A 228,262-nucleotide genomic window follows, 5' to 3' on the forward strand; every position below is an offset into this window, starting at 1 on the left:
TGGCCGCCGGTGCCAGCACGCCGGCTTCGCCCAGCGCGTTGATCCACAGCTCCCAGTCCTGGCCCCCCATCACGGCCACCGTGTCCTGGATCTCCTGCTCGGTGGCCGGCTCGATCGAGGCGTGGATGATCGTGTCCTTGTTGGTGTCGATGGCGGTGGACTGGTAGGTGCTGCCGATCGGCTTGAGTGCCGATCGCTTGAGCTCGCCGGTGGCCGGCAGCTTGCGTACCGGGGAGGCCAGCGAATACACCACCAGGTCCACCTGGCCGCCCATTTCGGCCTTGATCAGTTCGATCACCTTGGCCCGCGTCTGGTCGGAGAAGGCATCGGCGTTGATCGAGCGGCTGTACAGGCCCTGGGCCTTGGCGAACTTGTCGAAGGCCGCCGCGTTGTACCAGCCGGCGGTGCCGGGCTTGCTCGGGCTGCCGGGCTTTTCGAAGAACACGCCCAGGGTGTCGGCGCCGAAGCCGAACGCGGCGGTGATGCGTGCGGCCAGGCCGTAGCCGCTGGAGGCGCCGATCACCAGCACCTTCTTCGGGCCATCGCTGCGCACGCCCTGCGCGCGCGTGGCGGCGATCTGGTCGCGCACGTTGAGTTCGCAACCGAGCGGATGGGCGGTGGTGCAGATGAAGCCGCGGACCTTGGGATGGATGATCAAAACGAATGCCTCACTGGGATGTCGTGCGCGCGGCATCTTAATCCCCGGGGCGTCATACGACCACGTGCGCGGGCGTATGGGTTGGGTGTGTGCGGGCAGGAAACACCCGCTTCCATGCGGGTGTGCGAGCGCATGGAGCAAGGTGGGAGCCGCTTCAGCGCCCGATGTGGCCTTGCCGGGGAACCGCTTCGCCGCTGTAGCGGCTCCCACGGGGCGCTTGTGCCTGCCCCGGTGCTGGCCGGTGGCCAGCGGCTGACAAGAACCCGTCGCGATGATCTGCTAGTTTCGCCGGTCCCGCCTGCTCTTGTGATGTGCGATGTCCCAGCCGCGCCGTGTCCTGTGCTGTCTCCTCCTCGCCGTATCGCTGGGCAGTTGCGCCAGCCAGGCGCCCAGGTCGGCCCTGGCCGATGGCGCCACTGCGCGGGTGGCGATCCTGGAGACCACCGATGTGCATTCCAACATTCTCAGCTACGACTACTACAAGCAGAAGGACGACCCCTCGCTGGGCTACGAGCGGGTGGCCACGTTGATCGGCCAGGCGCGCGGCGAGTTTCCCAACAGCCTGCTGTTCGACAGCGGCGACACCATCCAGGGCACGGTGCTGGCCGATTTCCAGGCCAAGGTGCAGCCGCTTGCCTGCGATGAGGAGCTGGGCATCTACCAGGCCTTCGACGCGATGGGCTACGACGGCGGCACCGCCGGCAACCACGAGTTCAACTACGGCCTGGGCTACCTGTCGCAGGTCAGCGGCACGCCGATGAACGTCGAGGGCGGCACCACGCACAAGTGCAAGGGCCCGAACTATCCGCTGGTGCTGTCCAACGTGTTCAGCGCCCGCGATGGCCAGCCGATCTTCAAGCCCTGGACCATCGTCACCAAGACCATCACCGTGACCGCGGCCGACGGCAGGGCGCAGACCGTGCCGCTGCGGGTGGGCATCATCGGCTTCACCCCGCCGCCGATTATGGCCTGGGACAAGCAGAACCTGGAAGGCAAGGTCACCGTCACCGGCGTGGTCGAAGCCGCCCGGCGCTACCTGCCGCAGCTGCAGGCCCAGCATCCGGATATCGTGGTCGGCATCCTGCATGGTGGCCTCAACCCGGCGCCGTACACGCCGGACATGGAAAACGGCGGCTGGCACCTGGCCGGGGTGGACGGCATCGACGTGCTGCTGCTGGGCCACTCGCATGCCCAGTTCCCCGGGCCGCGCTACAAGGATCTGCCCGACACCGATGCCACGCGCGGTTTCGTGCGCGGCAAGCCGGCGGTGATGGGCGGCTTCTTCGGCAAGGACCTGGGCGTGATCGACCTGCAGCTGGTGCGCAGGGATGGCCGCTGGATGATCGACCCGACCACCAGCCACAGCGAAGTGCGCCCGATCTGCAAGGCCAAGGGCGACTGCGTGCCGGCCGATCCGGCGATCGCCCCGCTGGTGGCCCGCGCCCACGCCGCCGCGCAGGCCTACGTCAACACGCCGATCGGCACCACCCAGGTGCGCTTCACCAGTTACTTCACCGACCAGGGCAACAGCAGCGCGCTGGCGGTGGTCAACGCGGCCCAGCGCGACTACGTGCTGCGCGAACTGCCGCGCCTGCATCCGGAGCTGGCCGAGGTGCCGGTGCTGTCGGCCGCCGCGCCGTTCCGCAGCGGTTTCGGCGGACCGGACGACTACACCGACGTACCGGCCGGCACCCTGACCCTGCGCAGTGCGGCCGACCTGTACTTCTTCCCCAACACGCTGGCGGCGGTGAAGGTGGACGGCGCCGGGGTCAAGGCCTGGCTGGAAAGATCGGCCGAGCGCTACAACCGCATCGACCCGGGCAAGGCCGGCGCGCAGGCGCTGATCAACCCGCGCCATGAGAGCTACAACGCCGACCAGCTGCAGGGCGGCATCGCCTACGTGGTCGATGTCACCAAGCCGGTCGGTGCGCGCATCACCTCGCTCACCTGGCAGGGCAAGCCCATCAAGCCCGAGCAACCCTTCATCGTGGTGACCAACAACTACCGCGCCAGCGGCGGCGGCAACTTCCCGGGCCTGGATGGCAGCAACGTGGTGCTGGCCGCGCCCGAGGGCAGCCGCGAGATCCTGGCCGCCTGGCTCAAGGACAAGGGCACGGTGACCGCTGCGGACATCGAGCCGACCTCATGGCGCTTTGCCCCGGTCAAGGCCGCCGGCCCGCTGACCTTTGCCTGTCCGCCAGGCAAGCTGGACGTGGCCAGGGCGCAGAAGCTGCCGCCGATCCGCGAACTGCAAGACAACGGCGACGGCACCGCGCAGTGCGCGATCGATCTGTCGGGGAAATGAGCCATCGGCGCGCGAGGTGAGGTCGCGCGTGCGTGTTTGCTGTCGGATACGCGTCTGCTCGAAGCCGTCATTCCCGCGCAGAGCCTGCCCGCAGTTGATCACGCCGGCGGCGACGACTTCCCCAGCACCGCATTGCGCCTTCCATACGCCACATACGCCACCAGCCCGACCGCGTTCCAGAGCGCAAAGTAGAGCTGGGTGCGGCTGGGCAGGCTGAAGAACAGATACAGGCAGCCGGCGATCGCCAGCGGGCCGACGAACCACGCCAGCGGCGTGCGGAAGCTGCGGGGGCGGTCGGGCTCGCGCCGGCGCAGGACCAGCATGCAGGCGGCCACGGCGGTGAAGGCCGCCAGGGTGCCGGCGTTGGCCAGCGCGGCGATCTCGTCCAGGCGGGCCACGCCGGCCAGCGCGGCCACCAGCACGGCGGTGAACGCCGTGGTGGCAATCGGCGTGCCGGTGCGCGCGCTGACCCTGGACAGGCCGCGCGGCAGCAGGCCATCGCGCGACATCACGAAGAAGATCCGGCTCTGTCCGTACAGGAAGGCCAGCAGCACCGTCGGCAGCGCGATCACCGCGGCCGCGCCGATCAACCTGGCCGCACCTGGCGCACCGAGCTGGCGCAGGATCATCGCCAGCGGTTCGGCGCTGTGGCCGAACACGGTGTAGGGCATCGCCCCCACCGCAGCCAGCGCCACCAGCACGTAGATCAGGGTGCAGCCCACCATCGCGCCGATGATGCCGATGGCCAGGTCGCGCTCGGGGTTTTTGGTTTCCTCGGCGGCGGTGGAGATCGCATCGAAGCCGTAGAAGGCGAAGAAGATGATCGCCGCCGCCGCCATCACCCCGTGTTCGACGCCGTCGGCGCCGACCGACTTGGCAAACCCGTACGGCATGAACGGCTGCATGTGGCTGGCATCGAAGTGCGGCAGCGCGATCGCCACGAAGATGCCCAGCGCGATGATCTTGACCACCACCAGGATCGCGTTGAGGGTCGCGCTTTCCCTGGTGCCGGCCATCAGCAGCCCGGCCACGGCGAAAGTGATCAACACCGCCGGCAGGTTGAGCAGGCCGCCGGCATGCGGGCCGGCGCTCAGCGCCAGCGGCAGGTCGACACCGAGGCCTTTCAAAAAGCCCACCGCATAGCCCGACCAGCCCACCGCCACGGTGCTCACCACCAGCGAATACTCCAGGATCAGGCTCCAGCCCACCACCCAGGCGATGGTCTCGCCCAGCACGGTGTAGCTGTAGGTGTAGGCGCTGCCGGCGGCGGGCATCATCGTGGCCATCTCGGCATAGGCCAGCGCCGCACACGCGCAGACGATGCCGGCGGCCAGGAACGAAATCAGCACCGCCGGCCCGGCCAGGTTGGCGCCCACCCCGATCAGGGTGTAGATGCCGGTGCCGACGATCGCGCCGATGCCCAGCGCGATCAGGTGCGGCCAGCCCAGCGTGGGCACCAGCTGGCGCCCGGCCTCGTGCACGGTGACGGTGTTGATGTCCTTGCGGCGCAGCCAGCTCGACATGCGGGGTGCCTGATGCGATGAACAGGCCGCAAGTGTGGCCGATGCCAGGCCTGCGTTGCACGCGCAGGCGCGGCGCCGGTGCGACCTGGCCCGGTCGTGCCTGATCGGGCGCCGTGCGCGGACAGGCCGTGGTGCGCGCCGCCGGACCTGGCCGCCCGGTTCGTCCCCCGGTGTGCCCGGCGCAGTACGATGCGCGTTTGCACGCAGGAACGCCCATGAAGTCCAAGCCCTCGCTCAAAGCCGACACCGACGACGACCAGCAGCGCCTGGCGGTGCTGATCGATGCGGACAACGCGCAGCCGTCGGTGATCGAAGGCCTGCTGGCCGAGGTGGCCAAGTACGGCGTGGCCAGCGTCAAGCGCATCTATGGCGACTTCACCAGCACCCGCATGACCCAGTGGAAGGCCGCGCTGCTCAAGCATTCGATCGCGCCGGTGCAGCAGTTCGCCTATACCAGCGGCAAGAACGCCACCGACAGCTCGCTGATCATCGATGCGATGGACCTGCTGTACACCGGTCGCTTCGACGGCTTCTGCCTGGTCTCCAGCGACAGCGATTTCACCCGCCTGGCGCAACGGCTGCGCGAGGAAGGGCTGGTGGTCTATGGCTTCGGTGAGGGCAAGACGCCCGATCCCTTCGTCCAGGCCTGCGACAAATTCATCTACAACGACGTGCTGCGCGCAGACGCGGCCAGCGCCCCGGTCGAGACACCCAAGCCGGCCGTGCCGACCAGGCGCTCTGGCAGGAAACCGGCGGCCAACGCCCCGGCCACAGCCGCCGCGCCGGCCACGCCCGAGCCGCCGGCGGCCAAGGGCAACACCCCGCCGCTGGCCCTGCTGCGCCAGGCGATCGAGGAAGCCTCCGACGAGGAAGGCTGGGCCCCGCTGGGTGCGGTCGGCAGCTATCTCACCAAGATTCGCCCGGATTTCGACCCACGCCTGTACGGCCATCGCAAGCTCAGCGACCTGTTCCGCAAGCAGCCCAGGCACTTTGCCTTGCAGGAGCGGCCCGGCGGTGGCAGCGGCGGTGCACGCCTGTTCGTGCGCGCGCTGCCGTGACCTGAGCGCGCGGGTGACAACGCGGCCCGCTCACGCCACACATGCATGCGCTACCCACTAGACTCACGGACCGCCGCCTACGGTGGCGGCGTGCCGATCCGTCGCACGCTTTCATGAGCTTAAGGAGTACTTTCATGTCCAAACTGATTCCCCAGGGCACCCTGGTCGTGGTCGCCGATGGCGGCTCGGCGCGCGTGTTCACCAACGTCGGCACCGATTACAAGCTTGCCTTGAAGCAGGAGGCATGGCTGGAAGGCCAGAACCTGGACGACGAAGGCCCGTCCGGGTCCATGCCCAGGGATTCGAGCCAGGCACAGCTGGATGAGGCGACCTTTGCCAAGCAGCTGGCCGGTGCGCTCAATGCCGGCGCCCTGAACAACCGCTACAGCCACCTGGTGCTGGTGGCCGACCCCAGGACCCTGGGCCACGTGCGCCCGTTGCTGCACAAGGCCACCCTCGATCGGCTGCTGGCCGATGTGGCCAAGGACCTCACCAACATGCCGCTGGAAGACATCCAGCACGCCCTGTCCTGAGGCCATGGCCTTCACCGGCCGCTACGCGCAGCAGGAGCCCAGCCTGGCGCAGGTGGAGGCCATGGCCGGCGTCGTCGCGCTGGAGTTCGGCACGGCTTGGTGCCCGCACTGCATGTCCGCGCAGCCGGCGCTGGAGCAGGCGCTCGGCGCGCGCCAGGACATCATCCACCTGAAGGTGGAGGACGGGCGCGGCCGTGCACTGGGCCGTGCATTCGGGGTCAAGCTGTGGCCCACGGTGGTGCTGCTGAAGGATGGACGGGAAGTGGCGCGGCTGATCCGTCCGCGTTCGGCACAGGACGTGCAGCAGGCGCTGGCGCAGGTGCCCGGGCAGGCGGTCTAGCAGCGCGGCCCCAGCCTGGGCCGGCGCAGGCCCAGGCGCCCGGCCCCAGCCTTCAGCGCCTGGGTGGCGGCGTGGCCGGCTGGACGATGTCCATGGCGAATTCCCAGATCCGGTCGGCCAGCGCCATGCGCTGTCCCAGCGGCGCGGCGCCGGCACCGAACAGCGGCAGCAGCAGCAGGATGTCGCCCGGCCCCAGGTCGGGGCGACAGCGGCCTTCGGCCACCGCGCGCCTGACCAGCGGTTCGAAGATCGACAGCAGCCGCAGCACGGCCGCCTCGATCTGCGGCTGGCCGCGGCCGACGGTCTGCCAGTACTCCACCAGCGGGGCGCGCACCATCACCCGCTCCAGCACGTGGTGCAGCAGATGCACCAGGGCATCGGGCGTGCCCTCCAGGCGCGCTGCTTCGGCGGCGACGTTGTCCAGGCCGCGTTCGAGCAGCGCGATCACCAGCGACTGGCGATCGGGGAAGTTGCGGAACAGGGTGGCCCGGCCGACGCCGGCCTGGCGCGAGACTGCTTCCAGCGGCGCCTGCACGCCGTGTTCGGTGAATACCTTTTCGGCCGCCTGCAGCAACAGCATGCGGTTCTGCGTGGCATCGGCGCGGCGTCGGGGCAGGAGCGGGCGGACAGGCATCGGGGCAACGGGCGGCGTGACCGCTGCACCTTACCGGCAAACACCGCGCCGGTGTGCGTCGCAGGCCTCACAGGCCGCGCAGCGCCGACCATGTCGCCACTTGCGTGGTGGCTGGCCTGGCCGGCGGAGCGGTCACCGCGACTGCGGCTTCAGCCGATCACCCGTGCAAAGGGCGGCAGGGCGTCGATGATCTGGCGGCCGTAGCGGCGGCTGAGCAGGCGCGAGTCGAGGATGATCACCCGGCCGCTGTCGGTGGAGGTGCGGATCAGGCGGCCGGCGAACTGGGTCAGCATGCGCAGCGCATGCGGGATCGCGATCAGGTTGAAGGCGTTGTGGCCGCGGCCTTCCAGCCATTCGCTCAGGGTCGCGGTCTGTGGATCGGTCGGCACCGCGAACGGCACCTGGGTGATGACCACCGTGGTGCAGGCCTCGCCGGGCAGGTCCAGGCCTTCGCCAAAGGAATTCAGGCCAAACAGCACCGAGCCTTCGCCGGCGCCGATGCGGCGCAGGTGTTCGGCGATGATCTGCGACTTGTTGCCTTCGCCCTGGACCAGGACCCGGTTGCGCTGGGTGACCGGCAGCAGGTCGGCGACCTTTTCCATCTTCCAGCGCGAGGTGAACAGCGCCATCGAGCCCTTGCCCCAGTCCAGCTCGCGCACCAGGTACCTGGCCACTTCCTGCGGATGGCCTTCGCGGTCGTCCGGCGCGGCCGGAAACCGGGGCACCACCAGCTGCGCCTGGCGGGCCAGGTCGAACGGCGAGCTCAGGCTGACGGCCTCGGCGTGCTCGGGCAGGCCGGTATCGATGGCCAGGGCGGTGAAGCCGTTGCCACCGGTCAGCGTGGCCGAGGTCATCACCACCGAATCGACCTGCTTCCACAGCAGCTGGCCCAGCACCTGCGCGGCCGACACCGGCGAGCAATGACAGACCAGCTCGCCATCGCGCTCGCGGGTCATCCAGCGCGCCATCGGCGGGACGCCGTCGGGGTCCTGGCGCTTCCAGCCGGCCCACAGCGCGTGCTGGGACTGGATCATCTCCAGGGCGATCCCCAGGTTGCGCTGCACGCGCTCCTTGGTGGCATCGTCGTGCTTGGACTTGCCGACCAGCGGCGCGGCGGCGCTCACCCAGTTGAGCAGGTTGCGGGTGTCGTCGGCCAGCGCCTCGATCGCTGGCGACCAGTCCGGCGGCAGGCGGCCGTTGGGCGCGCGCCACTGCGGCTGGCGTTCTGAGGGATCCGGCGTCCAGGCCGCATCCAGCGCCTCGCGGAAGGCCTTGAGCTGGCGGCTGACGTTGGCCGCCAGTTCGATCGCCTCGTTGGGATGCAGCTGGCTGATGGTGTCCTTGTCGACCATCCGGTAGGTGGCCGCAATCAGGGTCTGCAGGCGGCTGGTGCGCCGGCTCATGTCGTCCATCGGCAGTCGCGCCGCGCCCTGGCCGATGGCCACCCCGGCCACGTGGTGGCCTTCGTCCAGGACCAGCAGCATCTGGTCGGGCGGGGCGATCAGCGGCTGGCCGTTTTCGCCCTCGCCCAGCGACAGCGTCGACAGCAACAGCGCGTGGTTGGTGACCACGATCTGCGCCTCGCGCACGTGGTTGCGCGCCTTGAGCACCGGACACTGGCTGGCGTAGGAACACCGGCGGCCCGCGCAGCCGGCGGCATTGGTGGTGATGCGTGCACGCAGGGTCGGGCTGACCGGCTCGGGCGAGGCATCCAGGTCGCCGTTCCACTGGCTGTCGGTGAACAGGGCTGCCAGGCGGTTGACCAGGGCGGTGTCGGCCGGGGTCAGCGGACGGTCGTAGAGCGCGCCTTCGTCGCCGAACATCGATTCCTGGCCGGTCACCTCGCCCTGCAGCTCGGCCACGTTGCGGGTGCACAGGTAACGGGTGCGGCCCTTGGCCAGGGCGACGCTGGCCTGGATGCCGGTGGCCTTGAGGAAGGCGGGAATGTCGCGTTCCACCAGCTGCGCCTGCAGCGCCACCGTGCCGGTGCTGATGACCAGTTTCTTCCCGGCGGCCAGCGCGATCGGCACCCCGGCGGTGAGGTAACCCAGGCTCTTGCCCACCCCGGTCGGTGCCTCGATCACGCCGACCCCGCCGCTGGTGCCCAGCGCGCGCGCCACCACGCCGATCATCTGGCTCTGCGCGCGGCGGGTGGTGAACCCGGGGGTGGCATCGCGCAGGGCGGCGTAGGCATCGCGGATGCGGGTTTTCAGGGCCTCGTCGAGACTGCGCCCGGTGCTGGCCGTGTCGTGGTCTGCCGCTGGGCCGGTGCGGTCACTCATGGGGGTATGTTCGCATGGGGTGTGGCGGGGGCGGAGATATGGGGTGCGAATTTTGGCTGTTCAGCGATTTTGCGACTGCCCGATACCGCTTCGCTGCTTTTTTTCCAGAAGGCAAAGGCTTTCACGCCGCTTTGCGGCGCGAGCTACTTTTGTGCTTGGCAAAAGTAGCCAAAACCGCCTGCGCCTGACGTTCGCCGATGCTGCGCATCGGTGCCCTGCGCTCCTCGCCGGAAACGGCACGGCGCGGGAACTCGCTGCGCTCAGACACCCGCGCCTCTTCGGCCGTTTCCAGCTGCGGTGCTCGGCTCCCTTTGAAGGCGCTGAAGATCAAGAGCAGAGCAACAGTAAAAACCAAAGCCGCCGAGCAAGCTCGGCGCTGGACGCGCTGATTTGATCAAACGTCGAACAGGACAGACTTTCTCGCTTTTCGCTTTTCGCTTTTCGCTTTTCGCTTTTGCTTTGGTCTGTGCTCTCAATCCTCCGTGAGGCACGGCGAAGGGACGAGGTGAAGACCCGCAGGGCGACGTGCATGGATGCACGTCGTTTTTGGACGGGACAGGATGTCCCATCCAAAAATCCCTCGTCCCGTAGCGGACCTGCGCCAGGCGCAGGCGTGCCGCCCGGAGTGTGTTTCTTTGCCTAGCTTTCTTTGCACAAGCAAAGAAAGTAGGTCGGGCGGCGAAGCCGCACGAAAGCTTTTCTTGGGGCGTGAAACCGCCAAGGTTTAATAGGCAAGCGCCCGAAACCCTCAAGCCGCCTTCGGTTCCGGCGTTGCCTGGCGCAGCAGTGCATACACCGCATCGGTGTCCGGCCGCACCCCGTGCCACAGTTGGAAACTCTCCGCCGCCTGTTCGACCAGCATGCCCAGGCCGTCGATGATGGTGCGCAGGCCGGCGCTGCGCGCCCAGGCCAGGAAGGCGATGGCGACATCGCCGTAGTTCAGGTCGACCGCGGCGGTCATGTCGTTGCACAGGGCCAAGGGCAGCATCAGCGCCGAGCCGTCATGGCGTCCGGCCGAGGTGGCGTTGATGATCAGTTCGAAGTCGCCGATGGTGGCCAGGTCTTCCCAGTAGCGGGTATGGGCGCGGGCTGGTTCGCCGAGCATGTCGGCCAGGGCGTCGGCGCGCTCGGGATGGCGGTTGACGATGACCAGCTCGCCCACGCCGGCCTCCAGCAGCGCCGGCGCCACGCCGCGCGCGGCGCCGCCGGCGCCCAGCAGCAGGGTGCGGCGGCCACGCAGGTCCAAGCCGTGGCGGTCGGTGAGGTCGCGCACCAGGCCGGCGCCATCGGTGTTGTCGCCGTACCACTGGCCCTGGTCCAGGCGCAGGGTGTTGACCGCCCCGGCCTGGCGCGCGCGGTCGCTGAGCCGGGCGCAGCGGGCGAAGGCGGCTTCCTTGTGCGGGACGGTGATGTTGGCGCCGCGACCGCCGCCGGCGACGAAGGCCTCCAGCGCCGCGCCCAGGGCCTGCGGTTCGACATCGATGGCGGTGTACTCCATCGCGATGCCGGTCTGGCGGGCAAAGGCGGCGTGGATCCTCGGCGAAGGCGAGGAGGAGACGGAGCGGCCGAACAGGGCGTAGCGACTCATGCAGGAACTCATGTGGACCAAAGTGGCTAGTGTCCCACACGCCTCGCCTCGGGCGGCCGGCACACGCTGGCGCGCGTCAGCTGATCCGGTCGGCGGCGGCCCTGGCAGTGCGCAGGAAGCCGGCCGCCAGCAGGCAGATACCCGCCACCGCCACCACCCCCAGGCCCAGGTGGATCACGCCGAGCAGCAGCTGCGCCTGGCGCATGCCGGCGCCGCTGGACAGGCTGTGCTGGAGCAGCGTCATCTGGCCCACGCTCACCGTCAGCGCGCCCAACTGGCTGACCAGCATCAGCGCAGCGCCCCAGCGGGCCATGCCGCGGCCGGGCACCTGCGGGGCGATCAGCGCCAGCACCAGCGCGAATCCCGTGGCGCAGACCATCGGCAGGCCCAGCAGCGCCTGCAGGGCCATGGCGGTGTTCATCGGCCGTGGATCTGGCGCAGCTGCCTGGCCGCGTCCAGGGCGAAGTAGGTCAGGATGCCGTCGGCACCGGCACGCTTGAACGCGGTCAGCGCTTCCATCACGCACCTGTCCTGGTCCAGCCAGCCGTTCTGGAAGGCGGCCATGAGCATCGCGTACTCGCCGCTGACCTGGTAGGCGTAGGTCGGTACGCCGAACTCGTCCTTGACCCGGCGCACCACGTCCAGGTACGGCATGCCCGGCTTGACCATGACCATGTCGGCACCTTCGTCCAGGTCGGCAGCCACTTCGTGCAGGGCTTCATTGGTGTTGGCCGGGTCCATCTGGTAGGTGGCCTTGTCGGCCTTGCCCAATGCGCCGGCGCTGCCGACCGCATCGCGGAACGGGCCGTAGAAGGCCGAGGCGTACTTGGCCGAATAGGCCATGATCCTGGTGTGGATGTGGGCGTCTTCTTCCAGGGCGGCGCGGATCGCGCCGATGCGGCCGTCCATCATGTCGCTGGGGGCGACGATGTCCACGCCGGCGCGCGCATGCGAGAGCGCCTGCTGGACCAGCACTTCGATGGTGACGTCATTGATGACGTAGCCGGTGTCGTCGATGATCCCGTCCTGGCCGTGGCTGGTGTAGGGGTCCAGGGCCACATCGGTCATCACCCCCAGCTGCGGGAAGCGCTGCTTGACCGCACGCACCGCGCGCTGGCACAGGCCGTCATCGTCGCAGGCGGCGGCGGCATCGAGCGACTTGGCCTGCGGGGCGGTCACCGGGAACAGCGCCAGCACCGGGATGCGCAGCTCGGCGGCCTGTTCGGCCACTTTCAGCAGCTCCTCGATCGACAGCCGTTCCACCCCCGGCATCGAGGCCACCGGCGCACGCCCGGCCAGCTCGTGGACGAACACCGGGTAGATCAGGTCGTCGGTGGTCAGCACGTGCTCGCGCATCAGCCGGCGGGAGAACTCGTCGCGGCGCATGCGGCGCGGGCGATGGGCGGGATAGGGCATGGCAAGGATTCCGACGAAAGCGCGGGCATGATACGCCGCAGGGCATGGCGGGCCGGGTCATGATCCTGGCGCGTTGCCGGCGCGGTGCGGACTGCCGCGGCGTCGGGCCGGATTCAGTGGCACGGGCCGATGATCGGGCGCGCTGCATCCCTCTTTCCGTCCTTGTTTTTCGTCTGACAGGTGTGCCATGACCCTGCGTTCCGTCCTTGCCACTGCCCTGCTGTTGTCGCTGGCCGCCTGCGCCGGCACCTCCAGGGTCATGCTGTCCGATGCGCGCCCGCCGGTGGATCCGGCCACGGTGCGCATCTACACGGCAGTGCCGCCCGGCGCGATCCAGATCGCCCAGCTCGATGCCCGCAGTGCGGTCGGCTTCGGCACCCAGGGCCAGACCGACGCGGTGGTCCGGCGGCTGAAGAACGAAGCGGCCAGGCTGGGCGCCAACGGCGTGGTCCTGATCGGCGTGGGCGGCGATGGCGGCCGCTCGCCGGTGGGGGTGTCGGTGGGCGGCGGCAGCTACGGCGGCCATGTCGGCGGCGGGATCGGCATCGGCATCCCGACCCAGCAGAAACAGGGCGCCGGGATCGCGATCTACGTCCCGCCCGGGGCCCAGGACCCCTCCGGCCCGCGCCCGCCGATGCCACCGCCGCCCACCCGCTGAAAGCCGCGGCAGCTGGCGTCGATGCGCCTGCAAGGCGCGGCTTAGGGCCGCAGGTGGCGGGCGAAGAAGGCGTCCATCAGCCGATAGCGGAACGCCAGGTCCGTGCCCTGCAGGCCATGCCTGGCGCCGGGGAAGGCCATCAGCTCGAACGGCGTGCCGGCCGCCTGCAGCGCGCTCATCAGCCGGGTGCTGTTGGAGAACAGCACGTTGTCGTCGGCCATGCCGTGCATGAGCAACAGGGCGCCGGGCGCGATCGCGCTGGCGTGGGTGAATACGCTGGCCTGCGCGTAGCCGGCGGCGTTGGCCTGCGGATGGCCCATGTAGCGCTCGGTGTAGTGGGTGTCGTACAGCGCCCAGTCGGTCACCGGCGCGCCGGCCACGCCGCAGGCATACACCTGCGGCGCCTGGCCCAGCAGCATCAGGGTCATGTAGCCGCCGTTGGACCAGCCATGCACGCCGATCCGCACCGGATCCACCCACGGCAGGGTCTTGAGGAAGTCGATGCCGGCCAGCTGGTCGGCCACTTCCACCGTGCCCTGGCGGCCATGCAGCGCACCGCCGAACGCGCGCCCGCGTCGCGGCGTGCCGCGGTTGTCCACGCTGAAGACCACATAGCCGCGCTGGGCCAGGAACTGGTTGAACAGCGCGTCGCTGCGCGCGGCCCAGGCATCGGTGACGGTCTGCGCGGCCGGCCCGCCGTACACGTGCACCACCACCGGATAGCGTTTGGCCGGATCGAAACCGGCCGGCCTGATCAGGCTGTAATGCAGCGGCGTGCTGCCGTCTGCGGCGCTGAGCGTGCCGAACTCCAGCGGACGATGCGCCTGCAGGTACGGCGCATACGGATGGGCCGGGTCATGCAGGTCGTTGGCGACCAGCGTGGCGAGCTGCTCGCCGTCGGCCCGGTGCAGGGTCAGCTGCTGCGGCACGCTCGTGCTCGACCAGCTGTCCACGTACACCCTTGCATCGGCTGAGAAGCTGGCCGCGTGCATGCCCGGCGTGCGCGAGAGCTGCCGCGGCGGGCCACCGTCCAGCGGCACGCACCACAGCTGGGACTGGGTCGGTGCCGGCGCGCCGTGGTCCAGGCCCGCGCTGAAATAGACCAGGCCGGCTTTGGGATCGACCGCCAGCAGCGCATCGACCGGCCACGGGCCGCTGGTCAGCGCGCTCAGCGTGCTGCCGTCCTCGTTGCCCAGGTACAGGTGCAGGAAACCGCTGCGCTCGGAGGCCCAGAGCAGACGGCCATCGTCCAGGAACCGCAGCGCATCGTGCAGCGGCACCCAGGTCGGCGAGGTTTCGGTCAGCAGCGTGCGCTGGCTGCCGGTGGCCAGGGTGTGCTCGATCAGTTCCAGGGTCTGCTGGTCGCGCGACTGGCGCTGGAAGGTCAGCCGGGCGGCGTCGCGCCAGTCCACGCGTGCCAGGTAGATGTCCGGATCCTCGCCCAGCTCCACCCATTGCGGGCGCGCGCCTGCAGCCGGCGCGACCACGCCCAGCTGCACACGCACGTTGGCCTGGCCCGCGGCCGGATAGCGCTGGGCGATGACCTCGGTCCGGTCGGGGTGCACCTCGTGGCGTTGCTTGACCGGCACCGGCGATTCGTCGATGCGCGCGAACGCAATCGCGCTGTCGTCCGGGGCCCACCAATAGCCGGTATGGCGGCCCATTTCCTCGTCGGCGACGAACTCGGCCACGCCGTTGCCGATCACGTCGCTGCCATCGAAGGTCAGCTGCACCTGGGCGCCGTCGGCCAGGTCGATCAGCCACAGGTTGCGCGCGCGGATGAAGCTCACGTATCGGCCCTGCGGCGATAGCTTGGGGTCGGTGGCAAAGCCTTGGCCATGGGTGAGCTGGCGCACCGCGCTGTCGCTGTCTGCCTGCAGGTCGAACAGGTACAGCGCGCCGCCCAGGGCGAACAGCAGCCGCCGGCCATCGGCTGCGCACTGGTAATCGACGATGCCGCGGTAGGCCGCCAGCCGCTGGCGCTCGCGGCGGGCCTGTTCTTCATCGCTGAGGGTTTCGCTGCCCGGCAGCAGCCGCGTGGCATCGATCAGCAGCCGGTGCCGCGCGCTGGCGATGTCGTATTCCCACAGGTCCAGCCGATGCCGGTCCAGCTGGCTGCCGCGCAGGTAGATCACCCGCGTGCCGTCGGCGGCGAGCCCGGGCTTGAGCAGGCTGGGGCCGCTGAGCGGCGCATCGCCGGTGATGGCCGCGATGGTCAGCGGCGTCGGGGGTGCGGCGCGGCCCTGGGTCATCGGCGCTTACCTGGCCGGCTGCCCGAACATGTGCCGGCGCTGGTCCTCGGTCAACGGCGCGCCCAGCGCCGGATTGACCTGCGGGCCCAATGCGTAGGCCTTGGCCGTGGCCGGACGCGCGCCGATCGCCTCGAACCAGCGCTGCACGTTGGGGAAGTCCAGCAGGTCCATCTTCTGCAGGGCGTGCGGCACGATCCACGGATAGGCCGCCATGTCGGCGATGGAGTAGTCGCCGGCGATGAAGTCCCGGCCGGCCAGGCGCTTGTCCAGCACCCCGTACAGGCGCCGGGTCTCGTTGGTGTAGCGGTCGATCGCGTAGGGGATCCGTTCCGGCGCGTACTGGTTGAAGTGGTGGTTCTGGCCCAGCATCGGCCCCAGGCCGCCCACCTGCCAGAACAGCCATTCCAGCGTCTGCACCCGCCCGCGCAGGTCCGCGGGCAGGAACCGGCCGGTCTTCTCGGCCAGGTACAGCAGGATCGCGCCGGACTCGAACACGCTGACCGGTGCGCCGCCATCGGCCGGGGCATGGTCGACGATGGCCGGCATCCGGTTGTTGGGCGAGATGGCCAGGAAGTCGGCGGCGAACTGTTCGCCGGCGCCGATGTTCACCGGCTTGATCGTGTAGGCCAGCCCGGTTTCTTCCAGGAACAGGGTGATCTTGTGCCCGTTGGGCGTGGGCCAGTAGTACAGGTCGATCATCGGGCGCTTTTCCTGAAGTTGCTTGAAGAGCGCGATGTTACCTGCGGGCATCGGGGTCGGTTCGCGTCTCTCCGCCGGGTGCGCCGGTCCGCCGCGCGACGGAGTGTTCCGCGCTGGCCCGCGGCGGTGCCTTGCGTGGGGCTTGCGAGCGCGGGCGCGCAGCCTCGAGCAGCGCATGAACCAGCAGCGCCACGCCCAGCGGCACCAGGTAGTACAGGCCGCGGTAGGCCAGCAGCGCGGCCACCACCGCAGACTGGCCCAGTTCCCTGCCCAGCGTGAACATGAAGGCCGATTCCCAGGCGCCCAGACCGGCCGGGGTGTGCAGGATGATCCCGATCAGCGCCGCCACCAGGACCACGGCCAGTACCCGCGGGTAGCCCACCCCGTCCGGCAGCAGCAGGAACATCAGGGCCCCCAGGATGGCCCAGTTCAGCGACGACAGCAGCAGCTGCAGGGCCGCCATGCGCAGGCGCGGCACCTCGAACGTGCGCCCTCGCACCTGCAGCCGGACTCCACTCCACCGTGCGCACACCAACAGGTAGGCCAGCGCCAGCGCGACCATGACCGCCCCCAGCACACGCCACAGCACCGGGCTGCCGGCGCGGGCGGGCAGTGGCACCACGCCGGCCGCCAGGGCGGCGCCGGCCAGCACGCAATAGCCCAGCCAGTTGGTCGCCACCGCGAACAGCGCCAGCCGCACCACCTGGCCGGCGGCCACGCCCTCGCGCCCGTACAGCCGCAGGCGCAGGCCGCCGCCGCCGACCAGCGCGCCGAGGTTGAGGCTGACCGCGTAGCTGACCAGGCCGATGGCCGCGGTGCGCAGCGGCGGCAGCGCAAGCCCGACCTGCCAGCGCGAGAGCAGTTCGTAACCGCAGTACAGCAGGTAGCTCAGCGCCACCAGGCCCAGGCAGGCGGCGATGCGGGCCGGGCCGTAGCCGCGCAGGGCCTGGCCCACTTCGGCCCAGTCGGTGGAGCGTGCGTAGCGCACCAGCAGCACCACAACCACCGCCAGCACCGCCAGCATCAGCCCCCTGGCCAGGCGCGCGCGCCACTTCGGCGGCGTCCGCTTCATCCTTCCGTGCCCGCCGTCAGCTGGCGGTCGCCGGCCTCGGTGGCGCCCGGCTCTGGCGGCGTCACCGGCTCCGGCGCCACCACCGTCTCGGGCGGCGTCAGGGTGACCACGCGCTGGGTATGCGCCGGCAGCAGCCCGGCCCAGTAGGGGAAACGCCGCAGCACGTGGTACAGCAGCGGCGCCGGTAGCCTGGCCGCCAGCCGCCAGTCCGGGTTCCGTGCCAGCATGCCGATGTCCACCTGCCGGCAGTGATCGCGCCACAACCGTTCCAGGCACGCGCTCAGCTGACGGTTGAAGGCGCGATCACGCACGACCAGATTGGCTTCCAGGTTCAGCGACAGGCTCAACGGGTCCAGGTTGCTCGAGCCCACCGTGGCCCAGTCCTGGTCGACCAGGGCGACCTTGCCGTGGAACGGCCGCACGTTGTATTCGTGGATCAACACGCCGTCCTGCAGCAGATGCCGGTACAGCGAACGCGCCGCCAGCGTCGCCGCCGGCATGTCCGGTTCGCCCTGCAGGATCAGTCGCACCACGACCCCGCGTCGCGCGGCCCGGCGCAGCTCGCGCAGGAAGCCGTAGCTGGGAAAGAAATACGCATTGGCGATCACGATCTCCGAGCGCGCCGAACGGATCGCGATGCGGTAGATCCGTTCGATGTCGTTGGTGTGGCGCGTGTTGTCACGCAGCACGAAGGCGGCATCGGCATCGCCGGCCTGGGCGACGGCTGGCGCCGGCGATGCCCCGTCCTGACCGAGCACGAAGCGGTGGATGTCCGCGACCACCGGCCCCTCCACCTCCACCGCATAGTCCTGCTTGGCCTTGGGGCCGAAGCCGGACAGATGATCGGCCGAATAGTTGATGCCGCCGACAAAGGCCACCTGCCCGTCCACCACCAGCAGCTTGCGGTGCATGCGCCGGAAGATGTGCAGACGCACGCCGAGCAGGGTCGGGTGGGGGTCGAAGGTGCGCAGCACCACCCCGGCCTCGGCCAGCGCCTGGAGGAAACCGGCGGAGAATGCCGGCGAGCCGTAGCCATCGACCAGGACCTGGACCCGCACCCCACGCCGGCCGGCCGCCACCAGCCGCGCATGCAGCTCCATGCCGACTTGGTCCTCGAACAGGATGAAGGTCTCCAGCTGGATCTCGCGCTGGGCCGCGTCGATGGCCGCAAACGCACGCGCGTAGAAGGCCTCGCCATTCTCGAGCAGGCGCAGCCGGTTGCCCGGGCGCCAGCGCAAGCGCCGATCGGCGGCGCTCACGCGGCCGCCCCCGGCCAGGACAGGTGCGCCGACAGCGGCAGGTGGTCGGACAGGCGCGACCACGGCGCTGCGCCATGCACGGCCACCTCGTGGACCGCCAGGCCGCGCACGTAGAGCCGGTCCAGCGGCAGCAGCGGCCAGCGCGCCGGAAAGCTGCGCGCCAGCCGCCCGCGCTTGAGCTCGAAGGCTTCCACCAGGCCGCAGCCGCGCAGGCGCCGATGGCCGGTGGCGCGCCAATCATTGAAATCGCCGGCCACCACCACCGGTGCCGCGGACGGCACCCGCTCCGCCAGTTCCTCGCACAGCAGGTCCAGCTGGCGGCGGCGATGGGCCTCGCGCAGTCCCAGGTGCACGCAGATCGCATGCAGGGTCTGGGGATGACCGGGCAGCTCCAGCTCGCAATGCAGCAGGCCGCGGCTCTCATGCCCGGCCACCGAGACGTCGTGGTTCTGGTGGCGCACGATCGGCAGCTTGGACAGCAATGCGTTGCCGTGGTGGCCGTCCGGATAGACCGCATTGCGTCCGTAGGCGAACTGCGGCCACAGGCTGTCGGCGAGGAACTCGTAGTGCGGTGCATCCGGCCAGGCGCGCCAGCGTCGCGCATGGCGGCTGTGGCTGCCGAGCACTTCCTGGAGGAACACGATGTCGGCCCCGACCGTGCGGATGGCCTCGCGCAGCTGCGGCAGCACGAAGCGGCGGTTCAGCATGTCAAAGCCCATGTGGATGTTCGCGGTCAGCACCCGGAACGCCGGCAGTGACGGCGTGCGCGGCACTGCGACCGGCGTGACCGGCAGGGAAGTCGCGTCCATCGGCATCAGGGCCTGCCGCGCCAAGGCGTGGCCAGGGGCCGGTGCCGCAGTTGCGGCGGTACCTGCGCCGACGCGGTCGGCGCGCCGGCGCGCGTCTGGCAAATGGAGCGTACCGAAGGTGGCATGGGATCACCGGCGCGTGGGCGCATGGACCAATCCTTGAACCTAGCGGCACCTTTGCGAACTGGCGATGAAGCCGCCTCGCCAGGACCGTGGCGCCCATCGCGGCGGCCATCGTCCTTTGCCGCCTGCCGGTGTGGTGGCGACGGCGCTGCGCGGCCGGGCTGAGCGGCTCATTGTGAGCCGGCCCGGTAGAATGGCCGGGCGATGGATGTCTCCCACCTGCTCGATGATCTGAACCCGGCCCAGCGTCAGGCCGTGTCCGCCCCTGCCGGGCATTACCTGGTCCTGGCCGGCGCCGGCTCGGGCAAGACCCGGGTGCTCACCCACCGCATCGCCTGGCTGAACGAGGTCCATGTGGTGCCCACCCACGGCATCCTGGCGGTGACCTTCACCAACAAGGCCGCCGCCGAAATGCGCCAGCGCACCGATGCGCAGCTGCGCAACGGCGGCCGCGGCATGTGGATCGGCACCTTCCACGGCCTGGCCCACCGCCTGCTGCGCCTGCACTGGCAGGACGCGAAGCTGCCCGAAGGCTTCCAGGTGCTGGATGCCGACGACCAGCAGCGCCTGGTCAAGCGCGTGGCCCAGACCCTGGAACTGGACGAGGCCAAGGTCCCGCCGCGCCAGATCGCCTGGTGGATCAACCAGCAAAAGGACGAAGGCAGGCGCCCGCAGCACATCCAGCCCGAAGGCCGCGATGCGTGGCTCAGCGCGATGGTGGCCGCCTACACCGAATACCAGGCCCGCTGCGACCGCGCCGGGCTGGTGGATTTCGCCGAACTGCTGCTGCGCGCCCATGAGCTGCTGCGCGACACCCCGGCGCTGCTGGCCCATTACCGGCACCGCTTCGGCGAGCTGCTGGTGGACGAATTCCAGGACACCAACGCGATCCAGTACGGCTTCATCCGGCTGCTGGCCGGCGACACCGGGCACGTGTTCGTGGTCGGCGATGACGACCAGGCCATCTACGGCTGGCGCGGGGCCAAGGTCGAGAACGTGCAGCGCTTCCTGAAGGATTTCCCCGGCGCCCAGACCATCCGCCTGGAGCAGAACTACCGTTCCACCGCCAACATCCTGGGCGCGGCCAATGCGGTCATCGCCCACAATCCGGACCGGATCGGCAAGCAGCTGTGGACCGATGCCGGCCAGGGCGACCCGATCGACCTGTATGCCGCCTACAACGAGATGGACGAGGCACGCTACGTGGTCGAGCGCGCCTATCAGTGGGTGCGCGACGGCGGCAGCTATGGCGATGTGGCCGTGCTCTACCGCAGCAACGCGCAGTCGCGGGCGCTGGAAGAGGCGCTGCTCGCCCAGCAGGTGCCGTACCGGGTCTATGGCGGGGTGCGCTTCTTCGAACGTGCCGAAATCAAGGACGCGCTGGCCTACCTGCGCCTGATCGCCAACCGCGCCGACGATGCGGCCTTCGAGCGTGCGGTCAACACCCCGCCGCGCGGCATTGGCGAGCGCACTCTTGACGAAATGCGGCGCCAGGCGCGCGCCGGCTCGGTGTCGTTGTGGGAGGCCGCGCGCCAGTGCGCGCAGGGCGGCCAGATGGCCGGGCGCGCGCGCAATGCACTGGCCGCGTTCGTGCAGCTGATCGACCTGCTGGATGCGCAAACTGCCGCGCTGGACCTGAAAGAGAAGATCGACCACGTGCTGCTGCGCTCGGCGCTGCGCGAGCACTGGGCCAGGGAGAGCAAGGGCGGGCTGGATGCCGATTCGCGCACCGAGAACCTGGACGAACTGGTCTCGGTGGCCTCGCGCTTTGCCCGCGCCGACCACGATCCGCTGGCGCTGGACGATGCGCCCGAGGCCGAGCGCATGAGCGAGCTGGTCGCCTTTTTGTCCTACGCGGCGCTGGAGGCCGGCGAAGGCCAGGCCCAGGCCGGCGAGGATGGGGTGCAGCTGATGACCCTGCATTCGGCCAAGGGGCTGGAGTTTGCGCTGGTGTTCCTGGTCGGACTGGAAGAAGGCCTGTTCCCCAGCGCGCGCTCGGTCGAGGAAGCCGGCAAGCTGGAAGAGGAGCGCCGCCTGGCCTACGTGGGCATTACCCGCGCCCGCCAGAAGCTGGTCCTGACCTATGCCGAGTCGCGCCGGATCCACGGCATGGACAACTACAACGTGCCCTCGCGCTTCCTGCGCGAGATCCCGCGCGAACTGCTCCACGAGGTGCGGCCCAAGGTGCAGGTCTCGCGGCCGGCCTCGCTGGGTGCTTCGCGCGGCGGCTTCGGCCATGCGCCGCTGGAAACACCGGCGCTCAAGCTCGGGTCCAACGTGTCCCACCCCAAGTTCGGCGTCGGGGTGGTCGTCGATTATGAAGGCGCCGGCGCGCATGCACGGGTGCAGGTGCAGTTCGACGAAGGCGCCAAGTGGCTGGTGCTGGCCTACGCCAACCTGTCCCCGGCGTAGGGCGGGTCTTGACCCGCCATTGCCATGCCCGACGAACCGGTAACGGCGGGTCGAGACCCGCCCTACGGAAACGGGTGTTGCCCGCCACACGGCGAGCGATGGATCCGGCCTTGATCACGATCAAGGCGCGCTCGCGCCGGCAGGCGTCCAATGGACGGCACCACACACGCTGGAGCGCCCCATGTACGCACGCATCCTGATCGCCATCGATGGCTCGGACCTGTCCCTGCGCGGCCTGGAGCATGGACTTGAGCTGGCGGCCAAGCTGGGATCCAAGGTCGACATCCTCACCGTGTCCGAACCTTGGGCCGGCGGCATGACCGATGTCCAGGGCTGGACGGTGGGCTACGAGTCCGGCCCGGAATATCGTGCCGAACGCGAGGCCTCGGCCAACCTCATCCTGCAGCCGGCGCTGGACCGGGCGGCGCAGATGGGGGTTGATGCCACGCCGGCACACGTGCTGGACCGTTATGCCGCCGAAGGCATCCTGGAGACCATCGCCGAACGCGGCAGCGAGCTGGTGGTGATGACCTCGCACGGGCGCCGCGGCCTGACCCGGGTGCTGCTGGGCAGCCAGACCGTGGAAGTGCTGACCCGCAGCACCGTGCCGGTGCTGGTGGTGCGCTGAGGGTCCAGGGGCTGCCGCCGACGGTGCGGCGGTGATGCGCGCCCGCGGCGGTCATCGCGTCATGGCACTCACGGCGCGTGCGTGGCGCTGTGCCCGGGGGCGCGGCGCTGCTCGTGCCTGAAGAACCAGTGCTTGGTCGCCTCCGATGCAAGCAGGTACAGCGCCGTGATCGTCACGATGCCCGCCATCACCATGGGCGGCAGGGGCACGAAGCCGAGCCGGCCTGCAGCAGGCAGGTAGGGGATGGCCACCGCCAGCGCCAGCACCGCCACGCTGAGCCGGGCCAGCAGCGCGCTCGGCCGGCTGCGCCAGAACGCCCTGCGGGTGCGGATGACCAGGACGATGGTCAGTTCGGTGATCAGCGATTCGACGAACCATGCGGTCTGGAACGTTTCGGCACTGGCCCGCGCGATGCCGAGCAGGAAGCCGAAGGTGATGAAGTCGAACAGCGTGCTGACCAGGCCGAAGCACAGCATGAAGCGGCGGATGTAGCCGATGTCCCAATGCCTGGGCGAGCGGGTCTGGTCCAGGTCGACATTGTCCGAGGCAATGGCCAGCGCGGGCAGGTCGGACAGGAAGTTGTTGAGCAGGATCTGCTTGGCCAGCAACGGCAAAAACGGCAGGAACAGCGAGGCGAAGGCCATGCTGATCATGTTGCCGAAGCTGGCGCTGGTGGTGATCGAAATATATTTCATGGTGTTGGCGAAGGTCTTGCGGCTGTCGTCGATGCCGGCCAGCAGCACGCCCAGGTCGCGTTGCAGCAGGATCATGTCGGCCGCCTCGCGCGCCACTTCCACCGCGCCCTCCACGGAAATGCCGATATCGGCGGTGTGCAGGGCCGGCGCATCGTTGATGCCGTCGCCCAGGTAACCCACCGCATGGCCGTGCTGGCGCAGCGCCGCAATGATCCGTTCCTTCTGGTTGGGGTCGATTTCGACAAACAGGTCGGTGCGCGGGGCAAGCCCGAACAGCGCCTCCTTGGTCATGTGCGAAAGCTGTTCGCCGGTGATCATCGCGTGGGCCTTCAGGCCCACGGCGGCGGCCAGGTGCTGGGCGACATAACGGTTGTCGCCGGTGATGACCTTGACCCCGATCCCGCGCGCGGCCATCGCCGCCAGCGCCTGCGCCACTCCGGGCTTTGGCGGATCAAGGAACAACAGGAAACCGGCGAAGGCCAGCCCGACCTCGTCGGCGCGGCCATAGGACCGCTGCCGGGGCAGATGCCGGATCGCCAGTGCCAGCACCCGGTAGCCTTCGGCGCTCCAGGCCTTGAACCTTTCCTCCAGCGCGGCCCGTCTTTGCGGGTCCAGCGGCACCGGCCCGGTCGCGGTCAGGACCCAGGTGCAGGCGGCGGCGACGTTCAGCACCGCGCCCTTGCAGATCATCAGATCGTCCTGGCTGTGCGCCTCGCGCACCACCACCGAAAGCGACTTGCGCACGAAGTCGTACGGGATCTCGTCGACCTTGGTGCATCGGCCAAGGTCGGCGTTGCCCGGGGAAGCGGCGGCGATGGCCTCATCCAGCGGGTTCTTCAGCCCGGTCTGGAGCATGGCGTTCAGCCGCGCCCAGCGCATGACCTGGGCCGAGCTGGCGCCGTCGGCATCCAGGCAGCCGTCCAGGTGGATGACGCCCTCGGTCAGCGTGCCGGTCTTGTCGGTGCACAGGATGTCCATGCTGCCGAGGTTCTCGATCGCCTCCAGGCGCCTGACGATGACCCCGTTGCCGGCAAGGGTCCTGGCCCCGCGCGCGAGGGTCACGCTGATGATCGCCGGCAGCAGTTCGGGCGTCAGCCCCACCGCCAGGGCCAGCGAAAACAGCAGCGAGTCGATCAGCGGCCGCTCCAGCAGCAGGTTGGCCACGAACACCAGGACCACGATGACCAGCATGATCTGGGTCATCAGGGAGCCGAACCGCCGGATGCCCGTGCCGAACTCGGTCTGCGGCGGCTTGCGCTGGATGGCGGCGGCGATCCCGGCGAAGACCGTGTGGTTGCCGGTCTGGACCACCAGTACCGTGGCCGTGCCGCTGCGCACCGAGGTGCCGGCGAACACCACGTTGCTGCGCAGCGCCAGTCCCGCCTCCGGTGCGACCTGGCCAGGCGATTTCACCACCGGGAAGGTCTCGCCGGTCAGCGCAGCTTCGCTGACATTGAAGTCGCGGGCTTCCAGGATGATGCCGTCGGCCGGGATCAGGCTGCCGGCCGACAAGGTCAGGACATCGCCGGCCACGATCTCCTCGGTGGGGATGCTGACCGGCCGGCCATCACGCAACACGCTCGCCCTGGTGGAGATGCGCTCCTTCAGCGCTTCCATGGCCCTGGAGGCGCTGTACTCCTGGGTGAAGCTCAGGATGCAGCTGGCGAGCACGATCGCGCCGATGATCGCGGCTTCCTGGCCTTCGCCGACGAAGGCGGACACCACCGCGGCGAAGATCAGGATCAGCACCAGCGGGCTGTAGAACTGCCTGGCGAACAGACGCCACGGCGACGCTGCGGCGCTGCGGCCCAGACTGTTGCCACCATCGCGCGCCAGACGCTCCCGGGCCTGGTCGCTGGAAAGGCCGGTGGCCGTGGTCTGCAATTGGCCGATCAGTTCGGCAGCGGGTCGGGACCAGTAGCCGGCCGCGGGGGTGGCACCTGCGGCCGGCGACGAAGGGTTGGCCGGCGCGGCTTGCGGCATGTCGTTCTCCTGCCGCGATTGCAAGGACCCGGGGGATGCCTGGCGCGCGCTGGGCCGCAGCGCGGCGCTACGGTCCGGCCTGCCCACGCCAGCAGGACATGCGAAGCAAACGCCGCATGTCCCTGCATGGAGACGGCCATTGTCGCGCGGCCAGGATGACAGCTTGACCGGCCTGCCGCGCCGATGGGCAGGGCCCGCGCCGTGTCGTTCCGCCAGGGCCAGCCCGGCCGGCCAAAGTCCGACAGGCTCCTAGGCGGCGACCGCGTCGGCCGTGGTCGCGAACAGCGCGGCCTGTTCGGCGCGCAGGCGGTCGATCAGGCGACCGTGCGGCAGCGTGACGTCGTCGTAGGTCAGCACCGCGTCCCTGGCGATCGCGCGCTTGAGCACGCAGCCTTCGGCCACGCCCATGGGCAGCAACGCCTCGCGCGCGGTGACATCGGCGCGTTCGCACTGGCCGTAGGTGAGGTAGCCGCCGAGCGCGTCGAGGGTTTCGCCCGCCTCCAGGTCGCGCTTGGCCGTGGCCACCACCTCCACCAGCGGCCCGTCCAGCGGCTGCAGCACCGCATCGCGCAGCAGCACCACGCGCGCCACCGACAGCGGCACTTCGAAGTGGCACAGGTGGTAGGGCGTGTAGAAGCTGTACAGCGGGCCCTCGCCGAGCTTGTAGAGGTTGAGGTAATGCCGCTGTTTGGGGTCGTCGTGGGTGGCCAGCACGTACACGCCCGGGCCCGGCTGCGCGCCGACCACGTAATCCACCGCGCCGCCGACGGCCTTGAGCGCATCGATGTCGTAGCTGCGGGTCAGCTCGTCGACATGGCCGCGATGGTCGAGGCCGGTCATGCCGCGCTTGAGGATGGACATGCCGGTGCCGTTGGCCACGATCGCCTGCTCGAAGCTGATCTTGGTGCCGTCGGCGAAGCTGGTGACCATGTACGGGTCCTGGCCCCACTTGGCGGCAAAGCCGGCCTGCGTGGTCGGCGTGCGATACGGGTCCTGCAGGCCCTTGATGTTGCCGCACATCAGTGGGGTCAGGCCGATCGACCTGACGAAGCGGAACAGGTTCATCTGCACCCCTGGCTGGTCGCCATCGCATGCAGTGAAGATCACCCCGGCGGCGTCGGCCTTCTTCTTGAGCAGCGGGCCGACGGTGCCATCCAGCTCGGCATTCATCGTCACCATGTCGCGGCCGTAGGAGATGGCCGCCAGGCTGATGTGGGCGCCGTACTCCACCGCGCCGGTGGCATCGACCAGGCAGTCCAGCTCGTTGCATTCGTACAGCAGCGCCGGGTCGTCGGTGATCGCGGCGGCGCCGCTGGCGATCGCTGCGGACAGCGCACGGCCGGTGTCGACGATCCGCGCCTCCACGCCCGCCTGGGCGAACGCCGCCAGCGCCTTGTCCAGGTTGCGGTTGCAGATCACCGACAACACCATGCCCGGGACCGAATGCACGATCTGGTTGACGATGCCCTTGGCCATGAAGCCGGCGCCGTAGAGTCCGACGCGGATGGGCATGCCAGCGGCCTGGCGTTCACGCAGCAGTCGATCGATCACCATGTCTTGCTCCTCGTTGCGCCGCCTACAGGCCGCGCAGGTGTTCGACGCCGTGGTAGCCCGGATCGAAATCCGGCCACGCGGCGTCCTTGTCGGAAATGATCGTGCCCACGGCCGGCCATTGCACGCCGATCGCAGGGTCGTTCCAGCGCAGGCCACGTTCGGCGCTGGGTTCGTAGAAGGCACTGGCCAGGTACAACGCCTCGGTATCCGGCTCCAGGGTCACAAAGCCATGGGCAAAACCGCGCGGCACGTAATAGGCCAGGCGGTTCTCCGCGGTCAGTTCCACACCGTGCCATTTCAGGTAGGTGGGCGAATCCGGGCGCAGGTCGACGATGGCATCCCACAGCGCGCCGCGCACGCAGCGCACGATCTTGACCTCCGGCGCCGGCGGCAGCTGGTAGTGCATGCCACGCAGCGTGCCGGCCTGCGCGTTGTAGGAGTTGTTGACCTGGACGAAGCGCTCGACCAGGCCGGCGGCAGCCATCTCCTTCTCGCAGAATATGCGCGCGAACCAGCCCCGCTCGTCGCCGCGTTTTTCCGGCTCGATCACATAGGCGCCCTTGAGCGGGGTCTGGTGGAACTTCATGCGGCCGCCCGCAGCTCGGGCGCGCGCAAGTCCGGCAGCAGCTGGCCGCTGTCGACCAGGCCTTCCAGGATGCGCAGGCGGATGAAGCCGGACTGGCGGAAATTGCGGTCGGAGAACGCGGTGCGCTGCAGTTCGTCGCGCAGTTCGGCGATGGTGCCCTCCAGCGTCTCGATCGGCTGGTGGTCGGGCGCGAGTTTTTCGAACAGCGAAAAGTCCACCCGGTACGAGCGACTGTCGGCCGGGGCGTTGGTGGAAATGGTCACTTCCGCGGTGGGAATGGCCGCGCCCACGGCATGGGCCAGATCGCGGACCTGCACGTTCCAGCGCTCCGATCCGGCATTGACGAACAGATAGCGGCCGCCGGTGTCGGCCGGGCGCTGGATCGCCCATTCGATGGCGCGCGACATGTCGCGCACATGGATCAGCGGGCGCCACGGCGTGCCGTCGGACAGCACCTCGACCTTGCCGCTGGCCACTGCGCCGGCAACGAAGTCGTTGAGCACCAGGTCCAGGCGCAGCCGCGGCGAGGCGCCGCAGGCGGTGGCAAAGCGCAGCGCGGTGATGACCATGTCGGTGTCCATCGCCGCCAGGCCGGTTTCGGTGTCGATCTTGGAGCGAGCGTAGGCGGTGAGCGGGGCGATGGCGCTGGTTTCCGAACGCGGCGTGCCGTCAGCCGCCGCGCCATACACGCTGCAGCTGGAGGCGAACACGAAGTGCTTCACGCCCGCCTCGGCCGCAGCCCGGGCCACCGACAGGCTGGCCTGGCAGTTGATCTGGTCGGTGACGGTCTCGAAGCGCTTGCCCATCGCATCGTTGGACACCGCGGCCAGGTGGACCACCGCGTCGAAGCCGGTCAGGTCCTGCGCGGTCAGGTCGCGCACGTCGCGAAACCATTGCTCGTCCAGCACCACTTCGGGCAGGCCGCGCTTGTCGGACAGGCAATGGGCGAACCAGCCGCGATCCACGCCGACCAGCCAGGCCTGCGGGAAGCGCTGGCGCAGGTGGCGGGCCAGGACCGGGCCGATGTAGCCCATGTTGCCGGTGATCAGGATACGCATCGTCTTCACTCCCACACGCGCCACGGCGCCTTGTTGTTGGTCCACAGGTCGTTGAGGTAGTTCTTGTCGCGCAAGGTGTCCATCGGCTGCCAGAAGCCGGCGTGCCGGTAGACGCTCAGCTGGCCCTGGGCGACCAGGGTTTCCAGCGGCGCGTTCTCCCACACGCTGCTGTCGCCTTCGATGAAGTCGGCCACCTTGGGAGACAACACGAAGAAACCGCCGTTGATCAGGCCATCGCCATCGGCGGGCTTCTCGCGGAAGCCGGTGACCTGGTCGGCCTGCACGTGCAGCGCGCCGAAGCGGCCCGGCGGCTGCACCGCGGTGACCGTGGCCAGGCGGCCCTCGCGCCGGTGCAGTTCGATGCCGGCGGCGATGTCCACGTCGGACACGCCGTCGCCATAGGTCAGGCAGAAGGCTTCCTCATCCTGCAGGTAGGGCATGACCCGCTTGAGGCGGCCCCCGGTCATGGTCGCCGCGCCCGTGTCCACCAGGGTCACCCGCCACGGCTCGGCGCGGGTGTTGTGCAGGGTGGTGGTGTTGGTGGACAGGTCGCAGGTCACGTCCGATTCCATCAGGTGGTAGTTGATGAAGAAATCCTTGATGACCTCGCCCCGGTAGCCCAGGCACACCACGAAGTCGTTGATGCCGTAATGGCTGTAGATCTTCATGATGTGCCACAGCACCGGCTTGCCGCCGATTTCCACCATGGGCTTGGGGCGGATCGCGGTTTCCTCGGAAATGCGGGTGCCCAGGCCGCCGGCCAGGATGACAGCCTTCATTGATGCTCCTTTCGATTCATTGCTGGGTCCTTGGCCGATCAATCGGCTGGATGGTTGCTGGCGCGCGGTACGGTGGCCGTGTGCGCAGGTGTGAGTGGCGGTGGCGCCGCCGGATGTGTCCCAATCCCTAGAAACGTCATGCGGTCACGTCGTGCCGTCGCACCCGCGGTGCGCCATGGGCGACTTCCACCATGCCGGCCATGCTGGCAAGCTGCTCGATGCGTTGCTGCAGCCGCGCACTGCGTGGCAGGCCAACCGTATCCAGCAGCTGATCCCAGCGATGCGCCCAGTCGTGGCGCAGCAGCGCCTGGCTGACATTGGTGGCGCGTGCGCGTTCAAGACGTTCGGTCTGGCTGCCCAGGTCGCGGAAGAATGCGCCCAGGTCCGGTGTGCCCGGCGGTAGTTCGATCACCGCATCGGGCCAGTCGAAATGATCGGCAAACTCCGGGCATTGCTGGCGCGAGCCCAGCACGATGGCGCCGCCGGCGGTGCCTTCGAAATAGCGCGTGGCCAACGCGTTCTTGCGCACGCCCTTGAACACCCCGACCGTGTCCACGGTGAAGTCGTAGGCGATGAAGTACTTGGCACGCTTGATCATGGCCGCCGACTGGCTGCGGTGTTCGGCCCAGTCCACCACCGCGCCGGCCTTGAGCACGTCGTGCACGTAGAAGAAGTTGCCGTCGCGCGCGGCCAGGGCAGCCAGCTTGGTGTGCAGCTCGGGGATGCGCCGGCCCAGGCTGAGCACATCGATGCTGCGCGCCGGCGTGTCCGGATACGGGCAGGCCAACAGCGTGTCGCAGGCGCTGGGCAGGAACGAGATCGGGGTGGAGGTGTACTGGCGCAGCGCCGGGATGCTCTCGGCATTGAGCACGAAGACGTGGTCGAATGCGTCCAGCATGCGCAGCTCCTGTGCCTGGTGCGGGAAGCGCTCGGGCCAGCCTTCCAGCAGGTAGGCGTAGGCCTTGCCGCAGCGCTTGCGCCAGTTCTTCATGCGCCGCAGCGCGGTCAGCTCTAGCGGGAACTGGCACACGAACAGGAACACGTCGTAATCGCGCGTCACCGTGACCGGCGTGGCATTGGACAGGCCTGGCCGGCCAAGCCGGCGCCAGGCCTGGGACATCACCCGATGGCTGAGCTCATGCCACAGGTAGCCCAGGCTGGGATTCACGCCGCGGCCGGCGCTGTGCGGGGCGGGGCCGGGCATGAGGAAGTCCGCGTCCTCGACCTGGGCGATCACGTTGAGGAAGGCATATGCCTGGCCGTTGAAAGGCTCCGGCCACGCGTTGTAGTTGGATGACAGCAAGACAGACCGGTCGGCCATATCCATTTCCTCGCCAAGCTGGGGGATTTCCTGACGCACCTCGCGGTTGCCGTGACCGGGCATGGCTGCTGCACGGGTGCGTGCGGGGCAGCCTTAGGATCCCGTTGATCTGAAAACCGCCGACATCACGCTGTGCCGAACATGCACCCATGCCACCGACCTCAGCGCCTGGGGAACCCCGCCTTGCACACCCCTGGCAGCACCGCGTCGTGTGCACAGGAGGTCGCAGGCGCCGTCCCCGGGCGGCCACATGAAAGGTCCAACGCAGGAACGCGGTGAAATCGGCCGCGCCGGTCGTGGGGCGGGAAAGGTTTTTCCGAATGCGCCGCGCCGGCCGGGTCAGTAGAGCCTGCGTTCGGCCAGCGGCGGCGGGCTGAACTGGTAGAGCCAGGTTTCGCTCAGGGTCGCGTCGGCGTGCCTGAGGTACAGGCGCAGGTCGATCTGGCTGCTGTCGTCCTTGGCCGGGACCACGTCGAACATCACCCGGTAGCCCTTGATCTCGCGCAGCGGGCGGCAGGACACCGTTTCCAGCGTGCCGCCGGTGATCTGTAGGACCGGTTCGAGCACGGCATCGGCCGCTTCCAGCGCGGCCAGCGAGCCGCCGGCGAAATCCACCGCAAAGCGCTGCGACCAATACCTGCGCTTGTGGCCGACCACGCCACCCAAGCCGGTGCGGGTGGCCACGCAGATCGCCTGGCTGGGTCCGGCCGGCGCGGCCGAGCCCCAGGACAGCCTGTAGCCGAACAGCAGCTCCTGGCCGGCTTGCGGTTTGTCCTTCGGGTTCCAGAACGCGACGATGTTGTCAAAGGTTTCATCGACGGTGGGAATCTCGATCAACTGCACCGCCCCTTGGCCCCAGCCGGACTTGGGTTCCACCCACAGGCAGGGGCGCTTGTCGTAGAACACCCCGTCGTCCTGGTAATGGTCGAAGTTGCGGTCGCGCTGGAGCAGGCCGAAGCCCTTGGGATCGGTGTCGCCGAAGGCATTGAAGCGCAACTGCGCCGGGTTGGTCAGCGGCCGCCAGATCCACTCGCCGCTGCCGGTGTGCAGGGCCAGGCCGTCGCTGTCATGAATTTCCGGGCGCCAGTCCCAGGCCATGCGGCGGTCGTTTTCGCCGGTCTGGTACATGCTGGTGCACGGGCCGATGCCCATCCGCTCGATGGTGGTGCGCGGGTACAGTGCGCAGTCGATGTCCATGGTCAGCGGCTCGCCCGGGGTCAGGGCGAAGCGGTAGGCGCCGGCCACGCTGGGCGAATCCAGCAGCCCGTAGACCAGCAGCGTGTCCGAACCCTCGGCCGGCCTCTCCAGGTAGTAGGCGACGAAGTCCGGGAATTCCTCGGGCCCGCCGGTGCCGGTATCGATCGCCAGACCGCGCGCGGACAGGCCGTACTGGCCTTCCCTGCCGACCGCGCGGAAATAGCTGGCGCCCAGGAACGCGGCGAAATCGCGATTGGGGTCGGCCTTGGTGTTGAGGCGGAAACCGGCAAAGCCCAGGTTGTCAGCCAACCTGGCCTTGCCCAGGCCGCTGCTGCCGTAATCGAACATGTCGGCGTTGTACTTGATCTCGCGCGCCTGGCCGTCGGCGACCTCGTGCATGGTCACCGGTTTCTTGAAATACAGGCCCATGTGGAAGAACTGGGCCAGGAATGGGTTGTCCTGCCCGCTCCACAGCGCATGGTCGCGGCGATAGCCGATGGCCTGGTACTGGTCCCAGGTCAGGCCTTCCAGCGCCGCCGGCAGCGGGCCGCCGTGCACCTTGTAGGGCTTGCCGGCCAGCGCGCGCGCCTGGCCCTTGAGGCTGGCGTAGTCGAACGGCTGGGCGGGTCCGAACACCAGGTTGGAGGCGCCGGCCCGGGCTGCGGCAAAGGCCGACCCGGACAGCAGCAGGCCCGGTGGCAGGCCCAGGGCGGCAAGCGTGCCGGCGGCACGGGTCAGGAACTGGCGTCGGATCATGGGCGGCGGTTCGGTTCGGTCAAGGCATCAAGCCACGCATCGTAGCCAAGGCCGATGCCTGGCAGGGTGACCCCGACGATATTGGCCCATCGGGGCGGTGCGATCTGCGATAATGAAACCGGTTACATGGCACTGCCTGCGCGGCGCCGGGTGCGGGCACCTGACCCACGCACGGCGGCCTCGCGAAAATGAACAGGCACTGGCGGAAGGCGGCAATTTTAACGATGTTTTCACGCTCGGTCGGATGCGATAGCGTTTGGTTTTGTGTGTGTCCTGTCATCACGGGGTTTGAATGCGGCAACGGTTGGCCCGCGTCGAGTGGGATCGGTGGCGACTGCCCTTCATCGGGGTGGCCGTGCTGCTGATCGTGGTTGCCCCGGCGCTGCTGCGCCAGCGGTTGCAGGATGAAAGCCTGGCCGCGGCCGATCGGGTGGCCCATACCCGCCTGATCCAGGCCGAGGTGAACGCCCTGAACGTGGAAGTGCGCGAGGTCGAGCAGTCCGCGCTGCTGGTCAGCCTGGGCGCGGACCTGCCGCGCCTGCGCGCCCGGGTCCAGGATGCACGCCAGCACTTGCCCGTGCTGTTGGCGCGGGTGATGGAACTGACCCGCGATTCGCCCGAACAGCAGGTCAGGCTGGGCCAGCTGAAGGAACTGCTGGAACGGCGCGTGGGCATCGCTGAGCAATTGCTGGTGGCCGGGCCCGGGCAGCGCCAGGCGCTGGCGGCCGACCTGGCGGCCAGGTATCCGGTGCGGCCATTGATGCTGGAGATCCAGCGCGCCGAGCAGGCGCTCTCGGCGCGCCGGGTCGAGCGTGCGCTGCAGGCGCGCAAACTGGCCGACTGGGTCGGCTGGGGGGCGATGCTGGTCCAGCTGGCGCTGCTGACCGCGGTCACCGCGGTGCTGGGCCGGCAGATCGCCAGCCGCCTGCGCGCCGAGGCCGACGCCAGCCGCGCCCTGGCGCGCTCGGACGCGGTGCTGCAGACCGTGCGCGAGCCCATCGTCCTGCTCGATGGCCAGCAGCGCGTGCTGATGCACAACCCCGCCTTCGCCGAGCTTTATCAGCTGCAGGGCGAGCTGCAGGATCATCCGCCGCTGCACCAGATCAGCCCGAGCTGGCGCGACGAAGTGGTGCGCCAGCGCCTGACCGATGTGCTCACCCGCGGCCGCGAGCTGTGGGACTACGAGGTGCACCAGGAAACCGCCGGTGGCGTGCCGCGGGTGTTGCTGCTCAATGCCCGGCGCATGTCGCTGCCCGATCGCAGCGACGATGCGGTGCTGATGACCATCAGCGATGTGACCACCCAGAGGGTCAGCCAGCAGCGCATCATCGAGCTCAACCGCCAGCTGGAAGGCAAGGTGGAGCAGGTCTCGGACGTCAACCGCGAACTGGAGGCCTTCAGCTATTCGGTCTCCCACGACCTGCGCGCGCCGCTGCGGCACATCTCCGGCTTCTCCGACAAGCTCGCCCGCCACCTGGGCGAGAGCGCCGACGAGCGCAGCCGCCACTACCTGCAGGTGATCGGCGACTCGGCCCGGCGCATGTCCTCGCTGATCGACGACCTGCTGGTGTACTCGCGCCTGGGCCGCAGCGCGCTGCGCCTGCAGGCGGTGGACATGCAGTCGCTGGTGGCCGAGACCCGGGCCATGCTCGATGCCAACGTCAGCGCCGAAAAGCACACCCTGCCGCTGCGCGTGGACTGGACCATCCAGCCCATGCCGATCCTGGTGGGCGATGAGAACATGCTGCGCCAGGTCTGGCAGAACCTGCTGGGCAACGCGGTCAAGTACAGCGGCAAGCGCGAGGTCGCGCGGATCGAGGTGGGCTACGCGCTGGAAGGCGAGGGGCACCATTTCTGGGTCAGGGACAACGGCGCCGGCTTCGACATGACCTACGCCGGCAAGCTGTTCGGCGTGTTCCAGCGGCTGCACAAGGCCAGCGACTACCCCGGTACCGGCATTGGCCTGGCCAGCGTGCGCCGGGTGGTGTCGCGCCACGGCGGCCGGGTCTGGGCCGAGGCCGAGCCGGAGCGGGGCGCCACCTTCCATTTCGTCATTCCCAGTGCCCACGACACCGGCCTGGTCACCGGCTACCTTTCACCTTCAGAGTTCAACGCATGAGCGCCATCCGCATCATCCTGCTGGCCGAAGACAGCGCCGCCGACGCCGAAATGGCGATCGACGCCCTGCGCGAGGCCAACCTGGCCAATCCCATCGTGCATGTCGAGGACGGGGTGGAAGTGATGGATTACCTGCTGCGCCGCGGCGCCCATGCCGACCGCGCCGAAGGCCTGCCGGCGGTGCTGCTGCTGGACATCAAGATGCCGCGCATGGATGGCATGGAAGTGCTGCGCAGCATCCGCGCCGACGACGCGCTCAAGACCATGCCGGTGGTGATCCTGTCCTCCTCGCGCGAGGAAAGCGACATGGTGCGCAGCTGGGACCTGGGCGCCAATGCCTATGTGGTCAAGCCGGTGGACATCGACCAGTTCTTCACCGCGGTCAAGACCCTGGGCACCTTCTGGGCACTGTTGAACGAAGCACCGGGGCTGGATTGATCCGATGCCACTGACTGCCGCCCCGATCGGACCGGTCCGCATCCTGCTGGTGGAGGATTCGCCGGAGGATGCCGAGCTGACCTGCGAACAGCTGCTCGAGGCCGGGCTGGAGGCCGAGTTTCAACGGGTGGATTCGGAGCCCGGGCTGCGCCTGGCGCTGGAGCGGTTCAAGCCGGACCTGGTGCTGTCGGACCTGTCGATGCCGGGCTTTTCCGGGCACGATGCGCTCAAGGCGGTGCTGGCGCTGGACCCGCCGGTGCCGTTCATCTTCGTCTCTGGGACCATGGGTGAGGAGACCGCGGTCCAGGCGCTGCGCGATGGCGCAGCCGACTACATCCTCAAGGACAAGACCGCGCGCCTGCCTTCGGCGGCGGCGCGCGCGATCCGCGAATCACGCAGCCAGCGCGAGCGCGAACGGGTGGAGAAGGAGCTGCTGCGCTCGCAGCGCCTGGATTCGATCGCGATGCTGGCCGCCGGCCTGAGCCACGACCTGCGCAACATCCTGCAGCCGCTGCTGATCGTGCCGGAGCTGCTGGCCCTCCACAGTGACAATCCGAAGATCCACAAGCTCGGCGAGGTGATCGCCGAGTCCGGTCGGCGCGGTCACGAGATGGCCGAATCGATGCTGTCCTTCGTGCGCGGCGCGCGCAAGGCGCGCGAGGCGGTGCCGGTGGCCGAGCTGTTCCAGGCCGTCCAGGTGCTGCTGCAGGGCAGCCTGCCGGACGGGGTCAAGCTGCGCCTGCAGCCGCCGGCCACGCCGATGGAGATCGACGCCAACTACGTCGAGCTCCAGCAGGTGCTGATCAACCTGTGCCTCAACGGCATTCAGGCCATGCCCCGCGGTGGCACGCTGACCCTGGCCGCGCAACCGGCCGACGGCGGTGGCGCGGTGTCCCTGTCGGTGTCCGACGAGGGCGTCGGCATGGACGAGAAGACCCGCGGGCAGCTGTTCACCCCGTTCTTCACCACCAAGCCCGACGGCACCGGCCTGGGACTGATGTCGTGCCTGCGCATCGTCGAGCAGTACCAGGGCCGGATCGAGGTGGACAGCACGCCGGGGGTGGGCACCACCTTTGCCATCACCCTGCCGCTGCTGGACCCCAACGCCGCCCGGGCTTCGCCGGCGCCGGCGCCGGGCCAGGGCCAGCGCATCCTGCTGGTCGATGGCGATGCCACCCGCCAGTCGCTGCTGAGCACGGCCCTGGAAAGCCAGGGCTACGCCCCCGGCCGCGCCCCGGACGGTGCCTACGCGCTGCACGCGGCGGCGGTGGACGGCATGCCGGAGCTGTTCATCATCGACAGCGAGCTGGTCCTGCTGCCAGCGGTGGCGCTGGTGCGGGCGCTGGCCCAGCGTGGCTATCGTGGCCCGGTGATCCTGCTGCAGGACCCGGCCAAGCCGTTCGACCAGACCGAGCTGCCGCCAGGCCTGCCGGTGTACCTGCTCGACAAGCCCCTGGCGATGGACCAGGTGTTCGAGGCGGTGGCCGAAGCACTGGCCACCGGCACGCTCTGATTGCGCGACGTGAGCGGTTCCACCGCGGGCACCAATTGCCACCTGATGGCGGATTGACAGGCTTGGAAACCGCAGCCTAGATTGCTCGCGGTCCTGATGCCATGGAGGTAGCGATGCAATGTGGAAGCGTTCGTTCTTCAGCCTGAGCCTGTTCCCGCTGCTGTGGGGGGGTGTTCGATGAACACCGCACCTGACCCGGCCGACCTCATCAAGCGCTACAAGAACCCGCACCCGCAGCAGGGCTACCGGGTGACGCTGGCCATCGCCGATGGCCGCTACGAAGATATTGTCCGCCATGGCGTGACTTACAAAGTGTTGGGGCACGTGGACCTGGTTAGTGGCGACCAGGGCACGATCTACCGGCGTGCCGATACCGGTGAGGTCGTCGCGGCCCACCGCGGTACCGAGTTCGATCGCCAGAAGCTGCAGGATCTGGTGCATACCGATGGCAGCATGGTGTTGGGTCGCCTCAATCCGCAGGCCGATGACGCCATCGCATGGCGGCGGTCCGTGGCGGACGATCGAATCAGAGCGGCTAACGCGGCATGTTGATAAAGAAGTTCACGGGGTGCGCGGTCATCGCCGCATTTGCGGTGTGGGTGCTGATCGCGGCCGCAGCGGGCTGCGCGCCTGCCTCGCAGGGCCCAGTGAGCACACCCGCTCAAAAGGAGAAGTCCAAGATGGAATACAGACAGAACCCCAATCCCACGAAGGCGCATCAGCTGATAATGCGCATCGACAATGCGCCGGGCGAGTTCGGCTGGATGCATGGATTCATGCAATACGACGTGACCAACCGGGAGTGCCTGCCGCCGCCGGACGAGAACCACGGACACCTCTCGCCGATTCCGACCCGATCGGTCGAGTTCGATCTGACGCAGGAGTCGCCGGGCGAATACAGCGGGATCGTCTATACCGACGGCATGATCGATGAGGATTACCACGGGCGCGGCGTCTGTCGATGGAAACTCATGAATGTGCAAGTACAGCTGAAAGCTACCGGTACCGAGGGCGAGACCTTGTTCATGGCTGACATTTTCGGCGAAGAACTATTGGCCGGTAAGACAAAAACGCTTTATTTCTGGAAAGGTGGTTACCCGCATTCCAGCGTAAGAGACTTTCCCGACTCCGGCGAGACCGATCAGGATAAATTCAAACTGGAGCTGCGTGATGACCTGTTCACCATCACCCTGGCGTCGAAGGAGTTGACGCCATGAGCCTGACGTCTCAGCAATACGCCGATCTGGCGGAATACACCTATGACCGGCAGGGTGATCTGACGCGTGTGGCCAGATCGCAGGAGGCCTTCAGGCTCGACGGGGTGCCATACAAGGTGCTCGAGTACGTCGACAACCCGCGCAATGGCTATCAAGGGGCGATCTATCAGCGGACGGATACGGGCGAGGTTGTGGTGGCGCACCGCGGCACCGAGTTCGGGCGCGAGCCGTTGCAAGATGGTGCACTGACCGATGGCGGCATGGTGTTCGCTCGTGTCAATGCACAGGCGGATGACGCCATCGCGCTGACTGAGCGTGCCAAGGAGATCGCTTGGGGAATTGGGCATCGTATAGGGCACGCCCCCGAAGTCACCGTCACCGGCCACTCCCTGGGCGGCGCGCTGGCCCAGATCACCGCGCATTATTTCGATCTGCGCGGCGAAACCTTCAACGCCTATGGCGCAGCCAGCCTCGATCGACGTATTCCCGAAGGCGGCGATCGGGTCGTCAACCATGTGACGGCCGCCGATATGGTCAGCTCGGCCAGCCCGCACTACGGACGGGTGCAGGTGTACGCCATGCCGCAGGAGGTCGCCCGGATGGAGGGCCTGGGCGGATACGCGAACAACGACAGCCGCCTGTTCGACGTCCGTCGTTCGATCCAGGTTGCCGCCGGTTCGCTGGGCTCGCATGACATGCACCACTTCCTGAAGGTGGATGGCCAGGGGCGCCCGGACGTGTCGGTGCTGGGGGATCCCAGGACCCGGGAGCTGGCCGCGCAGTACGCCCCGATGATCGACAAGTACCGGGACGACGTGCAGGGCATTCGCGCCGGCATGACCGGGGTCGTCCGTGCGGCCACCCCGCTCGGACAGGTGCGAGACGGCATCAACGAGCTGCGCGGCGACCTGGAGCCCGGCGAGCCTGTGCGGCGCGAGGCGGACAGCTGGGGTCAGCAGCAGGCCACGACCCGCAAGGTGATGGGGCGCAGTGAAATGTTGGGGCCGGATCACTGGCGCACGCCGCTGGTGGTGCCGGCACGACCGGCGGATACAGCGCTGCACCGACAGTTGCTGGAGGGCGTCTCGAAGCTGGGCTTCGCCGGCGCCCAGGACACTTCGCCCGACGGACCGGGCAGTCGCGTCGCGGCGGAACTGCTGCGCCAGTCCAGGGAAGCAGGACTGACCGGTGCCGACCACGTGCTGATGGGCACGGGGGAGCAGCCGCGGGTGTTCGCGGTGCAGGGCGCACTGGGCGATCCGGCCCACCTGCGGACTCATGTCGAACTCTCCGCGGCGTTGCAATCGCCGGTGACCGAATCGCTCGGGAAGGTGGAACAACTGAGCCGGCAGCAGGCCGAGCAGCAGGCCTTGAGCGCGGTCCAGGCGCAGCAGATGCCGCAGCCGGAACCGAGTGGGCCTTCGCTTTCCCGCTGAATCGGGGAGGGCCGCGATGGGGTGCTTTGCGTTGAAGCGAGCCGGCCCGGGGCCTGACCTACAATCGCCGGGTCGTTTCCGCTGCAGAGTCTTCCATATGCCCTGTATCGCTGCGCGCTGCTTCTCAGCGGCGCTGGGACTGCTCGCATTCTCCGGCCAGGCCCAGCAGGCACCGGCGCTGCCGAGCCCGGACCAGCAGCGCGCCTTCGCCAGCTGCCGTGTGCAACTGCGTGGCCTGACCGCGGACAGTGGCGTGGCCGGCGATGCGTTCGACCGCTTCATGGCCGGCATCGTCCCGGACATGAGCGTGCTGCCGCTGCTGGACAGCCAGCCCGAATTTTCTACGCCCATCTGGGATTACCTGGCGCCGCTGGTCGATGACGCACGCATCGCCGATGGCAAGGCGATGCTGGCGCAGTACTCCGACACCTTCGCGCGGGTGGCCCAATCGCGTGGCGTCGATGCCGCCACCGTGGCGGCGGTGTGGGGCGTGGAAAGCGACTATGGCCGCGTCCAGGGCACGCGCCCGCTGCTGGTGTCGCTGTCCACGCTGAGCTGTTTCGGTCGGCGCCAGGGGTTCTTCCGCGGCGAGCTGATGGCCACCCTGGCGCTGCTGCAGGCCGGCGACCTCAGCCCCGATGGCCTGACCGGTTCCTGGGCCGGTGCGTTCGGGCAGACCCAGTTCATGCCCAGCACCTACCGCCGCATCGCAGTGGACGGCGATGGCGATGGCCGCCGCGACCTGGTCCACAGCGTGCCCGATGCGTTGGCCTCCACCGCCAATTATCTGGTACGCGCCGGCTGGCAGCGCGGCCAGCCGTGGGGATACGAGATCAAGCTGCCGGCCGGTTTCGACGCGGCCCTGGCCGGACGCACGGCCAAACGGCCGCTGTGCCAGTGGCTGGCGCGCGGGATCACACGCGCAGATGGCAGCGCGATTGCAGCCAGCGAGGTGCCGGCCGCGGTGCTGCTGCCGGCCGGCGTGGCCGGGCCGGCGTTCCTGGTGTTCTCCAACTTCGATGCGATCTATCGCTACAACGCGGCCGAAAGCTACGCGCTGGCCATCGCGCTGCTGTCCGACCGGCTGCGCGGCGGCGGCCCGCTGCTGGCGCGCTGGCCAACCGACGATCCACCGCTGGACCGCGCCGGGCGCAAGCGGCTGCAGACCCTGCTGCTGGCCCGCGGCCACGCCATCGGCCCGGCCGATGGCCTGCTCGGCACCCGGACCCGGCGCGCCATCGTCCAGGAGCAGCAGCGCCTGGGCCTGGTGCCGGCCGATGGCCGCGCCGGGCAGAAGATCCTGCAGGCGCTGGCCGCGCCCTGAGGATTGGCAACACGGCGCTGCGACCTGTGCCAGCATCGGCGCATGCCGACCTTCTCCCTGCAACAGGTCACCCACCGCCACGGCCAAGCCATTGCCCTGGACCAGCTGGACCTGGACATCGCCCGCGGCCGCACCACCGCCTTGATCGGGCCCAGCGGCGCCGGCAAGTCCAGCGTGCTGCGCCTGCTGCTGGGGCTGGAGTGGCCCGAGCGCGGCCAGGTGCGGTTCGAAGGGGTGCCGCTGCAGCGGGCGACCCTGCTGCAACAGCGCCGCCGGATCGGCTACGTGATCCAGGAAGGCGGGCTGTTCCCGCACTTGAGCGCGGGCGAGAACGCCGCGCTGCTGGCGCGCTCGCTGGACTGGCCGCGCGCGCGCATCGGCGCACGCCTGGCCGAGCTGGCGCAGCTGTGCCAGCTGCCGATGGAGCTGCTGGCGCGCTTCCCGGCCGAACTCTCCGGCGGCCAGCGCCAGCGGGTCGGCCTGATCCGCGCGCTGATGCTCGACCCACCGGTGCTGCTGCTGGACGAACCGCTGGGCGCGCTGGACCCGGTCGTGCGTCACGACCTGCAGACCCAGATGCGCGAACTGTTCGGCCAGCTGCACAAGACCGTGGTGCTGGTCACCCACGATGTGGCCGAAGCGGCCTACCTGGCCGATACGCTGGTGCTGATGCGTGCCGGCCGCGTGCTGCAGCAGGGCAGCGCGCGCGAGCTGCTGGAGCATCCGGTCGATGACTTCGTGACCCGCTTCCTCACCGCCCAGCGCACCCTGGAAGAGGCGGCATGAGGCCGCCGGTCGGCTGGGTCTACATCCTGCTGTTCGGCCTGCTGTGCCTGCCATCGGCCGCCCGGGGCGCCGAGCAGGCGACGGTGGGCTCGAAGAACTTCACCGAAGCGGTGATCCTGGGCGAGCTGGCCGTGGGCGCAGGCCGCAGGGCCGGCGTGGAGGTGACCCACAAGCGCCAGCTCGGCGGCACCCGCATCCTGTGGCGGGCGCTGGAAGAAGGCGACATCGACGCCTACGCCGAATACACCGGCACCCTCAAGCAGGAGCTGCTGCAGCAGCCCGATGCCGATGCCGCGCAGGTCAGGGCGGCGCTGGCCCGGCGCGGCCTGGCCATGACCCAGTCGCTGGGCTTCGAGAACACCTACGCCCTGGGCATGCGCAGGCAGCGCGCCCGGCAGCTGGGCATCGCCGCGGTCAGCGACCTGGCCCGGCATCCGGCGCTGAAGATCGGCCTGAGCAACGAGTTCCTGCAGCGCGCCGATGGCTGGCCCGGGGTGCGCGCCGCCTACCACCTGCCCCAGCAACCCAATGGCCTGGACCACGACCTGGCCTATCGCGCCCTGCACAGCGGCGCGATCGATGTGACCGACCTATACAGCACCGATGCGGAGATCCCGGACTACGACCTGGTGGTGCTGGACGACGACCGCCATTACTTCCCCGATTATCAGGCGGTGTTTCTGTATCGGCAGGACCTGGCCCGGCGCGCGCCAGGATTCGTGCAGGCCTTGCAGTCGCTGCAGGGCCGGATCGATGCGGCGACCATGCAACGCCTCAACGCCCAGGTGAAGCTGCAGCAGCAGAGCGAAGCGCAGGTTGCTTCGGCCTGGCTGGGCGTGGAGGCCCCGCAAGGCGGCAGCCGTCACGCACGGATCGCGCAGCGCACGCTGGAGCACCTGGCGCTGGTCGGCATCTCGCTGGGCTGGGCGCTGGTCGTGGCCGTGCCGCTGGGCATCGTCGCCGCGCGCCGCCCGCGCCTGGGCCAGGGCGTGCTGTCGCTGACCGGCCTGCTGCAGACCCTGCCGTCGCTGGCGGTGTTCGTCTTCATGATCCCGCTGTTCGGCATTGGTGCCAGACCGGCGATCGCGGCGCTGTTTCTGTATTCGCTGCTGCCGATCGTGCGCAATACCCACGCCGGCCTGACCGGGATCCCGCGCGAGCTGCGCGAAACCGCCGCCGCCATCGGCCTGCCGCCGCGCACCCGGCTGTGGCGGGTGGAACTGCCGCTGGCCCTGCGCACGATCCTGGCCGGCGTCAAGACCGCGGCGGTGATCAACGTCGGCACCGCCACGCTGGGCGCGCTGATCGGTGCCGGCGGCTACGGCCAGCCGATCCTGACCGGCATTCGCCTGGACAACCTCGGCATGATCCTGGAAGGCGCGGTCCCGGCGGCCGTGCTGGCGCTGCTGGTCCAGGGCGCCTTCGAGCTGTTCGAACGGCTGATGACGCCCAGGGGACTGCGCCTAGCCGCCCGAGCATAGCCTTGCTGTTGCTGTTGCTGTTGCTGTTGCTGTTGCTGTTGTTGTTGTTGTTGTTGCTGTTGCCGTTGCCTTTGCCTTTGATCTTGATCTTGATCTTGATCTTGATCTTCAGCGCCTTCAAAGCGAGCCGAGCACCGCAGGCCGAGCGGGTCGAAGAGGCGCCCTGTCTGAGCGAAGCGAGTTTGGGCGCCGTGCCCGCTCGGGCGAGGAGCACAGGGAACCGGGCCGAAGGCCCGGCGAGTGTCAGGCGCCAGCGGTTTTGGCTACTTTTGCCAAGACAAAAGTAGCTCGCGCCGCGAAGCGGCGTGAAAGCTTCTGCTCCTGCCTGATTGCACCTTGTTGCTTTGCTTGATCGTCCTGAAATGCGTCAGCAGAGCAAGGCCACCCCGGAGCAGGTGTGGATAGGCTCGTTCGACGGGCGCATGCCGTTCGGCAAGGTGATTGTGGCCAACAAACATGCATGGCAGATCTGGGCGATGTTGGCGCACGACATCGACTACGACCCATGCGCCTGTCTCAATCATCCGATGCACCAGCAGACCCGCGCGGCCCACATGACTCACGCAGCCTGGAAAAAGATTCGATTCATCGTGGAGCGACACCGTAGGCAACAGGTCAGACCACCCCGGAGCGAACCTGACCAACCAGATGGACGTCCATACGGTGCTGCGGCTGATCCCCGCGCACCGGACAGTCCGATGAATGAACGAGGTCTTCGGGTGCGGCCTACACATAGGTCCGGGTCGGCAGCATCGGCCCAACAAGACCGTTCAAGGGAGGGAAAGCAGTCTGACAATCGTTGCAGCACGTGAAGCCCTGGCACGCGGCAAACAGGACAACACGATCACCAGCAGCGGCCCGAAAGCTCCGGCAAAAGCATCATGCACCAAGGGTTGACCGGAAGCCGCCCAAGGAATTGGTTAGGCACTGGCAGCTGTAAGCACAGTGCCTGCCACAAAGTTATTCGCATGTTCCTCCTTAAAGAAGAGTCCCACGGTCTCAGTGAAGTAGCCAATATCACGGCTTGAACCTAACGTCTCAATTCGCTCTACATTTGCAACATAGCTCACGCCGTTTATCTCAGTCTGCATTTTGTCTCCGATCCTTATCACGCCTCTACTAATTCGACCAAGAACGACAGCGTCATCTCCAACGCTAAATAAATCCTCAACTGTAATTGACGCTTTACTGCGCAAAATCTCAGCAATCTGTTTATGACCATATAACGGTGAGCCGTTTCTAAGATCATCAACCTCGATCTCCTCCGCTTCTCCTGTATCAGCCTCAACTACATCAAGCACGGCTGGCTGAAAGAAAGACTCACTGAAGTAAGTGTTAAATATTATCTCTGCTGCCTCACGAGCACTATTAGCTTCAGTGCCATCGAACTTCAGTAATACGTTGTAACTGGCCATTGTGCTTTCCTTGAATAGTTCATAGCGGTCGAGTACAGCGCCTAACACCTGAATTAAGCCGAACCGCGAAGCGGTTTCGGCTTGGATGAGTAAAAAGAGACTTCCTCCCCTTGCGGCCTCGAGGGCCATGATGGTGTTACGACACAACCGTCAGCAGAAGAGGAAGTCTCCATGAGCACTATAACCATCGGCGTGGATTTGGCGAAGCATGTGTTTTCGGTGTGCGGGATGGACGGCAGCGGCGGTGTGCTGCGCCGGCTGGATCTCAAACGGGATGCGTTTGCTGCTTGGCTGGCGCAGCTGCCGGCCGGGACGGTGGTGGCGATGGAGGCGTGCAGCGGCGCGCACCATTGGGCACGGTTGCAGCACGTGAAGCCCTGGCACGCGGCAAACAGGACAACACGATCACCAGCAGCGGCCCGAAAGCTCAGGGCAAAAGCATCATGCACCCGGGGCTGACCGCAAGTCTCCCAAGGCATTGTTAGGTGTCACTTCTGTGGAATCAGTTTGACTTGTAGATCGCAGCCAACCGCCCGCGCATATCTTTGGAGAGTAGCAATGGATGGCGCATTTTTTTTGCCAGCAGATTCAAGCCGCGAAATGGCGCTTTTTGTAGTGCCCATGCGCTCAGCGACGGCATCTTGGGTAAGACCCGCTCGCGAGCGGGCCTTGAGCATTTGGTTGGCAAGCTCATACTCCAACTCCAAAGCTTCATAAGCCTCAGCAAATCCCTTGCGCTTGGATGCGCGAGCCAGGAATTCCTGGTGGTCATGTACCACGGGCCTGTATTTGAGGTTAGCCATGCTGCAGCTCCTTGACCCGTTTACGGGCCAGCTTGAGTTCTTTGTCGGGTGTTTCTTGTGTTTTCTTGATGAAGGCGTGGACCATCACGATGCGCTTGCCAAGCAAGAAGCAGTAGAGGGCACGACCAATGCCGGAGCGCCCACGTGGCCTCAGCTCGAATAGCCCATCCCCGAGGGCCCTGGAGTGAGGCAGGCGAAGGCTGGGGCCATGCTCAGCCAGTAGCTCAGCCAAGCGGCATAGTCCGCAAGGACATCTACCGGCCATGACTCGATCTCCGCCAGAAGGCGCGGGTGGAAGTACTCGATCTGGAAGGCCATGCCGCATGTTAGCAAATGCGCTAACAGCGTGCAACGAGCTCGTTGTGACGCGTAACGCCTGAGTTAAGCCGCGCCGCGAAGCGGCGTCGGCTTGACTGATTTGTTAGGCCCTAACTTCGGGAAAGCACCCACCATGCTCCACTAGGTACACGAGCCGGTTGTGGAGACGAACTAGTTCATCAGAGATCGGTTGGATGAAGAACTCATCGCCGAGGATCTTGAATTTGCCGGAGTCGATGAAGTAGGCGCGGAAGTAGTGAGCTGGAACCTCACTTGCATAGGTCGGACCAAACCACTCGGGCATGATCAAACCAACAATGCCCGCCGATAAATATTTGTCCAGCCGCTCATCGAAGTGCTCCGCTGCATCCCTAAGGCTTCGATCGCGGAGTGGAGAATCGTCATTGATTTGTAGTACAGCTTGAAGATAGGCACCGCGAGGCAAGTGATTTTTCCTCACCGGCCAGAAGTAGCGTGAGATGGCTGCCGCACAAAGCACGACGCTTTGAACATGATCTAGGGCAATGGAGCAGTCGAACTCAGGAGTTCTACCCTCCCCTCGAAGCTTGTCGATCCTGCCGATCAAGTCAGAGATGTACTCCATTGATGCGCAAGCCTGCCTTGTGTGAAACAGCATGCTCTCGATGTAGAACACCTCATGCTGTGGCCAGATTGGCAAGGAGTTGTCCATCGGCGTCTAACGCCTGAATTAAGCCGACCCGCGAAGCCAGTTCGGCTTGAATGAGTAAAAAGAGGCTTCCTCCCCTTGCGGCCTCAAGGGCCGTGATGGTGTTACGACACAACCGTCAGCAGAAAAGGGAGTCTCCATGAGCACTATAACCATCGGCGCGGATTTGGCGAAGCATCTGTTTTGGGTTGCGGGACGGTGGTGGCGATGGAGGCGTGCAGCGGCGCGCATCATTGGGCACGGCGTTGCCAAGAACATGGCTTGCAGTCGCGCATCATCGCCGCGCAGTTCGTCAGACCCTTCCGCAAGAGCTCGCGCAGCAAGAACGATCGAAACGAGCTGGCGGACATGGATGCGCAGGCCGGGTTGCATTCAATGCGGTCGCTGATGTGGAGCTAAGCGCTGGCCGCGATCTCCACCACCCGCACCATCTGCTCGACCGACACCCTCAGGCACGGCGCCAAGCGCAATCCGCTGCCGCGCCGAATGCAGATGACCTGCTGCGCCGCGAACGCCGCGGCCACCGCGTCCAGGCGATCTGCCGGCACGCGCAAGCCGGTGATGTGCGGCGCATGCCCCGGCGTCTTCCATGCCGACAAACCGTGCGCGTCCAGCGCAGCATCCAGCGCCGAAGTGAGTTCGCCCAGCGCGCCGGCCACGCGCGACAGGCCCCAATGCCGCAGCTGGGCCAGGCCGCCGGCAGCCATCACCAGGCGCAGCGGATCGACGATGCCACCGGCATCGAAGCGGCGCGCACCGGGCATGAACGGCGGCAGCGCGTCACTGGTGAAGGTCCAGACCTGGGCGGGGTCGCGGGCGCCCCAGTGGTGTTCGATCGGGACGCCCTCGCGGCGCCAGCGCGGCGAGGCCCACAGCCAGGCCAGGCCCTTGGGCCCGAGCAGCCACTTGTAGCCCACGCTGATCACGAAGTCCGGCTGCCAGCGCGCCAGCGCCACCGGCAGCACGCCCAGGCTCTGGCTCAGGTCCAGCACCAGGGCTGCGCCTGCGGCATGGGCCGCCGGCGCGATGCGGTCCAGGTCCAGCAGGCGGCCGTCATGCCAGTGGCAGTGCGGCAGCGTCACCACCGCCAGGCGCGGGGTGTCCTGGATCCGCGCCAGCACCGCATCGGTCAACGACTGGCCTGAAGCGGGCCTGGCGGCGATCACCCGCGCGCCGACCTGTGCGCAGCGCTGCTGCCAGACCAGCAGGTTGGAGGGGAACTGATCGGCCAGTACCAGCACCGCCGCGCCGCGTTGCAGCGGCAGGTTGTGCGCGGCGGTGGCCAGTCCATAGGCCGCCGAAGGCACCATTGCCAGCCCATCCACGTCGCCGCCGAACAGCAGCCCGGCGGCCAACCTGCGGGTCTGCTCGACCCGCTCCAGCAGCGCGGCATGCGGCAATTGCCAGGGCGCCGCCTCGGCCTCGATGGCCGCGTGCGCGGCGGCCTGGACACCGCTCAGGCGCGGCCCATCCGAGGCGCCATCGAGGTAGCAGGTGCCCGGCGGCAGGGCGAATGCGGCCTGCCGCCGGGCCCAGTCCACCGGCGTGGGGATGAAGTCATCAGGGCGCATGCCGTGAGCTTAGCGCGACGTGAAACCGTGCTCTAACGGCAATTTCACCCGCGCTGGCCAAGCATGGGCCGATGCATGCCAAGACACCGGCGGCCGTTGCAGGCCACGACCTCACATCCCGGACCGAAGATCTGCGCGCGCGCTTTGCCGCGATGCGTGCGACCACGCGCGCGTTGGCCGCCCCGCTCAGTGCCGAAGACGCGATGGTCCAGAGCATGGACGATGCCAGCCCGGCCAAGTGGCACCTGGCCCATACCACCTGGTTCTTCGAGCGCTTCATCCTGGCTGGCGATGTGCAGTACCGCCCATTCGATCCGGCCTGGGACTACCTGTTCAACAGCTACTACAACAGCGTCGGGCCGATGCATGCGCGGCCCCGGCGCGGGCTGCTGTCGCGGCCATCGCTGGAGCAGGTGCGCGCCTATCGCCAGCACGTCGAAGCGCGCCTGCAGCAACGCCTGCATGCCCACGCGCTGGACCATGCCGCGCTGGACATCCTGGAGCTGGGGATCCAGCACGAACAGCAGCACCAGGAGCTGCTGCTGACCGACATCAGGCACGCACTGTGGAGCAATCCGCTGCAGCCGGCCTACCGGGAGGATCTGCCCGGCACCCGGGCCGGTGCCAGCCCGCTGCGCTGGATCGCGCGCGAAGAGCAGATCGTGGAGATCGGCGCAGCTTCGTGGCCGGCGGCGAAGGATTTTGCCTACGACAACGAATCGCCGCGCCATCGCGCGCTGGTGCCGGCACATGCGCTGGCCAGCCGGCCGGTGAGCAACGCCGAGTTCCAGGCCTTCATCGACGATGGCGGCTACCGCACGCCCGCGCCCTGGCTCAGCGATGGCTGGGCCACCGTGCAGGCGCGCGGCTGGCAGCGCCCGCTGTACTGGCACCAGGACGGGGCGCGCGAATTCACCCTGGGCGGCTGGCGCGAGCGCGACCCCGATGCGCCGGCCTGCGGGCTGAGCCTGTTCGAGGCCGACGCCTTCGCGCGCTGGGCCGGTGCACGCCTGCCGACCGAAGCCGAATGGGAGCAGGCCGCCACCGGCCTCGCCGTGGACGGCAACTTCATCGAAACCGATGCGCTGCATCCGCAGTCGGTGCCAGCGGCTGAAACCGGCTTTGCCCAGCTGTTCGGTGATGTCTGGGAATGGACCGGCAGCGCCTACCTGCCGTATCCGGGCTTTGCCCCGTGGCCGGGCGCCCTGGGCGAGTACAACGGCAAGTTCATGAACGCGCAGTGGGTCTTGCGCGGCGGCAGCTGCGCCACCGCGCGCAACCACATCCGCGCCAGCTATCGCAATTTCTTTCCCTCCGATGCACGCTGGCAGTTCGCCGGTGTCCGACTTGCCAAGGATCTGACGTGAACGTCGCCGCCCATGCCCTGCAGCGCGCCCGCGATGCGCTGACCGACCTGCGCCCGCAGCCCGATGACATCGCCGCCGATGTCATTGCCGGCCTGTCCAGGAGCCCCAGGACGCTGCCGTCCAAGTATTTCTATGACGCCCAGGGCTCGCATCTGTTCGAAGAGATTACCCAGCAGCCGGAGTACTACCTGACCGGCACCGAGCTGGCGCTGCTGGAAGCGCGGCTGCCCTCGATCGCCCAGGCCATCGGCCCCGGCGCGCACGTGGTCGAATACGGCAGCGGCAGCGGGCGCAAGACCGAGCTGCTGCTCGAACACCTGCGCGAACCGGTCGCCTACACCCCGGTGGAGATCTCGCGCACCGCGGTGCTGGAGGCCACCGCGCGGCTGTCCCAGCAGTTTCCACAGATCCAGATGCTGCCGGTCTGCGCCGACTTCACCAAGCCGCTGGAGCTGCCCACCAGTACCGTGCCGGCGCAGCGCACGGTGATGTTCTTCCCCGGCTCCACCCTGGGCAACTTCACCGACGAGGACGCCGTGCGCCTGCTGGACGCGATGCGCCAGACCATGGGCGCCCACGGCTGCGCCCTGATCGGCATCGACCTGGACAAGGATCCGGCGCTGATCGAGGCGGCCTACAACGATGCCGCCGGGGTCACCGCCGAGTTCACCCTGAACCTGCTGGCGCGGCTCAACCGCGAGATCGGCAGCGATTTCGACCTCGATGGCTTCCGTCATCGCGCGCTGTATGCCCGCCAGCGCGGCCGCATCGAGACCTTCCTGGTCAGCCAGCGCGCGCAGTCAGTGCATGTTGCCGGCAGGACCTTTGCGTTCGAGGCCGGCGAGTCGATCCAGGTCGAATACAGCTACAAGTACACCGATGCCGGCTTTGCCGCCCTGGTCGCACGCGCCGGGTTGAAGGTCACCCACGGCTGGAACGATGCGCGCGACTGGTTCGGCCTGCGTCTGTTGCAGCCGGCATGAAGCCCCGGATGCACCTGCCGCCCACGCTGCTGACCCAAGATCAGGCGCGGCAGCCCACAGGCGATGCCGCCTGATTGCGCAGGAACAGGCGGTAGACCGGGTTGTCGGTTTCTTCCACGTACGGATAGCCCAGCGTGTCCAGGAAGCGCTGGAATGTCGCGTCGTCCTTGCTCGGCACCTGCAGGCCGACCAGGGTGCGGCCATAGTCGGCGCCCTGGTTGCGGTAGTGGAACAGGCTGATGTTCCAGGTCGGCTTGAGCAGATTGAGGAACTTGAGCAGGGCGCCGGGCCGTTCCGGGAAGACGAAGCGCAGCAGGCGCTCGTCCTGGGCCAGCGGCGAATGCCCGCCGACCATGTGGCGCACGTGCTCCTTGGCCAGCTCGTCGTGGGTCAGGTCCAGGGTGGCAAAGCCGTGGCGCACGAAGTTGGCGGTGATCCGGGCCGACTCGCCCTTGCCCTGGGTGGTCAGGCCGACGAACACGTGCGCCTGCTGCGCATCGCTGATGCGGTAGTTGAACTCGGTGACGTTGCGCGGCCCGCCGGGCAGGTCTTCGACCAGCTCGCAGAAGCGGCGAAAGGAACCGCGCTCCTCGGGGATGGTCACCGCAAACAGCGCCTCGCGTTCCTCGCCCACCTCGGCGCGCTCGGCCACGAAGCGCAGGCGGTCGAAGTTCATGTTGGCCCCGCACAGGATCGCCGCGTAGGTCGCACCCTTGGTCTTGTGCGTGGCCACGTACTGCTTGATCGCGGCCACCGCCATCGCCCCGGACGGTTCGACGATGCTGCGCGTGTCGACGAACACATCCTTGATCGCCGCGCACACCGCGTCGGTATCGACGATCACGAATTCGTCCACCAGCCCACGCGCGATGCGGAAGGTTTCCTTGCCGACCCGCTTGACCGCGGTGCCGTCGGCGAACAGGCCGACATCGGGCAGGGCCACGCGCCTGCCTGCAGCGATCGAGCGGAACATGGCGTCCGAATCGGCCATCTGCACGCCGATGACCTTGATCTCCGGGCGCACGGCCTTGATGTAGTTGGCCACCCCCGAGATCAGCCCGCCGCCGCCGACCGCGACGAAGACCGCATCCAGCGGTCCCTGGTGCTGGCGCAGGATCTCCATCGCGATGGTGCCCTGGCCGGCGATGACGTCGGGATCGTCGAAGGGATGGACGAAGGTCAGGCCCTGCGCCTGCTGCAGGATCAGCGCGTGCTCGTGGGCGTCGGAATAGCTGTCGCCGTGCAGCACCACCTCACCGCCCAGCGCCTTGACCGCATCAATCTTCAGGCGCGGGGTGGTCACCGGCATCACCACCACCGCGCGGGTCCCCAGCTTGTGCGCGCCCAGCGCCACGCCCTGCGCATGGTTGCCGGCAGAGGCACAGATCACGCCGCGCTGCAGCTGTTCGGGCGTCAGGTGCGCCATCTTGTTGTAGGCGCCGCGCAGCTTGAAGCTGAAGACCGCCTGCTGGTCCTCGCGCTTGAGCAGGATCTTGTTGTGCAGGCGCTGGCTGAGCGTGCGCGCAGGTTCCAGCGGCGATTCCACTGCCACGTCGTAGACCCGGGCGGTGAGGATCTTCTGGAGGTAATCGGCGGGTTTGAGGAGCTTGGACATAGCCGCCCATGCTACCGCGCGACCGGCCTGTGCATGTGCCATGGTTGCCAATGAAAGTGGCGTGCGGTGCGGTGCGGTGCGGGTGCGGTCGGCACGTGCGCGGTGCGTCTGCCAGTGTTCCCGCGTGTGGTCGTTGTCTGGTGGGCCGCTGGGCGGCGTGTTGGCGGACGCGGCCAAGGTCGGTTCGGCGGTGCTGGTCATGGCCCGGCCAGGCTGAGGCGGCGTGGCCATTTGCCCGTGCCGCCGGGCACGCGGACAATGCCGCGACGCGGCGCAAGCGCGTCCTTATCTTCAGCGGGAACCTGCCGTGGCCTTTGATGCCTTCGCCCTGATCCTGGCCATGCTCGCGCTGGGGATGCTGTTTACCCGGTTGAAGGTGTTCCCGGAGGGCGCGCCCAACGTGCTCAACCTGGTGGTGACCTACGTGTGCCTGCCGGCGGCGGTGCTGACCTTCGTCCCGCGCCTGCACCTGGATCGGTCGCTGCTGGGCCTGGTCGCCACGCCGTGGCTGCTGATGGGGGCGGCCTTCGTGCTGGTCGGCCTGGTCACGCGGGCGCTGAAGCTCTCGCGCGGGGAACATGCCGGCCTGCTGCTGTGCGTGGGATTTTCCAACTCCGGCTTCGTCGGCTACCCGATGGTGCGCGCCCTGCTGGGTGAGCACGCACTGCCCCATGCCGTGGTCTATGACCAGTTCGGTACGTTCCTGATGATGTCCACGCTGGGCATCTACATCCTGGCGCGCTACTCGGGCCAAGCCACCCCGACCACGCGCCAGATCGTGCTGCGCATGGCCAGGTTCCCGCCGCTGTGGGCGCTGCTGTTTGCGCTGACGCTGATGCCCGAAACGCCGCCGCACTGGATCGGCAGTGGACTGCAGCGGCTGTCCGACACAATGCTGCCGCTGGTAATGCTCGCGGTGGGCATGTCGATCCGGCTCAGGCTGCCGCGTCGCGAGCTCAAGCCGCTGGCCCTGGGTGTGGTCCTGCGGCTGGTGGTGATGCCGCTGATCGCCCTGCCGATCAGCTATGCGTTCGGCCTGCGTGGCGAATTGTTCCAGGTCAACATGCTGCAGTCGGCCATGCCCACCATGATCACCGCCGCGGCGCTGGCGATCTCCCACAACCTGGCCCCGCGCCTGTGCGCCGCCCTCACCGGCTATTCGATCGTGCTGTCGATGCTGACCCTGCCGCTGTTGACGTGGCTGCTGCCGCATCTGGCGCGTTGAGCCGCCGCTGGCCGTGCGGCGCGCCGGGCATCGGCGCAGGGGCGACAGGCGTGGCTGCATGCTGGGGTGACCCCCCAGGCATCGCCCGCTACAGGATCGACCGGGTGGGCTTGCTCCCGATGCCCTGGTCAGCGCCACGGGTAGGCACGCGGACTCCATCCGGCTCCATCGCCAATGCCGTCGGCGCGCGGTCTTCCTGCAGGTCTGCTCGGTCTGCCTCCATCAGCGCGCGGATCTGGGTGGTCACCGCGTCGAACACCGTGGCTGGAATGGCCAGCATCACCAGTTCGGCGCCGAGCTGGTGATCGGCCCGTGCCGCTTCCGTCCGCGCGCTGGCGTGCCAGGCGCCCAGGTCGGACAGGGCGACCATGTTCAGGCGCTGCCCGGTGCCGGAAGGGTTGCCCAGTTCCGGCGCGGCCGCGGCACGGACCAGCCGCACGGCGCGATCGCGGAAGCCGGCGTCCCGGGCGAAGCAATGGGCGAAGCAGTGCAGGTTCACCACCTCGGCGAACCGGGCGATGGCCGCCTCGGTGGCCCGCTCGACGACGGTGAAGGCTTCCAGGCCGAGGCGATCGGCGGCGCGCTGGCGCACCCAGGCGTAGCGTGAACGGCCCAGCCGATAGCGCGACCAGCGCAGCGGCGCCAGCGCGTCCAGGGCGCGGAACACCCGGCTCTTGTGCGTCCAGGGCGCGCGCAGCGTCAGCCCGGCCGGCAGCGCATTGATGAGCCGGCACGCCGCGGGCGGCGGCAGCCGTGAAATCACCGCGTGCAGCAGCACCGGCGCCTGCACGTTGCAGGCCTGCGCGGCCGCGCCCAGCTGGCGGGCCAGGCCGCGGGTGGCCACGCCGCCGTCCTCGCGCTGGTGGCTCAGGATCAACCGGGCGGCCACGCGCGCGAGCACCTCGCCAGCGTCATCGGGGCCAGCGGCGTCCAGGCTGCCGGGGTACTGCAACGGCCGTTCCATGTCCTCGTCCCAATCCTTCGGTCCGTGCGGGGACGCCGAGCGTACTGCAGCGCAGCGACACGTTGCAAGCGATAAGTCCATGAAAGTCCAGGGGTTTGGTGACGATCGGTAGCGGATTTGTCCGCGCTCACGGGTCCTGGCGTGGCGTGCCGCGACCAGCCAATGCATGGCCCGATGTGGGCATGGGATTCCCGCGCGCCGGGCCGCTGGCCGCGCGTACATCCGGGCCCGCTGGATCACGCTGTTGCCGGTGGGGGCTCGGCCATCACCGGCGATCGGCGCTGGCCCGGCCGCGGGCGTGAACCTCCGTGCCGGCATGGGCGAGTCGCCCCGTCGGCGCCGGATGCGCACCAGGCCCAGTCACCGCAGCCCTCCGCAGGTGCTGACCTGCGGGGCCGTCATGGTGTGCGGGCGGGGCCGGAAACGCAGCTGACCGAAGTCCGCATGGCCGGGCCGGCGGTGATCGCATTCACGTGCGCGCCCGGTGTACGCTCCGGCTTCCCGGACGATTGCAAGGCGCGCGCGCATGAAGACGATCCTGGTCGCCAGTTCCAAGGGCGGTGCGGGCAAGACCACGGTGGCCACCAACCTGGCGGCGTGTTTTGCCCTGCAGGGCCAGCACACGGTCCTGGTCGACGCTGACCCGCAGGGGTCTTCGGCCCGCTGGGCCGAGCGTCGGGCCGGGTTGGAAAGCGCGGTGTCGTCGGTCAGCGGGACCGGGCGCAAGTGGGCGTCCAGGCTGCCGCCGGGCACCGCCACGGTGATCGTCGACGGCCGCGCCGGGGCGATGGCTCAGGACCTGGAGTCGTTCCTGGAAGCGGCCGACGCGGTGGTCGTGCCGGTGCTGCCCTCGGGCCTGGACATCGAGGCCACGGTCGGCTTCCTCAACACCCTGGCCAAGGTGCCGCGCGTGCGCAAGCGCAAGTTGCCGGTGGGCCTGGTGCTCAATCGCGCCAAACCGTGGACCAACACCGCCCAGCAGGCGCTGGAAATGCTGGGCCAGTGGCCGTATCCGGTGGTGGCCACCCTGCGCGACACCCAGGGCTACGTGGTCATGGCTGGCTTGGGCCGCAGCCTGTTCGACTACCACTCGGCCCATGTGCGTGATCATCAGCAGGACTGGCAGCCACTGCTCAAGTGGCTCGCCCAGGCCTGAAGCCCGAGGCGGTCGTCCCCATGCGTGAACTGATCCTGCTGCGCCACGCCCATGCCGAACCGGCCCTGCCGGGGCAGTCGGACTTCGATCGCCCGCTGGCCCCGCACGGGGTGCTCGAGGCCGAAGCCGCCGGCCGTTGGCTGGTCCAACACCGGCTGGTACCCGACCGGGTGCTGTATTCGCCGGCCCGGCGCACCCGCGAGACTCTCGAAGCGGTCGTGGGCGTCACCGGCTACGTCGAGCAGTGCCTGGAGGAAAGCATTTACGAGGCCACCGCCGGCACCCTGATCGGGCTGGCCGATGCGCACCGCGATGTCGATCGCCTGCTGCTGCTGGGCCACAACCCGGGTCTGGAGCGGCTGGCCGCGCTGCTGCACAGCGGCAGCAGCAGTCAATACCGCGGCATGCCGCCCGGCTCCATCGCGGTGCTGGCCTTCGCCAGCGAAGGTCCGGTTGAACCCGGTGCAGCCACCCTGTCGGCGTTCTGGTGGCCCTGAAGCTTGACCGCGTGGCCCGTGTCTGCGCGTGGATCGGGCTGACACTGTGTGTGGCGGCCGCGGCGCAGTCGCCGGCCATGCCCCTGGACAAGCAGCACACCCGGCTGGGCTTCGCGCTGTCCACCCGCTGGGGCCAGACCCTGGAAGGCCGGTTCCCCCATTACCAAGGCGTGGTCACGGTGCTGCCCGACGGGCGCCACCAGGTGACGTTGCGGATGTATACGGCGGACGTGCAGATCAACGATCATGAGCGCTATGCGCGATGGGCGCGTGGCAGTGCGTTCTTTGACGCGGACAAGTGGCCTGAAGTGGTTTTCATCTCCGATCCCTACGACACCGCGGTCCTGCGCGACGGCGGCCAGATCACCGGTGACCTGGTGATCCGTGGCATCCGCCGCCCGGAAACGCTGACCGTGCAGCCGGCCGCCTGCAGCCGGCCGGCGCTGGATTGCGACGTGGTCCTGTCCGGCGCGGTGCGCCGCAGCGACTACGAGATGGACAGCCTGAAGCTGGCCATCAATGACCGGGTGGTGTTCCTTCTACACGCGCGGGTCGAGCCGCCGGAGAGCACGCCTTGAGGCAATCGTTGGGGGCCCTGGCCCTGCTGCTGTCCCTGCTGGGCAGTGGCTGCGCCAGCCTGTCCCAGGCCGAGCACGCGCGGTCCGTGGCCATCGCCCAGGCCGCGCGCTCACAGGTGGTGGCATGCGACCAGGCCAATGCCTGCGCCGAGGTCTCGCCGCTGCGCGCGCTGGCCGATACGGCCATGGCCCAGTCCACCCCGACCGCGCCGCACCACTATGCGCTGCTGTTGGACCGCGGCGAAGACGCGCTGCTGGCCCGGCTCAACCTGATCCGCGCCGCCCGCCGCACCGTCGACCTGCAGACCTACATCTTCGACACTGACGACAGCGCGCGCATGGTGCTCGATGCGCTGCTGGCCGCCGCCCGGCGCGGGGTGCGGGTGCGGCTGTTGATCGACCAGCTCTCGGCCATTTCCAACCTGGACATGCTGGCGGCGCTGTCCGGCGCCCATCGCAACTTCGCCCTGCGCATCTACAACCCCACCTTCAACCAGGCCGTGCCGGGCTATCTGGACTACGCGGCCAGCGTGCTGTGCTGCTTTCGCCGTTTCAACCAGCGCATGCACACCAAGCTGCTGCTGGTCGACGGCGTGGTCGGCATCGTCGGCGGGCGCAATTACCAGGACGACTATTACGACTGGGATGCCGAGTACAACTTCCGCGACCGCGATGTGCTGATCGCCGGCCCGGAGGGTGCGGACATGGCGCGCAGTTTCGCGCAGTTCTGGAACGCGCCGCGCAGCATCGTCGCCGAGCGCCTGGACGATGTCGGCAGGGTGCTGCTGGACAAGGGCGTGCCGACAATGCCGGCCGAACCCTTCAGGCGCCCGGACCGGGTCGAGGACATGGACGCCGACGCCAGTGATCCGGAGGTGATCGACGGGCGCCTGGTGGCCCATGCGTTGCCGGTGGGCAAGGTCAGCTACATCGCCGACACCCCGCGCAAGCACCGCGCCGACGATCCGGAAACGGCCGCGCCCTCCGACAGCGAGCTGGGGACGCTGCTGCGCAACGCGCAGGACCAGATCCTGATGCAGACCCCGTACCTGATCATGTCCGACCGCGCCCGGGCATTCTTCAAGGACCTGCGCAAGCGGCCTGATCCACCGCAGGTGGTGGTGTCCACCAACAGCCTGGCGGCCACCGACAACCCGATCGTGTATTCGGTCTCGGCCAAGTACAAGCGCCTGTACCTGCGCACGCTGGGCTTCCGCCTGTACGAATACAAGCCGTTCCCGCAGGATCCGCCGGTGAACTACGCGACCATGCTGCCGCCGGGGACCTTGCCTGATGGCAGCACACCCACCGCATCGCCGGCACAGGATGTCCGCGACACCCTCATCCGCACCTCGATGCCGGGCAGCCGGCCGTTCGGCATGGTCGATCGCGACGAACAGGCCGACCGCGCCAGCCGCCGCGCGCGTCAGAAGAACCGCGTGGACCGGCGCCTGCAGCGCACCGAGAACCGGCCCTCGTTCCTGAGCAAGGGACCGGCCAGCGACCCACTGCCGCTCAAGCGCGCCGGCGTGCGCATGGGTCTGCATGCCAAGTCGATTGTGATCGACGATGACATCGCGGTGATCGGCACCCACAACTTCGATCCGCGCTCGGTCGACTACAACACCGAGGCGGTGGTGGTCATCCCCGACCGCGCCTTCGCCCAGCAGCTGGAAGCCAGCATCCGGCGTGACATCGCGCCGGAGAATTCGTGGGTGATCGCCCCGCGCGAAAAGCCGCCGATCGTGTCCGGCCTCAACTACAGTCTGGACAAGATCTCGTCGGCGTTGCCGCTGTTCGACATCTGGCCCTGGCGTTACGCCACCAGCTACGAGTTCATGCCCAGCGAGCAGTGTCCGCAGCCGCTGCAGGTCAACGACCCGATGTTCAACACCTGCTACAGATCGGTGGGCGATTTCCCGGAAGTGAGCATCGGCCCCAAGCGGCTGTACGCGCGTATCCTGATTGCCTTCGGCGCCGGTCTGGCGCCCATCCTGTAACCGGCAAGGAAAGAAGGAAGGTCTCATGGTGTTCCGCGCCCCGATCGATCTTGACGCCATCAATGCAATGTCCGCCGGCAACCTGGTCGGGCACCTGGGCATCGTCATCACCGAGGCCGGCGAGGACTGGCTGCGCGGGACCATGCCGGTCGAGCCGCGCACCCACCAACCGTTCGGCCTGCTGCACGGCGGCGCCTCGGTGGTCCTGGCTGAAACCCTGGGCAGTCTGGCCGGCGGCCTGAGCGTGCCGGACCCCGAGCGCCAGGGCGTGGTCGGTCTGGAGATCAACGCCAACCACATCCGCAGCGAGAAGACCGGCCTGGTGACCGGCACCGCGCGCGCCGTGCACATCGGCCGCAGCACCCAGGTGTGGGACATCCGCATCGAGAACGCGCGCGGCAAGCTGGTGTGCGTTTCGCGCCTGACCCTGGCCGTGGTGACCAGGCCGGCCTGAGGCGGGCGCTGGGTGGCTTCGACACCGGCCAGGTGCAGATGAGGTCAAGCCTGCAGGCCGGACCGAACGCTGCCTTCGGTCGTTCCGGTAGCAGGACGCCGAGGCGTTCCGGTATCGTGCCCTCATGATTTCCACCCCCACCTCGGTGCCCGCGGCAGGCGGCGCCGGCCGCGCGTTCCGGTACCTGCTGCGCACGCCGCTGTTGCTGGTGCATGTGTTGGTCATGCTGCCGCTGCTGATGTTGATGATGGTGCCGCTGTGGGCGGACCTGCCGGTGGCCGGACGCACGCTCAAGCAGTTCTCGGTGGAACACTGGTCGGCGACGTTGCTGCGGATCTTCGGCTTTCGCCTGCGCCGCCGCGGCACGCCGCTCAAGGGCGCGGTGCTGTTGGTCTGCAACCACGTCAGCTGGGTGGACATCGAGATGGTGCACAGCCAGCGCATGGTCGGCTTCGTGGCCAAGCAGGAAATCCGCGGCTGGCCGTTGGTGGGCTGGCTGGCCGCGCGCGGTGAGACCATCTTCCACCAGCGCGGCAGTACCGAGTCGCTGGGCGGGGTGATGGAGGCCATGACCGAACGCCTGAAGGAAGGCCGCCCGGTGGCAGTGTTCCCCGAAGGTCGCACCCGCGATGGCCACGAAGTCGGGCCGTTCCATGCGCGCATCTTCCAGCCGGCGGTCGAGGCAGGGGTGCCGGTGCAGCCGGTGGCGCTGCGCTACGGCGCGCATGGCCAGGCGCAGACGGTGGTGGCCTTTGCTCCGGGCGAAAGCTTCTTCGGCAACTTCCTGCGGCTGTTGGGCGAGCCCTCGCGCCAAGCCGAAGTGTGCTTCCTGGAGCCGATCTACCCGGACCAGGTGCAGGGGCGTCGCCAGATCGCCGAAACCGCGCGCGCGCGCATCATCGCAGCGATGGGCGCCTGAGGTGTTCGGCTTGAGCGGCCGGCCCGAACTGTCCACGGCGCACCACGTGCCGCCGGCGCAGACCAGCACCAGCAGCCAGGGCCAGGAGCGCGACCCAGCCTCGCCCGATGACTACCTGCCACCGCGCTGGCTGCGCAACGCGCACCTGCAGTCGATCCTCAGTTCCAGTGACCTGCGCCGGCGACGCGGCCTGCGCCGGCTGCAGGCGCTGGGCGCGCAGAGCACCGAGCACATCTTCGATGGCGGCGCCGGGGTGCGCCTGCAGGGCTGGCACACGCTGATCCCGGGCATGGAAGTGCGCGGCCTGGCGCTGCTGCTGCATGGCTGGGAAGGCAGTGCCGAATCCAGCTACATGCGCATGACCGCCGCCAGCCTGCTGGAGGCGGGCTACGAAGTGGTGCGGCTGAACTTCCGCGACCACGGCGACACCCACCATCTCAACGAAGAGATCTTCCACTCCTGCCTGCTGCCCGAAGTGCTGCACGCGGCCTGCGACGTGGCCCAGCGCTTCCCGCAGCGGCCGATGGTGGCCGCCGGCTATTCGCTGGGCGGCAACTTCGTCCTGCGCCTGGCGCTGCGCGCGCCGCAGGCCGGCCTGCCGCTCAAGCACGTGGCCGCGGTGTGTCCGGTGCTGGACCCGCATTCGGCACTGCTCGGCATGGAACGTGGGCTGCCGCTGTACCACTGGTATTTCCAGCGCAGGTGGCGCCGTTCGCTGGAGCGCAAGCGCGCGCTGTTCCCCGAGCGCCATCTCTATGACGACCAGACCCTGTCGCTGAGCGTGCGCGAACTGACCCGCTGGATGGTCGAGCACGAAACCGACTTCGGCACCCTGGAAAACTATCTGGACGGGTATTCGGTGGCTGGCAACCGGCTCGCCACCCTGGCCGTGCCGGCCAACATCCTGATGGCCCAGGACGATCCGGTGATCCCCTTCGCCGACTTCGCCCGCTGGCAGCTGCCGCCGATCGCCAGGCTGGAAGTGGCGCGCTGGGGCGGGCACTGCGGCTTCATCGAGAACGCGCAGTGCGACGGCTTCGGCGAACGCTGGGTCACCGACCGGCTGACCAGCTGCTGACCGGCCATCCTCGGACCGCCGGGTGAAGGGGGCCCGTGTCGATTGCCGCACCTGCCCCAGGTGCTGGTGATCGGCCTGCATGATCCACGCGTGGTGCGGCTGGACGGCCGGCCCTGGAGTGCGGCCAGCACGTTCGCCCCGCCCTCACCGCAGGCCGCGGCACACTGGCGCGTGAGCCCATTCCCGACGGGAGCACAGGAGACCTGCATGCGCATTCACAGTGACAGCTTCGCCAATGGCGCCCTGATCCCGGCCGAATTCGCCGGCGGCCACGCCCACGGCTTCGCCCCCGACCGCAACCCACACCTGGCCTGGGACCAGGTGCCCGAGGGGACGCGCTCGTTCGCCCTGCTGTGCGTGGACCCGGATGTGCCGACCGTGCCGGACACCACCAACCGCGACGACATGGAGGTGCCGGTCGAGCAGCCGCGTGCGGACTTCTTCCACTGGGTGATGGTGGACATTCCGGCCGAGGTACGAGAAATCCCTGCGGGCAGCTGCAGCGATGGCTTCGTGGCCAAGGGCAAGCGCAATCCATCCGGCCCGGCCGGATCGCGCCAGGGCCTGAACGACTACACCGGCTACTTTGCGGGCAACGCCGATCTGGACGGCCAGTACTTTGGCTACGACGGCCCGTACCCGCCGTACAACGACTTGCGCCTGCACCACTACCATTTTCGCCTGTACGCGCTGGATGCGCAGACGCTGCCGCTCAAGCCCGGTTTCACCGGCAAGGACGTGCTGGCGGCGATCGAAGGCCACGTGCTGGCGCAGGCCGAGTGGGTCGGCACCTACACCCTCAACGGCAAGGTCCTGGCCGGCTGACGCATCATCTTGGTGCAAAGAGGGAGGCCCGCACCATGCGGGCCTTTTCGTCGCGCAGCCCGGTGGCTCAGGCGCCGCTGGGCAGGAACAGCAGCAAGGCCGCGCCCAGGAGCATGCGGTATACCGCGAACACGGTGAAGCGATGGCTCTGGATGTAGCCCAGCAGCCACTTGACCGCGATGAAGGCGGTCACCGCGCTGGCGATGAACGCCGCCGCGAACAGGCCCCAGTCCTCCTGCGCGGCCTGGCCCGAGCGCACCACTTCCATCAGCTGGTAGCCGCTGGCTGCGAACATCGTCGGGATGCCGATCAGGAAGGCGAACTCGGTCGCCGAGGCGCGCTTGGTGGTACCGGCCAGCAGCGCCATGAAGATCGTCGCCGCCGAGCGCGAGGTGCCCGGGAAAACCCCGGCCACGACCTGGGCGATGCCCACCAGGATCGCCACGGTCCAGGTGATGCGCGCCCGTTCACCCAGCGTCAGCGCGCGCCGCTCGGCGAAGTACTCGGCCGCGATCATCCACACCCCACCGATGATCAGCGCCCAGGCGATCGGCGTGACCGTCTCGGGCAGCGCGAACCCGAGCTTCTTGACCACCAGCCCCAGCACTGCGGTGACCAGGAAGGCCAGCGCCAGCTTCAGCGAATAGCCGCGCGGGCTATCGCCGTCGATGCTCGGCAGCGCGGCCTGGTCGGGCTTGAGGAAGCCTGCGAGCAGCTGCCACAGCCGCTGCCGGTAGATCAGTACCACGGCCAGGATCGCGCCGGCCTGGATGCCGATGTTGAACAGGTCGCTGCGGTGCCCCAGCCAACGCTCGGCGATCAGCAGGTGGCCGGTGCTGGAGATGGGCAGGAATTCGGTGAGGCCTTCAAGGATGCCAAGCAACAGCGCGGCGAACAGTTCGGACATGGGACCAGGCACGACAGGGGGGTACCAAGAATACGAGGATTTCTGGATGCACGCCCATGGTGCTAAAAAACACAATATGCACCAAAAAAGCGCAAATCCATGATGCGGCGTGTGAAGGGGTTGTATACAAAACAGTCACTTACGGACTCAAACGACTTGGCACGCGCCTTGCGATACACCCGTCACACAATTCCACCTCACCAAAAGATCCTCAGGAGCAAAGATGTCCCTCGACAAAGTCGAAAAGCTGATCAAGGAAACCAAGGCCGAGTTCGTCGACCTGCGCTTCGTTGACCTGCGTGGCGTGCAGCAGCACGTGACCTTCCCGATCAACATCGTCGAGCCGGGCCTGTTTGAAGAAGGCAAGATGTTCGACGGCAGCTCCATCAGCGGCTGGAAGGGCATCAACGAATCGGACATGGTCCTGATGCCCGACGCCGACACCGCCTACCTGGATCCGTTCTACGCCGATCCGACCATCAACCTCACCTGCGATGTGCTGGACCCGGCCACCATGACCGCCTACGCGCGCTGCCCGCGTGGGGTGGCCAAGCGCGCCGAGGCCTACCTGCAGTCCTCGGGCATCGCCGACCAGGCCTTCTTCGGCCCGGAGCCGGAGTTCTTCATCTTCGACTCGGTGCGCTTTGCCAACGACATGGGCAACACCTTCTTCAAGGTCGATTCGGAAGAGGCGGCCTGGAATTCCGGCGCCAAGTACGAAGGCGGCAACAGCGGCTACCGGCCGGGCGTCAAGGGCGGCTACTTCCCGGTCCCGCCGACCGACTCGCTGCACGACATCCGCGCCGAGATGGTCAAGACCCTGGAACTGGTCGGCATCTCCACCGAGGTCCACCACCACGAAGTGGCCACCGCCGGCCAGTGCGAGATCGGCACCCGCTTCAACTCACTGGTCAAGAAGGCCGACGAGCTGCTGGCGATGAAGTACATCGTCAAGAACGTGGCCTTCCGCAACGGCAAGACCGCCACCTTCATGCCCAAGCCGATCGTCGGCGACAACGGCAGTGGCATGCACGTGCACCAGTCGCTGGCCAAGGGTGGCACCAACCTGTTCACCGGCGACGGCTACGGCGGCCTGTCGCAGCTGGCGCTGTGGTACATCGGCGGCGTGTTCAAGCATGCCAAGGCGATCAACGCCTTCGCCAACTCCGGCACCAACAGCTACAAGCGCCTGGTCCCGGGCTTCGAAGCGCCGGTGATGCTGGCCTACTCGGCGCGCAACCGCTCGGCCTCGTGCCGCATTCCGTGGGTGGCCAATCCCAAGGCCCGGCGCATCGAAGTGCGCTTCCCCGATCCGCTGCAGTCCGGCTACCTGACCTTCACCGCGCTGATGATGGCCGGCCTGGACGGCATCAAGAACCAGATCGACCCGGGCGCGCCTTCGGACAAGGACCTGTACGACCTGCCGCCGGAAGAAGAAAAGCTGATCCCGCAGGTCTGCTCCTCGCTGGACCAGGCCCTGGCCGCGCTGGACGGCGACCGCGAGTTCCTCAAGGCCGGCGGCGTGTTCTCCGATGACCTGATCGATGGCTACATCGACCTGAAGATGCAGGAAGTCACCAAGTTCCGGGCAGCGACCCACCCGCTGGAGTACCAGCTGTACTACGCCAACTGAGCAAACGCGGCGCTGGCGGTGGACCTCCCCTCCCACCCACCGCCAGCGCTGCACCTTTTCTCCGCACCTGGCCTCGGCGATCGGCCAGGTGCAATGGACAGGGGTGATCGCGCACTGGAATTGCAGTACCGGGGAAAGGCAAACGTGGGCGCCCATGGGTCGCATCGTCCCTCCCTCCCACGCCGAACCCGACCGGTCCTTGTCCTGTCGGTCCGGCGCGGCCCATGGGTCGTTCCATCATCACCCGTCGGCGCGGGATGCGCCGGGGCTGAGCACGCAGTACACCAACGTCGGCCGGCTGCGCCGGTCGTTCCATCCACCATCGGGGAATGCGCATGAAACTGATCACCGCCATCATCCGCCCGTTCAAGCTGGACGAAGTCCGGGAGGCGCTGTCGCAGACAGGCGTCTCGGGCATCACCGTCACCGAAGTCAAGGGCTTCGGGCGCCAGAAGGGCCACACCGAGTTGTATCGCGGCGCCGAGTACGTCGTCGACTTCCTGCCCAAGATCAAGATCGAAACGGTCGTCACCGACGAGCGCCTGGAGGCGGTGATCGAAGCCATCCAGCAGGCCGCCGGCACCGGCAAGATCGGCGACGGCAAGATCTTCGTGACCTCGATCGACCAGGTCATCCGCATCCGCACCGGCGAAGTCGGCGCCGACGCGCTCTAGCCCCCACTCGGAGATCCCCACATGAAAATGCATTTGTTCTCCGGGTGGAAAACCCGCCTCCAGGTCCTGGCCCTCGCGGCGATGTGCAGCCTGACCTTCGCCACCGTCGCCTACGCCGCACAGGACCCGGCCGCGCCAGCGACCGAAGCGGCCACGACCGAGGCCGCGCCGGCCGCGGCAGCCGAGGCCGCCCCTGCAGAAGCGGCACCGGCCGAAGCCGCGCCGGCCCCTTCGGTCAGCAAGGCCGACAACGTCTGGGTGCTGGTCAGTGCGGCGCTGGTGATCTTCATGACCCTGCCCGGTCTGGCCCTGTTCTACGGCGGTCTGGTGCGCAGCAAGAACGTGCTGTCGATCCTGATCCAGAACCTGGTGGTGTTCTCGCTGGTGGCGGTGCTGTGGTCCTTGTATGGCTACAGCCTGGCCTTCACCGAAGGCAATTCGTTCATCGGCGGCTGGGACCGGTTGTGGGCCAGCGGCCTGACCTCCAGTGGCGTCGGGGCCACCTTCACCAAGGGCGTGTACATCTCTGAATTGACCTTCTTCGTGTTCCAGGGCGCGTTCGCCTGCATCACCTGCGCGCTGATCCTGGGCGCGTTCGCCGAGCGGGTGAAGTTTGCCGGCGTGCTGCTGTTCACCGTGCTGTGGTTCACCTTTGCCTATACCCCGATGGCGCACATGGTGTGGTTCTTCCCGGGTCCGGACGCCTTCACCGACGCCGATGCGGCCACCGCCGCGCTGGGCAAGTCCGGCAGGCTGTTCGCCCTGGGCGCGCTGGATTTCGCCGGCGGTACCGTGGTCCACATCAATGCCGCAGTCGCCGGCCTGGTCGGTGCCTTCGTCATCGGCAAGCGCACCGGCTACGGGCGCGATGCGATCAAGCCGCACAACCTGACCATGACCATGGTCGGCGCCTCCATCCTGTGGGTGGGCTGGTTCGGCTTCAATGCCGGCTCGGCGCTGGAAGGCAGCGGCACCGCCGCGATCGCCTTCGTCAACACCTTCCTGGCCACGGCCGCGGCGGTGCTGGCCTGGACCTTCGTGGAATGGATCACCAAGGGCAAGCCCTCGTTGCTGGGTGCAGCTTCGGGTGCGGTGGCCGGTCTGGTGGCGATCACCCCGGCGGCAGGCTTCGTCGGCCTCAATGGTGCGCTGGCCATCGGCGCCATTGCCGGGGTGCTGTGCCTGTGGGGCGTGACCGGGCTGAAGAAGCTGCTCGGCGCCGATGACAGCCTGGACGTGTTCGGCGTCCACGGTGTGGGCGGCATCACCGGGGCACTGCTGACCGGCGTGTTCGCGGCGCCCTCGCTGGGCGGGTCGGGCATCTGGGACTACGTCACCGAGACCGCGCTGCCGGAGTACTCGATCGGCAGCCAGGTCTGGATCCAGGCCCAGGGCGTGCTGACCACGGTGATCCTGTCCGGCGTGGTGTCGCTGGTGGCCTTCATGATCGTCAAGTTCACCGTCGGCCTGCGCGTGAGCGAGGAAGCCGAACGCGAGGGTCTGGACATCACCTCGCACGGTGAATCGGCCTACGAGGCCTGAGTCACCCCGGACGGCGGCATTGCACTAAGATGGTGCAATGCCGCTCCCGCACGCCGAACATCCCGAATCCGAAGATTCCGCAGCACCGATGACCGACGCACCCGCCCCGGATGCCCTGAGCACACCGGTGGCCTGGGCAGATGCACAAGGAAAGGTCCTTGGCGCCAATGCCGCATTCGCGCGCTGGCTGGGCATCAGCCCCCGGCGCCTGCTGGGGCGTCCCCTGGCCGCATTGGAAATGGATGGCGATGCCATGGCCCGATTCATGGACAACACCGACCGCGACCTGCTGCGCCTGCACCGGGTCGCCATCGGCTTTCCCGGCGAGACGCCACGCTTTGCCGAAGGCTGGCTGTCACGCACCGACACCGGCGGCTGGCTGCTGGAAGCCCATCCGCTCGACGATTTTCCCGCGCTGGACCCGGCCCAGGCGCTGCCCAGCGCGCTGGCGGCGGCCCTGCGTGGCCTGGCCCATGAACTGCGCAACCCGCTGGCCGGCCTGAAAGGCGCTGCCCAGCTGCTGTCGCGGCGCGCCCGGCAGCGCAACGACAACGACGACGAGCGCGAGCTGATCGGTCTGATCCAGGCCGAGGCCGAGCGCCTGAACAACCTGCTGGATCGGCTGCTGTCGCCGGCCTCGCAGCGTCCGCACGCGCCCTTGAACATCCATGCCGTGCTGGAACGGGTGCTGCGCCTGGCCGAGAACGAAAGCCACGGCCAGGTGCGCCTGCAGCGCGACTACGACCCCAGCCTGCCCGAGCTGCACGGCGATGCCGACCGCCTGACCCAGGCGGTGTGGAACCTGGTCGGCAACGCCATGCAGGCCGGCGCCAGCCTGATCACCCTGCGCACCCGGGTCGAGCACGGCCTGCGCATCCATGACCAGCTGCACGCGCGTGCGCTGCGCCTGGAGATCATCGACGACGGTCGCGGCGTGCCGGAGGAACTGGCCGAGCACCTGTTCCTGCCGCTGGTGTCCGGGCGCGCCGAAGGCAGCGGTCTGGGCCTGGCCCTGGCCCAGCAGGTCGCCCGCGAGCACCGCGGTTCGCTGGCCTTCCGTTCGCGCCCGGGTCACACCGTGTTCACCCTGCTGCTGCCGCAGTCGCGCGATGCCGGCCAGGAGCCACACCATGCCCACTGAAGACAACCAGCGCATCTGGGTGGTCGACGACGACCGCTCGGTGCGCTTTGTCCTGGCCACCGCGCTGCGCGATGCCGGCTACGACGTGGATGGCTTCGACAGTGCGGCCTCGGCGCTGCAGGCGCTGGGCACCCGCGGGGTGCCCGACCTGCTGTTCACCGACGTGCGCATGCCGGGCGAAGACGGGCTCAAGCTGCTCGACCGGCTCAAGCATGCCCATCCGCAGCTGCCGGTGATCGTCATGTCGGCCTATACCGACGTGGCCAGCACCGCCGGTGCATTCCGCGGCGGCGCCCAGGAATTCCTGTCCAAGCCGTTCAACCTGGACGATGCGGTCGCGCTGGCCGCACGCGCCCTGCCCAGCGTGGAAGCGCACGAGGCCGGGTTGCCCCAGGCAGTTTCCGCGGCCGGTGGCGGCACGTCCGAACTGATCGGTGATACGCCGGCCATGCGCGCGCTGTTCCGCGCAATCGGCCGGCTGGCACAGGCGCCGCTGTCGGTGCTGATCACCGGCGAGACCGGCACCGGCAAGGAGCTGGTGGCGCGTGCGCTGCACAACGAGTCGCCGCGCGCGCGCAAGCCGTTCGTGGCCCTCAACACCGCGGCCATCCCGGCCGAACTGCTGGAAAGCGAGCTGTTCGGCCACGAGGCGGGCGCCTTCACCGGAGCCCAGCGCCGGCACATCGGCCGCTTCGAGCAGGCCGACGGCGGTACCTTGTTTCTCGATGAAATCGGCGACATGCCGCTGCCGCTGCAGACCCGCCTGCTGCGCGTGCTGGCGGAGAACGAATTCTTCCGGGTCGGCGGGCGCGAGCTGATTCGGGTGGACGTGCGGGTGGTCGCCGCCACCCACCAGGACCTGGAGGGGCTGGTCCAGCAGGGCCGTTTTCGCGCCGATTTGCTGCATCGCCTGGATGTGGTCCGCCTGCAGCTGCCGCCGCTGCGCGAACGCCGCGGCGACGTGCCACGGCTGGCCGAGAATTTCCTGGCCCAGGCCTGCCTGAAGCTGGGCACCCCGGCCAAGCGCGTGGCGCCATCGGCGCGCGAGGCACTGCGCGCCCACCACTGGCCCGGCAACGTGCGCGAACTGGAAAACGTCTGCTGGCGCCTGGCCGCGCTGGCGCCATCGGACACCATCACCGTGGGTGATGTCGAGCAATCGCTCACCCACACCACCCAGCCGGACCTGCAGGGCGCTGGCGAGTGGGACGCGCTGCTGGGACAGTGGGCGCGTGCGCGTCTGGCCGAAGGCGCCGAAGGCCTGCATGCCGAAGCGCGCGCGCGGCTGGACCGGATCCTGCTGGAGGCGGCGCTGCAGTTCACCAACGGCCGCCGCGCCGATGCCGCCGCGCGCCTGGGCGTGAGCCGCAACACGGTCACCCGCAAGCTCGGCTCGGGACGCAGGCGCCGCTGATCGCAGCGCGTCCAAGCAGGCCGCGGCGTGCGGCCATTGGCCCCGGTGGTCACCACGGCACAGGTGTTTCATGACGCCTGAACGCCACCACCGCTAGCGTTGCCGGCCATGTCACCACCCTGTCCCCGCCGCCGCCTGCTGCGCGTGCCGACCCTGGCCGGCGCGCTGGCGCTGGCAGCCTGCAGCAGCGCGCCCAAACCGCTGCCGCCCGCGCCGCCACCGGCCACGGCCACGCCGATGGCGCAGGGAGCGCAGGCGATCATGCAATCGGCCTCGGCCAGCCTGGTCAGCGGCAAGCTTGAGCTGACCCCGGCGGCTGCTGGCGTGCGCATCGCCGGCACCATCGGCGGCTTGCCGGCGCTGGGGCGCTTTGGCTTCCACGTCCACGAGACCGGCGACTGCAGCGCGGTGGACGGGTCCAGCGCGGGCGGTCATTTCAATCCCACGCACCAGCCCCATGGCAATGCCAAGATCGGCGCCCACCACGCAGGCGACATGGACAACCTGGTGGCCGATGCCGAAGGCATCGCCCATGTCGACACCCAACTGGCCGGCGTGACCCTGGGCGGGGGCGCGATGGACATCCTCGGCCGCGCGCTGGTGGTGCACGCCGACCCTGACGACTATGCCACCCAGCCTGCCGGCAAGTCCGGTGCGCGGGTGGCCTGCGGCGTGATCAAGGCGATCCGCTGAACGCATGCATCCTGCATGCATCCGACCCACGCGACAAAGGAGAAACCATCCATGCGACTGACCTGTTCCCTGCTGTGTACCGCCACCCTGCTGGCGCTGACCGCCTGCAGCAAGCCCGAGTCCAACGAGGCGCCTGAAGCGGTCACCGAGCCGGTGGCCTCGACCCCGGCCTCCGCGCCGGCGACCAGCGCCCCAGCCAGCAGCGCTCCGGCCACCAGCGAGGCGGCGATGGCCATGGCCAAGGCCACCCTCAAGCCCACCGCGGGCAACACCGTCGCCGGCGAGCTGAGCTTCACCGCAGTCGATGGCGGCGTGCGCGTCACCGGCACCCTCAGTGGCCTGAGCCCGGGCGAGCACGGCTTCCACATCCACGAGAAGGGCGACTGCAGCGCGCCGGACGGCACCAGTGCCGGCGGCCACTTCAATCCCGACGGCGTGGACCACGGCCAGGTCACCGCCGACCCGCACCATGCCGGCGACAGCAACAACCTCACCGCCAGTGCCGACGGCAACGTCACCGTCGACCAGATGCTGTCGGCCAATGTGGACATCGGCAAGGGCGACAAGTACGACATCGTCGGCAAGGCGGTGATCGTCCACGAGAAGGCCGACGACTACAAAACCCAGCCCACCGGCGACGCCGGCGGCCGCCTGGCCTGTGGCGTGATCGAGGCCGCACCGGCGATGTAAGCTGGCCGCGCATGCCGCGGCTCGCATGGGCCACGTCAGGACATGCTGCAAACGCACAAGGCGCCTTCCGGCGCCTTGTGTCGTGTTCGGGGCGAAGCAACCTCGCTCAGCGCATCAGGTATTCAGATGCGCGCACAGGTCCTGGTCATCGGGGCAATGGGCATGGGTGACCGGAATGCCGTGTGCTTCCAGCACCGCAGCCAGTTGGCGCTGGCGCATCAGGTAATGCTCGTAGCCACGGGCCAGGCGCTGAGGATCGTCGGTCGCCGGGGCATTGCGCTTCCTCCAGGCGGCCGGATCCAGCAGCGCCATGCGCACCTCGCCGTCGGCATAGCGCAGCAGCGGCTCGGGCGGGGCGTCCAGCCACTGCGTGTCTTCCGGTGCCAGCAGCGCGGTCTCGATCAGCGGCCACAGGCCGCCCAGGTGCTGGTGCTGGTACTGCAGGGCCATCATCGCGGCCAGGTCGTGCAGGGTCATGAAGCGCACGTGCTCGACCCTCGCCCCCAGCCCGTCCTGCAGCTGCAGCGCGGTGTCGGCGCCGGCCATGCCGCGCTCGATCAGGACTGCTTCCAGCGCTTGGCCGACCGCATCGACGTCCCCGGGCGCGCCACTGAGCAGGAACGGCAGGACCCGCAGCGCGCCGCCGACCAGCTCCGGATCGGCCTGGAACGGCCGCGGCACCGCGCCATCGGCTGCGGCGCCAAAGGCGATCACTCGCGGTCCCTGGTCGCGTCCCGGCGCGCGCTGGCGCAGTTCGTCCAGGCGCCGATGCAGCGGCCAGCCCGGGCGCAGCGCCTCGGCCGGATCGAAGTGCGCGGCGGCCAGGGTGAGTTCCAGCGTGGTGATCTGCGGGACCAGGCCGACCAGGTCGCGGGCAATCCTCTCGGCCAGCGCGCCGGCCGCGTCCTGGTCCAGCGCGGCCCGGCGGGGCGGGGCGCCACCGGCCAGTTCCAGGGCCACCAGGCCCATGACCTGCGCGGTTTGGGGTGCGTGCGTCATGCGATCGATCATGTGGGGCAGCAGCGTGTGAACCCATTCTAGCCAGCCGCGCGGACATCACCGTGACCATCTCCGGCCACGGCGCATTCACATGCCAGCGCGGAAGGTCAACGTCCAGCGTGGCCGGCCCGCAAACGCGCCGCTACACTGCGCCATACGCCAGCGCATGCGCGCTGGCGCCTGTTCGAACACGGCCGCCCACCGAGGTTTCTCCATGCCAGCTGTCCGTCCCGTTGCCATTCTTGGCGGAGTCCGCATTCCGTTCTGCCGTCAGAACACCGCCTATGCGGATGTGGGCAACCTGGGCATGTCGGTGCGCACGCTGGGGGCGCTGGTTGAGCGCTACGGCCTGCACGGGCAGGTCCTGGGCGAGGTGGCGATGGGCGCGGTGATCAAGCACCCCAGCGACTGGAACCTGGGCCGCGAGGCGGCGCTGTCCTCGGGCCTGTCGCCGCTCACGCCCGGCATCACCCTGCAGCGCGCCTGCGGCACCAGCCTGGATACCATCGCCTACATCGGCAACCGGATCGCCCTGGGCCAGATCGAGTCGGGCATCGGCGGCGGCTCGGATTCCACCTCCGAGGTGCCGATCGTCTATGCCAAGAAGCTGCGCGCGCGGCTGTTGGCCGCCAACCGCGCCAGGACGCCCCGGGACAAGGCCCGCGCGCTGCGCCAGGGCTTCAGGGTCTCCGAGCTCAGGCCCGAGTTCCCCGGCGTGGGCGAACCGCGCACCGGCAAGTCGATGGGCGAGCACTGCGAGGACATGGCCAAGGAATGGAACATCTCGCGCGATTCGCAGGACGAGTGGGCGGTGTCCTCGCACCACAAGCTGGCCGCGGCCTATGAGCGCGGTTTCTTCGAGGACCTGATCGCACCGTTCCGCGGGGTCAGCCGCGACAACATCCTGCGCCCGGACACCTCGCTGGAAAAGCTGGCCACGCTCAAGCCCGCGTTCGACAAGGCGTCGGGCCGCGGCACCCTGACCGCGGCCAATTCCACGCCGCTGACCGATGGCGCCGCCGCGGTGCTGCTGGCCAGCGACGACTGGGCCGCCGCGCACGGCCACGTGCCGCTGGCCTACCTGCGCGATGTGCAGAGCGCGGCGGTGGATTTCGTCCACGGCGAGGGCCTGCTGATGGCGCCCACCATCGCCGTGCCGCAGATGCTGGCCCGGCATGGACTGGGCCTGCAGGACTTCGACATCTACGAGATCCACGAGGCGTTTGCCGCGCAAGTGCTGTGCACGCTGCGTGCGTGGGAGAGCGAGGACTACTGCACCCATCGGCTGGGGCTGCCCGGACCGATGGGGCGCATCGATCCGGCCAGGATCAACCCCAACGGGTCCTCGCTGGCCACCGGCCATCCCTTCGCCGCCACCGGCGCGCGGATCATCGCCACGGTGGCCAAGGAACTGGCCCAGCGCGGCGGTGGGCGCGCGCTGGTGTCGATCTGCACCGCCGGCGGCATGGGCGTGGTGGCCATCGTCGAACGCTGAGCCTGGATTACCCTTTCCAACCCCAGAGCCCTGGCCGAGGGCTGTCAGTCGCGCAGGCGCGGCAGGCCGTGGACGTCGCGTTCCTCGGGCACGGCGTGGTCGTGGATCTGCTGGCGCAGGTCGCGGTCGGGCAGCGCTGCGGCCGGCTCGCCGCGGCCGCTGGACAAGGCATTGGCGTAGCTGCGGCGGGCCAGCAGTTCCTCGCCAGCGGCGGCGTAGCCGTGGCCCAGTTCTTCCCATGCGTCGGCGCCGGCGCCCTGGGCCAGGGCCCGATGCAGGACCTCCTGCGCCTGTGACCACTGGCCCTGCTGGCGCATCAGCCGGGCCAGGGTGAGCAGCAGGCCCGGGCTGTCGGGGTGACTGTGCAGCCAGCGCTGGACACTGGCCCGGCGCGAATCCGGCTTGCCCACCGGCAGGCGCCCGTAGAGCACGATCAGCGATTCGTCCCAGCGGCTGTCCAGCGCCTGTTCCAGCGCATGGGTGGCCGCATCGTCCCAGCGCAGCGCGGCAGCACGCTGGGCGTAGGCGGCCACCACGTCCGCTTCGGTGCGCAGCGGCCTGGGCAGCGATTCCCAGCGTTCGGCCAGGGCGTTGGCATCGTCGGCCTGCAGCAGGGACTGGGTGCCCAGGCGGGTTTCCAGGTCGGCGTAGGCGTTGGCCGACAGCGCCTTGTGCTGGCGCAGCGGCCCGAGCAGGCCCCAGGCATCGCCGGCGCGGCCGACCTGGGCCAGGGCCTCGGCACGCAACGCCAGGCCGCGCGGCGGCAGCGGCTGGGCGTCGGCTGCATCCAATGCGACCAGCGCCTGGGCCGGCATGGCGCGCGCCAGGGCGTCTTCGGCCAGCAGCAGGGCATGGGCGGTGGCGCTGCATTCGGCCAGGGCCTGCAGGTGGCGTTGGATGGAAGGCGCATCGTCGCGCGCCTGCGCGGCGCGCACGGCGGCGGTGCGGGCGATGACCTCGACCTCGCTGTCCTGCGCGGCGCGATCGAGCAATTTCTCCGCGCGCTGGTAGTGGCCCTGCTGCAGGGCTTCCAGGCCGTCGATCAACCGGGCGCGGGCGCGCTTGCGGCGGTGCCGGCCCCAGGCGCGGAACGGCAGGACCAGCAGCGTCCACACGATCCACAGCACCAGCGCGGCGGCGATCAGGACCACGATCGCGCCGGGCACGGTGGCGGTGAGGTCATAGCCACCGACGCGCACGAACACCTGGCCCCAGTCGCGCAGGTCCTCGCGCGCGAGCCACTGCGCGCCAAGCACGCCCAGGGCGACCAGCACCAGCAAGACCAGGCAGATGCGCAGGGCCTTCATGGCGCGCCTTCATCGGACGGGGCGGCCGCCGGCTGCGGCGCCAGCGGCGGGGCCGGTGGTGGCGCGGGCATGCCACCCATGGCCTGCAGCTGGCGCAGGGTGCTGCCCAGTTCCGGCAGCGGCGCGGTCAGCGGCAGCGCGGCCAGCCGGGTCAGCCGGGCTTCCACGGCCCTGGCCTGCGGCGAGGCCGGCCACAGCCGCGGCAGCCAGGCCGCCGCGCGCAGCACCGCAGCCTGGAGGGCCGGCGCGTCGTTGCGTTCCAGCGCGGCGCGGGCCAGGGTCAGTTCCAGCTGCAGGGCGTTTTCGAAGGCCGCGCGCTGGGCCGGCGCGATGGCCACGCGTGCGCCGCTGGGACGCACGTCGATCAGCGGTGCAAGGATGCGCTGCCAACGCGGGCGTGCGGGGTCCTCGTCAGCCACCTTCTGCGGCAGCTGCGCCAGTGCGGCGCTGACCTGTTCCAGCTGCTGCACCGCCTGGGCGCGCGGGCCTTGGCCGAGGCGGCCGATCGCGCTGCGTTCCTGTTCCAGCGCCTGCCTGAGGTTGAGCAGGCGCGGATCGTCCAGCCCGGCCAGGGTGTCGGCGGCCAGCGCGTAGGCCTGCTGCGCGCCGGGCAGGTCGCCGGCGATGGTCAGGCGCTGGGCGGCCAGGTGCAGTTCCAGCTCGGCCTGATCCAGGCGCAGCGCGGCCGCGCCCTGGCGGGTGGAATCGGCCAGCTTGGCCACGCTGTCTTCCAGCAGGGCGCCGCGCTGGCTCAGGCCGAGGATTTCGTCGCGCAGCACCCGGTTGGTGGCGGCCAGGTCCCGGAGGCGCTCGTTCTGCGCGCGCAGGTCGCGGCGCAGGGTTTCGATGCGGGCCTCCAGTGCGTCGACCTGCTGCTCGGCCTGGTCCTGCTGGCCGGTGGTCCAGGCCTGCCACTGCTGCCAGCCGTACCAGGCGGCCGCGGCCAGGGCCACGAGCAGCAGCAGGACCACGATCGGCAGCCCCAGGCGACGGCGCGGACGTTCGATTGGCTCGTGCTCGGCGGCGAACTGGTTCAAGGGCAACTCCGAAGTGCGGGCCGGCGTGATGCCACGGCCGGCATGCTAACGGAACCCGGGTGAGAACAAGGCCTTGGCCGCGCTCAGCAACTGCGCCGGGCGCGGGCCCTGCGCCTGCACGACCCGGCCGAAGCCGGCATCGGTGGCCGCCTCCATCAGCCGCGCGCTGGCCGCGACGGCCGGATGAATGAGCAAGGTCCGCTGCGCATCGGCCGCAAGCTGCTGCAGCACCTGACGCAAGGCGCCGGCACTGGTCAGTGCCACCCACGCCGGTGCCTCCAGCTCCCGCAGCCGCTGCAGCCCGGTGGCGGACACCGGCAAGGGCTGGCGCAGGTAGATCTGGGCCAGGTGCAGCCGGGCGCCGCGCGCCTGCAGCGCCGGTGCCAGCAGGCCGCGGCCATCGGGCGCGGTCACCAGGCCGACACTGCGCCGGGCAAGATCGGACAGCGCGGGCAGGGCGAGCAGGCCTTCGCTGTCCATGCGCGTCGGCGCGATCGCCGCCTCGATGCCATGCCGACCCAGCGCCTGGCGCGTCCCGCTGCCGGTGGCGATCCACGCCTGGTGCGCGCGCATGGCCAGCGGCTGCATGGCTGCGGCAAAGCGCACCGCCGCCGGGCTGGTGAACAGCACCACGTCGGCCTGCAGGGCCTGGCGCAACTGGTCGCGCGCGTCAGCGTCGTCGCGCGCGACCAGCTTCCATGGCGAAAGTGCGATCAGGCCGGCGCCGCAGCGCGCCGCGGCCTGGCGCAGCGCCGCGTGCGTGCCCTGCGGCCGCAGCGAGATGACGTACCATGCGCGCGCTCGATCCGGACCCATGAATACAAGACTACGCGATGGATCTCGACGACCTGCTGGTGCCGCTGCGCGCGACCTGCGCCTCCATGCCGCCCCTGGTGGCCATGCAGCTGGAGCTGCGCCATTTCGACGGGCAGTGCCTGTACGTGTACGCGCCGCTGGCGGCCAACGTCAACGACAAGGGCAGCGCCTTCGGTGGCAGCCTGAGCGGACTGATGACCATCGCCGGCTGGGCCCTGGCCACGCTGAAGCTGCAGCAGGCGGGCCTGGAGGCCGACGTGTACGTGGCCACCAGCAGCGTGCGCTACCGCGCGCCGCTGCTGGACGACCTGCATGCGCAGGCCTGGCTGGAACCGGACGCGGACTGGGCCGATTTCATCGATACCTTCGGTCGCCTCGGCAAGGCGCGCGTGCCGCTGCTGGCGCAGGTGCTGCTGCCTGAAGGCGGGGTGGCCGCCGAGCTGTCCGGGCGCTATGTGGCGCTGGCCAAGGGTTAGCATGCCCGGCACAGGCAAGGGGACGATCACCGTGGCACGACTTTTCTGGATGACCCTGGCGGTGCTGCTGCTGGCCAGCAGCGCGCTGCCTGCGCAGGCAGCCACCAGCCGGGCCAAGCAGCGCAAGCTGGCCGACACCCAGATGCTGTTCTCCAAGGCCATGCGCTGGGGCGATTTCGAACAGGCCTGGGGCGTGGTCGATCCGAAAGTGCGCGAGCAACGCCCGCTGAGCGCGCTGGAACTGTCGCGCTACCAGCAGGTGCAGGTCAGCGGCTACAGCGAGATCGGCAGCCTGGGCGGAGCCGATGGCGTGGTGGTGCGGCTGATGGAGATGCGCGTGGTCAACCGCAACACCATGGCCGAACGCACCCTGCGCGTCCGCGAGCGCTGGCGCTGGGATGACGCGGCCGGCCAATGGTGGCTGCTGGACGGCCTGCCCGACCCCTGGCAGGGCCAGTAAGCCCGTCCTGGCCGCGCTGTGCGACAATCGCCGGCCTTTTCACGCCCACCGATGCCTCTTCTGCCGTGAACTTCGAACAACTCAAGGCGTTCGCCGCCGACAACGCCATGCTGTCGCTGGCCCTGGTGGGCCTGACCATCGCGCTCATCGTGACCGAGGTGATGCGCCTGTTCCGCGGCTACACCGGCCTGCGCCCGGCCCAGCTGACCGCGCTGGTCAACACCGAGAACGCCCTGGTGCTGGATCTTTCGGCCACCGGCGAGTTCGAAAAGGGCCATATCCCCGGCAGCAAGAACCTGCCCGGCAAGTTCGATCCCAGGCACAAGCTGCTGGCCGGTGCGACCGAGCGCCCGGTGGTGCTGGTGTGCCGCAGCGGCCAGACTGCGCCGGCTGCCGCGGCGCAGCTGAAGAAGGCCGGCTTCACCAGGGTCCACGTGCTCGAAGGCGGGGTGGCCGCCTGGCAGGCGGCCGACCTGCCGCTGGCCAAGGGCCGCGCCTGAGCGCTGAACAGGGGCGCCGCCCGCGCCGCCCCTGAACCGGGCCGGACGCGTCGCCACCCCATGCGATAATCCCGGGTTTTCCACCCATCACTGCACGATTTTGCGGAGTACATGATGTCCGACCAGACCACCAATGGCGCCACCCAGGCCGCCGACCAGGCCACCGGCCCGAACTTCACCGTCGAGAAGATCTACGTCAAGGACGTGTCCTTCGAGGTGCCCGGCGCCCCGGCGATCTACTCGGAGAACATCGCGCCCGAGCTCAACCTCAACCTCAACCAGCGCGTCCAGCGCCTGGCCGAGAATGCCTTCGAGGTGGTGCTGGGGGTGACCCTGACCTGCAAGGCCGGCGACAAGACCGCCTACGTGGCCGAAGTGCAGCAGGCCGGGGTGTTCGGCCTGGCCGGTTTCGATGCGCAGACCATCGACGCGCTGCTGGGCACCCAGTGCCCGAGCATCCTGTTCCCGTACGTGCGCCAGCTGCTGAGCGAGCTGATCCAGGCCGGCGGCTTCCCGCCGTTCTTCCTGCAGCCGATCAACTTCGACGGCCTGTACGCCGAGACCCTGCGCCAGCGTTCGCAGCAGGGCCAGGTGGGCACTATCGAGAACGATCCGCCGGTCGGCAACGTCTGATCTTGCCGCGGTCTGTGCTTAAGCTTGGCCCCCTGCGCCATGCCAGGGGGATGCAATGAAACCTTTGAAAGTCGCGGTGCTCGGTGCCGGTTCCTGGGGAACCGCGCTGGCCGCCCTGATCGCCCGCCACGGCCACCAGGCCGTGCTGTGGGGACGCGATCCAGCGGTGGCCCGGGCCATCGATGCCGGCCACGAGAATCCGCGCTACCTGCCCGGGATCGCGCTCCCGGTGAACCTGCACGCCACCACCGACCTGGCCGCGGCCATGGCCGATGCCGACCAGGTGCTGGTGGTGGTGCCCTCGCACGCCTTCACCGAAACCCTGCACCTGCTGGCCCCGCTGCTGCCGGCCGGCGTGGGCGTGAGCTGGGCGACCAAGGGCTTCGAGCCGGGCACGGGCCGATTCCTGCATGAAGTGGCCGAGGACGTGCTGGGCAGCGGCGTGTCGCTGGCCGTGGTCACCGGCCCATCCTTCGCCAGGGAGGTTGCCCAGGGCCTGCCGACCGCGGTGACCATCCATGGTGCAGACGAGGCTTTCTGCCAGCAGGTGGCCGACGTCCTGCACGGCCCCACCTTCCGCGCCTACACCGGCAACGACATGGTCGGCGCCGAGCTGGGCGGGGCGATGAAGAACGTGCTGGCCGTGGCCACCGGCGTGTCCGACGGCATGGGCCTGGGCCTCAATGCCCGCGCCGGCCTGATCACCCGCGGCCTCAACGAGATGCTGCGCCTGGCCGCGGCGATCGGCGCGCGCCCGGAAACACTGATGGGCCTGGCCGGCCTGGGCGACCTGGTCCTGACCTGCACCGGTGACCTCTCGCGCAACCGCCGCCTGGGCCTGGCCCTGGGCCGCGGCCAGGCCATCGCCGAGGCGGTCAGGGAAATCGGCCAGGTGGTCGAGTCGGTGCAGACCGCCGACGAGGTCATGCGCCAGGCGCGCAGGCACCGGATCGACCTGTCGATCACCGAGGCGGTGGGCGATGTCCTGCACGGCGACATCACCCCGCGCGAGGCCCTGGAGCGACTGCTGGCCCGCGAGCAGAAGCCGGAATATCCGCAAACCCTGTTCAAGGATGCAGCTGGCTGAGCGCCACTGCCGCCCGGGAGGCCTTGCGCAAGACCTGCGCGCGGCCCCTGGCAAGGCAAGCCTCCCTGCTGGTTGGCACCAAGCTGCAGCTTCCCTTCTCCCCCGGGGGACGGCGCCCCGAAGGGGCGGATATCGAAGCCGCATCCCTGCGGCTGAGGCCCGGCCGAAGCCTCGCGCCGCCCAGGATTCAGGTGGGCTGCGCCCGGACCGCCCCTAGGAGTCTGTCGGGCTTTGGCGGTCGAGGCGAAAATTCGTCTGCGCGAGGACAGATTTTCGCCGATTCGCCGCCCCATAGTGGTTCTATGGGGCAAGAAGCGACGGAAATATGGACCGCACAGCCGGATTTGCAGCCCGGCCGGCCAAAGTCCGACAGGCTCCTAGGTCGAGAGCCGCGACTTCGAGCGCTCCCGGAGGCAGGGGGATGCCAGCGGCTGCAAGTTCGTACGGATCAGGAACCGCCTTGCCCGTACGCAGCGGTGCCCGATTTCAGTGGCCGCGGGTACACAATGGCAGGTCACACGCCACGGTCGAGCACGCACGCTCCATGAACCTCGTAAAGTCCAAGCAGCGCGTCGCCGATCATGGCGAAGTCTTTACGCCACCATGGATGGTTGAGGCCATGCTCGATCTGGTGAAGGGCGAAACCGAGCGGATCGACTCCCGCTTTCTGGAGCCGGCGTGCGGGAGCGGCAATTTTCTCGTGCGCATCCTCCAACGCAAGCTGGCCGCCGTGGAACTCAAGTACGGCAAGTCCGACTTCGAGCGACGGCACTACGCGTTGCTTGCGCTGATGTGCATCTACGGCATCGAGCTGCTGGCGGACAACATCGCCGAGTGCCGGGCGAACATGCTGGAAATCCTTACCGTCTACCTGAACGGCGATGCGTCGGACGATCTCCATCGCGCCGCGAGCCATGTGCTGTCGCAAAATCTCGTGCACGGCGATGCGCTGACGATGCGCACCCATGACGGCCAGCCGATCACCTTTGCCGAGTGGGGTTACCTGGGCAAAGGCAGGTTCCAGCGCCGCGACTTTCGTTTGGACGTGCTCACCGGTTCCTCGGCTTTCAGCGCGGAGGATTCGCTCTTTGCCCACATGGGCAAGCACGAGATCTTCACCCCGGTTAAGACCTGGCCGCCGATGACCGTGGGCGATCTGGCTGCCGGATTTGTGCCAGAGGCACCAGCACAATCGCCCAAGGAGCAGGCATGACGACCGTGGCGGCTTCCGTGCCCGTGCTGCGCTGGGCGGCGCAACGCGCGCGCCTGCACGGCTTGTCGACCTTGCCATCCGTCGGCAGTGCCAGCTTGCAGGAAGCGCCCGAGGTGGTGGCGCAATGCCTGCGCAAGCCCGCCACGTTCTTTGAGGCGGCGCGTGAACTGGAGACACACGCGTGAGTGCGCTGACTGATTTCGAGGGAGATTGAGCATGGCCAGGATCGACGTAAAAGGCACCTCCATCACGGTCTATTCCGAGGGCGATAAGGATTTCATTTCCCTCACGGATATGCTCAAGGCCAAGGACGGGGACTTCTTCATTTCCGACTGGCTGCGCAACCGTAATACCGTGGAATTCATAGGCATCTGGGAGCAAGTTCATAACCCGGATTTTAATTATGGCGGATTCGCCGCAATTAAAACGCAGGCGGGGCTCAACAACTACAAGCTCAGCGTCAAGGAATGGGTGGCCCAGACCAATGCCATCGGCCTGGTGGCCAAGGCCGGTCGCTACGGCGGCACCTATGCCCACAAAGACATCGCCTTCGAGTTCGGCATGTGGATCAGCGCCGAATTCAAGATTTACCTCATCAAGGAATTCCAGCGCCTGAAGGAGACGGAATACCAGCAACTGGGCTGGGACATCCGCCGCAACCTGACCAAAATCAATTACCGCATCCACACCGACGCCATCAAGGCCAACCTGATTCCACCGCAACTGACGCCGCAGCAAATCAACCTCATCTACGCCAGCGAGGCAGACCTGCTGAACATGGCGCTGTTCGGCAAAACGGCGAAACAGTGGCGCGATGAAAGCCCCGGCAACAAGGGCAACATCCGCGACGAGGCCAATGCCGCGCAACTGGTGTGTCTCGCCAATCTGGAAACGCTGAACGCCCATTTCATCCACCGGGGGCTGGCGCAGGCCGAACGGCTGAAACTGCTGAACCAGACCGCCATCCAGCAAATGAAACTCCTGCTGGCGGATGCGGGCGCGCGGCGACTGGAAGGGAAGCGGCCATGAGCGGGATGGCGGAAGCCTTGACCCAGCAGGTCGGTTTCACCCTGCGCGGGCGCAACCCGGACGTGCTGACGTGCATCGCCAACCTCTCCAACGACGAGGTGTTCACGCCCCCCGAGTTCGCCAACCGGATGCTGGACACGCTGGCCGAGGCGTGGGCAGCCAGCCACGACGGGGCGAATCTGTGGGCCGACAAGACGGTGAAGTTCCTGGACCCGTGCACCAAGTCGGGCGTGTTCCTGCGCGAGATCACCCGCCGCCTCACCCAGGGGCTGGCGGACGAAATGCCGGACCTCCAGGCGCGCGTCGATCACATTCTGACCCGGCAGGTGTTCGGCATCGGCATCACCAGGCTCACCAGCCTGCTCGCGCGGCGCAGCCTGTATTGCTCGAAGCACGCTAACGGCGAGCATTCCATTGCGAGGGGTTTTGCCAGCGACGATGGCAATATCTGGTTCGAGCGCATCGAGCACACGTGGGCGAACGGCAAGTGCACCTACTGCGGCGCGAGTCAGCAGACCATGGACCGTGGCGAAGGGCTCGAAACCCACGCCTATGCGTTCATCCACACCGATGACATCAAGACTCGGGTCGCCGAGTTGTTTGGAGGCGATATGCAGTTCGACGTAATCATTGGCAACCCGCCGTACCAGTTGGACGATGGTGGCTATGGCACGAGCGCGGCGCCGATCTACCAGTTGTTCGTGGAGAAGGCGCTCGACCTCGATCCGCGCTACGCGGTCTTCGTGACGCCGTCGCGCTGGATGGCCGGTGGCAAGGGACTCGACAAGTATCGGGAGCGGATGCTCTCCGACAAGCGCCTGCGCCGCATCGTGGATTACCCGAAGCTCTACGAGGGCTTTCCGGGCGTCAAGATTCGTGGCGGCATCTCCTACTTTTTGTGGGATCGTGACCACAACGGGCCGTGCGCGGTGCAGACGATCTGGGATGGTCAGCCGACGGGGCCAGCGGTGGCGCGCCACCTTGATGCCTACGACATCCTCGTGCGACGCAATGAGGCGGTGCCGATTCTGGAGAAGGTCAGGGCCAAAGGTGAGCCCACGCTTGATGCTCGCGTGTCCAGCCAGAAGCCGTTTGGCCTCCGCACGTTCTTCCATGGCAAGCCAGACTCCAAGCGTCTCAAGAACCCCGTGAAGCTCTTTGGATCCCAGAAGATCAGCTGGGTCGAGCGTTCTGAAATTCCGTCAAATGCCCCATGGATCGACATGTGGAAAGTTCTGATGACTCGCGTCCAGGGCACCAGCGCCGCAATCGAAACTAAGTTCCTCAGCAAGCCGATCATCGCTGAACCCGGCACAGCTTGTACCGAAAGCTATGTCGTCGCGGGCGTCTTCGACACTGAAATCGAGGCGATGAACTACGCGATCTACCTGCGTACTCGATTCGCCCGCTTCCTAGTTTCGCTTCGCAAGTCCACCCAAGACGCGCCGAAAACTGTTTATGCCTTCATTCCCGATCTACCGCTAGATCAAGAGTGGACCGACGCCAAGCTCTACAAGCGGTACGGTTTGACCGGGGAGGAGATCGCTTTCATCGAGGCGCAGGTCGCAGAGCACGACAGCGAACTGTTCGATGTGGCCGTTGCAGACGATGGTGACGATGAATAAGCCCACCATCGAGGAAATCCTCGCGCCCAAACCGGAATTCCGGCCCCGCCTTTACGCTTACTCGATTGCCGACGCGACGCACGCGGGTCTGGTCAAGGTGGGCCAGACCACGCGCGAGGTAAAGCAGCGCCTGGCCGAGCAGCTCAGGACCGCCGCGATCAAGAATTATCGAATCGAACTCGACGAGTCGGCCGAGCGCGACGATGGCAGCATTTTCAGCGACTTTGAGGTGCGCGCGGCGCTGGTCCGGAAGGGCTTCGAGAAGGTGGAGCTGGAATGGATGCGTTGCGCGGTCGCGGACGTGCGCACCGTACTCGCCGAACTGCGCACCGGCCAACGGTTCAGTGGCACGCACCACGAGACCTTCGGCATGCGCCGCGAGCAGGCCGATGCCGTGGACAAGACCTTCGACTATTACCGCTCGATCCGGGCGGAGAACCCGGACACCGTGCCGCGCTTCCTGTGGAACGCGAAGATGCGTTTCGGCAAGACCTTCACCGCGTACCAGTTGGCGAAGAAGCTCGGCGCCCGGCGCGTGCTGGTGCTGACCTTCAAGCCCGCGGTCGAGGATGCGTGGCAGACCGACCTTGAAAACCACGTGGACTTCGACGGCTGGCAGTACCTCTCGCGCGCATCCGGCAGCGACCCGACGCAGATCGACCGCATGCAGCCGGTCGTCTATTTCGGCTCGTTTCAGGACCTGCTCGGCCGCGACGCGGCGGGGAATATCAAGGCGAAGAACGAGTGGCTGCACACGGTCAATTGGGACCTTGTGGTCTTCGATGAGTATCACTTCGGCGCCTGGCGCGACACCGCCAAGGAGCTGTTCGAGGGCGAGGACGAAGCGGTCGCCAAGAAGGAGGCCGGAATCGAATACGGCGAGGGGCTGGAAGACATGAACGAAGACCTCACGGTGCTCTCGGAGAAGGAAACCGAATTCCTGCCCATCACCACGCGGGCGTATCTGTATCTCTCGGGCACGCCGTTCAAGGCGCTGGCCACGGGCGAGTTCATCGAGGAGCAGATTTTCAACTGGACCTATACCGATGAGCAGCGGGCCAAGGAAGCCTTCGCCGCGGCGCATCCGGGTGAGCGCAACCCCTACGGCGCGCTGCCGCAGATGCGGCTGCTGACCTACCAGATGCCGGACGAGCTGGTCGCGGTGGCGAGCGCGGGCGAGTTCGACGAGTTCGATCTGAACGAATTCTTCGCCGCCACCGGCACCGGCGCGGGCGCTCGGTTCATGCACAAGAGCGACGTGCAGAAGTGGCTGGACATCATTCGCGGCGGCCATGCGCCCAGGGCGGTAGAACATCTGAAAACCGGCACGCGGCCGCCGTTCCCGTACTCGGACGTGCGCCTGCTGCCGTATCTCCAGCACGCATTCTGGTTTCTGCCCAATGTGGCGGCCTGCCATGCGATGGCGAATTTGCTGGCGGAAAGGCACAACACGTTCTGGCACGACTACACGGTGATCGCCGCCGCAGGCGCCGCGGCGGGTATCGGGCTCGCCGCCTTGTCGCCGGTGCGCCGCGCAATCGGCAGCGGCTTCGAAACCAAGACCATCACACTGTCGTGCGGCAAGCTCACCACCGGCGTCACCGTGCCGCAGTGGTCGTCCATTCTGATGTTGCGCAATCTCAAGTCGCCGGAAACCTACTTTCAGGCGGCGTTCCGCGTGCAGTCGCCGTGGTCGATCAGGAATCCGAACGGCGACGATCCGAACGAGGAGGAAGTCCTCAAGCCCATCTGTTTCGTGTTCGACTTCGCGCCGACGCGCGCCCTGCGGCAACTCTCGGAATACGGCATCGGCCTCTCACCCGGCGAGCCGAACCCGGAGCACGCGGTCAGGGACCTGGTGTCGTTCCTGCCGGTGCTGGCCTACGACGGCGCCAACATGACGCAGATCGACGCCGGCGGCATTCTCGACATTGCGATGGCGGGCACGTCGGCCACGCTGCTGGCGCGCAAGTGGGAAAGCGCGCTGCTGGTGAACGTGGACAACGACACGCTGCGCCGCATCATGGACAACCCCGATGCCATGGCCGCGGTGGAGCGTATCGAAGGCTGGCGGGCGCTGGGCGACAACATCATCGAGACCATCATCAACAAGAGCGAGAAGGTCAAGGCGCTGAAAAACAAGGCCAAGGACAAGGAACTGTCCGCGAAGGAGAAGAAGGAACTCTCCGACGAGGAAAAGGAATACAAATCCAAGCGCAAGCTGGTGCAGGAGAAGCTGATCAAGTTCGCCACGCGCATCCCGGCGTTCATGTACCTGACCGACTTTCGCGAAAACACACTGCGCGACGTGATCACCAAGCTGGAACCGGACCTGTTTCTGGCCGTCACCGGCCTGACCGTGCAGGACTTCCACCTGCTGGTCAGCCTCAAGGTGTTCAACACCGAACAGATGAACCAGGCCGTTTTCGCCTTCCGTCGCTATGAAGATGCGTCGCTTCGTTACACCGGCATCGAGAGTCACTCGGGGCTGGCGCACTACGGGCTGTACGACACCGTGGTGGCGAAGGATTGAAGGCCGTCGGGAGATCCCGGCCGCGCCTGGGGCGACCCACGTCGTCAGCGATGCTGCCCGCGGCCCTCCTCAGCGCCTTAGGGCCGTATTCGGATTCGCCGGGTTCGCCCTCAGGCGAACGCTTGTGCGGAGCGAAACTCATGACCGGCCTTGATCTTCAAGAAAACGACAGCGAACAGCAAGCCGGTCAGATGAACGAATCGGCCAGCCGTGCGATGCCTTCGCGGCTGCGCTTCCAGGCCGGCCGCCGGTTCCACGCCTCCAGGGTCAGCACGTCGCTGTGGGCCAGGTAGTCGGCCTCGATCTGGCGCATGCGCGCCACCACGCCCTGGTCGTAGCAGAGCATGCCGATTTCGGCATTGAGCGCGAACGAGCGGATGTCCAGGTTCATCGAGCCGACCAGGGCCATGTGGTCGTCCACGCTCAGGTGCTTGGCGTGGAGGAAATGCGGCCGGTAGTGGGCGATCTTGACCCCGGACTGCAGCAGCTCGCTGTAGTAGGACTCCTGTGCCCAGGTGGTGAGCTGCTGGTTGTTGCTGGCCGAGAGGATCAGCTGGGTGTCCACGCCCGACAGCGCGGCAATGCGCAGCGCGCTCAGGGTGCCGTCGTCGGGGACGAAGTACGGCGTGGTCAGCACCAGCTTCTTCTGCGCCAGGTGGATCAGCGCGCAGACCACGTCGCGCGCGTTGGAGAACGGATACGCCGGCCCGCTGGGCAGCAGCTGCGCGGCCACGTTGGCATCGCGCACCGGGGTGGTGGCGATCACCTCAAGTCGCTGCCCGGTTTCCAGATACCAGTCGCTGGCGAACACCGCTTCCAGGTGGGACACGGCCGGGCCTTCCACGCGCGCGACCAGCTCGCGGTTGGGGTAGCCGCGCACGAACCCGCCCGGATCGGCCAGGTTCTGCGAACCCACGTAGCCGGCGCGGTTGTCGATCACCGCGATCTTGCGATGGTTGCGCAGGTCGATGCGGCCGCTGCGGCGCCAGCGCAGGCCGCCGGGCAGCAGTTTCTGCACCTGCACGCCGCCAGCGCGCAGGCGCCTGGCATAGGCTCCGATGCCACGCTTTGCGCCAACCGCATCGAGCATCAGCCGGCATTCCACGCCGCGCGCCGCGGCCTGCAGCAGCGCCTGGCACACCATGTCGCCGACGCGGTCATCCAGCATCAGGTAGTACAGCAGGTGCACGCGCTCGCGCGCGCCGGCGATGTCTTCCAGCAGCGCGCGCAGCGATTGCTCGTAGTCATCCAGCAATGCCACGGCGTTGCCGTGGGTGGGCATGAAGTCGCCCAGCCGTTCGACCAGCGGCACCATCTCGGTATCGGTGCCGTCGCCCTGCGGTTGCCAGCGCAGTTCGCCCAGGGGTTTTTGTTGCTCGCGGATCAGCTGCGAGGCCTCGGCCTGGCGGCGCACGCGTTCGCGCGAGAGCCACGGATGGCCGAACAGCAGGTACAGCGGCAGCCCGGCCAGCGGCACGAAGAACACCAGCAGCAGCCAGCTGCGCGCGGCGGCCGGGGTGGTGCGCGAAGGGATCCATGCCAAGGCCGCCAGGCGGATCACCCAGTCCAGGATCAGCAGCCAGCTGCCGATGGAAGGCGGCTCGGTCATCCAGGGTTCGGTGATCGGGTCATGTTCCGATTCTGCCGGTCAGGCGACGGCGGCGATAGCCATGAGCGGCGGTCACGCAAGGCCCGGCTGCGGCGGAGCAGGCCTGGTCAGGCCTGATGGGTGTCTGTCGGGAGAATGGGAGACGCGCCATGCGCGCAGTTGAATGCGAGCGGTGGTTGGCCGTTGGCCTGTGGCGAACGGAGCCAAGAACAAGAAAAAGCCCGCCGGGAGGCGGGCTTTTTCTCAAAGGCGCTGGACCCCCGCCTGCGCGGGGGTAACGCACCCAAGGCGCTGGACCCCCGCCTGCGCGGGGGTAACGCATCCAAGGCGCTGGACCCCCGCCTTCGCGGGGGTAACGCAATGGCAAAGGCGGGCGCGGGCGCCCGCGCCATTGCGTTACTTGATCTTGCCTTCCTTGTAGACCACGTGCTTGCGCACGACCGGGTCGTACTTGCTCATTTCCATCTTGCCCGGGGTGTTCTTCTTGTTCTTGTCGGTCGTGTAGAAGTGACCGGTGCCTGCCGAAGAAATCAGGCGGATCTTGTCGCGCTTGCCTGCCATGATCGATCTCCTTTAGATCTTTTCGCCGCGCGCGCGCAGCTCAGCCAGAACGGAGTCGATGCCGTTCTTGTCGATGGTGCGCAGGGAGTGCGCGGAAACCTTCAGCTTGACCCAGCGGTTCTCGCTGGCGACCCAGAAGCGGCGCTCGTGCAGGTTGGGCAGGAAACGACGGCGGGTCTTGTTGTTGGCATGGGAGACGTTGTTACCCGTCATCACTCGCTTGCCGGACACTTGGCATACGCGGGACATCTGTGCACCTCGATGAGTTGAAAGTCCGGCCAGCAATGGCCAGGCTCCTGCGGAAAGGGATCCGCAGATCTATGTCGCCCATAGCCTGGGAGACGGCGGCCCCGGCCGGTGCCGCCGAAGCGGATCAGGCCATGCGATACGGGAGAAGTTTCCACTGCAGGCGGTGCGGGAATCGCGCTCCCCGCCCCTGATCCGGCAACAACCGGACGCAGCGAGCCGCCGATTATGGAGGGCTTTCCCTGCCAGTGCAAGCACTTAGGGGATGGTTCGCCCGACCGACCGGTGGGCTCCGCGCGCTGCCATGATCGCCGCGGCGGCCTTTGCTAGCCGCGGACCGGCGGCTGTCGGTCAGGGCTGCAGGCCGAGGGCAAGTCGGCGCAGGCCTGCTGGGCGGCTCCGGGCGCCGGATCGATTGCTTCAACCGGCGCGCGGCGCGGGTCACTGGCGCTGATGCGGTCGCCGGCGGGTTCAGCCGCAGGCGATACCGGTCCGCCCGGGCCGCTGGCCGCGGTGCCGATCGCCAGGCCCAGCGAGAAGAACAGCGCGGAGGAAAGCAGTCGCATGACGCACATCCCAAGAGCCCCGGGAACCCAGCCTCGCGCCGCCGCCGTGCGCGATGCGTGATGGCCGGGATGAACAGGGTGCGTCGCAACAGTCCCCCGGCGCCCGGCTTTTTCCACCGATCAGCAAGTGCGTAATCGCCGGCACGTCAGGCAAGCAACGCCTGACCGGCCTTGGAGCGGGTCGGGCGGCCCAGGACATCGCTGATGAACCGGCCCGCCTGCGCCAGTGCCTGCAGATCGATGCCGGTTTCGATGCCCAGGCCGTGCAGCAGGTAGGTCAGGTCTTCGCTGGCCAGGTTGCCCGAGGCGCCGGCCGCGTAGGGGCAGCCGCCCAGCCCGGCCACCGAGCTGTCGAATACCGCCACGCCATGCTGCAGCGAGGCCAGCACATTGGCCAGCGCCTGGCCATAGGTGTCGTGGTAATGGCCGGCCAGGCGCGAGACCTCCACGTGCCGGCTCACCGCCTCGAGCATGCGCCGGGTCTTGAGCGGGGTGCCCACGCCGATGGTGTCGCCCAGCGAGATCTCGTGGCAGCCCATCTCGAACAGCGCGCCGGCCACCGCGGCCACCGCCTCCGGGGTCACTTCGCCCTGGTACGGGCAGCCGAGCACGCACGACACATAGCCGCGCACCGGGATGCCGGCGCGCCGGGCGGCTTCCAGCACCGCCTCGAAGCGCACCAGGCCCTGGGCGATGGAGCAGTTGATGTTCTTCTGCGAGAACGCCTCGGAGGCCGAACCGAACACGGCCACTTCCTGCGCCCCGGCCGCCAGCGCTGCCTCGAACCCCTGCAGGTTGGGCGTCAGCGCCGAATAGGTCACCCCCGGCAGGCGCGGCACCGCGCGCATCACCGCGTCGTGGTCGGCCATCTGCGGCACCCAGCGCGGCGAGACGAAGGCGGTGGCCTCGATGTGGCGCAGCCCCGCCTCGGCCAGGCGCTGGATCAAGGCCAGCTTGGTCGCGGTCGGGATGACCGTGCTTTCGTTCTGCAGGCCATCGCGCGGGCCCACTTCGACCACCTTGACCCGCGTGGGCAGGGACCAGGTCGCGCTCATGGCGCGGCCTGGAAATCGATCAGCTCCATCCCGGCCTGGACCTGCGCGCCCTCGTCGTGCAGGAAGGCCAGGACGATCCCCTTGAACGGCGCGCTCAGGGTGTACTCCATCTTCATCGCCTCCATCACCAGCAGCGGTGTGCCCTGCTCCACGGTCGCGCCGGGTTGCACCAGCAGCGTAATGATCCGCCCGGGCATCGGCGCCAGCAGGCCGGCCTGGTGATCTTGCGCATCCTCGGGCGGGGTCAGCGGCCGCTGCGGCTTGAGCCGGGTGTGGCCCTGGGCGGTGAACACATGCAGGTCCTGGCCTTGCGCGAACACTTCGGCCGTCAGCACGTGGCCGGCGATGTCCAGCTGCAGCCGTCCCGCCTGCGGCGGCTGGACCAGGCGCACCGGCTGTCCATCCAGGCTCCATGCCTGCGCGCCTTGATACTCGAGCGCGATCTCCCGCGTGCCGGCGGGATGGACGAAGCCGAGCGTGCGCCGGGCGCTGCCGTTGAGGCGCCAGCCATCGCCCAGGTCCCACGGCGAGGGCGGCCGGCTGGCATCGGGCGCTTCGGCCAGCACGGTCCAGATCGCGGCGGCATGCAGCGCGTCCTGCGGCGGCGCGGCGGCGGCGGGCAGCAGCGCGGCGCTTTCGCGTTCGATCAGGCCGGTGTCCACCTGGCCGGCGACGAACGCCGGATGCCCCACCAGCCGCTGCAGGAACTCGACGTTGCTGGCCACCCCCACGATGCGCAGCTCGGCCAGCGCGCGCTGCATGCGGGCGATGGCCTGCGGCCGCGATGGGCCATGGACGATCAGCTTGGCGATCATCGGGTCGTAGTACGGGCTGATCTGGTCACCCTGTTCGACGCCGGTATCCAGGCGCACCTGATGCTCCTGCTGGCGCGGCGCGACGAACACCGACAGGGTGCCGATCGAAGGCAGGAAGCCGGCAGCCGGGTCTTCGGCATACAGCCTGGCCTCGATCGCATGGCCGTCCAGTGCGACCGCCTCCTGCGTCAGCGGCAGCGGCTGGCCGGCGGCAATGCGCAGCTGCCATTCCACCAGGTCCAGGCCGGTGACCAGCTCGGTGACCGGATGCTCCACCTGCAAGCGGGTGTTCATTTCCATGAAGTAGAACGCGCCGTCCTGGCCGACGATGAACTCCACCGTGCCGGCGCCCACGTAACCCACCGCCCGCGCCGCGTCGCAGGCCACCTGGCCCATCTGCGCGCGCCTGGCGGCGGTCATGCCGGGCGCGGGCGCTTCCTCGACCACCTTCTGGTGGCGGCGCTGGGACGAGCAATCGCGCTCGTTGAGATGGATCACCTGGCCGCTGGCGTCGGCGAACACCTGGACTTCGATATGGCGCGGTTGCTGCAGGTATCGCTCGAGCAGCACGGTGTCATCGCCGAAGCTGGCGGCCGATTCGCGCTTGCACGAGGCCAGCGCCGCGGCAAAGTCGCCGGCCTGGGTCACTACGCGCATGCCCTTGCCGCCGCCACCGGCCGAGGCCTTGATCAGCACCGGATAACCAATCGCCTCGGCCTGGGCCTGCAGCTGCGCCGGGTCCTGGTCGGCGCCGTGGTAGCCGGGCACCAAGGGCACGCCGGCGCGCTGCATGATGGCCTTGGCCTGGGACTTGGACCCCATGGCCTGGATCGCGCCCACCGGGGGGCCGATGAAGACGATGCCGGCGGCCTGGCAGGCCGCAGCAAAGCCTGCGTTCTCCGAGAGGAAGCCATAGCCGGGGTGGATGGCCTGGGCACCGCTGCGGGCGGCGATCTCCAGGATCGCCTCGGCCTTGAGATAGCTGTCCACCGCCGGCGCCGGGCCCAGCCGCCAGGCTTCATCGGCCAGGCGCACGTGGCGTGCGTGCGCATCGGCATCCGAGTACACCGCCACGGTGGCGATGCCCAGGCGCCGGCAGGTGGCGATGATCCTGCAGGCGATCTCGCCACGGTTGGCGATGAGGATCTTTTCGAACATCTACAGGCTCCAGGACGGGGCGCGTTTGTCGAAGAAGGCGGCGATGCCTTCGCGCGCATCCTGGCTGGCACGCGCCTGGGCGATGGCCTGGCAGGTCAGGGCGATCAGGCGCGCATCGATCGGCTGGCCGGCCACGTCCGCAACCAGGTGCTTGATCGCCGCGGCCGCCGTCGGCGCACCGGCCAGCAGCGCCGAGGCGATCTGATCCACCCGCGCATCCAGTGCATCGGCCGGCACCACCTCATGCACCAGTCCAAGCGCACGGGCTGCCTCGGCGTCGAAACGCTCGCCGGTCAGGAAGTAGCGCTGCGCCGCGCGCGCGCCGATGGCGCCGATGACGTACGGGCTGATGGTGGCCGGGACCAGGCCCAGGCGCACTTCGGTGGTACCGAACACCGCCGAGGTCTCGGCGATGGCGATGTCGCACGCGGCCACCAGCCCGGTGCCGCCGGCCAGCGCCGCGCCCTGCACGCGGGCCACGGTCGGCTTGGCCAGCGTGGCCAGGGTGCGCAGCATTTCGGCCAGGGCGCCGGCATCGCGCAGGTTGTCGTCGAAATCGTGGTCGGCCATGCGCCGCATCCATGCCAGGTCGCCGCCGGCGCAGAAGCTGCGCCCGCGCCCGGCCAGCACGACCACGCGCACCGCCGGGTCCTGCTCGACCTGCCGCAGCGCGCCTGTCAGCGCCTGGATCAGGTCCTCATCGAAGGCGTTGTGCCGCTGCGGGCGGTTGAGCCAGAGCGTGGCGATTCCGCGGTCGGCGGTGATCTCGACATCGGCCATGGCGGTCACATCCTGAACAGGCCGAAGCGGGTCGCCTGGCGCGGCCCATGCGCGGCGGCGGACAGGCCCAGCGCGACCAGCCTGCGGGTCTGGACCGGGTCGACGATGCCATCGTCCCACAGCCGCGCGGTGGCGTAGTACGGGTTGCCCTGGTGTTCGAACTGGGCGCGGATGGGCTGCTTGAAGTCCTCTTCTTCCTGCGCGCTCCACGTGCCGCCGCGTGCCTGGATGCCGTCGCGCCTGACCGTGGCCAGCACCGCGGCGGCCTGCTCGCCGCCCATCACCGAGATGCGCGCATTGGGCCAGCTCCACAGAAAGCGCGGCGAATAGGCCCGGCCGCACATGCCGTAGTTGCCCGCGCCGAACGAGCCGCCAATCAGCACGGTGAGCTTGGGCACCTGCGCGGTGGACACGGCGGTGACCAGCTTGGCGCCGTCCTTGGCGATGCCGCCGTGCTCGTACTGCTTGCCGACCATGAAGCCGCTGATGTTCTGCAGGAACAGCAGCGGAATCTGCCGCTGCGCACACAGCGCGATGAAGTGCGCGCCCTTGAGCGCGCTTTCGGAAAACATCACCCCGTTGTTGGCGATCACCCCCACCGGTTGTCCGTGCAGGTGGGCAAAGCCGGTCACCAGCGTGGTGCCGTAGCGGGTCTTGAACTCGTCCAGGCGCGAGCCATCCACCATCCGCGCGATCAGCTCGCGCACCTCGTAGGGCTTGCGCGTATCGCACGGGACGATGCCGTAAAGCTCCTGCGGGTCATAGCACGGTGCCTCAGGTGTCATGGCATCGGGATGCGCCGACGGCGCCTGGCCCAGGTTGGCCACGATCTGGCGCAGGATCGCGATCGCGTGCGCATCATGTTCGGCGTAGTAATCGGCCACGCCGGAAATGCGCGTGTGCACGTCGGCCCCGCCCAGCTCTTCGGCGCCCACCACTTCGCCGGTGGCGGCCTTGACCAGCGGCGGGCCGCCCAGAAAGATGGTGCCCTGGTCCCTGACGATCACCGTCTGCTCGCACATCGCCGGCACGTAGGCGCCACCGGCGGTGCACGAACCCATCACGCAGGCGATCTGCGGGATGCCCAGCGCCGACAGGTTGGCCTGGTTGTAGAAGATCCGGCCGAAGTGATCGCGATCGGGAAACACCTCGTCCTGCAGCGGCAGGTAGGCGCCGCCCGAATCCACCAGGTACAGGCAGGGCAGATGGTTGTGCAGGGCCACCTCCTGCGCGCGCAGGTGTTTCTTGACCGTCATCGGATAGTAGGTGCCGCCCTTGACGGTGGCATCGTTGGCCACGATCACGCAGGCGCGGCCGTGGATGCGGCCGATGCCGGCGACCACGCCGCCGGCCGGCACCTGGCCTTCGTACATGTCGTGGGTGGCCAGCGGGGACAGTTCGAGGAAGGCCGAGCCCGGATCGACCAGCAGATCGATCCGCTCGCGCACCAGCAGCTTGCCGCGCGCCACATGCTTGCTGCGCGCCGCCTCGCTGCCGCCGCGCATGACCGCCTCGGTGGTCTGGCGCAGCTGGTCCACCAGCTGTTGCATGGCCTGGGCATTGGCGCAGAACTCCGGCGTGCCGGTGCGGATCCTGGAGACGATCGCCCCCACGTCAGAGCGCCTCGTTGAACAGTTCCCGCCCGATCAGCATGCGCCGGATCTCCGAGGTGCCCGCGCCGATCTCATAGAGTTTGGCGTCGCGCCACAGCCGCCCGGTGGGATATTCATTGATGTAGCCGTTGCCGCCCAGCGCCTGGATCGCCTGACCAGCCAGCCAGGTGGCCTTTTCGGCCGAGTACAGGATGGCGCCGGCGGCATCCTTGCGCGTGGTCTGGCCACGGTCGCAGGACTTGGCCACCGCGTACACGTAGGCCTTGCAGGCGTTCAGGCCGACGTACATGTCGGCCAGCTTGGCCTGCATCAGCTGGAACTGCCCGATCGGCCGGCCAAACTGCTTGCGGTCGTGCACGTAGGGCACCACCACGTCCAGACACGCGGCCATGATCCCCAGCGGGCCGCCGGACAGCACCACGCGCTCGTAGTCCAGCCCGGACATCAGCACCTTGACCCCGCCGCCGACGCTGCCCAGCACGTTCTCCTCCGGAACCTCGCAGTCGGCAAAGACCAGCTCGCAGGTGTTGGAGCCGCGCATGCCCAGCTTGTCCAGCTTCTGCGCTGTGGAAAATCCCTTGAAGTCCTTCTCCACGATGAAGGCGGTGATGCCCCTGGAGCCGGCGCTGGCATCGGTCTTGGCGTAGATGATCAGGGTGTCGGCGTCGGGCCCGTTGGTGATCCACATCTTGTTGCCGTTGAGCACGTAGCGGTCGCCGCGCTTGTCGGCGCGCAGCTTCATGCCCACCACGTCCGAGCCGGCGCCCGGTTCGGACATGGCCAACGCGCCGATGTGCTCGCCGCTGACCAGCCGCGGCAGGTAGCGCTGCTTCTGCGCCACCGTACCGTTCTTGCTGAGCTGGTTGACGCACAGGTTGGAGTGGGCGCCGTAGGACAGGCCGATCGCCGAACAGGCCCGCGAAACCTCTTCCATCGCCACCACGTGCGCCAGATAGCCCATGTTGCTGCCGCCGTAGGCCTCCTCCACGGTCAGTCCCAGCAGTCCCATCGCTCCGAGCTTGGGCCACAGCGCATTGGGGAAGCGGTTGTCCTGCTCGGCCTGCTCGGCCAGCGGGGCAATTTCGCCCTGCGCGAAATCGTGCGTGGCCTCGCGCAACGCGTCGATGTCATCGCCGAGGCCGAAATCCAGGTGCTTGAAGTGCATGCCGGTGGCGCTCCCGTCGGCCCCGTCTGCAGGGGTTGATCGCGCGCATGCTACGGCCGGACCATTTGGAAGTGAACCAATATTCAAAAATCTGAGGTAGATTCATACCATCGTCGTAGAGGCGCGCAGACCATGGCATACCGGCGCTCTGCGCTGATGGAAGAGCGGTTGGCCGGAAACCGGGTCCGGATCACCAAGGCCGCCCGGCAGTTGGTGGCGCAGGGCGGGTTCCGCGGCGCGTCGATCGCCGCGGTGGCCAAGGCGGCGGGCCTGTCCACCGGCGCGATCTACCGCTATTTCCCGTCCAGGGCTGCGCTGTTCGTGGAAGTGCTTGAAGAAGCGGTGCGGCGCGAGTGCGAACTGCTCACCGCCATCACCGGCGGTGCCGGCTCGGCCGAGCAACGGCTGTGCGCGGCGGTGGAATCGTTCACCCGGCGCGCGGTCGAGGGCCCCAACCTGGCCTATGCCTTCATCGCCGAGCCGGCCGATCCGCAGGTCGAAGCCGCGCGCCTGCTGGCCCGCGAGGCGTTCAGCGACATCTTCAAGCGCCTGCTGCGCAGGGGCGTGGCCTCCGGCGAGTTTCCCAGGCAGTCGGTCGAGGTGAGCGCCGCGTGCATCGTCGGCGCCTTCACCGAGGCGCTCGCCCATCCGGCGCCCAGGGCGATCCGGCGCATGGACAGTGGCAAGCGGATCGAGGCGATCGTCGAATTCTGTCGCCGCGCCGTGCTGGGGCGGCCGCGCGCCACGGGCTGAGCCTGCGGCCGGAAACACTCGCGCCGCGCGGCGTGTGCGGTGTCGAGGTCGCGCTGCGCCGGTCCACCCACAACGACCGCGAGTGGCAAGGCGTGGCCCGGCGCTCAGGCCGGGCGCTCGGGCCCTACTTGGCCGGTACCCGCTGAAACTCGTCGCTGCCGGTATTCAGGTGGCCGCTGGCCTGGTCGATGGCAAAGTTCACCGTCTCCCCGTCGTTGCTCACCTGCAGCACGCCATCCTTGTAGATGGCCGGGTAGTTCTCGGTCTCCGGCTTGCGGCTGAAGAACTTCGGGGTGGTGCTGCGGACCATGAACGACTCGCCGTTGCGCTCGATATCCATCGTCTCCTCCTGCGCCTGCACGTTGACCCAGTGGCCCACGAACGCCTCGCCCTTGGTCCTGGCGCAGCCGGCCACCAGCATCGTCGCGGCCAGCGCGATCCCCATCCACTTGATCATTGTCGTTCTCCGGTTTCGAAACTGGGGCGAGGATGGCGGCTGGGGGATGTACGCAGGGTCAAGGGCGTTTCCGGGAAATAAACAGCTCAGCCAGGGCGTTAGCGATACGGCCCCGGTCCCTTCCACACCAGCTGGCCCTGCTTGTAGACCTGCAGCATGGTGATGATCTCGCGCGAGTCGCCGATGCCCTGCATCTGCGGGTCGCCCGGATCAAGCGCGCGGCATTTGCCGGAGCCGTGCCTGAGCACGATGTCCAGGGTGCAGACCATGTAGTAGCGGGTGCCAGGCAGGGGGATGAAGAATTCCTTCATGCCCTGGGCCATCCAGGCGCGCACCTTCTCTTCGGCGCGCGGTTCGTAATAGGCGTGGTAGCCGCCGATCTCCAGGCTGGGGCCGCTGGCGCCCAGGTCGCGCTGGTTGCCACGATCGGTGGCGAGGCTGTCGGCCAGGCCATCGTCCATGGCCGTGTCGCGCTCCAGCAGGCCGGGCGGGCGGCCCCAGGTGGCGGCGCGCCCGGGGCTGGGCGGCGGGTTGGCCGGCGCCTGCGCCTGCTGCGGCGTGCGCCGGGACTGGCTGGGCATCGACCAGCTGTCGTCGGCGGTGGTGGTGGGGATGTCGGCCTTCTGGTCGGGCACCGGGTCGGCCGGTCGCGGGACCAGGCTGGTCTGCAGCGGCGTGGTCGCCGGCTTGCGCTGGGCGAGGGGCTTGCTGGGCGCGACACGGGCCGGCGGGGCGGGCGTGGGCGGCGGACTGGGCGGGGCGTTGCTGGCCGGGTCGGTGCTCTTGCCGATGAACTCCATCTTCATCCGCCCGCCGCTGGCCGCGCCCTGCGGGGTGGTGAAGGTGGGCTTGGGGTCGTGCAGCAGGGCCAGCAGCATCAGCACGTGCAGCAGCGCGCTGAGCAGCGCCGCGATCCATGGCTGCAGGCGCTCGCTCCTGGGGTCGGCCTGGGGTCCGAGATGCGGCGACGCCTCGTTCATGCCACCAGCGCTGCGTCAGGGGTGCGGACCTTCATGTGGGGATGGACAGCGTGCAGCCGGTGGGGTGGGACATCGTAGCGCGGGCGCGCGTGGCCTCACGTGTCGGTGGCGCGCGTCAGGTGGCAAAAACCCGTGGAGGTGCGCCGGCGCCACCACGCCGGTGACGAACGGTCGATCCAGGTGCAACCAGAACCCGGCGCCTGACACTTTTGCGTCACACGAAGTCCAGCAAGGACGCGAGTTGGAAGGCGACTGGACGAAAATTCGTCAGAAAGGCGCGTCGTCGTCGTCTGTATCCATGGTCGAACCGACGCCCGCCACCTGCCTGCCTTACAATCGCCTGCCCAAGACACACACACCGGCTGCCGCGCCAGCGTCGCGGCGCATCAGGCGAGGAGACGGCGATGAACTGGTTGAACGAGGTGCTGCAGAGTGATCCGGATCCGGCAGAGACCCAGGAGTGGATCGAAGCGCTCAAGGCGGTCATCGACACCGAAGGCCCGCAGCGGGCGCATCAGTTGCTGGAAGACCTGGTCGAGCTGACCCGCCGTTCCGGCGCCTACCTGCCGTTCTCGCCTACCACCGAGTACGTCAACACCATCGCCCCGGCGCTGGAGGCCAAGTCGCCCGGCGACAGCGCGATGGAGTGGAAGATCCGTTCGATCATCCGCTGGAATGCCATGGCGATGGTGGTGCGTGCCAACCGCAAGCCCGGCGACCTGGGCGGCCATATCGCTTCCTTCGCCTCGGCCGCCACGCTGTATGACGTGGGCTTCAACCACTTCTGGCGCGCCCCGTCGGACAGGCATCCTGGCGACCTGCTCTACATCCAGGGCCACAGCGCCCCGGGCATCTACGCCCGCGCCTTCCTCGAGGGGCGTATCAGCGAGAACCAGCTGGACAACTTCCGCATGGAAGTGGACGGCAAGGGCATCTCGTCCTATCCGCACCCGTGGCTGATGCCGGACTTCTGGCAGACCCCGACCGTGTCGATGGGCCTGGGGCCGCTCAGTGCGATCTACCAGGCGCAGTTCATGAAATACCTGGAGCATCGCGGCCTGATCGAGAAGTCCGACCGCAAGGTGTGGTGCTTCGTCGGCGATGGCGAGACCGACGAGCCGGAGACCCTGGGCGCCATTGCCCTGGCCGGCCGTGAAGGACTGGACAACCTGATCTTCGTGGTCAACTGCAACCTGCAGCGCCTGGACGGCCCGGTGCGCGGCAACGGCAAGATCATCCAGGAACTGGAAGGCGTGTTCCGCGGCGGCGGCTGGAACGTCATCAAGCTGCTGTGGGGCTCGTACTGGGATCCGCTCCTGGCCCGCGACACCGACGGCATCCTGCGCAAGCTGATGATGGAAACCGTCGATGGCGAATACCAGAACTGCAAGGCCTTCGGCGGCGCCTACACGCGGGCCAATTTCTTCGGCAAGTATCCGGAGACCGCCGCCATGGTCGCCAACCTGTCCGATGACGACATCTGGCGCCTCAACCGCGGCGGCCATGATCCGCACAAGGTCTACGCCGCCTATGACGTGGCAGTGAAGACCACGGGCATGCCCACCGTGATCCTGGCCAAGACGGTCAAGGGCTACGGCATGGGCAGCGCCGGTGAATCGCTCAACCCGACCCACCAGACCAAGAAGCTCGACGACGATGCGGTGCGCCATTTCCGCGACCGCTTCAACATCCCCCTGAGCGACAAGCAGCTGGCCGAAGCCGAGCAGGTGCCGTTCTACCACCCCGGAGCGGATTCGCCGGAAGTGAAGTACCTGCAGGAACGCCGCGCAGCCCTGGGTGGCTACCTGCCCAAGCGCCGGCGCAAGGCCGACCAGTCCTTTACCGTGCCGGGCCTGGACAAGTACGAGCGCCTGCTCAAGTCCAGCGGCGAGCGCACCTATTCCACCACCATGGCCTTCGTGCAGACGCTCAACATCGCCCTGCGCGACAAGCAACTGGGTCCGCGCATCGTGCCGATCGTGGCCGACGAAGCGCGCACCTTCGGCATGGAAGGCCTGTTCCGGCAGATCGGCATCTATGCCCCGTTCGGCCAGAAGTACAAGCCGGTCGATGCCGACCAGCTGATGTACTACCGCGAGGACCAGTCCGGCCAGGTGCTGCAGCAGGGCATCAGCGAGCCGGGCGCGATCTCCTCGTGGATGGCCGCCGGCACCAGCTACTCGGTGTCCAACGTGCCGATGCTGCCGTTCTACATCTACTACTCGATGTTCGGCTTCCAGCGCGTGGGCGACATCGCTTGGCAGGCCGCCGACATGCGTACCCGCGGCTTCCTGCTGGGCGGCACCGCCGGCCGCACCACGCTCAATGGCGAAGGCCTGCAGCACGAGGACGGCTTCAGCCAGGTCGTCGCCGGCGGCATCCCCAACGTGCGCAGCTACGATCCGACCTTCGGTTACGAGGTCACCGTGATCCTGCAGCACGGCATGAAGTCGATGATGGAAGAGCAGAAGGACGAGTACTACTACCTGACCCTGATGAACGAAAACTACGCACACCCGGACATGCCGGCCGGCGCGGAGGAAGGCATCATCAAGGGCATGTACCTGCTGCAGGATGCCGGCAGGCCCAAGAAGGGCGAACTGCGCGTGCAGCTGCTGGGCAGCGGCACCATCCTGCGCGAGGCCATCGCCGCGGCCGAACTGCTGGACAAGGATTTCGGCGTCACCGCCGACATCTGGTCCTGCCCCAGCTTCAACGAGCTGCGTCGCGACGGCTTCGCCGCCGAGCGCTGGAACCGCATGAACCCCGAGGCCAAGACCCCGCGCAAGGCCTACGTGACCCAGCTGCTGGAAGGCCGCTCTGGGCCAGCGATCGCCGCCACCGACTACGTCCGCGCCTTCGCCGACCAGATCCGCGCCTTCGTCCCCGGCCACTACACCGTGCTGGGCACCGACGGCTTCGGCCGCTCGGATACCCGCGCCAACCTGCGGCGGTTCTTCGAGGTGGACCGGTACTACATCGCCCACGCGGCGATTGCGGCGTTGGCCAAGGAGGGGAAGATGACGGGCAAGGATGTGGCCCGGGCGATCAAGCAGTATCGGATCGATGTGGAGAAGGTGAGTCCGGATGGGGCTTGATGCTGCGAGCTTGAACGAGAAAGGCGGCCAACTGGCCGCCTTTTTTCTGGTGCGCCCGGCACGGGCGCACTCCTGGAGGTGCAAGTCCTCCCGCAAGTTGATCACGACGAGCGAAGCGAAGCGCAACTGCATGAGGGCGACCGAGTGTGGGGAGGAAGCGTGGAGCGCAGCTGCGAGCCGATGAACAAGAACCGGATAGAAGGCGCTGCCGAGCAGGGCGAGCGGGCCAATGACCGCGAAGCTCTCGTGATCAAGGCGAGGTGGCGTAGATCCGGCGGTTGTGCAGCGAAGGAGTGTGTTCTTACCCGGGGAGATGTCGCCTTGCGCCTGACCAGCCCGAAGGGCGCAGGACAGCCGCAGGCTGGTCCTGAGCGTAGCGAAGGATGCGCGCAGCGCACAAAGCCCGACGGCCATGCCGGAGCGAGAAGTCAGCAAAGGCCGTAGTAGTCCGAGTCGGGGGCTGATGAAGCTGAACCAAAAGGACGAAGGGCCGAACGAGAGTGAGTGACCGAGGACACGTGTGATGTCAAAGGCCATGCGTCAGATGCCGCAGCGATGCGGGCGGGCGGGCGTAGCGCGCGGTGAAGCCGCGCGTGATCCTGCCAGCGACGAAGCCAACGGCCCGCCGCGTGAACACCAGGGCACAGGGTCGGCAAGGCCGAAGGCGGGCACCGGTGGCCTGCTGGAAGCGGCGCTGACGAGAGAGAACCTGCAACGGGCGTGGAAGCGGGTCAAAGCCAACAAAGGCTCAGCCGGGGTGGATGGGCTCGGTATCGAGCAAACTGCCGAGTTGCTGCGCACGCGGTGGAGCCAGATCCGCCAGACGCTGCTGGCAGGCCAGTACCGGCCACAGCCGGTACGCAGGGTGATGATTCCCAAGCCGGACGGGAGCCAGCGCGAGCTGGGCATCCCCACGGTGCTGGATCGCCTGATCCAGCAGGCCCTGCTGCAAGTGCTGCAACCGCTGATCGATCCCAGCTTCAGCGACCACAGCCACGGGTTCCGCCCCGGCAGGCGTGCGCACGATGCGGTCAAGGCCGCACGGGCGTACGTGCAGTCGGGCAAGCGCGTGGTGGTGGACGTGGACCTGGCGAAATTCTTCGACCGGGTCAACCACAACATCCTGATCGACCGGCTGAAAAGGCACATCGACGACGCTGGCGTGATCCGGCTGATACGTGCGTACCTGAACGCCGGGATCATGGAGGGCGGGGTGGTGATCGATCGCCACCTGGGCACGCCCCAGGGCGGGCCACTGTCGCCGCTGCTGGCCAACGTGCTGCTGGACGAAGTGGACAAGGCGTTGGAGGCGCGGGGCTACCGCTTCGCGCGCTACGCCGACGACTGCAACGTCTATGTAGGCAGCATCAAGGCGGGCGAGCGGGTGATGGCCTACCTCAGGAAACTGTACACGGGCTTGAAGCTTCAGAACAACGAAGCCAAGAGCGCGGTGGCCAGCGCCTTCGGGCGCAAGTTCCTGGGGTATGCGCTGTGGGTAGCCAAGGGCAAAGAAGTCAAATATGCAGTGGCCAAGAAGGCACTGGACAACTTCAAAGCCCGGATAAGGCAACTCACGCGCCGCTCGGGCGGACGCAGCATGGAGCAAGTGGTGGAAAAGCTCAGGCCCTACCTGCTGGGCTGGAAGGCGTACTTCGGGATGGCGCAAACGCCCAGAGTCTGGCGCGAGCTGGACCAGTGGCTGCGCCACCGATTGCGAGCCATCCGGCTGCGGCAGTGGAAAAGAGGCACGACCATGTACCGCGAACTCTTGGCGATGGGTGCGAAGGAGCGCGTTGCGCGACCAGTGGCGGCCAACAGCCGTCGCTGGTGGCGCAACAGCGCCAAGCTACTGAACAGCGTGCTGACCATCGCCTGGTTCGATCAGATGGGATTGCCCCGACTCTCATGAACCTCAAACTCTCGAACCGCCCGGTGCGGACCCGCATGCCGGGTGGTGTGGCAGGGGTGCAGCCTATGAAGGCTGCCCCCTATGCCGATAACGATGCTATCCAAGTGCTTGCATCCAGCGGGGATCGTTGTTCAGCCACGGCGGCGAAGGGCTGGGCCGGATGCTTGCAAAGCCAAGATATTTTTGATCTTATCCAATCTTATCTATTTTAGATAAATCAACATAAGGTCACTATGGATCCCCGTATCAATCCTTACGCCCCAGGCGCCGGCACACCGCCACCCGAACTCGCGGGTCGTGATGATCTGCTCGAGCGGATAGAGGTTGCCCTGTATCGGATCAGGGCAGGAAAGGCTGCGCGAAGTTTCGTGATGTATGGCTTGCGAGGTGTAGGCAAGACAGTGCTGCTCAACAAGGTTCGACAGGACGCACAGGCTGCTGGAATATATGCCGTCACAGTCGAGGCCCCGGAGAATCGATCGTTGCCGGCGGCTCTCGCTCCAGGGCTCCGCGCGACGCTACTCCGTCTTTCGCGAACCGAGATGGCGAAGGAATACGGCGCTAAGGCGTTGCGTGCGCTAGGGGGCTTCGTCAATGCCTTAAAGGTCAAATACGACGACATTGAGATTGGCATGGACCTCCCGGTCGAAGGGGGGCTTGCAGATAGCGGCGACTTGGACCATGACATGACCGAGTTGATGCTCGCTGTGGGTGAGGCTGCAAGGGAACAGGGAACTGCGGTAGTGATCTTTATCGATGAAATCCAGCATGTCGCTGAAGAGCAGCTAGCTTCCTTGATCATGGCCTTGCACGCCGCGTCCCAAGCGCAACTTCCCATCACCATGGTGGGTGCTGGCCTTCCCCAGCTTCTTGGTCAGATGGGGGATGCGAAGTCGTACGCGGAACGCCTTTTTGAGTTCGCACACGTAGACAAACTAGATGCAAAAAGCGCGGAGGCAGCGGTTGTGCTGCCTGCTTCGCGAGAGAACGTCGACTACGAGAGAGATGCACTTCGGGAGATCGTTTCAAAAACCTCCGGATACCCATACTTCCTGCAGGAATGGGGTAAGCATGCTTGGGATGCTGCCGCTAATTCAACCATTACGGCCGCCGATGCATTGGAAGCGACGGCCCGTGCACTTGCAGAGTTGGATGCGTCGTTCTTTCGCGTCCGCCTAGACCGCCTTACCGCAGCAGAGAAGAAATACATACGTGCGATGGCCGAGCTTGGGCCTGGGCCGCATAGATCGGGAGATATCGCTGCCTGCCTTGGGCGAAAGGTGGAGTCGGTGGCACCCACCCGCAGTAGCCTGATAAGGAAGGGGATGGTTTACGCCCCGAATCATGGTGACACGGCGTTCACAGTTCCATTGTTCGATGAGTATATGCGTCGAGCGATGCCTGACTTCCAGAGGGCGCCTTGAATTACACTTGGATCCGTGGGCATTCCGCGTGCGGCGGCCAACGCAGCGAATGCATCCCGATCTGCAGAGCGCATCTGCCGCGACATCCGGCGGCCCGCCCCCGCTGCGCGATGGGCTGTGCGGAAAGATCGCGCCCCACCAGGGTGCGGGCGCGCCATCGTGCATCGCGCACCCGAGGGCAAGGCGCAGTGCGTGTCACGGCGTTCCAGACAGAAGCTGACGTTGATGTCAGCGCCGATACCAGTCGTTATAGTTGCGTCCATGGCTCAACCCAACGAATCCGCGCTCCATTATCCCCTTGGCGACACCCTGCCGGCATCGGCCGAAACCCTGGAGCTTGCGCCAGGGGTCAGGTGGATCCGCATGACCCTGCCCTTTGCCCTGGATCACATCAATCTCTGGTTGCTGCGTGATCGTCAGGAAGATGCGTACGGCAAGCTCGTCGAGGGCTGGACCGTGGTGGACTGCTGCGTCAACCGCGACCAAGCACGGGCTCAGTGGGAGGCGATCTTCTCGACCCAGCTCGAAGGCCTTCCGGTACTGCGCGTCATCGTCACCCACATGCATCCCGACCATATCGGCCTGGCCGGCTGGCTCTGCCAGCACTGGAAGGCGCCGTTGTGGATCAGCGCCACCGACTACAACTTCGCCCGCGTGGCCATGCAGGGCCGGGAAGGCTTCGGCGATGAAGCCGATGCGGACTTCTACAGCCTGCATGGGCAACACGACCAGACCTTCCTCAACCACGTGCGTGGCCGCGGCAGCTATTATTCTTCGCTGGTCGCCAGCATCCCCGGGACCTACCACCGCATCCTCGACGGGACGGTGATCACCATCAATGGCCGCAGCTGGCACTGCATTGCAGGCTATGGCCACGCCCCCGAGCACATGGCCCTGCACTGCCCCGAGCTTGGCGTGCTGATCAGCGGCGACATGGTCCTGCCCCGCATCTCCACCAACGTCAGCGTCCACGCCTCCGAGCCCGAAGCCAATCCGCTGCAGCTGTTCCTGGATTCGCTGCAGCGCTACTTCGCCCTGCCGCAGGACACCTACGTGCTGCCCTCGCACGGCAAGCCCTTCACCGGCCTGCACCAGCGCGTCCAGCAACTGCTTGACCACCACCAGGAACGCCTGGACGACATCATGCAGGCCGTGCAGACCCGGGTCCTGAGCGCGGCGGACATCCTGCCGATCCTGTTCAAGCGCCAGCTCGACCCCCACCAGATGACCTTTGCCATGGGCGAAGCGCTGGCCCACCTGCACTACCTCTGGTACAGCCGGCAACTGCAGCGCAGGCGCGATGACCAGGGTGTGCTGCGCTTTGGGCTGCCCGGCTGACGGGGGGCAGACCGTTCGGGGCGGATGACAAGAAAGGGCACCTTGAGGGTGCCCTTTACAGCCCGGTCAACACCGTGTTTCAGGCGGTCGGCAGCTTGTGATCGGCGAACATCTGGCGCAGCTTGAGCTTGTAGAGCTTGCCGGTGGCGGTGTGCGGCAACTCATCGACGAAGACCACGTCATCGGGCGTCTGCCAGTTGGGGATCTTGCCCTTGAAGAAGGCCAGCAACTCCTCGCGGGTCACCTTTGCCCCGGGCTTCTTGACCACCACCATCAGCGGCCGCTCGTCCCACTTGGGATGGTGCGCGGCAATCGCGGCGGCCTGTTGCACCGCCGGGTGTGCCATCAGCACGTTCTCCAGCTCGATCGAGCTGATCCACTCACCCCCGGACTTGATCACGTCCTTGGAGCGGTCGACCACCTGCATGTAGCCATCGGCATCGATGGTGGCCACGTCCCCGGTGGGGAACCAGCCCTGGTGCAGCGGCGACTTGTCGACGTTGAAGTAGCTGTCGATGACCCAGTGGCCACGCACCTCCAGATCACCCGAGGCAATGCCGTTCCAGGGCTGCGGGTCGCCTTCGGCGTCGACGATGCGCATGTCGACGCCGAACACCGCCCGGCCCTGCTTCTCCAGGATCTTCTGCCCGGCTTCCAGCGGTAGGTTGGCGTGCTTGCCCTTGAGGCGGCAGATCGTGCCAATCGGCGACAGTTCGGTCATGCCCCAGGCGTGGACCACCTCGACGTTGTAGTCATTCTCGAAGGTGCGCAGCATGGACGGCGGGCAGGCTGAGCCGCCGATGATCGTGGTCCTGAAGGAGCTGAACCTGAGGTTGTTGGCCTGCACGTGATTGAGCAGCCCCTGCCAGATCGTGGGCACGCCCGCCGATATGGTGACCTGCTCCTGCTCCATCAGCTCGTAGAGCGAAGGCCCATCGAGGTGATGGCCCGGCATCACCAGCTTGCAACCGACCAGGGCAGCCGAGTACGGCACGCCCCAGGCGTTGACGTGGAACATCGGCACCACCGGCAGCATGGTATCGGTGGCCTTCAGGCACATCGAATCCGGCAGCGCCGAGGCATAGGCGTGCAGCACCGTCGAGCGGTGCGAATAGACCGCGCCCTTGGGGTTGCCGGTCGTGCCGGAGGTGTAGCAAATGCTGGCCGCAGTGTTCTCGTCAAACGTGGGCCAGCTGTAGTGGCCGTCTTCGGCCTCGATCAGCTCTTCGTAGCAGAGCAGGTTGTCCAGGACATGCTCGCGCGGCATGTTGTCGCGACCGCACATGAGCACCACATGCTTGAGCGCAGGCAGGGTGGGGGCCAGCTTCTCGACCAAGGGCAGAATGTTGAGGTCCACGAACAGGATCTTGTCCTGGGCATCGTTGATGATCCAGGCCACCTGCTGCGGGAACAGGCGCGGGTTGATGGTGTGGCAGACCAGCTCCGAGCCGGAGACCGCGTAGTAGATCTCCAGGTGGCGGTAGCCGTTCCAGGCCAGGGTGCCGACGCGGTCGCCGGGCTCGCAGCCCAGCCGCTGGAGCGCCTGGGCCAGCTTGCGCGAACGCAGCTCCACCTCGGCCCAGCTGGTGCGGTGCATGTCCCCCTCGACCCGCTTGGACACGATCTCGGTATCCCCGTGATGCCGCGCTGCATGGATGAGCAGCGAAGAAATCGACAGGGGCATCTGCATCATCTGACCCATCAGGCTCATGAACCACCTCCGGAAATAGCGCAGGACAAAGGCTCTGGACGCGCCGAGCTTTTTGAAAGATGAAAATCCGCACAATCATAGACCCGATTGCCGGGGTCACGCCGTTCCAGGGCCCTGCGGCAGGGGCGATGGATGGAACATCCGCGCCATGCGGCGGTGCGGCACAGGTCGAGCCCGACGGGTTCAGGGGCGCTTTGGCCCCGTGGCGTGCCGCGCCGCACCGCTGCGTTCCGCGCCCTGCGCGCAGACGCCTGCAGACCCATCCGGTACGATGCCGGCCCTGTTCTGCGCCCGGACAAGGCTGCGCCCATGAGCGATTCCGACAACACCCGCGGCGGCGTCAGCCGCGACCAGGCCGAGGACGCGGTGCGCACCCTGCTGCGCTGGGCCGGCGAGGACCCGGCCCGCGAAGGCCTGCTCGATACGCCCAAGCGGGTGGCCAAGGCCTATGGCGACTGGTTCAGTGGCTACCGCAGTGACCCGCATGAGTACCTGGCCCGGACCTTCGAGGAAGTGGCCGGCTACGACGAGCTGATCGTGCTGCGCGACATCGAGTATGAAAGCCATTGCGAGCATCACATGGCGCCGATCATCGGCAGGGTCCACGTCGGCTATCTGCCCAACGGCAAGGTGGTGGGCATCAGCAAGCTGGCGCGCGTGGTGGATGCCTACGCCCGCCGCTTCCAGGTCCAGGAAAAGATGACCGCGCAGATCGCCCAGTGCATCCAGGACGTGCTGGCCCCATGCGGGGTGGGCGTGGTGGTCGAAGGCGCGCACGAGTGCATGAGCACCCGCGGTGTGCACAAGCGCGGGGTCAGCATGGTCACCTCCAAGATGCTGGGCCAGTTCCGCAAGGACGCGCGCACCCGCGCCGAGTTCCTGCGCTTCATCGAAGTCGGCAGCGCCAGGCGCTGACGGCGTTGTCATCCGGCCCCGGGAGAGAGCACGGCTGCCCGCGGTCCGGCAGTTCGCCATGAATCCAGGTGATGTCCACGCGATACGCCGGTTGCCCGTCTTCTGCTGACTGATCGCGCTGCCGATCGCCGCCACCGATGCGCACGCGCCGCTGGCGCGCGAGCTGCCCGAGCGCAGGCCGGTGATGCCTTCGCACCTGCGGTTTGCGGTGGTCCAGCACGTGCCGCGCGTGCCTGTGTATACTGCGCGCCCCGTCCGGCGATGCCCGGTGGGGAACCTCCTTGGGGAGTAGCCGGCTCTTCCGCGCAGCGGAGCGAGCGTCGCCGTCAACATACTTGGCCTGAACCGGCCATGGCGGTTGCAACCAGTCTGGTTGGCGAGACCAACGAGCAGCCCAGCACGGCTGATGGCCGGCGTGCGGGCCGTTCGTTTCGTCCGCGTTACCGGCCTGATGATCCCACTCCAATGAATCCGATTTCCATCCTCCTGCTCGGCCTGGCCATGTCCACCGATGCGTTCGCCGCTGCGCTTGGCAAGGGCGCAGCCATGACCAGGCCCACCCTGCTGCAGGCGCTGCGCGTGGGCCTGATCTTCGGCGTGGTTGAAGCGATCACCCCGGTGATCGGCTGGCTGATCGGCTCGGCCGCCTCCCGCTACGTCCAGGCCTGGGACCACTGGATCGCCTTCGTCCTGCTGGGTGCGCTGGGCCTGCACATGATCTGGAAGGGGCTGACCGACAACGACGAAACCGGGGACAGCGCCGGTCATGGCAACGGCAACGTCTTCACCCTGGCCCTGACCGGCCTGGCCACCAGCATCGATGCGATGGCCGCGGGCGTGGGCCTGGCCTTCGTGCAGGTGCCGATCCTGGTGGTCGCCGGCGTCATCGGCAGCTGCACCTTCGTGATGGTGACCCTGGGCGTGCTGGCCGGCCGCGCGCTGGGCGCGGTGATCGGACGCCGTGCCGAGCTGGTGGGTGGGGCAATCCTGATCCTGGTCGGCGTGGCGATCCTGTACGAGCACATCGGCGGCGCGGCCGGCGGTTGATGTGACGGCCCTGCCCAAAGCCTGCCCTTGCGACAGCGGCGCGCCCTACGCGCGCTGCTGCGGCCCGTTGCATGCCGGCGCGCCCGCGGCCGATGCCAGGGCGCTGATGCGTTCGCGCTACAGCGCCTACGTGCTGGGCGATGCAGATTATCTGCTGGCCAGCTGGCACCCCACCACGCGCCCGGCGGCGCTGTCGCTGGCCGATGCGCCGGGCAGGCGCACGGTGTGGCTGGGGCTGAAGGTCCAGGCGCATGCGTCGACCGGCCCGGACACGGCCGAAGTCAGCTTCACCGCGCGCCTGCGCGTGGGCGGTGGCTCGGCCCGGCGCCTGCACGAGCGCAGCCGTTTCGTGCGCGAGGACGGGCACTGGTTCTATGTGGATGGTGATGTGAGCTGAGCGCCAGCATTGCACGTGCCGATGCCGTGAAGGCTGCAACAGCCGTGCGCAATGCTGCGTTGCAGGCCGCTTCCCGCGGTTGGCGTCTAGCATTTGCACCATGCCGCGCAGCGCGCGTGGCGAGCCTGATCTTTCAACCCCCACCGGAGTCTTCCCCATGTCCCATGCCCATGGCTATGCCGCCCAATCCGCCCACAGCCCGCTGGCGCCGTTTTCGTTCGAACGCCGCGCACCCGGCCCGCACGATGTGCGGATCGACATCCTGTACTGCGGGGTCTGTCACTCCGACCTGCACACCGCGCGCGACGAGTGGCACAACACCCGCTATCCGTCCGTACCCGGCCACGAGATCGTCGGCCGGGTCACCGCCGTCGGCAGCGACGTCAGGAACTTCAAGGTCGGCGACCTGGCCGGCGTGGGCTGCATCGTCGACAGCTGCCGCAGCTGCCCGTCCTGCCAGGCCGGCGAGGAGCAGTACTGCGATGCCGGCTTTACCGGCACCTACAACGGCCCGATGTTCGGCGGCGGCGAGAACACCTACGGCGGCTATTCGGACCACGTGGTGGTCGATGAGAAGTACGTGCTGCGGGTAAGCCACGACACCGACAACCCCGGATCAAGTCCGGAGCAGACTCTGGCCGCCGTGGCACCGCTGCTGTGCGCCGGCATCACCGTGTATTCGCCGATGGCGCACTGGAAGGTCGGTCCCGGCCAGTCGGTGGGCGTGGTTGGCCTGGGCGGCCTGGGCCACATGGCGGTCAAGATCGCCAAGGCCATGGGCGCGCACGTGGTGCTGTTCACCACCTCGGAGAGCAAGCGCGAGGACGGCAAGCGCCTGGGCGCCGATGAAGTGGTGATCTCCAAGGACGCCAAGCAGATGGAAGCGCAGGGCAGCAAGCTGGACTTCATCATCAACACCGTGGCCGCCTCGCACAACCTGGATCCGTTCCTCAATGCGCTCAAGCGCGATGGCGCGATGGTGCTGGTCGGTGCACCCGAGCATCCGCATCCCACGCCCACCGTGTTCAACCTGATCATGCGCCGGCGCACCATCGCCGGCTCGCTGATCGGCGGTATCGCCCAGACCCAGGAGATGTTGGATTTCTGCGCAAAACACGGGATCGTGGCGGACATCGAGATGATCGCCCCGGCGCAGATCAACCAGGCCTACGAGCGCATGCTCAAGGGCGATGTCAAGTACCGCTTCGTGATGGACCTGGCCAAGCTGGACAAGGCCGCGTAAGCCTGCGCCAGGCAAGCCTGGAACCGGCGGGCGGCTACACTGGCCGCCGGTTTTTCATCCGTGATGCCATGGCCCACACGCTGACCGAATCCACGCTGCATGGCCTGCCTGTGCTGCGGATCGAAACGCCGCTGTGCACTGCTGCGCTGTCGCTGCACGGCGGCCAGCTGCTCTCGTTCGTGCCGGCCGGTGCCGGTGAGGTGTTGTGGGTCTCGCCGCTGGCCACCGGCGCGCCGGCGGCGATCCGTGGCGGCGTGCCGGTGTGCTGGCCGTATTTCGGCAGGGAAAACCAGCCGAGCAACGTGCCGCAGCATGGCTTCGCCCGCAACACGCGCTGGACGCTGGAAGCACCGCGCGAGGACGCAGATGGCAACCTGCATCTGGGCCTGTCGCTGCCCGGGCACCCCGGCACGCCACTGCGCCTGCGCCAGATCCTGATCCTGGGCACCGGCCTGCAACAGGCGCTGACCACGCACAACCCGTCAGAGCGCACGCTGTCCCTCACCCAGGCCTTGCACAGCTACTTCGCCGTGGGCGATGCCCGGCAGGTGCATATCGAAGGCCTGGACGGGCTGGACTACGACGACAAATACAGCGGCCAGACCCTGACCCAGCGCGGCCACTGGCACCTGTCCGATCCGCGCGATCCCGGCCGCAGCGACCGCATCTACCATGCGGCCGGCGGTCACTATGTCCTGCACGATCCAGTGCTGGACCGGCGCCTGCGCATCACCACCACCGGCAGCCATGCCGTGGTGGTGTGGAATCCCGGCCAGGCCGGTGCCCAGGGCATGGCCGATGTGCCCGATGCGCACTGGCCGGCCTTCGTCTGCGTGGAAGCGGCCAACGCCGCGCGCGATGTCGTCCGCCTGGCGCCAGGTGCCAGCCACACCCTGGCGCAGGCGGTGGAAGTGCTGCCCGCGGCCTGAATGCGCAGCGCTTGGCCCGCAGGGCAACAGCTTGGACGCCGCTGTCCCGCGCGCGGCATGCGCAGGGCCAAGCGCGTGTCCGGTGCGCCACTACAGGCGCGCGTAGGCGAAATGGCCGAGTTGGACGAGCTTGTCCAGTGAGGCATCGCGCTGCTGTTCGTCCAGGGCGTCGGTGAGAAACACCAGGGTCTGGCCGTTGCGCGCGATGGACAGCACCGCGATGTCCGAGAGCAAACCGGCCGACGGATCGCGCGCCTCGACCACTGCCGTGGCGTAGTTGCCCAGGTCCCTCGGCGACACCATCCGCACGCGCTGCGCCGCACCCGGGGACTTGGGGTCGATGAAGCCGGCCACCAGGTCGCGGACCTCGTCCTGCGGGGTATGGCCCTTGGAGGCCCATTGCTGCACCAGCAGCCGGCCGAAGTCGCCGTTCCACTCGCAGGCGGCGATGCCGAAGGCGGCGTGGTATTCCGGTGCGCGAGTGACCTCACCGGGGAACACCTGGCGCAGCTCGTCCAGGCTGATCAGGTCGCAGGGGGTGGCCGCCCTGGGCGCGGTACCCGTGGCGGCCACGGTGTAAGACGGCGGCGTGCCGGCGGCCGGCGCCGTCGGCGGCGGCCGCTCGCAGGCGGCCAGCATGATCAGGACCAGCCCCAGCTGCCATCGCGGGCAGCAAACCGATGCGCGTGGGTGCGCATCTTGGGCACGAGGAAGGGGCATGGACGACCTGGGGACTGCTGGTGGGGGAAAGCCAGCTTCTGCCTAGGACCAACCCCGTTTGCGGCCAAAACAGGACACCGTGCACATTTTTCCCTTTTGTACCCCCGCTCAGGCCGCCCGCCGCGGCAGCCTGCGCTAACTCATTGCGTCGCCAGCGCCAGCTCAGTCGCTTTCTGCGTTCAGCACCGAGCCGTCCTTCGGGCTCAGCTGGACTTCCACGTTCTTGCCGTCGCTGCGCTCGACCTTGGCTTTCCACAGGCCACCGTCGAAGTCGACGTCGTGCACCTTGGCATAGCCGGCCGCAACCAGCTTGGCCTTGATGTCGTTCTCGCTGAGGTTGGAGACCTGGGTATCGGTGAACACCTGGCCGCTGGCCGGATCCACGCGCACGTCGGTGCGGTTGCCGTCGGCGCTGGTGGCATCGGCTTGCCACATGCCGTCTTCAAAATCGATGTCGGCGATCTTGGTGTAGCCCTGCTCGGTCAGCAGCTGGCGGACCTGCGGCTCGGTCAGCCCTTTGGTTGGGGTGTCGGTGGCGCTGGCGGCGCCGGCCATGGCAAGGGCCAGCATCAGGGCTGTGGCGCGGAAGGTTCTCATGGTCGTGCTCCGGTGATTGGACGGGCGACCACTGGGCCAGCCCAGCCGTCAACGGCAGGTCAGGATTTGCCTGCGCCTGGCTGAACAGGCGGCCTGGCGCGCTGATTCGGCCGGGCGGAAGCCTTGCAGGCGAAGGCTTTCACCGCCCTGGTCAGGTTTCTGAACAAACAGCCTTGGCCAAGCCCCATGTGCCCTGTTGCGGCCTTGCGCGCCCCTTCCAGGCAAGCCCCGTGCTCGCCGAAGCCCACCCCGCGCCGGGCCGTGGCGGCGCCAGCCCTGGCCGCGCACGATGGTTGGTTCATTGGCGCGCGCGCTGCTAGCAGCCTGTCGGACTTTGGTCGGCCGGGCTGCGAATCCGCCTGTGCGGTCCATCTTTCCGCCGCTTCTTGGCCCATAGCACCACTATGGGCCGGCGAACCGTCGAAAATCTGACCTCGCACAGCCGAATTCTCGCCGCGACCACCAAAGCCCGACAGACTGCTAGGCTCGCCTTGGCCCGAACGTCCGCTTGCCGACGCCGGGCATTGACCTTTGCTTCCGCCGCGCCCGCATGTCCCCAGTTCCCCAGGTTGAACCGCAGTCTGCCGCACGTTTCCTGCGTGAGGTCACCGCGCAGGCGCATGCCCGGGTCGAAGCCTTGCCGCACATGCCCGCGCTGGCCGCCGGCACCCTGGACCGCGCGCGCTACGTGCAGGTGCTGGCTTGCCATCTTGCGGTCCTGGCCCCGTGGGAATGCACCCATGCGCCCTGGCTGGACACGCTGGCCGCGCACGGCTGGCCGTATCGCCGCCGTGCCGCTGCCCTGCGCCATGACCTGGCCGCGCTGGAGGCCACCGCCCCGATGGCGCCGCAACCGGCTCCGCCGGCCGACGACCCGGCCCGCGCGTGGGGCATGTTGTACGTGGTCGAAGGCGCGCTGCTGGGTGGCCGGATCATCGCCCGCCAGCTGCGCCTGCAGCAGCCGCAGCTGGCCCCGGCGCTGGCCTACCTGGACATGGGCAGCCAAGATCCCTCGGCCTGGCGCCGCTTCCAGGGCTGCCTGGAAGCGGCGCTGGCCGATCCGCCTTCGCGCGCGCAGGCCGCGGCCGGCGCCAGGGCGATGTTCGCGCGTTTCGCCCACCATCTTTCCGCGGGAGTGCGTGCATGAGGGGCGCGTTCGACCCGGTGGACATGGACGCATGCGCGCGCGAGCCGATCCACATCCCAGGTTCCATCCAGGCGTACGGCGTGCTGCTGGTGATCGACCCGGCCAGTGGCCGGGTGGTGCAGGCCAGCGCGACGGCGGCGGCGCTGCTGGGGGTGGACGCCGGCGCGCTGCTTGGCCAGCGCTGGGACGCGCTGCTGGACCTGGGCGCGCGGGTCCTGCCGGCCGCCGATCCACAGGCCGAGCCGCTGCATCTGGCGCATGCGCCGGTGACCTTCCCGCAGCGCGGCCAGCCCACCGCCGAGCCCTGCGTGGCCGCCTGGCACCTGTCGCCGACGCAGTGGCTGGTGGAGATCGAGCCGCGTGATTCGCAGGCCTCCGATGTCACCGCGCGCGATGCGCTGCCGGTGCTGCGCCTGCTGGAGCGCGATGGCTCGGTGGCCGAAGCCGCCCTGCGCGTGGCGCGTGAGATCCACGCCATGCTGGGCTATGAGCGGGTGATGGTCTATCGCTTCGACCAGGACTGGAATGGCGATGTGATCGCCGAAGCCAGGGCGGCGCATCTGCAAGGCTACCTGGGCCTGCATTACCCGGCCAGCGACATCCCGGCGCAGGCGCGGGCACTGTACCTGCGCAACCGCGTGCGCCAGATCGCCCACGTCGGCTATCGCCCGGCGCCGATCGAGCCGGCGCTCAACCCGCACAGCCAGCAGCCGGTGGACCTGAGCGATGTCAGCCTGCGCAGCGTCTCGCCGGTGCACCTGGAATACCTGGGCAACATGGGCGTGCGCGCCACCCTGGTGACTTCGATCGTGGTCAATGACGTGCTGTGGGGACTGGTGTCCTGCCACCACGACCGGCCGCTGTTTGCCAGCCACGCCATGCGCGATGTGGCCGACGCGTTGACCCGCGGCCTGGCCGCGCGCATCGGCGGGCTGCAGGCGGTGGAACGGGCGCGCACCGAATCGGCCCTGCTCACCGTGCGCGAGAAGCTGATCACCGCCTTCAACCAGGTCGGCACCGGCACCGCAGACATGCTGGCCGACATGGCGCCGGAGCTGATGGACGTGGTCGATGCCGATGGCGTGGCGATCTTCCACGGCCATCAGGTGACCGGCCACGGCCAGTTGCCGGCAGCGCAGGACCTGACCCGGATCCGCGCCCGGATCGAGGCGCGCAACGACCAGAGCCTGCGCGAAGGCGCGGTCGGCGCGCTGCAGACTGATGCGATTGGCACCACCTTCCCGGAACTGGCCGACCTGGCACCGCTGGCCGCTGGCGTCCTGTTCGTGCCGTTGATGCCACAGGCGCGCAGCGCACTGCTGTGGACCCGGCGCGAGCAGGTGCAGACGGTCAACTGGGCAGGCAATCCGCAGCTGGCCAAGCTGCCGGATATCCCCAATTCGCGCCTGTCGCCACGCAAGAGCTTCCAGCTGTGGCAGGAAACGGTGCGCGGGCGTTCGCGCCCGTGGTCGAGGCTGGACCTGGAATCGGCGCGCAGCCTGCAGGTGCTGATCGAGCTGATGGAGCGCAAGCGTTACCAGCAGGACTTCACCATGCTGGAGGCTTCGCTGGCGCGGCTGCGCCAGGCCGTGGCGATCATTGAGCGCGGCCCGACCGGCATCGCCCGGGTCGTGTTTGCCAACGACGCCTTTGCCCGGCTGGCCGATGCCGATGCCTCGGACATGATCGGGCGCGACCTGCGTACGCTGCTGGATCCCTCGCTCCCGCCCCGGCAGCTGGCGCAGCTGGAAACCCGGCTGGGCCAGGGGGAAGCCAGCGGTGCGGTGCTGCCGCTGCGGGTGGCCAATGCCGATCCGGTGGCCTGGCAATTCGATTTCGAACCGCTGCCGGCAGCGGCCGGCAAGACGGTCAGCCACTGGCTGCTGCAGCTGCGCGAGCCGGATTGATGCCGGCCCGCGCGGCGGTCACCGCGTGATGCCTACTTGCCGGTGACCTCGCGGGCGTGCGCCGACAGGACCGCCAGTTGCGGCTTGGCCACGCCATCGACCGGCTGCACGCTGAAGATATAGCTCGGGTTCCACCAGGCACCAGCGGCCCAGTAGGTCCAGCCCAGCCACACATCGCTGTTGGTCTGCATGTACGCGAGCATGCCGTCCAGGGCGGCCATGCAGGTGGGGTTGTCGGCCGCGCCGAATTCACCCAGGAAGCCGACCTTCTGGTTGGCACGCAGCCAATCGGTGAAGCCCTTGAGCTTGTCGGCGCCGATGGTGGTGCTGACACAGGTGGCCGAGGTGCCCGAGTAATCCTTGTCCAGGTACTGGTGCACTTCGAAGGCCAGGTGATTGGCCGGGTCGCTCAGCTTGGCCAGGGCATCGCCATTGGAGATGCCGCCGCCGGCCGAGGCGCTGTTCCAGCTGTGCGCGCCGGTCCATGCCACGCCCGGAACCAGCACCAGGTTGCCGGCCCCGGTGGCGCGGATGGCATTGATGCCGGCCTGCGCGGCGCTGGCCCAGGTGGTGGCGGACAGCCCGGCCGGCTCGTTCATCAGGCCGAAGATCACTGCATCGTCGTTGGCGAAGGCGCTCGCCAGCTGCCGCCACAGGTCGGCGAAAACCGTTTCGGGCACGGTGCTGCTGCCGATGGCGGCGCCGTTGTATTTGCCGTAGTTGTGCGGGTCCAGAATGATCTTCAGGCCATGGTTCCTGGCGCGGGTGACCGCGGTGCGGATCTGGCCCAGCTGCGCGGCATCGAGGGTGACGCCGGCGTTGGGCTGCAGGCGCTCCCACAGGAACGGCAAGCGGATCACGTTCATGCCCTGATCGGCGAAGTATGCATAGTCCGCATCGGAGGCATACATGTAGTCCTTGAACAGCACGCCCGGCTTTTTGGACGAATTGAATTCGGCCCCGGCCAGATTGACGCCTGCGTACTGCAGCGTGGTCTGTGCGTGGGCGCTGGAGGCGCAGGCCAGTCCGGCAGCCAGGGCCAGGGTGTTCAGCAAAGTGGTGATCGAAGGGCGCATTGGGGGATCTCGGTGGTGTCGTGCGGACGCGCTCGGCGTGTCGCAGCAGGGGGATGGATTTGTCTTGCTGAACCGGTGGCTGGCGTGACGTTCGTGCCAGACCGACAGCCATCGTGGGCGTGTCATCTGCAAGCGGTGGCGCCGGCATCGGGGCTGACCGTTGCCGGCTCGACTTCGTCGCGCGTGGACCGCCGCAGTTCCAGCGTCGTGGCGTGCGGATCAGTTCCTGATTCCACCCGTGGCGAGGTCGGGTGGAATTTCGCAATTGGCATGCCAGTCAGCGTCCCCGCCCGCACCGCAATGTGCGTAACGTGACAGAGTTCGATCGATCACCTGGATGACCCGCACACGCATCGAGATGGCATCGCCGCACGCGTGGCCCGGCGGCGCCTGTTGCTGCCCGCGCGGGCGAGCATGCAAGAAAACAGCCGCACTGCATGCGGCTGTCGGGTGTCGAAAGGGGTCGGTTTGTGCCCTCAGTGGGCGTGTTTGTTCGACTGGGTGATCTGGCGGGCGTACCTGGACAGCACCGCCATCTGCGGTTTGTCGTTGCCCTCCTTGTCCGGCTGGACATTGAACATGTAGCTCGGCGGCCACCAGCCACCCGCGGCCCAGTAACTCCAACCACGCCACACATCGCCATTGTCCTGGATGTAGGCCAGCATTCTGTCCAGCGCGGCCAGACAGGCCGGGTCGGGACTGGCGCCGAATTCGCCCAGGAACCCGGTCTTGCCGTTCTCGCGCAGCCAGCGGGTGAAGACTTCCAGGCGGCGCACGCCGATGTTCTGGTCGTCGCCGCACTCGGGCTTGGTGCCCGACGAGTCCTTGTCCAGGTACTGGTGCGCTTCGAACACCAGCCGGTTGGCTGGATCCTTGAGCTTGGCCAGCGCATCGCCGTTGGAGGTGCCGCGCCCGGCGACCCGGCTGCCCCAGCTGTGGGCCCCGCTCCAGGCCGTGCCCGGCACCAGGATCAGGTTTTGCGCGCCTGCCGCGCGGATCGCATCGATGCCGGCCTGGGCGATCCTGGCCCACTCGGTGGCGCCCATGTCGTGCGGCTCGTTCATCAGGCCGAACATCACCTGCTTGTTGTTGGCAAACGCCGGCTCCCTGGCCAGGCGCGCCCACAGGTCGGTGAACACCGCCACCGGCACCGCCTCGCTGCCGATCTGCGCACCGTTGTAGTCGGCGTAGTTGTGCACGTCCAGCAGCACGGTGATGCCACGCCTGGAAGCGTTCTCCACCGTCTTCTGCAGCAGCTTGAGCTGGATGGCGTCGAACTCGCCCCTGGGCTGCGGTTGCAGGCGTTCCCACAGGAACGGCAGGCGCACCACGTTCATGCCCTTGGAGGCGAAGTAGTCGAAGTCCTTCTCGGACGGGTAGGTGTAGTCCTTGAACAACGTGCCTGGCTTCTGGCTGGCCTTGAACTCGGCGCCGGCCAGGTTGACCCCGGCGTACTGCAGCACGCGCTGCTGGGCGCTGGCGGCCAGCGGGGTGGCCAGCAGCAGCGTGGCCAGGGCCAGGCTGAGCGTTCGGCAAAGGTGGGTGCGCATGGACGTCTCCGTGGGGTCAAACCATCGTCATGCCCGGCGGCCGACAGGCGTAAGCGACCACCAAACGGCACGATGCATGGACGGTGCAGGTGGGGGAAGCGACCGCATTGCAGACATGAGCCTACGACATCCAACGCAACACGCCGATGAAACGGCCGGCGCCAGGCCTGACCATTGCGTCATCGGTGAACGATCAGCCGGTCTTGCGCGGACGCAGCACCAGCAGCGCGACGCCACCGCCCAGCAGGCCCCAGAACGCGGCGCCGATGCCGTGCACGCTCAGTCCGGAGGCGGTGATCAGGAAGCTCAGCAGCGCCGCCTCGCGGCTGCCGTGGTCTTTCAGCGCCCCGCTCAGGTTGCTGCCCAGCGCGCCCAGCAGGGCGATGCCGGCCATGGCCATCACCAGCTCCCTGGGAAACGCGGCCAGCAAGGTCACCACGGTCGCGCCGAACAGGCCGACCACCAGGTAGATCACCCCGGCCCAGACCGCGGCCATGTAACGGCGCTGCGGATCCGGGTGGGCTTCCGGCCCCATGCAGATGGCCGCGGTGATCGCCGCCAGATTGAGCGAGAACGCCCCGAACGGCGCCAGCACCACGTTCAGCGCGCCGGTCCAGCCGATCAGCGGCGAAACCGGCATGTGATAACCCGAGGCACGGATCACTGCCACGCCCGGCACATTCTGCGAGGCCATGGTCACCACGAACATCGGCAGGGCGATCCCCAGCAGCGCGGCGAAGGAGAAGGTCGGGGTGACCCACACCGGGCGCGTGGGCGTCAGCACGACGCTGTCCAGATGCAGCAGCCCGCCGCCGGCTGCCACCGCAATCCCGACCAGCAGCGTGGCGATCACCGAATAGCGCGGCCACAGCCGGCGCATCAGCAGGTAGCTGGCCAGCATCGCCAGCACCAGCAGCGGCTGGGTCCTGACCGCGACGAAGGTGTCCAGGCCGAAGCGCAGCAGGACCCCGGCCAGCATGCCCGCGGCCAGCGGCAGCGGGATGCGCGAGAGCATCTTCTCGAACACCCCGGAAAATCCCGCCACTGCGATCAGCGCCGCGCACACCACGAACGCACCGATCGCATCGGACAGCGGCAGCGCGGTGGTGGTGGCCGCCAGCATCGCCGCCGCCGGTGTCGACCAGGCCGTCACCACCGGCATCCGATAGCGCAGCGACAGGCCGATGCAGGTCAGGCCCATTCCCACGCCCAACGCCAGGATCCACGAACTGGTCTGGGCCTGGTCGGCACCGACCTGGCGCGCGGCCTGGAACACGATCACCGCCGAACTGGCAAAGCCCACCAGCACGGTGACCAGGCCGGCGGCCAAGGCCGAGACGGAGGAATCACGCAGCAGGCGGGCAGGTGTCAGGGCAGACATGGTGGGCACTGGAAGTCGGCCGTGGCAACGCGCGGCAGATGGAAGGCGCAGGCACGGCCAAGACCGCGCCTGGGTGCGGATCGTGGCTCAGCCCAGCAGCAGCTCGGCGATGCTGGCTGCTGCGTCGCGCCCCTCCGCCACGGCGGTGACCACCAGGTCGGCGCCGCGCACCGCGTCGCCGCCAGCGAACAGCTTGGGGTGGGTGGTCTGGTAGGGCAGGCGCTGGCTTCCATCAGCGTTCACGCCGCCGGCCACGATCCGGCCGTTGGCCTGGCCTTCCACGCCCAGTGCGGACAGCCACTCGGGCAGGGTCGGCGAGAAACCGAAGGCGATGATCACCACGTCGGCCTCCAGCAGCGATTGGCTGCCTTCGATCGGTTCGGCGCTGCGGCGGCCGCGCGCGTCCGGTTCGCCCAGGCGGGTCTGGACCACGCGCACCGCGCAGGCCTTGCCGTCCGGGCCGGCTTCCACTGCCAGCGGCTGGCGGTTGAACAAAAAGCGCACGCCTTCCTCGCGGGCGTTGGCCACCTCGCGCGCGCTGCCGGGCATGTTGGCCTCGTCGCGGCGATAGGCGCAGGTGACCTTGGCCGCGCCCAGGCGAATGGCGCTGCGCACGCAGTCCATGCCGGTGTCGCCGCCGCCCAGCACCACCACGCGCTTGCCGGTCAGGTCGGGCAGGACGATCTTGTCTTCCCAGCCGGCGATCGGCCGGCCCCAGGTGTCGCCGCCGGTGACGATGCGCGCGTTCTGGACCAGGAACGGCAGCGCCGGCAGCACCCCTTCCAGGTCCTGACCGGCCAGCCCGCCGTCGGTGTAGCGATAGGCGCCGGTGCCCAGGAACACCGCGTCGAACTCGCCCAGCAGCTGCTCCATGGTCACATCGCGGCCCACTTCCACGCCCAGCCGGAATTCCACGCCCATGCCTTCCAGCACCCCGCGGCGGGTGGCGATCACCGACTTGTCCAGCTTGAAGCTGGGAATGCCGAACTGCAGCAACCCGCCGATCTGCTCGTAGCGGTCGAACACCACCGCATGGATGCCGGCATGGGCCAGCTGGTCGGCGCAGGACAGGCCGGCCGGACCGGCGCCGATCACCGCCACGCGCTTGCCGGTGGGCGTGACGCTGCCCATGTCCGGGCGCCAGCCGGTGGCCAGGGCGGTATCGACGATGTACTTCTCGACCGCGCCGATGGTCACCGCGCCGAATTCCTCCAGCGTGCAGCTGCCTTCGCACAGGCGGTCCTGCGGGCAGACGCGCCCGCAGACCTCCGGCAGCGGGTTGGTGGTGTGGCACAGGGCGGCCGCCTCGTGGATGCGGTTTTCCTGGACCAGCTGCAGCCACTGCGGAATGGCGTTGTGGACCGGGCATTTCCAGCTGCAGTAGGGATTGCCGCAGTCCAGGCAGCGTCCGGCCTGGTACTGGGCATCGGCCTTGTCGAACTTGCCGTACAGCTCGCCCCAGTCGCCGGAGGTGCGCAGTTCCACCGGGATGCGCTGGGGCATCTGGCGGGGCAATTCGAGGAACTGGAAGGCTTGCTTGCGGCTCATGGGAAATTCCGTGGCGTGCTCCCTTCTCCCACCGGGAGAAGGTGCCCCGCAAGGGGCGGATGAGGGTACGGGCGCCTCGGCGCCCTCACCAGGCCCCGCCTGCGCCCGGCAGGAAGGAGCGTTGTGTCGGTTACGCGGCCCTGCGCAGGGCATCGGTCAGCGACTCGATGCTGGCCGCCTTGGGCTTGACCAGCCAGAACTTGCCGATGTAGTCGCGGAACTCGTCCAGGATCTGCTGGGCCCAGATGCTGCCGGTCAGCTCGCGGTGGCGCTGGATCAGGGTGTGGATGTGCTGGCGGTAGTTCTCGAAGCCCTCGGCGCTGATCCGGTGGATGTCGATCAGCTCATGGTTGTAACGGTCCACGAAGTCGCGGTCCATGTCCAGCACGTAGGCCAGGCCACCGGTGAAGCCGGCGCCGAAGTTCAGCCCGGTGCGGCCCAGCACCATCACCACGCCATCGGTCATGTATTCGCAGCAGTGGTCGCCGGCGCCTTCGACCACCGCCAGCGCGCCGGAGTTGCGCACGCCGAAGCGCTCGCCGGCGCGGCCGGCCGCGTACAGCTCGCCGCCGGTGGCCCCGTACAGGCAGGTGTTGCCCAGGATCGCGGTGTTGCGGGCCTCGAACCGCGCCCCGCGCGGCGGACGCACCACCAGCCGGCCGCCGGCCATGCCCTTGCCCACGTAGTCGTTGGCTTCGCCTTCCAGCTCCATGTTCAGGCCACCGGCGTTGAACGCGCCGAAGCTCTGCCCGGCCGAGCCGCGGAAGCGCAGCTGGATCGGGGCATCGTCCATGCCGTGGTTGCCATGGGCGCGGGCGATGGCGCCGGACAGGCGCGTGCCGATCGAGCGGTCGGTGTTGTGGATCAGGTGGCGATGGTCGCCGCCGGCCTTGGTGCCGATGGCCTGGGCCAGTTCGCCGTCCAGCTGGCAGGCCAGGCTGTCGGGCGATTCGTACAGGCGCTGGGCCGCGCAGGTGCCGCCCTCGACCCGGGCCCCGGCCAGCAGGCGCGAGAGATCCACGTGCACGCCTTCGCGCGGGCTGTAGTCGATCTGCTGGAGCAGGTCGGTGCGGCCGACGATCTGGTCCAGCGAGCGCACGCCCAGCCGCGAGAGCCAGCCGCGCACCTCCTCGGTCAGCAGGCGGAAGAAGGTTTCCACCCGCTCGGGCAGGCCGGTGAAGTACTCGCTGCGCAGGCGCTCGTCCTGGGTGGCCACGCCGGTGGCGCAGTTGTTGAGGTGGCAGATGCGCAGGTACTTGCAGCCCAGCACGATCATCGGCGCGGTGCCGAAGCCGAAGCTGTCCGCGCCCAGGATGGCCGCCTTGACCACGTCCAGGCCGGTCTTCAGGCCGCCATCGGTCTGCAGGGTGGCGCGATCGCGCAGCTGGTTCTGGACCAGCGCCTGGTGGGCCTCGGCCACGCCCAGTTCCCACGGCACGCCGGCATAGCGGATCGAGCTGATCGGCGAGGCACCGGTGCCACCGTCATGGCCGGAAATGGTGATCAGGTCCGCGCCGGCCTTGACCACGCCGGCGGCGATGGTGCCCACGCCGGCATGGCTGACCAGCTTGACCGACACCAGCGCGGTCGGGTTGACCTGCTTGAGGTCGTAGATCAGCTGGGCCAGGTCCTCGATGGAGTAGATGTCATGGTGCGGCGGCGGGCTGATCAGGCCGATGCCGGGCTTGGCATAGCGCAGCCTGGCGATCAGTTCGTTGACCTTGTGTCCGGGCAGCTGGCCGCCTTCGCCGGGCTTGGCACCCTGGGCGATCTTGATCTGCAGCACCTCGGCGTTGACCAGGTACTCGGGGGTGACGCCGAATCGGCCCGAGGCCACCTGCTTGATCTTGGAGCGCTTCTCGGTGCCGTAGCGCGCCGGGTCTTCGCCGCCTTCGCCGGAGTTGGAGCGCCCGCCCAGGCGGTTCATGGCGATGGCCAGGGCCTCGTGCGCCTCGGGTGAGAGCGCGCCCAGGCTGATGGCGGCGGTATCGAAGCGGCGCAGCACATCGGCCGATTCGGCCACTTCTTCCAGCGGCAGCGGCGTGTCGGCCAGCTTGAGCTGCAGCAGGTCGCGCAGGGTCGACGGCGGACGGCTGTGCACTGCATCGGTGTAAGCCTGCCAGTGGGCCGCATCGCCGGTGCGCGTGGCGCGCTGCAGGGCCATGACCACGTCCGGGTTGAACATGTGGTACTCGCCGCCGTGCACGTACTTGATCAGGCCGCCCAGCTCCGGCTTGGCCAGCTCGTTCCAGGCGCGCCTGGACAGCTGCTGGGCCTCGGTATCCAGGCGCCCGAAGCCAACCCCGCCCACGCGCGAGGCCGCGCCGGGGAAGCACAGCTTCACCACCTCCGGATCCAGGCCGACGATCTCGAACAGCTGCGCGGCGCGATAGCTGGCGATGGTGCAGATGCCCATCTTGGAAATGATCTTGGACAGGCCCTTGTAGATGCCCTTGCGGTACTTGCGCCCGATCTGGGCCTGCTCGCCGCCGGCCTTGAGCATCAGGATGCCGCGACGGCCCAGGTCGAACAGGGTCTGGTAGGCCAGGTACGGATACACCGCGGTGGCGCCACAGCCCAGCAGGCAGGCCATGTGGTGCGGATCGCGCGCGGTGCCGGTCTCGATGATCAGGTTGACGTCGCAGCGCAGGCCGACGTTGGACAAATGGTGGTGAACCGCGCCGGTGGCCAGCAGCGCATGCACCATCGGCCGTCCGGCTTGCGGGTAACGGTCGGACAGCAGCAGCATGATGATGCCTTCGCGCGCGGCCGCCTCGGCCTGGGCGCAGATGCGTTCGATGCCGGCCTTGAGCCCTTCCTCGACCGAATAGGACAGGTCGATCAATCGGTTCTTGTGCGCGTACTGGTCCATCTTCAGCAGCTGGCGCAGCTTGCGCTGGCTCAGCACCGGCGAGTTGAGGATGACGTGGTTCACCGTTTCGGCGGCCGCGTGGAAAATGTTGGTCTCCCGGCCCAGCTGGGTGGACAGCGACATCACGCAGTCCTCGCGCAGCGGATCGATCGGCGGATTGGTGACCTGCGCGAAGGCCTGGCGGAAGTAGTCGTACAGCGGCCGGGTCTGGCGGCTCAGGACCGCCATCGGGGTATCGTCGCCCATCGAGCCGGTGGCTTCCTGCTCGGTCTCGGCCAGCGGCCGCAGGATCTGCTCGATCTCCTCGCTGCTGAGCTGGAACAGCTTGTGGTAGCTGCGCAGGGTCTTCTCGTCGAAGGGTTCCTCGACCAGCGACGGATCGATCAGCTCGGTCCGCAGGTAGGTCACCCCCTGCTGCAGCCATTGCTTGTACGGGGCGCGGCCGCGGTTGATGCGGTCGATGGCATCCGAATCGAGCAGGTCGCCGCGCTTGAGGTCGATGGCCATCATCTCGCCCGGACCGAGCTTGCCCTTGCGCACGATGCGCTCGGCCGGCAGTTCCCACACCCCGGCTTCGGAGGCGACCAGGAAATGCCGGTCCGAGCTGAGCATCCAGCGGGCCGGACGCAGGCCGTTGCGGTCGAGCATGCAGGCGGCATAGCGGCCGTCGCAGGCGACGATGCCGGCCGGGCCGTCCCAGGGCTCGGTGTTCAGGCCATAGAACTCGTAGAACGCGGCCAGGTCCGAATCCTTGAACTCCAGCGACTGGTTTGCCGGCGGGATCAGGATGCGCAGTGCCTGCAGCAGGTCCATGCCCCCGGCGATCAGCAGCTCCAGCATGTTGTCCAGGCTCTGCGAATCCGAGCCATGCATGGAGATCACCGGGTCGAACTGGGCGATGTCGAACCTGGGCGTTTTCCACACCTTGCTGCGCGCCTGGGCCCAGGAGCGGTTGCCTTCGATGGTGTTGATCTCGCCGTTGTGGGCGAGCAGGCGGAACGGATGGGCCAGCGGCCAGCGCGGCAGCGTGTTGGTCGAGAAGCGCTGGTGGAACACCACCGCGCTGGAGGCCAGGTCGCTGCGCTGCAGGTCCGGGAAGAACGTGGACAGCTTGTCCGGCAGGACCATGCCCTTGTAGCCGATCGAATGCGGCGACAGGGTGACCACGTAGTAGTCCTCAGTCGCATCGCGCAGGGCCTGCTCGCTGCGCCGGCGCGCCAGGAACAGCGCCAGGGCGAAGGCATCCAGGTCCTGGCCTTGGCCGGCCTCGACGAACAGCTGTTCGATCCGCGGCAGGGTGTCCCGGGCCAGTTCGCCGCAGACCGAATCATCGGTCGGCGGCACCCGCCAGCCGCGCACGTGCACCCCGACGCTGGCCAGTTCGGCTTCCAGCTGGGCACGGCACTGTGCGGCCAGCTGCGCCTGGCGCGGCAGGAACACCAGGCCGGCGGCGAAGGTCGCGCCCACCGGGATCTGCGCCTCGCGCGCCAGCGCGCGCAGAAAAGGTTCGGGCCTGCGGATCAGCAGGCCGCAGCCATCGCCGGTCAGGCCATCGGCGGCCACGCCACCGCGGTGGGTCATGCGCGACAGCGCGGAGATGGCAGTATCAACGAGCTGGCGCGATGGCTGATCGTCCAACTGCGCGATCATGCCGAAACCGCAGGCGTCGCGTTCGTGGTTGGGGTCGTACAGCCCTTGGCGGGTGCGGGGGGCCATGGTGCTACCTCGAAACAGGGAGGGTAAGGCGGCACCCGTGCCCTTCATTGGGCGGCGCAGACGTCAAAAAGGTGTCACCGGAGCACCGATGACACCACAGGTGGTGCGTCGCCGCAACGGGCGCGCCAAGATGGTGCGGTGACGGTTGCAGGAGCAACGAAAATTGCGTGCCGCCGCGCTGCCGAAACGGCCCCAGGCCGCGCTGCGCGTTGACCGCTTCAGCCGCAGCGCACCGACACCACCATGCCCTTTTCGTCCAGCTCGATGTTAAGGCGCGCGGCGTTGAATTCCATGCTCACCGGCTGGTCCGGCTTGAGCAGGCGCACGCTGGTGGCGCGCGCATCGGTCCTGGCCTGGTCGGCATCGGCCTGGCCGGGCGTCTTGCCGACCAGCCACTGGGCCTGGGTGGCATCGCAGGCATCGGCATCGGCCGGCGGCGGCGCTTCGGGCGCGCGCGAGGCCTGGGCGCGGGCGCGCTGTTCGGCTTGCGCCAGTGCCTGTTGCTGTTCGTCCGGCGGTGGTGCGCCACAGGCAGCCAGGGCCAGGATCAGCAGGGATAGCGGCAGGACGGGGCGTGACATCGCAAGGACTCCAGGGCCGGCAGAGCCTGAATGTTACTAAGCCGGCCTGGCAACGCTTGACGGGGGCTTCATGGCGGGCACGACACCGTGCCGCGACATGGTCAGATCCGATCGCGCCGCCGCTGCAGCTTGCGCTTGCTCCAAGGCCCCTGCGCCTTCGCAAGCCGCCGACATCGCCAGGCTGGCCGGCCTGGTCTACGTCACCGATGCCGATCCGGGCTACGCACGCCGGCGCGCGGGCAAGGGGTTCAGCTACCGCGATCGGCAGGGCCATGCGGTGCGCGATGCGGCGACCCTGGCGCGCATCGGCGCGCTGGCCATTCCACCGGCCTACACCGAGGTGTGGATCTGCATGGATGCGCGCGGCCACCTGCAGGCCACCGGGCGCGATGCGCGCCGGCGCAAGCAGTACCGCTACCATCCGCGCTGGATCGAGGTCAGCGGCGAGGGCAAGTACGACCGGATCGTGCAGTTCGGTGCGACCCTGCCCAGGCTGCGTCGGCGCCTGCGCCAGGACCTGGGCCTGCCCGGCTTTCCGCGCGAGAAGGTGCTGGCGATCGTGGTGGCGGTGATGGCCGAGACCCTGGTGCGCGTCGGCAACGCAACCTACGCGCGCGACAACCGTTCCTTCGGCCTGACCACGCTGCGCAACCGGCATGCGGCCTTCGCCCGCGACCGGGTGCGGCTGCAGTTTCGCGGCAAGGGCGGGCTGGAGCATGACATCGGCATCGATGATGCGCGTCTGGTCAAGCTGATCCGTGCGGTCCAGCACCTGCCGGGGCAGGCCCTGTTTCAGTACCGCGACGATGAGGGCACGCTGCAGCCGGTCGATTCGGGTCAGGTCAACGCCTACCTGCGTCAGGTGATGGGGCAGGACTTCACCGCCAAGGATTTCCGCACCTGGGGCGGGACGCTGGCTGCGTTCAAGCTGCTGGCCGCCACACCGGTGCCCGCGCCGCCCAGCAAGGCCGCGCTGACCCGCGCCAGGAACGCGGTGATCAAGGAGGTGGCCCGGGCGTTGGGCAACACCCCTGCGGTGGCGCGCAAGGCCTACATCGACCCGTGCATGTTCCAGGCCTGGGAAGACGGGCGGCTGCAGACGCTGGCCGCCACCGTGCGTGGCCAGCGCCAGTGGGAACAGGCCGCGCTCAAGCTGCTGTCCAGGGTGCACAAGGTGTCACTGCGCAGCGCGCGCAAGGTAGCCGCGGCCACACGCTGAAACGGCCGGCGTTGCACGCCGGCCGGATGGCACAGGGTCAAGGGCCACGCCGGCCCGCGCGGGCGGCCGACGGCGCGGGCGGTCACGCTCAGCTGGACGCGACCTGGGTGCCGCTGCAGGTAATGGCGGTGATGGCGTTGTTGTCGCTGATCTGCACGTTGACCGACGAGCCGCCCTCGGTCACCCCTTGCTGCCCTTCGCCGGTGGTCAGGGCGGTGCTGTCGCTGTCCACGCGGATGCGCTCCAGCGTCGGCTGCGCCGCGGCCAGGCCAACCGCGCCCTTGACCATGTCGGTGTGGCAGGTGCCGGAGATGGTGCCGTCCAGCGGCTCGAAGGCCAGCGGTGCCGAGGCACAGGCGGACAGGGCAAGTGGCAGGGCAACGGCAGCGGCAACGGCGACAAGAGCAAGGCGCATCTGAATCTCTCCGGTAGGGCGCGAACGGCGGCAGCATTGCCGGTGGCGTGTTGCCGGATGATGAAGCCGCCTGTCGCCGCGGCCACGGACGCGTCGTGCCCGCACAGCCTTGCAGCGGCGGGGGCGGGTTTCACCCTCCGCGGCCGCCGCGCCCCGGCCTGCTTCCTCCGGCCGCGGGCGGCGATGCCCGGTGGCCGGCCGGCACGGCGCACACGGGCCGCCGGTTTGCGCGCGGGCGGCCTGACTGACCGGTCAAGGCCTGCCGATGACGACAGTGCGACAATGCCGCTTCCAGCCGCCGACCGGCGGGACACGGCCGATTCCATGAGCGACATCCTCGACACCATCCTGGCCCGCAAGCGCGAGGAAATCGCCGCGCGCGGCGCGCGGGTCCCGCTGCACGAGCTGATCGCGCGCGCGCGCGATGCTTCGCCGGTGCGTGGCTTTGCCGATGCGTTGCGTCGCACGATCGCCGGCGGCGATGCCGGGGTGATCGCCGAGGTCAAGAAGGCCAGCCCCTCCAAGGGCGTGATCCGGCCCGACTTCAATCCGGCCGAGATCGCGGTGAGCTACCAATTCGGCGGCGCCTCGTGCCTGTCGGTGCTGACCGACGTGGATTTCTTCCAGGGCGCCGATGCCTACCTGCAGCAGGCGCGCGAGGCCTGCACCCTGCCGGTGCTGCGCAAGGACTTCACCATCGACCCCTACCAGGTCTACGAAGCGCGCGTGCTGGGCGCCGACTGCATCCTGCTGATCGTGGCCGCGCTGGAGGACCGGCAGCTGGTGTCGCTGGCCGACCTGGCCATGCAGCTGGGCATGGACGTGCTGGTGGAAGTGCACGACATCGACGAGCTGGAGCGCGCGCTGCAGGTGCCGGCGCCGCTGCTGGGCATCAACAACCGCAACCTGCGCACCTTCGAGGTGTCGCTGCACAACACCCTGGAGATGAAGGGCGCGGTGCCGCGCGACCGGATCCTGGTGACCGAGAGCGGCATCGCCACCGGCGATGACGTGGCGATGCTACGCGGGCAGGGGGTACACGCGTTCCTGGTCGGCGAAACCTTCATGCGCGCGCCCGAGCCGGGCGAGGCGCTGCGCCAGCTGTTCTTCGCATGAGCGCGCCCGGCCCGTATCCGGTGCCCGCCGCCGACGCGCCGGTGGTGGTGTTCGACTTCGACCACACCCTGTACGACGGCGACTCGGGCAGCCACCTGTTCGCCTGGCTGATCAAGCGCAGCTGGCTGCGCCTGGCCGCCGCGCTGCTGGCCACGCCGCTGCTGGGGCCGCTGGTGGCGCTGCTGCCCACGCGCCGGCGCGGCATCTCCGGCTATGTGTGGATCGCCACCTTCGGCCTGCGTCGGCGACGCGACCTGGACGAACTGATCGACCGCTACGTGGTGGCCAACCGCGAACGGGTGCACCAGCGGCTGTTGCCGCTGGCGCTGGAGGTGCTCACCGCGCATCGTGCCGCCGGCGACCGGGTGGTGGTGGCCACCGGCGCGCCGCCGGAGCTTGCCCGGGCGGCCCTGTCCTTCGTCGCCCACCAGGACGTACCGGTGATCGGCACCGTGGTCGGACCGAGCTGTGGCGCGGTCATCGCCCGCCGCCACTGCCACCACGACGAAAAGATGCGGATGCTGCGCGAGCGCGGCTATGGCCAGGTCGCCGTGGCCTACAGTGACAGCACCGCCGACCTGCCGCTGCTGGAGGCCGCCGCGCGGCCCGTGGTGGTCAACCCGAAGGCCGACAAGGTCGCGCTGTTTCGCCAGCGGCTGCCGGCCGGCACGCCGATCCTCAACTGGGGCTGCCGCGACCGCGGCGGGGACCCGGTGTAGGGCTCGCCCCGGATCAAGTCACTCCACCGGGGGGGGGGCGTGACAGCGCCCTGGGCAAGGGGCGCGGGGATCGGAAACGGATGAATCTTGGCGCTGTGCGCGAATGCGCAATCAGCGCGTGCCGTACAGCACGATCGTCTTGCCGCGTGCATGCAGCACACCATCGGCCTGCAGCTTCTTCAGCACCCGTCCGGCCATCTCGCGCGAGCAGCCGACCAGCCGGGCCAGCTCCTGGCGCGACACGCGCATCTGCGTGCCCTGCGGATGGCTCATCGCCTCCGGCTCGTGGGCCAGGTCGTGCAGGGTGCGGACGATGCGGTCGGTCACATCCAGAAACGCCAGGCGGCTGGCCTTGCGGCTGGTATCCAGCAGTCGGCGCGAGAGCTGGGCGCCGATGGCGAACAGCAGCTTGGCCGCGTCCGAGGCCAGCTGACCGCCAAACAACTGGTGCAGGCGCTCGTAGCTGATCTCGGCCAACTCGCACTGGGTGCGGGTGCGCAGGATGACCTCACGCCGGTCCGACTCGATGAACAGGCCCATCTCGCCGACGAACTCGCCGGGCCCGAAATAGCCCAGCACCAGCTCACGGTCTTCCTCTTCCTCGGCCAGGATGCTCACCGAGCCGCTGACCACGTAATACAGGGTGCCGGCCGGATCACCGGGGCGGAACACGTCGGCGCGCGCGGGGTAGCGGCGCCGATGGCTGTTGGAGAGGAACGACTCGATGGTCGTCAAATCCGGGATCAGGGCACTGGCCGGGGAACGCATCAGACTCGGGGGAAGACCTGCTTTCATGGCAGCTCATGAAGTGAAGCGAATGGTCTCGAGCTTAGTCTGAATGGGACAACGGCGGCAATGTCCGTCGCGCTGTCATTTCACGGTCAGCGCGTTTGCCGCATAATTCGACCCTTCACCGTTTTCTTAGCGAAGGTCCATCGCCGTGGTCAAACCACTGCCGCGCCTGAGGCTGCAGGGCTTCAACAACCTCACCAAGGCGCTGAGCTTCAACATCTACGACGTCTGCTATGCGGTGTCCGAGGACGAGCGTCAGCGTTACATCGAATACATCGATGAGGAATACAACGCCGATCGCCTGACCCAGATCCTTACCGATGTGGCCGAGATCATCGGCGCCAACATCCTCAACGTGGCCCGCCAGGACTACGACCCGCAGGGCGCGTCGGTGACCATCCTCATCTCCGAGGAACCGGTCATCGACAAGGCCGCCGCCAAGGGTGTGATCTCCGATGCGGTGGTTGCGCACATGGACAAGAGCCACATCACCGTCCACACCTACCCGGAAACCCACCCCCAGGCCGGCATTGCGACCTTCCGCGCGGACATCGACGTGGCCACCTGCGGGGTGATCTCGCCGCTGAAGGCGCTGAACTACCTGATCGAGTCGTTCGAGTCGGACATCGTGATCATGGATTACCGCGTCCGTGGCTTCACCCGCGACATCAAGGGCAAGAAACACTACATCGATCACAAGATCAACTCGATCCAGGACTTCGTGGCCAAGAACATCAAGTCGCGCTACGAGATGATCGACGTCAACGTCTACCAGGAAAACATCTTCCACACCAAGATGCACCTGACCGACTTCGACCTGGACCAGTACCTGTTCGAGGAAAAGGCCCGCAACCTCTCGTTCAAGGAGCGGATGAAGATCGAGAACCTGCTGCGCCGGGAGATCGAGGAACTTTTCCACGGACGCAACCTGGCCGAGTGATCGCCGCAGGGAGAACCCCATCGCGCTGTCTGCTAGACGCGTTCGGAGCCCCCTCTCCCCCGCTCGCGGGGGAGAGGGGGCAAAATCCCAGCGATGCGGCCGTAGGGCCCATGGCCGCGATGGGCTTTCCCGCAGGAGCGGACCGAAGGGCCGCGAGAGGCTTTACCGGGAACGCCCCATCGCGCCCCTGCGGTGCTCCTACGAGAAGCGGGATATCACCGGAGGTCAAGAAGCGGGATATCACCGGAGGTCAAGGGGGTGATCGACGCTCGTGCGGCTAAACCGCTTGCGCTTACAGCCGGTAGGCCACCGTCTTCATCACCTGCGAGGCCAAGCGCATCACCCCGGGGATGGGGGAGGGCAGCAGGCGCGCGCCGGCGTGTTCGGCGTTGTCGGCATGACGGGCCTCGTCGGCCTTCATCACCCGCAGCACATCGCGGCTGCGCAGATCGGCCGGCGGCAGGATGTCCAGATGTTGGTCCAGGTGGGCTTCGACCTGTCGCTCGGTCTCGACCACGAATCCCAGGTTCCAGCCATCGCCGCGCAGCCCGGCCAGCAGGCCGATCGCGTAGCTGCCGCCATACCAGAGCGGGTTGAACACGCTGGGGCGGCTGTCCAGTTCGCGCAGACGCCGGGCGCACCAGGCCAGGTGGTCGGTTTCCTCCTGCGCCGCTTCGCCCAGGCGGGCGCGGGTGTCCGGATCGCGGGCCACGGCGGCCTGGCCCGAATACAGCGCCTGGGCGCAGACCTCGCCGACGTGGTTGATCCGCATCAGGCCGGCGGCGTGGCGGCGTTCGGCCTGGTCCAGGGCAATGTCGGGCGTGGCGCCGGCCGGGTAGGGGCGCTGCGCGCGCGGATCCCCGAAGGTGGTTTCCAGGGCGTGCTGGGTCTGGGCCAGGAATTGGTCGATGAGGGAATGCTGGCGGGTGGCGGTCATGGCGGTTGCAGGCCGTGGCGCTGCGGAGCAGCAACGGCCCATGTTCCCCCGCGGCGACCGGGATGCCAAGCCCGGATGCCCTGTCCCGACTCCGACAGTCAGTCTTGCAAGCAGCCGGGCAGCCCCGTACAATCCCGCCTCTTCGCGTTTCACCCTTCACAACGCGTGGCAAAGTTCCGCACGGGGCAAGGCCCTGGGCGCAATCCGCCCGACCAGACACAAGAGCTTCTTTCATGAGCACGTTCACCGCAAAGAACGAGACCGTCCAGCGCGACTGGTTCCTCGTCGACGCCTCGGGCAAGACCCTGGGTCGTCTGTCCACCGAGCTGGCCCGCCGTCTGCGTGGCAAGCACAAGCCGGTTTATACCCCGCACGTTGATACCGGCGACTATCTGGTCGTCATCAACGCCGAGAAGATCACGGTGACCGGCAAGAAGCTCACCGACAAGAAATATCACCGCTTTACCGGTTACATCGGTAACCTGAAGACCGAGACCCTGCAGCAAGCGCTGGAGCGTCACCCGGAACGGGTGATCGAGACCGCCGTCAAGGGCATGCTGCCGAAGGGCCCGCTGGGCCGCGCCATGTACCGCAAGCTCAAGGTCTACGCCGGTTCCAACCATCCGCACGCCGCGCAGCAGCCGCAGGTCCTGGATATCTAAACATGCCTATCACTCAGAACTACGGCACTGGCCGTCGCAAGTCCTCCACCGCCCGCGTGTTCCTGCGCAAGGGCACCGGCAAGATCACCGTCAACGACCGTCCGCTGGACGAGTTCTTCGGCCGTGAGACCGCGCGCATGATCGTGCGCCAGCCGCTGGAGCTGACCAACAACACCGAGAGCTTCGACATCCTGGTGACCGCCGCCGGCGGTGGCACCACCGGCCAGGCTGGCGCGATCCGCCTGGGCATTGCCCGCGCGCTGGTCGAGTACGACCAGACCCTCAAGACCGAGCTGCGCAAGGCCGGCTTCATGACCCGCGACGCGCGCGAAGTCGAGCGCAAGAAGGTCGGCCTGCACAAGGCACGTCGCGCGACCCAGTTCTCCAAGCGCTGATCGGCTTCTGCTTTTCAAGCGGCGGCGCTACAATCGCCGCTCGGGTTTTCCACAGCCCCGTCGCCAAGCGGTAAGGCACCTGACTCTGACTCAGGCATTCGGAGGTTCGAATCCTTCCGGGGCTGCCAGATACAAAGGAAAAGACTCGCTTCGGCGGGTCTTTTTTTTGCGTTTGCTCTGGTGCCGAAGTGGGCGCGGCGCATCTTGCGCGCGCCAGCGTGGCGTGCCTGCGTGCAGGCACGCGTGGCCCGGGCCAACCGCACCGGCGGTGTAGAATCGCGACGCTTCCGCGGCCGCCTGCGCCGCCGATTTTCGACCGGTACGGCCCTGCCATGAGTGGTTCCCCGCCTCCTCCCCTGACGCCGGCCACGGAGGTCATCGGGCGCATGCGCCTGCAGGGCTATGCGGTGCTCGATCGCGATGCGGTGTGTGGCCTTGCCAGTTGCGATGCCGCGCAGCTGGCGGCACTGGCACCGGGCTGGGACGACCTGGCGCTGGACACCTATCTGCGCGATGGCGGGCGCTATCGTCGTCGTCGCCACGCCTGCTTCGTGCAGGATGCCGATGCGCTGGTGCAGGCGCCGCACCGCGCGCACTGGCAGTCGCAGGATTACAACGCCCTGCACGGCGGCATGCACCGCTGGTTCGAGCCGGTGGCCGATGCCACGCTGGCGCAGCCGGCCTGGGCAGGCCTGATCCGGGGCTTCGGCAAGCTGCTGACGCAGCTGCGTGGGCAGTCGCGCTGGTATGTGGAAGCACACCAGTTCCGGATCGACACCACCGACGGCATCGGTCGGCCGACGCCGGAAGGGGCGCACCGGGACGGTGTGGATTTCGTGGTGGTGCTGCTGGTCGACCGGGTCGACGTCAAGGGCGGTGAGACCCGCGTGTTCGAGGCCGATGGCACCCAGGGCCAGCGCTTCACCCTGGGCCAGCCATGGTCGGCGCTGCTGCTGGACGATGCCCGCGTGATCCACGAATCCACCCCGATCCAGCCGCTGGCCGAGGCGGGGCATCGCGACACGCTGGTACTGACCTACCGCGCCGGCGCCTTCCAGGGCGAGGACTGAGCGTCTTCCGCCGGTTTCGTTACAATCGAAACGATTTGCCCAAGGGCGCGGAGGACGGCAGATGAAACTGGGTTCCCTGAAGGAAGGCGGCCGCGACGGCACGCTGGTCGTGGTTTCGCGCGACCTGACCCGCGCCGTGCGCGCCAGCGGCATCGCCCCGACCCTGCAGCGGGCGCTGGACGACTGGGCGCGCCTGGCCCCGCGCCTGCAGGCGCTTTCGGCCGCGCTGGACGCCGGCCAGGCCGATGGCGAATTCGACCTGGACTTCAACGCGCTGGCCGCACCCCTGCCACGTGCCTATGAATTCGTCGACGGCAGCGCCTACCTGGCGCATGTCGAACGCGTGCGCCAGGCGCGTGGGGCGCAGGTGCCGGAGAGCTTTTACACCGATCCGCTGATGTACCAGGCCACCAGTGGCGGCTTCCTGGGCCCGCGCGAGCCGATCCGCGTGGTCAGCGAGGAGGACGGCATCGACCTTGAGGCCGAAGTCGTGGTGGTCACCGGCGATGTGCCCATGGCAGTCGATGCGGCCCAGGCCAGCGCGCACATCCTGCTGGTCGGGCTGGTCAACGACGTGTCCCTGCGCAATCTGATCCCCGGCGAGCTGGCCAAGGGCTTCGGCTTCCTCCAGGCCAAGCCGCGCTCGGCGCTGTCGCCGGTGCTGGTGACCCCCGACGAGCTGGGCGAGGCCTGGGCCGGTCACAAGCTGCACCTGGCGATGCAGACGCACATCAACGGCGCCTGGTTTGGCGCGCCCGAGGCCGGGGTGGACATGCAGTTCGATTTCGCCCAGCTCATCGCCCACGCCGCGCGCACCCGGCCGCTGGTGGCCGGCACGCTGGTGGGTTCGGGCACGATTGCCAACCACGACACCGGCAAGGGCGCTTCATGCCTGGCCGAGCAGCGCACCGTGGAAACCCTGCGCGACGGGCAGCCTGCGACGCCATTCCTGTGCTTTGGCGACACCGTGCGTATCGAGATGCGTGCGCGCGATGGAAGCCCGGTTTTCGGGGCGATCGAACAGCGCATCGAACGCCAGCCTTTGCCGTAGCGCATTCAAGTCCCACAATGGGTCACCGGGCATCGCCACCGCGAGGCCTCCGATCGAATCGAGGGTGTCTGCGCGTGGCCGAGCTCTTGCGGCTGTATTCCTACTGGCGTTCCAGCGCCGCCTACCGGGTCCGGATCGGCCTCAACCTGAAAGGGCTGCGCTACGAGCTGATCCCGATGCACCTGGTGCGCGACGGCGGCCAGCAGCACCAGCCCGAGTACGCCAGGCTCAATCCGCAGCGCATGGTGCCCACGCTGATGCACGGCGGGCGGGTGATGCGCCAGTCGCTGTCGATCCTGGAATACCTGGACGAAAGCTGGCCCGAACGCCCGCTGCTGCCGGCCACCGCGCGCGACCGTGCTCGGGTGCGCGCGCTGTCGCAGCTGGTGGCTGCCGACATCCATCCGCTCGACAACCTGCGCGTGCGTCGGTATTTCGAAGAGGAATGGGGGGTGCCGCCGGTCGAGCGCGATGCCTGGATGCGGCACTGGATCGCCGAGGGCTTCCAGGCCCTGGAAACCCTGCTGGCCGACGACCTGGCCACCGGCACCTATTGCCATGGCGAGGCGCCGGGCATGGCCGACTGCTGCCTGGTCCCGCAGGTCTACAGCGCGCGCCGGTTTGGCCTGGACATGTCCGCCTGGCCGACCATCACCCGGATCGAGCAGGCGTGCATGGCGCTGCCGGCGTTCGGCCAGGCCAGCCCCGAGCAGCAGCCCGACGCTCCGCAGGCGCAGGCCGCCAGCGCCTGACCTCGCGCAGGCCGCGCGCGTTCAGCCGAAGCCGTGGGTGATGGTCGCCGGCGAACCGCTTTCGTACAGGTCCGCGTAGGGATCGTGTTCGCCGCTGGCGCCCTCGGACAGGCGGAACTTGAGTGCCAGGCCGTCGCGCGAGTCGGCTGCGCGCAGCGCTTCCTCCTGCACGATCTTGCCTTCCTTGACCATGCGGAACAGGCACTGGTCGAAGGATTCCATGCCTTCTTCCAGCGATTCTTCCATCGCCTGCTTGATCTCGTGGACCTGGCCACGACGCAGCAGGTCACGGATCACCGGGGTGTTGATCAGCACTTCGGCGGCCGGGAGGCGGCGGCCATCGACGCCCTTGACCAGGCGCTGGGAGACCACCGCGCGCAGGTTCAGCGCCAGGTTCATCAGTACATTCTTGTGCGCGGTCTCGGGGAAGAAGTTGAGGATCCGCTCGATGGTCTGGTCGGCGTTGTTGGAGTGCAGCGTGGCCAGGCACAGGTGGCCGGTCTCGGCAAAGGCGATGGCCGCCTCCATCGTGGTGGCGTCCAGGATTTCGCCGATCAGGATCACGTCCGGCGCTTCGCGCATCGCGTTCTTCAGCGCGTTGTGGAAGGCGTGGGTATCCAGGCCGACCTCGCGCTGGTTGACGATCGACTGCTTGTGCTTGTGCAGGTATTCGATCGGGTCCTCGATGGTGAGGATGTGGCCGGTGGTGCTCGCGTTGCGGAAGTCGATCATCGAGGCCAGCGAGGTGGACTTGCCCGAGCCGGTCGAGCCGACCAGCAGGACCAGCCCGCGCGGGGTCATGATGATGTCCTTGAGCACCTGTGGCAGCCGCAGTTCCTCGATCGAGGGGATCTTGCTGCGGATGGCACGGATGACCATGCCCACCTCGCCGCGCTGCTTGAACACATTCACCCGGAAACGTCCGGCCTCGGCCAGGGCCACGGCCATGTTCAGTTCCAGGTCGCGCTCGAACTGCGGCACCTGGCCCTCGTCCATCAGCGAGTAGGCGATCTTCTTGACCATGCCCGGTGGCAGGCCGGTGTTGCCCAGGGGATAGAGCTTGCCTTCGATCTTGATGTAGACGGGCGCGCCGGTGGTCAGGAACATGTCCGACGCGTTCTTTTCCGTCATCAGCTTGAGGAAATAGCCGATGTCCATGATGAGCCCCTGCTGGCTGGTGCCTCCGCGCGCATTGCAAGTGCGCCGCGGGCCTGACGACAATGGCCGCGGATTCCCCCTGAAAACCGCGTGCCTCAAATGATGATTGGTAGCTTCGCACAAATCCCGGTGCTGCTGTGTGCGGCCGCTCTAGCCCTGGTGGCGGTGCCGCCGGCCCACGCGCAGGACGCGGCGCTGGCCGAACTGGCCTCGGCCCAGGCTGCGGTCCAGCGCGCCACCGATGCCGATGCCGATCAGTACGCGCGGGACCTGATCGGCGCCGCGCGCGACAAGGTGTCCCAGGCCCAGGCGCTGGCCCAGACCCGCAGTGGCCGCAGGCAGGCGCCACTGCTGGCCGGGCAGGCGCAGGCCGACGCCGATCTGGCGCGTGCGCGCAGCAACCAGGCCGTCGCCCAGGCCAGGCTCGCCCAGGCCCAGGCCGAAGTCGAACGCTTGCAGCAGGCACTGGCCGCGCCGCCGCCGGCTCCATCGCCGTTGCCACCTCGGGATGCCCTGCCACCGCTGCCCCTGGCTTCCCCGGAGGCGACGCCATGAATGCGAATGTTTTCCGGAACCTGGTCCTGGCACTGCTGCTGGGCGTCGCCGGCGCGGCCTTGGCCGCCGACGATGCGGTGGTGGCCCAGCTCGATGCGCGCCTGAGCGCGCTGGATGCCGACCCCGACCTGCGCGAGCTCGGCGCCTACGAGCGCCTGCAGGCCGTGCAGGCGATCGCCCGCTATGCCGATTCAAGCCGCAGCGAGCGCGATGCGCTGCTGTACATCGCCCAGCGTCGGGTGGAGATCGCCGAGCTTGCGGCCCAGACCGCCCAGCTCAACCGCCAGGCCGATGCGCTGGAGCGCACCCGCAACGAGCTGCTGCTGGAAGCCAGCCGCCGCGAGATCGCCCGCGCCCACCAGGAGGCCGAGCGCCTGCGCGTGCAGCAGCAGATCCAGGCCGAAGAAGCCGAGCGCCTGCGCCAGCAGGCCCAACTCGAGACCGCCACGCAGGCCGAGCAGGCGCTGACCAGCGCGACCGACGCCCAGCAGGCCAAGCTCACCGCCGCACGCCGCAAGGCCGCTTCGCTGGCCCGCCAGGAAGCCGAGCTGGTCTCCGGCGCCAAGCTGCCTCCGTCCAGCTTCAATGCCGATGGCTCCGAACGTTTCGTGCTGCCGGCCAGCATGTTCGAAGCCGACAAGGCCGCCCTGTCGGCGACCGGCAAGTCGGCGGCCAAGGCGCTGGCCGCCTATCTGGAGGCCACCCCGGGCGCCAGGCTGCGGGTGGAGGGCTACGGCGACAAGCAGACCCCGGGCGCCCGCCGCTCGGCCGCACTGCGTTCGGCCCTGATCGCCGCCGGCGTCCCCGAGGCCAGGGTCGTCGATGGTGGCGGCAAGGGCACCGGTACCCCGCAGCGCGCCGCCGCGGTGGTCTTCACGCTTTAGGGCGAGCGAAGATCTGCTGCAGGGCGACTGTCCTGCGTGGGCGCCGTCCGCGCTCTGCCCCCTCTCCCCCGCTCACGGGGGAGAGGGCCGGGGTGAGGGGGCATCGAAGCCAGCCCAGGTGATGAACGGCGGCACGTTCCCAAGCCGACGGCAAGCCCCGCGTTTTCGTCGTCGCTCCCGAGCGATGGCAACATGCGGTCGATGGCCCTCGACATTCCGAGCCGATGGCGCCGTGCCAGTTCGCGCCCAGGCCCGCGCCAGCGCCGTGCGCGCCAATGGCGCGCAAACCGTGCCTTCTCGCCCCGCAGGCCGGAGAGAAGGAGCAATGCTGCTTCCAGATCGGGTCACCAGTTTGCAGGCAGGCCTGCTCGAAAGAGAACGCTGGCCTTCCTGAAATTCAATTTAAATATCAGGAAGTTATTCGTTTTCTGTGGTCGCCTTCGCGGTCCGGCCGAAACCGGCTGCGCAGCTCGTCGGTTCGCGGCGCGAATGGCGCCGTGAACCCTTGTCGGCCCCCCGGGGCAGGAGTAGGGTCGTATTCCCAGGCCGGTCACCACCACCCGCCTGGACTGACGGAAGACGCCGAGCCCATGCAGCCGATACCCGACCCCCACCCCGCCAGCCGTGCACGCCCATGCCGGGCGTCGGTCCGCTATCCGGTGCTTCCCCACGCCGCGCCCCGTGCCTTTGAAGCGGCCGGGGCGTTCGCATTTCAACTGAAGGAGACTCCCATGTTCGAAGGGCAACCACAGTCCGAAATCGAGGCAATGATCAAGGCCGACCCCGAGTTCAAGCAGCTCTACGAGCGCCACCGCAAGCTCGACAAGAAGGTCACCGATGCCGAGCTGGGCATCCTGCCGATCGACGAAACCAGGCTTGGACAGATGAAACGCGAGAAGCTCCTGGCCAAACAGCGCCTGCTGCGCAAGTACGACGCCGCACCGCACTGAGTTCACCGTCGCCGGTGGCGGCGCTTCCTCGTCCGATGCCGGCACCCGCGCAACTTGCAGCCATCGCCAGCGGCGGCCCGAACAGGCCGCCGTTGCCGTGTACGGGTCCGCAGGGCCGCTGCCGCGCGCCGGACAGGTCTCGCGCGCGGCAATGCCATAATCGGCGATCCCGAACGACGAGCTGACCTCCCGCATGGCGATCCATTCCTCGGTCCTGGACCTGATCGGCCGCACCCCCATCGTCAAGGCGCAGCACCTGGACACCGGTCCGTGCGCGCTGTATCTGAAGCTGGAGAGCGCCAACCCGGGCGGCTCGATCAAGGACCGCATCGGCCTGTCGATGATCACCGCGGCCGAAGCGCGCGGCCAGATCAAGCCTGGCGACACGCTGGTGGAAGGCACCGCCGGCAACACCGGCCTGGGGCTGGCGCTGGTGGCCCAGCAGAAGGGCTACCGCCTGATCCTGGTGGTCCCGGACAAGATGAGCCGGGAAAAGATCTTCAACCTCAAGGCGATGGGCGCCGAGGTGCTGCTGACCCGCTCGGACGTGGCCAAGGGCCACCCCGAGTACTACCAGGACCTGGCCGCGCGCATCGCCAGCCAGACCCCGGACGCCTACTTCATCAACCAGTTCGGCAACCCGGACAACCCGGCCGCGCACGAGTTCGGCACGGGCCCCGAGATCCTGGCGCAGATGGACGGCCCGCTGGACGCCATCGTCTTCGGTTGCGGCAGCTCGGGCACCATGACCGGCCTGTCGCGCGCCTTCGCCACCGCCTCGCCGCATACCGAGCTGGTGCTGGCCGACCCGGTCGGTTCGATCCTGGCCGAGTACATCAACCAGGGCACGCTGAGCCAGAAGTCCGGCAGCTGGCTGGTGGAAGGCATCGGCGAGGATTTCCTGCCGCCGATCTCGGATTTTTCCCGGGTCAGCAAGGCCTATGCGATCCCGGACAAGGAGAGCTTTTTGACTGCGCGCGAGCTGCTGGCCAAGGAAGGCATCCTCGGCGGCTCCTCGACCGGCACGCTGCTGGCCGCGGCGCTGCGCTACTGCCGCGAGCAGACCACCCCGAAGAAGGTGCTGGTGTTGGTCTGCGACACCGGCAACAAGTACCTGTCCAAGATGTACAACGACTACTGGATGCTGGACAACGGCTTCATCGAACGCCCGCAGCACGGCGACCTGCGCGACCTGATCCTGCGTCCGTACAGCCAGAAGGACACGGTGGTCGTGTCCCCGACCGACCTGCTGACCACCGCCTACCAGCGCATGAAGCTCTACGACGTCTCGCAGCTGCCGGTGATGGATGGCGAGAAGCTGGTCGGCATCATCGACGAGTCCGACGTGCTGCTGCACGTGTACGGCGACGAGGCGCGCTTCGGCGACCCGGTGGCCACCGCGATGGTCAGCAAGCTGGAACAGCTGGACGTGGCCTCGCCGATCGAGGCGCTGCTGCCGGTGTTCGACCGCGGCCAGGTGGCCATCGTCACCGATCGGACGACCGACAGGTTCCTGGGCCTGATCACCCGCATCGACCTGCTGAACTATCTGCGCCGGCGCGTGCAGTAGAACCTTTCGCCTTCTCCCGCTTGCGGGGGAAGGGGCCCGGGCCGATGGAGCAAGCGGCCTGACCCAAGTGGAATCCAGGGTTGCATGCGTGCCGGGTATGTCAGAAACTGCCACGATCCAGCATACACAGTGGCGTCTCCCATGCCGAACATTCATCTGACCGGCCCCATGCAGGAGTATGTGCGCGGGCAGATCGCGTCCGGGGCTTACGCCAATCTCAGCGAGGTCGTCCGTGCCGGCCTTCGCCTGTTGATGGAAAAGGACGGCGCGCGCCAGTTCTATGCGCTAAAAGCCGACCTGGAGCGCGCCGTGGCCGATGTCGAAGCAGGGCATTTCGAGCCGTTCGATGCATATGCCTTCGAGCCGGAAGCGTTCGAGCGCCAAGGCTGACCCATGCGGCTTTCCCGCCTGGTGCGAGCCGACCTCGAAGACATTCGCAGCTACACGGTGAAGCAATGGGGGCGGACGCAGTGGTTGGCCGACTATCGCCAGATCGTTGCCGCCTTCGAGCGCATCGATCAAGCTCCCGAGCTTGGGCGCGACCGTAGCCTGTTCGCCGAAGGAATGCGCTCGCTCAGCTGCGCCAGGCATGTCGTTTTCTACAAGCGCATTTCAACTGCGGACAATGCGCTGGTCGTGCTGCGCATCATCCATCAACAGCGCAACCTGCCAGCACTGGCGTACTACGATGACCTCGATGCGCCGGACTGATGTGGACGTGACGTCGCCGATCGATGCGGAGCTGCCGGTGTTCGACCGCGGCGGGGTGACGATCGTGATGGATCGCGGGCAGTTCCTGGAGCGGATGGAGACGTGCGCCCAGCGTATGCGGGTCACCGTCCCTGGAGCCGATGCAGGTCCACGCGGCCGAAGTCGGCATCACCGTCCTCACAGGTCCGTTCAGCCACCCCGCTGCTAGAATCCTCCCCCTCATTCCCGGAAGTCGTCATGTCGGACCCAAGCAATCGCAGCCAGGAAGGCGCGCGTCCCCTGGCGCTGGCGACGCTCGCCATCCATGGCGGGCAGTCCCCCGATCCGAGCACCGGGGCGGTGATGCCGCCCATCTATGCGACCTCGACCTACGCCCAGCGCAGTCCCGGTGAGCACACCGGCTTCGAATACAGCCGCACCCAGAACCCCACCCGTTTTGCCTACGAGCGTTGCGTAGCCGCGCTGGAAGGCGGCAGCCGCGCTTTCGCATTTGCCTCAGGCATGGCCGCCACCGCGACCGTGCTTGAGCTGCTGGACAGCGGCGATCACATCATCGCGATGGATGATCTTTACGGCGGCAGCTACCGATTGTTCGAGCGGGTGCGCAGGCGCAGCGCCGGGCTGGATTTCAGCTTCATCGACCTGACCGACCCGGGCGCGTTCGAAGCGGCGATCACGGCCAGGACGAAAATGGTCTGGATCGAGACCCCGACCAACCCGATGCTCAAGATCGTGGACATCGCCGCGATCGCCGCGATCGCGCGCAAGCACGGCCTGCCGGTGGTGGTGGACAACACCTTCGCCTCGCCGATGCTGCAGCGGCCGCTGTCGCTGGGCGCCGACATCGTGGTGCATTCGGCCACCAAGTACCTCAACGGCCACTCGGACATGGTCGGCGGCATCGCCGTGGTCGGCGCGGACACCGACCTGGCCGAACAGCTCGCCTTCCTGCAGAACTCCGCAGGGGCCGTCCAGGGCCCGTTCGACAGCTTCCTGGCCCTGCGCGGCCTCAAGACCCTGCACCTGCGCATGCAGGCCCATTGCGACAACGCGCTGGCGCTGGCGCAGTGGCTGGAAACCCAGCCGGCCGTGTCGAAAGTGATCTACCCCGGCCTGCCCTCGCACCCGCAGCATGCACTGGCTGCCAGGCAGATGACCGGCTTCGGCGGCATCATCTCCTTCGAACTCAAGGGCGGCGCAGCTGCCGCCAAGACCTTTTGCGAGGAAATCAAATTGTTCACCCTGGCCGAATCCCTGGGCGGCGTGGAAAGCCTGGTCAACGTGCCCGCGCTGATGACCCATGCCTCCATCCCCGCTGAACGCCGCGCGCGGCTTGGGATCAGCGATGGGCTGGTGCGGTTGAGTGTGGGGGTGGAGGCAGAGTCGGATTTGAAGGCAGACCTTGCCTTCGCCCTGTCTCATGACTTGGATTGATCTCCTCTAATGCGCCGTGTTAATACGGAGAATCTCCGTCAATGCTGAAATTGAATGGTCCGTTCATGGATCTAGCCCGCCATCGCTCCCTGGTCCACGAGCTGACCAAGCGCGAAATCGTAGGCAGGTATCGGGGTGCGAACTTCGGTCTGTTGTGGGCGTTGATAAGTCCATTCCTGATGCTCGCGGTATACACGCTCGCATTCGGCGGCATCCTCGGCAGCCACTGGCCGACTCAAGACGGGAAAATACATAGTTTCGCCCTGATTCTGTTCGTGGGCCTCATCATTCACGCTTTTCTGGCCGAGTGCATAAACCAGTCGCCACAATTGGTGGCGGGAAATCCGAGCTACGTGAAGAAGGTAGTATTTCCGCTGGAAATCCTACCTTGGCCGCTGGTCACGTCAGCGCTCTTTCACTTGGCAATGAACGTGGTCGCATATGCCGTGCTGGCTCTGGCCATGGATCAGTATCTTCCGTGGACCATCGTGCTGCTGCCGTTGGCGGTGCTGCCGCTGGTCATCCTCGGGCTGGGCGTTTCATGGGGACTGGCGGCGCTGGGCGTTTATTTCAGGGATATCACCCAGATCACCGGGGTCGCTTCCACTGCGCTACTATTTACCTCCACCGCGATCATCCCGGTCTCGGCCATTCCCGACAACATGCGCTGGCTGTTCATGGCCAACCCGCTGAGTTTCATCATCGACCAGGCGCGCAATGTGGCCGTGTGGGGGAAAATGCCCGACTGGCAGGGGCTGGCGATCTACGCATTGGTAGCTCTGCTGGTGAGCTATCTCGGCTATGGAGTCTTCAGGGCTACGCGCCGGGGGTTTGCCGATGTGCTCTGATGTTTCGATCGACGTTGAGCGCGTCGAGAAAGTCTTCCCGGTCTACAGCAAGCCGCACCACAGATTCTTCCAGATGCTTTCGCCGGCTTCGCGCAAGCAGCGCTGGTTCCACGAATTCCATGCGCTGAAGGGCGTCTCGTTCCAAGTCCTCCGCGGCGAGACGGTCGGGATCATTGGGCGGAACGGGTCCGGGAAATCGACGCTGTTGCAGATCATCTGCGGCACCCTGTCGGCCAGTTCTGGCAGCGTGCGCACACATGGGCGGATCGCCGCGTTGCTCGAACTCGGCGCGGGCTTCAACCCGGATTTCACCGGCCGCGAAAATGTGTACATGAACGGCACACTGCTCGGGCTGTCGCGTGAAGAAGTCGACGCGCGCTTCGAGCGGATAGTTCAATTCGCCGACATCGGCGAGTTCATCGAGCAGCCTGTGAAAAGTTATTCAAGCGGCATGTTCGTGCGGCTTGCCTTCGCTGTGGCAATCCACGTAGAGCCCGACATTCTGATCGTCGACGAGGCGCTGTCGGTGGGCGACGAGGCCTTTCAGCGCAAATGCTACGCGCGCATCGAAAAGATCCGCGAAGAAGGCGCAACGATTATTTTCGTCTCGCATGCGGCCAGCACTATCCTGGAGCTCTGCAACCGCGCCATCCTGCTGGACCGAGGCGATATGTTGGCGATTGGCGAGCCGAAGGCGGTGGTCGCCTGCTACCAGAAGCTGCTCTACGCGCCGGCTGATCGAGCACAGGCGCTGCGCGATGGCTACCTGGCCGTCCTGCACAGCAAAGAGGCGAATGATGGCGCTGATCCTGCGCGCGAGGCTGAAGTAGGACCGGACGCAGGCCTGGACGCCTTCGAGCCGAGGCCCGTGGACGCGGCCAAGGATGAGGCGTATTTCGATCCCGGTCTGATCTCCCAGAGCGCCATCAGGTACGAGAGCCATGGCGCGGTGATCGACGACCCGCACATCGAGACGCTAGCGGGGCAGCGGGTCAACGTGCTGGTGCCGGGAAACGAATACATCTACACGTACCGTGTGGACTTCGAGCGAGCCGCCACCGGGGTCCGCTTCGGAATGCTGATCAAGGCACTCACCGGCGTGGAGCTGGGCGGGGCAGTGTCTTCCAACGCGCATGATTCGCTTCCACTGGTGGAGTCGGATAGGCAGGCGACGGTGCGTTTCAGGTTCCGCGCAATGGTGGCGCCGGGCATGTACTTCATGAATGCAGGGGTGATCGGCCGCGTCGGCGAGGAAGAGCTGTTCCTAGATCGGTTGGTCGATGTGATCGCGTTTCGGATACCGCCGGATCCAGGTCGAATCGCCACTGGCTTCGTCGACTTTTCCGTTGGGGTGCAGATCGAGATGGATCTCGAACAAGCGAGGGTCGCGCGTTGAACACCAACACATCCGGTTCTCGCGGTACCGTAGTGCTGGTGCTGGGCATGCATCGCAGTGGAACCTCGGCCATCACTCGGGTCCTCAACTTGCTCGGCGTGCCCCTAGGCGACGACCTGCTGCAGGCTGCGGAGGACAACAGCAAAGGCTTCTGGGAGCACAACCAGGCCGTGGCTATCAACGAGAAGCTGTTTGCCGCGCTGGATCGCCATTGGCATGACATAAGAGAGATGCCCGACGGCTGGATGGAACATCCTGCCGCGCTGGAGGCGCGCGAAGAGATCGCTGCCCTCGTGCGCACCGAGCTCGGCGCGAATCGGCTATGGGCGGTGAAGGATCCAAGGATCTGTCGCTTGGCACCGTTGTGGCTTTCGGTGGTGGCGCAGGAGGGGGCAGAGGCCAAGGCGATCGTCGTGGCGCGTGATCCGCGCGAGGTCGCGCTCTCACTGCAAAAGCGTGATGGCTGGACTCTGGCGCATTCCTACCTGATGTGGACGCAACATCTTGTGGAGGCGTTTGAAGCCACGGCCGGCGTCGCGCGCGCCATGGTGACCTATGATGGATTATTGGACGACTGGCGCGGCAATGTGCAGCGGATCGGTTCGGAGTTGGGCTTGGATTGGCCCGTGGCTGCAGACCAGGCCAGCGCCAGCATCGATGCTTTCATCACTCCGAGTGACCATCACCACAAGGTCGGGGCGGGCCACCTGCCTGTGCCGATCAAGGCGGCGCCCTTGCCGCCACTGCTGGAGGCGTTGCATGCGCGTGCGTCTTCGGTGGCCGCCGGGCAGCTAGGTTGGTCGGCATTGGAGGAATTGCGCGGAGTCTACCGCGAGGCGGCATCCATTTTTTCCAGGCCGGTGGCGGAGCTGGTGGCCGAGCGCAATGAGCTGGAGCGACTCGCGCTGGAGCGCATGGACCACATCAATGGTCTGGTCATCGCCAAGGAAATCATCGAACAGCGCGAGGCGGAGACGGGCGCGCAGCTGACTCAGGTCCGCAGCATGTTGCATGCGAAGGAGATAGACATCACAGGGCTTCATGTGCGTGTGGAGGAACAAGCCGCCAGGATCCAAGGACTCGCCCTGGACCAGCGTGAACTTGCGACCTTGCGCGGCGCGCTGGACCACGAGCGTGAATATATCGACCGTGCGTTTCAGATGGCGGATCGCATCGAGGCAGACTTGCGCGCCCAGGTGCAGGTGCTGGAGGGCCGTCTGCTGCACGAGCAGGAAGTGCATGCGGCCGCATATGCCCGTCTGGCGGAAGCCGGCGTGCAACTCGAGGCCAAGATTCTGGATCGGCAGGCCGAGGTGCAACATCTGAGAGAGCAGATGGACAGACGCGCTGCGGAAATGAGTACGCTGGAACGTCAGTTGGTGGAAAAGGACGCAAAGTTGCTGGAGGCAAGCGCATCCTATTCCACCCACGTGGAGCGTAGCGCCATCGAGCTGTCCGCCGCTGAAGAGCGGAACAAGGAGTTGGCATCCGAAATGAGTACGCTGGAACGTCAGTTGGTGGAAAAGGACGCAAAGTTGCTGGAGGCAAGCGCAGCCTATTCCGCCCACGTGGAGCGTAGCGCCATCGAGCTGTCCGCCGCTGAAGAGCGGAACAAGGAGTTGGCATCCGAAATGAGTACGCTGGAACGTCAGTTGGTGGAAAAGGACGCAAAGTTGCTGGAGGCAAGCGCATCCTATTCCGCCCACGTGGAGCGTAGCGCCATCGAGCTGTCCGCCGCTGAAGAGCGGAACAAGGAGTTGACATCCGAAATGAGTACGCTGGAACGTCAGTTGGTGGAAAAGGACGCAAAGTTGCTGGAGGCAAGCGCAGCCTATTCCGCCCACGTGGAGCGTAGCGCCATCGAGCTGTCCGCCGCTGAAGAGCGGAACAAGGAGTTGGCATCCGAAATGAGTACGCTGGAACGTCAGTTGGTGGAAAAGGACGCAAAGTTGCTGGAGGCAAGCGCAGCCTATTCCGCCCACGTGGAGCGTAGCGCCATCGAGCTGTCCGCCGCTGAAGAGCGGAACAAGGAGTTGACATCCGAGAGGAACGCGTTGGCGCGGCAGGTCGAAGCATTTGAGGGTCGACTTGCCCGCGCGAACGATCAGGTATCCCGCACCCGTTGGCTCTTGGGGCGTGCGTGGAGAAGTCTAATTGGGGTTAGGTCAGGGGAAGAACTGTGATTGCAGTAGTTGATGAGCGTTCCGCTGAAGAGGGCAAACAGATCAAGCGTGGCAATGTCATCTATTCACTGCAGTACCTTCGAGCCCTAGCGGCTTTCGGTGTCGTACTTTGCCACGCCTCCTACTACGTCAAGGTTTTGCGTGGCGACGGTAGAATGTGGGAAATCTTTGACCGTGCCGGTGGATTGGGCGTGGGATTGTTCTTCGCGATCTCCGGATACCTGATGGCACAGCTGGCGCAAAACACGCCGCCGATGCGTTTCCTCGTGCATCGCATCGTGCGTATCTACCCGATTTACTGGATATGCGTCCTGACGGTGGTGTTTTTGGGGATTCCGTTCGGAGCATATACTTGGCCCAATACGGGCTCGTTGCTATTGGTGCCCGGGCTGACCCAGGCCTACACGCTCGGCGTAGAATGGACTCTTCCATTCGAGCTAGCGTTCTACCTGATTATCTTCCTGATAATGGTTGCTGGCTTGGTGCGGTACATCCCGATCATTGCGGTGATCTGGGTTCTGCTGATCCAATTGTTCCTGGTGATCAGGCCGGATTTGCAGCAAGGCCAATTCCCGGGTCTGCTGCACCTGCCGCTGTCTGCGTTCAGTCTGCCGTTTACCATGGGGCTGCTGGTGCCGTTCCTGGTGAGTCACAAAATGGTTGGGTCCGCGACGCCCTTGATTGCTTTCGGTTTCCTGGTTTCGGCGGAATCGATGGTGACGATCAGCCGTGGGATGTTCTATGGCTTCTCGGCGGTAGGCTGCACGTTGCTTGTGGCGTGGGCCGTGCGACCCACAAGGCAGTCCAAAGAGCCCAATCCCTCGCTGTTGGCACTCGGGGACTGGAGTTACGCCCTTTACTTATGTCACGTGCCGGTAATCATCGCTCTCTGTAAACTCATGCCGGCGAGTGTGGCAAGTATGCAGTTGTGGTTCGCTGCGGTTGGCGCGCCCATCGTAGTCGCTGTTTTTGTCGGAAAGTTGGATATATCGCTTTACAGAGGGCTCAAGCGTCGCCTGGACGGATCGTCCAAGCGCGTCACGAATCTGATCTGCGGGATCTTCCTGATTACGATATTCTCATTCAGTTCGGTGACCTATTACCACTCGTTCAAGAATGTTTGGATCGCCAGAGGCATCGATCCGATCGGAAGGCAGCTGGAGTCTTCGCTTGCTGCCGGGGGCGCCCAGATGAATCTGCGTCTCGCCGCAGAGAGCTCGGGCTTGCATTACGATTCCAAGCTGGAAGGTCACTTTGACGGCGTCTACCGGTTGCCGGAGGAAGTCCGAGTACACGGATGGGCCGCCGACTCAGCCAGCAGGCGGATAAACGTGCTGATCTTCCATTGTGGAAATTATCTCGGGGTTGCTCCCCGCGACAGTGCCAGGCCCGATGTGGCAAAGTCGCTCGGCATTGGGGATGCCAATTCGGGGTTCACCCATAATCTGCGCATGCGCGGAGGGAGTTGCAGTTCGAACCAGGTTGATGCATTGATTCTTGGGCCGACTTCAGAATTCGCTATATTCTCATCGCGGTTCAATTAGTTAATAATGCGTCTGGGTAGCATAAGCTCACGGCGCAAAACGAGTAGTCATTCATGACATCCGGGAGCATTGTTGTGGAAATAGATCTTCAGAAATGGAAGCGCGACGGTTTTTACGTCCTTCCGTCGTTCTACAGCCACGCCGAGATCGACGAAGTTGTCGCGGCGCAGGACCGCACGTGGAATGAATCGCACCCACGCATTGTGGTTGACGACAATAGGACCGGCGAGCGCAACTATCTGTCCGACGTGGACAAGGCCCAAAGCAACAACTGGTACAAGGTCAACGACCTGTACCTGGAACTCCCGGTGGTGCGCCACATCGGCTTGAACTCCCGGATCAGCCCGATCCTGGAGAAGCTGCTTGGCGACGTGCCGGTGATGTGCAATTCACTCAGTTTCGAGCGCGGCAGCGGCCAGCCCGATCACATCGATGCGCTATACATGACGCCGCAGACCCAGGGCCATCTGATCGCGATCTGGGTGGCGCTGGAAGACTGCCACGCCGATGCCGGCCCGCTGCGCTACTGGCCCGGCAGCAATGCGATCCCGCCGTACCAGTTCTCCAATGGCTCCAACCATGTCGTGGACGAAGAGATGCCGGAGTGGAACCGTTACATGGCCGAACAAACATCCGAACGGAAACTTAGCCCTGTGACGTTCGCAGCCAGGAAGGGCGACGTCTTCATCTGGAGCGCCTACCTGTTCCACGGCGGTTCGGCGATCAAGGACCCGGCGCGCACGCGCAAGAGCATCGTCTTCCATTATTACAGCCAGTACGACTGTGAAAGGAACGGTTGGCCAACGCGCCGGGAAGGCGGAGCCGGGTGGCTCTACCGGCAGCACGCGACGGTCAATGGCGTGGCTGGCGCATTCCCGCCGGAGTGACCGCGGGAAGTTAAATGGCGCTGGTACAGGCATAAAAAAAGCACCGCCAACCAGCGGTGCTTTTTTATTTTCACGAGAGCGGCGGGCCCGGCAACGGCCTGCCCTCATTGCACGGTGAGCGAATACTTGAGGTCGCAGGCGGTCTGTGGATTGGCCGGGTCGGTGATGTATGCCGCATAGGTGCCGGCAGCGACATTCGCCAGCGAGAAATCCAGGGTGAAGCCTGAGTTCCCGAGGCCCGGGCTGTTAAGCGAGGTGGCCACGTCGGGGCGCGCGACGCCGATGTTGATGGGGGCCGAGTACGACTGAGCACCCTTCAGCACCAGATGAAAACCCGTGGCGACCTGGCCAGCACCGTTGCCCGCCCAGCCGCCGACAGCGGCGGAGGAACCGGTGGGCAATGCCAATCCGCTGGTAGGCGCCTCGCCATTGAAGGTGTCCAGCGCACATTCCTTGTTCGTGGTCTCGGCCGGGAGGGGGCTGGCGTCGAAGGCGTTGAAGCTGGTCAGGGCAGTCGTCGCCGGGGCCTCGGCGGGGGCCGGGGGTGGTGCTTCCTGCGTCTGTTCAGCCGGCTTTTGGTCGCAAGCGACCAGTGACAGCGTCAGGGTCAGCGCCAAGACGGCCCGCGGCGGACGGGAAAGAAGATTTTCAATACGGTTCATGGTCGTGGGTTCCTGTTTTTCGAATGCTGACGAGAGGGTGCAACGGGTTCTAGTCCCGATTGATCCGGCGCGCGCTAGTCAGCTTGTGTGGTGCGCGCGTCGGGCGGAAGCGGTCCTACCCGCAGAGCGGTGGCAGTTCCTGTGTGTCGATCCATTCGCACAGGGTCCGGACGCCTCGCTGCACAGGCCACTGCGGCGACCAGCCCAGTTCACGAGTCGTGCGCGCGATGTCGCACGAGGCCGCGCGCACGTCGCCGTTACGGAAGGCGCCATTGACCACCGGCTTGGGTGCGCCATAAATGCCAGCGATGACGTCGCCCAGTTCGCGGATGCTGGTGGCTTCGCCCGAGCCGATGTCGTAGGCCGTAGATGTGGGTACCGATTCGGTCGCCACGGCGATGACGGCACGGGCGGCGTCTTCGATAAAAACGAAATCGCGGATGATCTCGCCGTCCTCATACAGCGGGATGGTCCTGCCCGCCTTTGCCATCCGTGCGAACAGAGAGACGATGCCGGTGTACGGGTTGCTCAGCGACTGACCGGGGCCGTACACGTTCTGCAGGCGGACCAATCCCACCTCGACGCCGAAAGACAGCGCCCAAGCCTTGAGGATCATTTCCTGGGCCAGCTTGGTGGCGCCATAGATGCTGGTCGGGCGCGGCTCGGTACGGGTGGCTTCGAACGGAAGGCAGCGCAGGCCCGGGAAGTCCCAGGTGCCAGATTCGAGCATGGCGCGCGAGCGCTGACCGGGGTAGCTGACGCTGCCGTCCGACGCCTCCCAGGCGCCTTCGCCATACACGGCGCGGCTGGACGTGAGCACGATTCGCGAAGGGATGCGGGAGTGCCGCACCAGTGCGTCGAGCATCTGGGTGGTGCCGACCACGTTCACATGCGCGTGCCGCGTGCCTTCCGTGAGCGACTGCCCGGTACCAGTTTCGGCGGCCAGGTGCACGACCACGGCCGGGGAAACGTTGGCCAGCAAGGTGTCCCATACGGCCGGATCGGCCACGTCGCCAACCACCAGCTCTACCGCCGGGTCCAGCGCCGCTGGGCGCGTCCGGGACGGGTGCACCTGCGGGTGAAGGTTGTCCAACGCCAGCACGCGATCAAACTTACGTGCCAGTTCGTTGGAAATGGCGCAGCCAATGAATCCAGCGCCGCCGGTGACAAGGCATGTTCTCGACACTTTGCTCTCCATGGTATTTGCCTGTTCGATGCGGGCTATTCGCGCGTCAGACGATAGGATTCTTGCCGAGTCGGCCGAAGCGATAAGCTAGCGAGCGCCGGCAGGCCTGCAGGAAGTCACGCCAAGCTTGCGGCATCATAGGGGCTGTTCTGGCCCCCAGGGGCATGTCGCGACTGCGATAGTTGGCCATCTTCCAGTGGTGCAGGAAGTCCGCTTGGGCGGAGAAGTTGGCGTTCGGCAGGACCGACGTCAGCTTTTGGAGCTTGTACTCCAACACGCCGAAGTTCCATTCGGCCAGCCGCCGGCAGAGGATCTGCTGAGTCGTGTATCCGGCGTCCTGTGCCACGTAGGAGACCAAGCGCTCTATCGCATGGCCCAGTGTGCCGTCCAGCGGGTAGGGCTCGGCTTCGAAATCCTCCCATACCCACTCGTGGGCAAAAAGCTTGCGCAGGGCGTTCGGGCGGAACCAGAACATGCTGCCGAAGGCGCCGACCGGCGTGTAAGGGTCGAACTGGGCCTGGATGCCGATTCGCTCGGCCACCTCGACCGTGCGCTGGCGGTTTGCGCCCCAAGCATGTCCAAGCGTGCCGTAAGACATCTGGATGATGGACGGCACCGCCACGCCCATCCACGGGCTGTCTCGGAACATGTCCAGCACGTTGGCAGTGTAGCCGGGGCTGTTGAGCAGGTTCTGGAACATATGCCGCTTGAAGACATTGCTGCGCCCCGTATGTAGGTGCGGGGTCTTCTTACTATGCAGGCGACAGACCAGGTCGTAATGGTCTTCGAGAAACAGGTCGCGACAGCTGATCAGCAGCGCGGACATGTCGCGGCCGCGGTTGCGTTCGACCACGCGCACGATCGTGCGGCGGACGTTGCTCCGACGGCCGGCCGCCACCTCGATGAGTTTCTTCTTCTCCTCGGTCTCGGTAGTGGCGATGAAGTCATACTGACAAGGAATGTTCTCACCCAGGTCTAGAAGCTCATCGACCATATCTGGATAGAAGACATGCGCGCAGACCGCGATCCTGCCCCAATTCTTCGGGCCATCCGCATTGATGCGTGTATCCGGGAAGACACTGGTCAATGCAGCGTTGGTGGTGAGTGCGCGCAGGGGGGCGGCGCGCACCGCATTGCGCCAGATTAGCTCCATGTCGTAGTCAGAGGTGTTCTTGACGATGTCCAGCGCGCGCGGGACGTCGACCGAGTACTCCTCCAGGTGCGAGGGCTCCTGAAACAGCAGGCGCCGTTTCAGCAGCGGGTTGCGGTCGGTCAAGGTCTCGTCGGCGTCCAGCAGTGCCGGATAGTGGGTGCCGTACCGCGCCGCGTCCAGGTAGCATTCGCAGACGAAACCCAAGCGCCGGAAGTGGTCGGTGAACACCGACTCGTGCTCCAGGATGGCGGCCTCATAGGTGGCCTTGCCTTGAATGGCCTTCCAGTAGCGCCGGAACGCGCCGGCGCGCAGCATGCGCGAGCGGATTGCGATGAAATTCGAGTTCAGGTGATACGCCAAGGTGCCCTTGCCGGTGAGCGGGTTCGGGGTGATTTCCTTATGCGCAGTGACGCCCCAGAAGTCGCAATCGCGTTTTTCCATCTCTCCGAACAGTTCATCGAACGGGAAGATCGGGCCATAGCAGGTATGGTTGACCAGCAATACTTCGTCATAGCCGCGACCCAAGCGCGCCCGCGCGAGGCCTTCCTTGTACGCGAGCACGTCGAAGCCAGTGTTGGGGCGTACTACAATCTCGGAAACCACACCTGCCAGACGCGCTGCCGATTCCTCTGGGAGATCCCCGTTAGTGACGAACAGAATTTTGTCGGTGAAGCGACTGAGTTTCTCCAGGAAATGGATGACATAGTCGTCCACGATTCCATGCGGGTCGTAGAAGGAAAAAATACAGAGGCGTCGCATTTGGAGTTGGCTTCCCTTGATCGTCCCGGCAAGTTGTCTTACGCTCGGAAAAGCCACCTGCTAGCCTATATTGCGACGCAACGATAGCAGCAGCTTGAGTGCCCACGGATACCGGTGGGCGATAGATCGCTTGGCGGACAATATCAGCACTTCCAGCGACTGCGACACGGTCGGAGGCGGGGGCGCCGGCGGCAGAATGCCCATCTCGATCACCGCATGCTCGGCGGGAGCAGGATGGGGCGAATCGATCCGGTAGCCGGTGCGCCGCCAGTGATCGAGGAAGTTGTACTGGCCGGTGAAGTCGGCGTTTGGCAGGGCCGCCGAGATCTTCTGCAGCTTGTACTCGAGCATGCCGAAGTTCCAGCCGGCTAGTCTCGAATTGATGATCTGTTGCGTGGTGTAGCCCGCATCTTGGGCCACGTAGCAGATCAGGCGTTCGAGCACGTGTGCCAAGCCGCCGTCCACGTGGTGGGGTTCAGGATTGAAGTCTTCCCAACTCCAGGGGTGGGAAAACAACTTGCGCAAAGCGCGCGGACGAAACCAGAACATGGTGCCAAAGGCGCCGACTGGGGTGTCCGTATCGAAGTTGATATTGAGGTCCAGGCCAATCTTGAAGAGCTCGGCTTTCTCGCGGTTTGCAAACCATACGTGGCCCATCGTCGGATAGCCGATGTGCACGAGAGGCGGCACCCCGACACCAATCCACGGATTGTCATGGAACATGTCTAGGACATTGGTGGTGTAGCCGCGGCTGTTGAGCAGGTTCTCAAACATGTGCCGCTTGAACATGTTGGCGCGGCCGGCCGCTACCTGCGGCGACTTCTTGGTATGGAGACGGCAGACAAGGTCGTAGCGATCGTCCATGAAGAGGTCGCGGCAGGTGATGAACAGCGAGGACATGTCACGGCCCCGGTTCTTTTCGACGACGCGGACGATGACCTTGCCCACGTTCTTTCTGCCTGCGATGGCCTTTTCTATGAACGCCTTCTTTTCTTCGGTTTCCGTGGTGGCGATGAAGTCGTATTCAACTGGAATGGTATCGGCCAGCTGGAGAAGTTCTTCCAGCATGTCTGTGTAGTACACATGCGCGCACACAGCGACGCGGCCGTAATCCGGCAGTGTCGCATCCTGCTTCATGCGGACGTCCGGCAGGATGCTGGTCAGCGACGCATTGGTGTTGAGGTTCCTTAGCTCGGCGGAACGGACGACATTGCGCCAGATCATCGATTCGTCGTAATCCGACGTGCGCCTCATCACGTCGATGGCCCGCGGCAGGTCCGCCGCGTAATGCTCGAGGAAACGGGGGTCGTGAAAAAAGGCGCGCCGCTTCAGCAGCGGATTCCGGTCAACCATGGTTTCATCAATGTCCAGGATCGCCGGATAATGCGTGCCGTACTTGCGGCAGTCCAGGTACGTGTCGCTGACGTAACCAAGTTCGGTGAAGTGATCGGTAAAACGAGTTTCGTGCTCCTGGATCGCGGCCTCATAGGTATCCGCGCCCTTGATCGCACCCCAGTACTTCCGGAACGGCGGGGACCTGAGCAACGGCGCACGCACGGCCAGGAAGTTCGTGTTGATGTGATATGGAAGCCGGCCGGTGCCGGTGAACGGGTTGGGCGTCATTTCCATGTGGGCGGTGACGCCCCAGAAGTCGCACTGTCGCGATTCCATTTCGGAGAAAAGCTCCTCAAACGGATAGATGGGGCCGTAGCAGGTGTGGTTCACCATCAGGACTTCGTCGAATTTGCATTCGCGATCGAAATCGATCTTTTCCAGCCCTTCCTTGTACGGAAGGACGTCAAAGCCGACATTCGGGCGGATGATTATCTCTGACACGAAACCGGAAAGAGCCTTCTCAGAGTCGGGGTGGAGCGGGCCGTTCGAATAGAACAGAATTTGTTCTACATGGTTACCGAGTTCTTTCAGGAAGTAGACGACATAGTCGTCCACCACACCCTTCGGGTCGTAGAACGAGAAAATGCATACCCGCCGGGTCCGAAGATTATTAGAAGACATCATTTGCTTTGTTATGTCCTGCTGCTGGTGATGCTAGCCACCTATCCGTGCGCGCGCCCGTTGCTTCCCAATGCGCTCAACGAGGCGCCTCTTTTATCTCCGGGTGTCGCGAGAACGTATCCGGAGCCCCTTATTTAAGCGCTTGTTCCAATTCTGACAACAGTGCAAACACATCCCCCACCAGCCCAACATCGGCAATCTCGAAGATCGGCGCGTCGGGGTCCTTGTTGATTGCCACGATGGTGCCTGCGTCCTTGATCCCGGTCAAATGCTGGATGGCGCCGGAGATGCCGATGGCCAGGTACAGCTCGGGGGCGATGATCTTGCCGGTCTGGCCGACCTGCAGTTCGTTGGGGACGTAGCCGGCGTCCACCGCCGCGCGCGAGACGCCGCGCGCGGCGCCGAGCTTGTCGGCCAGTTTGTAGATGATCTCGAAGTTCTCCTTCGAACCCACCCCGCGGCCGCCGGACGCCACCTTGCTGGCGCTCTGCAGGTCGGGGCGGTCGCTGCTGCCCTGTTTCAGCTCGACGAAGCGGGTGTGCGAGGCCAGGGTCATGTCGCTGCTCGGCGCCTCGATCGCGGCGCCGCGATCGAGGCCGCGGTTCGACGTGACGTGCCGTGCATTCTGGCACTGTTCGGCGATGGTCAGACTCTTGCTCACTGCACTGCTCCGTTTTACCGACCCCTCTCGCGAGAAGGGCGACGTTTACCAACTGCCAGTGGGGGGGATTATGTCATCTCGAACGTGCTCGCGGGGCGGCGTGGGCCGGGAAGGATATCGACGTTCCATGGACGTCGACGGCGAAATGGTGACCCTGAGGCTTGCATGAGACGATGAAAGGCCACTGCCATACCAAAGATGCCGTGAAGCGGGTTCGGCACGTAGAGGTTGGGCAACAGACGAATGGCACTTGAGCCCGTCATCCTCGCGAAAGCGAGGATCCGGTGCCTCTGGTAGCTCGCGAAAGGCCGAAGTCACTGGATTCCTGCTTTCGCAGGAATGACGAAATACATGACTTTGCGCTTGTGCAAGTGCCATTCGGGCAAGAGGGCACCTCGTACATGCCGCACAGCCGCGCCAGGGGCACGGCCAGGCAATGATCGACGTCGCGCTTGATGGTGCTGCCGCCTGCGTGCAGCACGCCGCCCTTGAAGGCATCGCCGCACTGCTCGGCCAGCCGGCGCAGGCCGCGGCTATCGGCGGGCGCGACGGTGGCAGTCGCCTTCACTTCCACGCCCCAGATATCGCGCCCCGGGTGACGACCAGGCCCACTTCCACCCGATCCTTGGCGCGGCAATGCCGGAAATTGAGCTCCGGCGCAGTCCAGCCCGCTTGCGCGCGCAGCTGCTGAACCACGAAGGATTCCAGCAGATGTCCGAAGCGTTCGCGTCGGGCAATCGCATCCTCGGCCGTGAGGCCGGAAAGGGTGGCCACAGGCCGCTTTCCACCAGGTGCACCTTGGGCGTCTTGATCAGGCGCTTGGCGCGGCACCGGACCTGCGCACCACCCGCAGCGCGGGGCTTCCCAGTCGCGGTGCCGGAATGGTCTGCGGGATCGCCAGCCATACCTCGAGCGGTGCCTGGGCGCCGATCCCGTGCAGGCACAGCGCCGACAGCAGGCACACCACCCCGCGTGGTACGCGAAGCGCCACCTCGGCCAGCGAACGCTGCGCGCTTATCGCCCGCTGCGGCAGGCTGTACACCCCGCGTGTCACCCGTTGCAGCTTGCGCGCCGCCACCAGCCGGCTCATCGCCATCGTCGGCAGCCCTCGCTACGCAACAGATAGTCCATCATTTGTTCTTCCAGAGCGCACGCAACGGCACCGCAAACAGGCCATCGCCAAAGCTGGCGCAGGTTTCTCCGTCGTACAGCACCACGCCAGCGGCGAAGCGCTTGCCTGCCGCGTCGCGCAGCTTGCGCAGGCCGCGGAAGTCGCTGGCTGTGACTGTTGCCGAGGCCTTGACTTCCACGCCGGCCACGGCGCGCGCGCCTTGTTCGATGACGATGTCCACTTCGGCCATGTCCTTGTCGCGGTAGTGGTAAAAAGCGAGCGAGGGATCATGCCAACTGGCCTGGCAGCGCAGTTCCTGGTACACGAAGGTTTCCAGCAAATGCCCCAGCAAGGAGCGATCGGCCGCCAGTGCGGTGGCATCGACGCCCAGCAATGCGCAGGCCAGTCCGGTATCGCCCATGTGCAGTTTGGGTGTTTTCACCAGACGGCTGACCCGGTTGCTGTGCCATGGCGGCAGACGCTCAAGCAAGAACACTCGCTCCAGCAGCGTGACGTAATCACCGATGGTGGGGCGGCTGAGCTGGAACGGAGCAGCCAGGTCGCTCAGGTTGAACAATTGCGCCGTTTGCGCTGCAGCCAACGCCAGCAGGCCTGGCAGCGCTTCCAGCGCGCTGATGCGGGCCAGGTCGCGCACGTCGCGTTGCACGATGGCTTCGAGGTAGTCGCGGTACCAGGCGGCGCGTCGGCGCCCTTGCGGTCGCGCCAACGCGGCGGGATAGCCGCCGGCCGCGATCCGTGCGGCGAGTTCATCAGCCAGACGTGGGTAAGTGCGGGTCTTGAAGCCGGCGGCGAACAAGGTGTCGAGGAATCGCGATGGCTGACGATCCAGCTCGCATTGTGCCAGTGGATGCAGGCGCAGGATGGCCATACGGCCAGCCAGCGAATCGGCCAGCTTGGGAAGCAGCAAGACGTTGGCCGACCCGGTCAGCAGGAAGCGCCCGGGCGTGCGGGCGCGGTCCACCGCCACCTTCAACGCGGCAAACAGCGCCGGCACGCGCTGCACCTCGTCCATGATCACGCGTGACGGAAGATCGCCCACAAACCCTGCCGGATCCGCCTCAGCGGCGGCGCGGGCTACATCGTCATCGAAGCTGATGTACGCATAACCCATGGGATTGCCAACCACCTGTGCCAGCGTGGTCTTGCCGCACTGTCGCGGCCCATGGATCAGCACGACCGGGGAGTCGGCCAAGGTCTCGACGAGAACCGGCTGGGCAAGCCGCGGGTAGAGAGCAGACTCAGGCATCGGCCCACTGCAAGTTTCTGTGTAGGCTGATTGCAACCTTCATGGTCGGCTGATTGCAACCTTTTAGTTCGGCTGATTGCAAGGATAGCATGCGGGCGACTGCCATCCGCCACATCACCTGCGACCAGCATCGTGCAGGATTCCGATCCAACTGGCCGCGCAGGTTTTCGCCTGGCTCACCGTGCTTTGCTGTGGGGGGCGGCTTCAGTCACGATGCTTTCTCGCGATGATTGAAGAGCATTGCGGCTGAAGCCGCTCTCATCAAAGTCGCTCCTGCCTGGGCGCGGGGTGCGTCATGAGGCCGCACCATCGCGCCGCTAGCGAATCAACCCAGCGCCGCTTCCAGTTCCGGAATGATCTTGAACAGATCCCCCACCGGCCCGAAATCAGCCACCTCGAAGATCGGCGCCTCCCCATCCTTGTTGATTGCCACGATGGTACCCGCGTCCTTGATGCCGGTGAGGTGCTGGATCGCGCCGGAGATGCCGATGGCCAGGTACAGCTCGGGGGCGATGATCTTGCCGGTCTGGCCGACCTGCATCTCGTTGGGGCAGTAGCCGGCGTCGACGGCGGCGCGCGAGACGCCCACCGCGGCGCCGAGCTTGTCGGCCAGTTTGTAGATGATCTCGCAGTTCTCCTTCGAACCCACCCCGCGGCTGCCGGCGACCACGCGCCTGGCGCTCTGCAGGTCGGGGCGGTCGGACTTGCCGGCGGCCAGGCCGACGAAGCGGGTGTGCGAGGGCAGGGTCATGTCGCTGCTCGGCGCCTCGATCGGGGTGACGCTGCCGGCGCCGCGGTTCGCCGTGACGTGCCGTGCATCCCGGCACTGTTCGGCGATGGTCAGACTCTTCGGGGCGGCCCAGATATGTGGCAATGTGGGTTTGTAGCAACCCGGAGCTTTCCCATGAGCCGCCTGACCATCGACATCACCAGCCAGCAGCACCAGAGCCTGAAGGCGCTGGCCGCTTTGCAAGGCAAGACGATCAAGCAATACACCCTCGAACGCCTGTTCCCAGGTGACGCTGCTGGCGATCAAGCGTGGTCGGAGCTGGAGACCCTGCTGCGCACGCGCATCGACGAAGGGCTGAGGGGAAAGGTTTCCACTAAGGGCGTGCAGGCCATCCTCGATGAGGAGCTGACCGAAGACGGCCGTGCGTGACCCGGCCGGATTATGTTCTGACGCGCGCGGCGGAAACCGACATCCGTGGAATCATCCGCCATACGCGCAAGGAGTAGGTGACACCCAAGTCCGCCGCTATCTCTCCAAGCTGGAACAAGCCATGGCCCGCCTTGCAGCCGGTCATGGGCCTTTCAAGGCAGTGGCGGGAATCGGGCCGCACCGCCGGATTCGCAGCCCGGCCAACCGAAGTCCGGCAGACTCCTAGGCAACCGGCGGCCACTGTTGCGCGCCGTGCAGCACACGCCACACCTCGATGCCGGCTGCACTCTTGACGTACACAACGATGTACGGGGTGCCAGTCAGCACCCACTCGCGCGTGCCTTGTTCACGCCCCTTGCGGCCGGCGTTGGGATCGCTGGTCAGCGTGGACTCGATGCGCTGTTGCAGCTGGCCCATGAAGTCATCGGCGGTGCCTGGCCATGCCGTGTGGCCGTATTCCAGGATGTCCAACAGATCGGACTCGGCTTTGCCGCTGTACGCGATCGCCACGGCGCCTACGCCTTCCGGCGCTGCTCGCTGGCGGGCCTGGCTTGGCTCGCGTCCAGCTCACGGGCTCTGGCCCGCAGGCGTCCCCACATCACCTCGCTATCGACCAGCTCCACCGTGCCATTCTCGAGGCCGTCCCGTGCTTGGCGCACCTGAGCGCGGAACCACTTGTCGTGCTCTAACGCCGCGTTCGCTGCGCGATTCTTCTGCGCCGTATCCGGCCGAGGCGGCCGCAAGCTACCGGCTTGGTAGTGCGTCACGTCCACATTCACGTGGTACACGCCCAGCTCGCGCAGCAGCTTGAGCGCGGTGTCAGCGGTGCTGAACATCCGCACGTCACCGCTGCGAGTGCCGAGCGGCCGCTGTTGCATGCCGATGCTGGCCAGCAGGGCATAGCCGCCCTTCTGGCCCAGGATCGTGACGGACTTCACCGCGCCGGACGCGACCAGCTCGCGGAACGATTCGGGCTTGATTGGCTGGGACATTTCAGGCGCTCCATTGGCGCTACTTTTTTTCAAAATAGCGCAAACATGGGTAGCGTACAAGCCATGGAAGGCAGGCCCGTTTGACAAAGTGCCGCTGGACGCGAAACAGGGCGTCGGCGTGCTCGCTGAAAAACCAGGAGACGTCAGGAGCCGCCCTGCCGCGCCGCCGACGGATCAGCCCAGCGCTGCGTCCAGCTCCGGCAGCAGCTGGAACAGGTCCCCCACCAGCCCGATATCGGCAATCTCGAAGATCGGCGCGTCGGGGTCCTTGTTGATCGCCACGATGGTGCCGGCGTCCTTGATCCCGGTCAGGTGCTGGATCGCGCCGGAGATGCCGATCGCCAGGTACAGCTCGGGGGCGATGATCTTGCCGGTCTGGCCGACCTGGAGTTCATTGGGGACGTAGCCGGCGTCCACCGCCGCGCGTGAGGCGCCGACCGCGGCGCCGAGCTTGTCGGCCAGCTTGTAGATGATCTCGAAGTTCTCCTTGGAGCCGACGCCGCGGCCGCCGGAGACCACGCGGCGGGCCGACTGCAGGTCGGGGCGGTCGGACTTGCCGGCGGCCAGGCCGACGAAGCGGGTATGGGTGGGCAGGGTGGCCGCGGCGCTGGCCGCTTCGATCGGTGCGCTGCCGCCCTGTGCGGCTTCTGGCCAGGAGGCGGTGCGCACGGTGGCGACCACCGTCTGATCGGCCGGCGCCTCGACGGTGATGATCGCGTTGCCGGCGTAGATCGGGCGGGTGAAGGTGTGTTCGCCTTCCACGGTGATCAGGTCCGAGACCTGGGCCACGCCCAGCAGCGCGGCCACGCACGGCATCAGGTCCTTGCCGAAGGTGGTCGAGGGGCCAAACACATGCGTGTAGCCGGTGGCCAGCGCGGCGATCTGCGGCGCCAGCACTTGGCCGATGGCGTGGGCGTTGGCCGGGTTGGCCACGGTCAGGACCTTGGTCACACCGGCGAGCTTGGCGGCCTGTTCGGCCACCGCTGCCGGGTCGGCGGCGAGCACCGCCACTTCCAGGGCCTCGGGCTTGAGCGCGGCGGCGGCGCTGACGGTCTTGGCGGTGGAGGCGTTGAGCACGCCGTCCAGGTGTTCGGCGATGACGAGGACTTTGGACATGGAAACCTCACGTAGGGCGGGTCTTGACCCGCCTTGATGGTATTGCGTGACGGAAGACGGATCGAGTCGGCGGAAAGGCGGGTCGAGACCCTGGAAGGCGAGGCGAGACCCTCGAAGGCGGGTCAAGACCCTTGAAGGCGGGTCAAGACCCTTGAAGGCGGGTCAAGACCCTTGAAGGCGGGTCAAGACCCGCCCTACAGCAGGCCCTTTGCCTTCAGCGCCGCGACCAGCTCGGCGGCGTCCTTGACCATCACCCCGCGGCTGCGCTTGGGCGGGGCGGCGTAGTGGGTGGTCTTGAGTTCCGGGCCGGATTCAACACCCAGCTCGGCGAACGCGATGGTCTCCATCGGCTTGGACTTGGCCTTCATGATGTCCGGCAGTTTGATGAAGCGCGGCTCGTTCAGGCGCAGGTCGGTGGTGACCACCGCCGGCAGGTCCACTTCCAGCGTCTCCAGGCCGGCGTCGACCTCGCGGGTGACCGCGGCCTTGCCCTCGGCGATCTCGACCTTGGAGGCGAAGGTCGCCTGCGGCCGGCCCCACAACGTGGCCAGCATCTGACCGGTCTGGCTGGCGTCGTCGTCGATGGCCTGCTTGCCCAGGATCACCAGGTCCGGCTGCTCCTTCTCGACCAGCTTGAGCAGGGTGCGCGCGGCGGTCAGCGGTGACACCGGGCCATCGGCGACCACGTGCACGGCGCGGTTGGCGCCCATGGCCAGGCCGTTGCGCAGGTGCGCGGCGGCATCGGCCGGGGCGATGGTGGCCACGATCACTTCGGTGGCGATGCCCTTGTCGCGCAGGCGCAGGGCTTCTTCCAGCGCGATTTCATCGAAAGGGTTGGGCGAAAGCTTGACGCCCTCGGTGACCACGCCGGACCCGTCCGGCTTGACCTGGATGCGCACGTTGTAGTCCACCACGCGCTTGTAGGCGACGAGAATCTTCATCAGGGCTGGCAGTCCTTGGAAAGGGTACGGATGGCCCGGCCGCGGGCGCGGGGCAGACTGCTGATTCTAGCGGGCTGGGCACGCCCATGCGACAGCGCATGGTGGTGGTCCTGGAATCTTCATTGCTTCGTAGCAGCATATAGCCAGTTTCACGCCCTGTGCGCCCTGTGCGCCCTAGGCTATTCTAGGAAACCGCCGTGGTACGCGGCGAATCCTTTACTGGAGAAATGCGTGGCTCAGACGTGGTTGGTTACCGGCGGCGCCGGCTTCATCGGCGGGAATTTCGTGCTTGAAGCGGTCAAGGCCGGCAACAGGGTGGTGAACCTGGATGCGCTGACCTATGCGGGCAACCTGGACACGCTCTCGTCCCTGCAAGGCGACGCGAACCACGTGTTCGTGCACGGCGACATTGGCGATCGGGCGCTGGTCTCACGGTTGCTGGCCGAGCACCAGCCCGAGGCAGTGCTGAATTTTGCCGCAGAGAGCCACGTGGATCGCTCCATCGATGGCCCGGGCGCGTTCATCCAGACCAATGTGGTCGGCACACTGGGCCTGCTGGAGGCGGCGCGCGATTACTGGAAGGCGCTGGCCGAGCCGGCCAGGTCGGCATTTCGCTTTCTGCACGTGTCCACCGACGAGGTCTACGGCTCATTGGGCCAGACCGGCAAGTTCACCGAGACCACCCCGTATGCGCCCAACTCGCCGTACTCGGCATCCAAGGCGGCTTCCGACCATCTGGTGCGCGCGTTTCACCACACCTACGGGCTGCCGGTGCTGACCACCAACTGTTCCAACAACTACGGGCCCTACCACTTCCCTGAAAAGCTGATCCCGCTGGTGATCGCCAAGGCCCTGGCCGGCGAACCGCTGCCGGTGTATGGCGATGGCAAGAACGTGCGCGACTGGTTGTTCGTCACTGACCACTGCAGCGCGATCCGCACGGTGCTGGCCAAGGGCCAGGTGGGCGAAACCTACAACGTCGGGGGCAATGCCGAACGCCAGAACATCGAGGTGGTGCAGGCCATCTGCGCGCTGCTGGACCAGCGTCGCCCGCGCGCCGACGGCAAGCCGCGCAGCAGCCAGATCACCTATGTCACCGATCGGCCGGGCCATGACCGCCGCTATGCGATCGATGCGACCAAGCTGAAGGAACAGCTCGGCTGGGAACCGCAGCACACCTTCGAGCAGGGGATCGCCATGACCGTGGACTGGTACCTGGCCAATCAGGACTGGGTCAAGCGGGTGCTGGATGGCAGCTATCGGCTCGAAAGGATCGGCCAGGGCGTCGCTGCCTGACATGGCTTCAGCGACGTGCTTCAGTTCGTCATTCCCGCCAAGGCGGGAATCCGGCGGCATTGTCGTCGATGCGCGAACCTCGCTGGCTCCCCGCCTTGGCGGGGATGACGAAAGCGGCATGGCGTCCTGGCAATCAGCATTCAATGGTATGGATGGTCGTCAACAATTTCAGGAGTGGCAATGAAACAACGCAAGGGCATCATCCTGGCCGGCGGTTCAGGCACGCGCCTGTATCCGCTGACCCAGGCGATCAGCAAGCAGCTGCTGCCGGTCTACGACAAGCCGATGATCTATTACCCGATCAGCGTGCTGATGCTGGCGGGGATCCGCGACGTGCTGATCATCAACACCCCGCACGAGCAGGCGCTGTTCAAGACGTTGCTGGGCGACGGCTCGCAGTGGGGCATGCAGATCGAGTACGCCGCGCAGCCCAGCCCCGACGGGCTGGCGCAGGCATTCCTGATCGGGCGCCAGTTCCTGGATGGCGCGCCGAGCTGCCTGGTGCTGGGCGACAACATCTTCCACGGTCACGGCCTGACCGAAGTGCTGGCCCGTGCCGATGCGCGTGAGCACGGCGCCACCGTGTTCGGCTACTACGTGCGTGACCCGGAGCGCTACGGCGTGGCCGAGTTTGACGCGGACAACCGGGTGATCGGCCTGGAGGAGAAACCGGCCCAGCCGCGCTCCAACTACGCGGTCACCGGCCTGTATTTCTACGACGACAAGGTCTGCGATTACGCCGCCAGCCTGAAGCCCTCGCCGCGTGGCGAGCTGGAGATCACCGACCTCAACAAACTGTACCTGGAGCAGGGCAACCTGCACCTGGAGCCGCTCGGTCGAGGCTATGCGTGGCTGGATACCGGCACGCACAGGTCGCTGCTGGAGGCCTGCACCTTCATTGAGACGGTCGAGGCACGCCAGGGCCTGCGCGTGTGCTGTCCGGAAGAGATCGCCTACCTCAACCAGTGGATCGACGAGGCGCAACTCGAAGCCCTGGCCGCGCCGCTGGTCAAGAGCGGCTATGGCGAATATCTGCTGTCCCTGCGCGGACGCAAGGTCATCCTGTGAAGGTCATCGAGACGTCCCTGCCGGGCTGCAGGATCATCGAACCGGCGGTGTTCGGCGATGAGCGCGGGTTCTTCATGGAAACCTGGAACGCCGCGCGCTATGGCGAGCTTGGCCTGCCCGACCGCTTCGTCCAGAGCAACGTCTCGTCCTCGACCAAGGGCGTGCTGCGCGGCCTGCATTACCAGTGGCCCAACCCGCAGGGCAAGCTGGTCACCGTGCTGGAAGGGGAGGTCTACGACGTGGCGGTGGACATCCGGCGTGGCTCGCCGCAGTTCGGCCAGTGGACCGCGGTGCTGCTGAGCGCGCAGAACAAGCGCCAGTTCTGGATCCCCGAAGGCTTCGCCCACGGGTTTGCGGTGCTGTCCGAGCGCGCGCTCTTCAGCTACATGTGTACCGATGTCTATGACAAGGCCGCCGATGCCGGGGTGCGCTGGGACGATCCGGCGATCGGCATCGACTGGCCGGTGGCCAATCCCAGCCTGTCGGAGAAGGATGCCGGGGCGCCGCTGCTGGCGCAGGTTGCGCAGGAGCGTCTGCCGGTGCTGGTCGCATGAAGCTGCTGGTGCTGGGCGGCAACGGCCAGGTCGGTCACGAGCTGCTGCGTGCGCTGGCGCCGCTGGGTCAGGTGATGGCGACCACCCGCAGCGGCATGCTGGAAGACGGCACACCGTGCGAGTTGGCCGACTTCGACCAGCCGCACACGCTCACCGCGCTGGTGGAGCGGACCGCGCCCGACGTGGTGGTCAATGCCGCCGCCTGGACCGCGGTGGACAAGGCCGAGAGCGAACCGGCCGCGGCCGCGCGCGCCAATGCCCAGGCCCCTGGCGTGCTGGCCCGGGCCTGCGCGGCGCGCGATGCGCTGCTGGTGCACTACTCGACCGATTACGTGTTTCCGGGCGACGGCACCCGTCCGTATCGCGAAGATGACCCGACCGCGCCGCTGGGCGTGTACGGCGCAACCAAGCTGGCCGGCGAGGACGCGGTGCGCGCCTGCGGCGCACGCCACATGATCTTCCGCACCGCCTGGGTGTACGGCGCGCGCGGCGGCAACTTCCTGCGCACGATGCTGCGGGTGGGCGCCCAGCGTGACCAGCTGGGCGTGGTCGCCGACCAGATCGGCACGCCCACCCCGGCCTGGCTGATCGCCGATGCCACCGCCGCGGCCATTGGCCACGCGCGCGGCCAATCCGGGACCTGGCATCTCACCGCCAGCGGCGTCACCAGCTGGCACGGCTTTGCCGAGGCGATCTTTGCCCAGGCCCTCGCCCGCGGCCTGCTCGAGCGCGCGCCGCAGGTGGCGGCCATCACCACCGCCGAGTACCCCACCCCGGCCAGGCGTCCGGGGTATTCCTGCCTGGACAACACGCGCTTCCAGCACGACTTCGGCTTTGCGCTGCCGGCCTGGGAAGCGGGGCTGGATGCAGTCATGGAAGCCCTGGCGCGGGACCAGCGCTGACCCGGGGCAGGGAACATACAAGCCGCGGTCGCGTTGCCCGGACTGCCTGCCCGGTCAACAAGCCGTCGTAGCCGATGTCGTATCGTAGGCGCGCTTCCCACTCCCCCATGAGGTTGCAACACATGAAGATTGCAGTGGCCGGTACCGGGTACGTCGGCCTGTCCAATGGCGTCCTGTTGGCCAGGCACCATCAGGTGGTGGCCCTGGATATCGTCGAGGCCAAGGTCAGGATGCTCAACGAAGGCCGTTCGCCGATCGTCGATGAGGAACTGGAGGCCGCGCTGGCCGAAGGGGGGCTCGATTTCCGCGCCACGCTCGATCCGCTCGATGCCTACACCGGCGCCGAGTTCGTGATCATCGCCACCCCGACCGACTACGATCCGGAAACCAACTACTTCAATACCCGCTCGATCGAGACGGTGATCGCCAAGGTGCTGGAAATCAATCCGGCCGCGACCATGGTGATCAAGTCCACCGTGCCGGTGGGCTATACCGAAAAGGCGCGCGCCCAGTTCGGCACCGACAACATCCTGTTCTCGCCGGAGTTCCTGCGCGAGGGCCGGGCCCTGTACGACAACCTGCATCCGTCGCGCATCATCGTCGGCGAGCGCTCCCCGCGCGCGGAAAAGTTCGCCGCGCTGCTGCAGGAAGGGGCGATCAAGAAGAACGTGCCGGTGCTGTTCACCGAGCCAACCGAGGCCGAGGCGATCAAGCTGTTCGCCAACACCTACCTGGCCATGCGCGTGTCCTACTTCAACGAGCTCGATACCTACGCGGTGACCAATGGCCTGGACAGTCGCCAGATCATCGAAGGCATCTGCCTGGATCCGCGCATCGGCGCGCACTACAACAATCCCTCGTTCGGCTATGGCGGCTACTGCCTGCCCAAGGACACCAAGCAGCTGTTGGCCAACTACCAGGCGGTGCCGCAGAACCTGATCCGCGCGATCGTCGATTCCAACACCACCCGCAAGGACTTCATCGCCGCCGACGTGCTGCGGCGCAACCCCAAGGTGGTGGGCATCTACCGGTTGATCATGAAGGCCGGCTCGGACAACTTCCGCGCCTCCAGCATCCAGGGCGTGATGAAGCGGCTCAAGGCCAAGGGCGTGGAGGTGATCGTCTACGAGCCGGCCTTGAACGAGCCCGAGTTCTTCCGCTCGCGCGTGGTCAACGACCTGGACGCGTTCAAGCGCGAATCGGACGTGATCCTCAGCAACCGCAGGTCCAGCGCGCTGGATGACGTGGCCGACAAGGTCTACACCCGCGACCTGTTCGGCGACAACTAAGGCCGGGCTGTTGCTCCCTTCTTCCCGCCTGCGCGTGGAGAAGGCTTGGACAGCCGGGCTGTTGCTCCCTTCTCCCCCGCTTGCGGGGGAGAAGGTGCCGAAGGCGGATGAGGGGGGGGGCTTTGCTGTTTGCGTAAACGGCTGACGAAAGCTCGGGCCAGGCGGCTCCAGCTTCGGAACATACCGGCAGCCTCAACTGGGTCGGCTTCGGTGCCCCCTCACCCCAGCCCTCTCCCCCGCTCGCGGGGGGAGGGAGCGGAGGCGGGCTTGTTGCTCCCTTCCCCGCGGCCCTCCCCTTCGCGCTGACCCGCGAAAGGCAGGGGCAAGGCAGCGTTCTTGATTTGCCCGGCCCACCGAGCGAGCCGCTTGGCCCCCTCCCTTGCGAAGCAGGGGAGGGATGGGGATGGGTTGCTGTCCCGCTTCTCCCCCGCTCGCGGGGGAGAAGGTGCCGAAGGCGGATGAGGGGGGCTTTGCTGTTTGCGCAAACGGCTGACGAAAACGCGGGTCAGGCGGCTCCAGCTTCGGAACGTACCGGCAGTCTCACCTGGATCGGCTTCGGTGCCCCCTCACCCCGGCCCTCTCCCCCCGCTCGCGGGGGAGAGGGGGCGAAGCGTCAGCCCTGCAGCAGCGCTGAAATCTCGTCGGTCTTCTGCTTCAGCAGCGCTGCATCGGCGCGGGTTTCCACGTTCAGGCGCAGCAACGGCTCGGTGTTGGAGCTGCGGATGTTGAAGCGCCACTGGCCGAAATCGGCGCTGATCCCGTCGGTGTGGTCCAGCTGAGGATTGAGGGCAGCATAGTGCTCCATGACCCGCTGCACGGCCGCCTTGGCATCGTCGACCTTGAAGTTGATCTCGCCGCTGCACGGGAACTTGGCCACCCGGTCTTCCACCCAGTCGCCCAGCGAGCGGCCGGAGGTGCTGACCAGTTCGGCGATCAGCAGCCACGGGATCATGCCCGAGTCGGCGAAGGCGAACTGGCGGAAGTAGTGGTGGGCGCTCATTTCGCCGCCGTACACGGCGTTTTCGGCGCGCATCTTCTCCTTGATGAAGGCGTGGCCGCTCTTGCACAGCACCGGGATGCCGCCGGCCTGCTCGACCATCTCCACGGTGTTCCAGGTCAGGCGCGGATCGTGCACGACCTTGCCGCCGGGCTGCTTGGCCAGGATCGCCTGGGCCAGCAGGCCGACCAGGTAATAGCCCTCGATGAACTGGCCCTTCTCGTCGAAGAAGAAGCAGCGGTCGAAGTCGCCGTCCCAGGCGATGCCGAAATCCGCGCCATGTTGCTGGACCGCCTCGGCGGTGGCGGCGCGGTTTTCCGGCAACAGGGGATTGGGGATGCCGTTGGGGAAATGGCCGTCCGGCTCGTGGTAGATGCGGATGAATTGCAGCGGCAGGTGCGGGGCCAGCAGGTCGATGATCGCGCCGGCGCCGCCGTTGCCGGCATTGGTCACGATCTTGAGCGGCTTGAGCGTGCCGGGCTTGATGTAGCTGAGCAGGTGCTGGATGTAGGCGGTCTTGTCCGGGCGGTGCGCTTCCTGGCCGATCGGTTCGCCGGCAGGGGTCCTGTCGGCCTCGGCCCGGTCGCGGATCTCGAACAGGCCGGTGTCCGAGCTGATCGGGCGCGCGTTCTCGCGCACCAGCTTCATCCCGTTGTAGTCCATCGGATTGTGGCTGGCGGTGACCATCACCCCGCCGGCGGCCTTGAGGTGATCGGTCTGGAAATAGACTTCCTCGGTGCCGCACAGGCCGATGTCGATGACCTCGCGGCCTTTGCAGCGCAGGCCGACCGACAGCGCGTCCTGCAGGGCGGGGCTGGTCAGGCGCACATCGTGGCCCAGCACCACCGGCCCGGCGCCCAGCATGTCGGCCAGGGCCACGCCGATGCGGCGGGCCAGGTCCTCGTCCAGTTCGTCGGGGACGCGGCCACGGATGTCGTAGGCCTTGAATGCGGGAAGCGCCATGGAGGAAGTCCTTGTGTGCGGGATCGGGGCCGGCGAGTGTAGCCAAGCCGATGACAACCAGGCGTTAGCGCGCAGGACCAAAGTCCAACAGGTCCTTGCCGGGACCGCGGCTAGAATGCACGGCGGCGCAGCAACAGCGGAAGTGAAGCAATGACCCAGACGATTGCTGGCAGCGCCAGGCGCTCGGGCAAGGTGTTTCCCGATGCCGCCACGGCCTTGGCCGACATCGCCGCCGACGGCCAGACCCTGGCGGTGGGCGGGTTTGGCCTGTGTGGCATCCCCGAGCAGCTGATCAGCGCGCTGCGCGACACCGGGGTCAAGGACCTTACGGTCATTTCCAACAACGCCGGCGTGGATGGTTTCGGCCTGGGCCAGCTGCTGGAAACGCGCCAGATCCGCAAGATGATTTCGTCCTACGTGGGCGAGAACAAGGAGTTCGCCCGCCAGTATCTGGCCGGCGAGCTGGAGCTGGAATTCAACCCGCAGGGCACCCTGGCCGAACGCCTGCGCGCCGGCGGTGCAGGCATCCCGGCCTTCTTCACCGCCACCGGCTACGGCACGGTGATTGCGCAGGGCAAGGAAACCCGCCAGTTCGATGGCAAGCACTACATCCTGGAAACCGCGCTGCACGCCGACCTTGCCCTGGTCAAGGCGTGGAAGGCCGACACCGCTGGCAACCTGGTGTTCCGCAAGACCGCACGCAACTTCAACCCGGCCTGCGCCATGGCCGGCAAGCTCTGCGTGGCCGAGGTGGAACAGGTGCTGGAAGTCGGCGAGATCGACCCGGACCAGGTGCACCTGCCGGGCATCTACGTCGATCGCATCGTGGTCAACCCGAATCCGGAAAAGCGCATCGAACAGCGCACCGTGCGCGAAGGATGAGCGCACGCGCCTGGCCCCGCAGGGCCAGGCCGATGCCTGATGAAGCGAGAGGTCGCGCCAGCGATGGCGCCCAGGAATCCAAACCTTTAGAGAGGAACCAAAATGGCCTGGACCCGCGAACAGATGGCCGCGCGCGCCGCGCAGGAACTCACCGACGGCGCCTACGTCAACCTGGGCATCGGCCTGCCGACGCTGGTGGCCAACTACATTCCCGAGGGCGTGGATGTGTGGCTGCAGTCGGAAAACGGCCTGCTCGGCATTGGCCCGTTCCCGACCGAAGAGGAGATCGACCCGGACCTGATCAACGCCGGCAAGCAGACCGTCACCGCGCGCAAGGGCGCCAGCTTTTTCGGCAGCCACGAGTCGTTCGCGATGATCCGCGGCGGACACATTGACCTGGCCATCCTCGGCGCGATGCAGGTCAGCGAGAAGGGCGATCTGGCCAACTGGATGGTGCCAGGCAAGATGGTCAAGGGCATGGGCGGTGCGATGGACCTGGTGGCCGGGGTCAAGCGCGTGGTGGTGCTCATGGAACACGTGGCCAAGGACGGCGGCCACAAGCTCCTGCCCGAATGCGACCTGCCGCTGACCGGCGTGGGCGTGGTCGACCGCATCATCACCGACCTGGGCGTGTTCGATGTCACCCCTGAAGGCTTGAAGCTGGTGGAGCTGGCCGAAGGGGTGAGCCAGGCGCAGGTGCGTTCCAGGACCGGCGTTGCACTGGGCACGCAAGCCTATTAGCCGCGCTTGGCGTACCGGTAATCCCCGGACGGACGTTCCGGCGGGCTGCCGGAAAGTTCGCCCATGCTGCGCGTGTGGTAGCCGGCATACTGGACCCAGGTGTTGACCATGCGCTCCATGGCATGGGCCAGGGTACCGTCGATCTGGCCGTGCTCCTGTTCGAATTCATCCGCGGTCCAGAGCGCGTCCAGCGCGGGGCGCAGCGCTTTCAGGCGCACCCAGAACATGCTGCCGGACACGAACGACCCTTGCCGCCACAGCATGCTGGGCACGCCGGTGCGCGCACAGACAAAATCCAAGGCCTCTGTATTGGCGCCGATGTAATCGGCCACTCGCAGCAGGTGGCCATCCGGCGCAAGCAGGCCTAGCCGTGGCTCTTGGGCGAAGCGCGCCAACGCGATCCGCTCGCTGTTCCGATCCAGCAGGGACGACAGAAGCTCCTCCAGCCAGAGCCTCCCGTCCTCGCGATGCGTGGAGCGTTTGGTGTGCAGTTTCAGGACGACCTCGACGCCGGCGTCCAGCAGTCGGTCCGCGACACGCAGGAACGGCAGGATGTCCCTGCCTCGGTTCTCGAAGACTTCGAGTTCCCAGGAAAGCCGACTCGATTGCAGGCGCTCCCGGACCACGGCTTCGCGCTCGGGCGAAGTGGTCACGATCACGCGCCACGGGATCGCGCTGGCTTCCAGCGCACGCGCGATTTCGTCGAACGCGTCGAGGTACCAAGCGTGCACCACGACGTGCGGGCTGCGCGTGGCCGGCACGGCTTCGCGGAGGGCGTCGCGCGTGGCCTGCAGCCAGGCATGTCCAAGGCGCAGCTCCGGCTCGAGGACCGCGCCTTCCGCCCACTCGTTCCAGGCATTGATGAAAACCATCCGCTGCGGGTTCGGTATGCGGGACATGCGCACGTGGATGGTCGCCCGCAGCCAGTCCCGATAGCCGCGTGGTGAGGCATGGAGATAGGTCCTGCCACGGCCGGCGCGGCGGGGTTCGTTGTCCCAGCCCGGATTCACGCCAGGATAGAGGAGGTAATCCGGAAGTGGGCGTGCAGCCGACTCGTGCGCAAGTTCGCGCCAGTCCAGGACGCTGCCCGAGTAATCGGGATTGATCAGTCGCTGCTGCGCCGTCAGGTTCTGCGGGCTGGCCAGGTTCGGCGGGAATTCGATGGCGGCGTCGAAGCCGATCTGGCGCGGATCTGGCCGCTCGAAGCCTTGAACATAGGCCAAGTGGATATCGCCGATCCCGTTTTCCTGGCACCAGAGGCGCCACCTGCGCGTGCTGGCGCCTGCATCGGGGAGCAGGCCCGGCCGGTAGACCAGCAGCATGGGCTTGCCTTCCACGCGCAGGTAGCGCGGATCGCGCAGATAAGGCGCGATGTGGGCGATGAAGGACAGATCGTCCTGCTCGCTGTGCTGCTGGTCGATCAGTGTGACGCCGGCGCGACCATCCCAGTTGCGAGCCCAGCGTTCGTTCGCCCAACACAGGCAGAGCGGCAGGTCGAGCGAGGAATCAGCCAGCCATTGCTGCAACGGTTTTTCCAGCAGTGTCCTGCCACCGAACCAGTAGAAATAGAAGCAGAAGCCTTCGATCCCGTATTCGCGGGCAAGTCTGGCTTGCCGATGCATGACCTCGGGCTGCCGAAGGTCGTAATAGCCAAGGTCAGCTGGAATACGCGGCTGCCAATGGCCTTCGAATTGTGGCAATGCGTTGGCGACATTGTGCCATTCGGTGAAGCCGGTGCCCCACCACGCATCGTTCTCCGCAATGGGGTGGAACTGGGGCAGGTAAAACGCGATCAGGCGCGCGGGAAGTGGTGCTGGGAGCGCTTCGGTGCGATAAGCGACATGCCCGATCGCAGGTGTCACTGCACGAAGCAGTGGACGACGCGGGGCTGCCAGGGTGGGAGCTTTCCCATGCGGCGGCCGGGGGACCAGATGCGCGTAACGATCGAGCAACCCATTGCGTAGCAGGTCACGCCGCGATTGCGACATGGGGATGGCCCGAAACAGCGCGCGGGCAATGGGAAACAGGATCGATCGAAAGCGCGTTGGGACAGAAAATGCCATGCAGGCATGATCCCAGAATTGCGCTAAACGGGCACCAGGGCCCACACGGGAGGAAAACTTGGACACGAACCTGGACCAGACCGGCCTCGTCCGGTTCGCGGACTGGATGGCGGCGCCCGCAGCTGAAGCATTGAATGCGGCCCTCAGCCAGGCGATCTCCTGGGAAACCCATCGTCTGCGCCTGTTCGGGCGCTGGGTGCACGCGCCGCGGTTGAGTTGCTGGATCGGGGATCCGGGGGCGGTGTATCGGTACTCGGGGCGGACCTTCGCGCCGCAGCCGTGGCCGCATGCGCTGTTGCCGTTGCGGCAGCGGCTGCGGGAGGAGCTGGGTGTCGATTTCAACAGTGTGCTGGCCAATCTGTACCGGGATGGGCGCGATGCGATGGGCTGGCACAGCGATGACGAGCCGGAGCTGGGCCCGGAGCCGGTGATCGCCTCGCTCAGCCTGGGCGCGGCGCGGCGGTTCGTGCTGCGCCGGCGCGATGATCATGCGGTCAAGCAGGCCCTCGTGCTGGAACCGGGCAGCCTGCTGGTGATGCGGGGGGCGAGCCAGCGCGACTGGCAGCATGCCCTGCCGCGCACGGCCAGGCCGGGGGGGCCGCGGATCAATCTGACTTTCCGCCGGATCGTCGATGCGGGCGTTTGAGCCTGCGCCGGACCGTGTAGGAGCGGACCGCAGGGCCGCGAGAGGCTTCACCGGGGAAGCCCCATCGCGCCCTGAGGTGCTTCTACGAAAGCCCCATCGCGCCCCTGCGGTGCGCTCCTACGGTGCGTGTGCTTCTACGGTGTCGCTGGCTGCGCTTGGGCGCTGGCCAGGGTCCAGCCGACGATCTGGCTGGTCAACTGCGCAAGGGCCTGGTCGAAGGCCTGCACGACCTGGGCGGTGCCGGTGCCGGCGGCGGGCTGGGTCACGTTGAAGGTGCGCGAGGCGGCCACGCTCTGGTCCTGGTTCTGTACCAGCTTGGCGTTGACCACCAGCACCACCGAGGGCACCTGGCCACCTGCGTAGTCGGCTTCGAAATGGCGGATGTGCAGCATCAGCTTGTAAGTGCCGCGGATGCCCGATTCGGCGGTGCCGGCGCCGGTGGTCTTGCCGGAATCCTCCAGCGTGCGCACCACCGCGTCCTGCAGCATGGCGGTGGCGCTCTGTGCCCAGGCGGCGCCCTGGTAGACCTGCAGTTCGTCCGGGGTCGGCCGCACCGCGATGCGCGAGCTGTCCAGCACGCGTGCGGCGCTGGGTTTGGCCACCACGATCGAGGCCGGTGTCGAAGGCCAGCCTGGATCGGGCACCACCTGCACCTGCGGCGAATAGATCGCGGTCGGTCGGTCGGCGCCGCCGCCCAGCAGCGAGGAACAGCCGGCCAGGGCGAGCGCGGCGCCCAGGATCAGGATGAGCGGTGCCTTCATTCTGGTGTGAACTCCTTGGGTGCGTCGCGGCCGAGCAGGTAGCGGGCGGGGTTGCCTTCCAGCCGATCGCTGACCCGGCGCAGGTCGCGGATCAGGCCGCGCAGTTCGCTCAAGGTCGGGCCCAGCTGGGCCAGGCCGTCGTTGGCGAAGCTGTTGATGGCCTGGCGGTTCTCGCCCAGGATCGCGTCGGCGTTGCCGGCGGCCGAGTCCAGCTTGGCCAGCGCGGCATCCAGCCTGGCCAGGGTCTGCGGGAGCTGCTGGACCACATTCCTGTCCAGGTCCGACAGGGTGCCGTTGGCGGTGGTCAGGGTGGTATCCAGTTTCCTGGCGGCATCGCGCGCGGACACCAGCAAGGCCTGCACGCCGGCTTCGCGGTTGGAGATGTCGCCGCTGATCTTCTGCAGGTTGACCAGCGTGGCCGAGATCGCGGCCACGTTCTCGTCGCTCAGCACCTGGTCCATCTTCTCCACGATCCGGTTGGCGGTGTCGGTGATGTTCTGCAGGGCCGAAGGACTGGTGCGGATCACCGGTGCGTCGCGCTGGTCCACCTCGGTGAGCTTGCGCGAGGCCGGCGAACCGCCGCTGAGCTGGATGATGGACGGACCGGTCAGGCTGGTGATGGCCAGCTTGGCGGTGGTGTCGGTCTTGACCGGGGTGCTCGCGTCCAGGCGGATCCTGGCGATGACCTGGCTGGGGTCGTTCGGCGCCAGCGACAGCTTGGTGATCGAGCCGACCGCGATGCCGTTGTACTGCACCGGGCTGCCCACGCTCAGGCCGGTGACGGCCTCGCGGAACACCACCTGGTATTCCTGCCAGCTGCTTTCGGACGAGTACTTGGCTGCCCACAGGCCGAACAGCAACAGACCCAGGCCCACCACCAGGGTGAAGGCGCCGATCAGCACGTAGTTGGCTTTGGTTTCCAAATCCCTGTTCTCCGCAGTCAGCGCGCGGCGCGCGCGGCCCGGGCGCGCGGTCCGTGGAAATAATCCTGGACCCACGGGTGGTCCAGTCGTTCGATTTCGGGCAAGGGGGCGGTGGCGACGACCTTCCTGTCGGCCAGCACCGCCACCCGATCGCAGATAGCGTACAGGGTGTCCAGATCATGGGTGATGAGGAACACGGTCAGCCCCAGCGCTTCCTGCAGGGTCTTGATCAGGCGGTCGAAGGCGGCCGCGCCGATCGGGTCCAGCCCGGCGGTGGGTTCGTCCAGGAACAGCAGCGGCGGGTCCAGCGCCAGCGCCCGGGCCAGGCCGGCGCGCTTGCGCATGCCGCCGGACAGCTGCGAGGGCAGCTTGTTGACGGTCTCGCCCGGCAGCCCGGCCAGCTTGACCTTGAGCAGGGCCAGTTCGTAGCGGAAGGATTCGGGCAGGTCCGGGTGGTGTTCCTTCAGCGGCACCTGCACGTTCTCGCCCACGGTCAGCGAGGAGAACAGTGCGCCATCCTGGAACAGCACGCCGGTGTTGCGCTCGATCTGCTGGCGCGAGGCGCGGTCGTTACTGCGCGCGTCCAGGCCGAGGACCTGGATCTGCCCGGCCTCGGGAACCTGCAGCCCCAGGATGGAGCGCATCAGCACCGACTTGCCGCTGCCCGAGCCGCCGACCACGCCGAGGATCTCGCCGCGGCGCACGTCCAGGTCCAGACCGTCGTGCACGGTCTGCTCGCCGAAGCGGTTGACCAGGCCGCGGACCTGGATGGCGGCATCGTCGTCGTCGGGACTGGGGACTGGGGACTGGGGACTGGTCACCGCGAAGCCTTCCATGCGTGCAGCACCGCGCGATCGCCTTCGACCAGTCCCCAGTCCCCAGTCCCCAGTCCCGGCCCCGTCCTCACCAGCCCACCTGCATGAACCACAGCGCGGCCAGGGCATCGATGACGATCACCAGCGAGATGGTCTGGACCACCGCCGAGGTGGTGTGCTCGCCGACCGACTGCGCGGTGCCTTCGACGTGCAGGCCTTCCAGGCAGCCGATCAGGCCGATCACCACGGCGAACACCGGCGCCTTGACCAGCCCGACCAGCATGTGCCGCACCTGGATGGTGTCGTGCAGGCGCGCCAGGTACTGCTGCGGCGGAATGTCCAGGTTGAACGCGCCCACGGTGACGCCGCCGGCCAGGCCGGCCATCATTGCCACGAAGGTCAGCAGCGGCAGGCACACCAGCAGCGCGATCAGGCGCGGGATCACCAGCAGGTCGATCGGGTCCAGGCCAAGGGTGCGGATCGCGTCGATCTCCTCGCGGCTCTTCATCGCGCCGATCTGGGCGGTGAAGGCACTGGCGGTCCGGCCGGCCACCACGATCGCGGTCATCAGCGCGGCCAGTTCGCGCAGGGTGGCGATGGAGACCAGCTCGACCACATAGATCTCCGCGCCGAAGTCGCGCAGGATGGTCGAACCCAGGAACGCGATCACCGCGCCCACCAGGTAGGACAGCAGCGCCACCAGCGGCACCGCATCCAGGCCGACCTGTTCCATGTGGTACACGGTGGAGGTCAGCCGCAGGCGCCGGGGCTCATGGGCGATGCGCAGCAGCTTGACCAGGTTCTCGCCGGTGAAGCTCAGCAGCGCCATGATCTTGTGGCCGTAGCCCTGGACCTGGAACCCCAGCCGGCCCAGCGCGGCCAGAAACCCCAGGTCGCGCTTCTTTTTGGGCCGGTCGTCGGCCACGTCCTCGATGCTGGACACCAGCGCCTTGTGATCCTGGCGAAAGTGCAGGTTCTCCGGTGCAAGGTGGCGACGGTTGGCATGGCGCATCAGGGCCAGCACCCCGGCCGAGTCGATGCGCCCGACCTCGGTGGCATCCAGGACGGTGGCTTGTTCCGGGAGGGCCTGTAGCTGCCTGCCGATTTCCAGCGCGGACGCCAACGTCCAGTTGCCCAGCAGCCTGGCCCGCGTGGGCTCGGCCGGGTCGATGCGGACCTCGGGCTGTGTCTGGGCGGGCGTCATGGCGGTCTGGCGGCGAGCATACAGGCTATGCCGGTGAAGGTCAGGGCCACGCCGGCCAGCGCGCGCCGCCCCAGCGGTTCGCGCAGCCACAGCGCCCCCAGGATGACCAGGAAGACAGAAGCCGACTCGTTGAGGATCGCCGCCACCGCGGCCGGCGCGTACTTGTAGCCGCCCAGCCAGAGCACCATCGACAGGCCCTGTCCGCACAGCGCCGCCACGACCAGCCGCGGCCAGGGCACGTTCGCGGCCACGAACTGGAAATGCCGGCGCATGCGCGGCCAGGTCCGCAGCAGCAACAGCGCGGCGACCGCGCCGGCCAGGCGCAGCAGGCTGATCCACAGCAGCGGCTGGGCTTCCAGCACGCGCTTGAGCATGACGATCGAGATCGCCATCAGTGCGATCGATCCCAGCCCGATCCCCAGCCCGCGCAGGCTGTGTGCCGACTGGCGCTGCCCCCGCTTCGATGGGCGCGCGACCAGCGTCACCCCGCCGGCCACCAGGGCAAAGCCCAGCCATTGCCACGGTCCCAGACGCTCGTCCAGGAACACCAGTCCCAGCACCAGCACCAGCGGGCTGTAGAGGTTGCCGACCACGCCCATGCGCCCGGCGCCCAGTTCGTTGAGCGCGCGGAAGTAGAGCGTGTCGGCCACGGCAATCCCCAGCACGCCACTGGCCAGTGACAGCGCCAGCTGGCTGCCTGTCAATGCGGGCAGCTGTCCGTGCGTGCTGATCAGGGCCAGCGGCGCCAGCACGGCCAGGACCAGGCCGTTCTTGAACAGGTTCAAGGCCGCCGGTGGCAGCGTGGCGCCCAGCTGTCGCGCCAGGATCACCCCGAAGGCCCAGGTCGCGGCGCTGCCCAGCGCCATGGCGTGGCCCAGGCCGATGTTCATGCGGAGGTTCGAAGCGGCATGTGGCGTGGGCCTGTGCCAGGCGCGCCAGTGTAGGGGAAGGGCCGCACTCCCCCTAGACTGTCGCGATGTCGCGCCCCCCTGCACCTGCCACCTACGCCCAGCGGATCGCCTTCGTCTGCGAAATCGCCGCGCGCCTGCACCGTTACGGCACCACCGCCCAGCGCCTGGAGGGCAGCATCCTGGCCTTGTCGGCGCGGCTGGGGCTGGACTGCGAGCCCTGGTCCAATCCGACCGGCATGATCCTGAGTTTTTCCGATCCCGGGCGCGCGCTGGGCGCCAGCGACACCACCCGCGTGATCCGCCTGGCGCCGGGCGAGAACGACCTGCACAAGCTCAGCGAAGCCGACCGCATCGCCGAGGCCGTGGCCGCCGGGCAGATGACCCTGGCCCAGGGCCACGCCGACCTGCGCGCGCTGGACCGCACGCCCTCGGCCGGTTTCCGCATGAAGCAGATCCTGGCCTTCGGCCTGGCCGCCGGCGGCGTGGCTGGACTGTGGCGGCTGCCCTGGCTGGACATCGCCACGGCGGCCCTGATCGGCCTGCTGATCGGTGTGCTGTCCCAGCTCGGCGATCGCCGCCCGCAACTGCGCGAGGCCGCCGACGCGATCGCCTCGCTGGTCGCCGGCCTGGTGGCGATCCTGGTGTCCAACGTGGTCGCACCGCTGAACCTCAACACGGTGATCATCGCCTCGCTGGTGGTGCTGCTGCCGGGCATGACCCTGACCAACGCGTTCAACGAGCTGACCAGCCAGCACTGGGTGTCGGGCACGGCACGCTTTGCCGGCGCGGTGACCACGGTGATCAAGCTCACCGTGGGCAGCATCATCGCAGTGACCCTGGCGCAGATGCTGGACCTGTATCCGGAAGTGCGTGCGCTGTGGCCGCAGCCGGACTGGGTGGAATGGGTCGCGCTGGTGGTCAGCGGCTATGCCTTCGCGGTCCTGTTCAAGGCCCATCGCCGCGATTATGTGTGGGTGATGGGCGCGGCGATCTGCGGGTATCTGATCTCGCGTTATGCAGGCAAGGCCTGGGGCAGTCCGGTGGGACTGTTCCTCTCGGCGCTGGTGATGACCGCACTGGGCAATCTGTTTGCCCGGCGTTTCAACCGGCCCGGTGCACTGATCCGCCTGCCGGGCATCATCATGCTGGTGCCCGGCAGCGCCAGCCTGCGCAGCCTGATGGCGCTGGTCCAAGGCGGCGCGCCCAGCCGCGATTCCACCTTGCTGGTGGTGTTGCAGATCCTGATGGCGCTGGTGGCCGGCCTGCTGTTTGGCAACCTGCTGGTGCCGGCGCGCAAGGCGCTTTGAATCGACCGGCCGCACCGGTCCGGTTGCAACGAGGAACGCCGGCGATGCCGGCGTTCTTCGTTGCAACCGGATTTTACCTGCCAGGCGGCGGGGTTACTTCTTCGGCTGCTTGATCAGGAAATCCTCCGGCTTCTTGCCCGCCGCGACATAGGCGGCCAGCCAGCGCGGCTGCTTGCCGCGGCCGCTCCAGGTTTCCTTGCTGTTGGCCGGATTGCGGTATTTCGCCGGGACCTTGCCCAGCTTGCGGCCGGCGGTGGGGCTGGTTTTCCTGGCGCCCCTGCCGCGGGTCGGTGCAGCGGCGCCGGCGGTGCCGAACAGTTCCTCGAGGGAATACCCTTCCGACTTGGCGAATTTCAGGATGCGGCTGCGGACCTTGGTAATGGGTGTGCGCTTGGCAATCACCGTCTGCCGCTTCTGCGCCTGGCTGATCAGCGAGGCGAGTTCTTTGGGGGACAGGCCGGACAGGTCTATCGACATCGAATAACTCCGATTTGGAATGGAAAAGGGGGCCGGCCCTTGCCGGGTGCGCCCGATTCTAATCCGAATAGGTTATTCGATACAAATCCACCGATTAACTGGCAAACAAAAGGCCGGAACTGGCCGGCCCCTTGTTGCTGCAATGACGCGGATTTCAGCCTGCGCGCAGGCGTTCCAGCAGTGCGGCTTTCCCCAGGTTCTCGGCCGCGTCGGCCCGACGCGCGCGGTATTCATAGGTGCCGGCGATCAGGCCACGTTCGGATACCACGATCCGGTGCGGAATGCCGATCAGTTCGATGTCGGCGAACATCGCGCCGGGGCGCAGGCCGCGATCATCCAGCACCGCGTCCAGGCCGGCCGCCTGCAGTTCTTCCAGCAGTGCCTGCGCGGCCGCACTGACTGCCGGATCGTGCTTGGGATTGATCATGCACACCGCGACCTGCCACGGTGCCATCGCATCGGGCCAGATGATGCCGTTGGCATCGTGGTTCTGTTCGATGGCCGCCGCGACGATGCGCGACACGCCGATGCCGTAGCAGCCCATCAGCATCACCGCGGCCTTGCCGTTTTCGTCCAGCACCGTGGCGCCCAGCGCCTGGGTGTAGGTGCGGCCGAGCTGGAAGATGTGGCCGACCTCGATGCCGCGCGCAAGCCTGATCTGCCCGCCATCGACCGCGCGGTCGCCTTCGACCACGTTGCGGATGTCGGCGATCACCTCGGGCTCTGGCAGATCGCGGCCCCAGTTGACCCCGGCCAGATGGAAACCGGCCTGGTTGGCACCGACCACGAAGTCGGCCAACGCCGCCACATCGCGATCGGCGACCACCCGGATCGGCTGCCTGGCGTTGATCGGGCCCAGAAAGCCGGGCTCGCTGCCCAGCTGCGCCAGGATTTCCGCTTCGCTGGCCATGCGGTAGCCGGCCAGGCCCGGCACCTTGGCCAGCTTGATTTCGTTGACCTGGTGATCGCCGCGCACCAGCGCCAGCACGAAGGTGCCGTCGGCGGCGGTGATGGCGATCGACTTGACCGTGCGCTGCAGGGCGATGCCCAGCAGCTCGGCCACCGCCTCGCAGGTCTTCTGGGTAGGGGTGTCGATCCTGCGCAGCGCCTCGGCCGGCGCGGGGCGTGGCGCCGGTTCGGCGGCCGTGGCTGTTTCCACGTTGGCCGCATAGTCCGACGCGGTGGAGAAGGCCAGCGCGTCCTCACCGGAGCCGGCCAGCACGTGGAATTCCTGCGAGGCATCGCCGCCGATGGCGCCGCTGTCGGCCAGCACCGCGCGGAACTCCAGGCCCAGGCGGCTGAAGATGCGGGTGTAGGCCGCATGCATGTTGCGGTATTCGCGCGCCAGGTCCGCTTGGCTCAGGTGGAAGGAATAGGCGTCCTTCATCAGGAACTCGCGCGCGCGCATCACGCCAAAGCGCGGGCGGATCTCGTCGCGGAACTTGGTGTTGATCTGGTAGAAGTTCACCGGCAGCTGCCGGTAACTGGACAGCTCGTTGCGGGCGAAATCGGTGACCACTTCCTCGGCGGTGGGCGCATAGCAGAAGGCCTGGTCCTTGCGGTCGGTCACCTTGAGCAGCTGCGGGCCGAACTTCTCCCAGCGGCCGGTCTCTTCCCACAGCTCGCGTGGCTGGATGGTGGGCATGAGCATCTCCTGGGCGCCGGCGCGGTTCATCTCCTCGCGCACGATGGCCTCGACCTTGCGCAGCACGCGCAGGCCCAGCGGCGACCAGGTGTACAGGCCCGAGGCCAGCTTGCGGATCATGCCGGCGCGCAGCATCAGCCGGTGGCTGATCAGCTCGGCGTCGGCGGGGGTTTCCTTGGTGGTGCGGAGGTGGAACTGCGACAGGCGCATCGGCAGGACATCGCGAAAGCGGAAAGCGGGCATTTTGCCAGTTGCCGCAGCGCCGCGTCGGTGGCCGCGGGATTGTCTGCCTGTCGACCTGGCTCGATGAATGATCCACGGTGAGCTCTGGCGAAGTTTGCCGCCCCGCCGAGCCGCGCCGGGATCACAGGTGCCGGTGTTGCCTTGCTCCCTCTCCCCCGCCTGCGGGGGAGAGGGTCGGGGTGAGGGGGCGAGGCCATGCGGAAGATGGTCGTCGACGTTCCGGAGCCGGCTGCAATAGGCTGGGGACCTTCAAGCGAAAATCCCCCCACAGTCCTCTTTCCCGCGTGCGAGGAGCGGAGGCCGAACGCGTGCCGCCAGGGTATGCCTGGGTCAGCGGCCGGCGTCAGCCGGCGTGCAGTAGGCCTTGACCACGGCGTCGGCCAGCTCGCGCTGGCTGGCGCGCTGGGCATCGCTGAGCACCGCGCCGGGTTTGCCGTCGGCGCCCATTTGTCGTACCGGTGCGGCGCCGGAGAGGATCTTCTGGTTGAGGCGGGCGCTGGAGCACTGCGCGCTTTCGGCCGGCGCGGCCTGGGCGGTGGCTGGCGTGCTGCCGCGGGCCATGGCGTCGGCGGCGTTGATCGGCTTGCCTTCCAGCTTGCTCTTGGGCGGCGGCACATCCGAGTAGTGGGTCACCCCCTGGGCGTCCTTCCACTGGTACATGCTCTGGGCGCAGGCCAGCGGGGCGGCCAGCAGGGCCGACAGGATCAGGCAGGTGGACAGGCGCATGGACCAGCTCCGCTTCAGAGTGTCGCAATGGGCGCCGATTGCAGCACTCGCAGCCCCGGCTGGCAAGCCGTCATCGGCCCCGGCACGCCCCGCCAGGCGCGGCGGCAAGGCTAAACTGACGCGATGAACGAGCTCAACCAGCCCAAGCGGGTCCGCGGCATGTACCTGCTGCCCAACCTGTTCACCACCGCCGGCCTGTTTTCCGGGTTCTACGCGATCATTGCCGCGTCCAATGCGCAGTTCGTGGCGGCGGCCATCGCGGTGTTCATCGCCGGGCTGATGGACGGGGTGGATGGACGCGTGGCGCGCCTGACCGGGACCAGCAGCGCCTTTGGTGTGCAATACGACTCACTGGCCGACTTGGTCAGCTTCGGCATGGCCCCGGCGCTGGTGATGTACCACTGGTCGCTGTCGGCGCTGCAGCTGGACGGCCAGACCATGGGCCGGGTGGGTTGGGCGGTGGCCTTCCTGTATGCGGCCTGCGCGGCGCTGCGCCTGGCGCGCTTCAATACCCAGGCCGGCACCGCCGACAAGCGCTGGTTCATCGGCCTGGCCAGCCCGGCCGCGGCCGGGCTGATGATGTCCTTCGTGTGGGCCTTTGCCGACGGCGAGCTGATGTGGAGCGGCGAGCAGCTGCGCTATGTGGCACTGGCAGTGACCCTGGTGTCGGCGCTGCTGATGGTCAGCCGGATCCGCTTCTGGAGCTTCAAGGGCACCGGCGCCGGCGGCGCACGCGCCGACCGGGTGCCATTTCTGCTGGTGGCATTGATCCCGGTGGTGATTGCGGTGCTGGTCATCGACCTGCCGCGCACGTTGTGCGTGATCGCGGTGCTGTACGCCTTGTCTGGCCCGGTGATGTGGGCCATGCAGCGCCGGGGGCGCAGGGACGCGGCCACATGAGCCTCAAGGGCCAGCCGCTGTGGACCGGCGAGCAGCACGCCTGGCTGCAGGCGCTGGGCCACACCGTGTGGGTGCCGGGCAGCCTGCCGCTCGCCGCGGCGCCGGCGCCTGCGCGCGCGCCGGAAGCACGCCCTTCTTCGCGTCCTTCGCCATCGCCGCGCCAGGCCGCGCCGTCCACGCGAGGTCCCGCGCCGCCTGCACCGACCCTGGCGCAGGCCGGGCCCGCACACCGTGCACCCACGCCGCCGCCCCGGGCCGGCGCGCGCCTGCACGACGCCCTGCGTTTCGAGTTGATCCGCGCCTCGGGCCTGAACCCGAATGCGCCCGAGTCGGCCGCGATCATCGCCAGCTGGCCCGATACGGCGGCCCTGCGCGGCAACCCGGCAGCCAAGCGCGCGCTGTGGCCGCTGCTGCGCGCGCTGCGCAAGGCGGGCCGGTGAGCGCGCTGCGCTTCGACCCCGGCCACGCCCTTGATCAAAGGAGCGATGTCACCCTGCGGCCGATGCGCGAAGCCGACCTGGAAGAGGTCATGGCGATCGAGCTGCGCGCCTATCCGTTCCCGTGGACGCGCGGCATCTTCCGCGACTGCCTGGCGGCGGGCTATCCGGCCTGGTTGCTGCTGGAGCGCGGGTTGCCGATCGGCTATGGCGTGCTCAGCATGGCGGTGGACGAAGCCCACATCCTCAACGTCTGCGTGGCGCCCGAGCGCCAGGGCCGCGGCCTGGGCCGCTACCTGCTGCGCGCGCTGGTGCGTGGCGCGCGCGAGCGCCGTGCCGAGCGGGTATTCCTGGAAGTGCGTCCGTCCAATCCGCATGCCATCGCCCTCTACCACAGCGAAGGCTTCAACGAGATCGGCCGGCGTCCGCGCTATTACCCCGCGCACGGCGGCCGCGAGGACGCCATCGTCATGGCAATCGAGTTGCTCGACTAAAACCGGGGTCAGAGTGAAGTTTCGCCGATCGTCGCTGCCGCAATGAGCAGCAAGGTCGAAACTTCACTCTGACCCCGGTTTTGGACCCCGGTTTTGTTAGAGCCTGGCGCGCTGGTCCTGCAGGGCGCCAAGCTGGGTGGTCCAGTCGATCAGGCGGGCGCGCTCCTGCTCGACCACGGCCGGCGGGACCTTGTCGCTGAACCTGGCCAGCTTGGTTTGGCTCTTCTCGCGCTCGCCGGCGACCCTGGCGATTTCCCGGTCCAGGCGCGCGCGCTCGGCGTCCAGGTCGACCAGGCCTTGCAGCGGCACCAGCAGGCGCAGCTCGCCGACCACGGCGGCGGCCGACGCGGGCGCATCTTGGCCATCGAGCCAGCTGATCGATTCGAGCCGCAGCAGTGACTGCAGCTGCGAAGCGAAGCGGGTCACGCGCGGCCGGTCGTTGTCGCCACCGCCCTGCAGCATCAGCGCGACCGACCTGCCAGGCGACACGCCCAGTTCGCTGCGCACCCGGCGCACGGCGCTGACCATGGACTTGAGCCATTCCACGTCGGCTTCGGCCTGGGCGTAGGTGCCTGCGTCCAGCGCTTCGGCGGTCGGATAGGGCTGCAGCGAAATGCTCTGGCCGGGCAGGCCCAGGCGCGGGGCCACCTGCTGCCACAACGCCTCGGTGACGAACGGGATCAGCGGATGCAGCAGGCGCAGCAGCTGTTCGAGCACGTACAGCAAGGTGTGGCGGGTGCTGTCTGCGGCTTCCGTATCGGCCCCGTGCAACGCCGGCTTGGCCAGCTCGACGAACCAGTCGCAGAACTGGTTCCAGGCGAACTCGTACAGCGCCTGCGAGAGCAGGTCGAAGCGGTAGCCGGCAAAGTGGGTGGCGGCTTCTTCGCTGACCCGCGCCAGGCCGGCCAGGATCCACTTTTCGGCATCGGTCACCGGCATGGGCGCGCCCGTGAAGCGTGCGCCCTCGGTGTTCATCAGCACGAAGCGGCTGGCGTTCCACAGCTTGTTGCAGAAGTTCTTGTAGCCCTCGGCGCGGGACAGGTCGAACTTGATGTCGCGGCCGTGGCTGGCCAGTGCGGTGATGGTGAAGCGCAGGGCGTCGGCGCCGTGGGCGGCGATGCCGTTGGGGAATTCCTTGCGGGTGGCGCGCTCGATCTTCTCGGCCATCTTCGGCTGCATCAGCCCGCCGGTGCGCTTGGCGACCAGATCGTCCAGGGAAATGCCGTCGATGATGTCCAGCGGGTCCAGCACGTTGCCCTTGGACTTGGACATCTTCTGGCCCTGCGCATCGCGGATCAGGCCGGTGATATAGACCTCGCGGAACGGCACCTTGCCGGTGAAGCTGTCGGTGGCCATGACCATGCGCGCCACCCAGAAGAAGATGATGTCAAAGCCGGTGACCAGCACGTCCGAAGGCAGGTAGCGGTCGAAGCCGCGCTCGGCCATGGCCTGCGGATCGGGCCAGCCCAGCGTCGAGAACGGCCACAGCTGCGAGGAGAACCAGGTTTCCAGCACGTCGCTGTCCTGGCGTAGGGCGGGTCCTGACCCGCCGCCGCTGCCCCCATCAGTGGCATTGGGCGGGTCGATACCCGCCTTGCGGTAGGCCTCCTGCTCGGTGCGCGCGACATAGCAGGTGCCGGCGTCGTCGTACCAGGCCGGGATGCGATGGCCCCACCACAGCTGGCGGCTGATGCACCAGTCCTGGATGTTCTCCATCCAGTGCCGATAGGTGTTGATCCAGTTGGGCGGGACGAAGCGGATGTCGCCATTTTCGAAGCGCTCCAGGCCGCGCCTGGCCAGGCCGTCCATCTTCACGAACCACTGGTCGGTCAGGTACGGCTCGATCACCTGGCCGGTGCGGTCGCCACGCGGGACCTGCAGCTTGTGCGGCTTGGCTTCGACCAGCAGGCCCAGTGCTTCCAGGTCCGCCAGCACTTGCTTGCGCGCATCGTAGCGGTCCAGCCCCCGATACGTGGGCGGCGCGTTGTCATTGAGCGTGGCGGTGGGGGTGAACAGGTTGATCAGCGGCAGCTGGTGACGCACCCCCACCTGGTAATCGTTGAAATCGTGCGCGGGGGTCACCTTGACCACGCCGGTGCCGAAGGCACGGTCCACGTAGTCGTCGGCGATCACCGGGATGGTGCGGTTGCTCAATGGCAAGGCCACCGACTTGCCGATCAGCGCGGCATAGCGCGGGTCTTGCGGATGGACCATCACCGCGGTGTCGCCGAGCATGGTTTCCGGGCGCGTGGTGGCAACCACCAGATAGTCGCGGACCTGCCGCAGGATCTGGTTGCCATCGGCATCGTGCTCGATGTGTTCATAGGTCACGCCATCGGCCAGTGGATAGCGGATCGACCACAAAAAGCCGTCTTCCTCGACGTTTTCCACCTCCAGGTCGGAAATGGCGGTCTTGAGCACCGGGTCCCAGTTGACCAGGCGCTGGCCGCGATAGATCAGGCCCTGCTCGAACCAGCGCACGAAGGCTTCGTTGACGGCTGCCGAGGGCAGCCGGTCCATGGTGAAGGTGCTGCGCGACCAGTCGCCCGAGGCGCCCAGGCGGCGCATCTGGCGCTCGATGGTGTCGCCCGATTGCGCCTTCCATTCCCACACCTTGGCGATGAAGCCCTCGCGGCCCAAGGCATCGCGGGTCTGGCCCTTGCCCTCGGCGGCCATGTTGCGGGTCACCACCATCTCGGTGGCGATGCCGGCATGGTCGGTGCCCACCTGCCACAGCGTGTCGTAGCCGCGCATGCGGTGGTAGCGCACCAGCGCGTCCATCAGGGTGTGCTGAAAGGCGTGGCCCATGTGCAGGGTGCCGGTCACGTTCGGCGGCGGCAGCAGGATCGTGTAGGGCGTGCCGATGCCGGTCGGCTTGAACGCGCCACTGGCCTCCCACTGCGCATACAGGCGCGTTTCGAAGGCCTTGGGGTCGTAGCTGGAGGCGAGCGGTTCGGTCATGGTGTGGCGATCGTTGAAAGGAAGGGCGTAGGAGCGCACCGCAGGGGCGCGATGGGCTTTCCCGGCAGAGCCCCATCGCGCCCACGGGGCGCTGCTACATGTCGTGCTTGTTCAGGGCGAAGCCGCGCGCCTGGTACTGGCGCCAGCGCTCGCGCAGCGGTGCGCGCGCGGCCGGGTCGGCCGGGACCACTTCCAGCACCCGCTCGCAACTGCCGGCGTAGGCGTCCTGGCGCAGGTTGATCACCAGCGGTCGCTGCGGGGTGTCCAGCGCCGGGGGCACGATCAGCACCGGGGTGACTTCGTCCTCGTCCTCGTCGATACCGGCGATCTGGTGCGGGAGGTAGGCGTCATCGTCGAAGGCCCACAGCAGCTCGTCCAGTTCCTCGGCCTGCTCCAGGTCGCGGGCCAGGATCACCGCGAACTGGCCGGTGGCGTAGCACTTCCTGGTCAACTCGCAGACCAGCTTCAATGGCGCCTGGAGGAAGCGCGGCTTGGCGATCAGGTAGAAATCGGCGCGCATGGGCGAAAACCGGGGTCAGAGTGGAGTTTCCGCTTGCATCGCTGCAGGCGAACCGGGGCCGGGTCAAACACCACTCCGACCCCGGTTTTGGTGCTAGCGGGTCGCGGCTTGGGCACGATCCAGCAGCCACTGCGCCAGCAGGTTCACCGGACGGCCGGTGGCCATGCCGCGCTTGCCTTCTTCGTTGGCCACCCCGGCGATGTCCAGGTGCGCCCAGCGCTGGCCTTCGGTGAACCGGGCCAGGAAGCAGCCGGCGGTGATCGCCCCGCCCCAGCGGCCGCCGATGTTGTAGACGTCGGCAAAGGTCGACTCCAGCGCGCTCTGGTATTCGTCCCACAGCGGCAGGCGCCAGGCGCGATCGTAGACGTGCTCGCCGGCCGAGAGCAGCTCATCGCTGAGATCGTCGTGCTTGCTCATCAGGCCGGCGGCGTGGCGGCCCAGGGCGACCAGGCAGGCACCGGTGAGGGTGGCCACGTCGACCAGCGCGGCCGGCTTGAAGCGTTCGGCATAGGTCAGCGCATCGCACAGGATCAGGCGCCCTTCGGCGTCGGTGTTGCCGACCTCGATGGTGCGTCCGGACATGGAGGTGATCACATCGGACGGGCGATAGGCATTGCCGTCGATCGCGTTTTCCACCGCCGGCACGACCACCACCAGGTTCAGCGGCAGCTTGAGCCCGACGGTGGCCACGAAGGTGCCCAGCACCGTGGCGCCGCCGCACATGTCGTACTTCATCTCCTCGATGCCGCCCTGGGTCTTGAGGTTGACGCCGCCGGTATCGAAGGTGATGCCCTTGCCGACCAGCACGTACGGCTGTGCGGCGGGGTCGGCGGCGCCGTTCCACTTGAGCACGATCAGGCGCGGGCGATTGGCCGAGCCGCGCGCCACGGCCAGCAGCGAACCCATGCCGAGCGCTTCCATCTGCGCCTCTTCCAGGATCTCGGCCTCGGCGCCGTCGTGGCTGGCGGCAAATTCCTGCGCCTGCTGGGCCAGATAGGCCGGGGTGCACAGGTTGGGCGGCAGGTTGCCCAGCTCGCGGGTGAAGCGCACGCCGGCGGCGATGGCCACGCCCTGGGCCAGGGCCTGTGCATCGGTGCCGCTGAAGGCGACCTTGGCCAGCGCCTGGGCGTCGAGCTTGCGCTTGCCCAGGGTGGCGCTGTAGCGGTAGGTGGCGTGCTCGGTGGCGGCCACGGCCTGGCGGATTGCCCAGGCGGTGTCGCGGCTGGGCACGTCCAGCTCGGTCAGGGTGACCAGGGCGCTGCTGGCGGCGCTTTCCTTCAGGGCGCGGGCGGTTTCGGTCAGGGCCTTGAGGTAGGTGGGCACGTTGAACTTGGCCACCTCGCCCAACCCGACCACCAGCACGCGCGGCGCAGTGACCCCGGGCAGGTCGTACAGGAAGGTGGTGCGGCCGCTGCGGCCAGGGGCGTCGCCGCGTTGGACCAGGGCCGTCAGGCGGCCACCGCTGGCCTGGTCCACGGCCTTGGCCGCGGCGCTGAGCGACTTGTCCGCATACACGCCCACCACCAGGCAGTCGACCGCCGCGGCGGTGGGGATCTCGTGGTTCAGGGCGAATTCCAGGGTCATTGCGCAGATTCCGTGTGAGTCGGTTTCACCAGCAGGCACGTACAATCGCCGGCCGCCGCGATGCTGGATCTCGCGCCGTCCGCCTCGGTCCGCGCTGTTGCGCGTACCGGCACTCGAACCTGTCATTGTAAGGCAACCCCGCCCGATGCCGAAGCTGGACCGTTACCTGTTCACCGAATTCACCCAGAGTTTCCTGGCGGCGCTGATGGTGCTGCTGGTGGTCAGCCTCGGTGGTGTGCTGGTGGATGTGCTGGGCGATGTGGCCGACGGCAAGGTGCCGGCAGGCCTGCTGCTGTCCCAGCTCGGGCTGGCCACGGTGTCCTACCTGCCACTGATCCTGTCGCTGGCGCTGATGCTGGGGTTGATGCTGGCCATCGCGCGGATGTATCGCGATTCGGAGATGCCGGTGCTGGCCTCGATCGGGGTGGGGCCGCGGCGGATGTTGCGCCCGCTGCTGATGCTGGTGGTCCCGATCGTGGCGCTGGTGGGCCTGATTTCGCTGTGGGCCGGGCCGCTGGCGTCGCGCACCAGCCAGGACATGATCGCCCATGCCAACCGCTCGCTGATCGTGTCCGGACTGGCGCCGGGCAAGTTCACCGTGCTCCACAATGGCGGGGTGGTCTACGTGGGCGGGATGTCGGCCGACGGTCGCGACCTGTCCAAGGTGTTCATGCAGCGCCAGCAGGACGATCGGCTGGACGTGGTGACCGCCAAGACCGGCAAGATGTATTTCGAAGGCGAGACCTCGCGTTTCCTGCAGCTGCGCGATGGGTTCCGGGTGGAGGGCCCCGCCGGGGCGGGCAAGGATTTCCGCCTGATGCGCTATGCCAGCAACGAGGTTGCCCTGCCGGACCGCCAGGACAGCAAGGCCGACGATGATCCGGAGCTGCTGCCGACCTCGCAGCTGCTGGACGATCCGCGCAGCCAGGCCAACGCCCAGCTGCATGCGCGCATCACCCCGCCGCTGCTGTGCCTGGCCTTCGCCCTGCTGGCCCTGCCGTTGGCGCGCAGCGCGCCGCGGCAATCGCGCTATGGCCGGGTGATGCTGGGTTTCCTGGGTTACCTGGTGGCCTTCCTGATGATGATCAACGGCACCCAGTGGCTGGCCAAGGACAAGCTGCCGCCCATGCTGGGTCTGTGGTGGCTGAGCCTGCCGCTGCTGGTGCTGGCGGTGTGGGCCTATGGCCGTGATGGGCGCATGCTGCGCCGCCGTGGAGCCCGCGCATGATCCGTTTTACCCCGCGCATCCACGATCGCTACGTGGGCAAGGTGGTGCTGGGCACGGTGCTGCTGGTGTGGGCCGTGCTGCTGGGCCTGGACGTGACCAATGGCGTGTCCGGGCAGCTGCGCGAGATCGGACGCGGCAACTTCACCTTCACCCACGCGCTGGCCTTCGTGGCCTATACGATCCCGCGCCGGGCCTACACGCTGTTTCCCACCGCGGCGGTGATCGGCGCGTTGATGGGCCTGGGCCAGCTGGCCGCCAGTTCGGAGTTGACCGCGCTGCGCGCATTGGGGCTGTCGCGGCGTCGCCTGAGCCTGTCGGTGGCCGTGACCCTGGCGATCCTGACCGCCGGGATGATGCTGTGCATGGAAACCGTCGGCGCCTGGGGCCAGGTCCAGGCCGACAACCTGAAGGGCCTGGCCAAGTACGGCAACGTCACCCGCGGCCGCTACGCCGGCCTGTGGGCGCGCGAGGGCGATGTGTTCCTCAATGCCCGCAACGGCGATCAGGTCATGGTGGATGGCCGGCAGCAGCTGGTCCTGCAGGACGTGCGCCTGTACCGGCTCGATGGCGAAGGCCGCCTGGCGTCCATCACCCACGCCGCCACTGCCACCCATGCCAGCGACAGCTGGATCCTCAATGACGTGGTGCGCACCACCTTCGGCGACCGTGCCGTGCAGCAGGACAGGGCTCCGCAGCAGCGCTGGGCGTCCAGGTTGGACCCGGCCGCGCTGACCGCCGCCCTGGGCCAGCCGCGCTACATGGCGGCGGCCGACCTGAAGCGCAGCATCGACTACCGCAGGCGCAATGACCTGGATGCGCGCGACTACGAGGAGATCTACTGGGGCCGCTGGTTCTACCCGCTGAACGTGCTGGCCCTGTGCCTGGCGGCGATCCCGTTCGCATTTGGCAGCCTGCGCAGCGGCGGGGCGGGCAAGCGCCTGTTCCTGGGCATCATGTTCGCGCTGGTGTTCTGGCTGCTGCAGCTGCTGTTCGCCCGCATGAGTACCGCCCTGCGCCTGGATTATCGCCTGGCCTATGCGGCTGCGCCGGTGCTGATGCTGGTGATCTCGATGTGGCTGTTCAAGCGTCGCAGCAGCTAGCAGATCAGCGCGGCGGCCTCGGCTTGCGCACCAGGCGCGTGCCGCTGGCACGGTCGTGCCAGGTCAAGCGGTCGCGGTCCAACCAGGCCCACCAGAAGCCCACTCCCGCGCACAACAGCGACAGCGTGGCCACCGCATAGCGCAGCCACAGGGTCTTCCAGCCGGGGCCGTTCGCGCCGTCTCCGGCGACCAGCACCAGCCGCCACGGCCGCATGCCCAGGGTCTGGCCGCCGCGCCGCCAACTTACCGTGGCGTAGATGCCGGCCACCGCCCAGCACGTCAGCCACAGCAGCCACTGCAGCAGGCTGAAGGGCGGGATGTTCTGGCGTACGGCGTGGTGGCCAAGGAAGGTGTAGCCCAGGGTGAACGCGGCCGAGACCAGCATCCACAGCGCCAGCACCGGCCAGGCATCGTAAAACAGCGCCAGCAGTCGCCAGCCCAGCAGGGCGCGGCGCGGCGCGGGCAGGGCGAGCGGGGCGGTGTCGGATTCGGCGGACATGGGCCAAGGATAAGGCGAGGGAGTGAGGAGCAGGGCGAGCGGGCTCGGTGAGCTGGTTGCTACTGGCTGCTCTGTGCGCGTTCTAAGCTACTGCGATGCCATCGCCCGCCGCACGCCGCCAGGTCATCAATGCACTGCCCGGATGCGGGCCGGCCGATGCCCGCAGCATCGACGCCTTCCTGGACGCGGCCTGGGCCGAGGGCGGCTTGGCGCGGGCCACACTGGACAGCTATCGGCGCGACCTGCAGGGCCTGGCGCGCTGGGCGGGTTGGCGCGCTGGCCAGCCAGCGGCGCCCACGCCGGCGAGCGCCCCTCCAGGGATGGACGGGCTGGACCTCCAGGACGCCCGTCATGGCGCACCGGGCAGGGCATCCGGGAACTGGCTGGCAACCGCGGACCGTGGGTTGCTGTTCGACTACCTGGCCTGGCGCGCGCGCGCAGGCTACTCGCCGCGCAGCAACGCCCGGCTGCTGTCCTGCCTGCGCGCGTTCTACCGCCAGCTGGTGCGGCGCGGTGCGCGCGCCGACGATCCGACCGCACTGCTGGAGCCGCCGCAATTGCCGCGCTCGCTGCCCAAGGCGTTGTCGGAAGGCCAGATCGAGGGCCTGCTGGACGCGCCGGACCTGGACACCCCGCTGGGCCTGCGCGACCGCGCGATGCTGGAGCTGATGTACGCCTGCGGGCTGCGCGTGAGCGAGCTGGTGGACCTGCCGGCCAATGCGGTGAACCTGCGCCAGGGCGTGGTGCGCGTCACCGGCAAGGGCAGCAAGGAGCGGCTGGTGCCGCTGGGCGAGGAGTCACAGCACTGGCTGCAGCGCTATCTGGATCAGGCGCGACCGCAGCTGTCGGCCGGCAAGGCAGTGCCGGCCATGGCCGACGGCCAGGTGCCGTTGTTCATCGATGGCAAGCGCCGGGCGCTGAGCCGGCAGGCGTTCTGGGGGTTGGTCAAGCGCTATGCGGCGGCGGCCGGGATCGATCCGGCCAAGGTCAGCCCGCATGGCCTGCGCCACAGCTTTGCCACCCACCTGCTCAACCGCGGCGCCGACCTGCGCTCGCTGCAGCTGATGCTGGGCCACAGCTCGCTGTCCACCACCCAGATCTACACCCTGGTCGCCCGCCAGCACCTCCAGCAGCTCCACACCAAACACCACCCGAGGGGGTGAAGCCAAAGCGCGGCATGCCGCGCTTTGGCTTCACGCCCGGCCATGGATGGCCGGGCCGGGGCATCACCGAGCGCGATGTCGCGCCAGGGATGGCGTTCGTGAGCCCCGACGCGAGCGCGCCGCGCTTTGGCTTCACGCCCGGCCATGGATGGCCGGGCCGGGGCGTCATTGAGCGCGATGTCGCATCAGGGATGGCAGCGCTGAACACCAAAGCAGCCAGGGCGAGCCATTGGCTCGATGGGCCGGGGCGTCATTGAGCGCGATGTCGCGCGAGGCGGAGCTCTTGCTGCGCGACGCAGCTGTGTTGAGGGAGCGACAAGTCCGCCTTCGCTCCCTCTCCCCCGCGAGCGGGGGAGAGGGCCGGGGTGAGGGGGCACCGAAGCCGACCCAGGCGAGGCTGCCGGTACGTTTTCGAAGCTGGAGCCGCCTGGGCCGCGTTTTCGTCAGCCGCTTGCGTGAACAGCAAAGCCCCCCTCATCCGCCTTCGGCACCTTCTCCCCCGCTTGCGGGGGAGAAGGGGAGCAACAAGCCCGCCTTCGCTCCCTCTCCGCGCGCGGGGAGAGGAAGGAAGCAACAGCCCGGCTGTCCGCGCCTTCTCCACGCGCAGGCGGGGGAGAAGGGACACAACAAGCCCGGCTCCGCTCCCTCTCCCCCGCTCGCGGGGGAGAGGGTCGGGGTGAGGGGGCACCGAAGCCGACCCAAGCGAGGCTGCCGGGACGTTTTCGAAGCTGGAGCCGCCTGGGCCGTGTTTTCGTCAGCCGCTTGCGTGAACAGCAAAGCCCCCCTCATCCGCCTTCGGCACCTTCTCCCCCCGCTTGCGGAGGAGAAGGGGAGCAACAAGCCCGCCTTCGCTCCCTCTCCCAGCGCGCGCGGGGAGTAAAGGAAGCAACAGCCCGGCTGTCCGCGCCTTCTCCACGCGCAGGTGGGGAGAAGGGGCTTGGGAACCACCGCCCCATCCGCCCCGCCCAGGCCCGGGTCATTCATGCCCCGTATGCGAGAATCCGCCACCAAGCCCCGTCGCGGGGCCCCGTGCCGACATGCCGCGCACATCCCGGCAGCCGCCTTCGAAACAGGAATCCCCGATGCGCCGTTTCCTCCCCTTCTTCCTGCTGGCCGGCCTGAGCCTGGGGGCCTGCGCCCAGCAGCCGCAGAACGCCGCCGCCCGGCCCGCGCCGGCCAGGCCTGCCGCCGCGCCCACCGCGCCCGCTGCCGTCGCCAGCAACGACCCGGCCGATGCCAAGGTGCGCGCCGCGCTCAGGCAGCTCAATCCGCAAGTCGAGGTGGACTACATCGGCAAGGCGCCGCTGCCGGGCTTCCGCGAGGTCATCGCCGCCGGCCAGCTGGTGTACGTCAGCGAGGACGGCAAGTACCTGCTGCAGGGCAGCCTGGTCGATATCGGCCAGCGCAAGGACCTGATGCAGGGCAGCCCGGCGCTGGCCGGGTACCGCCAGAACCTGCTCAAGTCGGTCAAGGACAGCGACAAGATCGTGTTTGCCCCGGCCAACCCCAGGTACACCGTCAATGTCTTCACCGACATCCAGTGCGGCTACTGCCGCAAGCTGCACAGCCAGATTGCCGACTACAACAAGCTGGGCATCGCGGTGGAATACCTGGCCTGGCCGCGCATGGGCCTGGGCAGCCAGGACCACAAGGACATGATCTCGGTCTGGTGCGCCGCCGACCGCAAGAAGGCCTTGACCGAGGCCAAGCAGAGTGGCCGGGTTGCCGCGCGCGACTGCACCAACCCGGTGAACATGGAATACGACATCGGCCAGCGCCTGGGCATCAGCGGGACCCCGGCGGTGTTCGCTCCGGACGGCAGCCAGATCGGCGGTTACCTGCCCCCGGCCGAGATGCGCGCGGCCCTGGACAAGCTGGCCGCGGCCGGTGCCGGCAAGCCGTCGGGCATTCCCTGACCGGCTTTTGCCCTGCAGCCACCCGCATCGCGAAGCCGGCCCGGCGCCGGCTTCGCTACAATCGCCGGCCCCGTTCCCACGGCATCCTCGCCACGGTTCCCGGACATGATCGTCCTCGAAGGCCAGCCGGCCTTGTCGCAGTTCCGCCGCGCGCGGCTTGAATCCCGTCTGAAGTCCCTCGCACCGATGGTGCGCATCGTGGACACCTGGCAGGTCTTCTTCATCGAGCCACAGGGCGATGCCGCCCCGAACCTGGACGCGCTGCGGCGCATCCTCCAGGCCGAAGGCGCGCCGTCGGCGCCGGCCGATGGCGCGGTTTCGCGCTTTGTGGTGCCGCGCCTGGGCACCCGTTCGCCCTGGTCGAGCAAGGCCACCGAACTGGTCCGCGGCGCCGGCCTGGCCATCGCCCGGGTCGAGCACGGCACGCGCATCGACCTGGCCGGGCTGCCGGCCGATGCCGGTGCCCAGGCTGCGCTTGCCAAGCTGCTGTACGACCCGATGACCCAGTCGCTGCTGGACTCCAGCCACGCGGCCCAGGCGCTGTTCAGCGCGCCGGCGCGCGGCCAGCTGCAGCGGGTGGCGCTGGCCGAGCTGGAAAGCGCCAACACCCGCCTGGGGCTGGCCCTGGCCCAGGACGAGATCGATTACCTGCGCAGCCGCTATGCCGAACTTGGCCGCGACCCCTCGGACGTGGAACTGATGATGTTCGCGCAGGCCAATTCCGAGCACTGCCGGCACAAGATCTTCAACGCCAGCTGGACCCTGGATGGCCGCGAGCAGGACCGCTCGCTGTTCCAGATGATCAAGCACACCCACCAGCAGACCCCGCAGCACACGCTGAGCGCTTATAGCGACAACGCCGCGGTGGTGGCAGGGCCGCTGGCCTGCCGCTATCGCCCGGACCCGGCCAGCGGCCAGTACCGCAGCGAGCCTGCGGTCGCGTCGGCCTTCGCCATCAAGGTGGAAACCCACAACCATCCGACCGCGATCGCGCCGTTCCCCGGCGCGGCCACCGGCGCCGGCGGCGAGATCCGCGACGAAGGCGCCACCGGCCGCGGCGGCAAGCCCAAGGCCGGCCTGACCGGCTTCTCCGTCTCGCACCTGCGCATCCCGACCCTGCCGCAGCCCTGGGAAGCCCCGCGCGTGCTGAACCCGCGCATGGCCCCGGCCCTGGACATCATGCTGGACGGCCCGCTGGGCAGCGCCGCGTTCAACAACGAGTTCGGCCGGCCCAACCTGCTGGGCTATTTCCGCAGCTTCGAGCTGGCCCAAGGCCACGCGCCCGATGGAAGCGTGCTGACCCGCGCCTACGACAAGCCGATCATGCTGGCCGGTGGGCTGGGCGCGATCGACCGCAACCAGGTCCAGAAGAAGACCCTGCAGCCGGGCGATGCGGTGATCGCGCTGGGTGGCCCGGCGATGCTGATCGGGCTGGGCGGCGGCGCGGCCAGTTCGGTGGCCTCCGGCGACAGTGCCGAGGACCTGGATTTTGCCAGCGTCCAGCGCGCCAACCCGGAGATGGAGCGGCGCTGCCAGGAGGTCATCGACCGCTGCGTGGCGCTGGGCGCGGACAACCCGATCCGCTGGTTCCATGACGTCGGTGCCGGTGGCCTGTCCAACGCCATTCCCGAACTGCTGCACGACTCGGGCGTGGGCGGGGTGATCGACCTGGACCGGGTGCCCAGCGACGACCCCTCGCTCTCGCCGCTGCAGTTGTGGTGCAACGAATCGCAGGAGCGCTACGTGCTGGGCGTGCCGCAGGCGCGCCTGGCTGAATTTGCCGAGCTGTGCGCGCGCGAGCGCTGCCCGTTCGCCGCAGTCGGCGTGGTCACCGCCGAGGAGCGGCTGGTGGCGGGGTATGGCGTGCTGGGTGAGGCCGGGGCTCGGGACTCGGAAGCCGGGGAAGCCGGGACTCGGGACCTGGGAGCCGGGACCCGGGACCTGGGAGCCGGGACCCGGGACCCGGGACCCGGGACCCGGCAAGAGCAACAGCAAGAGTCCGCCGGTTTCGGGGCGTCTGGTCCTTTGTCTGTCGTGGCCTCTGCTTTTCCGGGTTCCGGGTCCGGCGAGCTGCCCATCGACCTGCCCATGGACGTGCTCTTCGGCAAGGCGCCCAGGATGCACCGGGACACCGTGCATCCGGCCGCGCCGCGCTGGCCCGAGCTGAAGACCGCCGCGCTGGACCTGCACCAGGCCGGCCTGCGCGTGCTGGCCCATCCGTCGGTGGCATCGAAAAGCTTCCTGGTCAGCATCGGCGATCGCAGCGTCGGTGGCCTGACCGCGCGCGAGCAGATGGTCGGCCCCTGGCAGCTGCCATTGGCTGACTGCGCGATCACCCTGGCCGGCTTCGAGACCTTCGCCGGCGAGGCGATGTCCATCGGCGAACGCACGCCGCTGGCGCTGCTCGATGCCGCCGCCTCGGCGCGCATGGCCGTGGGCGAGGCGATCACCAACCTGTGCGCCGCGCCGGTGCCATCGCTGGACCGCGTCAAGCTTTCCGCCAACTGGATGGCCGCGGCCAACCACCCTGGCGAAGACGCGCTGCTGTTCGACGCGGTCCGTGCGATTGGCATGGACCTGTGCCCGCAGCTGGAGCTGAGCATCCCGGTGGGCAAGGACTCGCTGTCGATGCAGGCGGCGTGGGGCGAGGAGGCCGGGACTCGGGACGTTGAAGCCGGGACCCGGGACCCGGGACCCGGGACCCGGGAAGAGCAAGCGCAAGCGCAAGAGCCCGTCGGCTCCGGATCGTCGGTCGCTCCCGTGTCTGCCGTTGCCTCTGCTTCTCCGGGTCCCGGGTCCCGGGTCCCGAGTCCCGGCACCCGGCAAGCGCAAGAGTTCACCAGTTCCGATTCGTCGGTCGCTCCCGTGTCTGCCGTTGCCTCTGCTTCTCCGGGTCCCGGGTCCCGGGTCCCGGGTCCCGGCTTCACCACCCCGGGTCCCGGCTTCAATGTCCCGAGTCCCGGCTTCAAAAGCGTCTCCCCCGTTTCCCTGGTGATCACCGCGTTCGCCCCGGTCGATGACGCGCGCGCCCAGCTGACCCCGCTGCTCTCGCGCGAGCCGGACACCGAGCTGTGGTTGATCGGCCTAGGGGGCGGCAAGCAGCGCCTGGGCGGTTCGGTGCTGGCCCAGGTCCATGCCGGCGACGACGCGCTGCCGGCCTTCGGCGGCGACGCGCCGGATCTGGACGATCCGCAGCTGCTGCGCAATTTCTTCGAACTCATGCGCGATGCGCGTGCCTTCGGCCTGCTGCTGGCCTACCACGACCGCAGCGACGGCGGCGCCTTTGCCACGCTGTGCGAGATGGCCTTCGCCGCGCACCTGGGCCTGGACATCGCGCTCGATGCCTGGGGCGATGACGCCTTCCGCGCGCTGTTCAACGAGGAGCTCGGCGCGGTCGTGCAGATCGCTTCGGAAGACCGCGCCGCCTTCGCCGACCTGGTCGAGCGCCATGCCCTGACGCAATGCGCCCAGCGCATCGCCAGGACCAGCACCGCGCCGATGGTGCGCGTCACCCGGCAGGGCCACACCCTGGCCGAATGGCGCTGGGAACAGCTGTTCGACGCCTGGTGGTCGGTGACCCACGCCATGCAGCGCCTGCGCGACAACCCGGAAAGTGCCGACGACGAACGCCACACCGCGCGCACCTTCGCCGATCCTGGCCTGCGGCCCAGGCTGACCTTCGACCCGGCCGAGGACGTGGCCGCGCCGTTCATCGCCACCGGCGCCCGGCCGAAGGTGGCGATCCTGCGCGAGCAGGGCGTCAACGGCCAGATCGAGATGGCCCACGTGTTCGAACGGGCCGGCTTCGATGCCTTCGACGTGCACATGAGCGACCTGGTCGAAGGCCGCATCACCCTGGACCGGTTCACCGGCCTGGCCGCCTGCGGCGGCTTCAGCTACGGCGATGTGCTCGGCGCAGGTCGCGGCTGGGCCACCTCGATCCTGGAGCGCAGCAAGCTGCGCGCCCAGTTCGCCGCCTTCTTCGCCCGCACCGACACCTTCAGCCTGGGCGTGTGCAACGGCTGCCAGATGCTGAGCCAGCTCAAGGACATCATCCCCGGCGCCGAATCCTGGCCGCGCTTCCTGCGCAATCGCAGCGAGCAGTTCGAAGCGCGCACCAGCCTGCTGGAAGTGGTCCAATCGCCGTCGGTGTTCTTCCGCGGCATGGCCGGCTCGCGCATTCCGGTCGCCGTTGCCCATGGCGAAGGCCGCGCGCAATTCGATTCACCGGTGGACCAGGCCGCCGCCCGCGTCGCGCTGCGTTTCGTCGATGGCGATGGCCAGCCGGCCTTGCGCTATCCAATCAATCCAAACGGCTCGCCCGAGGGCATCACCGGCCTGACCAGCAGTGATGGCCGGGTCACCATCCTGATGCCGCACCCAGAGCGCAGCGCGCGCACCATCAACCTGAGCTGGTCGCCGCAAGGCTGGCCCGAGGACTCGCCGTGGCTGCGCATGTTCCGCAACGCAAGGGTGTGGTGCGGCTGATTCGACCGGACAGATCCGCAAGCCGGCGATGAGGCGGCGCGGTTCATCGCCCCGGCCCCTGCGCCACCGGCATGGGTGCCGGCTGTCTGCGCCTGGAGCGTTCCGCGGCGCCGCAGTCCGGCTGCTAAAGTGCCGGCACATGCCGACTTGGGTTTCCACGTGAACGCGGTGTCCTCATCGATCGATCGTCCGGCGCCGGAGCGCGCCGACGAACGCGTGGTCGCGGCCCTGCTGGCCAAGGGCCGGCTCAAGGACGTGGATCTGGTGCGCGCCCGGCGGCTGCAGGAGGAAACCGGCGGCAGCGTGCTGGCCCTGCTGCTGCGCCTTGGGCTGGTGTCCGAACGTGACCATGCCGAGACCAGCGCCGAGGTGCTGGGGCTGACCCTGCTGGCGGCCAGGCAGTTGGCCGACGTTGCCCCGGAACTGCCCGAGGACGTGGCGCTGTCGTTGCGCTTCCTCAAGCAGTTCCATGTCTGCCCACTGGGCGATGCCGACGGTGCGCTGAACCTGTGGGTCGCCGATCCCTGCGATGGCTATGCGGTCGATGCGGTGCGCATGGCGATCGGCCGCCCGGTGCGGGCGATGGTCGGGCTGCGCTCGGAAATCGACGACACCATCGAGCGCTGGCATGGACAGGGCCGCAGTGCGATGGGCGCGATCGTGGAGAACGCCGACGGTGACAGCAGCGGTGACCTGGACGATGTCGAACACCTGCGCGACCTGGCCTCCGAAGCGCCGGTGATCCGGCTGGTCAACCTGGTGATCCAGCGCGCGGTGGAACTGCGCGCCTCGGACATCCACATCGAGCCGTTCGAAAGCCGCCTGAAGGTACGTTATCGGGTCGACGGCGTGCTGGAGGAAGGCGAAAGCCCGCCGGCCAACCTCACCGCCGCGGTGATCAGCCGCGTCAAGATCATGGCCCGGTTGAACATCGCCGAGCGGCGGCTGCCGCAGGACGGGCGCATCCAGCTGCGGGTGCAGGGCAAGGAGCTGGACCTGCGCGTGAGCACGGTGCCCACCGCCCATGGCGAGAGCGTGGTGATGCGCCTGCTGGACCGCGAGACGGTGGTGTTCGACTTCCAGCGGCTGGGCTTCACCGATGAGTTCCTGCCGCAGTTCCTGCACGTGCTGCAGCAGCCGCACGGCATCCTGCTGGTGACCGGGCCGACCGGCTCGGGCAAGACCACCACGCTGTACACCGCGCTGAGCCAGCTCAACACGTCCGACGTCAAGATCATCACCGTCGAGGATCCGGTCGAATACCAGATCGAAGGGCTCAACCAGATCCATGTGAAGCCGCAGATCGGCCTGGATTTTGCCAGCGCGCTGCGCAGCATCGTGCGCCAGGATCCGGACATCATCATGATCGGCGAAATGCGCGACCTGGAGACCGCGCGCATCGCCATCCAGTCCGCGCTCACCGGCCACCTGGTGCTGTCCACGCTGCATACCAACAACGCCGCCGGCGGCATCACCCGGCTGCTGGACATGGGTGTGGAGGACTACCTGCTGACCTCCACCATCAACGGCATCCTGGCCCAGCGCCTGGTGCGCCGGCTGGAGCCCACCCACGCCGAACGCTATCCGGCCACGCCGGAGGAAATCGCCAGGTTCGAGCTGCGCCGGTTCCAGCCCGAAGGCCAGATCACGCTGTATCGCCCGCGCGCTTCGGCGCTGGCCCCAACCGGCTACCTGGGCCGCACCACCATCACCGAGTTCCTGGTGATGGACGACGAGCTGCGCCGGGCGATCATGCGCCACGCCGGCATGGGCCAGATCGAGGCGCTGGCCCGCAAGGCCGGCATGCGCACCATGTACGAGGACGGCATCGCCAAGGCCCTGGCCGGCATGACCACCATCGAGGAAGTGCTGCGGGTGACGGAGGATGGGTGAGCGGGTCCTGATCATCCCGGCGCACGCGATGCCCGGAATCGTCATTCCCGCGAAGGCGGGAATCCATGGACGTCCAAGGAAGAGCGATGGCCAAACAGCCCTGTGTCTATCTGCTGGCCAGCAATCGCAATGGCACGCGCTATGTGGGCGTGACAAGCAACCTGGTCGGCCGCACTTGGCAGCACCGGGCACATGCCGTCCAGGGGTTCACCGATCGCCACGATATTACGCGGCTTGTCTGGTACCAGATGCACGACACGATGGAATCGGCGATTGTTCGGGAGAAGCGGATCAAGAAATGGCGACGCGCCTGGAAGCTTCAACTGATCGACGTTTTCAATCCTTCCTGGCGGGATTTATGGCCGGATATCGTGGGAGAGGTGCCAAAGGCGAACGTCCATGGATTCCCGCATTCGCGGGAATGACGGGTCGATTTTTTGCCAGACCCCGTCTGCCCAGGTCTCGCTGATGCCTCTCTACCGCTACAAGGCCCTCAACGCGCGCGGCGATGTGCTGGAGGCGCAGATGGAAGCGGCCAGCGAGGCCGAGGTGGTCGCGCGCCTGCAGGAACAGGGCCACCTGCCGATGGAGGCGAAGCTGGCCTCCGAAGGTGGCGGGCTGGGCGCATTCAAGACGCTGCTGCAGCCCAACGCGTTTTCCGGGCAGCGGCTGGTGCTGTTCACCCAGCAGCTGGCCACGCTGCTCGGCGCCGGCCAGCCGCTGGATCGCGCGCTGACGATCCTGCTGGAGCTGCCCGACGAGGACAAGGCGCGCAATACGGTGGCCGACATCCGCGAAGCGGTGCGCGGCGGTGCGCCGCTGTCCACGGCGCTGGAGCGCCAGCACGGCAGCTTCTCGCGGCTGTACATCAACATGGTCCGCGCGGGCGAGGCCGGCGGCAGCCTGCACGACACCCTGCAGCGGCTGGCCGAGTACCTGGAGCGCAGCCGCGCGCTCAAGGCCCGGGTGGTCAACGCGCTGATCTATCCGGCGATCCTGCTGGTGGTGGTCGGGCTGGCGATGCTGTTCCTGCTGGGCTACGTGGTGCCGCAGTTCTCGCAGATGTACGAAAGCCTGGACGTGGTGCTGCCCTGGTTCACCCGGATCGTGCTGGCGATCGGCCAGTTCGTGGCCGGCTGGTGGCTGGCGCTGGTCGTGATCCCGGCGGCGCTGGTGCTGTGGGCCGAGCGCAAGCGCCGCGACACGGCTTTCCGCGACCGCTTCGATGCGTGGATCCTGCAGCGCAGGCTGATCGGGCCGTTGCTCGCGCGGCTGGAAACCGCGCGCCTGGCCCGCACCCTGGGCACGCTGCTGCGCAACGGCGTGCCGTTGCTGGGGGCGCTGGGCATCGCCGGCAAGGTGCTGGGCAACCGGGCGCTGGCGGCCGATGTCCAGGGCGCGGCCGATGCGGTCAAGAACGGCCGCGCGCTGTCCGCCTCGCTCGGCGCCGGCAAGCGCTTTCCGCGCCTGGCGCTGCAGATGATCCAGGTCGGCGAGGAGTCCGGCGCGCTGGACACGATGCTGCTCAAGACCGCCGACACCTTCGAGGCGCAGACCGCACAGGCGCTGGACCGCATGCTGGCCGCGCTGGTGCCGGCGGTGACCCTGGTGCTGGCGGCGGTGGTGGGTGCGGTCATCATCGCCGTGTTGGTGCCGCTGTACGATCTGGCCGGCGCCATCAACTGATTTGTCGAAACCTTTCCCCCGCACCCGCAACACGTAACGGAAGATCGCACATGCACGACCGACGTTCCTTCTCGCCACGGCCCGCGCGCGCCGCCCAGGCCGGCTTCACCCTGATGGAAATCATCGTGGTGGTGATCCTGATCGGCGGCATCGTCGCCTTTGCCGCCAGCCGCATCCTGGGCAACGCCGACCGTGCCAAGGTCAACCTGGCCCGCGCCCAGGTGCAGACCGTGGCCGAGAAGATCCAGCAGTTCGAGATGGACACTGGCCGTCTGCCCGGTGCACTGAACGAACTGGTCAGCGCCCCGGGCGATGCCGGTGGCTGGCTGGGTCCGTACGCCAAGCAGACCGAGCTGAAGGATCCCTGGAACCACCCCTACCAGTACGCGGTGCCCGGCCAGGATGGCCCGTTCGACCTGATCAGCCTGGGCAAGGACGGACAGCCCGGCGGTGACAGCGTCAACGCCGATATCCGGTACCAGCACTGAGCACGGCATGGCCCGCCGCGCGCCCTGGCCCGGCCCTCCCGCGGTGCGGGCTTTCAGTCCGGCGCTCGCGCACGGCCCGCGCGCGTCCAGCCGGCCGCGCGCAGGCGCCACCCGGCATTCCGGCTTCACCCTGATCGAGGTGCTGGTGGTGGTCGCCCTGATCGCGCTGATCGGCACGATGACGGCGGTGGCCATGAGCGGCGGCCTGCAGGGCATGCGCCTGCGTTCTGCTGCCAAGGAGATCGCCACGCAGCTGCGCTTCACCCGCGCCCAGGCCATCGCCAGCGGCCAGCCGCAGCGCCTGGTGATCAATCCGTCCGGACACCTGTACGCCGCACCCGGCAGGCGCAATGGGCGGATTCCACAGGAGCTGGGCATCGCCTTCTACGGCGCGCGCCAGGCCAGCGCGCAAGCCGGCGAAGGCGCGATCGTGTTCTATCCCGACGGCGCGTCCACCGGTGGCCGCATCGAGCTGTCGGCCGGGCAGGCGGTGCGCCGGATCAGCGTGGCCTGGCTGACCGGTGAGGTGCGGCTGGACACGCCGGGGCCGGCGCCGTGATGCGGCGCGACTTCGGCCGCGGACTCGTGAAGGCTTGCGGTGCAAAGGCCTGCGCCCCCGGGGGGCGTGCGCGTGCCCTTGCGTCATTGGCCCGGCAGCGCGGCTTCACCCTGATCGAAGTGGTGGTCGCCTTCGCCCTGCTGGCGCTGGCACTGACCCTGTTGCTGGGCTCGCTGTCCGGGGCGGCGCGGCAGATCCAGCGCGCCAACCTGTCCGGGCGCGCGGCCCTGCACGCGCAGACGCTGCTGGCCCAGGTCGGCGCCGGCAGCGCGCCGGTGCCGGGCCATGACGAAGGCGACCTGGAGCAGGGCCGCTACCACTGGACCCTGGACATCGCACCCTGGACCGACCCGCAGCGCGCGGACACCGCCCTGACCGGACCCGCCGCCACGCGCCTGCTGGAAGTGCAGCTGACCGTGGCCTGGGGCAGCGGCGCGGGCGAACGCCTGCAGTGGCGCAGCCTGCGCCTGGTCGCGCCGCAGGGCACGCCGGGGGCCGCGCCATGAGGCGCCACGCCCAGGGCTTCACCCTGATGGAAATCCTGCTGGCCACGCTGTTGCTGGCGGCAGGGCTGGCAGTGGGCTTTGCGACCCTGCGCGCGGCCACCGCGATGGTCCATCGCGGCGAACTCATTGCCGCGCGCAACGAGCGCCTGCGCGCGGTGCAGGGCTTCCTGCGCAGCCACCTGGCTTCGGCCCAGGCGATCGCCTACGAAATGGACGACGAACACGGCATTGCCAGCCGCTTCGCCGGCACGCCCACGACGATGCGCTTCGTGGCCGACCTGCCCGATTACCTGGGCCGCGGCGGGCCCTACCTGCACGATGTCCGGGCGGTCGAGGACGGCAGCCGCCTGCAGGTGGACCTGGCGATGGTGCAGGCCGGGCGCACCGTGGCCGAGCCCGGCTCGCCGCGGCCGCCGGAGCTGTTGGCCGATGGGCTGGAGTCGGTGCGCTTCCGCTACCGCGGGCTGGACCCGGACGCCGCCAGGCTGGGCCCGTGGCAGGACGGCTGGAGCCAGGTCGAGACCCTGCCGGTGCAGGTGTCCATCCAGATCGAAGCGGCCGATGGCACGCGCTGGCCGGACATGGTCGTGACCCTGGCCCAGGGCAACGGCAGCAGCCACCAGGTCGCCCCGTGAGCCGGGCGGGCCTGGTCGCGCCGGGCGCCCAGCGCGGGGTGGCGCTGCTGCTGGTGGTGTGGCTGATCGCGCTGCTGACCGCGCTGATCGGCGCCTTTGCCATCTCCGCGCGGGTCGAGTCGCTGCAGGGCCGGGTGCTGGCCCAGGGCAGCGTGGTCCAGCAGATCGCCCGCGCCGGGCTGGAATATGCCCTGCAACGCGTGGCCGACCCCGACCCCGGCAGCCGCTGGACCCCCGATGGCCGGCCTTACGCCTGGCAGTACGCCGGCAGCCAGGTGCAGGTGCAGCTGGTGGACGAATCGGGCAAGGTCGATCTGAACCAGGCCGACGCCCAGATCCTGTCCAGCCTGCTGCGCGCGGTGGGCGTGGAGGCGGCCCAGGCCCAGCAGCTGGCTGGCGCCGCAGTGGACTGGCGCGACAGCGACGCGCTGTCCCAGGTGGCCGGCGGTGCCGAGGACCCGGACTATGCCGCCGCCGGCCTGCCGTACGGGGCCAAGGATGCGCCGTACGAATCGGTGGCCGAGGTCGAACAGGTGCTGGGCTGGACGCCGCAGCTCTACGCCAGGGTCCGCGCCTACCTGACCATCTACGCAGGCCGCGGCCGGCCCGATCCCCGCTATGCACAAGCTCCGGTGCTGACCGCGCTGGGCCTGGACCCCGGCCTGGTGCTGGCCCAGCGCCAGGGCAGCATCGGCCAGCCGGCGCTCGTGGGCCAGGGCACCGGCACGTATAGTATCCAGAGCCGCGCACGCACCCCCGATGGCCGCCAGGCGGTGCTGCGGGCGGTGGTGCGGGCCGGGGGCGGGCCCACACCGGGTTCGATGTACACCACGCTGCGCTGGGAGGAAGGTTGGGAGCCCCGATGACGACACCGCGCGCCGGCACGGCTGTGCTGCCGGGCCTGGGGCGCTGGCTGGGCGCTGCCGGCCGCTTCCTTTCCTGGTGGCGCGATGCGCTGGCCAGCTGGCTGCCGTCGCGCTGGCGCGTGCTGTTCGGGCTGGCCGCCGAGCGCCTGCTGCTGGTCCCGCAGGACGACCAGGTGGCGCTGCTGCGCGCCGGCCAGGCCGGGCTGGAACCACTGGCCACTGTGCCCCTGCCGTTGACCACCGCCGATCTGGACGCAGTGCTGTCGCCGCGCCTGGCCGGCCTGCCGCGCTGGAGCCTGCTGCCGGCCGTGCAGGTGCTGCGCCGTCCGCTGCTGCTGCCCGGCGCCGCCGCCGAGCGCCTGCGCCAGGTCGTCGGCTTCGAGATCGACCGCCAGACCCCGTTTACCGCCGAGGCGGTGTACTTCGACGCCCGCCTCACCCGGCGCCGGCCCGATGGCCAGATCGAGGCCGAACTGGTGGTCGTGCGCCGCCAGGGCGTGGACCGCGCGCTGGAGGCCCTGGGCCCCCTCGCCGCGGGCCTGGCCGGACTGGATGTCGCCGATGCGCACGGCCAGCCGCTGGGGGTGAACCTGCTGCCGCCGGCTGGGCGCGTGCGTGGCGCCGGTCCGGCCCGTCGCTGGAACCTGGTTGCGGCCGTGGTGGCGGTGCTGGCGCTGGCCTTCGCCGGCTGGCAGGTGCTGGCCAACCGCCGCGCCGCCGCCGATGCCTTCGCCGCACAGGTCGAACGCAGCGCTGCCAGCGCCCGCGAGGTCGCCGCCAAACGCCAGCAGCTGGTTGATCTGGTCGAAGGCGCGAAGTTCCTGCAGGCCCGGCGCGCCGCCCGCCCGACCACCATCGAGGTGCTGGACGAACTGACCCGGCTGCTGCCCGACAGCACCTACCTGGAGAAAGTCTCGATCGAAGGCGATCGGCTGCTGCTGATCGGCCTGAGTCCGCAGGCGCCGGGCCTGGTCAAGGTGCTGGAAGGCTCCAGGCTGTGGACCTCGCCGGCGCTGACCGGCGCGTTGCAGATGGATCGCCGGACCCGCCTGGACCGGTTCAGCATGACCGCCCAGCTGGCCGGTCCCAAGCCGCCTTCCAACACTGCCCCGGCCGCGCGCAGGAATGCCAATGCCGGCTAGGCGCGCAGGCCGGGACCGCTGGCTGGCACTGGGCCTGCTGCTGGCCGCGCTGGCGCTGGCCTATCTGGTCCTGGTCCACCCGTGGTGGACCGTGCCGATGCGCGCGCTCGGCGCCCGCATCGAGTCCTTGCAGCAGCGCGAGCTGCGGGTGCGCACCCAGCTGCAGCAGCGCCCGCAGGTCGAACGCCAGCTCGCCGCCGCCCAGGCTGCATTGGGCAAGCAGCCGGGCTTTCTGTCCGAACCCTCGGCCGAGCTGGCCACCGCCGCGCTGACCCAGCGCCTGGAAACGGTGGTCGGCCAGGCCAGCCCCGGCAACCGCAGCTGCGCCATCACCAACCGCTCGCCGTTCCCGGCCGGCGGCGGCGAGCGTTTTCCGCGCGTGGTGGTCCAGGTGACCCTGCGCTGCGGCGTGCCGGAAACCGCCGCGGTCCTGCATGCGCTGGAATCGGGCAGCCCGCGCCTGTTCGTGGACAACCTCAACATCCTGGCGCAGAGCTTCAACTTCCGCACGCCCAATGCCCCCGATTCCGCCGGAGGACTGAACGTGAGCTTCGACCTGTCCGGTTATCTCAACCCTTCCGCTGCCGCGCCCACGCCGGCCCGCGCAGGTGCGCATGCGCAGTGAATCGCTCGGCCCGCGCACCTGGCTGCTGATGGCGGCGGCGGGCTGGTCGGTGCTGACGGCCGTGCTGGCGCTGGCCGGCATGGGCAGCCGGATCGTGCCGCTGGCCGACGACCCGGCGCTGGTCCAGGCGCTGCCGGCCCTGCCCAGGCCGGCGCCGGAACGGCTGGGACCGCTGCAGCAATATTCGGAGATCGTGCGCCGCCCGGTGTTTGCCGCTGACCGCCAGCCACACGATTTCTTCCTGGAAGGCCAGGGTGGCGAGCAGGCCGGCAAGGGCTTCGACTACGTGCTGACCAGCGTGCTGATCACCCCGCGCGTGCGCCTGGCGATCCTGCAGTCGCCGGGTCAGGGCGGTCCGGCCTCGGCGGTACGGGTCAGGCTGGGCGATGCGCCGCCGGCTGCTCCGGCCTGGCACCTGACCGCACTGGAGCCACGCCGGGCGGTGTTCGAAGGCCCCGAAGGCCGGCGCACGCTGGAACTGCGGGTATTCGACGGCCAGGGCGGGCAGCCGCCGACCCGGCTGGCCGGGGCCCAGCCGCAGGGCCAACAGCCAGCGCAGAGCGGGCCGGGTGCGGCCACCCCGGCCGCTGGCGCGGGCAGCGCGCAGACGCCGCCGCGCGAGCGGCCCTCGCCCTCGGACACCCAGGTGCGTGGCGCGCCGCCGGCGGCCAATCCCGATGCCGCCGAGCCAGCGCCGGCGCTGACCACCGAGCAGCAGATGCAGGCCATCCGCGAACGCATCCAGGCCCGCCGCCGGCAGATGCGCGAACAACAGAACTCCGGTGCGCCGGAAACGACCAAGTAGAGTGAGGACATGACGTCACGCCCCACCATCCTCATCGGCCTCCTGCTGGGCCTGTTGGCCGGCTGCGCCAGCGCGCCGGTGCCCACCGTGCAGCGCCAGGGCAATGTCGCCAATCCCGAGGCCCGTGCAGGCGCCGCGCAGACCGCGCCGCTTGAATCGGCCGAACCGCCGGTGACCGGGCCGCAGGCGCAGATCCGCCGCGGCAGCGGCCAGGTGATCAACCGCAGCGCCGCCGCGTCCGCGCCGCCGGCACCGGCCGCTGCCAGCAACGGCAGCGCCACCTTCAATTTCGAAGGCGAATCGCTGCAGGCGGTGGTCAAGGCGATCCTGGGCGACATGCTGGGCCAGAACTACGTCATCGCGCCCGGCGTGCAGGGTACGGTGACCCTGGCCACACCGCGTCCGGTGTCGCCGGCGCAGGCGCTGTCGCTGCTGGAGCAGGTCCTGGGCTGGAACAACGCGCGCCTGGTCTATGCCGAGGGCCGCTACAACATCGTCCCGGCCGACCAGGTCCTGGCCGGTACCGTGGCGCCGCGTTCGGGCGGTGCCGGCAACGCGCGCGGCTACGAGGTGCGGGTGGTGCCGCTGCGGTTCATCGCGGCCAACGAGATGAAGAAGATCCTGGAGCCGTACGCGCGGCCCGACGCAGTCATCGCCACCGATCCCACCCGCAACATCATCACCCTGGGCGGTTCGCGCAGCGAGCTGGAAAACTACCTGCGCACCGTGCAGATCTTCGACGTGGACTGGCTGGCGGGCATGTCGGTGGGCGTGTTCCCGCTGGAGACCGGGCAGGCCACCAAGGTGGTGTCCGACCTTGAAAAGGTCTTCGGCGAGGCCAGCAAGACGCCCAGTGCCGGGATGTTCCGGTTCATGCCGCTGGAAGGGGCCAACGCGGTGATGGTGATCACCCCGCAGGCGGCCTACCTGGACCAGATCCGCGACTGGCTGGAGCGCATCGACAATGCCGGCGACAGCCCGCGGCTGTTTTCGTATGAGCTCAAATACATCAAGGCGCGCGACCTGGCGCAAAGGCTGGCCGAGGTGTTCGGCAGTGGCGGTGGTCGCAACGACGGCAATGCCGGCACGACCCTGGCGCCGGGTGCGATCGGCGCTTCGCTGACTTCCAGCGGCATCGGCGAAAGCGGCAGCACGCTGCAGTTCGGCAGCCGTTCGGGCGCGTCCGGCCTGGACAATGCTGGCCCGGACAGCGGGCTTGGCAATGCAATGTCGACCGGAGCGGGTTCGGGCATCGGGGGCAGTGGCGGCGATCTGGCGCTGAGCCAGCGCCAGGAAGGCAACGGCGCGGTCACCCTGGAAGTGGAAGGCAACAAGGTGGGGGTGGCCGCGGTGGAGGAAACCAACTCCCTGCTGGTGCGTGCCAGCGGCACCGCCTGGCGCTCGATCCGTGAGGTGATCGACAAGCTCGATGTCATGCCGATGCAGGTCCACATCGAGGCGCAGGTGGCCGAGGTCAACCTGACCGGCGACCTGCGGTACGGGGTGAACTGGTATTTCGAGCAGGCGGTCAACGCGCCGCTCACCGGCGATGCCAGCAGTGTGATCGGCAACGGCGCCGGCCTGCCCAGCGCCGCCGGCCGCGATATCTGGGGCGATCTGGCCGGCACGGTGGGCAGCGGCGGTCTGGGCTGGACCTTCCTGGGCAAGAATGCCGCCGCGGTGATCCAGGCCCTGGACGAGGTGACCGACCTGCGCATCCTGCAGACCCCGTCGGTGTTCGTGCGCAACAATGCCGAGGCCGAGTTGAAGGTCGGTACCCAGATTCCGGTGAACTCCTATTCGGTCAGCGCCGGCATCGGCGTGGACACCTACAGCCAGGTCCAGTACCTGGACACCGGCGTGATCCTCAAGGTGCGCCCGCGGGTGACCAGGGACGGCACGGTGTTCATGGAGATCGCGCAGGAAGTCAGTTCCCCCGGTGCTGCGCCGGCCAACTGCAACGCCGCCGTCTCCGCCTGCAACGTGCCGATCAACACCCGCTTTGTCAGGACCGAGGCAGCCGTGCAGAGCGGCGACACCATCATGCTGGCCGGCCTGATCAGCGATTCCACCGAAGACGGCTCCTCCGGCGTGCCCTATCTGAGCAAACTTCCGGTCATCGGCGGCCTGTTCGGTTCCAGGACCCAGAGCACGGACCGGCAGGAAGTCATCGTCCTGCTCACGCCCACCATCGTGCGCAACCCGCAGGAAGCACGCAACCTCACCGACGAATACAGCCAGCAGTTCCGCGCGATGGAACCGTTGAATCCGCCGAAGGACAAGTGAGCCCGGTTCCTGCCGACGCGCTGCCCGTGGTGCTGCTGCCGGTCGGGGTGGACGAGGCCGCGCTCGATGCGTGCCTGGCCGCGCTCGACGCCGCCACGCCGGCCGGCACCCAGGTGTGGCTGGCCGACGATGCGCAGAGCGGGCCGCGCGGCCGCGCACTGATCGAGCGCTGGCTGGGCCGGACCCGGCTCAAGGCCGACTACACGCGCCGGCCCGCGCCGCTGGGCGAAGTGGCGCACCTGGATGAAATGCTCGCCGCCTGTGCCGGCCTGGATGTGGTGGTGCTGGCGCCCGATGCGCAGCCGCTGCCGGGTTGGCTGGTGCAGCTGGCCGGCTGCCTGGCCAGCGATGCGTCCATCGCCACCGCCACGCCCTGGTGCAATGCCGGCGAAACGGCTGGGTGGCCGCGCCTGGGCGAAGTGGACCGGCCGCCGGCCGACCGGCAGCGCACCGCGCAGGCCTGCGCGGCGATGCCGGCCACCTATCCCGAGTTGCCCGCCGCGGTCAGCCATGCCGTGGCCCTGCGTGGTCGCGCGCGTGCGCGTGCCGGCGGCCTGGACCAGCACAGTTACCGCAGCGGGTATGCGGCACTGATCGACCTGTCACTGCGTCTGTCCGGGCTGGGCTGGCGCAACGTGCTGTGCCAGACCGCCTTCGTCGCCCGCGCTGGCGAAGGCGGCCCGGCCGACGGCGACCTGGACGCGCTGGCCGCGCGCTGGCCGGACTGGAACGCGCGCCTGGCGCGCTTCCTGATGGAGGACCCCTTGCAACAGGCCCGCGCCCGCCTGCAGGCATGCCACGCCCGGCTTGTGATGGAACCGCAGCGTGAACTGTTCGGCTGAGGGCGGCATCGCCGCGGTGGTGGTGACCCACCAGAGCGCTTCGACCATCGAGGCCTGCCTCACCCGGCTGCGCGCCGCCCAGGGCGTGGTCCAGATCCGGGTGGTCGACAACGGCTCCGATGACGGCACCCTGGCGCTGGTCCAGCGCCACGCCGCACGCGATCGGCGCGTGCGTTTCATCGCCAATCCGGACAACCCCGGCTTTTCGGTGGGCTGCAACCAGGGTGCGGTGGATTCGTCGGCGCCGTGGCTGGCCTTCGTCAATCCCGACCTGATGGTCCAAGCCGACACCCTGGCGCGCCTGCGCGCGCACGCCCAGGCCCTGCATCCGGTGCTGCTGGGCGCGGACCTGATCGACCCGGACGGCCAGCGCGACAGTGCCGCGCGCCGCCGCGACCCGGACTTCGGCGCGATGCTGCGCAGCCCCGGCCGGGGCGGCCAGCTGGGCGTGCCGGTGGACCAGAACCGCGCCGTACAGGACGTGCAGGCAGCCTCCGGTGCGCTGATGTTCATCGCCCGCGGCCTGTTCGATGCGCTGGGCGGCTTCGACCCCGGCTACCGGCTGCATGCCGAGGACCTGGACCTGTGCCGGCGCGCGCGTCTGGCCGGGGCCCGGGTGGCGGTGGCCAACGACGTGCCCGTGCTGCACCTGCGCGGGGTGTCCAGCGCTGCGCGGCCGCTGTTTGTGGAATGGCACAAGCATCGTGGCCTGTGGCGTTACTTCTGCAGGTTCGAAGCCGCCCAGCGCGCGCTGCCGGTCCGCATCGGCGTGTGGGCCGCGATCTGGGCGCATTTCGTCCTGGCGGCGATGCAGCGTCTGCTGCGCTGACCTAAGCCCGCGTGGCTCGGGCCCAGGCCAGGCCGCGCGCATAATGCCGTCATGATCATTCGCTCGCTGCTCGACACCGATCTGTACAAGTTCACGATGATGCAGGCGGTGCTGCATCAATACCCGGCCGCACAGGTGCAGTACCGCTTCAAGTGCCGCACCCCGAACATCGACCTGGCTTCGCACCTGCCGCGCATCCGTGCTGAAATCGACGCACTGTGCACGCTGTACCTGGCTGACGACGAGCTGGATTACCTGCGCGGCCTGCGCTTCATCAAGTCCGATTTCGTCGACTTTCTCGGCCTGTTCCACTTTGACCGCAAGTACGTCCGGCTCGAGGCATCGGCCGAGGTGCCCGGCGAGATCGAGCTGGTGATCGAGGGCCCGTGGCTGCACACGATCCTGTTCGAGGTGCCGCTGCTGGCGATCATCAACGAGGTCTATTTCGATGCGCTGGGCCAGGGCGACGCCGAGGAAGGCTTGCGTCGGCTGCAGGCCAAGCTCCAGCGCCTGCGCGCGATCCCCGATGCGGCCGCTTGCGCGATCGCCGACTACGGCACCCGCCGGCGCTATTCGCGCAGCTGGCATGGGCGGATGCTGCCGCTGCTGCGCGATGGCCTGGGGGCGCAGTTCGTGGGCACCAGCAACGTGTATTTCGCCCGCCAGTACGGGATGACGCCAATGGGCACGATGGCCCACGAGTGGCTGCAGGCCTTCCAGGCGCTGGGGCCGCGTCTGCGCGATTCGCAGGGCGCCGCGCTGGAAGCCTGGGCGCGCGAGTACCGTGGCGACCTGGGCATCGCGCTGAGCGACGTGGTCGGCATCGATGCCTTCCTGCGCGACTACGACATGTATTTCTGCAAGCTCTTCGACGGCATGCGCCATGATTCGGGCGATCCGTTCGTGTGGGGCGAGCGCATGCTGGCGCACCTGGCGGCCAACCGCGCCGACCCGCGGACCAAGTCGCTGGTGTTCAGCGACGGGCTGGACGTGGACAAGGTCGAACGCCTGTCGGCGCACTTCCGCGGCCGCTGCCGGCTGGCCTTCGGCATCGGCACCAACCTGACCAACGACCTGGGCCCGCAGGCGCTGAACATCGTCATCAAGATGACCCGCTGCAATGGCCAGCCGGTGGCCAAGCTGTCCGATTCGCCCGGCAAGAGCATGTGCGACGATCCGGACTACGTGCGCTATCTGCGCCAGGTGTTTGGCCTTCCTCCAGAGGAGATTTCCGCATGATCCGCGACATCATCCGCATGGGCGAACCGGTGCTGCTACAGCGGGCCGAACCGGTCGAGCACTTTGCCACCGGCGAACTGCGCGACCTGGTTGATGACATGTTCCAGACCATGGAACTTGCCAACGGCGTGGGCCTGGCCGCGCCGCAGGTGGCGGTGGGCAAGCGGGTGATCGTGTTCGGTTTCGACCACAACACGCGCTACCCGGACGCACCGGCGGTGCCGCGCACGGCGCTGTTCAACCCGGTGGTCGAACCGCTGTCCGATGCGCTGGAAGACGGCTGGGAAGGCTGCCTGTCCATTCCCGGCCTGCGCGCGGTGATCCCGCGCTTCAGGCGCATCCGCTACAGCGGCTGGAATGCGCAAGGCCAGCGCGTGGAGCGGGTCGCCGAAGGCTTCCACGCGCGCGTGGTCCAGCACGAGGTCGATCATCTGGACGGGATCCTGTATCCGTCGCGGATCCGCGATTTCTCCACCTTCGGGTTCACCGACGTGCTGTTTGCAGAGGGTCGGTCACCGGCGATCTGAAGGTTGAGGCTGGCGACCAGGTGCCGGACCGTGCGCCGCAGCTGATTTGAGGTGCCGTTGGACACCTTGGGTCGCACGAAGAAAAGCCCGGCAGTTCAGGCCCCAAAGCAACGTCCCTGGATGACCAGCCATACGGCTGTTGAAAAGCATTTCCCGCCTGCGCGGGGATGGCAGAGGCATGCCTCTGCCGGGCTTGGCACAGGCACCCGCGCGTTGCGCCGGTGCGCCAAGGCATCACTTCAGCGCCTTGAAGCGCAGGCGATGCGGCTGGGCGCCATCCACGCCCAGGCGGCGCTTCTTGTCCGCTTCGTACTCGCGGTAGTTGCCCTGGAAGAACTCCACGTGCGAGTCGCCTTCGAAGGCCAGGATGTGGGTGGCGATGCGGTCCAGGAACCAGCGATCGTGGGAGATCACGAACGTGTTGCCGGGGAACTCCAGCAGCGCGTCTTCCAGCGCACGCAGGGTTTCGATGTCCAGGTCGTTGGACGGCTCGTCCAGCAGCAGCACGTTGCCGCCCTGCAGCAGGGTCTTGGCCATGTGCAGGCGACCGCGTTCACCGCCGGAGAGCGAACCGACCAGCTTCTGCTGGTCCTGGCCCTTGAAGTTGAAGCGGCCGATGTAGGCGCGCGACTGGATCTCGATGCCGTTGATGTTGAGGATGTCCAGGCCGCCGGCAATCTCCTGGAAGACGTTGTGGTTGCCTTCCAGTGCCTCGCGGCTCTGGTCGACGTAGGCCAGCTTCACCGTCGGCCCGATCACGATCTGGCCGCTGTCGGGCTTCTCCTGGCCGGTGATCATCTTGAACAGGGTCGACTTGCCGGCGCCGTTGGGGCCGATGATGCCGACGATGGCACCGGCCGGGACCAGGAAGTTGAGGTTCTCGAACAGCAGGCGGTCGCCGAACTTCTTTGACACGTTCCTGAACTCCATCACCGCGTTGCCCAGGCGCTCGCCCGGCGGGATGAAGATTTCATTGGTCTCGTTGCGCTTCTGGTAGTCCACCGACTGCAGCTCTTCCAGCCGGGCCAGGCGCGCCTTGCCCTTGGTGCGGCCGCCCTTGGCGTTCTGCCGTGACCATTCCAGTTCCTTCTGGATCGCCTTCTGGCGGGCCTTTTCCTGGCTGTCCTCCTGCTTGAGGCGTTCTTCCTTCTGCATCAGCCAGTCGGTGTAGTTGCCCTTCCACGGAATGCCGCGGCCGCGATCCAGCTCCAGGATCCACTCGGCGGCGTTGTCCAAGAAGTAGCGGTCGTGGGTGACGGCCACCACGGTGCCGGGGTACCGGGCCAGGAACTGTTCCAGCCATTCCACCGACTCGGCGTCCAGGTGGTTGGTCGGTTCGTCCAGCAGCAGCATGTCCGGCTTCTGCAGCAGCAGCCGGCACAGCGCCACGCGGCGCTTTTCGCCGCCGGAGAGCTTGCCGACGATCGCATCCCACGGCGGCAGGCGCAGCGCATCGGCGGCGACGTCCAGCTGCTGCTCCAGGGTGGCCGCATCGCCGGCGGCCAGGATCGCTTCCAGGCGCTCCTGTTCCTTGGCCAGTGCGTCGAAGTCGGCGCCTTCCTCGGCGTAGGCGGCATACACCGCATCCAGCGCGGCCTGGGCCTGCAGGACTTCGCCCACGCCTTCCTCGACCGCTTCGCGCACGGTGTGCTCGGGGTTGAGTTCCGGTTCCTGGGCCAGGTAGCCGACCTTGATGCCTGGCTGCGGGCGGGCTTCGCCTTCGAAATCGGTATCCACCCCGGCCATGATCTTCAGCACCGTCGACTTGCCGGCGCCGTTCAGGCCCAGCAGGCCGATCTTGGCGCCGGGGTAGAAGCTGAGCGAAATGTCCTTGAGGATCTGGCGCTTGGGCGGCACCATCTTGGACACATGGTTCATGGTGTAGATGTATTGCGACATGCGATCTCCGACATTGGACGCAGCCGGCCAACCGCGCCACACGGAACAGGCGAGGAGGTCGGTGGAAAGGGATGGCCCAGTATAGGCGCTGGGGAGCGGCGTCCCAACCGGAAGGCCGAAACTGAACAGGGGGATTCCGGAGTATTAACCGAAGTTTTGTGAACCGTTTCCAGCAAGTTTCCGTTCACCCCGACGGCGCATCATCGGCAGCGTGACACCACGTTACGGAGTAGACGCCATGAAACGCACGATCCTGTCCCTGCTGAGCATTCCGGTCCTTGCCATGTCGCTGGCGGCAGCGCCGGTCATGGCAGGCGAACGTGACCACGACCGCGGCCGCGGCCACCACGGCTGGGATAAAGGCCACGACAAGCACCACGACCGCCGAGCCGACCATTACGACCGTTACGACCGCCGCGATGCCTATCGCGACGGGTACCGCGACGGCTACCGCCGCCCGGTGGTGGTACACAACCATTACCGCCCGGGCCCACCGCCGCGCGTCTACCGTCCGTATGCCTACGAGCGCGGTCATCGTTACGACAACTATTACAGTGGCCGGACCTACGTGATCAACGACTACGACCGTTACTACGTGCGTCGTCCGCCTCACGGGCACCACTGGGTCCGCGACGACCGCGGCAACCTGATCCTGGTCGCCATCGCCACCGGCGTCATTACCGATCTGCTGCTGAACCACTGATTGCCTCGGGTTGCTGAAAGGCCAAGGGCGCATCCTCGCCGATGCGCCCTTTTTCGTGGACGCGCCGATGCGCCCCGTGGCGTGGAATCGGCACTCCGGCGCTGGCATTGGTGGCCCCATGCCTGGAAGGCTTACAATCCGCTGCCCTGCAGGCCCGCGCGGCGACCCCGCGATGGCGGCAGCCGACCCGTCCTGAATCCCGGAGCCCAGATGTTCCCGCGTGACGTCCGTATCGAAAGCTATGACCCCGAGCTGGCCAAGGCCATCGCCGCCGAAGCCCAGCGCCAGGAGGATCACGTCGAGCTGATCGCCAGCGAGAACTACACCAGCCCGGCGGTGATGCAGGCCCAGGGCAGCGTGCTGACCAACAAGTACGCCGAGGGCTACCCGGGCAAGCGCTATTACGGCGGCTGCGAGTTCGTGGACATCGCCGAGCAGCTGGCGATCGACCGGCTCAAGCAACTGTTCGGCGCAGGCTCCACCCAGGACATGTATGCCAACGTCCAGCCGCACAGCGGCTCGCAGGCCAACCAGGCCGTGTACCTGGCGCTGCTGCAGCCGGGCGATACGATCCTGGGCATGTCGCTGGCCCATGGCGGCCACCTCACCCACGGCGCCAAGGTCAACGTGTCCGGCAAGCTGTTCAATGCGATCCAGTACGGGGTCAACGAAGCGGGCCTGATCGATTACGACCAGGTCGAGCGCCTGGCCCTGGAGCACAGGCCGAAGATGGTGGTCGCCGGTTTCAGCGCGTACTCGCAGGTGGTGGACTGGGCGCGCTTTCGCGCCATCGCCGACCAGGTGGGGGCATTCCTGTTCGTGGACATGGCGCACGTGGCCGGGCTGGTGGCCGCGGGGGTGTATCCCAGCCCGCTGGAACACGCGCACGTGGTCACCTCCACCACCCACAAGACCCTGCGCGGGCCGCGCGGCGGCATCATCCTGGCCAAGGGCGCCGGCGAGGAGATCGAGAAGAAGCTGCAGTCCATCGTGTTCCCTGGCATCCAGGGCGGCCCGCTGATGCACGTGATCGCGGCCAAGGCGGTGGCCTTCAAGGAAGCGCTGGAGCCGGGCTTCAAGACCTACCAGCAGCAGGTGCTCAAGAACGCCCAGGCGATGGCCAACACGCTGATTTCGCGCGGCTACAAGATCGTCTCCGGCGGCACCCAGAACCACCTGATGCTGGTGGACATGATCGGCAAGCAGGTGTCCGGCAAGGATGCCGAGGCCGCGCTGGGCAAGGCCCACATCACCACCAACAAGAATTCGGTGCCGGGCGATCCGCGCTCGCCGTTCGTGACCTCGGGCCTGCGGCTGGGCACGCCGGCCATCACCACGCGAGGTTACCTGGAGGCCGACACGATCGAGCTGGCCAACTGGATCGCCGAGGTGCTCGACGCGTCAGGCGATGGCTCGGTGCTGGCGGCGGTGCGCGAAAAGGTCACCGCGCAGTGCAGGAAGTTCCCGGTGTATGGCTGAAGGCGAGGCGTGAGAAACGAGTAACACCCGCCCCTGGCTTTTTCCTCACTCCTCACTTCTCGTTTCTCATCCTCCGCCCCTGAGCAGCCCATGCACTGCCCCTTCTGCCAGAACACCGACACCCGCGTGATCGACTCGCGCGTGTCCGAGGACGGGGCCACCATCCGCCGGCGCCGCGAGTGCGAGGCCTGCGGCGAGCGCTTCAGCACCCTGGAAACCATCGAGCTGAAGCTGCCGGCGGTGATCAAGTCAGACGGTCGTCGCGACGTCTTCGACGCGCGCAAGCTGCGCCAGAGCTTCGACCGCGCCCTGCACAAGCGCGCGGTGTCCGAGGAGCAGATCGAGGCGGCGGTGCGCGCGGTGATCCAGCAGCTGCGCCGCACCACCGAGCGCGAACTGTCCTCGCGCCGGATCGGCGAATTCGTCATGGCCGAGCTGCGCAGGCTCGACCACGTGGCCTTCGTGCGCTACGCCTCGGTGTATCGCAGCTTCGAGGACGTGGCCGATTTCCGCGAGGAACTCGATCGCCTGGAGCGCGACCTGCCCGGCGAGGGCCAGCTGCCGCTGCTGGGCGGCGAGGTGCTGCCGTTGGGCACGCCGGACGCCAAGCACAAGAAACGTTGAGCCGCGCAGCCTTGCAGATCGCACCGCTCTGGGATTACCCGCAGCACCTGGCCGAGGTGGCGCAGGCGCACCTGCAGGCCTTCGGTGGCCTGTCCCCGGACTGGCGGCTGGACCAGGCGCAGGCCGAACTGGCCAGCCATGGCCGCGGCGACCGGATCCCCACGACCTGGCTGGCGCTGGAGGGCGAGCAGTGGCTGGGGTCGGTGAGCCTGCTGGCCAACGATGACGAACGCATCGACCAGTACAGGCCGTGGCTGGCCTCGCTGTACGTGCGCCCGCAGGCGCGCGCGGCCGGCATCGGCGCGGCGCTGGTGCGGCACGGCGTGCAGGCCGCCGCTGCGCTCAAGGTGCCGCGCCTGCATCTGTACTGCCAGGATGCGCTGGTGCCGTACTACGCGCGGCTGGGCTGGCAGCCGCTGGACCGGCTGGCGCTGGGACCGTTGCAGGTGGTGGTCATGGCCATCGCCCCTGGAGCCGTGGATGTCTGAATTTTCCGCCACCGACCACGCCCACATGGCCCGTGCCCTGCGCCTGGCCGAACGCGGCGCCTGGACCACCAAGCCCAACCCGATGGTCGGCTGCGTGATCGCCCACGGCCAGACGGTGGTGGGCGAAGGCTTCCATCAATATGCCGGGCAGCCGCACGCAGAAGTGTTCGCGCTGGGCCAGGCCGGCGCGCGCGCGCGCGGCGCCACCGTGTACGTGACCCTGGAGCCATGCGCGCACACCGGACGCACCGGGCCATGCGCCGATGCGCTGGTGGCTGCCGGGGTAAGCCGCGTGGTGACCGCCATGCGCGACCCGTTTCCGCAGGTGGACGGGGCGGGCTTCGAGAAGCTGCGGGCCGCTGGCATCGCCGTGCAGGTCGGGCTGCTGGAAGCGCAGGTGCGCGAGCTCAACCGCGGCTTCCTCTCGCAGGTGGTGCGCGGCCGGCCGTGGCTGCGGGTCAAGCTGGGCGCCAGCGTCGATGGCCGCACCGCCATGGCCAGCGGGGAGTCCAAGTGGATCACCGGGGCGGCCGCGCGGGCCGATGTGCAGCGCTGGCGCGCGCGCTCCGGCGCGATCCTGACCGGGGCGCGCACGGTGATCGCCGATGATCCTTCGCTCACCGCGCGGCCTGAAGAGGACCAGCCGGTCGTGCCACCGCTGCGGGTGGTGCTCGATGCCACGCTGGCCAGCCTGGACCAGGTCCGCGTGCAGGCCGGCGATGCGCCCACCCTGTACCTGCACGGCCCGCTGCCCACGCGCGTGGCCGACCACGACCAGGTGCACTTCGAACAGATCCCGCTGCACGAAGGCCGTCTGGACCTGCGTGCGGTGCTGGCCGCGCTGGCCCGGCACCGGGTCTGCGAAGTCCAGGTCGAGGCCGGCGCCACCCTGTCCGGGGCGCTGATGGCCGCCGGGCTGGTCGACGAGCTGCTGCTCTACCTGGCCCCGACCCTGCTGGGCGACGGCGCCCGTCCGCTGCTCTCGCACCTGGGCATTGCCGCGCTGGCCGAGCAGCAGCGCCTGCGCGTGGTCGACGAGCGCAGGGTCGGTGCGGACCTGCGCCTGCTGCTGCGGCCGGCCGGCTGAGGCCACCCCTGCAACGCTGCGTGCGCGATCGGTCGCGGCCGGCACTGGTAGAATGTGCATCGCCGGTTCGCCGGCATCCATGAACGTCTTCAGGGCGGGGTGCGATTCCCCACCGGCGGTAGGTGCGCCTGGCGCGCACGAGCCCGCGAGCGCTGCGAGGGGGTGACGCCCACGCAGGTCAGCAGATCCGGTCCGATGCCGGAGCCGACGGTTGGTGCCGCATCCCGGCGCCAGAAAGTCCGGATGAAAGAAGACGACCCGCCGCGCGGCCTTGATGGTCGTGCGCGGGTCCTTTGCCTTGTGGCGTTTTTCGCTTCTGCCCCTTTGCGAGAAACGTTGATGAGTAAGTATTCGCAGATCCCTCTGCAAAAGCCCGCACATCCCTGTGCGGGGATTCAAGGAACAGCCGAGCCGGGCCGGGTTTGCCTTCGCCTGATTAAAGCAGCGGAGGCGCGCTGATGTTCACCGGGATCATCGAAGGCCTTGGCCGCCTGGCCGCCGCCACGCCGCTGGGCGGCGATACCCGCTTCACCGTCGAGGTCGGCTCGCTGCCGTTCGAGGCGGTGCAGCTGGGCGAGAGCATTGCGGTCAACGGCGTGTGCCTGACCGTGGTCGCCTTCGACGCGGACAGCTTCCAGGCCGATGCCTCGAGCGAAACCCTCTCGCTCACCACCCTGGGCGCGCTGCAGGTGGGCGCCACGCTCAACCTGGAACGGGCGATGCGCCCGACCGATCGCCTCGGCGGGCATCTGGTCAGCGGCCATGTCGATGGCCTGGGCCGGGTGCTGTCGGTGCACGCCGATGCGCGCGCCCAGCGCTGGCGCTTCGCCGCGCCGGCCAGGCTGCTCAGGTACATCGCCAGGAAGGGCTCGATCTGCGTCGATGGCGTGAGCCTGACGGTCAACGCGGTCGACGGCGATGGCTTCGAGGTCGCGCTGATTCCGCACACCGTCGCCCACACACGCTTTGCCCAGATCGGCGTGGGCGATGCGGTGAACCTGGAAATCGACCTGGTCGCGCGCTATGTCGAGCGCCTGCTCGGCGCGCGAGGAGATCAGGCATGAACTTCGCCACCGTCCCCGAACTGCTGGAAGACATCCGCGCAGGCCGCATGGTCGTGATCGTCGACGATGAGGACCGCGAGAACGAAGGCGACCTGATCATGGCCGCCGAGCTGGTCAGGCCGTCGGACATCAACTTCATGGTCACCCACGGCCGCGGCCTGGTGTGCCTGCCGCTGACCCGCGAACGCGCCGGCCAGCTCGGCCTGGCGCCGATGGTCCAGGCCAACACCGCCCAGTTCCAGACCAACTTCACCGTCAGCATCGAGGCGGCCGAGGGCGTGACCACCGGCATCTCGGCCTACGACCGCGCCCACACCATCCGCACCGCGGTCAAGCCCGACGCCAGGCCGACCGACCTGCACCAGCCGGGCCACATCTTCCCGCTGATCGCCCAGCCCGGCGGGGTCTTGACCCGCGCCGGGCATACCGAGGCCGGCGTGGACCTGGCGATGCTGGCCGGGCTGGAACCGGCGGCGGTGCTGGTGGAAATCCTCAATCCCGACGGCTCGATGGCGCGCCGCCCCGAGCTGGAAGGGTTCGCCCGCGCCCATGGCCTGAAGATCGGCTCGATCGCCGACCTGATCGCCCATCGCCTGGCCACCGAGCACACCGTCGAGCGCGTGGATGAGCGCGAGATCGACACCGAATTCGGCCCGTTCAACCTGGTCACCTACCGCGACCGGATCGCCAACGACCTGCACTTCGCCCTGGTCAGGGGCACGCCGGATGCTGCAACGCCGACCCTGGTGCGGGTCCAGGTCGAAAATCCGCTGGCCGACCTGCTGCACTGGCGGCGCGACGATTTCGGCGTGGCCGCCACCGATGCGCTGCGCGCGATCGCCGCCGAGGGCCAGGGCGTGATGGTGGTGCTGTCCGCCCCGCGCGACACCCAGGCGCTGTTGGCGCGGCTGCGCCGGCAGACCCCGCTGCCCGCGCCCGGCAAGGACAAGGACGTGGGCCAGTGGCGGCGCAACGGCGCCGGCGCGCAGATCCTGTCGGACCTGGGCCTGGGCAAGCTGCGGGTGCTGGGCACGCCGCGCCGGCAGGTGGGCTTGGCCGGATTCGGGCTGGAGGTGGTGGAAACCCTCACCGCGGCCGATCTGGCCACCACGCGCTAAACTGACCGACCCTTTTTTGGCTGCAGCGACCGATGACCCACTACGAAGGCGACCTGCGCGCGATCGAAGGCACGCGCTACGCGATCATCGCCAGCCGCTGGAACGCGCGCATCGTCGATGCGCTGGTGGCTGGCGCACGCAGGGAACTGGCCGGCAACGGCGTGGCCGAGCACCAGGTGGACGTGATCCGGGTCCCCGGTGCCTGGGAGATCCCGCTGGTGGCCGCGCGCCTGGCCCAGGCCGGCAAGCATGCCGCGCTGCTGGCGCTGGGCTGCGTGATCCGCGGCGATACCCGCCACTACCGGCAGGTGGCCGACGGCTGTGCCGAGGGCCTGATGCGGGTGCAGCTGGACTACCGCATCCCGGTGCTCAACGGGGTGCTGGCCGTGGAGGACGCGGCCGATGCCGAAGCCCGCGCCGGCGGCAGCCACGGCAACAAGGGTGAGGAAGTCGCACTGGCCGCGGTCGAGCTGGTCAACCTGCTGGAGGCGCTGCCATGAGCCGTCCCGGCCCGCGTCGCGGTGACGGCGTCGATCCGGTCCTGCGCGCCCGCGCGCGGCGGCGCGCGCTGCAGGCGATCTACGCCTGGCAGATGGCCGGCGGCACCACCCAGGGCGTGATCGCCCAGTTCGCCCATGAACAGGCGCACGAGCTCGCCGACCTGGAATATTTCGAGGACCTGGTGCGTGGGGTGATGGCGCACAGCAACGCGCTGGATCAGGCGCTGCTGCCGCACCTGGACCGGACCGTGGCCGAGGTCGACCAGATCGAACGCGCGGTGCTGCGCATCGCCGCCTACGAACTGCGCCATCGCCCCGACGTGCCCTATCGGGTGGTGATCAACGAGGCCATCGAAACCGCCAAGCGCTTTGGCGCCGAGCATGGCCACACCTACGTCAACGGCGTGCTGGACCGCGCCGCGCTGGAATGGCGCGCAGCCGAAGCCAACGCGCGCAGCCGCTGACGCTGCGCGATGGTTCCAGCTGACCTGGCCAACGGCGCGTCCGCCCCTGGCGAATTCGACCTGATCGCGCGCATCGCTGCGCGTGTGGCGCTGCGCGCGGACGTCGCGCTGGGCATCGGTGACGACGCCGCGCTGCTGGCGGTGCCGCCTGGCATGCAGCTGGTGGTCACCGCCGACACGCTCAATGCCGGCGTGCATTTTCCCGATGACACCGCGCCGGCCGACATCGGCTGGAAGGCGCTGGCGGTCAATCTTTCCGACCTGGCGGCGATGGGCGCCCGCCCGGCGTGGTGCACGCTGTCGCTGTCCTTGCCGCAGCCCGACCCACGCTGGCTGGATGGCTTCATCGACGGCTTCCTGGCGCTGGCCGCGCGCCATGACGTCAGCCTGGTCGGCGGCGACACCACGCGCGGGCCGCTGTCGATCGCGGTCACCGCGCTGGGCCATGTCGAAGCCGGCCACGCCCTGCGCCGCGATGGCGCGCGCATCGGCGACGAGGTCTGGGTGACCGGCACGCTGGGCGATGCCGCCGCGGCGCTGCAGTCGATGTGTTCCGGCGCGGCGGTGGAGCCTTCGCTGCGTGCGCGCCTGGACCGACCCACCCCAAGGGTGGAAGCCGGGCGTGCGCTGCTCGGCTTGGCCAGTGCCTGCATCGACCTGTCCGATGGCCTGCTCGCCGACCTGGGTCACCTGTGCGCGCGCAGCGGCGTTGGCGCCGAGATCGAACTCGCGCAGCTTCCAATGTCGCGTGCGCTGGCGCGCTTCAAGCACGAGGTGCGCTGGCCGTGGCAGGCCGGCGGCGGCGACGACTACGAACTGTGCTTCACCGCGCCGCCGCAGCGCGCCGAGCAGGTGCAGCAGGCGCTGGATTTGGCCGGCGTGCCCGGCGTGCGCGTGGGCCGGATCGTGGCCGGGCAGGGCGTGCAGGCGCGCGACGCGCAGGGCGCGGTGTGGACGCCGCCGCGTGCCGGCTATGCCCACTTCGGCTGATCCGTCGCTGCGACCACGGCGTCGGCAACCGACCCGCACTGAAGTGACCGGCGCCGATCGGCCAGACGCGGACAGCTCGCCCACGACCCGTGGCTGATGCGCCCGCGGTCCAGCGCCAGTCGCGCAGCCAGCATCACCCTGGCGTGGCTGATGCTGCCGGGCAGCGCTCAGACCTCATCGGCGCGGAACGCATCGCGCAGCCAGGTGATCGCGGGCCTGGCCGGATCGCCGTGGGCGTCCACCACGTCGAAACGACAGGGATGGTTGGCCCATTGCGGCTGCTGGACCAAAAACAGCTGTGCGGCGTGGACCAGCTTGCGGCGCTTGGCCTGGTCGACCGAAGCGGCGCCGCCGCCGAAGGCGTCGGTCGCGCGATAGCGCACTTCCACGAACACCAGGCAGGCGCCGCCGCGCGCGCCCCGGTCCAGCATGACCAGGTCCAGTTCGCCGCCGCGGAAGCGGACGTTGCCGGCGACGAAGGCCAGGCCGCCGCGTTCGAGCGTGGCCCGGGCTGCGGCTTCGGCCGTGTCGCCGCGTGTCCGGCGCTCAGCCACCGCCGCTGATCGGCACCGGCATGCCACCGCTGAAGGTCGCCCAGGCTGGCGCGCGCAGGACCGTGCCGAAACCGTCCACGGTCAGGGTGCCGGTGGCGCCGCGCAGGTTGGCGCCGGTGCCTTCGGCCAGCTTCTGCATGTAGGCGCTCAGCAGCCAGGCGTCGTAGCCGAAGGCGAACAGCCGCGCCGCGCCGCCGCGGGCGGTGGGCAGGGTGGCCGCGACGGTGGCCGGCGAAGGCAGGCCGGCCACGCCGCTGGCTGACCATGCCTCGGTGGGATAGATCACCCCGTCCAGCACATTGTCTTCTTCCGGCTTGCCGGTGCCCTGGATCAGCAGCGAGGTGCCCACCCGGGTCTTGCCGCCCAGGCCGGCCAGGGCCAGCTGCGGGGTCAGCGCGCGCGCGGTCGGGCCGCGCACCGCCAGGAAGATCGCATCGACGTCCTTGGCCGCCGCCGCAACCAGCGGCGCGGACAGGTCGGCCGGCGCCTCGCCCACGATGATGATGTCGGCCACCGCGCCGCCGCCTTCGGTGAAGCGCTTGCGGAAGGCGTCGGAGGCGCGCCGGCCGTTGTCGTCGTTGCCGCCGATCACCAGCACGCGCTTGCGCTCCAGCTTGAGCAGGTAGTCGGCGACGCTGACCCCCTCGGCCTCCGGCGCCAGCGAAAAGCTGGCCGCGCCGTCGGGCACTTCGGACTCGCCCCTGTTCAGGGCCAGCACCGGTACGGTCAGGGTGGGCTGGCGGAAGATCGCATCGACCTGCTCGCGGCCCAGCGGCCCGACCACCATCTCCGCGCCCTCGCTCACCGCGCGCGCATAGGCGTTGGTGGCGTCTGCCGGGCTGCTGGCGGTGTCGTAGAAGCGGATTTCCGGGCGGCGGCGGGTTTCGCCGTAGTAGCCGGCCAGCAGGCCGTCGCGCACCGGGCCGGCGGCGGTGGCCATCGGCCCGGACAGCGGCAGCAGCACCGCCAGCTTCAGCGGCGGCCGGTAGCCGTCGCGATCGGCCGGCGGGCGGCCGTTGGCGTCGAAGTTCCACCTGCTGCCGCGGTCGAACGGGCGCGGCAGCTCCAGCCCGCGTTCGAGCATGAGGTTGCCGGCCAGCGGATACAGCGGGTCGCCGAGGGCCAGGCCAGCGGTCTCGCGGGTCAGGGTGGGATTGTCCAGGCCCGCCAGCAGCGCCTGGATCTGGCGGGTGTTCTCGCTCAGGGCCTGGCCCTTGAGCCCGGAGCGCTGCGCGGCCAGGGCGCTGGCCTGGGCGAAGGCGGCGTTCTGCTCGGCACGGCTGGCCGCACTGCCGGTGCCGACCCGGGTGGTGGCGCAGCCGGCCAGGAACAGGGCCAGCAGGGCCGAGGCGAGCAGGGTGGCGGAGCGCTTTTCCATGGGCGTTCGAAGGCGGCGTGGGAGGAACGGGCTAGGATTCTACCCTTTGCCGCACGAGTGCCTTTCCCATGGCCGTCCCCACGCTCCACGTCGTCGCCACGCCGATCGGCAACCTGTCCGATCTCACCCCGCGGGCCCTGGAGACGCTGCGCACGGTCGATGCGATCTGCGCCGAGGACACCCGGCGCACCGGCCAGTTGCTCTCGCACTTCGGCCTGTCCACCCCGCTGCTGGCGCTGCACGAGCACAACGAGGAGGCCATCGCCGCGCGGATCGTGACCCGGCTGCAGCAGGGCCAGTCGCTGGCGCTGGTCTGCGACGCCGGCACGCCGCTGGTCTCCGATCCCGGCTACCGGC

Annotated in this window: 209 protein-coding genes, 1 tRNA gene, 6 pseudogenes and 1 riboswitch (2 of these 217 running past the window's edge); of the genes and pseudogenes, 129 read left to right on the forward strand and 87 right to left on the reverse strand. The window is 67.9% G+C overall.

Annotated features, from left to right (window positions below; all coding sequences use genetic code 11):
* A protein-coding gene (gene fabV / locus DSC_RS00720) for an enoyl-ACP reductase FabV (protein ID WP_014159185.1) crosses the window boundary here: on the reverse strand, window positions 1–658 show its 5' portion. The gene continues 548 nt to the left of window position 1, outside the view; 658 of the gene's 1,206 nt are visible here — the first part of the coding sequence; the start codon lies at window positions 656–658; its stop codon lies off the left edge, out of view.
* Window positions 659–974: 316 nt separating this feature from the next.
* Between fabV and DSC_RS00725 the strand changes: the two genes are divergently transcribed.
* Entirely contained in the window at window positions 975–2,963 is a 1,989-nt protein-coding gene (locus tag DSC_RS00725) for a bifunctional 2',3'-cyclic-nucleotide 2'-phosphodiesterase/3'-nucleotidase (RefSeq protein WP_014159186.1), read from the forward strand.
* Between the two features lie 98 nt (window positions 2,964–3,061).
* Here DSC_RS00725 and DSC_RS00730 read toward each other — a convergent pair whose 3' ends face one another.
* Complete coding sequence (locus tag DSC_RS00730; RefSeq protein WP_014159187.1) at window positions 3,062–4,486, reverse strand: amino acid permease; 1,425 nt, start codon at window positions 4,484–4,486, stop codon at window positions 3,062–3,064.
* Between the two features lie 215 nt (window positions 4,487–4,701).
* Between DSC_RS00730 and DSC_RS00735 the strand changes: the two genes are divergently transcribed.
* From DSC_RS00735 to DSC_RS00745, 3 genes are all read left to right on the forward strand, one after another.
* A complete protein-coding gene (locus DSC_RS00735) occupies window positions 4,702–5,544 on the forward strand; it encodes an NYN domain-containing protein (protein WP_014159188.1) in 843 nt (280 codons plus the stop codon).
* A 134-nt stretch (window positions 5,545–5,678) separates the two neighbouring features.
* Window positions 5,679–6,077: a host attachment family protein gene (locus tag DSC_RS00740; RefSeq protein ID WP_014159189.1), complete on the forward strand. Its 399-nt coding sequence runs from the start codon at window positions 5,679–5,681 to the stop codon at window positions 6,075–6,077.
* A gap of 4 nt (window positions 6,078–6,081) precedes the next feature.
* The gene (locus DSC_RS00745; RefSeq protein WP_014159190.1) at window positions 6,082–6,417 is read left to right on the forward strand and encodes a thioredoxin family protein; all 336 of its coding nucleotides are present in this window, start codon (window positions 6,082–6,084) and stop codon (window positions 6,415–6,417) included.
* 52 nt (window positions 6,418–6,469) lie between these two features.
* Here the strand turns inward: DSC_RS00745 and DSC_RS00750 are convergent, their stop codons facing one another.
* The 6 genes from DSC_RS00750 to hemB all read right to left on the reverse strand — a co-directional run bounded on the left by DSC_RS00750 (window position 6,470) and on the right by hemB (window position 12,337).
* The gene (locus DSC_RS00750; protein WP_043290267.1) at window positions 6,470–7,051 is read right to left on the reverse strand and encodes a TetR/AcrR family transcriptional regulator; all 582 of its coding nucleotides are present in this window, start codon (window positions 7,049–7,051) and stop codon (window positions 6,470–6,472) included.
* 149 nt (window positions 7,052–7,200) lie between these two features.
* A complete protein-coding gene (dinG, locus tag DSC_RS00755; RefSeq protein ID WP_014159192.1) occupies window positions 7,201–9,333 on the reverse strand; it encodes an ATP-dependent DNA helicase DinG in 2,133 nt (710 codons plus the stop codon).
* Between the two features lie 121 nt (window positions 9,334–9,454).
* Entirely contained in the window at window positions 9,455–9,664 is a 210-nt protein-coding gene (locus DSC_RS00760; RefSeq protein WP_043290269.1) for a hypothetical protein, read from the reverse strand.
* A gap of 417 nt (window positions 9,665–10,081) precedes the next feature.
* Window positions 10,082–10,921, reverse strand: a complete 840-nt coding sequence (aroE, locus tag DSC_RS00765; RefSeq protein ID WP_014159193.1) for a shikimate dehydrogenase — start codon at window positions 10,919–10,921, stop codon at window positions 10,082–10,084.
* Window positions 10,922–10,997: 76 nt separating this feature from the next.
* A complete protein-coding gene (locus DSC_RS00770; RefSeq protein ID WP_014159194.1) occupies window positions 10,998–11,342 on the reverse strand; it encodes a hypothetical protein in 345 nt (114 codons plus the stop codon).
* Window positions 11,339–12,337: a porphobilinogen synthase gene (hemB, locus tag DSC_RS00775; protein ID WP_014159195.1), complete on the reverse strand. Its 999-nt coding sequence runs from the start codon at window positions 12,335–12,337 to the stop codon at window positions 11,339–11,341. Before hemB ends, DSC_RS00770 begins: the two co-directional genes overlap by 4 nt.
* Window positions 12,338–12,524: 187 nt before the next feature.
* On the opposite strand from hemB, the gene DSC_RS00780 reads away from it, so the two are divergent.
* On the forward strand, window positions 12,525–12,995 hold the full coding sequence (locus tag DSC_RS00780) for a hypothetical protein (protein ID WP_014159196.1): 471 nt from the start codon (window positions 12,525–12,527) through the stop codon (window positions 12,993–12,995).
* Between the two features lie 41 nt (window positions 12,996–13,036).
* On the opposite strand, the gene DSC_RS00785 is transcribed toward DSC_RS00780, so the two are convergent.
* From DSC_RS00785 to DSC_RS00805, 5 genes are read right to left on the reverse strand one after another with little or no spacing between them, the layout of a single operon-like run.
* A complete protein-coding gene (locus DSC_RS00785; protein WP_014159197.1) occupies window positions 13,037–15,247 on the reverse strand; it encodes a S9 family peptidase in 2,211 nt (736 codons plus the stop codon).
* A gap of 6 nt (window positions 15,248–15,253) precedes the next feature.
* Entirely contained in the window at window positions 15,254–15,946 is a 693-nt protein-coding gene (locus DSC_RS00790; protein ID WP_014159198.1) for a glutathione binding-like protein, read from the reverse strand.
* 37 nt (window positions 15,947–15,983) lie between these two features.
* Window positions 15,984–17,018 carry a putative bifunctional lysylphosphatidylglycerol flippase/synthetase gene (locus DSC_RS00795; protein ID WP_014159199.1) on the reverse strand — a complete coding sequence of 345 codons (1,035 nt, stop codon included), beginning with the start codon at window positions 17,016–17,018 and terminating at the stop codon, window positions 15,984–15,986.
* Window positions 17,015–18,277, reverse strand: a complete 1,263-nt coding sequence (clsB, locus tag DSC_RS00800) for a cardiolipin synthase ClsB (RefSeq protein WP_014159200.1) — start codon at window positions 18,275–18,277, stop codon at window positions 17,015–17,017. The genes DSC_RS00795 and clsB overlap by 4 nt, the downstream gene beginning before the upstream one ends.
* Window positions 18,274–19,086, reverse strand: a complete 813-nt coding sequence (locus DSC_RS00805; RefSeq protein WP_052299832.1) for an endonuclease/exonuclease/phosphatase family protein — start codon at window positions 19,084–19,086, stop codon at window positions 18,274–18,276. The genes clsB and DSC_RS00805 overlap by 4 nt, the downstream gene beginning before the upstream one ends.
* A 327-nt stretch (window positions 19,087–19,413) precedes the next feature.
* Here DSC_RS00805 and uvrD point away from each other — a divergent pair, with 327 nt between their 5' ends.
* Complete coding sequence (uvrD, locus tag DSC_RS00810; RefSeq protein ID WP_014159202.1) at window positions 19,414–21,621, forward strand: DNA helicase II; 2,208 nt, start codon at window positions 19,414–19,416, stop codon at window positions 21,619–21,621.
* A 181-nt stretch (window positions 21,622–21,802) separates the two neighbouring features.
* On the forward strand, window positions 21,803–22,249 hold the full coding sequence (locus DSC_RS00815; protein WP_014159203.1) for a universal stress protein: 447 nt from the start codon (window positions 21,803–21,805) through the stop codon (window positions 22,247–22,249).
* Between the two features lie 68 nt (window positions 22,250–22,317).
* Here the strand turns inward: DSC_RS00815 and mgtA are convergent, their stop codons facing one another.
* From mgtA to DSC_RS00850, 7 genes are all read right to left on the reverse strand, one after another.
* Window positions 22,318–24,927 (reverse strand): magnesium-translocating P-type ATPase, encoded by a 2,610-nt coding sequence (gene mgtA / locus DSC_RS00820; protein ID WP_014159204.1) that lies wholly within the window; start codon window positions 24,925–24,927, stop codon window positions 22,318–22,320.
* A gap of 249 nt (window positions 24,928–25,176) precedes the next feature.
* Window positions 25,177–26,481: an NAD(P)H-dependent oxidoreductase gene (locus DSC_RS00825; protein WP_014159205.1), complete on the reverse strand. Its 1,305-nt coding sequence runs from the start codon at window positions 26,479–26,481 to the stop codon at window positions 25,177–25,179.
* Between the two features lie 22 nt (window positions 26,482–26,503).
* Window positions 26,504–27,067 carry a dTDP-4-dehydrorhamnose 3,5-epimerase gene (gene rfbC, locus DSC_RS00830; protein ID WP_014159206.1) on the reverse strand — a complete coding sequence of 188 codons (564 nt, stop codon included), beginning with the start codon at window positions 27,065–27,067 and terminating at the stop codon, window positions 26,504–26,506.
* Entirely contained in the window at window positions 27,064–28,125 is a 1,062-nt protein-coding gene (locus DSC_RS00835) for an NAD-dependent epimerase/dehydratase family protein (protein WP_043290818.1), read from the reverse strand. The genes rfbC (DSC_RS00830) and DSC_RS00835 overlap by 4 nt, the downstream gene beginning before the upstream one ends.
* Window positions 28,126–28,130: 5 nt before the next feature.
* Complete coding sequence (gene rfbF / locus DSC_RS00840) at window positions 28,131–28,904, reverse strand: glucose-1-phosphate cytidylyltransferase (RefSeq protein WP_014159208.1); 774 nt, start codon at window positions 28,902–28,904, stop codon at window positions 28,131–28,133.
* A gap of 136 nt (window positions 28,905–29,040) precedes the next feature.
* Window positions 29,041–30,288, reverse strand: coding sequence for a glycosyltransferase family protein (locus tag DSC_RS00845; protein ID WP_014159209.1), 1,248 nt, complete (start codon window positions 30,286–30,288; stop codon window positions 29,041–29,043).
* Window positions 30,289–30,564: 276 nt separating this feature from the next.
* Window positions 30,565–32,178 (reverse strand): OpgD/OpgG family glucan biosynthesis protein, encoded by a 1,614-nt coding sequence (locus DSC_RS00850; RefSeq protein ID WP_014159210.1) that lies wholly within the window; start codon window positions 32,176–32,178, stop codon window positions 30,565–30,567.
* A 292-nt stretch (window positions 32,179–32,470) separates the two neighbouring features.
* Between DSC_RS00850 and DSC_RS00855 the strand changes: the two genes are divergently transcribed.
* The 11 genes and pseudogenes from DSC_RS00855 to DSC_RS17180 all read left to right on the forward strand — a co-directional run.
* A complete protein-coding gene (locus DSC_RS00855; protein ID WP_043290273.1) occupies window positions 32,471–34,297 on the forward strand; it encodes a sensor histidine kinase in 1,827 nt (608 codons plus the stop codon).
* Window positions 34,294–34,734, forward strand: coding sequence for a response regulator (locus DSC_RS00860; RefSeq protein ID WP_014159212.1), 441 nt, complete (start codon window positions 34,294–34,296; stop codon window positions 34,732–34,734). Before DSC_RS00855 ends, DSC_RS00860 begins: the two co-directional genes overlap by 4 nt.
* Window positions 34,735–34,738: 4 nt before the next feature.
* Complete coding sequence (locus DSC_RS00865) at window positions 34,739–36,247, forward strand: ATP-binding response regulator (protein WP_014159213.1); 1,509 nt, start codon at window positions 34,739–34,741, stop codon at window positions 36,245–36,247.
* A 177-nt stretch (window positions 36,248–36,424) separates the two neighbouring features.
* Window positions 36,425–36,799, forward strand: a complete 375-nt coding sequence (locus DSC_RS00870; protein WP_014159214.1) for a hypothetical protein — start codon at window positions 36,425–36,427, stop codon at window positions 36,797–36,799.
* A complete protein-coding gene (locus DSC_RS00875) occupies window positions 36,793–37,464 on the forward strand; it encodes a hypothetical protein (protein WP_014159215.1) in 672 nt (223 codons plus the stop codon). The genes DSC_RS00870 and DSC_RS00875 overlap by 7 nt, the downstream gene beginning before the upstream one ends.
* On the forward strand, window positions 37,461–38,900 hold the full coding sequence (locus tag DSC_RS00880; protein WP_014159216.1) for an XVIPCD domain-containing protein: 1,440 nt from the start codon (window positions 37,461–37,463) through the stop codon (window positions 38,898–38,900). The genes DSC_RS00875 and DSC_RS00880 overlap by 4 nt, the downstream gene beginning before the upstream one ends.
* Before the next feature lie 97 nt (window positions 38,901–38,997).
* The gene (locus tag DSC_RS00885) at window positions 38,998–40,224 is read left to right on the forward strand and encodes a lytic murein transglycosylase (protein WP_014159217.1); all 1,227 of its coding nucleotides are present in this window, start codon (window positions 38,998–39,000) and stop codon (window positions 40,222–40,224) included.
* Between the two features lie 42 nt (window positions 40,225–40,266).
* Window positions 40,267–41,010, forward strand: coding sequence for an ATP-binding cassette domain-containing protein (locus DSC_RS00890; RefSeq protein ID WP_014159218.1), 744 nt, complete (start codon window positions 40,267–40,269; stop codon window positions 41,008–41,010).
* Window positions 41,007–42,491 carry an ABC transporter permease/substrate-binding protein gene (locus DSC_RS00895; protein ID WP_014159219.1) on the forward strand — a complete coding sequence of 495 codons (1,485 nt, stop codon included), beginning with the start codon at window positions 41,007–41,009 and terminating at the stop codon, window positions 42,489–42,491. Before DSC_RS00890 ends, DSC_RS00895 begins: the two co-directional genes overlap by 4 nt.
* A 2-nt stretch (window positions 42,492–42,493) precedes the next feature.
* Window positions 42,494–42,778 (forward strand): hypothetical protein, encoded by a 285-nt coding sequence (locus DSC_RS16970; protein ID WP_014159220.1) that lies wholly within the window; start codon window positions 42,494–42,496, stop codon window positions 42,776–42,778.
* Window positions 42,779–42,868: 90 nt separating this feature from the next.
* Window positions 42,869–43,030 (forward strand): annotated as a pseudogene (locus DSC_RS17180) (IS110 family transposase); the annotation flags it as partial.
* A gap of 381 nt (window positions 43,031–43,411) precedes the next feature.
* On the opposite strand, the gene DSC_RS16440 reads toward DSC_RS17180, so the two are convergent.
* The gene (locus DSC_RS16440; protein WP_158308221.1) at window positions 43,412–44,035 is read right to left on the reverse strand and encodes a hypothetical protein; all 624 of its coding nucleotides are present in this window, start codon (window positions 44,033–44,035) and stop codon (window positions 43,412–43,414) included.
* A 42-nt stretch (window positions 44,036–44,077) separates the two neighbouring features.
* Between DSC_RS16440 and DSC_RS16445 the strand changes: the two are divergent.
* Window positions 44,078–44,326, forward strand: a pseudogene (locus DSC_RS16445) (IS110 family transposase); the annotation flags it as partial.
* A 68-nt stretch (window positions 44,327–44,394) separates the two neighbouring features.
* On the opposite strand, the gene DSC_RS15905 reads toward DSC_RS16445, so the two are convergent.
* The 3 genes from DSC_RS15905 to DSC_RS00915 all read right to left on the reverse strand — a co-directional run bounded on the left by DSC_RS15905 (window position 44,395) and on the right by DSC_RS00915 (window position 45,718).
* Window positions 44,395–44,709 carry a helix-turn-helix domain-containing protein gene (locus tag DSC_RS15905; RefSeq protein WP_014159221.1) on the reverse strand — a complete coding sequence of 105 codons (315 nt, stop codon included), beginning with the start codon at window positions 44,707–44,709 and terminating at the stop codon, window positions 44,395–44,397.
* Window positions 44,702–44,941 (reverse strand): type II toxin-antitoxin system RelE/ParE family toxin, encoded by a 240-nt coding sequence (locus tag DSC_RS00910; protein WP_202944898.1) that lies wholly within the window; start codon window positions 44,939–44,941, stop codon window positions 44,702–44,704. The genes DSC_RS15905 and DSC_RS00910 overlap by 8 nt, the downstream gene beginning before the upstream one ends.
* 189 nt (window positions 44,942–45,130) lie before the next feature.
* Complete coding sequence (locus DSC_RS00915; RefSeq protein ID WP_014159224.1) at window positions 45,131–45,718, reverse strand: hypothetical protein; 588 nt, start codon at window positions 45,716–45,718, stop codon at window positions 45,131–45,133.
* A 180-nt stretch (window positions 45,719–45,898) separates the two neighbouring features.
* Between DSC_RS00915 and DSC_RS17185 the strand changes: the two are divergent.
* Window positions 45,899–46,096: pseudogene (locus DSC_RS17185) on the forward strand (IS110 family transposase); the annotation flags it as partial.
* A 14-nt stretch (window positions 46,097–46,110) separates the two neighbouring features.
* On the opposite strand, the gene DSC_RS00920 reads toward DSC_RS17185, so the two are convergent.
* Window positions 46,111–47,286 (reverse strand): aminotransferase class V-fold PLP-dependent enzyme, encoded by a 1,176-nt coding sequence (locus DSC_RS00920; RefSeq protein ID WP_014159226.1) that lies wholly within the window; start codon window positions 47,284–47,286, stop codon window positions 46,111–46,113.
* 71 nt (window positions 47,287–47,357) lie between these two features.
* Between DSC_RS00920 and egtB the strand changes: the two genes are divergently transcribed.
* Together egtB and egtD are read left to right on the forward strand one after the other, a co-directional pair.
* The gene (gene egtB / locus DSC_RS00925; RefSeq protein WP_014159227.1) at window positions 47,358–48,653 is read left to right on the forward strand and encodes an ergothioneine biosynthesis protein EgtB; all 1,296 of its coding nucleotides are present in this window, start codon (window positions 47,358–47,360) and stop codon (window positions 48,651–48,653) included.
* Window positions 48,650–49,636, forward strand: coding sequence for an L-histidine N(alpha)-methyltransferase (egtD, locus tag DSC_RS00930; RefSeq protein WP_014159228.1), 987 nt, complete (start codon window positions 48,650–48,652; stop codon window positions 49,634–49,636). The genes egtB and egtD overlap by 4 nt, the downstream gene beginning before the upstream one ends.
* Window positions 49,637–49,676: 40 nt before the next feature.
* Here the strand turns inward: egtD and ilvA are convergent, their stop codons facing one another.
* Entirely contained in the window at window positions 49,677–51,251 is a 1,575-nt protein-coding gene (gene ilvA / locus DSC_RS00935) for a threonine ammonia-lyase, biosynthetic (RefSeq protein WP_014159229.1), read from the reverse strand.
* A 307-nt stretch (window positions 51,252–51,558) separates the two neighbouring features.
* Here ilvA and DSC_RS00940 point away from each other — a divergent pair, with 307 nt between their 5' ends.
* A complete protein-coding gene (locus DSC_RS00940; RefSeq protein ID WP_014159230.1) occupies window positions 51,559–52,476 on the forward strand; it encodes an AEC family transporter in 918 nt (305 codons plus the stop codon).
* An 88-nt stretch (window positions 52,477–52,564) separates the two neighbouring features.
* Here DSC_RS00940 and DSC_RS00945 read toward each other — a convergent pair whose 3' ends face one another.
* The gene (locus DSC_RS00945; protein ID WP_014159231.1) at window positions 52,565–53,440 is read right to left on the reverse strand and encodes a hypothetical protein; all 876 of its coding nucleotides are present in this window, start codon (window positions 53,438–53,440) and stop codon (window positions 52,565–52,567) included.
* 526 nt (window positions 53,441–53,966) lie between these two features.
* Here DSC_RS00945 and DSC_RS00950 point away from each other — a divergent pair.
* The 8 genes from DSC_RS00950 to DSC_RS00985 all read left to right on the forward strand — a co-directional run bounded on the left by DSC_RS00950 (window position 53,967) and on the right by DSC_RS00985 (window position 60,947).
* Entirely contained in the window at window positions 53,967–54,596 is a 630-nt protein-coding gene (locus DSC_RS00950) for a ParA family protein (RefSeq protein WP_014159232.1), read from the forward strand.
* 20 nt (window positions 54,597–54,616) lie between these two features.
* Window positions 54,617–55,093, forward strand: coding sequence for a SixA phosphatase family protein (locus DSC_RS00955; RefSeq protein ID WP_014159233.1), 477 nt, complete (start codon window positions 54,617–54,619; stop codon window positions 55,091–55,093).
* Window positions 55,084–55,671, forward strand: coding sequence for a YceI family protein (locus DSC_RS00960; protein ID WP_014159234.1), 588 nt, complete (start codon window positions 55,084–55,086; stop codon window positions 55,669–55,671). Before DSC_RS00955 ends, DSC_RS00960 begins: the two co-directional genes overlap by 10 nt.
* Window positions 55,668–57,671, forward strand: a complete 2,004-nt coding sequence (locus tag DSC_RS00965; protein ID WP_148268066.1) for a phospholipase D family protein — start codon at window positions 55,668–55,670, stop codon at window positions 57,669–57,671. The genes DSC_RS00960 and DSC_RS00965 overlap by 4 nt, the downstream gene beginning before the upstream one ends.
* Window positions 57,672–57,696: 25 nt before the next feature.
* Complete coding sequence (locus DSC_RS00970; protein ID WP_014159236.1) at window positions 57,697–58,125, forward strand: hotdog fold thioesterase; 429 nt, start codon at window positions 57,697–57,699, stop codon at window positions 58,123–58,125.
* Between the two features lie 124 nt (window positions 58,126–58,249).
* On the forward strand, window positions 58,250–59,044 hold the full coding sequence (locus DSC_RS00975) for a lysophospholipid acyltransferase family protein (RefSeq protein WP_014159237.1): 795 nt from the start codon (window positions 58,250–58,252) through the stop codon (window positions 59,042–59,044).
* Window positions 59,045–59,159: 115 nt separating this feature from the next.
* Window positions 59,160–60,122: a YheT family hydrolase gene (locus DSC_RS00980; protein ID WP_043290826.1), complete on the forward strand. Its 963-nt coding sequence runs from the start codon at window positions 59,160–59,162 to the stop codon at window positions 60,120–60,122.
* 207 nt (window positions 60,123–60,329) lie between these two features.
* Window positions 60,330–60,947 (forward strand): YbhB/YbcL family Raf kinase inhibitor-like protein, encoded by a 618-nt coding sequence (locus tag DSC_RS00985; protein ID WP_043290828.1) that lies wholly within the window; start codon window positions 60,330–60,332, stop codon window positions 60,945–60,947.
* A 67-nt stretch (window positions 60,948–61,014) separates the two neighbouring features.
* Here DSC_RS00985 and DSC_RS00990 read toward each other — a convergent pair whose 3' ends face one another.
* Window positions 61,015–61,854, reverse strand: a complete 840-nt coding sequence (locus tag DSC_RS00990) for an undecaprenyl-diphosphate phosphatase (protein WP_014159240.1) — start codon at window positions 61,852–61,854, stop codon at window positions 61,015–61,017.
* Between the two features lie 223 nt (window positions 61,855–62,077).
* On the opposite strand from DSC_RS00990, the gene glnA reads away from it, so the two are divergent.
* The 7 genes from glnA to DSC_RS01025 all read left to right on the forward strand — a co-directional run bounded on the left by glnA (window position 62,078) and on the right by DSC_RS01025 (window position 69,641).
* Window positions 62,078–63,487, forward strand: coding sequence for a type I glutamate--ammonia ligase (gene glnA / locus DSC_RS00995; RefSeq protein WP_014159241.1), 1,410 nt, complete (start codon window positions 62,078–62,080; stop codon window positions 63,485–63,487).
* Between the two features lie 335 nt (window positions 63,488–63,822).
* Complete coding sequence (locus DSC_RS01000; RefSeq protein ID WP_014159242.1) at window positions 63,823–64,161, forward strand: P-II family nitrogen regulator; 339 nt, start codon at window positions 63,823–63,825, stop codon at window positions 64,159–64,161.
* A 21-nt stretch (window positions 64,162–64,182) separates the two neighbouring features.
* The gene (locus DSC_RS01005; protein ID WP_043290279.1) at window positions 64,183–65,703 is read left to right on the forward strand and encodes an ammonium transporter; all 1,521 of its coding nucleotides are present in this window, start codon (window positions 64,183–64,185) and stop codon (window positions 65,701–65,703) included.
* Between the two features lie 88 nt (window positions 65,704–65,791).
* A complete protein-coding gene (locus DSC_RS01010; protein ID WP_043290830.1) occupies window positions 65,792–66,844 on the forward strand; it encodes a two-component system sensor histidine kinase NtrB in 1,053 nt (350 codons plus the stop codon).
* A complete protein-coding gene (gene ntrC / locus DSC_RS01015) occupies window positions 66,834–68,258 on the forward strand; it encodes a nitrogen regulation protein NR(I) (RefSeq protein WP_014159245.1) in 1,425 nt (474 codons plus the stop codon). The genes DSC_RS01010 and ntrC overlap by 11 nt, the downstream gene beginning before the upstream one ends.
* A gap of 108 nt (window positions 68,259–68,366) precedes the next feature.
* Window positions 68,367–68,951 (forward strand): superoxide dismutase family protein, encoded by a 585-nt coding sequence (locus tag DSC_RS01020; RefSeq protein WP_014159246.1) that lies wholly within the window; start codon window positions 68,367–68,369, stop codon window positions 68,949–68,951.
* Between the two features lie 51 nt (window positions 68,952–69,002).
* Window positions 69,003–69,641: a superoxide dismutase family protein gene (locus DSC_RS01025; RefSeq protein WP_014159247.1), complete on the forward strand. Its 639-nt coding sequence runs from the start codon at window positions 69,003–69,005 to the stop codon at window positions 69,639–69,641.
* Window positions 69,642–69,755: 114 nt separating this feature from the next.
* Here DSC_RS01025 and DSC_RS01030 read toward each other — a convergent pair whose 3' ends face one another.
* Entirely contained in the window at window positions 69,756–70,640 is an 885-nt protein-coding gene (locus DSC_RS01030) for a hypothetical protein (protein ID WP_043290833.1), read from the reverse strand.
* Between the two features lie 214 nt (window positions 70,641–70,854).
* Between DSC_RS01030 and DSC_RS01035 the strand changes: the two genes are divergently transcribed.
* Window positions 70,855–72,135, forward strand: a complete 1,281-nt coding sequence (locus DSC_RS01035; protein ID WP_043290281.1) for an acetyl-CoA C-acetyltransferase — start codon at window positions 70,855–70,857, stop codon at window positions 72,133–72,135.
* Window positions 72,136–72,179: 44 nt separating this feature from the next.
* On the opposite strand, the gene DSC_RS01040 is transcribed toward DSC_RS01035, so the two are convergent.
* The 3 genes from DSC_RS01040 to DSC_RS01050 are packed head-to-tail and all read right to left on the reverse strand — an operon-like array spanning window position 72,180 to window position 75,295.
* Window positions 72,180–73,442, reverse strand: a complete 1,263-nt coding sequence (locus tag DSC_RS01040; RefSeq protein WP_014159250.1) for a heme biosynthesis HemY N-terminal domain-containing protein — start codon at window positions 73,440–73,442, stop codon at window positions 72,180–72,182.
* The gene (locus tag DSC_RS01045; RefSeq protein ID WP_014159251.1) at window positions 73,439–74,479 is read right to left on the reverse strand and encodes a uroporphyrinogen-III C-methyltransferase; all 1,041 of its coding nucleotides are present in this window, start codon (window positions 74,477–74,479) and stop codon (window positions 73,439–73,441) included. Before DSC_RS01045 ends, DSC_RS01040 begins: the two co-directional genes overlap by 4 nt.
* 45 nt (window positions 74,480–74,524) lie before the next feature.
* Window positions 74,525–75,295: a uroporphyrinogen-III synthase gene (locus tag DSC_RS01050; protein WP_014159252.1), complete on the reverse strand. Its 771-nt coding sequence runs from the start codon at window positions 75,293–75,295 to the stop codon at window positions 74,525–74,527.
* A gap of 17 nt (window positions 75,296–75,312) precedes the next feature.
* Here DSC_RS01050 and DSC_RS01055 point away from each other — a divergent pair, with 17 nt between their 5' ends.
* The 10 genes from DSC_RS01055 (at window position 75,313) to DSC_RS01100 (ending at window position 84,851) form a co-directional block, all read left to right on the forward strand.
* Window positions 75,313–75,771: a YiiD C-terminal domain-containing protein gene (locus DSC_RS01055; protein WP_014159253.1), complete on the forward strand. Its 459-nt coding sequence runs from the start codon at window positions 75,313–75,315 to the stop codon at window positions 75,769–75,771.
* A gap of 31 nt (window positions 75,772–75,802) precedes the next feature.
* Complete coding sequence (locus DSC_RS01060) at window positions 75,803–76,231, forward strand: hypothetical protein (RefSeq protein WP_238527658.1); 429 nt, start codon at window positions 75,803–75,805, stop codon at window positions 76,229–76,231.
* Between the two features lie 65 nt (window positions 76,232–76,296).
* The gene (locus tag DSC_RS01065) at window positions 76,297–76,731 is read left to right on the forward strand and encodes a rhodanese-like domain-containing protein (RefSeq protein WP_014159255.1); all 435 of its coding nucleotides are present in this window, start codon (window positions 76,297–76,299) and stop codon (window positions 76,729–76,731) included.
* A gap of 114 nt (window positions 76,732–76,845) precedes the next feature.
* Window positions 76,846–77,364, forward strand: a complete 519-nt coding sequence (gene secB / locus DSC_RS01070; RefSeq protein ID WP_014159256.1) for a protein-export chaperone SecB — start codon at window positions 76,846–76,848, stop codon at window positions 77,362–77,364.
* 55 nt (window positions 77,365–77,419) lie between these two features.
* Complete coding sequence (locus DSC_RS01075) at window positions 77,420–78,451, forward strand: NAD(P)H-dependent glycerol-3-phosphate dehydrogenase (RefSeq protein WP_043290284.1); 1,032 nt, start codon at window positions 77,420–77,422, stop codon at window positions 78,449–78,451.
* Window positions 78,452–78,995: 544 nt separating this feature from the next.
* Entirely contained in the window at window positions 78,996–79,664 is a 669-nt protein-coding gene (locus DSC_RS01080) for an N-6 DNA methylase (protein WP_043290286.1), read from the forward strand.
* Complete coding sequence (locus DSC_RS01085) at window positions 79,661–79,849, forward strand: hypothetical protein (RefSeq protein ID WP_014159259.1); 189 nt, start codon at window positions 79,661–79,663, stop codon at window positions 79,847–79,849. The genes DSC_RS01080 and DSC_RS01085 overlap by 4 nt, the downstream gene beginning before the upstream one ends.
* Window positions 79,850–79,880: 31 nt before the next feature.
* The gene (locus DSC_RS01090; protein WP_014159260.1) at window positions 79,881–80,693 is read left to right on the forward strand and encodes a KilA-N domain-containing protein; all 813 of its coding nucleotides are present in this window, start codon (window positions 79,881–79,883) and stop codon (window positions 80,691–80,693) included.
* A complete protein-coding gene (locus DSC_RS01095; protein WP_202944899.1) occupies window positions 80,690–82,318 on the forward strand; it encodes an Eco57I restriction-modification methylase domain-containing protein in 1,629 nt (542 codons plus the stop codon). The genes DSC_RS01090 and DSC_RS01095 overlap by 4 nt, the downstream gene beginning before the upstream one ends.
* Window positions 82,311–84,851, forward strand: a complete 2,541-nt coding sequence (locus DSC_RS01100) for a GIY-YIG nuclease family protein (protein WP_014159262.1) — start codon at window positions 82,311–82,313, stop codon at window positions 84,849–84,851. Before DSC_RS01095 ends, DSC_RS01100 begins: the two co-directional genes overlap by 8 nt.
* Window positions 84,852–85,038: 187 nt before the next feature.
* On the opposite strand, the gene cls is transcribed toward DSC_RS01100, so the two are convergent.
* From cls to DSC_RS01145, 9 genes are all read right to left on the reverse strand, one after another.
* Entirely contained in the window at window positions 85,039–86,460 is a 1,422-nt protein-coding gene (cls, locus tag DSC_RS01105; protein WP_014159263.1) for a cardiolipin synthase, read from the reverse strand.
* 396 nt (window positions 86,461–86,856) lie between these two features.
* The gene (gene rpmG, locus DSC_RS01110; RefSeq protein WP_122231031.1) at window positions 86,857–87,024 is read right to left on the reverse strand and encodes a 50S ribosomal protein L33; all 168 of its coding nucleotides are present in this window, start codon (window positions 87,022–87,024) and stop codon (window positions 86,857–86,859) included.
* Between the two features lie 9 nt (window positions 87,025–87,033).
* A complete protein-coding gene (gene rpmB, locus DSC_RS01115) occupies window positions 87,034–87,270 on the reverse strand; it encodes a 50S ribosomal protein L28 (RefSeq protein ID WP_014159265.1) in 237 nt (78 codons plus the stop codon).
* Window positions 87,271–87,593: 323 nt separating this feature from the next.
* Window positions 87,594–87,833 carry a hypothetical protein gene (locus DSC_RS01120; protein ID WP_148268067.1) on the reverse strand — a complete coding sequence of 80 codons (240 nt, stop codon included), beginning with the start codon at window positions 87,831–87,833 and terminating at the stop codon, window positions 87,594–87,596.
* 146 nt (window positions 87,834–87,979) lie between these two features.
* Window positions 87,980–88,888 carry a hydroxymethylglutaryl-CoA lyase gene (locus DSC_RS01125; protein WP_014159267.1) on the reverse strand — a complete coding sequence of 303 codons (909 nt, stop codon included), beginning with the start codon at window positions 88,886–88,888 and terminating at the stop codon, window positions 87,980–87,982.
* Window positions 88,885–90,861 carry an acetyl-CoA carboxylase biotin carboxylase subunit gene (locus DSC_RS01130; RefSeq protein ID WP_014159268.1) on the reverse strand — a complete coding sequence of 659 codons (1,977 nt, stop codon included), beginning with the start codon at window positions 90,859–90,861 and terminating at the stop codon, window positions 88,885–88,887. The genes DSC_RS01125 and DSC_RS01130 overlap by 4 nt, the downstream gene beginning before the upstream one ends.
* Entirely contained in the window at window positions 90,862–91,641 is a 780-nt protein-coding gene (locus tag DSC_RS01135) for an enoyl-CoA hydratase/isomerase family protein (RefSeq protein WP_014159269.1), read from the reverse strand.
* A 5-nt stretch (window positions 91,642–91,646) separates the two neighbouring features.
* On the reverse strand, window positions 91,647–93,254 hold the full coding sequence (locus tag DSC_RS01140) for a carboxyl transferase domain-containing protein (RefSeq protein ID WP_014159270.1): 1,608 nt from the start codon (window positions 93,252–93,254) through the stop codon (window positions 91,647–91,649).
* A 1-nt stretch (window position 93,255) separates the two neighbouring features.
* Window positions 93,256–94,419, reverse strand: a complete 1,164-nt coding sequence (locus tag DSC_RS01145; RefSeq protein ID WP_014159271.1) for an isovaleryl-CoA dehydrogenase — start codon at window positions 94,417–94,419, stop codon at window positions 93,256–93,258.
* 132 nt (window positions 94,420–94,551) lie between these two features.
* Between DSC_RS01145 and DSC_RS01150 the strand changes: the two genes are divergently transcribed.
* Complete coding sequence (locus DSC_RS01150) at window positions 94,552–95,172, forward strand: TetR/AcrR family transcriptional regulator (RefSeq protein ID WP_014159272.1); 621 nt, start codon at window positions 94,552–94,554, stop codon at window positions 95,170–95,172.
* Between the two features lie 124 nt (window positions 95,173–95,296).
* Here the strand turns inward: DSC_RS01150 and DSC_RS01155 are convergent, their stop codons facing one another.
* Window positions 95,297–95,629, reverse strand: a complete 333-nt coding sequence (locus tag DSC_RS01155) for a hypothetical protein (RefSeq protein WP_014159274.1) — start codon at window positions 95,627–95,629, stop codon at window positions 95,297–95,299.
* A gap of 98 nt (window positions 95,630–95,727) precedes the next feature.
* A complete protein-coding gene (locus DSC_RS01160) occupies window positions 95,728–96,609 on the reverse strand; it encodes a hypothetical protein (protein WP_014159275.1) in 882 nt (293 codons plus the stop codon).
* A gap of 404 nt (window positions 96,610–97,013) precedes the next feature.
* Between DSC_RS01160 and aceE the strand changes: the two genes are divergently transcribed.
* From aceE to DSC_RS01180, 4 genes are all read left to right on the forward strand, one after another.
* A complete protein-coding gene (gene aceE, locus DSC_RS01165) occupies window positions 97,014–99,707 on the forward strand; it encodes a pyruvate dehydrogenase (acetyl-transferring), homodimeric type (RefSeq protein ID WP_043290291.1) in 2,694 nt (897 codons plus the stop codon).
* Window positions 99,708–100,230: 523 nt separating this feature from the next.
* A complete protein-coding gene (gene ltrA / locus DSC_RS01170) occupies window positions 100,231–101,616 on the forward strand; it encodes a group II intron reverse transcriptase/maturase (protein WP_043290292.1) in 1,386 nt (461 codons plus the stop codon).
* A gap of 233 nt (window positions 101,617–101,849) precedes the next feature.
* Window positions 101,850–103,040: an ATP-binding protein gene (locus tag DSC_RS01175; RefSeq protein ID WP_083833427.1), complete on the forward strand. Its 1,191-nt coding sequence runs from the start codon at window positions 101,850–101,852 to the stop codon at window positions 103,038–103,040.
* Window positions 103,041–103,301: 261 nt separating this feature from the next.
* On the forward strand, window positions 103,302–104,378 hold the full coding sequence (locus DSC_RS01180; protein WP_043290293.1) for an MBL fold metallo-hydrolase: 1,077 nt from the start codon (window positions 103,302–103,304) through the stop codon (window positions 104,376–104,378).
* Window positions 104,379–104,457: 79 nt separating this feature from the next.
* Here the strand turns inward: DSC_RS01180 and DSC_RS01185 are convergent, their stop codons facing one another.
* A complete protein-coding gene (locus DSC_RS01185; protein ID WP_014159280.1) occupies window positions 104,458–106,089 on the reverse strand; it encodes a 3-(methylthio)propionyl-CoA ligase in 1,632 nt (543 codons plus the stop codon).
* A 309-nt stretch (window positions 106,090–106,398) separates the two neighbouring features.
* Here DSC_RS01185 and folE point away from each other — a divergent pair, with 309 nt between their 5' ends.
* The 5 genes from folE (at window position 106,399) to DSC_RS01210 (ending at window position 110,620) form a co-directional block, all read left to right on the forward strand.
* A complete protein-coding gene (folE, locus tag DSC_RS01190) occupies window positions 106,399–107,004 on the forward strand; it encodes a GTP cyclohydrolase I FolE (protein ID WP_014159281.1) in 606 nt (201 codons plus the stop codon).
* A gap of 465 nt (window positions 107,005–107,469) precedes the next feature.
* A complete protein-coding gene (locus DSC_RS01195; RefSeq protein WP_014159282.1) occupies window positions 107,470–108,051 on the forward strand; it encodes a manganese efflux pump MntP in 582 nt (193 codons plus the stop codon).
* A 1-nt stretch (window position 108,052) separates the two neighbouring features.
* Entirely contained in the window at window positions 108,053–108,448 is a 396-nt protein-coding gene (locus DSC_RS01200; protein ID WP_043290295.1) for a YchJ family protein, read from the forward strand.
* A gap of 157 nt (window positions 108,449–108,605) precedes the next feature.
* A complete protein-coding gene (locus tag DSC_RS01205) occupies window positions 108,606–109,691 on the forward strand; it encodes an NAD(P)-dependent alcohol dehydrogenase (RefSeq protein ID WP_014159284.1) in 1,086 nt (361 codons plus the stop codon).
* 68 nt (window positions 109,692–109,759) lie between these two features.
* Window positions 109,760–110,620: a D-hexose-6-phosphate mutarotase gene (locus DSC_RS01210; RefSeq protein WP_014159285.1), complete on the forward strand. Its 861-nt coding sequence runs from the start codon at window positions 109,760–109,762 to the stop codon at window positions 110,618–110,620.
* Between the two features lie 90 nt (window positions 110,621–110,710).
* On the opposite strand, the gene DSC_RS01215 is transcribed toward DSC_RS01210, so the two are convergent.
* Both DSC_RS01215 and DSC_RS01220 read right to left on the reverse strand, forming a co-directional pair.
* Window positions 110,711–111,259, reverse strand: a complete 549-nt coding sequence (locus DSC_RS01215) for a hypothetical protein (RefSeq protein WP_014159286.1) — start codon at window positions 111,257–111,259, stop codon at window positions 110,711–110,713.
* Window positions 111,260–111,502: 243 nt separating this feature from the next.
* Window positions 111,503–111,937: a PepSY domain-containing protein gene (locus DSC_RS01220; protein ID WP_014159287.1), complete on the reverse strand. Its 435-nt coding sequence runs from the start codon at window positions 111,935–111,937 to the stop codon at window positions 111,503–111,505.
* A 550-nt stretch (window positions 111,938–112,487) separates the two neighbouring features.
* Between DSC_RS01220 and DSC_RS01225 the strand changes: the two genes are divergently transcribed.
* Window positions 112,488–113,084: a biliverdin-producing heme oxygenase gene (locus DSC_RS01225; RefSeq protein WP_014159288.1), complete on the forward strand. Its 597-nt coding sequence runs from the start codon at window positions 112,488–112,490 to the stop codon at window positions 113,082–113,084.
* Window positions 113,081–114,991 (forward strand): bacteriophytochrome BphP, encoded by a 1,911-nt coding sequence (gene bphP, locus DSC_RS01230; protein ID WP_014159289.1) that lies wholly within the window; start codon window positions 113,081–113,083, stop codon window positions 114,989–114,991. Before DSC_RS01225 ends, bphP begins: the two co-directional genes overlap by 4 nt.
* Before the next feature lie 32 nt (window positions 114,992–115,023).
* Here the strand turns inward: bphP and DSC_RS01235 are convergent, their stop codons facing one another.
* The 6 genes from DSC_RS01235 to DSC_RS01260 form a co-directional block, all read right to left on the reverse strand.
* A complete protein-coding gene (locus DSC_RS01235) occupies window positions 115,024–116,067 on the reverse strand; it encodes a glycoside hydrolase family 5 protein (RefSeq protein WP_014159290.1) in 1,044 nt (347 codons plus the stop codon).
* A 476-nt stretch (window positions 116,068–116,543) separates the two neighbouring features.
* Window positions 116,544–117,617, reverse strand: a complete 1,074-nt coding sequence (locus tag DSC_RS01240) for a glycoside hydrolase family 5 protein (RefSeq protein WP_014159291.1) — start codon at window positions 117,615–117,617, stop codon at window positions 116,544–116,546.
* A gap of 193 nt (window positions 117,618–117,810) precedes the next feature.
* Window positions 117,811–118,998, reverse strand: a complete 1,188-nt coding sequence (locus DSC_RS01245) for a benzoate/H(+) symporter BenE family transporter (RefSeq protein ID WP_014159292.1) — start codon at window positions 118,996–118,998, stop codon at window positions 117,811–117,813.
* An 87-nt stretch (window positions 118,999–119,085) separates the two neighbouring features.
* Entirely contained in the window at window positions 119,086–120,546 is a 1,461-nt protein-coding gene (locus DSC_RS01250) for an FAD-dependent oxidoreductase (protein ID WP_014159293.1), read from the reverse strand.
* A 130-nt stretch (window positions 120,547–120,676) separates the two neighbouring features.
* The gene (gene gltB, locus DSC_RS01255; protein ID WP_014159294.1) at window positions 120,677–125,134 is read right to left on the reverse strand and encodes a glutamate synthase large subunit; all 4,458 of its coding nucleotides are present in this window, start codon (window positions 125,132–125,134) and stop codon (window positions 120,677–120,679) included.
* A gap of 218 nt (window positions 125,135–125,352) precedes the next feature.
* Window positions 125,353–125,715: an I78 family peptidase inhibitor gene (locus DSC_RS01260; RefSeq protein ID WP_014159295.1), complete on the reverse strand. Its 363-nt coding sequence runs from the start codon at window positions 125,713–125,715 to the stop codon at window positions 125,353–125,355.
* A gap of 97 nt (window positions 125,716–125,812) precedes the next feature.
* Between DSC_RS01260 and DSC_RS01265 the strand changes: the two genes are divergently transcribed.
* Window positions 125,813–126,934 carry a DNA topoisomerase IB gene (locus DSC_RS01265; RefSeq protein ID WP_014159296.1) on the forward strand — a complete coding sequence of 374 codons (1,122 nt, stop codon included), beginning with the start codon at window positions 125,813–125,815 and terminating at the stop codon, window positions 126,932–126,934.
* 88 nt (window positions 126,935–127,022) lie between these two features.
* On the opposite strand, the gene DSC_RS01270 is transcribed toward DSC_RS01265, so the two are convergent.
* Window positions 127,023–127,349 (reverse strand): hypothetical protein, encoded by a 327-nt coding sequence (locus DSC_RS01270; protein ID WP_014159297.1) that lies wholly within the window; start codon window positions 127,347–127,349, stop codon window positions 127,023–127,025.
* Window positions 127,350–127,673: 324 nt separating this feature from the next.
* On the opposite strand from DSC_RS01270, the gene trpC reads away from it, so the two are divergent.
* Complete coding sequence (gene trpC / locus DSC_RS01275; protein ID WP_014159298.1) at window positions 127,674–128,465, forward strand: indole-3-glycerol phosphate synthase TrpC; 792 nt, start codon at window positions 127,674–127,676, stop codon at window positions 128,463–128,465.
* Window positions 128,462–129,184, forward strand: a complete 723-nt coding sequence (locus DSC_RS01280) for a haloacid dehalogenase-like hydrolase (protein ID WP_014159299.1) — start codon at window positions 128,462–128,464, stop codon at window positions 129,182–129,184. Before trpC ends, DSC_RS01280 begins: the two co-directional genes overlap by 4 nt.
* Window positions 129,185–129,295: 111 nt before the next feature.
* Here DSC_RS01280 and crp read toward each other — a convergent pair whose 3' ends face one another.
* Window positions 129,296–129,952, reverse strand: coding sequence for a cAMP-activated global transcriptional regulator CRP (gene crp, locus DSC_RS01285; RefSeq protein WP_014159300.1), 657 nt, complete (start codon window positions 129,950–129,952; stop codon window positions 129,296–129,298).
* 172 nt (window positions 129,953–130,124) lie between these two features.
* Here crp and speD point away from each other — a divergent pair, with 172 nt between their 5' ends.
* On the forward strand, window positions 130,125–130,916 hold the full coding sequence (gene speD, locus DSC_RS01290; protein ID WP_014159301.1) for an adenosylmethionine decarboxylase: 792 nt from the start codon (window positions 130,125–130,127) through the stop codon (window positions 130,914–130,916).
* 292 nt (window positions 130,917–131,208) lie between these two features.
* Here speD and coq7 read toward each other — a convergent pair whose 3' ends face one another.
* Window positions 131,209–131,853: a 2-polyprenyl-3-methyl-6-methoxy-1,4-benzoquinone monooxygenase gene (coq7, locus tag DSC_RS01295; protein ID WP_014159302.1), complete on the reverse strand. Its 645-nt coding sequence runs from the start codon at window positions 131,851–131,853 to the stop codon at window positions 131,209–131,211.
* A gap of 233 nt (window positions 131,854–132,086) precedes the next feature.
* On the opposite strand from coq7, the gene rplM reads away from it, so the two are divergent.
* The 6 genes from rplM to maiA all read left to right on the forward strand — a co-directional run bounded on the left by rplM (window position 132,087) and on the right by maiA (window position 135,783).
* Complete coding sequence (gene rplM, locus DSC_RS01300; RefSeq protein ID WP_014159303.1) at window positions 132,087–132,515, forward strand: 50S ribosomal protein L13; 429 nt, start codon at window positions 132,087–132,089, stop codon at window positions 132,513–132,515.
* Window positions 132,516–132,517: 2 nt separating this feature from the next.
* The gene (rpsI, locus tag DSC_RS01305; protein ID WP_014159304.1) at window positions 132,518–132,910 is read left to right on the forward strand and encodes a 30S ribosomal protein S9; all 393 of its coding nucleotides are present in this window, start codon (window positions 132,518–132,520) and stop codon (window positions 132,908–132,910) included.
* 53 nt (window positions 132,911–132,963) lie between these two features.
* Window positions 132,964–133,038 (forward strand) — tRNA-Gln (locus DSC_RS01310).
* A 204-nt stretch (window positions 133,039–133,242) separates the two neighbouring features.
* A complete protein-coding gene (locus DSC_RS01315) occupies window positions 133,243–133,980 on the forward strand; it encodes a 2OG-Fe dioxygenase family protein (RefSeq protein ID WP_043290301.1) in 738 nt (245 codons plus the stop codon).
* A gap of 61 nt (window positions 133,981–134,041) precedes the next feature.
* Window positions 134,042–135,031, forward strand: coding sequence for a fumarylacetoacetate hydrolase family protein (locus tag DSC_RS01320; protein ID WP_014159306.1), 990 nt, complete (start codon window positions 134,042–134,044; stop codon window positions 135,029–135,031).
* Window positions 135,032–135,105: 74 nt separating this feature from the next.
* A complete protein-coding gene (maiA, locus tag DSC_RS01325; protein ID WP_014159307.1) occupies window positions 135,106–135,783 on the forward strand; it encodes a maleylacetoacetate isomerase in 678 nt (225 codons plus the stop codon).
* A 21-nt stretch (window positions 135,784–135,804) separates the two neighbouring features.
* Here maiA and DSC_RS01330 read toward each other — a convergent pair whose 3' ends face one another.
* On the reverse strand, window positions 135,805–136,941 hold the full coding sequence (locus tag DSC_RS01330; RefSeq protein ID WP_014159308.1) for a PilT/PilU family type 4a pilus ATPase: 1,137 nt from the start codon (window positions 136,939–136,941) through the stop codon (window positions 135,805–135,807).
* Between the two features lie 102 nt (window positions 136,942–137,043).
* Here DSC_RS01330 and DSC_RS01335 point away from each other — a divergent pair, with 102 nt between their 5' ends.
* From DSC_RS01335 to DSC_RS15615, 12 genes are all read left to right on the forward strand, one after another.
* Complete coding sequence (locus DSC_RS01335; RefSeq protein WP_083833586.1) at window positions 137,044–137,496, forward strand: DUF4398 domain-containing protein; 453 nt, start codon at window positions 137,044–137,046, stop codon at window positions 137,494–137,496.
* A complete protein-coding gene (locus tag DSC_RS01340) occupies window positions 137,493–138,380 on the forward strand; it encodes an OmpA family protein (protein ID WP_014159310.1) in 888 nt (295 codons plus the stop codon). The genes DSC_RS01335 and DSC_RS01340 overlap by 4 nt, the downstream gene beginning before the upstream one ends.
* 731 nt (window positions 138,381–139,111) lie before the next feature.
* Entirely contained in the window at window positions 139,112–139,330 is a 219-nt protein-coding gene (locus tag DSC_RS01345) for an HP1242/YdcH family protein (protein ID WP_014159311.1), read from the forward strand.
* Between the two features lie 193 nt (window positions 139,331–139,523).
* Complete coding sequence (locus DSC_RS01350; RefSeq protein ID WP_014159312.1) at window positions 139,524–140,900, forward strand: pyridoxal-phosphate dependent enzyme; 1,377 nt, start codon at window positions 139,524–139,526, stop codon at window positions 140,898–140,900.
* A 141-nt stretch (window positions 140,901–141,041) separates the two neighbouring features.
* Window positions 141,042–141,290, forward strand: coding sequence for a type II toxin-antitoxin system ParD family antitoxin (locus DSC_RS01355; RefSeq protein WP_043290304.1), 249 nt, complete (start codon window positions 141,042–141,044; stop codon window positions 141,288–141,290).
* A gap of 3 nt (window positions 141,291–141,293) precedes the next feature.
* A complete protein-coding gene (locus DSC_RS01360; RefSeq protein WP_014159314.1) occupies window positions 141,294–141,611 on the forward strand; it encodes a type II toxin-antitoxin system RelE/ParE family toxin in 318 nt (105 codons plus the stop codon).
* A 237-nt stretch (window positions 141,612–141,848) separates the two neighbouring features.
* The gene (locus DSC_RS01365) at window positions 141,849–143,045 is read left to right on the forward strand and encodes a cystathionine gamma-synthase (protein ID WP_014159315.1); all 1,197 of its coding nucleotides are present in this window, start codon (window positions 141,849–141,851) and stop codon (window positions 143,043–143,045) included.
* A 41-nt stretch (window positions 143,046–143,086) separates the two neighbouring features.
* The gene (locus DSC_RS01370) at window positions 143,087–143,893 is read left to right on the forward strand and encodes an ABC transporter permease (protein WP_014159316.1); all 807 of its coding nucleotides are present in this window, start codon (window positions 143,087–143,089) and stop codon (window positions 143,891–143,893) included.
* Window positions 143,883–145,289 carry an ABC transporter ATP-binding protein gene (locus DSC_RS01375; protein WP_014159317.1) on the forward strand — a complete coding sequence of 469 codons (1,407 nt, stop codon included), beginning with the start codon at window positions 143,883–143,885 and terminating at the stop codon, window positions 145,287–145,289. Before DSC_RS01370 ends, DSC_RS01375 begins: the two co-directional genes overlap by 11 nt.
* The gene (locus DSC_RS01380) at window positions 145,286–147,472 is read left to right on the forward strand and encodes a sulfotransferase (RefSeq protein WP_148268069.1); all 2,187 of its coding nucleotides are present in this window, start codon (window positions 145,286–145,288) and stop codon (window positions 147,470–147,472) included. Before DSC_RS01375 ends, DSC_RS01380 begins: the two co-directional genes overlap by 4 nt.
* Complete coding sequence (locus DSC_RS01385) at window positions 147,469–149,016, forward strand: acyltransferase family protein (protein WP_083833428.1); 1,548 nt, start codon at window positions 147,469–147,471, stop codon at window positions 149,014–149,016. The genes DSC_RS01380 and DSC_RS01385 overlap by 4 nt, the downstream gene beginning before the upstream one ends.
* A gap of 74 nt (window positions 149,017–149,090) precedes the next feature.
* Window positions 149,091–149,903 carry a phytanoyl-CoA dioxygenase family protein gene (locus DSC_RS15615; protein ID WP_014159320.1) on the forward strand — a complete coding sequence of 271 codons (813 nt, stop codon included), beginning with the start codon at window positions 149,091–149,093 and terminating at the stop codon, window positions 149,901–149,903.
* A gap of 104 nt (window positions 149,904–150,007) precedes the next feature.
* On the opposite strand, the gene DSC_RS01395 is transcribed toward DSC_RS15615, so the two are convergent.
* From DSC_RS01395 to DSC_RS01435, 10 genes and pseudogenes are all read right to left on the reverse strand, one after another.
* A complete protein-coding gene (locus tag DSC_RS01395) occupies window positions 150,008–150,565 on the reverse strand; it encodes a hypothetical protein (protein WP_014159321.1) in 558 nt (185 codons plus the stop codon).
* Between the two features lie 115 nt (window positions 150,566–150,680).
* Window positions 150,681–151,763 carry an NAD-dependent epimerase/dehydratase family protein gene (locus DSC_RS01400; protein ID WP_043290309.1) on the reverse strand — a complete coding sequence of 361 codons (1,083 nt, stop codon included), beginning with the start codon at window positions 151,761–151,763 and terminating at the stop codon, window positions 150,681–150,683.
* Window positions 151,764–151,797: 34 nt separating this feature from the next.
* Window positions 151,798–153,618 (reverse strand): rhamnan synthesis F family protein, encoded by a 1,821-nt coding sequence (locus DSC_RS01405; RefSeq protein WP_238527660.1) that lies wholly within the window; start codon window positions 153,616–153,618, stop codon window positions 151,798–151,800.
* A gap of 105 nt (window positions 153,619–153,723) precedes the next feature.
* A complete protein-coding gene (locus tag DSC_RS01410) occupies window positions 153,724–155,613 on the reverse strand; it encodes a rhamnan synthesis F family protein (protein ID WP_238527661.1) in 1,890 nt (629 codons plus the stop codon).
* Window positions 155,614–155,809: 196 nt separating this feature from the next.
* Window positions 155,810–156,262 (reverse strand): annotated as a pseudogene (locus DSC_RS01415) (electron transfer flavoprotein subunit alpha/FixB family protein); the annotation flags it as partial.
* A 337-nt stretch (window positions 156,263–156,599) separates the two neighbouring features.
* Window positions 156,600–156,908 carry a hypothetical protein gene (locus DSC_RS16450; protein WP_148268070.1) on the reverse strand — a complete coding sequence of 103 codons (309 nt, stop codon included), beginning with the start codon at window positions 156,906–156,908 and terminating at the stop codon, window positions 156,600–156,602.
* On the reverse strand, window positions 156,905–157,114 hold the full coding sequence (locus tag DSC_RS01420; protein WP_014159326.1) for a DUF4143 domain-containing protein: 210 nt from the start codon (window positions 157,112–157,114) through the stop codon (window positions 156,905–156,907). Before DSC_RS01420 ends, DSC_RS16450 begins: the two co-directional genes overlap by 4 nt.
* Window positions 157,115–157,151: 37 nt before the next feature.
* Complete coding sequence (locus tag DSC_RS01425; protein WP_014159327.1) at window positions 157,152–157,436, reverse strand: type IV toxin-antitoxin system AbiEi family antitoxin domain-containing protein; 285 nt, start codon at window positions 157,434–157,436, stop codon at window positions 157,152–157,154.
* Window positions 157,437–157,470: 34 nt separating this feature from the next.
* Window positions 157,471–158,718: an ATP-binding protein gene (locus tag DSC_RS01430; RefSeq protein WP_043290314.1), complete on the reverse strand. Its 1,248-nt coding sequence runs from the start codon at window positions 158,716–158,718 to the stop codon at window positions 157,471–157,473.
* A 325-nt stretch (window positions 158,719–159,043) separates the two neighbouring features.
* Window positions 159,044–159,493, reverse strand: a pseudogene (locus tag DSC_RS01435) (electron transfer flavoprotein subunit alpha/FixB family protein); the annotation flags it as partial.
* A 129-nt stretch (window positions 159,494–159,622) separates the two neighbouring features.
* On the opposite strand from DSC_RS01435, the gene DSC_RS01440 reads away from it, so the two are divergent.
* Complete coding sequence (locus DSC_RS01440; protein ID WP_014159330.1) at window positions 159,623–159,877, forward strand: antitoxin; 255 nt, start codon at window positions 159,623–159,625, stop codon at window positions 159,875–159,877.
* 222 nt (window positions 159,878–160,099) lie between these two features.
* Here the strand turns inward: DSC_RS01440 and DSC_RS01445 are convergent, their stop codons facing one another.
* From DSC_RS01445 to DSC_RS01460, 4 genes are all read right to left on the reverse strand, one after another.
* Window positions 160,100–160,387, reverse strand: coding sequence for a type II toxin-antitoxin system RelE/ParE family toxin (locus DSC_RS01445; RefSeq protein WP_014159331.1), 288 nt, complete (start codon window positions 160,385–160,387; stop codon window positions 160,100–160,102).
* 5 nt (window positions 160,388–160,392) lie between these two features.
* A complete protein-coding gene (locus DSC_RS01450) occupies window positions 160,393–160,869 on the reverse strand; it encodes a hypothetical protein (protein WP_014159332.1) in 477 nt (158 codons plus the stop codon).
* 174 nt (window positions 160,870–161,043) lie between these two features.
* Complete coding sequence (locus tag DSC_RS01455) at window positions 161,044–161,985, reverse strand: electron transfer flavoprotein subunit alpha/FixB family protein (protein WP_014159333.1); 942 nt, start codon at window positions 161,983–161,985, stop codon at window positions 161,044–161,046.
* Between the two features lie 194 nt (window positions 161,986–162,179).
* Window positions 162,180–162,926, reverse strand: coding sequence for an electron transfer flavoprotein subunit beta/FixA family protein (locus DSC_RS01460; RefSeq protein WP_014159334.1), 747 nt, complete (start codon window positions 162,924–162,926; stop codon window positions 162,180–162,182).
* A 231-nt stretch (window positions 162,927–163,157) separates the two neighbouring features.
* Between DSC_RS01460 and rfbB the strand changes: the two genes are divergently transcribed.
* From rfbB to DSC_RS01485, 5 genes are all read left to right on the forward strand, one after another.
* Entirely contained in the window at window positions 163,158–164,222 is a 1,065-nt protein-coding gene (rfbB, locus tag DSC_RS01465; protein ID WP_043290316.1) for a dTDP-glucose 4,6-dehydratase, read from the forward strand.
* 180 nt (window positions 164,223–164,402) lie between these two features.
* Window positions 164,403–165,290, forward strand: a complete 888-nt coding sequence (gene rfbA / locus DSC_RS01470) for a glucose-1-phosphate thymidylyltransferase RfbA (protein ID WP_014159336.1) — start codon at window positions 164,403–164,405, stop codon at window positions 165,288–165,290.
* Complete coding sequence (gene rfbC / locus DSC_RS01475) at window positions 165,287–165,844, forward strand: dTDP-4-dehydrorhamnose 3,5-epimerase (protein WP_014159337.1); 558 nt, start codon at window positions 165,287–165,289, stop codon at window positions 165,842–165,844. The genes rfbA and rfbC (DSC_RS01475) overlap by 4 nt, the downstream gene beginning before the upstream one ends.
* Window positions 165,841–166,746 (forward strand): dTDP-4-dehydrorhamnose reductase, encoded by a 906-nt coding sequence (gene rfbD, locus DSC_RS01480; RefSeq protein WP_014159338.1) that lies wholly within the window; start codon window positions 165,841–165,843, stop codon window positions 166,744–166,746. The genes rfbC (DSC_RS01475) and rfbD overlap by 4 nt, the downstream gene beginning before the upstream one ends.
* Window positions 166,747–166,868: 122 nt before the next feature.
* Window positions 166,869–168,035: a nucleotide sugar dehydrogenase gene (locus DSC_RS01485; protein WP_014159339.1), complete on the forward strand. Its 1,167-nt coding sequence runs from the start codon at window positions 166,869–166,871 to the stop codon at window positions 168,033–168,035.
* A gap of 613 nt (window positions 168,036–168,648) precedes the next feature.
* Here DSC_RS01485 and DSC_RS01490 read toward each other — a convergent pair.
* Entirely contained in the window at window positions 168,649–169,995 is a 1,347-nt protein-coding gene (locus DSC_RS01490) for a phosphohexomutase domain-containing protein (protein WP_014159340.1), read from the reverse strand.
* Between the two features lie 150 nt (window positions 169,996–170,145).
* Between DSC_RS01490 and DSC_RS01495 the strand changes: the two genes are divergently transcribed.
* Together DSC_RS01495 and DSC_RS01500 are read left to right on the forward strand one after the other, a co-directional pair.
* Complete coding sequence (locus DSC_RS01495; RefSeq protein WP_014159342.1) at window positions 170,146–170,877, forward strand: CoA transferase subunit A; 732 nt, start codon at window positions 170,146–170,148, stop codon at window positions 170,875–170,877.
* A gap of 102 nt (window positions 170,878–170,979) precedes the next feature.
* Complete coding sequence (locus DSC_RS01500) at window positions 170,980–171,618, forward strand: CoA transferase subunit B (protein WP_014159343.1); 639 nt, start codon at window positions 170,980–170,982, stop codon at window positions 171,616–171,618.
* Here the strand turns inward: DSC_RS01500 and DSC_RS01505 are convergent.
* Window positions 171,615–173,681: a glycoside hydrolase family 99-like domain-containing protein gene (locus tag DSC_RS01505; RefSeq protein WP_043290318.1), complete on the reverse strand. Its 2,067-nt coding sequence runs from the start codon at window positions 173,679–173,681 to the stop codon at window positions 171,615–171,617. The genes DSC_RS01500 and DSC_RS01505 overlap by 4 nt on opposite strands.
* Before the next feature lie 58 nt (window positions 173,682–173,739).
* Here DSC_RS01505 and DSC_RS01510 point away from each other — a divergent pair, with 58 nt between their 5' ends.
* Window positions 173,740–174,327: an alpha-ketoglutarate-dependent dioxygenase AlkB family protein gene (locus tag DSC_RS01510; RefSeq protein WP_014159345.1), complete on the forward strand. Its 588-nt coding sequence runs from the start codon at window positions 173,740–173,742 to the stop codon at window positions 174,325–174,327.
* A 134-nt stretch (window positions 174,328–174,461) separates the two neighbouring features.
* Here the strand turns inward: DSC_RS01510 and DSC_RS01515 are convergent, their stop codons facing one another.
* From DSC_RS01515 to DSC_RS01535, 5 genes are all read right to left on the reverse strand, one after another.
* Window positions 174,462–175,088 carry an ABC-type transport auxiliary lipoprotein family protein gene (locus tag DSC_RS01515; protein ID WP_014159346.1) on the reverse strand — a complete coding sequence of 209 codons (627 nt, stop codon included), beginning with the start codon at window positions 175,086–175,088 and terminating at the stop codon, window positions 174,462–174,464.
* Window positions 175,085–176,011: an MlaD family protein gene (locus tag DSC_RS01520; RefSeq protein WP_014159347.1), complete on the reverse strand. Its 927-nt coding sequence runs from the start codon at window positions 176,009–176,011 to the stop codon at window positions 175,085–175,087. Before DSC_RS01520 ends, DSC_RS01515 begins: the two co-directional genes overlap by 4 nt.
* Before the next feature lie 17 nt (window positions 176,012–176,028).
* A complete protein-coding gene (locus DSC_RS01525; RefSeq protein WP_014159348.1) occupies window positions 176,029–176,847 on the reverse strand; it encodes an ABC transporter ATP-binding protein in 819 nt (272 codons plus the stop codon).
* Between the two features lie 67 nt (window positions 176,848–176,914).
* The gene (locus DSC_RS01530; RefSeq protein ID WP_014159349.1) at window positions 176,915–178,030 is read right to left on the reverse strand and encodes an ABC transporter permease; all 1,116 of its coding nucleotides are present in this window, start codon (window positions 178,028–178,030) and stop codon (window positions 176,915–176,917) included.
* Entirely contained in the window at window positions 178,027–178,920 is an 894-nt protein-coding gene (locus DSC_RS01535; protein WP_014159350.1) for a DMT family transporter, read from the reverse strand. The genes DSC_RS01530 and DSC_RS01535 overlap by 4 nt, the downstream gene beginning before the upstream one ends.
* An 86-nt stretch (window positions 178,921–179,006) precedes the next feature.
* On the opposite strand from DSC_RS01535, the gene DSC_RS01540 reads away from it, so the two are divergent.
* The gene (locus DSC_RS01540; protein ID WP_014159351.1) at window positions 179,007–180,248 is read left to right on the forward strand and encodes a threonine/serine exporter family protein; all 1,242 of its coding nucleotides are present in this window, start codon (window positions 179,007–179,009) and stop codon (window positions 180,246–180,248) included.
* Between the two features lie 105 nt (window positions 180,249–180,353).
* Here DSC_RS01540 and DSC_RS01545 read toward each other — a convergent pair.
* From DSC_RS01545 to DSC_RS01555, 3 genes and pseudogenes are all read right to left on the reverse strand, one after another.
* Window positions 180,354–180,725: pseudogene (locus tag DSC_RS01545) on the reverse strand (H-NS histone family protein); the annotation flags it as partial.
* Window positions 180,726–180,879: 154 nt separating this feature from the next.
* Window positions 180,880–182,580 carry a proline--tRNA ligase gene (locus tag DSC_RS01550; RefSeq protein WP_014159353.1) on the reverse strand — a complete coding sequence of 567 codons (1,701 nt, stop codon included), beginning with the start codon at window positions 182,578–182,580 and terminating at the stop codon, window positions 180,880–180,882.
* Window positions 182,581–182,943: 363 nt separating this feature from the next.
* Complete coding sequence (locus tag DSC_RS01555) at window positions 182,944–183,339, reverse strand: DUF4124 domain-containing protein (protein ID WP_014159354.1); 396 nt, start codon at window positions 183,337–183,339, stop codon at window positions 182,944–182,946.
* Window positions 183,340–183,462: 123 nt separating this feature from the next.
* On the opposite strand from DSC_RS01555, the gene pssA reads away from it, so the two are divergent.
* From pssA to rimI, 3 genes are read left to right on the forward strand one after another with little or no spacing between them, the layout of a single operon-like run.
* Window positions 183,463–184,239 (forward strand): CDP-diacylglycerol--serine O-phosphatidyltransferase, encoded by a 777-nt coding sequence (gene pssA / locus DSC_RS01560; protein ID WP_014159355.1) that lies wholly within the window; start codon window positions 183,463–183,465, stop codon window positions 184,237–184,239.
* On the forward strand, window positions 184,236–184,679 hold the full coding sequence (locus DSC_RS01565) for a hypothetical protein (RefSeq protein ID WP_014159356.1): 444 nt from the start codon (window positions 184,236–184,238) through the stop codon (window positions 184,677–184,679). Before pssA ends, DSC_RS01565 begins: the two co-directional genes overlap by 4 nt.
* The gene (gene rimI, locus DSC_RS01570) at window positions 184,676–185,170 is read left to right on the forward strand and encodes a ribosomal protein S18-alanine N-acetyltransferase (protein WP_014159357.1); all 495 of its coding nucleotides are present in this window, start codon (window positions 184,676–184,678) and stop codon (window positions 185,168–185,170) included. The genes DSC_RS01565 and rimI overlap by 4 nt, the downstream gene beginning before the upstream one ends.
* A 96-nt stretch (window positions 185,171–185,266) precedes the next feature.
* On the opposite strand, the gene DSC_RS01575 is transcribed toward rimI, so the two are convergent.
* From DSC_RS01575 to DSC_RS01585, 3 genes are all read right to left on the reverse strand, one after another.
* Window positions 185,267–188,131, reverse strand: coding sequence for a valine--tRNA ligase (locus tag DSC_RS01575; protein ID WP_014159358.1), 2,865 nt, complete (start codon window positions 188,129–188,131; stop codon window positions 185,267–185,269).
* 94 nt (window positions 188,132–188,225) lie between these two features.
* Complete coding sequence (locus DSC_RS01580) at window positions 188,226–188,651, reverse strand: DNA polymerase III subunit chi (RefSeq protein WP_014159359.1); 426 nt, start codon at window positions 188,649–188,651, stop codon at window positions 188,226–188,228.
* Between the two features lie 93 nt (window positions 188,652–188,744).
* A complete protein-coding gene (locus tag DSC_RS01585) occupies window positions 188,745–190,235 on the reverse strand; it encodes a leucyl aminopeptidase (RefSeq protein ID WP_014159360.1) in 1,491 nt (496 codons plus the stop codon).
* Between the two features lie 145 nt (window positions 190,236–190,380).
* Here DSC_RS01585 and lptF point away from each other — a divergent pair, with 145 nt between their 5' ends.
* Entirely contained in the window at window positions 190,381–191,463 is a 1,083-nt protein-coding gene (gene lptF, locus DSC_RS01590; protein WP_014159361.1) for an LPS export ABC transporter permease LptF, read from the forward strand.
* Complete coding sequence (gene lptG / locus DSC_RS01595) at window positions 191,460–192,563, forward strand: LPS export ABC transporter permease LptG (protein WP_014159362.1); 1,104 nt, start codon at window positions 191,460–191,462, stop codon at window positions 192,561–192,563. Before lptF ends, lptG begins: the two co-directional genes overlap by 4 nt.
* 4 nt (window positions 192,564–192,567) lie before the next feature.
* On the opposite strand, the gene DSC_RS01600 is transcribed toward lptG, so the two are convergent.
* Window positions 192,568–193,062, reverse strand: coding sequence for an RDD family protein (locus DSC_RS01600; RefSeq protein ID WP_014159363.1), 495 nt, complete (start codon window positions 193,060–193,062; stop codon window positions 192,568–192,570).
* Between the two features lie 95 nt (window positions 193,063–193,157).
* Between DSC_RS01600 and DSC_RS01605 the strand changes: the two genes are divergently transcribed.
* The 19 genes from DSC_RS01605 (at window position 193,158) to def (ending at window position 215,557) form a co-directional block, all read left to right on the forward strand.
* The gene (locus tag DSC_RS01605) at window positions 193,158–194,225 is read left to right on the forward strand and encodes a site-specific tyrosine recombinase XerD (protein WP_014159364.1); all 1,068 of its coding nucleotides are present in this window, start codon (window positions 193,158–193,160) and stop codon (window positions 194,223–194,225) included.
* 1,082 nt (window positions 194,226–195,307) lie between these two features.
* Window positions 195,308–196,141 carry a disulfide isomerase DsbC N-terminal domain-containing protein gene (locus DSC_RS01610; protein ID WP_014159365.1) on the forward strand — a complete coding sequence of 278 codons (834 nt, stop codon included), beginning with the start codon at window positions 195,308–195,310 and terminating at the stop codon, window positions 196,139–196,141.
* 105 nt (window positions 196,142–196,246) lie between these two features.
* The gene (gene purL, locus DSC_RS01615; RefSeq protein WP_014159366.1) at window positions 196,247–200,629 is read left to right on the forward strand and encodes a phosphoribosylformylglycinamidine synthase; all 4,383 of its coding nucleotides are present in this window, start codon (window positions 196,247–196,249) and stop codon (window positions 200,627–200,629) included.
* A 168-nt stretch (window positions 200,630–200,797) separates the two neighbouring features.
* The gene (gene gspE, locus DSC_RS01620; protein WP_425476604.1) at window positions 200,798–202,522 is read left to right on the forward strand and encodes a type II secretion system ATPase GspE; all 1,725 of its coding nucleotides are present in this window, start codon (window positions 200,798–200,800) and stop codon (window positions 202,520–202,522) included.
* Window positions 202,523–202,608: 86 nt separating this feature from the next.
* Window positions 202,609–202,947, forward strand: coding sequence for a GIY-YIG nuclease family protein (locus DSC_RS01625; RefSeq protein WP_014159368.1), 339 nt, complete (start codon window positions 202,609–202,611; stop codon window positions 202,945–202,947).
* 43 nt (window positions 202,948–202,990) lie between these two features.
* Window positions 202,991–204,208, forward strand: coding sequence for a type II secretion system protein XpsF (gene xpsF, locus DSC_RS01630; protein WP_014159369.1), 1,218 nt, complete (start codon window positions 202,991–202,993; stop codon window positions 204,206–204,208).
* A 50-nt stretch (window positions 204,209–204,258) separates the two neighbouring features.
* Window positions 204,259–204,696: a type II secretion system major pseudopilin GspG gene (gspG, locus tag DSC_RS01635; protein ID WP_014159370.1), complete on the forward strand. Its 438-nt coding sequence runs from the start codon at window positions 204,259–204,261 to the stop codon at window positions 204,694–204,696.
* Between the two features lie 43 nt (window positions 204,697–204,739).
* On the forward strand, window positions 204,740–205,255 hold the full coding sequence (gene xpsH, locus DSC_RS01640; RefSeq protein WP_238527662.1) for a type II secretion system protein XpsH: 516 nt from the start codon (window positions 204,740–204,742) through the stop codon (window positions 205,253–205,255).
* An 86-nt stretch (window positions 205,256–205,341) separates the two neighbouring features.
* On the forward strand, window positions 205,342–205,761 hold the full coding sequence (xpsI, locus tag DSC_RS01645; protein WP_014159372.1) for a type II secretion system protein XpsI: 420 nt from the start codon (window positions 205,342–205,344) through the stop codon (window positions 205,759–205,761).
* Window positions 205,758–206,396: a general secretion pathway protein GspJ gene (locus DSC_RS01650; protein ID WP_014159373.1), complete on the forward strand. Its 639-nt coding sequence runs from the start codon at window positions 205,758–205,760 to the stop codon at window positions 206,394–206,396. The genes xpsI and DSC_RS01650 overlap by 4 nt, the downstream gene beginning before the upstream one ends.
* Window positions 206,393–207,262, forward strand: coding sequence for a type II secretion system minor pseudopilin (locus DSC_RS01655; RefSeq protein WP_014159374.1), 870 nt, complete (start codon window positions 206,393–206,395; stop codon window positions 207,260–207,262). The genes DSC_RS01650 and DSC_RS01655 overlap by 4 nt, the downstream gene beginning before the upstream one ends.
* The gene (locus tag DSC_RS01660; RefSeq protein WP_014159375.1) at window positions 207,259–208,404 is read left to right on the forward strand and encodes a PilN domain-containing protein; all 1,146 of its coding nucleotides are present in this window, start codon (window positions 207,259–207,261) and stop codon (window positions 208,402–208,404) included. The genes DSC_RS01655 and DSC_RS01660 overlap by 4 nt, the downstream gene beginning before the upstream one ends.
* Complete coding sequence (gspM, locus tag DSC_RS01665) at window positions 208,394–209,029, forward strand: type II secretion system protein GspM (RefSeq protein WP_014159376.1); 636 nt, start codon at window positions 208,394–208,396, stop codon at window positions 209,027–209,029. The genes DSC_RS01660 and gspM overlap by 11 nt, the downstream gene beginning before the upstream one ends.
* Window positions 209,019–209,834, forward strand: coding sequence for a hypothetical protein (locus DSC_RS01670; RefSeq protein WP_014159377.1), 816 nt, complete (start codon window positions 209,019–209,021; stop codon window positions 209,832–209,834). Before gspM ends, DSC_RS01670 begins: the two co-directional genes overlap by 11 nt.
* Before the next feature lie 9 nt (window positions 209,835–209,843).
* A complete protein-coding gene (gene gspD / locus DSC_RS01675; protein WP_014159378.1) occupies window positions 209,844–212,120 on the forward strand; it encodes a type II secretion system secretin GspD in 2,277 nt (758 codons plus the stop codon).
* A complete protein-coding gene (locus DSC_RS01680) occupies window positions 212,117–212,962 on the forward strand; it encodes a glycosyltransferase (protein ID WP_014159379.1) in 846 nt (281 codons plus the stop codon). Before gspD ends, DSC_RS01680 begins: the two co-directional genes overlap by 4 nt.
* A complete protein-coding gene (locus tag DSC_RS01685; protein WP_014159380.1) occupies window positions 212,946–213,791 on the forward strand; it encodes a glycosyltransferase family 2 protein in 846 nt (281 codons plus the stop codon). Before DSC_RS01680 ends, DSC_RS01685 begins: the two co-directional genes overlap by 17 nt.
* A gap of 51 nt (window positions 213,792–213,842) precedes the next feature.
* Window positions 213,843–215,030: a nicotinate phosphoribosyltransferase gene (gene pncB / locus DSC_RS01690; RefSeq protein WP_014159381.1), complete on the forward strand. Its 1,188-nt coding sequence runs from the start codon at window positions 213,843–213,845 to the stop codon at window positions 215,028–215,030.
* Window positions 215,027–215,557: a peptide deformylase gene (gene def / locus DSC_RS01695; protein ID WP_014159382.1), complete on the forward strand. Its 531-nt coding sequence runs from the start codon at window positions 215,027–215,029 to the stop codon at window positions 215,555–215,557. The genes pncB and def overlap by 4 nt, the downstream gene beginning before the upstream one ends.
* Before the next feature lie 234 nt (window positions 215,558–215,791).
* On the opposite strand, the gene ettA is transcribed toward def, so the two are convergent.
* Window positions 215,792–217,456 (reverse strand): energy-dependent translational throttle protein EttA, encoded by a 1,665-nt coding sequence (ettA, locus tag DSC_RS01700; RefSeq protein WP_014159383.1) that lies wholly within the window; start codon window positions 217,454–217,456, stop codon window positions 215,792–215,794.
* 238 nt (window positions 217,457–217,694) lie between these two features.
* Between ettA and DSC_RS01705 the strand changes: the two genes are divergently transcribed.
* The 11 genes from DSC_RS01705 (at window position 217,695) to thiL (ending at window position 225,973) form a co-directional block, all read left to right on the forward strand.
* Window positions 217,695–218,159 (forward strand): RcnB family protein, encoded by a 465-nt coding sequence (locus DSC_RS01705; RefSeq protein ID WP_014159384.1) that lies wholly within the window; start codon window positions 217,695–217,697, stop codon window positions 218,157–218,159.
* 210 nt (window positions 218,160–218,369) lie between these two features.
* On the forward strand, window positions 218,370–219,638 hold the full coding sequence (glyA, locus tag DSC_RS01710) for a serine hydroxymethyltransferase (RefSeq protein ID WP_014159385.1): 1,269 nt from the start codon (window positions 218,370–218,372) through the stop codon (window positions 219,636–219,638).
* A gap of 90 nt (window positions 219,639–219,728) precedes the next feature.
* Window positions 219,729–220,262: a transcriptional regulator NrdR gene (gene nrdR / locus DSC_RS01715; protein WP_014159386.1), complete on the forward strand. Its 534-nt coding sequence runs from the start codon at window positions 219,729–219,731 to the stop codon at window positions 220,260–220,262.
* Window positions 220,259–220,750, forward strand: a complete 492-nt coding sequence (locus DSC_RS01720) for a GNAT family N-acetyltransferase (protein WP_425476599.1) — start codon at window positions 220,259–220,261, stop codon at window positions 220,748–220,750. Before nrdR ends, DSC_RS01720 begins: the two co-directional genes overlap by 4 nt.
* Entirely contained in the window at window positions 220,743–221,837 is a 1,095-nt protein-coding gene (ribD, locus tag DSC_RS01725) for a bifunctional diaminohydroxyphosphoribosylaminopyrimidine deaminase/5-amino-6-(5-phosphoribosylamino)uracil reductase RibD (protein ID WP_014159388.1), read from the forward strand. The genes DSC_RS01720 and ribD overlap by 8 nt, the downstream gene beginning before the upstream one ends.
* An 81-nt stretch (window positions 221,838–221,918) precedes the next feature.
* A riboswitch (FMN riboswitch) is annotated at window positions 221,919–222,096 on the forward strand.
* Window positions 222,081–222,296 carry a hypothetical protein gene (locus DSC_RS16455; protein ID WP_148268071.1) on the forward strand — a complete coding sequence of 72 codons (216 nt, stop codon included), beginning with the start codon at window positions 222,081–222,083 and terminating at the stop codon, window positions 222,294–222,296. (Overlaps the previous riboswitch by 16 nt.)
* Window positions 222,296–222,901 (forward strand): riboflavin synthase, encoded by a 606-nt coding sequence (locus DSC_RS01730; protein ID WP_014159389.1) that lies wholly within the window; start codon window positions 222,296–222,298, stop codon window positions 222,899–222,901. Before DSC_RS16455 ends, DSC_RS01730 begins: the two co-directional genes overlap by 1 nt.
* Complete coding sequence (ribB, locus tag DSC_RS01735) at window positions 222,898–224,019, forward strand: 3,4-dihydroxy-2-butanone-4-phosphate synthase (RefSeq protein WP_014159390.1); 1,122 nt, start codon at window positions 222,898–222,900, stop codon at window positions 224,017–224,019. The genes DSC_RS01730 and ribB overlap by 4 nt, the downstream gene beginning before the upstream one ends.
* 32 nt (window positions 224,020–224,051) lie before the next feature.
* The gene (gene ribH / locus DSC_RS01740) at window positions 224,052–224,519 is read left to right on the forward strand and encodes a 6,7-dimethyl-8-ribityllumazine synthase (RefSeq protein WP_014159391.1); all 468 of its coding nucleotides are present in this window, start codon (window positions 224,052–224,054) and stop codon (window positions 224,517–224,519) included.
* Window positions 224,516–224,983, forward strand: a complete 468-nt coding sequence (gene nusB, locus DSC_RS01745) for a transcription antitermination factor NusB (protein WP_014159392.1) — start codon at window positions 224,516–224,518, stop codon at window positions 224,981–224,983. Before ribH ends, nusB begins: the two co-directional genes overlap by 4 nt.
* A 9-nt stretch (window positions 224,984–224,992) precedes the next feature.
* Window positions 224,993–225,973, forward strand: coding sequence for a thiamine-phosphate kinase (gene thiL, locus DSC_RS01750; protein WP_014159393.1), 981 nt, complete (start codon window positions 224,993–224,995; stop codon window positions 225,971–225,973).
* Window positions 225,974–226,140: 167 nt separating this feature from the next.
* Here thiL and DSC_RS01755 read toward each other — a convergent pair whose 3' ends face one another.
* Together DSC_RS01755 and DSC_RS01760 are read right to left on the reverse strand one after the other, a co-directional pair.
* The gene (locus DSC_RS01755) at window positions 226,141–226,527 is read right to left on the reverse strand and encodes a YraN family protein (RefSeq protein WP_014159394.1); all 387 of its coding nucleotides are present in this window, start codon (window positions 226,525–226,527) and stop codon (window positions 226,141–226,143) included.
* Complete coding sequence (locus DSC_RS01760) at window positions 226,520–227,905, reverse strand: penicillin-binding protein activator (protein ID WP_014159395.1); 1,386 nt, start codon at window positions 227,903–227,905, stop codon at window positions 226,520–226,522. The genes DSC_RS01755 and DSC_RS01760 overlap by 8 nt, the downstream gene beginning before the upstream one ends.
* Before the next feature lie 68 nt (window positions 227,906–227,973).
* Here DSC_RS01760 and rsmI point away from each other — a divergent pair, with 68 nt between their 5' ends.
* Window positions 227,974–228,262: the start of a 16S rRNA (cytidine(1402)-2'-O)-methyltransferase gene (rsmI, locus tag DSC_RS01765; protein ID WP_014159396.1), read on the forward strand. 530 nt of this gene lie beyond the right edge of the window; the window shows 289 of its 819 coding nt (coding positions 1–289); its start codon is at window positions 227,974–227,976; its stop codon lies off the right edge, out of view.

This window comes from Pseudoxanthomonas spadix BD-a59, from assembly GCF_000233915.3.
GTDB classification, from domain to species: Bacteria; Pseudomonadota; Gammaproteobacteria; order Xanthomonadales; family Xanthomonadaceae; genus Pseudoxanthomonas_A; species Pseudoxanthomonas_A spadix.

Coding starts and splice junctions, on each gene's coding strand:
- DSC_RS01575 (WP_014159358.1), bottom strand. CDS start 188,131: ATGACCGAACCGCTCGCCTCCAGCTACGACCCCAAGGCCTTCGAAACG.
- DSC_RS01205 (WP_014159284.1), top strand. CDS start 108,606: ATGTCCCATGCCCATGGCTATGCCGCCCAATCCGCCCACAGCCCGCTG.
- DSC_RS01430 (WP_043290314.1), bottom strand. CDS start 158,718: ATGCCTGAGTCTGCTCTCTACCCGCGGCTTGCCCAGCCGGTTCTCGTC.
- gltB (WP_014159294.1), bottom strand. CDS start 125,134: ATGGCCCCCCGCACCCGCCAAGGGCTGTACGACCCCAACCACGAACGC.
- coq7 (WP_014159302.1), bottom strand. CDS start 131,853: ATGACCGCCACCCGCCAGCATTCCCTCATCGACCAATTCCTGGCCCAG.
- DSC_RS00920 (WP_014159226.1), bottom strand. CDS start 47,286: ATGCGCCCTGATGACTTCATCCCCACGCCGGTGGACTGGGCCCGGCGG.
- DSC_RS01125 (WP_014159267.1), bottom strand. CDS start 88,888: ATGAGCGCGACCTGGTCCCTGCCCACGCGGGTCAAGGTGGTCGAAGTG.
- DSC_RS00795 (WP_014159199.1), bottom strand. CDS start 17,018: ATGAAGCGGACGCCGCCGAAGTGGCGCGCGCGCCTGGCCAGGGGGCTG.
- DSC_RS01090 (WP_014159260.1), top strand. CDS start 79,881: ATGGCCAGGATCGACGTAAAAGGCACCTCCATCACGGTCTATTCCGAG.
- DSC_RS01085 (WP_014159259.1), top strand. CDS start 79,661: ATGACGACCGTGGCGGCTTCCGTGCCCGTGCTGCGCTGGGCGGCGCAA.
- DSC_RS01220 (WP_014159287.1), bottom strand. CDS start 111,937: ATGAGAACCTTCCGCGCCACAGCCCTGATGCTGGCCCTTGCCATGGCC.
- DSC_RS01650 (WP_014159373.1), top strand. CDS start 205,758: ATGAGGCGCCACGCCCAGGGCTTCACCCTGATGGAAATCCTGCTGGCC.
- DSC_RS00885 (WP_014159217.1), top strand. CDS start 38,998: ATGCCCTGTATCGCTGCGCGCTGCTTCTCAGCGGCGCTGGGACTGCTC.
- DSC_RS01535 (WP_014159350.1), bottom strand. CDS start 178,920: ATGAACATCGGCCTGGGCCACGCCATGGCGCTGGGCAGCGCCGCGACC.
- DSC_RS01180 (WP_043290293.1), top strand. CDS start 103,302: ATGGCTCAACCCAACGAATCCGCGCTCCATTATCCCCTTGGCGACACC.
- rfbD (WP_014159338.1), top strand. CDS start 165,841: ATGAAGCTGCTGGTGCTGGGCGGCAACGGCCAGGTCGGTCACGAGCTG.
- DSC_RS01150 (WP_014159272.1), top strand. CDS start 94,552: ATGGCATACCGGCGCTCTGCGCTGATGGAAGAGCGGTTGGCCGGAAAC.
- DSC_RS00970 (WP_014159236.1), top strand. CDS start 57,697: ATGGTGTTCCGCGCCCCGATCGATCTTGACGCCATCAATGCAATGTCC.
- DSC_RS01460 (WP_014159334.1), bottom strand. CDS start 162,926: ATGAAGATTCTCGTCGCCTACAAGCGCGTGGTGGACTACAACGTGCGC.
- DSC_RS01565 (WP_014159356.1), top strand. CDS start 184,236: ATGAGCCTCAAGGGCCAGCCGCTGTGGACCGGCGAGCAGCACGCCTGG.
- ribD (WP_014159388.1), top strand. CDS start 220,743: ATGTCTGAATTTTCCGCCACCGACCACGCCCACATGGCCCGTGCCCTG.
- rpsI (WP_014159304.1), top strand. CDS start 132,518: ATGCCTATCACTCAGAACTACGGCACTGGCCGTCGCAAGTCCTCCACC.
- DSC_RS00825 (WP_014159205.1), bottom strand. CDS start 26,481: ATGGTGATCGATCGACTGCTGCGTGAACGCCAGGCCGCTGGCATGCCC.
- hemB (WP_014159195.1), bottom strand. CDS start 12,337: ATGCCCTATCCCGCCCATCGCCCGCGCCGCATGCGCCGCGACGAGTTC.
- DSC_RS00985 (WP_043290828.1), top strand. CDS start 60,330: ATGCGCATTCACAGTGACAGCTTCGCCAATGGCGCCCTGATCCCGGCC.
- DSC_RS00785 (WP_014159197.1), bottom strand. CDS start 15,247: ATGACCCAGGGCCGCGCCGCACCCCCGACGCCGCTGACCATCGCGGCC.
- DSC_RS00955 (WP_014159233.1), top strand. CDS start 54,617: ATGCGTGAACTGATCCTGCTGCGCCACGCCCATGCCGAACCGGCCCTG.
- DSC_RS01330 (WP_014159308.1), bottom strand. CDS start 136,941: ATGGACATCGGCTATTTCCTCAAGCTGATGACGGAAAAGAACGCGTCG.
- DSC_RS00845 (WP_014159209.1), bottom strand. CDS start 30,288: ATGCCCGGTCACGGCAACCGCGAGGTGCGTCAGGAAATCCCCCAGCTT.
- DSC_RS01760 (WP_014159395.1), bottom strand. CDS start 227,905: ATGGAAAAGCGCTCCGCCACCCTGCTCGCCTCGGCCCTGCTGGCCCTG.
- DSC_RS01120 (WP_148268067.1), bottom strand. CDS start 87,833: ATGCGACTGCTTTCCTCCGCGCTGTTCTTCTCGCTGGGCCTGGCGATC.
- ribB (WP_014159390.1), top strand. CDS start 222,898: ATGAACTTCGCCACCGTCCCCGAACTGCTGGAAGACATCCGCGCAGGC.
- rplM (WP_014159303.1), top strand. CDS start 132,087: ATGAGCACGTTCACCGCAAAGAACGAGACCGTCCAGCGCGACTGGTTC.
- DSC_RS01625 (WP_014159368.1), top strand. CDS start 202,609: ATGGCCAAACAGCCCTGTGTCTATCTGCTGGCCAGCAATCGCAATGGC.
- DSC_RS00975 (WP_014159237.1), top strand. CDS start 58,250: ATGATTTCCACCCCCACCTCGGTGCCCGCGGCAGGCGGCGCCGGCCGC.
- DSC_RS01605 (WP_014159364.1), top strand. CDS start 193,158: ATGCCATCGCCCGCCGCACGCCGCCAGGTCATCAATGCACTGCCCGGA.
- DSC_RS01005 (WP_043290279.1), top strand. CDS start 64,183: ATGAAAATGCATTTGTTCTCCGGGTGGAAAACCCGCCTCCAGGTCCTG.
- DSC_RS00790 (WP_014159198.1), bottom strand. CDS start 15,946: ATGATCGACCTGTACTACTGGCCCACGCCCAACGGGCACAAGATCACC.
- aroE (WP_014159193.1), bottom strand. CDS start 10,921: ATGAGTCGCTACGCCCTGTTCGGCCGCTCCGTCTCCTCCTCGCCTTCG.
- DSC_RS01540 (WP_014159351.1), top strand. CDS start 179,007: ATGTCGCGCCCCCCTGCACCTGCCACCTACGCCCAGCGGATCGCCTTC.
- DSC_RS01490 (WP_014159340.1), bottom strand. CDS start 169,995: ATGGCGCTTCCCGCATTCAAGGCCTACGACATCCGTGGCCGCGTCCCC.
- DSC_RS01010 (WP_043290830.1), top strand. CDS start 65,792: ATGACCGACGCACCCGCCCCGGATGCCCTGAGCACACCGGTGGCCTGG.
- DSC_RS00990 (WP_014159240.1), bottom strand. CDS start 61,854: ATGTCCGAACTGTTCGCCGCGCTGTTGCTTGGCATCCTTGAAGGCCTC.
- DSC_RS01360 (WP_014159314.1), top strand. CDS start 141,294: ATGCGGCTTTCCCGCCTGGTGCGAGCCGACCTCGAAGACATTCGCAGC.
- DSC_RS00735 (WP_014159188.1), top strand. CDS start 4,702: ATGAAGTCCAAGCCCTCGCTCAAAGCCGACACCGACGACGACCAGCAG.
- ettA (WP_014159383.1), bottom strand. CDS start 217,456: ATGTCGCAATACATCTACACCATGAACCATGTGTCCAAGATGGTGCCG.
- DSC_RS01345 (WP_014159311.1), top strand. CDS start 139,112: ATGTTCGAAGGGCAACCACAGTCCGAAATCGAGGCAATGATCAAGGCC.
- DSC_RS01040 (WP_014159250.1), bottom strand. CDS start 73,442: ATGAAGGCCCTGCGCATCTGCCTGGTCTTGCTGGTGCTGGTCGCCCTG.
- DSC_RS01025 (WP_014159247.1), top strand. CDS start 69,003: ATGCGACTGACCTGTTCCCTGCTGTGTACCGCCACCCTGCTGGCGCTG.
- DSC_RS01080 (WP_043290286.1), top strand. CDS start 78,996: ATGAACCTCGTAAAGTCCAAGCAGCGCGTCGCCGATCATGGCGAAGTC.
- DSC_RS01235 (WP_014159290.1), bottom strand. CDS start 116,067: ATGCGCCCTTCGATCACCACTTTGCTGAACACCCTGGCCCTGGCTGCC.
- DSC_RS01095 (WP_202944899.1), top strand. CDS start 80,690: ATGAGCGGGATGGCGGAAGCCTTGACCCAGCAGGTCGGTTTCACCCTG.
- nusB (WP_014159392.1), top strand. CDS start 224,516: ATGAGCCGTCCCGGCCCGCGTCGCGGTGACGGCGTCGATCCGGTCCTG.
- DSC_RS00815 (WP_014159203.1), top strand. CDS start 21,803: ATGTACGCACGCATCCTGATCGCCATCGATGGCTCGGACCTGTCCCTG.
- DSC_RS01455 (WP_014159333.1), bottom strand. CDS start 161,985: ATGTCCAAAGTCCTCGTCATCGCCGAACACCTGGACGGCGTGCTCAAC.
- egtB (WP_014159227.1), top strand. CDS start 47,358: ATGCATGCCAAGACACCGGCGGCCGTTGCAGGCCACGACCTCACATCC.
- secB (WP_014159256.1), top strand. CDS start 76,846: ATGTCCGACCAGACCACCAATGGCGCCACCCAGGCCGCCGACCAGGCC.
- DSC_RS01365 (WP_014159315.1), top strand. CDS start 141,849: ATGTCGGACCCAAGCAATCGCAGCCAGGAAGGCGCGCGTCCCCTGGCG.
- DSC_RS01375 (WP_014159317.1), top strand. CDS start 143,883: ATGTGCTCTGATGTTTCGATCGACGTTGAGCGCGTCGAGAAAGTCTTC.
- thiL (WP_014159393.1), top strand. CDS start 224,993: ATGGTTCCAGCTGACCTGGCCAACGGCGCGTCCGCCCCTGGCGAATTC.
- bphP (WP_014159289.1), top strand. CDS start 113,081: ATGAGGGGCGCGTTCGACCCGGTGGACATGGACGCATGCGCGCGCGAG.
- DSC_RS01280 (WP_014159299.1), top strand. CDS start 128,462: ATGAGCGCGCCCGGCCCGTATCCGGTGCCCGCCGCCGACGCGCCGGTG.
- DSC_RS01260 (WP_014159295.1), bottom strand. CDS start 125,715: ATGTCACGCCCCGTCCTGCCGCTATCCCTGCTGATCCTGGCCCTGGCT.
- DSC_RS00780 (WP_014159196.1), top strand. CDS start 12,525: ATGACCCTGCGTTCCGTCCTTGCCACTGCCCTGCTGTTGTCGCTGGCC.
- ltrA (WP_043290292.1), top strand. CDS start 100,231: ATGTCAAAGGCCATGCGTCAGATGCCGCAGCGATGCGGGCGGGCGGGC.
- DSC_RS01525 (WP_014159348.1), bottom strand. CDS start 176,847: ATGGAAGGCTTCGCGGTGACCAGTCCCCAGTCCCCAGTCCCCAGTCCC.
- DSC_RS01580 (WP_014159359.1), bottom strand. CDS start 188,651: ATGCGCGCCGATTTCTACCTGATCGCCAAGCCGCGCTTCCTCCAGGCG.
- DSC_RS01440 (WP_014159330.1), top strand. CDS start 159,623: ATGAGCCGCCTGACCATCGACATCACCAGCCAGCAGCACCAGAGCCTG.
- DSC_RS01340 (WP_014159310.1), top strand. CDS start 137,493: ATGAATGCGAATGTTTTCCGGAACCTGGTCCTGGCACTGCTGCTGGGC.
- DSC_RS00730 (WP_014159187.1), bottom strand. CDS start 4,486: ATGTCGAGCTGGCTGCGCCGCAAGGACATCAACACCGTCACCGTGCAC.
- pssA (WP_014159355.1), top strand. CDS start 183,463: ATGAACGAGCTCAACCAGCCCAAGCGGGTCCGCGGCATGTACCTGCTG.
- DSC_RS16440 (WP_158308221.1), bottom strand. CDS start 44,035: ATGGCCCTCGAGGCCGCAAGGGGAGGAAGTCTCTTTTTACTCATCCAA.
- nrdR (WP_014159386.1), top strand. CDS start 219,729: ATGCACTGCCCCTTCTGCCAGAACACCGACACCCGCGTGATCGACTCG.
- DSC_RS00875 (WP_014159215.1), top strand. CDS start 36,793: ATGTTGATAAAGAAGTTCACGGGGTGCGCGGTCATCGCCGCATTTGCG.
- xpsF (WP_014159369.1), top strand. CDS start 202,991: ATGCCTCTCTACCGCTACAAGGCCCTCAACGCGCGCGGCGATGTGCTG.
- DSC_RS01450 (WP_014159332.1), bottom strand. CDS start 160,869: ATGTCCCAGCCAATCAAGCCCGAATCGTTCCGCGAGCTGGTCGCGTCC.
- DSC_RS00870 (WP_014159214.1), top strand. CDS start 36,425: ATGAACACCGCACCTGACCCGGCCGACCTCATCAAGCGCTACAAGAAC.
- DSC_RS00865 (WP_014159213.1), top strand. CDS start 34,739: ATGCCACTGACTGCCGCCCCGATCGGACCGGTCCGCATCCTGCTGGTG.
- DSC_RS01145 (WP_014159271.1), bottom strand. CDS start 94,419: ATGCACTTCAAGCACCTGGATTTCGGCCTCGGCGATGACATCGACGCG.
- rfbF (WP_014159208.1), bottom strand. CDS start 28,904: ATGAAGGCTGTCATCCTGGCCGGCGGCCTGGGCACCCGCATTTCCGAG.
- DSC_RS01225 (WP_014159288.1), top strand. CDS start 112,488: ATGTCCCCAGTTCCCCAGGTTGAACCGCAGTCTGCCGCACGTTTCCTG.
- purL (WP_014159366.1), top strand. CDS start 196,247: ATGATCGTCCTCGAAGGCCAGCCGGCCTTGTCGCAGTTCCGCCGCGCG.
- DSC_RS01705 (WP_014159384.1), top strand. CDS start 217,695: ATGAAACGCACGATCCTGTCCCTGCTGAGCATTCCGGTCCTTGCCATG.
- DSC_RS01515 (WP_014159346.1), bottom strand. CDS start 175,088: ATGAAGGCACCGCTCATCCTGATCCTGGGCGCCGCGCTCGCCCTGGCC.
- DSC_RS00895 (WP_014159219.1), top strand. CDS start 41,007: ATGAGGCCGCCGGTCGGCTGGGTCTACATCCTGCTGTTCGGCCTGCTG.
- DSC_RS01355 (WP_043290304.1), top strand. CDS start 141,042: ATGCCGAACATTCATCTGACCGGCCCCATGCAGGAGTATGTGCGCGGG.
- rpmB (WP_014159265.1), bottom strand. CDS start 87,270: ATGTCCCGCGTATGCCAAGTGTCCGGCAAGCGAGTGATGACGGGTAAC.
- DSC_RS01030 (WP_043290833.1), bottom strand. CDS start 70,640: ATGACGCACGCACCCCAAACCGCGCAGGTCATGGGCCTGGTGGCCCTG.
- lptF (WP_014159361.1), top strand. CDS start 190,381: ATGCCGAAGCTGGACCGTTACCTGTTCACCGAATTCACCCAGAGTTTC.
- DSC_RS01055 (WP_014159253.1), top strand. CDS start 75,313: ATGGATCTCGACGACCTGCTGGTGCCGCTGCGCGCGACCTGCGCCTCC.
- DSC_RS01270 (WP_014159297.1), bottom strand. CDS start 127,349: ATGCGCCTTGCTCTTGTCGCCGTTGCCGCTGCCGTTGCCCTGCCACTT.
- crp (WP_014159300.1), bottom strand. CDS start 129,952: ATGCGTTCCCCGGCCAGTGCCCTGATCCCGGATTTGACGACCATCGAG.
- DSC_RS00850 (WP_014159210.1), bottom strand. CDS start 32,178: ATGATCCGACGCCAGTTCCTGACCCGTGCCGCCGGCACGCTTGCCGCC.
- DSC_RS01395 (WP_014159321.1), bottom strand. CDS start 150,565: ATGAACCGTATTGAAAATCTTCTTTCCCGTCCGCCGCGGGCCGTCTTG.
- DSC_RS01500 (WP_014159343.1), top strand. CDS start 170,980: ATGGCCTGGACCCGCGAACAGATGGCCGCGCGCGCCGCGCAGGAACTC.
- DSC_RS01155 (WP_014159274.1), bottom strand. CDS start 95,629: ATGATCAAGTGGATGGGGATCGCGCTGGCCGCGACGATGCTGGTGGCC.
- DSC_RS01530 (WP_014159349.1), bottom strand. CDS start 178,030: ATGACGCCCGCCCAGACACAGCCCGAGGTCCGCATCGACCCGGCCGAG.
- DSC_RS01245 (WP_014159292.1), bottom strand. CDS start 118,998: ATGTCTGCCCTGACACCTGCCCGCCTGCTGCGTGATTCCTCCGTCTCG.
- DSC_RS01485 (WP_014159339.1), top strand. CDS start 166,869: ATGAAGATTGCAGTGGCCGGTACCGGGTACGTCGGCCTGTCCAATGGC.
- mgtA (WP_014159204.1), bottom strand. CDS start 24,927: ATGCCGCAAGCCGCGCCGGCCAACCCTTCGTCGCCGGCCGCAGGTGCC.
- DSC_RS01160 (WP_014159275.1), bottom strand. CDS start 96,609: ATGAACGAGGCGTCGCCGCATCTCGGACCCCAGGCCGACCCCAGGAGC.
- DSC_RS00835 (WP_043290818.1), bottom strand. CDS start 28,125: ATGCGTATCCTGATCACCGGCAACATGGGCTACATCGGCCCGGTCCTG.
- DSC_RS01175 (WP_083833427.1), top strand. CDS start 101,850: ATGGATCCCCGTATCAATCCTTACGCCCCAGGCGCCGGCACACCGCCA.
- gspD (WP_014159378.1), top strand. CDS start 209,844: ATGACGTCACGCCCCACCATCCTCATCGGCCTCCTGCTGGGCCTGTTG.
- gspM (WP_014159376.1), top strand. CDS start 208,394: ATGCCGGCTAGGCGCGCAGGCCGGGACCGCTGGCTGGCACTGGGCCTG.
- DSC_RS01335 (WP_083833586.1), top strand. CDS start 137,044: ATGATTGGTAGCTTCGCACAAATCCCGGTGCTGCTGTGTGCGGCCGCT.
- DSC_RS01670 (WP_014159377.1), top strand. CDS start 209,019: ATGCGCAGTGAATCGCTCGGCCCGCGCACCTGGCTGCTGATGGCGGCG.
- DSC_RS01585 (WP_014159360.1), bottom strand. CDS start 190,235: ATGACCCTGGAATTCGCCCTGAACCACGAGATCCCCACCGCCGCGGCG.
- DSC_RS00890 (WP_014159218.1), top strand. CDS start 40,267: ATGCCGACCTTCTCCCTGCAACAGGTCACCCACCGCCACGGCCAAGCC.
- DSC_RS01250 (WP_014159293.1), bottom strand. CDS start 120,546: ATGAGCCGCAAGCAAGCCTTCCAGTTCCTCGAATTGCCCCGCCAGATG.
- DSC_RS01400 (WP_043290309.1), bottom strand. CDS start 151,763: ATGGAGAGCAAAGTGTCGAGAACATGCCTTGTCACCGGCGGCGCTGGA.
- dinG (WP_014159192.1), bottom strand. CDS start 9,333: ATGAGTGACCGCACCGGCCCAGCGGCAGACCACGACACGGCCAGCACC.
- DSC_RS01000 (WP_014159242.1), top strand. CDS start 63,823: ATGAAACTGATCACCGCCATCATCCGCCCGTTCAAGCTGGACGAAGTC.
- DSC_RS00740 (WP_014159189.1), top strand. CDS start 5,679: ATGTCCAAACTGATTCCCCAGGGCACCCTGGTCGTGGTCGCCGATGGC.
- DSC_RS16455 (WP_148268071.1), top strand. CDS start 222,081: ATGAAAGAAGACGACCCGCCGCGCGGCCTTGATGGTCGTGCGCGGGTC.
- DSC_RS01555 (WP_014159354.1), bottom strand. CDS start 183,339: ATGCGCCTGTCCACCTGCCTGATCCTGTCGGCCCTGCTGGCCGCCCCG.
- DSC_RS01425 (WP_014159327.1), bottom strand. CDS start 157,436: ATGGCGATGAGCCGGCTGGTGGCGGCGCGCAAGCTGCAACGGGTGACA.
- DSC_RS01495 (WP_014159342.1), top strand. CDS start 170,146: ATGACCCAGACGATTGCTGGCAGCGCCAGGCGCTCGGGCAAGGTGTTT.
- DSC_RS01215 (WP_014159286.1), bottom strand. CDS start 111,259: ATGCTGGCCGCCTGCGAGCGGCCGCCGCCGACGGCGCCGGCCGCCGGC.
- DSC_RS01320 (WP_014159306.1), top strand. CDS start 134,042: ATGAAACTGGGTTCCCTGAAGGAAGGCGGCCGCGACGGCACGCTGGTC.
- rfbA (WP_014159336.1), top strand. CDS start 164,403: ATGAAACAACGCAAGGGCATCATCCTGGCCGGCGGTTCAGGCACGCGC.
- folE (WP_014159281.1), top strand. CDS start 106,399: ATGAGCGATTCCGACAACACCCGCGGCGGCGTCAGCCGCGACCAGGCC.
- aceE (WP_043290291.1), top strand. CDS start 97,014: ATGAACTGGTTGAACGAGGTGCTGCAGAGTGATCCGGATCCGGCAGAG.
- cls (WP_014159263.1), bottom strand. CDS start 86,460: ATGACCGAGCCGCCTTCCATCGGCAGCTGGCTGCTGATCCTGGACTGG.
- DSC_RS01195 (WP_014159282.1), top strand. CDS start 107,470: ATGAATCCGATTTCCATCCTCCTGCTCGGCCTGGCCATGTCCACCGAT.
- ntrC (WP_014159245.1), top strand. CDS start 66,834: ATGCCCACTGAAGACAACCAGCGCATCTGGGTGGTCGACGACGACCGC.
- uvrD (WP_014159202.1), top strand. CDS start 19,414: ATGGATGTCTCCCACCTGCTCGATGATCTGAACCCGGCCCAGCGTCAG.
- DSC_RS01315 (WP_043290301.1), top strand. CDS start 133,243: ATGAGTGGTTCCCCGCCTCCTCCCCTGACGCCGGCCACGGAGGTCATC.
- DSC_RS15905 (WP_014159221.1), bottom strand. CDS start 44,709: ATGGCTAACCTCAAATACAGGCCCGTGGTACATGACCACCAGGAATTC.
- pncB (WP_014159381.1), top strand. CDS start 213,843: ATGATCATTCGCTCGCTGCTCGACACCGATCTGTACAAGTTCACGATG.
- DSC_RS00915 (WP_014159224.1), bottom strand. CDS start 45,718: ATGGACAACTCCTTGCCAATCTGGCCACAGCATGAGGTGTTCTACATC.
- DSC_RS01035 (WP_043290281.1), top strand. CDS start 70,855: ATGCCAGCTGTCCGTCCCGTTGCCATTCTTGGCGGAGTCCGCATTCCG.
- DSC_RS01050 (WP_014159252.1), bottom strand. CDS start 75,295: ATGGGTCCGGATCGAGCGCGCGCATGGTACGTCATCTCGCTGCGGCCG.
- DSC_RS01350 (WP_014159312.1), top strand. CDS start 139,524: ATGGCGATCCATTCCTCGGTCCTGGACCTGATCGGCCGCACCCCCATC.
- DSC_RS01020 (WP_014159246.1), top strand. CDS start 68,367: ATGTCACCACCCTGTCCCCGCCGCCGCCTGCTGCGCGTGCCGACCCTG.
- DSC_RS00725 (WP_014159186.1), top strand. CDS start 975: ATGTCCCAGCCGCGCCGTGTCCTGTGCTGTCTCCTCCTCGCCGTATCG.
- DSC_RS01730 (WP_014159389.1), top strand. CDS start 222,296: ATGTTCACCGGGATCATCGAAGGCCTTGGCCGCCTGGCCGCCGCCACG.
- def (WP_014159382.1), top strand. CDS start 215,027: ATGATCCGCGACATCATCCGCATGGGCGAACCGGTGCTGCTACAGCGG.
- rfbC (WP_014159206.1), bottom strand. CDS start 27,067: ATGAAGTTCCACCAGACCCCGCTCAAGGGCGCCTATGTGATCGAGCCG.
- DSC_RS01600 (WP_014159363.1), bottom strand. CDS start 193,062: ATGTCCGCCGAATCCGACACCGCCCCGCTCGCCCTGCCCGCGCCGCGC.
- glnA (WP_014159241.1), top strand. CDS start 62,078: ATGTCCCTCGACAAAGTCGAAAAGCTGATCAAGGAAACCAAGGCCGAG.
- DSC_RS01100 (WP_014159262.1), top strand. CDS start 82,311: ATGAATAAGCCCACCATCGAGGAAATCCTCGCGCCCAAACCGGAATTC.
- DSC_RS01505 (WP_043290318.1), bottom strand. CDS start 173,681: ATGGCATTTTCTGTCCCAACGCGCTTTCGATCGATCCTGTTTCCCATT.
- DSC_RS01130 (WP_014159268.1), bottom strand. CDS start 90,861: ATGTTCGAAAAGATCCTCATCGCCAACCGTGGCGAGATCGCCTGCAGG.
- trpC (WP_014159298.1), top strand. CDS start 127,674: ATGAGCGACATCCTCGACACCATCCTGGCCCGCAAGCGCGAGGAAATC.
- ribH (WP_014159391.1), top strand. CDS start 224,052: ATGACCCACTACGAAGGCGACCTGCGCGCGATCGAAGGCACGCGCTAC.
- DSC_RS00880 (WP_014159216.1), top strand. CDS start 37,461: ATGAGCCTGACGTCTCAGCAATACGCCGATCTGGCGGAATACACCTAT.
- DSC_RS01610 (WP_014159365.1), top strand. CDS start 195,308: ATGCGCCGTTTCCTCCCCTTCTTCCTGCTGGCCGGCCTGAGCCTGGGG.
- DSC_RS01265 (WP_014159296.1), top strand. CDS start 125,813: ATGGTCAGATCCGATCGCGCCGCCGCTGCAGCTTGCGCTTGCTCCAAG.
- DSC_RS01210 (WP_014159285.1), top strand. CDS start 109,760: ATGGCCCACACGCTGACCGAATCCACGCTGCATGGCCTGCCTGTGCTG.
- lptG (WP_014159362.1), top strand. CDS start 191,460: ATGATCCGTTTTACCCCGCGCATCCACGATCGCTACGTGGGCAAGGTG.
- DSC_RS01240 (WP_014159291.1), bottom strand. CDS start 117,617: ATGCGCACCCACCTTTGCCGAACGCTCAGCCTGGCCCTGGCCACGCTG.
- DSC_RS00860 (WP_014159212.1), top strand. CDS start 34,294: ATGAGCGCCATCCGCATCATCCTGCTGGCCGAAGACAGCGCCGCCGAC.
- DSC_RS01185 (WP_014159280.1), bottom strand. CDS start 106,089: ATGAGCCTGATGGGTCAGATGATGCAGATGCCCCTGTCGATTTCTTCG.
- DSC_RS00805 (WP_052299832.1), bottom strand. CDS start 19,086: ATGGACGCGACTTCCCTGCCGGTCACGCCGGTCGCAGTGCCGCGCACG.
- DSC_RS01075 (WP_043290284.1), top strand. CDS start 77,420: ATGAAACCTTTGAAAGTCGCGGTGCTCGGTGCCGGTTCCTGGGGAACC.
- DSC_RS00745 (WP_014159190.1), top strand. CDS start 6,082: ATGGCCTTCACCGGCCGCTACGCGCAGCAGGAGCCCAGCCTGGCGCAG.
- DSC_RS01135 (WP_014159269.1), bottom strand. CDS start 91,641: ATGGCCGATGTCGAGATCACCGCCGACCGCGGAATCGCCACGCTCTGG.
- DSC_RS00945 (WP_014159231.1), bottom strand. CDS start 53,440: ATGGAACGGCCGTTGCAGTACCCCGGCAGCCTGGACGCCGCTGGCCCC.
- DSC_RS00750 (WP_043290267.1), bottom strand. CDS start 7,051: ATGCCTGTCCGCCCGCTCCTGCCCCGACGCCGCGCCGATGCCACGCAG.
- DSC_RS00770 (WP_014159194.1), bottom strand. CDS start 11,342: ATGAACACCGCCATGGCCCTGCAGGCGCTGCTGGGCCTGCCGATGGTC.
- glyA (WP_014159385.1), top strand. CDS start 218,370: ATGTTCCCGCGTGACGTCCGTATCGAAAGCTATGACCCCGAGCTGGCC.
- DSC_RS01660 (WP_014159375.1), top strand. CDS start 207,259: ATGACGACACCGCGCGCCGGCACGGCTGTGCTGCCGGGCCTGGGGCGC.
- DSC_RS00950 (WP_014159232.1), top strand. CDS start 53,967: ATGAAGACGATCCTGGTCGCCAGTTCCAAGGGCGGTGCGGGCAAGACC.
- gspG (WP_014159370.1), top strand. CDS start 204,259: ATGCACGACCGACGTTCCTTCTCGCCACGGCCCGCGCGCGCCGCCCAG.
- DSC_RS00855 (WP_043290273.1), top strand. CDS start 32,471: ATGCGGCAACGGTTGGCCCGCGTCGAGTGGGATCGGTGGCGACTGCCC.
- DSC_RS01370 (WP_014159316.1), top strand. CDS start 143,087: ATGCTGAAATTGAATGGTCCGTTCATGGATCTAGCCCGCCATCGCTCC.
- DSC_RS01550 (WP_014159353.1), bottom strand. CDS start 182,580: ATGCGCCTGTCGCAGTTCCACCTCCGCACCACCAAGGAAACCCCCGCC.
- ilvA (WP_014159229.1), bottom strand. CDS start 51,251: ATGTCCAAGCTCCTCAAACCCGCCGATTACCTCCAGAAGATCCTCACC.